The 180732-nt window shown below is 74.8% G+C and carries 172 protein-coding genes (1 of these 172 running past the window's edge); 89 read left to right on the top strand and 83 right to left on the bottom strand.

Going from position 1 to position 180732, the window contains the following annotated elements; all coding sequences use genetic code 11:
- The 4 genes from ACFVXH_RS22250 to galE all read left to right on the top strand — a co-directional run.
- A protein-coding gene (locus ACFVXH_RS22250; protein ID WP_181970906.1) for a sigma 54 modulation/S30EA ribosomal C-terminal domain-containing protein crosses the window boundary here: on the top strand, positions 1–508 show its 3' portion. The gene continues 257 nt to the left of window position 1, outside the view; only the last 508 of its 765 coding nucleotides appear in the window; its start codon lies off the left edge, out of view; the stop codon is at positions 506–508.
- A gap of 52 nt (positions 509–560) precedes the next feature.
- On the top strand, positions 561–1022 hold the full coding sequence (locus ACFVXH_RS22255) for a hypothetical protein (protein WP_387826368.1): 462 nt from the start codon (positions 561–563) through the stop codon (positions 1020–1022).
- Positions 1023–2042: 1020 nt separating this feature from the next.
- The gene (locus tag ACFVXH_RS22260; RefSeq protein ID WP_387826371.1) at positions 2043–2693 is read left to right on the top strand and encodes a hypothetical protein; all 651 of its coding nucleotides are present in this window, start codon (positions 2043–2045) and stop codon (positions 2691–2693) included.
- A gap of 130 nt (positions 2694–2823) precedes the next feature.
- Entirely contained in the window at positions 2824–3840 is a 1017-nt protein-coding gene (gene galE, locus ACFVXH_RS22265) for a UDP-glucose 4-epimerase GalE (protein ID WP_049660328.1), read from the top strand.
- 13 nt (positions 3841–3853) lie between these two features.
- Here galE and ACFVXH_RS22270 read toward each other — a convergent pair whose 3' ends face one another.
- Both ACFVXH_RS22270 and ACFVXH_RS22275 read right to left on the bottom strand, forming a co-directional pair.
- On the bottom strand, positions 3854–4543 hold the full coding sequence (locus ACFVXH_RS22270; protein WP_387826374.1) for a transglycosylase SLT domain-containing protein: 690 nt from the start codon (positions 4541–4543) through the stop codon (positions 3854–3856).
- Between the two features lie 71 nt (positions 4544–4614).
- Positions 4615–4821, bottom strand: a complete 207-nt coding sequence (locus tag ACFVXH_RS22275; RefSeq protein WP_049660325.1) for an antitoxin — start codon at positions 4819–4821, stop codon at positions 4615–4617.
- A gap of 290 nt (positions 4822–5111) precedes the next feature.
- On the opposite strand from ACFVXH_RS22275, the gene ACFVXH_RS22280 reads away from it, so the two are divergent.
- Positions 5112–5735 carry a DUF6542 domain-containing protein gene (locus ACFVXH_RS22280; RefSeq protein ID WP_074004891.1) on the top strand — a complete coding sequence of 208 codons (624 nt, stop codon included), beginning with the start codon at positions 5112–5114 and terminating at the stop codon, positions 5733–5735.
- Complete coding sequence (locus ACFVXH_RS22285; protein ID WP_375873755.1) at positions 5728–7377, top strand: LCP family protein; 1650 nt, start codon at positions 5728–5730, stop codon at positions 7375–7377. The genes ACFVXH_RS22280 and ACFVXH_RS22285 overlap by 8 nt, the downstream gene beginning before the upstream one ends.
- A gap of 203 nt (positions 7378–7580) precedes the next feature.
- On the opposite strand, the gene ACFVXH_RS22290 is transcribed toward ACFVXH_RS22285, so the two are convergent.
- Positions 7581–8390, bottom strand: a complete 810-nt coding sequence (locus tag ACFVXH_RS22290; protein WP_387826379.1) for a nucleotidyltransferase domain-containing protein — start codon at positions 8388–8390, stop codon at positions 7581–7583.
- A gap of 121 nt (positions 8391–8511) precedes the next feature.
- Between ACFVXH_RS22290 and ACFVXH_RS22295 the strand changes: the two genes are divergently transcribed.
- Positions 8512–8946, top strand: a complete 435-nt coding sequence (locus tag ACFVXH_RS22295; protein WP_117492982.1) for a DUF4259 domain-containing protein — start codon at positions 8512–8514, stop codon at positions 8944–8946.
- A gap of 42 nt (positions 8947–8988) precedes the next feature.
- Here ACFVXH_RS22295 and ACFVXH_RS22300 read toward each other — a convergent pair whose 3' ends face one another.
- A complete protein-coding gene (locus tag ACFVXH_RS22300; RefSeq protein WP_387826383.1) occupies positions 8989–10254 on the bottom strand; it encodes an MFS transporter in 1266 nt (421 codons plus the stop codon).
- Between the two features lie 136 nt (positions 10255–10390).
- Between ACFVXH_RS22300 and ACFVXH_RS22305 the strand changes: the two genes are divergently transcribed.
- On the top strand, positions 10391–10834 hold the full coding sequence (locus ACFVXH_RS22305) for a winged helix-turn-helix transcriptional regulator (RefSeq protein ID WP_387826386.1): 444 nt from the start codon (positions 10391–10393) through the stop codon (positions 10832–10834).
- 56 nt (positions 10835–10890) lie between these two features.
- Here ACFVXH_RS22305 and ACFVXH_RS22310 read toward each other — a convergent pair whose 3' ends face one another.
- Complete coding sequence (locus tag ACFVXH_RS22310) at positions 10891–12219, bottom strand: DUF6777 domain-containing protein (protein WP_387826389.1); 1329 nt, start codon at positions 12217–12219, stop codon at positions 10891–10893.
- A gap of 602 nt (positions 12220–12821) precedes the next feature.
- On the opposite strand from ACFVXH_RS22310, the gene ACFVXH_RS22315 reads away from it, so the two are divergent.
- On the top strand, positions 12822–14162 hold the full coding sequence (locus tag ACFVXH_RS22315; RefSeq protein ID WP_387826392.1) for a streptophobe family protein: 1341 nt from the start codon (positions 12822–12824) through the stop codon (positions 14160–14162).
- 24 nt (positions 14163–14186) lie between these two features.
- On the opposite strand, the gene ACFVXH_RS22320 is transcribed toward ACFVXH_RS22315, so the two are convergent.
- The 5 genes from ACFVXH_RS22320 to ACFVXH_RS22340 all read right to left on the bottom strand — a co-directional run bounded on the left by ACFVXH_RS22320 (position 14187) and on the right by ACFVXH_RS22340 (position 19195).
- Positions 14187–14684: a hypothetical protein gene (locus tag ACFVXH_RS22320; RefSeq protein ID WP_049660167.1), complete on the bottom strand. Its 498-nt coding sequence runs from the start codon at positions 14682–14684 to the stop codon at positions 14187–14189.
- 79 nt (positions 14685–14763) lie between these two features.
- Positions 14764–15138: a DUF1304 domain-containing protein gene (locus ACFVXH_RS22325; protein WP_387826395.1), complete on the bottom strand. Its 375-nt coding sequence runs from the start codon at positions 15136–15138 to the stop codon at positions 14764–14766.
- On the bottom strand, positions 15135–16133 hold the full coding sequence (locus ACFVXH_RS22330) for a serine/threonine-protein kinase (protein WP_387826673.1): 999 nt from the start codon (positions 16131–16133) through the stop codon (positions 15135–15137). The genes ACFVXH_RS22325 and ACFVXH_RS22330 overlap by 4 nt, the downstream gene beginning before the upstream one ends.
- A gap of 86 nt (positions 16134–16219) precedes the next feature.
- Positions 16220–16789 carry a hypothetical protein gene (locus ACFVXH_RS22335; protein ID WP_387826397.1) on the bottom strand — a complete coding sequence of 190 codons (570 nt, stop codon included), beginning with the start codon at positions 16787–16789 and terminating at the stop codon, positions 16220–16222.
- 18 nt (positions 16790–16807) lie between these two features.
- Positions 16808–19195: an FHA domain-containing protein gene (locus ACFVXH_RS22340; protein WP_387826400.1), complete on the bottom strand. Its 2388-nt coding sequence runs from the start codon at positions 19193–19195 to the stop codon at positions 16808–16810.
- 179 nt (positions 19196–19374) lie between these two features.
- On the opposite strand from ACFVXH_RS22340, the gene ACFVXH_RS22345 reads away from it, so the two are divergent.
- Positions 19375–20724: an acyltransferase gene (locus ACFVXH_RS22345; protein ID WP_387826403.1), complete on the top strand. Its 1350-nt coding sequence runs from the start codon at positions 19375–19377 to the stop codon at positions 20722–20724.
- A 117-nt stretch (positions 20725–20841) separates the two neighbouring features.
- Here ACFVXH_RS22345 and ACFVXH_RS22350 read toward each other — a convergent pair whose 3' ends face one another.
- The 11 genes from ACFVXH_RS22350 to ACFVXH_RS22400 form a co-directional block, all read right to left on the bottom strand.
- Positions 20842–21627 (bottom strand): DUF3050 domain-containing protein, encoded by a 786-nt coding sequence (locus ACFVXH_RS22350; protein ID WP_074004880.1) that lies wholly within the window; start codon positions 21625–21627, stop codon positions 20842–20844.
- An 88-nt stretch (positions 21628–21715) separates the two neighbouring features.
- Positions 21716–22684: an alpha-ketoacid dehydrogenase subunit beta gene (locus ACFVXH_RS22355; RefSeq protein ID WP_117492990.1), complete on the bottom strand. Its 969-nt coding sequence runs from the start codon at positions 22682–22684 to the stop codon at positions 21716–21718.
- On the bottom strand, positions 22681–23769 hold the full coding sequence (locus ACFVXH_RS22360) for a thiamine pyrophosphate-dependent dehydrogenase E1 component subunit alpha (protein WP_387826407.1): 1089 nt from the start codon (positions 23767–23769) through the stop codon (positions 22681–22683). Before ACFVXH_RS22360 ends, ACFVXH_RS22355 begins: the two co-directional genes overlap by 4 nt.
- Positions 23766–25700 carry a 4-hydroxyphenylpyruvate dioxygenase gene (hppD, locus tag ACFVXH_RS22365; RefSeq protein WP_387826410.1) on the bottom strand — a complete coding sequence of 645 codons (1935 nt, stop codon included), beginning with the start codon at positions 25698–25700 and terminating at the stop codon, positions 23766–23768. Before hppD ends, ACFVXH_RS22360 begins: the two co-directional genes overlap by 4 nt.
- A gap of 109 nt (positions 25701–25809) precedes the next feature.
- Positions 25810–27108, bottom strand: a complete 1299-nt coding sequence (locus ACFVXH_RS22370) for a beta-ketoacyl-[acyl-carrier-protein] synthase family protein (RefSeq protein WP_387826413.1) — start codon at positions 27106–27108, stop codon at positions 25810–25812.
- Positions 27105–28721: a class I adenylate-forming enzyme family protein gene (locus tag ACFVXH_RS22375; RefSeq protein ID WP_387826416.1), complete on the bottom strand. Its 1617-nt coding sequence runs from the start codon at positions 28719–28721 to the stop codon at positions 27105–27107. The genes ACFVXH_RS22370 and ACFVXH_RS22375 overlap by 4 nt, the downstream gene beginning before the upstream one ends.
- A gap of 310 nt (positions 28722–29031) precedes the next feature.
- Entirely contained in the window at positions 29032–29586 is a 555-nt protein-coding gene (locus ACFVXH_RS22380) for a beta-ketoacyl synthase N-terminal-like domain-containing protein (protein ID WP_387826419.1), read from the bottom strand.
- A gap of 11 nt (positions 29587–29597) precedes the next feature.
- Complete coding sequence (locus tag ACFVXH_RS22385; RefSeq protein WP_387826422.1) at positions 29598–30755, bottom strand: beta-ketoacyl synthase N-terminal-like domain-containing protein; 1158 nt, start codon at positions 30753–30755, stop codon at positions 29598–29600.
- On the bottom strand, positions 30752–31018 hold the full coding sequence (locus tag ACFVXH_RS22390) for a hypothetical protein (protein WP_074004875.1): 267 nt from the start codon (positions 31016–31018) through the stop codon (positions 30752–30754). Before ACFVXH_RS22390 ends, ACFVXH_RS22385 begins: the two co-directional genes overlap by 4 nt.
- Complete coding sequence (locus ACFVXH_RS22395) at positions 31015–31290, bottom strand: acyl carrier protein (RefSeq protein ID WP_049653814.1); 276 nt, start codon at positions 31288–31290, stop codon at positions 31015–31017. Before ACFVXH_RS22395 ends, ACFVXH_RS22390 begins: the two co-directional genes overlap by 4 nt.
- Positions 31291–31383: 93 nt before the next feature.
- Complete coding sequence (locus tag ACFVXH_RS22400) at positions 31384–32808, bottom strand: class I adenylate-forming enzyme family protein (RefSeq protein WP_241853087.1); 1425 nt, start codon at positions 32806–32808, stop codon at positions 31384–31386.
- 180 nt (positions 32809–32988) lie between these two features.
- Here ACFVXH_RS22400 and ACFVXH_RS22405 point away from each other — a divergent pair, with 180 nt between their 5' ends.
- The 4 genes from ACFVXH_RS22405 (at position 32989) to ACFVXH_RS22420 (ending at position 37341) form a co-directional block, all read left to right on the top strand.
- Complete coding sequence (locus ACFVXH_RS22405) at positions 32989–34089, top strand: alpha-hydroxy acid oxidase (protein WP_387826426.1); 1101 nt, start codon at positions 32989–32991, stop codon at positions 34087–34089.
- Between the two features lie 185 nt (positions 34090–34274).
- Positions 34275–35051, top strand: coding sequence for a class I SAM-dependent methyltransferase (locus tag ACFVXH_RS22410; protein WP_387826429.1), 777 nt, complete (start codon positions 34275–34277; stop codon positions 35049–35051).
- Positions 34958–36025: an alpha/beta hydrolase gene (locus tag ACFVXH_RS22415; protein WP_387826432.1), complete on the top strand. Its 1068-nt coding sequence runs from the start codon at positions 34958–34960 to the stop codon at positions 36023–36025. The genes ACFVXH_RS22410 and ACFVXH_RS22415 overlap by 94 nt, the downstream gene beginning before the upstream one ends.
- Entirely contained in the window at positions 36022–37341 is a 1320-nt protein-coding gene (locus ACFVXH_RS22420; protein ID WP_387826434.1) for a PLP-dependent aminotransferase family protein, read from the top strand. Before ACFVXH_RS22415 ends, ACFVXH_RS22420 begins: the two co-directional genes overlap by 4 nt.
- A 63-nt stretch (positions 37342–37404) precedes the next feature.
- Here ACFVXH_RS22420 and ACFVXH_RS22425 read toward each other — a convergent pair whose 3' ends face one another.
- The 4 genes from ACFVXH_RS22425 to ACFVXH_RS22440 all read right to left on the bottom strand — a co-directional run bounded on the left by ACFVXH_RS22425 (position 37405) and on the right by ACFVXH_RS22440 (position 40879).
- Positions 37405–38169, bottom strand: a complete 765-nt coding sequence (locus ACFVXH_RS22425) for an ABC transporter permease (RefSeq protein WP_074004870.1) — start codon at positions 38167–38169, stop codon at positions 37405–37407.
- Between the two features lie 119 nt (positions 38170–38288).
- On the bottom strand, positions 38289–39263 hold the full coding sequence (locus ACFVXH_RS22430; protein WP_049653828.1) for an ATP-binding cassette domain-containing protein: 975 nt from the start codon (positions 39261–39263) through the stop codon (positions 38289–38291).
- Between the two features lie 117 nt (positions 39264–39380).
- On the bottom strand, positions 39381–40583 hold the full coding sequence (locus ACFVXH_RS22435) for a glycosyltransferase (protein ID WP_074004869.1): 1203 nt from the start codon (positions 40581–40583) through the stop codon (positions 39381–39383).
- Entirely contained in the window at positions 40580–40879 is a 300-nt protein-coding gene (locus ACFVXH_RS22440) for a hypothetical protein (RefSeq protein ID WP_387826439.1), read from the bottom strand. Before ACFVXH_RS22440 ends, ACFVXH_RS22435 begins: the two co-directional genes overlap by 4 nt.
- 143 nt (positions 40880–41022) lie before the next feature.
- Between ACFVXH_RS22440 and ACFVXH_RS22445 the strand changes: the two genes are divergently transcribed.
- From ACFVXH_RS22445 to ACFVXH_RS22465, 5 genes are all read left to right on the top strand, one after another.
- Positions 41023–41955 carry a 3-oxoacyl-[acyl-carrier-protein] synthase III C-terminal domain-containing protein gene (locus tag ACFVXH_RS22445; RefSeq protein WP_049653834.1) on the top strand — a complete coding sequence of 311 codons (933 nt, stop codon included), beginning with the start codon at positions 41023–41025 and terminating at the stop codon, positions 41953–41955.
- Positions 41956–42096: 141 nt separating this feature from the next.
- Positions 42097–42387, top strand: a complete 291-nt coding sequence (locus ACFVXH_RS22450) for a phosphopantetheine-binding protein (RefSeq protein ID WP_049653836.1) — start codon at positions 42097–42099, stop codon at positions 42385–42387.
- Between the two features lie 4 nt (positions 42388–42391).
- The gene (locus ACFVXH_RS22455; RefSeq protein WP_380775949.1) at positions 42392–43177 is read left to right on the top strand and encodes a hypothetical protein; all 786 of its coding nucleotides are present in this window, start codon (positions 42392–42394) and stop codon (positions 43175–43177) included.
- Entirely contained in the window at positions 43174–43851 is a 678-nt protein-coding gene (locus ACFVXH_RS22460; RefSeq protein ID WP_387826443.1) for a 4'-phosphopantetheinyl transferase family protein, read from the top strand. The genes ACFVXH_RS22455 and ACFVXH_RS22460 overlap by 4 nt, the downstream gene beginning before the upstream one ends.
- A gap of 123 nt (positions 43852–43974) precedes the next feature.
- On the top strand, positions 43975–45729 hold the full coding sequence (locus ACFVXH_RS22465) for a condensation domain-containing protein (RefSeq protein ID WP_387826446.1): 1755 nt from the start codon (positions 43975–43977) through the stop codon (positions 45727–45729).
- Positions 45730–45758: 29 nt separating this feature from the next.
- On the opposite strand, the gene ACFVXH_RS22470 is transcribed toward ACFVXH_RS22465, so the two are convergent.
- Both ACFVXH_RS22470 and ACFVXH_RS22475 read right to left on the bottom strand, forming a co-directional pair.
- The gene (locus tag ACFVXH_RS22470) at positions 45759–46490 is read right to left on the bottom strand and encodes a hypothetical protein (RefSeq protein WP_387826448.1); all 732 of its coding nucleotides are present in this window, start codon (positions 46488–46490) and stop codon (positions 45759–45761) included.
- Positions 46487–47137, bottom strand: coding sequence for an RNA polymerase sigma factor (locus tag ACFVXH_RS22475; RefSeq protein ID WP_387826451.1), 651 nt, complete (start codon positions 47135–47137; stop codon positions 46487–46489). Before ACFVXH_RS22475 ends, ACFVXH_RS22470 begins: the two co-directional genes overlap by 4 nt.
- A 235-nt stretch (positions 47138–47372) precedes the next feature.
- Here ACFVXH_RS22475 and ACFVXH_RS22480 point away from each other — a divergent pair, with 235 nt between their 5' ends.
- Positions 47373–48176: an SAM-dependent methyltransferase gene (locus ACFVXH_RS22480; RefSeq protein ID WP_117493005.1), complete on the top strand. Its 804-nt coding sequence runs from the start codon at positions 47373–47375 to the stop codon at positions 48174–48176.
- Positions 48177–48206: 30 nt separating this feature from the next.
- Here ACFVXH_RS22480 and ACFVXH_RS22485 read toward each other — a convergent pair whose 3' ends face one another.
- Positions 48207–48929 (bottom strand): DUF981 domain-containing protein, encoded by a 723-nt coding sequence (locus ACFVXH_RS22485; RefSeq protein ID WP_049656235.1) that lies wholly within the window; start codon positions 48927–48929, stop codon positions 48207–48209.
- Between the two features lie 185 nt (positions 48930–49114).
- Here ACFVXH_RS22485 and ACFVXH_RS22490 point away from each other — a divergent pair, with 185 nt between their 5' ends.
- The 3 genes from ACFVXH_RS22490 to ACFVXH_RS22500 all read left to right on the top strand — a co-directional run bounded on the left by ACFVXH_RS22490 (position 49115) and on the right by ACFVXH_RS22500 (position 51699).
- Positions 49115–50002 carry a DMT family transporter gene (locus ACFVXH_RS22490; protein ID WP_049656234.1) on the top strand — a complete coding sequence of 296 codons (888 nt, stop codon included), beginning with the start codon at positions 49115–49117 and terminating at the stop codon, positions 50000–50002.
- A gap of 78 nt (positions 50003–50080) precedes the next feature.
- Complete coding sequence (locus tag ACFVXH_RS22495; protein ID WP_074004863.1) at positions 50081–50932, top strand: SDR family oxidoreductase; 852 nt, start codon at positions 50081–50083, stop codon at positions 50930–50932.
- Complete coding sequence (locus tag ACFVXH_RS22500) at positions 50929–51699, top strand: polysaccharide deacetylase family protein (protein WP_387826456.1); 771 nt, start codon at positions 50929–50931, stop codon at positions 51697–51699. The genes ACFVXH_RS22495 and ACFVXH_RS22500 overlap by 4 nt, the downstream gene beginning before the upstream one ends.
- A gap of 27 nt (positions 51700–51726) precedes the next feature.
- Here ACFVXH_RS22500 and ACFVXH_RS22505 read toward each other — a convergent pair whose 3' ends face one another.
- The 3 genes from ACFVXH_RS22505 to ACFVXH_RS22515 are packed head-to-tail and all read right to left on the bottom strand — an operon-like array spanning position 51727 to position 54923.
- Positions 51727–52818, bottom strand: coding sequence for a hypothetical protein (locus tag ACFVXH_RS22505; protein WP_380775971.1), 1092 nt, complete (start codon positions 52816–52818; stop codon positions 51727–51729).
- A gap of 13 nt (positions 52819–52831) precedes the next feature.
- On the bottom strand, positions 52832–53776 hold the full coding sequence (locus tag ACFVXH_RS22510; protein ID WP_387826460.1) for an NAD-dependent epimerase/dehydratase family protein: 945 nt from the start codon (positions 53774–53776) through the stop codon (positions 52832–52834).
- Between the two features lie 22 nt (positions 53777–53798).
- A complete protein-coding gene (locus ACFVXH_RS22515) occupies positions 53799–54923 on the bottom strand; it encodes a DegT/DnrJ/EryC1/StrS family aminotransferase (RefSeq protein ID WP_387826463.1) in 1125 nt (374 codons plus the stop codon).
- A 380-nt stretch (positions 54924–55303) separates the two neighbouring features.
- On the opposite strand from ACFVXH_RS22515, the gene ACFVXH_RS22520 reads away from it, so the two are divergent.
- The 3 genes from ACFVXH_RS22520 to ACFVXH_RS22530 all read left to right on the top strand — a co-directional run bounded on the left by ACFVXH_RS22520 (position 55304) and on the right by ACFVXH_RS22530 (position 59833).
- Complete coding sequence (locus tag ACFVXH_RS22520; protein WP_375873789.1) at positions 55304–57505, top strand: MMPL family transporter; 2202 nt, start codon at positions 55304–55306, stop codon at positions 57503–57505.
- A gap of 256 nt (positions 57506–57761) precedes the next feature.
- Complete coding sequence (locus ACFVXH_RS22525; protein WP_387826467.1) at positions 57762–59159, top strand: sensor histidine kinase; 1398 nt, start codon at positions 57762–57764, stop codon at positions 59157–59159.
- The gene (locus tag ACFVXH_RS22530) at positions 59156–59833 is read left to right on the top strand and encodes a response regulator transcription factor (RefSeq protein WP_049651497.1); all 678 of its coding nucleotides are present in this window, start codon (positions 59156–59158) and stop codon (positions 59831–59833) included. Before ACFVXH_RS22525 ends, ACFVXH_RS22530 begins: the two co-directional genes overlap by 4 nt.
- A 39-nt stretch (positions 59834–59872) precedes the next feature.
- Here ACFVXH_RS22530 and ACFVXH_RS22535 read toward each other — a convergent pair whose 3' ends face one another.
- Entirely contained in the window at positions 59873–60703 is an 831-nt protein-coding gene (locus ACFVXH_RS22535) for an SAM-dependent methyltransferase (RefSeq protein WP_387826470.1), read from the bottom strand.
- A gap of 239 nt (positions 60704–60942) precedes the next feature.
- Here ACFVXH_RS22535 and ACFVXH_RS22540 point away from each other — a divergent pair, with 239 nt between their 5' ends.
- From ACFVXH_RS22540 to ACFVXH_RS22565, 6 genes are all read left to right on the top strand, one after another.
- On the top strand, positions 60943–61290 hold the full coding sequence (locus ACFVXH_RS22540) for a PRC-barrel domain-containing protein (RefSeq protein ID WP_387826676.1): 348 nt from the start codon (positions 60943–60945) through the stop codon (positions 61288–61290).
- Positions 61291–61396: 106 nt separating this feature from the next.
- Positions 61397–61663 (top strand): metal-sensitive transcriptional regulator, encoded by a 267-nt coding sequence (locus ACFVXH_RS22545; RefSeq protein ID WP_049651499.1) that lies wholly within the window; start codon positions 61397–61399, stop codon positions 61661–61663.
- A 351-nt stretch (positions 61664–62014) separates the two neighbouring features.
- Positions 62015–63451, top strand: a complete 1437-nt coding sequence (locus ACFVXH_RS22550) for an endonuclease/exonuclease/phosphatase family protein (protein ID WP_387826473.1) — start codon at positions 62015–62017, stop codon at positions 63449–63451.
- 44 nt (positions 63452–63495) lie between these two features.
- Entirely contained in the window at positions 63496–65499 is a 2004-nt protein-coding gene (locus ACFVXH_RS22555; RefSeq protein ID WP_387826476.1) for a phosphocholine-specific phospholipase C, read from the top strand.
- Between the two features lie 85 nt (positions 65500–65584).
- The gene (locus ACFVXH_RS22560; RefSeq protein ID WP_387826478.1) at positions 65585–66058 is read left to right on the top strand and encodes a VOC family protein; all 474 of its coding nucleotides are present in this window, start codon (positions 65585–65587) and stop codon (positions 66056–66058) included.
- A gap of 4 nt (positions 66059–66062) precedes the next feature.
- Complete coding sequence (locus ACFVXH_RS22565; protein WP_049651504.1) at positions 66063–66512, top strand: SRPBCC domain-containing protein; 450 nt, start codon at positions 66063–66065, stop codon at positions 66510–66512.
- A 37-nt stretch (positions 66513–66549) separates the two neighbouring features.
- Here ACFVXH_RS22565 and ACFVXH_RS22570 read toward each other — a convergent pair whose 3' ends face one another.
- Together ACFVXH_RS22570 and ACFVXH_RS22575 are read right to left on the bottom strand one after the other, a co-directional pair.
- Positions 66550–67803, bottom strand: a complete 1254-nt coding sequence (locus ACFVXH_RS22570; RefSeq protein ID WP_074004852.1) for an aromatic acid exporter family protein — start codon at positions 67801–67803, stop codon at positions 66550–66552.
- Between the two features lie 132 nt (positions 67804–67935).
- The gene (locus tag ACFVXH_RS22575) at positions 67936–68670 is read right to left on the bottom strand and encodes a polyprenol monophosphomannose synthase (RefSeq protein ID WP_049651506.1); all 735 of its coding nucleotides are present in this window, start codon (positions 68668–68670) and stop codon (positions 67936–67938) included.
- Positions 68671–68828: 158 nt separating this feature from the next.
- On the opposite strand from ACFVXH_RS22575, the gene ACFVXH_RS22580 reads away from it, so the two are divergent.
- Complete coding sequence (locus tag ACFVXH_RS22580; RefSeq protein ID WP_387826480.1) at positions 68829–69665, top strand: hypothetical protein; 837 nt, start codon at positions 68829–68831, stop codon at positions 69663–69665.
- A 10-nt stretch (positions 69666–69675) separates the two neighbouring features.
- On the opposite strand, the gene ACFVXH_RS22585 is transcribed toward ACFVXH_RS22580, so the two are convergent.
- Positions 69676–71271 (bottom strand): N,N-dimethylformamidase beta subunit family domain-containing protein, encoded by a 1596-nt coding sequence (locus ACFVXH_RS22585; protein ID WP_387826482.1) that lies wholly within the window; start codon positions 71269–71271, stop codon positions 69676–69678.
- Between the two features lie 406 nt (positions 71272–71677).
- Here ACFVXH_RS22585 and ACFVXH_RS22590 point away from each other — a divergent pair, with 406 nt between their 5' ends.
- Positions 71678–73579 carry an amino acid transporter gene (locus ACFVXH_RS22590; RefSeq protein ID WP_387826484.1) on the top strand — a complete coding sequence of 634 codons (1902 nt, stop codon included), beginning with the start codon at positions 71678–71680 and terminating at the stop codon, positions 73577–73579.
- Positions 73580–73631: 52 nt separating this feature from the next.
- Here the strand turns inward: ACFVXH_RS22590 and ACFVXH_RS22595 are convergent, their stop codons facing one another.
- Positions 73632–73901, bottom strand: coding sequence for a GlsB/YeaQ/YmgE family stress response membrane protein (locus ACFVXH_RS22595; RefSeq protein WP_049651509.1), 270 nt, complete (start codon positions 73899–73901; stop codon positions 73632–73634).
- A 271-nt stretch (positions 73902–74172) separates the two neighbouring features.
- On the opposite strand from ACFVXH_RS22595, the gene ACFVXH_RS22600 reads away from it, so the two are divergent.
- Positions 74173–74538, top strand: coding sequence for a hypothetical protein (locus tag ACFVXH_RS22600; protein WP_049651510.1), 366 nt, complete (start codon positions 74173–74175; stop codon positions 74536–74538).
- A gap of 60 nt (positions 74539–74598) precedes the next feature.
- Here ACFVXH_RS22600 and ACFVXH_RS22605 read toward each other — a convergent pair whose 3' ends face one another.
- Positions 74599–75399, bottom strand: coding sequence for a HEAT repeat domain-containing protein (locus tag ACFVXH_RS22605; RefSeq protein WP_387826486.1), 801 nt, complete (start codon positions 75397–75399; stop codon positions 74599–74601).
- Between the two features lie 96 nt (positions 75400–75495).
- Positions 75496–76206, bottom strand: coding sequence for a TetR/AcrR family transcriptional regulator (locus ACFVXH_RS22610; RefSeq protein ID WP_387826488.1), 711 nt, complete (start codon positions 76204–76206; stop codon positions 75496–75498).
- A gap of 141 nt (positions 76207–76347) precedes the next feature.
- Between ACFVXH_RS22610 and ACFVXH_RS22615 the strand changes: the two genes are divergently transcribed.
- Entirely contained in the window at positions 76348–77547 is a 1200-nt protein-coding gene (locus ACFVXH_RS22615) for an FAD-dependent monooxygenase (protein ID WP_117493018.1), read from the top strand.
- A gap of 40 nt (positions 77548–77587) precedes the next feature.
- On the opposite strand, the gene ACFVXH_RS22620 is transcribed toward ACFVXH_RS22615, so the two are convergent.
- A complete protein-coding gene (locus ACFVXH_RS22620; protein ID WP_387826491.1) occupies positions 77588–79597 on the bottom strand; it encodes a hypothetical protein in 2010 nt (669 codons plus the stop codon).
- Between the two features lie 140 nt (positions 79598–79737).
- On the opposite strand from ACFVXH_RS22620, the gene ACFVXH_RS22625 reads away from it, so the two are divergent.
- The 3 genes from ACFVXH_RS22625 (at position 79738) to ACFVXH_RS22635 (ending at position 82464) form a co-directional block, all read left to right on the top strand.
- Positions 79738–80757 (top strand): substrate-binding domain-containing protein, encoded by a 1020-nt coding sequence (locus ACFVXH_RS22625; protein ID WP_387826494.1) that lies wholly within the window; start codon positions 79738–79740, stop codon positions 80755–80757.
- Positions 80758–81024: 267 nt separating this feature from the next.
- The gene (locus ACFVXH_RS22630) at positions 81025–81651 is read left to right on the top strand and encodes a CBS domain-containing protein (RefSeq protein WP_241853098.1); all 627 of its coding nucleotides are present in this window, start codon (positions 81025–81027) and stop codon (positions 81649–81651) included.
- Positions 81652–81813: 162 nt separating this feature from the next.
- Positions 81814–82464, top strand: coding sequence for a beta-glucanase (locus tag ACFVXH_RS22635; protein WP_074004845.1), 651 nt, complete (start codon positions 81814–81816; stop codon positions 82462–82464).
- A gap of 40 nt (positions 82465–82504) precedes the next feature.
- Here the strand turns inward: ACFVXH_RS22635 and ACFVXH_RS22640 are convergent, their stop codons facing one another.
- On the bottom strand, positions 82505–83044 hold the full coding sequence (locus ACFVXH_RS22640) for a hypothetical protein (protein WP_387826497.1): 540 nt from the start codon (positions 83042–83044) through the stop codon (positions 82505–82507).
- Between the two features lie 152 nt (positions 83045–83196).
- Here ACFVXH_RS22640 and ACFVXH_RS22645 point away from each other — a divergent pair, with 152 nt between their 5' ends.
- Positions 83197–83568, top strand: coding sequence for an SHOCT domain-containing protein (locus ACFVXH_RS22645; RefSeq protein ID WP_387826500.1), 372 nt, complete (start codon positions 83197–83199; stop codon positions 83566–83568).
- 117 nt (positions 83569–83685) lie between these two features.
- Here the strand turns inward: ACFVXH_RS22645 and ACFVXH_RS22650 are convergent, their stop codons facing one another.
- Positions 83686–84096, bottom strand: coding sequence for an organic hydroperoxide resistance protein (locus tag ACFVXH_RS22650; RefSeq protein ID WP_049658109.1), 411 nt, complete (start codon positions 84094–84096; stop codon positions 83686–83688).
- A 194-nt stretch (positions 84097–84290) separates the two neighbouring features.
- Here ACFVXH_RS22650 and ACFVXH_RS22655 point away from each other — a divergent pair, with 194 nt between their 5' ends.
- From ACFVXH_RS22655 to ACFVXH_RS22665, 3 genes are all read left to right on the top strand, one after another.
- Entirely contained in the window at positions 84291–84764 is a 474-nt protein-coding gene (locus ACFVXH_RS22655) for a MarR family winged helix-turn-helix transcriptional regulator (RefSeq protein ID WP_049658111.1), read from the top strand.
- Positions 84765–85089: 325 nt separating this feature from the next.
- Positions 85090–85662 (top strand): RNA polymerase sigma factor, encoded by a 573-nt coding sequence (locus tag ACFVXH_RS22660; RefSeq protein ID WP_049658113.1) that lies wholly within the window; start codon positions 85090–85092, stop codon positions 85660–85662.
- Positions 85659–86498, top strand: coding sequence for a hypothetical protein (locus tag ACFVXH_RS22665; protein WP_387826505.1), 840 nt, complete (start codon positions 85659–85661; stop codon positions 86496–86498). Before ACFVXH_RS22660 ends, ACFVXH_RS22665 begins: the two co-directional genes overlap by 4 nt.
- 70 nt (positions 86499–86568) lie before the next feature.
- On the opposite strand, the gene ACFVXH_RS22670 is transcribed toward ACFVXH_RS22665, so the two are convergent.
- From ACFVXH_RS22670 to ACFVXH_RS22680, 3 genes are all read right to left on the bottom strand, one after another.
- Positions 86569–87237 (bottom strand): GAP family protein, encoded by a 669-nt coding sequence (locus tag ACFVXH_RS22670; RefSeq protein ID WP_387826508.1) that lies wholly within the window; start codon positions 87235–87237, stop codon positions 86569–86571.
- Between the two features lie 226 nt (positions 87238–87463).
- Positions 87464–88876 (bottom strand): argininosuccinate synthase, encoded by a 1413-nt coding sequence (gene argG / locus ACFVXH_RS22675; protein WP_387826511.1) that lies wholly within the window; start codon positions 88874–88876, stop codon positions 87464–87466.
- A 212-nt stretch (positions 88877–89088) separates the two neighbouring features.
- On the bottom strand, positions 89089–89748 hold the full coding sequence (locus ACFVXH_RS22680) for a rhomboid-like protein (RefSeq protein WP_387826514.1): 660 nt from the start codon (positions 89746–89748) through the stop codon (positions 89089–89091).
- 241 nt (positions 89749–89989) lie between these two features.
- On the opposite strand from ACFVXH_RS22680, the gene ACFVXH_RS22685 reads away from it, so the two are divergent.
- Entirely contained in the window at positions 89990–90826 is an 837-nt protein-coding gene (locus tag ACFVXH_RS22685) for a rhomboid-like protein (protein WP_387826516.1), read from the top strand.
- Here ACFVXH_RS22685 and ACFVXH_RS22690 read toward each other — a convergent pair.
- The 9 genes from ACFVXH_RS22690 to ACFVXH_RS22730 all read right to left on the bottom strand — a co-directional run bounded on the left by ACFVXH_RS22690 (position 90780) and on the right by ACFVXH_RS22730 (position 100122).
- Positions 90780–91667 (bottom strand): YhjD/YihY/BrkB family envelope integrity protein, encoded by an 888-nt coding sequence (locus ACFVXH_RS22690; RefSeq protein ID WP_079272594.1) that lies wholly within the window; start codon positions 91665–91667, stop codon positions 90780–90782. The two genes, ACFVXH_RS22685 and ACFVXH_RS22690, sit on opposite strands and share 47 nt — an antisense overlap.
- 271 nt (positions 91668–91938) lie before the next feature.
- The gene (locus tag ACFVXH_RS22695) at positions 91939–92319 is read right to left on the bottom strand and encodes a VOC family protein (protein WP_074004838.1); all 381 of its coding nucleotides are present in this window, start codon (positions 92317–92319) and stop codon (positions 91939–91941) included.
- Between the two features lie 101 nt (positions 92320–92420).
- The gene (locus tag ACFVXH_RS22700) at positions 92421–93578 is read right to left on the bottom strand and encodes a methyltransferase (protein ID WP_387826520.1); all 1158 of its coding nucleotides are present in this window, start codon (positions 93576–93578) and stop codon (positions 92421–92423) included.
- Between the two features lie 284 nt (positions 93579–93862).
- Entirely contained in the window at positions 93863–94765 is a 903-nt protein-coding gene (locus ACFVXH_RS22705; RefSeq protein WP_387826523.1) for an STM4011 family radical SAM protein, read from the bottom strand.
- Positions 94766–94776: 11 nt separating this feature from the next.
- On the bottom strand, positions 94777–96111 hold the full coding sequence (locus tag ACFVXH_RS22710; protein WP_387826526.1) for an STM4012 family radical SAM protein: 1335 nt from the start codon (positions 96109–96111) through the stop codon (positions 94777–94779).
- Complete coding sequence (locus ACFVXH_RS22715) at positions 96108–96950, bottom strand: STM4013/SEN3800 family hydrolase (RefSeq protein WP_387826679.1); 843 nt, start codon at positions 96948–96950, stop codon at positions 96108–96110. Before ACFVXH_RS22715 ends, ACFVXH_RS22710 begins: the two co-directional genes overlap by 4 nt.
- Before the next feature lie 29 nt (positions 96951–96979).
- Positions 96980–98104, bottom strand: a complete 1125-nt coding sequence (locus ACFVXH_RS22720) for an STM4014 family protein (RefSeq protein WP_387826529.1) — start codon at positions 98102–98104, stop codon at positions 96980–96982.
- 16 nt (positions 98105–98120) lie between these two features.
- Positions 98121–99062, bottom strand: coding sequence for an STM4015 family protein (locus ACFVXH_RS22725; protein WP_387826532.1), 942 nt, complete (start codon positions 99060–99062; stop codon positions 98121–98123).
- 82 nt (positions 99063–99144) lie between these two features.
- Positions 99145–100122: an STM4015 family protein gene (locus ACFVXH_RS22730; RefSeq protein ID WP_387826535.1), complete on the bottom strand. Its 978-nt coding sequence runs from the start codon at positions 100120–100122 to the stop codon at positions 99145–99147.
- A 201-nt stretch (positions 100123–100323) separates the two neighbouring features.
- Here ACFVXH_RS22730 and ACFVXH_RS22735 point away from each other — a divergent pair, with 201 nt between their 5' ends.
- From ACFVXH_RS22735 to ACFVXH_RS22750, 4 genes are all read left to right on the top strand, one after another.
- Positions 100324–100650, top strand: coding sequence for a hypothetical protein (locus ACFVXH_RS22735; RefSeq protein ID WP_049652826.1), 327 nt, complete (start codon positions 100324–100326; stop codon positions 100648–100650).
- Positions 100651–100778: 128 nt separating this feature from the next.
- Positions 100779–101897, top strand: coding sequence for a DUF6745 domain-containing protein (locus tag ACFVXH_RS22740; RefSeq protein WP_387826538.1), 1119 nt, complete (start codon positions 100779–100781; stop codon positions 101895–101897).
- 115 nt (positions 101898–102012) lie between these two features.
- Entirely contained in the window at positions 102013–102810 is a 798-nt protein-coding gene (locus ACFVXH_RS22745; RefSeq protein ID WP_387826541.1) for a MerR family transcriptional regulator, read from the top strand.
- Positions 102807–104024: a glycosyltransferase gene (locus tag ACFVXH_RS22750; protein ID WP_387826544.1), complete on the top strand. Its 1218-nt coding sequence runs from the start codon at positions 102807–102809 to the stop codon at positions 104022–104024. Before ACFVXH_RS22745 ends, ACFVXH_RS22750 begins: the two co-directional genes overlap by 4 nt.
- A 99-nt stretch (positions 104025–104123) precedes the next feature.
- Here the strand turns inward: ACFVXH_RS22750 and ACFVXH_RS22755 are convergent, their stop codons facing one another.
- The 5 genes from ACFVXH_RS22755 to ACFVXH_RS22775 all read right to left on the bottom strand — a co-directional run bounded on the left by ACFVXH_RS22755 (position 104124) and on the right by ACFVXH_RS22775 (position 108282).
- Positions 104124–104762 (bottom strand): VC0807 family protein, encoded by a 639-nt coding sequence (locus ACFVXH_RS22755; RefSeq protein WP_387826547.1) that lies wholly within the window; start codon positions 104760–104762, stop codon positions 104124–104126.
- Positions 104759–105421, bottom strand: a complete 663-nt coding sequence (locus ACFVXH_RS22760; protein WP_387826550.1) for a TetR/AcrR family transcriptional regulator — start codon at positions 105419–105421, stop codon at positions 104759–104761. Before ACFVXH_RS22760 ends, ACFVXH_RS22755 begins: the two co-directional genes overlap by 4 nt.
- 78 nt (positions 105422–105499) lie before the next feature.
- Positions 105500–106273, bottom strand: coding sequence for a class I SAM-dependent methyltransferase (locus ACFVXH_RS22765; RefSeq protein WP_074004829.1), 774 nt, complete (start codon positions 106271–106273; stop codon positions 105500–105502).
- A 771-nt stretch (positions 106274–107044) separates the two neighbouring features.
- Positions 107045–107491: a tetratricopeptide repeat protein gene (locus ACFVXH_RS22770; protein WP_387826553.1), complete on the bottom strand. Its 447-nt coding sequence runs from the start codon at positions 107489–107491 to the stop codon at positions 107045–107047.
- Positions 107492–107790: 299 nt separating this feature from the next.
- Positions 107791–108282, bottom strand: a complete 492-nt coding sequence (locus ACFVXH_RS22775; protein WP_074004827.1) for a GNAT family N-acetyltransferase — start codon at positions 108280–108282, stop codon at positions 107791–107793.
- A 98-nt stretch (positions 108283–108380) separates the two neighbouring features.
- Between ACFVXH_RS22775 and ACFVXH_RS22780 the strand changes: the two genes are divergently transcribed.
- Together ACFVXH_RS22780 and ACFVXH_RS22785 are read left to right on the top strand one after the other, a co-directional pair.
- Entirely contained in the window at positions 108381–109310 is a 930-nt protein-coding gene (locus ACFVXH_RS22780) for a LysR family transcriptional regulator (protein ID WP_074004826.1), read from the top strand.
- A 218-nt stretch (positions 109311–109528) separates the two neighbouring features.
- Entirely contained in the window at positions 109529–109918 is a 390-nt protein-coding gene (locus tag ACFVXH_RS22785; protein WP_074004825.1) for a DUF4259 domain-containing protein, read from the top strand.
- Between the two features lie 146 nt (positions 109919–110064).
- Here the strand turns inward: ACFVXH_RS22785 and ACFVXH_RS22790 are convergent, their stop codons facing one another.
- The 3 genes from ACFVXH_RS22790 to ACFVXH_RS22800 form a co-directional block, all read right to left on the bottom strand.
- A complete protein-coding gene (locus ACFVXH_RS22790) occupies positions 110065–111636 on the bottom strand; it encodes a SulP family inorganic anion transporter (RefSeq protein ID WP_387826557.1) in 1572 nt (523 codons plus the stop codon).
- Positions 111633–112235 (bottom strand): carbonic anhydrase, encoded by a 603-nt coding sequence (locus ACFVXH_RS22795; RefSeq protein WP_049653421.1) that lies wholly within the window; start codon positions 112233–112235, stop codon positions 111633–111635. Before ACFVXH_RS22795 ends, ACFVXH_RS22790 begins: the two co-directional genes overlap by 4 nt.
- Positions 112236–112409: 174 nt before the next feature.
- Positions 112410–112772, bottom strand: coding sequence for a hypothetical protein (locus tag ACFVXH_RS22800; protein ID WP_049653423.1), 363 nt, complete (start codon positions 112770–112772; stop codon positions 112410–112412).
- Positions 112773–113038: 266 nt separating this feature from the next.
- On the opposite strand from ACFVXH_RS22800, the gene ACFVXH_RS22805 reads away from it, so the two are divergent.
- Positions 113039–113800 carry a class I SAM-dependent methyltransferase gene (locus ACFVXH_RS22805; RefSeq protein ID WP_387826562.1) on the top strand — a complete coding sequence of 254 codons (762 nt, stop codon included), beginning with the start codon at positions 113039–113041 and terminating at the stop codon, positions 113798–113800.
- Between the two features lie 55 nt (positions 113801–113855).
- Here the strand turns inward: ACFVXH_RS22805 and ACFVXH_RS22810 are convergent, their stop codons facing one another.
- Entirely contained in the window at positions 113856–115457 is a 1602-nt protein-coding gene (locus tag ACFVXH_RS22810; RefSeq protein WP_387826565.1) for an ABC-F family ATP-binding cassette domain-containing protein, read from the bottom strand.
- A 258-nt stretch (positions 115458–115715) separates the two neighbouring features.
- Here ACFVXH_RS22810 and ACFVXH_RS22815 point away from each other — a divergent pair, with 258 nt between their 5' ends.
- Positions 115716–116630, top strand: a complete 915-nt coding sequence (locus tag ACFVXH_RS22815) for a RimK family alpha-L-glutamate ligase (RefSeq protein ID WP_074004822.1) — start codon at positions 115716–115718, stop codon at positions 116628–116630.
- Positions 116631–116737: 107 nt separating this feature from the next.
- On the opposite strand, the gene ACFVXH_RS22820 is transcribed toward ACFVXH_RS22815, so the two are convergent.
- Complete coding sequence (locus ACFVXH_RS22820; RefSeq protein ID WP_387826568.1) at positions 116738–118072, bottom strand: NAD(P)/FAD-dependent oxidoreductase; 1335 nt, start codon at positions 118070–118072, stop codon at positions 116738–116740.
- Positions 118073–118545: 473 nt separating this feature from the next.
- Here ACFVXH_RS22820 and ACFVXH_RS22825 point away from each other — a divergent pair, with 473 nt between their 5' ends.
- The 4 genes from ACFVXH_RS22825 to ACFVXH_RS22840 all read left to right on the top strand — a co-directional run bounded on the left by ACFVXH_RS22825 (position 118546) and on the right by ACFVXH_RS22840 (position 123199).
- Complete coding sequence (locus ACFVXH_RS22825; protein WP_049654602.1) at positions 118546–119709, top strand: magnesium and cobalt transport protein CorA; 1164 nt, start codon at positions 118546–118548, stop codon at positions 119707–119709.
- A gap of 471 nt (positions 119710–120180) precedes the next feature.
- Entirely contained in the window at positions 120181–121002 is an 822-nt protein-coding gene (locus tag ACFVXH_RS22830; RefSeq protein ID WP_387826682.1) for an SDR family NAD(P)-dependent oxidoreductase, read from the top strand.
- Between the two features lie 336 nt (positions 121003–121338).
- Complete coding sequence (locus tag ACFVXH_RS22835) at positions 121339–122904, top strand: hypothetical protein (protein ID WP_387826571.1); 1566 nt, start codon at positions 121339–121341, stop codon at positions 122902–122904.
- A 133-nt stretch (positions 122905–123037) separates the two neighbouring features.
- Entirely contained in the window at positions 123038–123199 is a 162-nt protein-coding gene (locus ACFVXH_RS22840; RefSeq protein ID WP_158077757.1) for a hypothetical protein, read from the top strand.
- A 19-nt stretch (positions 123200–123218) separates the two neighbouring features.
- On the opposite strand, the gene ACFVXH_RS22845 is transcribed toward ACFVXH_RS22840, so the two are convergent.
- A complete protein-coding gene (locus ACFVXH_RS22845) occupies positions 123219–123575 on the bottom strand; it encodes a hypothetical protein (RefSeq protein WP_053112212.1) in 357 nt (118 codons plus the stop codon).
- 124 nt (positions 123576–123699) lie between these two features.
- On the opposite strand from ACFVXH_RS22845, the gene ACFVXH_RS22850 reads away from it, so the two are divergent.
- From ACFVXH_RS22850 to ACFVXH_RS22865, 4 genes are all read left to right on the top strand, one after another.
- Complete coding sequence (locus ACFVXH_RS22850) at positions 123700–124296, top strand: helix-turn-helix domain-containing protein (RefSeq protein WP_049654612.1); 597 nt, start codon at positions 123700–123702, stop codon at positions 124294–124296.
- A 62-nt stretch (positions 124297–124358) separates the two neighbouring features.
- Positions 124359–125294, top strand: a complete 936-nt coding sequence (gene lepB / locus ACFVXH_RS22855; protein ID WP_387826576.1) for a signal peptidase I — start codon at positions 124359–124361, stop codon at positions 125292–125294.
- Positions 125295–125594: 300 nt separating this feature from the next.
- Positions 125595–125816, top strand: a complete 222-nt coding sequence (locus tag ACFVXH_RS22860) for a hypothetical protein (RefSeq protein WP_375873829.1) — start codon at positions 125595–125597, stop codon at positions 125814–125816.
- A 95-nt stretch (positions 125817–125911) separates the two neighbouring features.
- Positions 125912–126571, top strand: coding sequence for a zinc ribbon domain-containing protein (locus ACFVXH_RS22865; RefSeq protein WP_387826579.1), 660 nt, complete (start codon positions 125912–125914; stop codon positions 126569–126571).
- Between the two features lie 96 nt (positions 126572–126667).
- Here ACFVXH_RS22865 and ACFVXH_RS22870 read toward each other — a convergent pair whose 3' ends face one another.
- Complete coding sequence (locus tag ACFVXH_RS22870; RefSeq protein WP_387826685.1) at positions 126668–128257, bottom strand: LCP family protein; 1590 nt, start codon at positions 128255–128257, stop codon at positions 126668–126670.
- A gap of 368 nt (positions 128258–128625) precedes the next feature.
- Here ACFVXH_RS22870 and ACFVXH_RS22875 point away from each other — a divergent pair, with 368 nt between their 5' ends.
- Both ACFVXH_RS22875 and ACFVXH_RS22880 read left to right on the top strand, forming a co-directional pair.
- Positions 128626–129009, top strand: a complete 384-nt coding sequence (locus ACFVXH_RS22875) for a hypothetical protein (RefSeq protein WP_387826582.1) — start codon at positions 128626–128628, stop codon at positions 129007–129009.
- Between the two features lie 224 nt (positions 129010–129233).
- Positions 129234–130442, top strand: coding sequence for a trans-sulfuration enzyme family protein (locus ACFVXH_RS22880; protein WP_387826585.1), 1209 nt, complete (start codon positions 129234–129236; stop codon positions 130440–130442).
- Between the two features lie 111 nt (positions 130443–130553).
- Here the strand turns inward: ACFVXH_RS22880 and ACFVXH_RS22885 are convergent, their stop codons facing one another.
- The gene (locus ACFVXH_RS22885) at positions 130554–132326 is read right to left on the bottom strand and encodes a SpoIIE family protein phosphatase (protein WP_387826587.1); all 1773 of its coding nucleotides are present in this window, start codon (positions 132324–132326) and stop codon (positions 130554–130556) included.
- A 349-nt stretch (positions 132327–132675) separates the two neighbouring features.
- Between ACFVXH_RS22885 and ACFVXH_RS22890 the strand changes: the two genes are divergently transcribed.
- Positions 132676–133899, top strand: coding sequence for an ROK family protein (locus ACFVXH_RS22890; protein WP_375873834.1), 1224 nt, complete (start codon positions 132676–132678; stop codon positions 133897–133899).
- 197 nt (positions 133900–134096) lie between these two features.
- The gene (locus ACFVXH_RS22895) at positions 134097–134636 is read left to right on the top strand and encodes a hypothetical protein (protein WP_387826590.1); all 540 of its coding nucleotides are present in this window, start codon (positions 134097–134099) and stop codon (positions 134634–134636) included.
- Between the two features lie 35 nt (positions 134637–134671).
- On the opposite strand, the gene ACFVXH_RS22900 is transcribed toward ACFVXH_RS22895, so the two are convergent.
- The 4 genes from ACFVXH_RS22900 to ACFVXH_RS22915 form a co-directional block, all read right to left on the bottom strand.
- Positions 134672–135331 carry a transcriptional regulator gene (locus ACFVXH_RS22900; RefSeq protein ID WP_387826593.1) on the bottom strand — a complete coding sequence of 220 codons (660 nt, stop codon included), beginning with the start codon at positions 135329–135331 and terminating at the stop codon, positions 134672–134674.
- Between the two features lie 162 nt (positions 135332–135493).
- Complete coding sequence (locus ACFVXH_RS22905) at positions 135494–135889, bottom strand: hypothetical protein (RefSeq protein WP_049658815.1); 396 nt, start codon at positions 135887–135889, stop codon at positions 135494–135496.
- Between the two features lie 181 nt (positions 135890–136070).
- Positions 136071–136976, bottom strand: a complete 906-nt coding sequence (locus tag ACFVXH_RS22910; RefSeq protein ID WP_074004812.1) for a ketopantoate reductase family protein — start codon at positions 136974–136976, stop codon at positions 136071–136073.
- Between the two features lie 58 nt (positions 136977–137034).
- Positions 137035–137214 carry a hypothetical protein gene (locus ACFVXH_RS22915; protein ID WP_380780756.1) on the bottom strand — a complete coding sequence of 60 codons (180 nt, stop codon included), beginning with the start codon at positions 137212–137214 and terminating at the stop codon, positions 137035–137037.
- 124 nt (positions 137215–137338) lie between these two features.
- Here ACFVXH_RS22915 and ACFVXH_RS22920 point away from each other — a divergent pair, with 124 nt between their 5' ends.
- From ACFVXH_RS22920 to ACFVXH_RS22935, 4 genes are all read left to right on the top strand, one after another.
- The gene (locus ACFVXH_RS22920) at positions 137339–138361 is read left to right on the top strand and encodes an ankyrin repeat domain-containing protein (RefSeq protein ID WP_387826597.1); all 1023 of its coding nucleotides are present in this window, start codon (positions 137339–137341) and stop codon (positions 138359–138361) included.
- 97 nt (positions 138362–138458) lie between these two features.
- The gene (locus ACFVXH_RS22925; RefSeq protein ID WP_387826688.1) at positions 138459–139223 is read left to right on the top strand and encodes an ABC transporter ATP-binding protein; all 765 of its coding nucleotides are present in this window, start codon (positions 138459–138461) and stop codon (positions 139221–139223) included.
- A 5-nt stretch (positions 139224–139228) separates the two neighbouring features.
- The gene (locus tag ACFVXH_RS22930; RefSeq protein WP_387826600.1) at positions 139229–140620 is read left to right on the top strand and encodes an FtsX-like permease family protein; all 1392 of its coding nucleotides are present in this window, start codon (positions 139229–139231) and stop codon (positions 140618–140620) included.
- A 213-nt stretch (positions 140621–140833) separates the two neighbouring features.
- Positions 140834–142108 carry a sensor histidine kinase gene (locus ACFVXH_RS22935; RefSeq protein WP_387826603.1) on the top strand — a complete coding sequence of 425 codons (1275 nt, stop codon included), beginning with the start codon at positions 140834–140836 and terminating at the stop codon, positions 142106–142108.
- Positions 142109–142159: 51 nt separating this feature from the next.
- On the opposite strand, the gene ACFVXH_RS22940 is transcribed toward ACFVXH_RS22935, so the two are convergent.
- Positions 142160–142828, bottom strand: coding sequence for a response regulator (locus tag ACFVXH_RS22940; RefSeq protein ID WP_387826606.1), 669 nt, complete (start codon positions 142826–142828; stop codon positions 142160–142162).
- A gap of 188 nt (positions 142829–143016) precedes the next feature.
- Here ACFVXH_RS22940 and ACFVXH_RS22945 point away from each other — a divergent pair, with 188 nt between their 5' ends.
- Both ACFVXH_RS22945 and ACFVXH_RS22950 read left to right on the top strand, forming a co-directional pair.
- The gene (locus ACFVXH_RS22945; RefSeq protein ID WP_387826691.1) at positions 143017–143445 is read left to right on the top strand and encodes a MarR family winged helix-turn-helix transcriptional regulator; all 429 of its coding nucleotides are present in this window, start codon (positions 143017–143019) and stop codon (positions 143443–143445) included.
- 92 nt (positions 143446–143537) lie between these two features.
- Entirely contained in the window at positions 143538–144890 is a 1353-nt protein-coding gene (locus tag ACFVXH_RS22950) for an MFS transporter (protein ID WP_387826694.1), read from the top strand.
- Between the two features lie 362 nt (positions 144891–145252).
- Here the strand turns inward: ACFVXH_RS22950 and ACFVXH_RS22955 are convergent, their stop codons facing one another.
- Complete coding sequence (locus ACFVXH_RS22955) at positions 145253–145783, bottom strand: DUF5959 family protein (RefSeq protein WP_181970917.1); 531 nt, start codon at positions 145781–145783, stop codon at positions 145253–145255.
- Between the two features lie 256 nt (positions 145784–146039).
- Positions 146040–147035, bottom strand: a complete 996-nt coding sequence (locus ACFVXH_RS22960) for a ScbA/BarX family gamma-butyrolactone biosynthesis protein (RefSeq protein ID WP_387826610.1) — start codon at positions 147033–147035, stop codon at positions 146040–146042.
- 461 nt (positions 147036–147496) lie between these two features.
- Here ACFVXH_RS22960 and ACFVXH_RS22965 point away from each other — a divergent pair, with 461 nt between their 5' ends.
- Together ACFVXH_RS22965 and ACFVXH_RS22970 are read left to right on the top strand one after the other, a co-directional pair.
- Positions 147497–148210: a ScbR family autoregulator-binding transcription factor gene (locus tag ACFVXH_RS22965; RefSeq protein WP_117493055.1), complete on the top strand. Its 714-nt coding sequence runs from the start codon at positions 147497–147499 to the stop codon at positions 148208–148210.
- Between the two features lie 292 nt (positions 148211–148502).
- Positions 148503–149357 carry a BTAD domain-containing putative transcriptional regulator gene (locus ACFVXH_RS22970; protein ID WP_387826614.1) on the top strand — a complete coding sequence of 285 codons (855 nt, stop codon included), beginning with the start codon at positions 148503–148505 and terminating at the stop codon, positions 149355–149357.
- 135 nt (positions 149358–149492) lie between these two features.
- On the opposite strand, the gene ACFVXH_RS22975 is transcribed toward ACFVXH_RS22970, so the two are convergent.
- Positions 149493–149987 (bottom strand): SgcJ/EcaC family oxidoreductase, encoded by a 495-nt coding sequence (locus ACFVXH_RS22975; RefSeq protein WP_387826617.1) that lies wholly within the window; start codon positions 149985–149987, stop codon positions 149493–149495.
- A 34-nt stretch (positions 149988–150021) separates the two neighbouring features.
- The gene (locus ACFVXH_RS22980; protein ID WP_387826620.1) at positions 150022–150741 is read right to left on the bottom strand and encodes a TioE family transcriptional regulator; all 720 of its coding nucleotides are present in this window, start codon (positions 150739–150741) and stop codon (positions 150022–150024) included.
- 146 nt (positions 150742–150887) lie between these two features.
- Here ACFVXH_RS22980 and ACFVXH_RS22985 point away from each other — a divergent pair, with 146 nt between their 5' ends.
- Positions 150888–152042 carry an erythromycin esterase family protein gene (locus ACFVXH_RS22985; RefSeq protein ID WP_387826623.1) on the top strand — a complete coding sequence of 385 codons (1155 nt, stop codon included), beginning with the start codon at positions 150888–150890 and terminating at the stop codon, positions 152040–152042.
- On the opposite strand, the gene ACFVXH_RS22990 is transcribed toward ACFVXH_RS22985, so the two are convergent.
- Positions 151955–153076 (bottom strand): LysR family transcriptional regulator, encoded by a 1122-nt coding sequence (locus ACFVXH_RS22990; RefSeq protein ID WP_387826626.1) that lies wholly within the window; start codon positions 153074–153076, stop codon positions 151955–151957. The two genes, ACFVXH_RS22985 and ACFVXH_RS22990, sit on opposite strands and share 88 nt — an antisense overlap.
- Before the next feature lie 71 nt (positions 153077–153147).
- On the opposite strand from ACFVXH_RS22990, the gene ACFVXH_RS22995 reads away from it, so the two are divergent.
- From ACFVXH_RS22995 to ACFVXH_RS23030, 8 genes are all read left to right on the top strand, one after another.
- Complete coding sequence (locus ACFVXH_RS22995; protein ID WP_387826628.1) at positions 153148–153813, top strand: maleylpyruvate isomerase family mycothiol-dependent enzyme; 666 nt, start codon at positions 153148–153150, stop codon at positions 153811–153813.
- A gap of 163 nt (positions 153814–153976) precedes the next feature.
- Positions 153977–155101 (top strand): PP2C family protein-serine/threonine phosphatase, encoded by a 1125-nt coding sequence (locus ACFVXH_RS23000; protein ID WP_387826630.1) that lies wholly within the window; start codon positions 153977–153979, stop codon positions 155099–155101.
- A 411-nt stretch (positions 155102–155512) separates the two neighbouring features.
- On the top strand, positions 155513–156838 hold the full coding sequence (locus tag ACFVXH_RS23005; protein ID WP_380778027.1) for an MFS transporter: 1326 nt from the start codon (positions 155513–155515) through the stop codon (positions 156836–156838).
- Between the two features lie 128 nt (positions 156839–156966).
- Positions 156967–158304 carry a non-ribosomal peptide synthetase gene (locus tag ACFVXH_RS23010; RefSeq protein ID WP_387826633.1) on the top strand — a complete coding sequence of 446 codons (1338 nt, stop codon included), beginning with the start codon at positions 156967–156969 and terminating at the stop codon, positions 158302–158304.
- 352 nt (positions 158305–158656) lie between these two features.
- Positions 158657–161749, top strand: coding sequence for an amino acid adenylation domain-containing protein (locus tag ACFVXH_RS23015; RefSeq protein ID WP_387826636.1), 3093 nt, complete (start codon positions 158657–158659; stop codon positions 161747–161749).
- Between the two features lie 54 nt (positions 161750–161803).
- Positions 161804–163654 carry an amino acid adenylation domain-containing protein gene (locus ACFVXH_RS23020; protein WP_375873853.1) on the top strand — a complete coding sequence of 617 codons (1851 nt, stop codon included), beginning with the start codon at positions 161804–161806 and terminating at the stop codon, positions 163652–163654.
- Between the two features lie 76 nt (positions 163655–163730).
- The gene (locus ACFVXH_RS23025) at positions 163731–165656 is read left to right on the top strand and encodes a non-ribosomal peptide synthetase (RefSeq protein ID WP_375873871.1); all 1926 of its coding nucleotides are present in this window, start codon (positions 163731–163733) and stop codon (positions 165654–165656) included.
- A complete protein-coding gene (locus ACFVXH_RS23030; protein ID WP_387826639.1) occupies positions 165653–168487 on the top strand; it encodes a condensation domain-containing protein in 2835 nt (944 codons plus the stop codon). Before ACFVXH_RS23025 ends, ACFVXH_RS23030 begins: the two co-directional genes overlap by 4 nt.
- A 56-nt stretch (positions 168488–168543) precedes the next feature.
- Here the strand turns inward: ACFVXH_RS23030 and ACFVXH_RS23035 are convergent, their stop codons facing one another.
- On the bottom strand, positions 168544–169026 hold the full coding sequence (locus ACFVXH_RS23035; RefSeq protein WP_387826640.1) for a hypothetical protein: 483 nt from the start codon (positions 169024–169026) through the stop codon (positions 168544–168546).
- Positions 169027–169247: 221 nt separating this feature from the next.
- Between ACFVXH_RS23035 and ACFVXH_RS23040 the strand changes: the two genes are divergently transcribed.
- From ACFVXH_RS23040 to ACFVXH_RS23055, 4 genes are all read left to right on the top strand, one after another.
- Positions 169248–170081 (top strand): NAD(P)H-binding protein, encoded by an 834-nt coding sequence (locus tag ACFVXH_RS23040; RefSeq protein ID WP_387826643.1) that lies wholly within the window; start codon positions 169248–169250, stop codon positions 170079–170081.
- Between the two features lie 335 nt (positions 170082–170416).
- Positions 170417–171253: an NmrA family transcriptional regulator gene (locus tag ACFVXH_RS23045; protein WP_181970918.1), complete on the top strand. Its 837-nt coding sequence runs from the start codon at positions 170417–170419 to the stop codon at positions 171251–171253.
- Between the two features lie 179 nt (positions 171254–171432).
- Positions 171433–172035, top strand: coding sequence for a DUF1772 domain-containing protein (locus tag ACFVXH_RS23050; protein ID WP_049653286.1), 603 nt, complete (start codon positions 171433–171435; stop codon positions 172033–172035).
- A 215-nt stretch (positions 172036–172250) separates the two neighbouring features.
- Positions 172251–172946 (top strand): polysaccharide deacetylase family protein, encoded by a 696-nt coding sequence (locus ACFVXH_RS23055; RefSeq protein ID WP_049653289.1) that lies wholly within the window; start codon positions 172251–172253, stop codon positions 172944–172946.
- Between the two features lie 149 nt (positions 172947–173095).
- Here the strand turns inward: ACFVXH_RS23055 and ACFVXH_RS23060 are convergent, their stop codons facing one another.
- The gene (locus ACFVXH_RS23060) at positions 173096–173563 is read right to left on the bottom strand and encodes a DUF1772 domain-containing protein (RefSeq protein WP_310593231.1); all 468 of its coding nucleotides are present in this window, start codon (positions 173561–173563) and stop codon (positions 173096–173098) included.
- Between the two features lie 219 nt (positions 173564–173782).
- Between ACFVXH_RS23060 and ACFVXH_RS23065 the strand changes: the two genes are divergently transcribed.
- The 4 genes from ACFVXH_RS23065 (at position 173783) to ACFVXH_RS23080 (ending at position 177466) form a co-directional block, all read left to right on the top strand.
- Positions 173783–174790 (top strand): AraC family transcriptional regulator, encoded by a 1008-nt coding sequence (locus ACFVXH_RS23065; protein WP_049653291.1) that lies wholly within the window; start codon positions 173783–173785, stop codon positions 174788–174790.
- A gap of 129 nt (positions 174791–174919) precedes the next feature.
- Positions 174920–175498 (top strand): TetR/AcrR family transcriptional regulator, encoded by a 579-nt coding sequence (locus ACFVXH_RS23070; protein ID WP_049653293.1) that lies wholly within the window; start codon positions 174920–174922, stop codon positions 175496–175498.
- Between the two features lie 99 nt (positions 175499–175597).
- Entirely contained in the window at positions 175598–176755 is a 1158-nt protein-coding gene (locus ACFVXH_RS23075; RefSeq protein ID WP_387826649.1) for a GDSL-type esterase/lipase family protein, read from the top strand.
- A gap of 147 nt (positions 176756–176902) precedes the next feature.
- A complete protein-coding gene (locus tag ACFVXH_RS23080; protein ID WP_387826651.1) occupies positions 176903–177466 on the top strand; it encodes a hypothetical protein in 564 nt (187 codons plus the stop codon).
- 117 nt (positions 177467–177583) lie between these two features.
- Here the strand turns inward: ACFVXH_RS23080 and ACFVXH_RS23085 are convergent, their stop codons facing one another.
- The 5 genes from ACFVXH_RS23085 to ACFVXH_RS23105 form a co-directional block, all read right to left on the bottom strand.
- Positions 177584–178273 carry a hypothetical protein gene (locus ACFVXH_RS23085; protein WP_387826654.1) on the bottom strand — a complete coding sequence of 230 codons (690 nt, stop codon included), beginning with the start codon at positions 178271–178273 and terminating at the stop codon, positions 177584–177586.
- 187 nt (positions 178274–178460) lie between these two features.
- Positions 178461–179126: a 4'-phosphopantetheinyl transferase gene (locus ACFVXH_RS23090; RefSeq protein WP_387826657.1), complete on the bottom strand. Its 666-nt coding sequence runs from the start codon at positions 179124–179126 to the stop codon at positions 178461–178463.
- Positions 179127–179131: 5 nt separating this feature from the next.
- On the bottom strand, positions 179132–180055 hold the full coding sequence (locus tag ACFVXH_RS23095; RefSeq protein ID WP_387826660.1) for an alpha/beta fold hydrolase: 924 nt from the start codon (positions 180053–180055) through the stop codon (positions 179132–179134).
- 34 nt (positions 180056–180089) lie between these two features.
- Positions 180090–180560, bottom strand: coding sequence for an SRPBCC family protein (locus ACFVXH_RS23100; RefSeq protein WP_074004792.1), 471 nt, complete (start codon positions 180558–180560; stop codon positions 180090–180092).
- Positions 180561–180650: 90 nt separating this feature from the next.
- A partial coding sequence (locus tag ACFVXH_RS23105; protein WP_375873872.1) for a hypothetical protein occupies positions 180651–180732 on the bottom strand: 82 nt, incomplete at its 5' end.

A 180732-nucleotide genomic window follows, 5' to 3' on the forward strand; every position in this document is an offset into this window, starting at 1 on the left:
GGAGTCCGTCGACCTGGTGCTCGGCACACTGGCCGGCCGGGCCGTCCGGCTGCGCGAGCAGGGCGACATCGGCTTCGCCGTCGCGTACGAGAGCGCCTACCGCCCGCAGTTCGCCGACCGTCCGCTCGCCCAGCGGCGGATCGCCCGGCACAAGGCGGTCGTGCTCGCCCGCCGCGGCCCCGAACAGGCCGTGCTCGAACTGCTCGCCCTCGACCGGCGGTTCCACCTCTTCGCGGACGCCGCGACCGGACGGGACGGCCTGGTGCACCGCTGCACGCCGGGCGGCACGGTGGAACTGTGCGCCGCGGGCACCAGCGCGATGCCCCCGCTCGACCTCGCCGAGGCGGCCCGCCGGCTCTGGCTCACCGGCCGCCCGTTCGTCGGCTGGACCGACCCCGGCGACCACCGGGCCCGGGTGCTCTACCGCCGCTTCGACGGCCACTACGGCCTGATAGCGCCGGTATCGGAGGGCCGGATCGGGGCAGGAACCCTGTCGGCACAGGACTGACACCACGACCCGACGACCACACCACCAACTCTCCACGACAGGGGCCGGGACCATGGACTGCGACGAGGTCATGCTGACCGTCCGGATCACCGCCGCCGAGCGCGCGCTGCTGCGCGACCTCGCGCGCGGGCACGGCGGCGACGTCTCCGACGTGGCGGTGGACGGGCTGCTGGAGGTCATCCCCGCGCTGCACGACGACGCCTGCGTCCTGCCGCTGCTACGCGTTCTGGCCAGACCGGCGCCGTTCGCGCTCACGCTCTGGCTGCCCGCGGCGGTCGCGGACCTGCTGCCGCTGCTCGGTGAGCGGCTGGTGCGGACCGGCGGCCCCGCGGCCGGGTCGGCCAGCGCCGCGCTCTCGGCGGCCCTGCGGCTCTGGCTCGGCGGGGACCGGGTCGTCCTGGCGGCCGGGCTGGCCCGGCTGCACGGGGGCTGCGGCACCGGCGCGACGGCGGCGGTACGGCCCTGGGCGGGTGCGGCGGCCTTCGGCGCGGAGCCGGTGAAGGCCGCGGCCTGACCGTCCGGCGATGTGACGGTACGTCGGATCTGACGGTGCGTCGCAGCCTGGCTGGCAATGGCATGTCCGGGGCGGAAAATCCGCTGGTCAGAGCACTGGTCAGCACCTGCCGACGGGTCTAGCATTCCGTCACGGCCGACGGAGTCGCACGCCCCGGGACTCCGGCCGGGTGGCCGCCACCACCTCCTGCCGGGGAGCGCCCGCCCCCCTGCTCGCGCTCCCCGGCTCCGCCCCCTGTTCGCTCCCCGGCTCCGCCCTGCGCGGTTGCGCCTTGCGCCCAGGGCCGGTTCGGCGTCCCCGGCCGCCATTCGATCGAACGGCCCGGGGATTTTCGCAAGAGGTTTCTGTTATTCCCGCTCGCCCCTCCCGCTCTCCGGAGTGTCGGAAGGCCCGAGCCCCTCCGTCGCAGGGGCACGGGCCGTCGCGCGAGGAGAGGAACGCGATGGGACACCGGAGCAGCGGGCCGCGCCGACGCCGCCGGCCCACCCGCAGGGCGCCCTGGCCGCCGCGGCCCCGCCCCCGGCCCCGCCCCCGACCGCGGGGAGGACCGGCTCCCGAGGCGGCCATCAGTCAGATCACGCCGAATTCCGCCGACCCGGGCCGCCGCGCCGTGCTTGGCGGCACGGCGGCCCCGGTTCGGCGCACCACCCGGCTGCCGCACCCCGAAGCGGCCGCGCGGACGTGTCAACTCGCCGCTGACGGAGGCGGGTTCACCCTCGACGCGGGCGGCGGCCGGAGTCTCCGCAGTCGAACGGCGGCCTCTCTTACCAGAACTGTTCGTTGCTGAAGTCCTCGTGCGCCGAACGGGGTAAGGCTGTTCCTGTGAGCCCGTAAAACCGGTCGGCCCGTACGCCGGCCGAACCCTCCGACCCGAGCCGCCGACGCCCGCGGGCCCCAAGACCCGCAGGCCCGAAGGTCCGTCGCGCCGGGACCGGCCGCCGCCCACCCAGTGGCGGGCCGTTCCCGGCGCCGGCCGTTCCCAGCGTCCCTGCCCCCACACCGCCCCGAGGACCCTCCCGTATGCGAACCCGCCCCCACCTCAGCGCCCTCGCCCTCGCCGCGGCGGCCCTGCTCGCCGCCGCCGCACCCGCCGCCGCCCACGGCGAGAGCGTCCACCTGGACGTCACCGGCCAGCAGAACGGTCGCGTCAGCACCGTCGCCACCTGGGAGAACGACCACGACCCGGTGACCGGGGAGTTCGCCGGCACGCTCTCCGCGACGGCCACCGACGGGCGCGCCGTCGGCCCCTGGCGCCTGGTCACCGCCCCCGGCCGTCCCGGGACGTACACCACCCGGGAGATCCTGCCCGTCGGGCACTGGCGGGTGACGGTGGACTGCTCTTCCCCCGCCCCCGGGCACGGCGAGGGCGAGCTCGACATCGACACCGCGGTGGTCACCGACCCGGCGCCCGTGGGGACGGGGGGCCCGCCGCTCGCCGAGGCCCAGCCGGGGGACGGCTCGCCACGGTCCGCCGAGGTGACCCCCGCCCCGCTCCGGGAGACCACCGCCGGGACGGGGACCACCGCGGCCCCCGTCTCCGCCCGGGAGGCCGCGCCCGGCCGCGTCCACGCGACCACCTCCGACGCCACCGCCTGGGCGGCCATCGGCACCGCCTGCGCGGCCGTCGTCCTGGTCGCCACCGGCCTCTGGCTACGCCGCCACCGCGGCTGAGCCGCCCGGCGCGGGCCGGCCGTCTCCGGGGGAGCGGCCCCGCCGTGGAACCGGCCGGGTGCGAACCGACGTCCCTTCCGGTCACCGGGCGCCACCTGGCGCCCGGACGACCGCAAGGGAGCGCTCGCGCATGAAGAAGGTCCTGATCACCGGCGGCGCGGGATTCATCGGCAGCACCGTCGCCTCCGCCCTGCTCGACCGGGGGATCACCCCGGTCGTGCTGGACGACCTCTCCCGGGGGCGGACCGAGTTCGTCGCGGACCGGCTCTTCTACCGGGGCGACATCGCCGACGCGGCCCTGCTCGACCGGATCTTCGCCGAGCACCCCGACATCGACGCCACCGTGCACTGCGCCGCGAAGATCGTCGTACCGGAGTCCGTGGCCAAGCCGCTGTACTACTACCGGGAGAACGTCGCCAAGACGGTCGAACTCCTGGACGCCCTCCAGCGCCACGGCTGTACCCGGGTCGTCTTCAGCAGCTCCGCCTCGATCTACGCCCCCACCCCCGACGCCCGGGTCGACGAGAGCAGCCCGGTCGACGCCGGCAGCCCGTACGCGCGCACCAAGCAGATGATGGAGCAGGTCCTCCAGGACTGGACCAGGGGCGAGGGCGCCGAGCGCCAACGCGTCATCGCCCTGCGCTACTTCAACCCGATCGGCGCCGACCCGCAGTTGCGCACCGGCCTCCAGGACCTCCGGCCCACCCATGCCCTCGGCAAGCTGATCGAGGCGCACACCACCGGCACCCCGTTCACCGTGACCGGCACCGACTGGGCGACCCGCGACGGCTCCGGCATCCGCGACTACGTCCACGTCCAGGACCTCGCCGAGGCGCACGTCGCGGCGCTGCTCCGGTTCGACGAGGTGATCGCCCCGGGCGTGGCGGACCGCTACCGGGTGATCAACGTCGGCACCGGCGACGGGACCACCGTGCGGGAGCTGATCGCCGCCTTCGAGCAGGCCGTCGGCGCCAGCCTCGAGGTGCGGGAGGCCGGGCCGCGGCCCGGGGACGTGATCGGCTGCTACGCCGTCGTGGACACCGCGCGGGACCTGCTCGGCTGGCAGCCGCGGCGCGGCATCGCCGAGGGGGTCGCCGACGCGCTGGCCTGGCGGAGGGTCTGGTCCGCCCGGATCGCCGTCAGCTGACCGCCCGGAGGCGCTACTTCACGGCCTCGCCCGACTTCGACCAGTTGTCCCGCAGGCGGTCGAGGTAGGACTGCGCCTGGGAGCCGATCTTGACGCCCCGGGCGAAGGCCAGCATGTTGCCCGCGCCCGCGTTGTAGCCGAGGGCGACCAGTTCGTCCCGGTTGAGCGACACGCCCGGGCGCGCGGGAAGTTGGGCGGCGAGGTCGTGCAGGTGCCAGGCGGCCGCCTGGACGGCCAGGTCCCGGTCGTCCGGGAGCTCCTCCCACTGCCGGGAGGCGAAGGGGCGGCCGGGCTTGGTGTCGTCGAAGGCGGCCCGGTGCATGTTGGCGATGCCGAAGGAGGCGTCCGGTTTGCCGCGCTGCCAGGCCCGTTCGAGTTCGGGGTCGTGCGGCTTGTACGACTCGTTGTAGAGGATCGCCATCAGCAGCTGCGGGTTGACCCCGGCCTCGGTGGCGTACCGGCGGACCGGCTCCGCGTAGTCGGCCGGGTCGTAGCGGCCCGAGGGCTTCGAGGGCTTCGCGGAGCCGCCGGCCGACGGCGCGCCGCCGGACCCGGGGACGGACGGGGCGGCGGCGGTCGGGGAGGGGTCGGCGGAGGCCGCGCCGTCGTGGTCGTTGCCGCGCAGGAGGCCCAGCCCGACCACGACCGCGACGGTGAGCACCAGCCACTGCCCCCAGCCCGGCCCCTTCTTCTCCTCGCTCACCGCTGCCGCCCCTCCCCGTTCGCCCGTGCGGTCGTTCGACCGTCGTGCGGCCGATCGTGTCCTGCGGCAGGTTACTCGGCGGGCTTCTGGTCGCCGTCGAGGTTGCGCAGGAAGTCCTTCGCCTTCTCGACGCCGGTGTCGATCTGCCCGCTGTACTTGCCGTCCGTGCGGTCGTCGATCGCGTCGCCGACCTTGTCCAGGCCCTGCCCGATCACGTCGCCGTGGTCACGGGCGAGGTCGGTGGCCTTGCCCGCGAGGTTCTTCAGACTCTCAAACATGGTGACGCTCTGCTCCTCTGATGCGTTCCTGATGGTGTGCCGACGTGGCGGGGATCATGACCATCCTAACGACGGTCCACCAGGCGGTCGGTCGCTGCCGGGTGGCAGCGGATGACTTTGCTGAAATGGGTTTTGTATGCTCCAGCCCAACCTCTACAGCAATGTAGAGGCTTGGTCCCCACCAGGACGTCACCAGGGCGCCGCCAGGGCCCCGGCAGGACCGACGGCGTCCCGGCACGCGCGGTGGTGCGATCGCGCCGCCGCAGCCGCAACGATCGAGGGAAGTGCGCATGGCCGGTCAGCGGGCGAGAACGCCGTACCAGGACGCGGGGCCCCGCACCGAGGACCGCGCCCTGCCCGCCCAGCGCTCCTGGCCGGCCGGTGCGGGAGCCGCAGGCGCCCCCGGGAGGCGCGCGGACACCGCGGCGCCCCGGCAGGTCCGGTCGCCGCGCCCCGGGGCGGCCCGCCGCAGGCAGCAGGCGCGCCGGCGCGGCGGGACGGCGGCCGCGTTCTCGGCGGTCGGGCTGCCGCTGCTCGGAGCGGTCGCGGACGAACTCGACGGGCCGGGCGTCGGCCTCCTGTTCGCGGTGGGCTCGGTGCTCGGGACGGCGGCCGCGGCGCTGCTCTGCAGCCGCACCGGCCGGTGGTGGGTGGTGACGGCCGCTCCGGTCGTGGTGCTGCTCACCGCCTCGGGCGTCGAGTACCTGGCGCACCCCGGGAAGTACCAGGGGAGGAACCTCGGCACCGGCGCGCTGCGCTGGGTGGTCGGGGCGTTCCCGGTGATGGCCGCGGCCGTGGCGGTGGCGCTCGTCGTGGTCGCGGTCCGTGTCACGGCGGCCCGCCGTCGGGCGGTGCCGGAGCGCCGGCGGACCGGCAGGACGGCTGTCCCGGCCGGAAGGGGCCGCCGTGGCTGAGCGCGGCAACAGCCGTACCGGCGGCCGCGGCCAACACGGGCAGCGCGGTCTGCGCGGCCGGCGCGGCTACGACCCGCGCCGCGCCGCCGCCCCGCTGACCGTCGCCGGGCGCACCCTGGCCTGCACCGTCTCGGTCGCGGTGCTCGGCGCCAGCGGCTTCACCTGGTACGAGTACCGCAGCCTGGACGACGGCATGATCAAGTCCACCGCGCTGAGCGAGGCCAGGAAGAACGCTCCGCCGCACCTCGACAAGTCCGTCAACCTGCTGCTGATCGGCCTGGACAGCCGCAAGGACATGGACGGCAACGACCTGCCCCGGCAGTTCGTGGAGGACGAACTGCACGCCGGCTCCAGCGAGATCGGCGGGTACAACACCAACGCCCTGATCGTGCTGCACATCCCGGCCAACGGCGGCAAGGTCACCGCGCTCTCCGTCCCGCGCGACGACTACGTGCAGACCGTCGGCGCGGACGGGAAGATGCACAAGATCAAGGAGGCGTACGGCATCGCCAAGGAGGCCGCCGAGCAGAAGCTGGCGGGCAAGGGGCTCTCCAAGGCGGCGCTGGAACGGCAGAGCCGCGAGGCCGGCCGCTCGGCGACCATCCGGACCGTGCAGAGCTTCCTGGACGTCCCGATCGACCACTTCGCGGAGGTGAACCTGATCGGCTTCTACGACATCGCCAAGGCGGTCGAGCCGGTCCAGGTCTGCCTCAACCACCCCGTGGACGACCCGATCATCGCCCGGACCGCCACCCACGAGGGCGGCGGCACCGGCCTCAAGCTCCCGGCCGGGATCAGCTCCCTCGACGCCGCGCAGGCGCTCTCCTTCGTCCGCCAGCGCCACCACCTCACCAACGGCGACCTCGACCGCACCCACCGGCAGCAGGCGTTCCTCTCCTCCGTCGAGTACCGGCTCAAGCAGCAGGGCATCCTGAACGACCTCGGGCAGATGCAGAAGCTGTTCGCGGTGGTGAAGAAGGACGTGGTCATCGACAACGAGTGGAACATCCTCGACTTCGCCCAGCAGGCGCCCAACCTGACCGGCGGCAACGTGGAGTTCAACACCCTGCCGATCAGCGGCTTCAAGACGGTCGGCGGGCAGGAGGTCAACACCGTCAACCCGGACCTGATCAGGAAGATCGTCCGGCAGCTCTTCAAGCACGAGCCGGCGCCGGCCGTCCCCGCCGTCGTGCCCGTCGCGCCGTCCGGGGACGCGCCGGGCGAACCGGCCCCGTCGCCCTCCGCGACCCCGACGCCGAGCGCGACGCCCAAGGCGGTGGTCGACATCAACGCGGTCGCGGGGGCGGGGGCGGCGGCCAACGAGTCCCGGGCGCTGGCCGAACTCGGCTACCAGACGGGCCGGATCGGCGACGCCCCGGCCAGGACCCGGGCCACCGCGGTCGGGTACGGAGCCGGGGCCAAGGCCGAGGCGCAGCGCCTCGCCGCCCGCTACGGGGTGAACGCGGTCTTCTCGTCGGGGATCCCCGCGGGACGCGTCCTGCTCACCCTCGCCGTCTCCCGCACCCCGAGCCCGACGGCCGTACCGTCGGCCGCGCCGGGTGAGACCTCCGCCGACTCGGCGGCGGGGCTGCCGATGCAGGGGCCGGCGGTGAAGGCGGGCGGGATCCCGTGCGTGGACTGAAGCCCCTGCGGCGGCGGGGAGTTCAGCCCCGGCCGGGGCTGGTGTCCCGGAGCGGCCGCCGGGTCGAGGGCCTCGACGTACCCGATCCGCCCGCCGACGACGTCCGGGACGAGCATGCCGTGGGCCGGCGGGAGCGGACGCACCGGTGGTCCGGACCGTAGGGCCGGCCGTCCGGGTGCGGTTCCGTCACGGGCGTGCTGCCGTCACGGGCGCGGTGCCTTCACGCCGTGGACGGCGGCGTACTCGGCGGCGAGCCAGGGGCCCAGGTCGTCGACGAGCACGGTGAGGGCGGCCCGGTCGGGGGTGCGGCCGCGGGCGAGGGCGGCGGCGAGGCGCGCTTGGGCGGCGCGCTCGGGGTAGTAGCCGGCGAATATCTCGGCGGAGGCGGCGAGGTCGCTGGTCCAGCCACCCCAGCGGGGCATGACCAGGGTGAGGCAGGTGCGGACGAGGCGGCGGGAGACGGCGCGGGTGAGGCCGCGCAGTTCGGCCTCCGTGGTGGCGGCGGCCAGGCGCTCGTGCCAGAGCGGGAGGACCAGGGCCAGGTCGCCGTTGGTCTCCCGGGCGAGCAGCGAGGTGGGGCGGTAGCGGGGGAGCCGGGCGGCGAGGTCCTCGCCGAGCAGCGGGGTGCAGAGGCAGGCGACGAACCAGCCGAGGTCGTGGCGTTCGAGCTCGCTCAGCAGGGTGTCCGTGCCGGCCAGCACCACGCCGACCCCGTTCACCTGCGCGAACTCCCCGTCCAGCGCGGCCTCGAGGGCGTCGGCCTCCGCCCGGTCCGCGGCGGTGGGCTCGTGGCGCAGGGCGAGCAGCAGGTCGAGGTCGGAGACGCCGGGGGTCGCGGTGCCGCGCGGGAGGCTGCCGTAGAGGTAGGCGCTGTGCAGCCGGTCGGGGGCGAAGGCCGCGGCGATCCGCTCCCGGGCGGCGGCGACCACCGGCGCGAACGCCGGCGGCACGCGGTCGAGCGAGCCCTCCCGTGCGATGTACCCGTCCCGGTCCAGCCCCTGAATCGTGGTCATGGGGGCACTCTGCCCCACCGCAGTCGGCCCTGACCAGCGAATATCCCTCGGCCCGGCCGATTGTCAGTGCCGTGTGCAAGCATCCGTCGCACACGAACACGAACGGCGTGAGGGGATCGGCATGGGCACCTGGGACATCGGGCACTTCGACAACGACTCGGCGGCGGACTTCTGCGGCGGACTGGACGACGCGGCGCCGGGCGAGCGGGAGGCGCTGCTCCGGTCGGCGCTGCTGTACGCCGTCCGGGCGGAGGAGTTCCTGGACTCGGACGAGGCGGTGGAGGCGGTCGCCGCCGCCGCGCTGGTGGCGGCGCAGTGCCCGGGCGGGGCGGCGGTGACCAGCGCCTACGGGCCCAAGGAGCCGGTCCCGCCGCTCTCCGCCGAGCTGCGCCCGCTCGCGGTGGCGGCGCTCGACCGGGTGGTCGCGGAGGAGTCGGAGCTCGCGGAGCTGTGGGACGAGTCGGGGGAGGCGGCGGCCTGGCGCGAGGGCATACGGACACTGCGGGAGGTCCTCGCCGCGGCGTCGTCGGCGGAGGCGCCGGTGGCGGACGCGTAGGTGACGTACGCGTAGGCGCCGGGGCCGGTGGCCGATCGGCCGTCAGCGGCGGGCCGCCGTCCACCAGTAGCCGAGCGCGGTGAGGCTGGTGGCGGCGCCGAGCAGGCAGACGGCCGTCCAGCCGCCGTGGTCGTAGACGACGGTGGACAGGATCGCGCCCGCGCCGCACCCGGCGGAGTAGAGCAGCATGTAGCCGGCGGTCAGGCGGCTCTGCGCCTCCGGGCGGACCTGGTAGAGGAGGTGCTGGTTGGCGACGTGGACGGACTGCAGGCCGTAGTCGATCACCACCATGGCGAGCACCAGCCACCAGACCGAGTGCGGCAGCAGCGCGGCCGGGAGCCAGCCGACCAGCATGGCCAGCAGGCCGATGCCGGCGGTGCGTTCGGCGCGGCCGCGGTCGGCCTGGCGGCCGGCGTACCCGGCGCCGAGCGCTCCGGCGGCGCCGGCCAGGCCGAAGAGCCCGATCTGGGTGTGGCTGAGGTTGAAGGGAGGCGCGGCGAGCGGGAGCACCATCGGGGTGAGCAGCACGGTGACGGAGGTGAAGCCGAGCAGCGCGAGGACGGCCCGGACCCGGAGCACGCGCTCCTGGGCGAAGAGCGTGAACACCGAGCCGACCAACCGCGGGTAGCCGATCCGCTCGGCCGCCCGGTGCCGCTCGGACGGGACGGCGGCCGCGACGGCGAGGGCCATGGCGGCGGTGGCGACGGCGGAGACCACGTAGACGGCGCGCCAGCCGGCCAGGTCGCCGATGGTCCCGGCGACGGTGCGGGCGAGCAGGATGCCGACCACGATGCCGCTGGTCACGGTGCCGACCACCCGCCCCTGGTCGCCCGGGGCGGCGAGTTGGGCGGAGTAGGCGACGACCACCTGGGCGACGACGGCGAGGACGCCGACGGCGGCCATCGCGAGGAGCAGCAGCGGAGCGGAGGGGGCGAGTGCGACGGCGAGGAGGGCGAGGACGGACAGGCCGAGCTGGGAGGTGATCAGGGTGCGGCGGTTGACGTGGTCGCCGAGCGGCACGAGCAGGAGCAGGCCGAGGGCGTAGCCCGTCTGGGTGAGGGTGCCGACCAGGCCGATGGTCGCCGGGGCGATGCCGTAGTCCCGGGCGATCAGGTCGAGCAGTGGCTGCGAGTAGTAGACGTTGGCCACGGCGAGGCCGCAGGCGACGGAGAGCAGCCAGGCGACGGCCGGTGACAGGCCGCGCGGCGGGGCCCCGGTGGGGGTGTCGGCCGGGGCTTTGGCCAGGGCGTCGGCGGTCGGGTCGGCGGCGGTCGGGTCCTCGGCGGACGCGCGGGCGGGTGAGGTCATGAGCGGGACTCCCTCGAAGGGGCACGGTGGTTTCAAAGTGCTACCGCGACACCATGGCATACCCTGGTTTTAATAAGCAACCACGCTCTGATCGGTACGCTGGGCGCCGACCGGTGAGAGCTGAGAGGTGGGAGAAGTGCCGAAACGCACCACGCACGGGGAATCGGCCTGCCCGGTCGCCCGTCCGCTCGACGTCGTCGGCGACGGCTGGACGCTGCTGATCGTCCGTGACGCCTTCGACGGACTGCGCCGCTTCGGGCAGTTCCAGAAGAACCTCGGCCTGGCCAAGAACATCCTGTCCTCCCGCCTGGCAGGCCTGGTCGCCAACGGCGTGTTCGAGCTCGCGCCGGCCGCCGACGGCAGCCCGTACCAGGAGTACGTGCTCACCGAGAAGGGCCGTGCGCTGTTCCCGGTGATCACGGCGCTGCGGCAGTGGGGCGACCAGTGGTTCTTCGAGGAGGGCGAGCCCCGGGCGCGTCTGGTGGACCGCGAGTCCGGTGCGCCCGTCGCGCCGGTCGAGGTGCGCTCGGCGGACGGCCGGGTGCTCGGGCCCGAGGACGCGAAGGTGCTGCTGCCCTGAGGTGCGCCGCTGCCACCGGCCGGGTGAGGGTCGATGGCAGCGGGGCGTGCGCCGGGTCAGCTCGGCGTGGCGGCACTCGCGGTCGGGCAGGGCGGCAGGGTGGACGGCGCGGTGCTCGCGCAGGTCGCGGTCGGCGCCTGGGCGGTGGTGGTCGTCGCCGTGGTGCCGGTTGCCGTCGTGGCGGCGGTGGTCGCCGTCGCGGCGGAGGGCGTCCTGGTGACCGGTGTCGGCGTCTGTGTCTGAGTCTGAGTCTGAGTCGGTGCGCCGGTGGTCACCGTGGACGGGGGCGGGGTGCTGGTCGTCGTGGCCGTCCCCGGCGGCTGACCCGAGCTGGTCGGGGACGTGGCTCCGGGGGTCGTCGGGCCCGAGGAGGTGACTCCGGCGCCTGTGGAGCCCGAGGGGGTGGCACCGGTGGCACCCGAACTCGTTGGCGTGCCGGGCGATGGCGTGCCGGGTGGGGTCGTGCCCGGCGATGTTGCACCCGGCGACGTTGCACCGGGCGAGGTCGTGCCGGGGGACGTCGTACCGGGGGAGGTCGAGGAGGTGGCCGAGGGTGTGGACGGCGTCCACGGGCCCGGCGGTGGGATGCCGGGCACCAGGGGCCCCTTCGGGGGTTCGGCCGGTCGGTCCACGACCTCGACCCGCCCGGTCATCCGGGAGAACCACCCGCCGGTCTCGACGTTCACCAGGATGATCTCGGTCACCGGTCGGGCTGCCGGCACCACGATGATCAGCGTGGACGGCTGGAAGCCCGCCCAGGCCTTCCCGGTGTACCTCGCGTTGCTCACCAGCGCCGGCGGCTTCAGCGGGTTGCCGCAGGAGCAGCGCACCCGGGGCACGCCCTGGGCGTCCACCAGGACGGCGGTGCCCGCCTGCAGTGCGGACTGGTACTCGACCACCGCGCCGCTCTTGTAGGTGTGGTTGGTCACCCGGGTGTCCACCCGCAGGTAGGCGGAGGTCAGCGAGCGCAGGTAGCCGGGGACGTCGGCCTGCGCGATGCCGGCGGCGGAGGCCCAGGCGCGCCCGGTGTCCCCGGTCGAGAGCATCCCGACCAGGCGCTCGGTGTCGCAGCTCGGCTTGCCCATCGTCCCGGCGTACAGCCCGGCAGAGCTGCCCTCGACGCTGTGGAGCGCGGTCGGCGAACCGCTCCGGGACGAGGCGCCGCCCGGGTGCTGCGCCGTCGGGGTGACGGTCGGGGCGGGGGTCGGAGCGGGGGTCGGGACGGCGGAGCCGGGTGCGGGGGCGCTCACCCCCTGGGTCTCCACCGACGGGGTGAACGGGTCCGGCCCGGGATCGGCCGGGGCCTGCAGGGCGACCTCGTTCGCGGTCGGCACGGCCGGGTGGTTGCCGCCCTGGTTGTTGACGATCAGCACGGTGGCCACCACGGCCACCGCCACCGTGCCCGCCGCCAGCGCCAGCCCCTTCCCGGAGCGCCACCACGGCGTGCGCGCCCCGCGTCCGGGCCCGCCGGACGACGGCCCGCCGGGCCCGCCCGCGCCGCCCGGTCCGGACGGCCCGCCCGGCCCGCTCGCACCGCCGGGACCACTCGCACTCCCGGCGCCACCCGCCCCGGCGGCCCCGGACGGGCCCGAGGGCGGAGGGGGCGTGGACGGCGGACCGGCCGTACCGCCGCCGGACGGTCGACCGGCCAACGGCCCGGACGGGGGACCGGACGGCGGACCGTGCGGAGGTTCACCGGGCGGGCCGGACGGAGGCGGTTGGGAGGTCATCGAGGCTCCGTTTCGCAGGCGGTCGGCCGACCGGGGCCGGCTCGGGAGGCTCCTGCCAGTGGCTTCCCTTTCTCCCCCGTTGCCCCGTTCGCCGCAACAGCAGGTGCCGGGGCGTCGCCGAGCGTGCCCGCCGACCGTCGGCCACCCTGGAAACCCGGCCGGAACCCGGCCGGGAGCCGATCGGGCGTAGATCAGAGATCGATCGCGCCGCGCCCGGGCCGGACCCCTGTGCACCCCGCGAGCGACGAGGAGGCGGCATGCAGCAGCCCACCACCCGGGCCGCGGGCCCGCCCGGCGCCGTACGCGGCTGGCTGGACGCGCTCGCCGTCGTGCTGGCCGGGCTGGTCGCGATGGCGGCGGTGGCCGCGCTCGGTCTCTGGCTGGCCGGCGCCGACGACCTCCCGGACGGCGGCTTCCCCGCCGTGCTGGCCGCGACGCTCGCGCTCGCCGTCGGCGGCACCGTCGAACTCGACGGCGGAGCCGGGGACTTCGCGGCGGTCGGGGCCGGGATCAGCGCGATGCCGCTGAGCGTCTCGGTGGTCGGCGCGGTCGCGATGGCCGAGGTGTTCCTGCGCCAGCTGCGCTTCCGCGCGGTCGCGGGCGGCGGTGAGCTGCTCGGGCGGATCGGCCGGACGCTGCTGCTCTGGGTGCTCGCCCTGGTGCTGCTCACCCTCGGCGCCCGGCACAGCTTCGTCGTCCCGCTCGGCGGCGACCTGGCCCAGTCGATCGGCGGCGCGCTCGGGCTGACCCCGGAGGTCGGCTTCCGGGCGGACGGCCCGACCACCGTGGGCATCGGGCTGGCCTGGCTGCTGGTGGTGTTCGCGGTCACCTTCGCGGTGTCCCGGCGGGCCCCGCTGCCGCCCGCCCTGGTGCGCTACCAACTCGCCGTCCGCCCGCCCGCGTTCGCGCTCTGGCTGGTCCTGCTGGCGTACCTGGCGATCGGTGCGGTGGCCGGGGTGCTGACCGCGGTCGTGCACGGGAACCCCCGGCAGACCCTGGCCGTGGTGCTGCTCGCGCTGCCCGACCTGGTCTGGCTGGCCTTCGGCATCGGGCTCGGCGCCACGTGGCACGGGCGGCTGGTCGGCGGGCTCGGCCTGCCCGTCCCCAAGCCGCTCAGCGCGGTGCTGCGCACCCCCGGGGGCGGGCCGGCGACCATCGACCTCGGCGCCCTCGCGGAGCAGGACGCCCGCAGCTGGTGGCTGCTGCCGTTGGCCGCCGTCCTGTTGCTCGCCGCCGCCTTCCTGGCGGCCCGCCGCGCGCCGCGCACCGTCCGGCTCTGGCGGCACGCCGTCCGGTTCGCGCTCGCCACCGCCGTCACCGTGCTGCTGGTGGGTCTGTGGACCCGGGTGGACGCCGACTACGGGCTCTCCGTGCTCGGTGTCGGCCTCGGCCAGGGCGGCCTGGGCGACCTGCTGGGCGCCGTGCTCGGCGGCGGCAACCCGCTGGCCGGGCTGGGCGGCGGGAGCCTCACCCTGCGCCCGGTGCTCTGGACGGCGGTGCCGCTCGCGGCGGGCTGGGGGCTGCTGACCGGCGCGCTCGGCGCCCTGCTCGCCACCCGGGTGCGGCACCGCGGCGAGGTGCCGGCGGACGCCGAGTGACGGGTGCGGGGGGCGTGGCCCGGCTCAGAACAGCCGGTGGCCCCGCACCCACATGGTCTTGCGGCCGTCGGCCCGGATGAGCCGGAGTTTCCCGATGCCGTCGTGGATGCCCGCACTGAGCAGCAGCGACGGTCCGACGACCACGCCCGCGGCGGCCAGCGTGAAGAGCAGGCCGATGTTGTCGACGGCCTGGTCGTCGCCCTCCTCGACGGTCCGGCCGCCCAGCTGGACCAGCATCGGGACGAGGGCCAGCAGCGAGAGCACCAGCAGCCAGCCCACCGTCCGGTGGACCAGCCGCTTGACCCGCGCCCTGGTGGCGGTCTCCACCCGGACGGAGAAGGAACGCCGGCAGCGCGGGCAGATGACGCCGATCTCCTTGTTGCCGCCGGTGGGCCGGGGCGAGCCGCCCTCCGGCAGGTGTGCGACGCTCCAGCTGACCTTCGTCGAGGTGAGGCCCTGCTGGACGCTCACCCGACAGCCGAGGCCGACGACGTACCGGTCGGTGATCGGGATCTTCGCCACTGCTGCCACCCCCAGCCGCCGCGACCGTCGCGGGGTAGGCGGAGTTTAGCCGCACGCCTGAAGAGATGGTGATGAAACGTCAGAAAGCCTCCGTCAGAAGGATGATCGCCGCCGGGACGGCCTGGCCGAGTGCACCGCGCCACAGCTTCGGCTCCGAGGTGAACAGGGTGATCCCGCCCGCGACCATGAACGCGGCGACGTAGAGCACCACCGCCCGCCCGGCCCCCGGGTGTCCGGTGTGCAGCAGGACCAGGCCGGCGACCAGGCCGAGGGCCAGGAAGAGGTTGTAGAAACCGACGTTGACGCGCCACAGCCGGACCTCCGGGGCGTCCGCCGTGCTGCTGGTCAGCACGCGGCGCACCCGCGGGTGCCCGTACAGGAAGCTCTCCAGCGGCCAGACGATCAGGTGGATCGCCGCGGCGACCACGGCGAAGACCTGGCTCACGGCGTTCATGACGGACGGCTCCCTGCGGGCGGCGACGGCGGCGGGTGGACGACCGGTGCGGCCCAGGCGGGCGGCCCGGGCACCGGGGTCGGGTCGGGGGCGAGCGCGGGGACGACCCGGGTGGGCGGCCCGTCGGCGCGCCACGGTTCCGGCGCGGCGGCGGTGCTCGCCGCGCGCAGCTCGGCGACGAAGTCCAGGCAGTTCGGGTACCGCTTCCCGGGCGTCTTGGCCAGTGCCCGGGCGACCACCGCGCCGACGGCGGTCGGCAGGTCGGGCCGGTGTTCGCGCAGCGCGGGCGGCGGGTCGTTGAGGTGCGCCCAGAGCAGCGCGAGGTCGCTCTCCCGGCGGAACGGCGGGGCGCCCGCGAGCATCTCGAAGACCACGCAGCCGAGGCCGTACTGGTCGCAGCGCCCGTCCAGCGGCCTGCCGGAGATCTGCTCGGGCGCCGCGTAGTCGAGCGTGCCGACGATCTGGCCGACGGTGGTCAGCCCGCTGAGCGAGAGGGACTTCTTGGTCAGGCCGAAGTCCGCCAGGTACAGGTGCTCGGGGTGCTCGCTGTCCGTCCCGGCGGCGACCAGGACGTTGCCCGGCTTGACGTCCCGGTGCACCAGGCCGTGGTCGTGCGCGGCGTCCAGTGCCGAGGCGATCTGGAGGGCGAACCGGACGGCCCGCCCGACCGGGAACGGGCCGGAGCGGTTGATCAGGGCGCGCAGGTCGCCGCCCTCCACGTAGCGCATCGCGAGGTACAGGATGCCGTCCTGCTCGCCCGCCTCGAACACCGGGATGATGTGCGGGTGGTCGATCGCGGCGGCGGCCTCCGACTCGTGCATGAACCGCTGCCGGAACACCTCGTTGCGGGCCAGCTCGGGGGCGAGCAGCTTGACCGCGACGGTCCGGCCGAGCCGCAGGTCCTTGGCCCGGTAGACCACGGCCATGCCGCCGCGCCCGATCTCGTTCTCCAGCCGGTAGCCGGCGACCCGCCGCCCGACCAGCCCGGCGGGCAGACCGGTGGCGTCCCGCTCGGGGACATCCCGCTTGGCGGCGTCGCGTGCGGCGGACGGCCGCTCGACGCCGTCGCGCTCGGCGGAGGTCACGGCTCACCGGTCCGGGTGGGGGCGGACGGGCCCTCCGCGGACGGGCCGTGCGCGGGCGCGGGCGACGGCGCGGGAGAGGGGCTGGGCCGGTCGGTGGCCGCGTACGTCTGGAGCTGGAGCCCGTCGCCGTAGCACCAGCGGTCGTGCACCGGGTCGAACAGCCAGACCGCCTCGCCGTCCACCACCAGGCCGATCCGCAGGCCCCGGGTGCGCTCCCGGAAGGCCCCCAGGTCGAGGGCGCCACCGGCGAGGTCCTCCAGCAGGGCGCGGTAGCGGTCGAGTGCGCCCCCGGCCTCGGCCAGCGCCGGCCGCGGGTCGGCGGTCCGCGCGGGCGGGCCGCCGGCGGCGGGCGGTGGCTGCGGCAGCGCGACCAGCAGGCGGCCGTCCACCCAGGCGGTCCAGCCGTTGGAGCAGAGGATCCGCGCCCAGTCGCCCCGGCGGTCGAGCAGCTGCAGCGGCAGCAGCGCGTCGAGCCGGGCGTCCGGCCGGGCCGGGTCGGGTGCCGCCCAGGAGGCCATCCCGTCCGGCGGGGCGACGTGGGTGGGGCGGAACGCGAGCTCGTCCATGCGGCGGTCGCCCTTCCGCTAGCGCCGCATGATGCTCGGCTCGTGCCGCCGCAGCAGGGCCAGCACCACCAGGCCGTACAGCAGCGAGAGCGCGGGCAGCAGCGCGATGCCCACCAGCCAGCCGGTGCGCTGGTGCCGGAACATCGGGTCGGCGGTGATCGCGTTCGGGAAGATGCCGTGCAGCTCGACGGTGCGCGCCATCGCCGACAGGCCCCAGCGCGACGGGACCAGCCAGGCGAACTGCTCCAGCCCCGGGACGCCGTGCAGCTTGAGCATCAGGCCGCTGAAGACGATCTGCACCACCGAGAGGAGCACCAGCAGCGGCATGGTGGCCTCCTCCTTGCCCACCAGCGCCGAGACCACCAGGCCGAGCATCATCGCCGAGAAGGCGAGCAGCGCGACCGCGAGGATCAGTTCGGGCAGCTGCGGCATCACCACCCCGGTCGGCACCGCGAAGGAGAGGTCCACCCCGGCCAGGCCGACCACGGTCAGCACCGCGGCCTGGGCCACCGTGACCGTGCCGAGCACCACCACCTTGGAGACCAGGTAGGCCGATCTGGACAGCCCGACCACCCGCTCCCGCCGGTAGATCGCGCGCTCCTTGACCAGCTCGCGCACCGAGTTGGCGGCGCCGGTGAGCAGCCCGCCGATGCAGAGCGTGAGCAGGCAGTTGACGGCGTTGTCGGGGGAGAGCCGGGAGCCGGCCATCGCCCGGCACATCAGGCCGATCACGAAGGGCAGCACCACCATGATGGTGAGGAAGAGCCGGTCGGCGGCCAGCACCGCGGTGTACCGGCGTACCAGGGTGCCCAGTTGGGAGAACCAGCCCTGCGGCTTGTCCCAGTCGATCACGGGAGGGGCGGGCGTGGCCGACGCGGCGGGCTCGTGCGGGGGCGGGTGCGAATGCGGGTGCGGACGGGGGGACGGCGTCGGCCCGCCCTCGGCCGCCACGTAGCGCGCGTACTGCGGGGAGCCGCGGAACCGCTGCTGCCAGCTGTCGTGGTCCTCGTCCTCGAAGGCCTCGAAGGCCTCCGGCCACTCCTCGTAGCCGAAGAAGCCCAGCGCCTCGCCGGGCGGCCCGTAGTACGCCGTCCGCCCGCCCGGGGCCAGCACCAGCAGCCGGTCGCAGACGCTCAGGCTCAGCACGCTGTGCGTCACCACGACCACCGTCCGGCCGTCGTCGGCGAGCCCGCGCAGCATCCGCATCACCGAGCGCTCCATGCCCGGGTCCAGCCCGGAGGTCGGCTCGTCGAGGAAGAGCAGGGACGGCTTGGTGAGCAGCTCCAGCGCGACGCTGACCCGTTTGCGCTGGCCGCCGGAGAGGCTGGCGATCACCTGGTCGGCCCGGCCGTCCAGGCCCAGTTCATGGATCACCTCGCGGACCCGGGCCTCCCGCTCGTGCGGCTCGGTGTCGCCGGGGAAGCGCAGCTCGGCGGCGTAGGACAGGGCGCGGTGGACGGTGAGCTGGGTGTGCAGGATGTCGTCCTGCGGCACCAGACCGATCCGGCGGCGCAGCTCGGCGTAGTCGCGGTAGAGGTCGCGCCCGTCGTACAGCACCGTGCCCTGGTCGGCGGGGCGCAGCCCGGTGAGCGCGTTGAGCAGGGTGGACTTGCCCGCGCCGCTCGGCCCGGCCACCGCGAGCAGCGCCTTCTCGGCGAGCGGGAAGCCGACGTCGTCCAGCAGCACCCGGTGGTCGGGGCCGACCCGGACCACCAGGTGCCGGACGTCCAGGGAGACCTCGCCGGTGTCGGTGTACTCGACCAGCCGACCGTCGGCCAGGCAGAGCGCGGAGTGGCCGATGCCGACGATGTCCGCCGGGCCGACCGGGGCGCGCTGGACGGGGCGGCCGTTGAGGTAGGTGCCGTTGTGGCTGTCCAGGTCGACGATCTCGTGGCCGCCGTCGGGCAGCGCGCGCAGTTCGGCGTGGTACCGGGAGACCACCAGGTTGTCCAGGACCAGGTCGTTGTCGCGCGAGCGGCCGATCCGGACGGTGCGGCCGAGCAGCCGGTGGACGGCGCTCGGACGGCGGAAGGTGCCGGAGAGGTGCGGGGCGACCAGCGACGGCCGCTTGTGCGCGGTGGGTGCCGGAAGGCCGGCGAAGGCCGCGGACGGGCCGTCGGCCGGGTCGCCGAAGCGCAGCCGGGTGCCCGGGCCGACCTCCTCGCGGCTGACCCGCCGGCCCTCGTCGTACGTGCCGTTGGTGCTGTCGACGTCCTCCAGCAGCCAGTGCCCTCCGGTGGCGCGCAGGATCGCGTGGTGCCAGGACACCCGGGGGTCGTCCAGGACGATCTCGCTGGTCGGGTCGCGGCCGAGGTGGTAGGCCCGGGTCGGGTCGATCACCCGCGACGCGGTGCCGGTGACCAGGACGAGGGGCGGCGCGGAGGGTGCGCCGGGGCGCTCTCCCATGCTGCGCATTCTATCGCCGTCGCTGTCGCCGCACCGGCCGAAGAGCCCTGCCGGAGTGCGGGATTGGACTGGACCACTGCCTCCGCGCGCCACTATCGTTCGGCGTGCCCGCGGATCGCGCGCCGCCGGAACGCGCCCGCGCGTCACCGGGAGTCGTCGAGTGCTTCGGAACGGAACCCATGAGCATCTGGCCGCAGTTGCGAAGATCCCGGACCGTCCGGGCCGGGCACGCCACCGGCCGGGTGCTGCGCTGCGGGCTGATGGACACCATGCTCGCCGACCTCGCCGTCTCGGTCGTGCTCTGCTTCGAGCACCCGCTGGACGACGACCGGCTCGCCGCCGGCCTGGCCCGGGCGCTGGAGCGGGTGCCGGTCTTCGCCGGAAGGCTGCGCACCGTCGAAGGCGTCCTGGAGGCGGTCTGCGACGACACCGGCGTGCCGTTCGAGGTCTACACCGTGGAGGGCACGCTCGCCGAGGCGATGGGCCGGGCGACGGCGGCCGGCGCCGAACTGGTCGCCCCGCTGGACGCCCCCGCCGCCCGCGACGGCGGCGTCCCGCTGCTCACCGTGCGCCTCACCCGCACGGCCGACGGCGGCACGGTGCTCGGCTGCTCCTGGCACCATGCGATCGGCGACCTGCACAGCTTCATGCTGCTGCTGCGGACCTGGTCCGCGGCGGTCGAGGGCGAACCGCTGCCGAAGGCCGAACTCGTCGATAACCAGGACGAGTTGCTGGCCGAGGTACTCCCGGACGAGGACTGCGGCCGGCCCGGCTTCCGGCTGCCCTCGGCGGCGGAGGCGGAGCTGCTGGCCCGCGAGGTGGCGGTCGGGCCACGCGCCAACCGGATCGTCCAGATCGCCTTCACCGACGCCGAACTGGCCAGGATGCGCGAGGAGTTCGGACTCGCGGCCGGGCGCCGGCTCTCCTCCGGGGACGTGCTCTGCGCCCACCTCCTCAGCACCCTGCGGGAGTTGGACGGGGACGGCGCCGAGCGGATGCTGACCGTGCCGGTCAACGCGCGCCGCTGGCTGGGCCTGTCGCCCGCGCTGCTCGGCAACCTCCTCAGCGAGGTCCATCTGCCGCACCGGCCCGAGGAAGGACCGGCGGTGCTCGCGGGCGCACTGCGTACGGCGGTCGAGGAGTTCCCGACCGCACACCTCAACCTCCGCGCCAACCTGTGGTTCCTGGCCACCCTCGGCCGCTCCCGGCTGCGCGACTGCGTGCCGCTGGGCTTCGACCCGGCGGCGCGCCGGTTCAGCTTCTCCAACTGGAGCGGCTTCGGCGCCTATGCGGTGAGCTTCCAGGGGAAGCGGCCCGTGCTGTTCAGTCCGGCGGCCAACTACCCGATTCCCTGGGTCTGTTGGACGGTCGAGGGGTTCCGGGGCGAGGGCCGGCTGGCCACCGTGGTGCTGCCGGCCCGACTCGCCGCCCGGGTGCGCGGGGCGGAGGGCCGGGCGGCGCTGCACCGGTTCCGCAGGGCCGGGGACCGGCCGCCCGCCTCGGCCGGGGTGCTGCCCAAGGTGCTCTGAGCCGCCCCGCCGGTGCGGGTGCGAAGGCAGGCCCCGGCGGCGGAAGGGCGCCCACGGGGGATGTCGGTTCCCCATGGGCGCCCTTCCACCGTGACGACGGACGTCCTCCGGCAGGCCTCAGAAGGACCGCTCGATCGCGGTCCACAGCTGGAGCCGGGCGCGCAGCGCGGTGCGGACCGTCTCGGCGCAGGAGTCCCACTTGTCCTGGTCGTCGCCGCACAGGTCGATCAGCATCTGCATCGCCATCGGGGTGTGCTGCTCGCCGTCGACCTCGATGTGACGGGCCAGGTAGTCCTTGAAGACGGTGAGCGCGCCCTCGGGGTCGTCGATCCGGATGACCTGGGTGAACATGTCCGGGATCAGGTCCTCGCGGCCGAAGGCGAAGGCGGCGGCCCGGCAGTGCACCGGCGCGTTCTCCACGATCGACCAGGTGGTGGAGGTGAAGTCCAGGGCGGGCTGCGGCACTCCGGCGTTCTTCAGGGCGTCCGGCACGGCGGTGCCGGAGCCCAGCAGGGCCAGGAACTCCTCGATCGGGCGCGGGTCGGCACCGGCCTGCCGCATGCCCTCGACGTACAGCTCGAAGTGGCTGGTGTAGCCCTCGCCGAGCTCGTCGCTCTCCTCGACCAGCACGATCTCGTTGATCAGCCGGCGGCTGGCGGTCGGGCCGTTCGGGACCCACGGCACGTCCACGCAGGTGAGGTCGCGCTGGAGGCTCTTGAGCAGCGACATGAAGTCCCAGACGGCGAAGACGTGGCTGCCGAGGAAGGTGCGGACCCGCTCGATGCCGGTGAGCGAGCGGTACACCGAGTGCTCGACCACCTCGCGGCGCAGCGGGTCGATGGCCTGCTGGAGGCTGGTCAGGCCGGGGTGCGAGCGGTCCCAGTGGTAGCGGTTCGTGGACAACGTGGCTCCTTGGTCGGGCTGTTGGGCGATCGAAGTGTTCGGGGTGCGCGAGGTACGCGGGGGCTGCGCCGCTTCGGGGCGCGGTCGGTCAGCGGTGCTTCAGCACGAGGTCCAGCGCGTGCCGCAGCTGCTCGCGGCCGGGCTGGACGGCGCGGTCGAGGGCGGGGGCGAAGGGCAGCACGGCGCCGTCCGGGCGGGTGATCCGTCGGGGCGGGGCGACCAGGCGCATCTCCTCGGCGGCCGTGGCCAGCACCTCGGCACCGAAGCCGCAGCTGCGGTTGGAGTCGTCCAGGACGACCAGGCGGCCGGTGCGTTCCAGCGAGTCGGCGAGCGCCTGCCAGTCGAAGGGGTACACCGTGCGCGGGTCGAGGACCTCCACCGAGACCTCCGGCGCCAGTTCCTCGGCCACCGCGAGGGCGTCGTGCACCAGGTGCCCGAGGGCGACCACGGTGACGTCGCTGCCCGGCCGGTGGATCCGGGCCCGGCCGAGCGGGACGGGGACGAGGTCCCAGGTGACGGTCTCGCGCACCGGCATCGCGGCGGCGGGCGCGAACACCACGACCGGGTCCGGGTCGCGGATCGCCGAGCGCAGCAGCCCGTAGGCGTCGGTCGGGGTGGCGGGCACCACGGTCTTCACCCCGGCGTGCGCGAACAGGCTGTACGGGTGGTCGGAGTGCTGCCCGGCCCAGCCGTCCCGGGAGCCCGAGCCGGGCACCAGGCAGGTCAGCGGGACGGCGGCCTGGCCGCCGGTCATCAGCGAGAACTTGTGGGCCTGGTTGACGAGTTGCTCGAAGACCAGGAACAGCAGCGACGGGATCTGGAACTCCAGCACCGGGCGCCGGCCGGCCAGCGCGGCGCCGACGGCCATCGAGGTGAAGGCCTGCTCGGACAGCGGGGTGTCGACGATCCGGCCCGGCCCGAAGCGGTCCAGCAGGCCGAGGGTCGGCCCGGCCAGACCGGCGCCGATGTCCTCGCCGAAGACGCAGACCGCCGGATCGGCGGCGAGTTCGTCGGCCAGCGCCCGGTTGAGCGCCTTGGTGTACGAGAGCCTGGTCACGGCGTCGCCCCCGCCCGGGGCCGCAGCCCGTCGGCGTACAGGTGGTCCAGTGCGCCCGCCGGGTCCGGGTGCTCCGAGGCGAGCGCGAACTCCTCGGCGGCGGCGAGCTGTTCGGCCACCGAGCGGTCCAGCTCGGCGACCGTCGCCGGGTCGAGCAGGGCGGCGGCCCTGGGGAGCGGGTCGCGCTCGCGCCAGGCGTCGACCTCCTCGGGGGAGCGGTAGCGCAGCTTCATCCGGCGCTCCATGGTGTGGTGGCCCTCGTAGCGGTAGGTGCGGCAGGCCAGGAAGCCCGGGCCGCGGCCGCGGCGGGCCCGCTCGACGGCGCGCAGCGCGGCGGTGCGGACGGCCTCGGTGTCCATGCCGTCCACCTCCTCGGCGGGGATGCCGAAGGCGGCGGCCCGGCCGATGGCGCTGCCCGCGACGGCGGTGGCGGCGGGCAGGGTGGTGGCGTAGCCGTTGTCCTCGCAGACGAACAGCACCGGCAGGCGCCACATCGCGGCGAGGTTGAGCGACTCCAGCAGGACGCCCTGGTTGAGCGCGCCGTCGCCGAAGAAGGCCACCGCGACCGGGGTCCGGCCGACCTCCGGGCCGTCGGTCCCCGGCCCTTCGGTTCCCGGCCCTTCGGCCGTCGTCCGTCCGGGGTTGACAGCCGCCCAGGCCGCGCCGACCGCGATCGGGGCACCGGCGCCGACCATGCCGTTGGCGCCGAGGATGCCCAGTGAGAAGTCGGCGGCGTGCATGGAGCCGCCCCGGCCGCCGTTCGACCCGCCGACCCGCCCCAGGAGTTCGGCGAGCAGCCGGTGCGGCGCGGTGCCCCGGGCGAGCACGTGGCCGTGGCCGCGGTGGGTGCTGGCGAGCCGGTCGCCCGGGCCGAGCGCCGAGCAGACGCCGACCGCGACGGCCTCCTGCCCGATGTACGGGTGGATGCCACCGGGGATCGCGCCGGACTTCACCAGGCCGAGCGCCAGCTCCTCGAAGCCGCGGATCAGCCGCAGCATCCGGTAGCGCTCGGCGGGGGTGTCCAGCGGGGCGGGGCTGTCGGGCAGTGCGGCGCCCTCGCCGGCCGGGTGCGCGGGAGCGGTCACGGCCGCCCCCGCCAGACCGTCGGGCAGAACCGCGGGTCGGCGTAGTCCGGCCGGCCGTCGTCCGTACGGCCCACCAGCACGTCGTGGTTGTACACCACCGGCTCGCCGTCCGGCCGGTCGTGCCGGCGGTACTCGTTGGCGCCGTCCTGGAGGTGCAGCGAGACCGCCCGGCGCGGGAAGGAGGCGAGGTTGGGGCCGCTGCCGTGGTACGTGCGGCAGTGGTGGAAGGACAGGTGGCCGCGCGGGATCAGCATCGGGACCTTGCGCACCCGCTGCCCGTTGTGGGCGGCGTTGGCGGCCAGGATGGACTCCAGCTCGGAGCCGTCGCGGTCGGCGAAGTGCCGGGTGGAGTCCTCGCCGGACGGCAGCTCCCGCCAGCGGTGGCTGCCGTCGACCATGGTGATGGTGCCGTTCTCCTCGCGGCAGTCGTGGAACGGGATGAAGGCGGTGAGCATCTCCTCGGAGCTACAGGTCTGCCAGTAGTGCTTGTCGAAGTGCCACGGCACCCGGTTGCTGGGCTCCTCGGGCACCGGGGGCTTGTAGATGAGCGTCGACTGGAAGACCCGGATCTCCTCGGTGCCGGCGAGCAGCGCGGCCACCGCGCCGACCAGCGGCTTGCGCAGGATCGCGCCGATCGCGTCGCTCTCGTAGTGCACGTAGTCGTTGTGCCGCTGGACCGGCCCGTCCTCGGGCCGCCAGGAGGCCAACCGGGGTGGCCGGACGGGCAGTTCGCGGTCCCGGTGGCCGGCGTAGTACGCCTCGGTGGCGGCCTGGAGGGTGTCCAGCTCCTCGTCGCTGAAGAGCCTGCGGGAGAGGTACCAGCCGTGCTCGCGGTAGTGCGCCACCTCGTCGGGGGTGGGCAGCAGGGCGCGCTCGGCCTCGGTGAGCCGGAACCCGGGGGCGGCGGCCAGCGCGCGGGCCTGCTTCGGCTGTGCGGGGGCGGGCCGGTCCTCGGCGGCGGGGCCGTGCCGTTCGACGGCCTCGTAGAGGGCCTTGATGTTCGCGGTGCCGAAGGTGCCCGCTCCCTGCCGTTCGATCAGTTCGAGGAAATAGGTGCGCCGGGGGTGGGTCGAGCGGGCGAAGATCTGGAACAGCTGGCCGCCGTGGTCCTGGTCGACCAGGACATGCAGGTCGCGCAGGGTCGCCACCGGGATGGCCGTCTCGCCGAAGCGGTCGGCCAGGGCGTCGAAGTAGGCGTCCGGCGTGGTCAGGAACTCCACGCCGCGCTCCCGGGCGGTCCGGACGGCGCCGGCGATGTCGCGGGTGCTGAAGGCGAGGTGCTGGACGCCGGCCCCGCCGTGGGCGGCGAGGAACTCGTCGATCTGGCCGGGGCGGCGGGTGGTGTCGGGCTCGATCAGGGTGAAGGTGACGCCGCCGGAGGCGCTCTGCACCACCTTGGAGTCCATCGCCTGCTCGCCGACCTCGATGTACTCCTCGAAGATCGTGCGGAAGTCCAGCGCGCTCTCGCAGAACCGTACGGCCTCCGCGAGCGTGCCGGTCGGCAGGCAGATCGCGACGTGGTCGAGGCCGTCCAGCAGGCGGGGCTCCGGGGTGGCCTCGGCGTCCGGCAGCGGGACCAGGCGCAGCGCGGTGTCGCCGAAGCCCTCGATCAGGGCGCCGGCCCGGTCGAGCACCCGGGCGCCGTGCCGCTCGGCCCGCTCCAGTGCGGCCGCCGGGTCGGCGCAGCCGAGGGCGAGGACGGCGACGCCGTCCCCGTGCCGGGTGACGTACTCGGCCACCGGGTGCTCCGGGTCGGCGGCGGAGGTCAGCCGCAGCCGGATGGTGCCCTGGCGCAGCCCGATGGTGCGGGAGCCGTCCGGGGCGGTGGCCGGGGCGTCGGCGGTGAAGCCGAGGTCGGCGCTGAGTCCGGCCGCGGTCTTGTCGGCGTCCGCGCAGTGGAACTCGACGTGGGTGATGGTCTGGATGGACAACGGGATCTCCCCCCGGGAGGGATGGTGGATCGAGGATCGGGGCGCGCCGGCGCCGCGCGGCGGTGCGCGGCGGGCGACCGCGGTCGGGCGGCGGCTGTCGGCGGTACCGCTAGCGGGCGGTCCGGGTGGAGGCCGGGCCGAGGATCAGGCTGAGGTTGTGGCCGCCGAAGGCGAAGGCGTTGCTCAGCGCGGCGCGCACCGGGACGGTCCGGGCGGCGCCCCGGACGTGGTCCAGGTCGCAGGCCGGGTCGGGGTCGGTCAGGTTGAGGGTGGGCGGCAGCGTCCCCCGGGCCACCGTCAGGGCGGTCACCGCCGCCTCCAACGCGCCCGCGGCGCCCAGCAGATGGCCGGTGGCGCCCTTGGTGGAGCTGACCGCGGGCGGCTCGGCGCCGAAGACGGCGCGCAGCGCGGCGGTCTCGGCCACGTCGCCGAGTTTGGTGCCGGTGCCGTGGGCGTTCACGTAGTCGATGTCACCCGGGGCCAGGCCCGCGTTGGCGAGCGCGGCGCGCATCGCGTCGGCGGCGCCGGTGCCGTCCGGGCGGGGCATGGTCGGGTGGTGGGCGTCGGTGGAGGCGCCCCAGCCGAGGACGTCCGCGTAGCCGGCGGCGCCGCGCGCCTCGGCGTGCTCGGCCCGCTCCAGGACCAGGACGGCGCTGCCCTCGCCGAGCACGAAGCCGTTGCGGCGGGCGTCGAAGGGCCGGCTGGCCTGCTCGGGGTCGTCCCAACCCTGCGCCAGAGCCCGGGCGTTGGTGAAGGCGGCGGCGATGGTCGGGTGCAGCGAGGACTCGGTGCCGCCGCACACCACCACATCGGCGTCGCCGGCCCGGATCAGCCGCAGCCCCTCGGCGATCGCCTGGGCGCCGGCCGCGCAGGCCGTCACCACGGCGGAGCTGTAGCCCCGGATGCCGTGCTTGATGGCGATCCGGGCGGCGGCCATGTTGGAGAGCATGCCGGGCAGCAGGTACGGGCTGACGCCGGGGCGGCCGCGCTCCAGCCGGCGGTGCGACTGCTGCTCGAAGGTCTCCAGTCCGCCGCCGCCGGTGGCCAGCACCACGGCGGTGCGGTGCGGGTCGGCGTCCCGGCCGACGGCCAGTCCGGCGTCGGCGAGCGCGTCGTCGGCGGCGGCCAGGGCGAGCAGCACGAAGCGGTCCACGCAGCGGGTCTCGGTCGGCGGCAGCACCTCCCGGCCGTCCACGGCGGGGGCGAGCCCGGCGGCGGGCAGCCAGCCGTGCGCGGCGTGGCCCTCGGGGACGGCGCGCAGGCCGGAGCGGCCGGCGGTGAGCGCCTCGAACACCTCGGCGGGCTTGCGGCCGAGCGGGGAGACCAGGCCGATGCCGGTGACGACGGCGCCGGGGCGCGGGGTCGTGCGCCCGCCCCGCTCGCCTGCTCGCACACTCCGCTCGCTCATGCGCCCACCGCCGCGAGGTGGGTCTCCCGCAGCAGGACCTTGCGGACCTTGCCGGTCGGGCCGAGCGGGATGTCGTCGGGGGAGACCACCAGCACCTTGCGGACGGTCGCGGCGGCGGCCTCGTCCAGGGCGGCGACGACCGCCCCGGTGCGGTCCGCGGCCGGGTCGGCGTCCGGGGCGAGGAGCAGCAGCACGTCGGTGACGACGCGCTCGCCGTCCCGGACCGCGACCACCGTGCAGTCCAGCACGTCCGGGCAGGCGGCCAGCACCCGCTCCTCCGACATCGCGGTGAACAGCCGCTTTCCGCTGCCGAGTTCGACCGAGTCGACGGCCCGGTCCACGTGGTAGTAGTAGCCCTCCTCGTCCCGGTACATCAGGTCCCCGGTGAGGAAGCGGCCGCGCAGCCGGGTGCGGAAGGTGGTGGCCGAGTCGTTCCAGTAGCCGAGCGCCAGGGTCGGTGAGGCGGTGGCGAGTTCACCGACCTCGCCGGGCCCGAGCGGCTCGCCGTCCGGGCCGACCACCTCGCAGTCGACGAAGGCGTGCGGGCGGCCGACGCAGCGGCCGTAGCGCTCGGTGCCGGGGCCGTGGGTGATGAAGAAGTGCGAGTGCCCCATCTCGGTGGAGCCGAGGCCGTCCACGAACAGCGAGCCGGGCAGCCGGGTGCGGCCGGCCCGGGTGACGGTCTCCCGGCTGCCGGTGGCGATCAGGCGGCGGATGTGCACCTCGTGGGCGCAGTCGCCGGTGTTCCACCAGAGCGCTACGGAGGTCAGGTCGCGGGCGGCGAGGTCGTGCCGGGCGAGGTCGGCCCAGGTGGCGGCGAAGCCGATCACCCCGGTGGGCCGCCACCGCTCGACGGCCTCCAGCACGCCGTCGCCGGACTGCCGGGAGAGCACGGCGAGTTCGGTGTGCGAGCTGAGCGCGAGGTTGAGCGCGATCAGGGTGGCGGCGTGCGGGGCGGGCAGCGCGCTGAGCATCCGGTCCTGGCCCTGCGGGCGGGGCAGCCGCAGCCGGTGGCGGATCGCGGCGTACAGGCTCGCGTGGGAGTGGACGACGGCCTTGGGCATGCCGGTGGTGCCGGAGGAGTGGGTGATCGCCACCGGGTCGCCGGACCAGTGCCGGTACGGCTCCGGGGCGGCCTCCGGGTCGCCGGCGCCGAGGGTGGCGATCTCGGGCAGCAGCGGCGCGCCCGGGTCGTGGCCGGCCAGTGCGGCCAGGTGGGCGGGGTCGGCGAGGACGCCGGCCGCGCCGAGGCGGGCGATGTAGCGGGCGGCCCGTTCGCCGTCCAGGTTGGGGTTGAGCAGCGCGGGGACGGCGCCGAGCCGGGCCAGGGCGAGGAAGGCGAGCACGTGGTCGGCGGCGTCGCTCGCGTACACCACCACCGGGTCGCGCCGGGTGATGCCCAGGCCGTGCAGCGCGGCGGCGCGGGCCCGGACGGCGCGGTCCAGCTCGCGCAGGGTGAACGGCTGCCAGGCGGGGTGGTCGTCCACCGGGGTGTCGAAGCTGAGCAGCGGTACGTCCAGGTCGAGCCCGAGCGCGATCCGGGCGGTCAGGACGTTGCCGGCGCCCACGTCGGGGTCGTCCGCGAGCTGGGTGCGGAGGCTGCGGATGGTCACGGGGGTGGATCCCTCCCTCGGGGCCGGTGGACGGCCCGGGCGGCTGATCGGGTGGCAGGGTCGGTCGGCCGCGCGGGGGCGGCGGGTGCGGTCGGCTGCTCGGGCGGCGTGTGGCGTGCGGCGAGTGGCGGGCTGCGTGCGGTCGGTCGCTCGGGCGGCGGGTGCCGGGAGCGAGGCGGGGGCGGGCGGGGGCGCTGGTGTGCCGGGTGCGGCTGCGTCAGGCGCCGGGCCTCGATGGTTCCTACGGCCGGGGGCGGTCGCGGGGTTCAGTCCGGGCGGCGGTTCGGTCCGGTCGGAGGGTTCGGAGGGGTCAGTCCGGCCGGTTCCCCGCAGCCGGACGGGCGAGCAGGACGGCCGCGGCCCGGTCCCCGTCGGGCGTCTGCTCGACGGCCACGGCCAGCACCAGATCGGCGTCGCCGTCCTGGAGCAGCAGTGCGGCGAGTTCGAACGCCTCGGCCGGGACCACGCCGGGTTCGGCCTCGGCCGGGCAGATCGCCACGATCGGGCCGGTCAGGCCCCAGCGCGCGGAGACGTGCCCGAGGACGGCGTTGGGGTTGGACTGGAAGAACAGCAGCGGGCCGGTCCGCTGTCCGGGTTCGGCGCTGCGCTCGATGGCCCGCGCGGTGTCGAGGTCGCCGCTCGCGCTGGCGAGCAGCAGGGCGGTCCGTCCGGGGGCGGGCGGTTCGCCGTGGTAGGCGCGCAGGCAGTGCTCGGCGGTGTCGGCGACCAGCGGGTTGAAGGCGGAGGCGGCGAAGCCGGGCAGCGGTGGCGGCGGCCCGTCCAGGCCGGGTGCGGGGCGGCGGGCCTCGGCGAGGATCCGCAGTCCGTGGGTGTGGTCGGCAGGGGTGTTCTCGGCGGTGGTCATGGCGGTGGCGGTCATCCCGGGGCCAGCAGGAGGGCGGTGTTGGCGCCGCCGAAGGCGGAGTTGAGGCTGAGGGCGTACGGCGGCCTGGCGGCGTGCGGGCCGTCCAGGACGAGGTCCAGCGCGAGGTCCGGGTCGGGGCCGAGCCAGCCGGCGTTGACCGGGAGCAGGCCGGTGCCCAACGCGCCGATGGTGACGGCGAGTTCGAGCAGTGCGGAGGCCTCCAGGGCGTGCCCGTGCACGGACTTGCTGGAGCTGACCGGCAGACGGTCGGTGTGCGGGCCGAACACCCGCCGCAGGGCGCGGGCCTCGGCCCGGTCGGCGAGGGTCGAGCCGGTGCCGTTGGCGTTGACGTAGCCGACCTCGGCCGGATCGACGCCCGCGCGGGTGAGCGCGGCATCGATCGCCCGGGCCGTCCCGTCGCCCTCCGGTTCCGGGCGGCAGACGTGGTGGGCGTCCCCGGCCCGGCCCCAGCCGGCCAGCCGGGCGAGCGCGGGAGCGCCGCGCCGTTCGGCCGCCGGGGCGGACTCGACCAGGACGGCGGCGGCCGCGTCGGCGAGCAGGGTGCCGGTGCGGCCGGCGCTGAACGGACGGGCCTCGCCGTCCCGGGCCAGCGCCCGTCCGGCGTCGAAGACCGCGAAGACGCCCGGTCCGACCAGGTGCCCGGCCGCGACCAGGACCCGCTCGTGCCGCCCGGCGGCGACCAGGGCCGCCGCGTCGGCGACGGCGGTCGAGGCGGCCACGCAGGCGCCGTTGTACACCCGGGTGACACCCGGCGCGCCCCACCCGGAACGGACCCCGGCGGCCACCGCGTCGGCGGTCGCCCGGGTGCGCTCGTCGCTGTGCAGGGCGAGCAGGACGGGCAGTCCGGCGCCCTCGGCGGCGGTCAGCCCGGCCTGCCCGCAGGCCTGGCCGATCGCGTCGAGCACGGCCCTGGCCAGGGGGAAGGTGCAGGCCAGGGGCACGGTGTCGGGGAACAGCGCGGCCCGGGTGGTGCGGCGGGCGCTCACGTCGAAGCGGGTGACCGGGCCGGACAGGGCCTTGCCGTGGGTGGCGGCCTCGGTGAGTGCGGCGAGCCCGCGCCCGGCGGCGCTGAGCACCCCGACACCGGTGACCACCGGGCGGTCGGCCGCCCGGCCTGGTGGGCCGGAGCCCGTGCCCCCGGGGATCACGGCCGGGCGCCCGCGCGGTCGGCGAGGACGGCCTCGCGCAGCAGCCCGGTGGCGTCGTCGACGGTGCGCACCGCGCCGAAGCGGTCGTCGTCCAGGTCCAGCTGGAGTCCGTACCGTTGCTCGAACTCGGCGACGAGCCACGTGAGTTCGAGCGACCCGAGGTCTTCGGGCACGGTGTCGACGGCGCGCTGCCCGAACGCCGCCAGCATGGTCAGGACCTCGGCCCGGTCCGGCAGGGCGTCGGGGAGCGGGGAGCCGGTCACGCGGCGCTGCCGGAGGTGGCGGCGAGGGCGTCGACCCGGCGGGCGACGTCGCCGGTGAACTCGTCCAGCGTCATCAGCGCGGTGGTCTCCATCTCGTCCAGGTCGAACTTGATCCCGAACTCGTCCTCGACCTGCACCGACAGGTCGGCCAGGGCGAGCGATTCGAGGTCCAGCCCGGCCGGGCCGAGGTCGGTGTCCCCGGTGACCTCGGAGACGTCGTACTGCATCTCGGCGAGTGCCGCCAGGACGAAGGCGCGGATGCGGTCCTGCATGGTGGGCTCCTTGTCGGGGTGGTGGTGCGAAGGGGTCGGGGCGCGAAGGGGTCGGGGCGCGGCCGGGTGCGGCCCGCGCGCCGGTGGGCGCGGTCAGCCGGCGGTCGCGGTCGCGCGCAGGGCGGCCGGGTCGCGCAGCAGCTTTCCGGTGGCGGTGCGGGGGAGGCGGTCCAGTCGGGCGAGCCGGCGCGGCCGCTTGTAGGCGGCCAGGCGGCGGGCCAGCCCGTCCTGGACGGAGGAGAGGTCGGTCCCGGGTTCGGTGGCCAGGTAGGCCTCGATCGCGCCGCCGTCGAAGACCACCACGGCCTCGCGGACGTCGGGCAGCGCGGTCAGCGTCTGCTCGACCTCGGTGAGGTCGACCTTCAGGCCGCCGATCGAGACCTGGGAGTCCAGCCGGCCGAGCACGGTGACCGGGCCGTCGGCGGCCAGCTCGGCCGCGTCCCGGGTGTGCAGCCAGCCGTCGGACCAGCGGGTCGGATCGTCCAGTCCGGGGTACGGGGAGGAATCCGTGCCGATCTGCAACTCGCCTTTCACCAGGCGCAGTCGCATGCCGTGCACGGGCCGCTTGGCAGGGTGGAGCGTACCGGAGAGGTCGGTGGCGATCACCCCGGTCTCGGTCATGCCGTACATGGTGCCGAGCGGGACGCCGTACCGTTCGGTGAACAGCGCGGGCAGTCCCGGGCGGACGAGTTCGCCCGCCACGACCATCCGCCGCAGCCGGGGCAGTGGCGGGGGAGCGACCGCCCCCGCCAGCAGTTCGGCGTGGAAGGGCACCCCGATCACGGTGGTCGGCCGGTCGCTCGCGGCGACCTCGGCGAGGATGCCCGCCGCCGTCATCCGCTCCGGCACGGTGAGCGCGACCCGGGCGTGCAGGCTGTTGAGCAGCCCGCCGACCAGGCCGAGCACATGCACCACCGAGGAGAGCAGGACGACCCGCTCGCCCTCGCCGGGGAACTCCACCAGCCTTCGGTAGCAATCGAGTTCGCGCAGCAGATCGGTCGCGGTGCGGGCGATGACCTTGGCCGGACCGGTGGATCCGGAGCTGAGCTGGATCAACGCGTGTCCGGTGCGGGCCGGGCGCCCGTCCGCCAGCGGGACGGCCACCGGCTCGACTTCGGAGAAGCCGCGCAGGGCCGCCGCCGACCGATGGGCGGAGCCTACCAGCACCTGCGGGGCCAGCCGCGCCACCGCCGCGTCGATCTCGTGGTCGGTCAACCGGTGGTCGAGCAGGGCGACTTGGGCGCCGAGGCGCCAGCACGCCAGCAGCACCGCGACGAACGCCACCGAGGGCGGCAGCCGCAGCGCCGCCGTCCCGCCGGGTCCGAGCCCGGCGGCCGACAGCCGTTCGGACTGCTCCTCGACCAGGGCGCGCAGGGCGTCCCGGTCGAGCGGTGCGCCGAGGCGCAGGCACTCCTCGCCGCCGGGTCCGGCCAGCAGCAGCCGGTCGACCCAGGAGTCCGGGGCGTCGGAGTGCGGCAGGAGGGCAGGCGGAAGTACGGAGGGGAGAAAGCCGGTCAACGCGGCTCCACACAAGTGAGGGGATTTTGACATGAACGCCGTTAACAAATCCGAACGGCCAATTCCGTGGCCAGACCTTGGCACAGACGTTTGGTCAAATCAAGGTCTATACCAATGTGGTCGTTGCTCCTACGCTGCCGAAGCAGGACCGGCCCGTGTGTGGCCGTCCTGGAACGAGGAATGCCCGTGGGACTTCTCACGCTGGCCGGGATCGAGCGTGCGGCGCACGCCCAACTCCCACCGGAAATCTGGGATTTCATCGAAGGCGGCAGCGGCGCCGAACGCACCCTGACGGCCAATCGGGAGATGTTCGGACGCCATGCGCTGCGCCCGCGCACCCTGGTCGACGTCTCCGCCTGCGACCCCGCGCTGACCCTGCTCGGCGCACCGCTGAGCCTCCCGCTCGGCATCGCCCCGATGGCCTACCACCGGCTGGTCGACCCGGAGGGGGAGACCGCCACCGCGCGCGCCGCCGGCCGGGCCGGCGCCCTGCTGGTCGCCGGCATGTTCGCCAGCCGGACGCTGGAGGAGATCGCCGCGGCCGCCACCGGCCCGCTCTGGCTCCAGCTGTACTGGCTGCGCGAACGTGCCGTCCTCGCCGCCCTGGTGGAACGCGCCGAGGCGGCCGGCTACGGCGCGCTCGTGCTGACCGTGGACGCCCCCAGGATCGGCCGCCGGCTGCGCGACCTGCGTAACGGCTTCGCCGTCCCGTCGGCCGTCCGCGCGGTCAACCTGGACCAGGCCCTGACGGCCGCCAGCCACCGCGCCACCGCCGGACGTTCGGGCATCGCCGAGCACGCCCGCGAACAGTTCGACCCCGCACTGAGCTGGACCGACCTGGCCTGGCTGCGCGAACGCACCCGGCTGCCGCTGGTCCTCAAGGGAATCCTCACCGCCGAGGACGCCCGGCTGGCCGTCGAGCACGGCGTCGACGCCGTCCTGGTCTCCAACCACGGCGGCCGCCAACTCGACGGTGCGATGCCGGCCCTGGCCGCCCTCCCCGAGGTGGTCGACGCCGTTCCCGCCGAACTGCCGGTGCTCTTCGACGGCGGCGTGCGCAGCGGCACCGACCTCGCGATCGCCCTCGCCCTCGGCGCCCGCGCCGTGCTGGTCGGCCGCCCCGCGCTCTGGGGCCTGGCCACCGACGGTGAGGCCGGGGTGCACCGGGTGCTCGACCTGCTGCGCGAGGAACTGGAGCACACCATGGCCCTGTTGGGCCGCCCCCGGCTCGCCGACCTGGACCGTACGGTCCTCGCGCCCTGGCCCTGCCCGGCCGGCTGAACCCTGGCCCCCGCGCGGCCGTTGAACCCGTACCCCCGCGCGGCCGGCCGGGCCCGAGCCCCGCACGGCTGTTGAACCGCGCGGCTGTTGAACCGTGCAGCCGTTGAACCAAGCGGCCGTTGAACCGCACCGCCGTTGAACCGCGCCGTACCCGAACCGCGTTCTCCCCCATGGAGGTCCGACACATGACCGAGCAGAACGAACGATTCCCGGGCTGGGACTGGGACGACCCGGACGGGCTGGCTCCCCGGCTGGACGCCTTCAGCGAGCAGGTCGCCACCTGCGACACGCTCGAAGCGCACCCCGGCGGGCTGCCGCGCGACCACCAGGGCCTGCGCGAACTCGGCATCACCGGAATCGAGTTCGCCGCCTTCCGGACCGCCCACCCGGAGGGCCTCGGCACCGACCTCGCCACCCTGCGCGGCCCCGACGCCGCCACCGCGCCCGGCACCCTCTACCGGGTCGACGCCGACCGCTGGTTCACGCAGCTCGACATCGCCGAACCGCTGCCCTTCGCCGACGCCAGCGTCGACTGGGTGTACGCCGAGCACCTGATCGAGCACGTCACCATGCCGGTCGCCGTCGGCTGGCTGCGCGAGGCCCGCCGGGTGCTGCGCCCCGGCGGCGTCCTGCGCCTGACCACCCCCGACCTCGCCCGCTACCTGGTCGGCTACGCCACCGGCGACGGCTTCCTCGGCAAGCACCGGCGCCGGCTGACCACCCTCGGCTTCGGCCCGCCGATGCCCGAGCGCCCCGCCTTCCTGGTGAACCAGATCTTCCGGTACTTCGGGCACCAGTGGATCTACGACCTGGACGAGCTGCGGCACGTCCTCACCCGGGCCGGCTTCGACCCCGACGGCATCCGTCCATGCGCCTACCGGCAGGGCGCCCGTCCGGACGTCGCCGACCTCGACACGGCCTTCCGCACCGACGAGACCGTGTACGTCGAGGCAGACTGCTGAACCCGCCGCCGAGCCCCGCGCACCGAACGGATCCGCCCATGCCCCTGCACCCCCAGGCCGAGGCGCTGCGCGCCCGGCGCGCGAGCAGCGGGACCCCGCCGCTCTACACCCTCACCCTCGCCGAGGCCCGTGCCGCCGACCTCGCGGACATCCGCGCGGCGGCCGGCACGCCCGAGCCGGTCGCCGCCGTCGAGGAGCACTGCATCCCCGGCCCCGGCGGCGAACTCGCCCTGAGGCTCTACCGCCCCGAGCCGCCCGGCCGCCGACTGCCCGCCCTGCTCTACCTGTTCGGCGGCGGCTGGACGCTCGGCTCGCCCGACACCAGCGACGCGATCTGCCGCCGGCTCACCAACGCCGTCGGCTGCGTCACCGCCTCCGTCGGCTACCGGCTCGCTCCCGAGCACCCCTTCCCCGCGGCGCTCCACGACAGCCGCGCCGCACTGCTGCAACTCGTCGAACGGGCCGAGGAGTTCGGCGTCGACCCGGACCGGATCGCGGTCGCCGGCGACAGCGCCGGCGGCAACCTCGCCGCCGCGCTCACCCTCCTGCTGCGTGCCGAGGGCGGCCCCGCCCTGCGCCACCAGCTGCTGGTCTACCCCAACACCGACCACGGCGCCGACACCCCGTCGCTGCGCGACCACGACGACCCGGCACTGTTCAACCGCCGCTCGGTGGACTGGTACTGGGGGCACTACCTGGCCGACCGGGGCGACGGCGCCAGCCCGTACGCCTCCCCGCTGCGCGCCGCCACCCTGGCCGGCCTGCCGCCCGCCACCGTGCTGACCGCCGAGTACGACCCGCTGCGGGACGAGGGCGAGCAGTACGCCGAGGCGCTGCGCGCGGCAGGGGTCCCGGTCGAGCTGCGCCGCTACCCGGGCATGCCGCACGGCTTCTTCGCCATGACCGGCACCCTGGACGACGCCGCCGAGGCCCAGGCCTTCGCGGCCGGCTGTCTCCGGGAGGCGCTGCGGTGACGGCTCCGCTCGCTCCGGGAGGCGCCGCGGCGGACCTCCGACTGGACGACCTGCACGCCTCCCTGGCCGATCCGCTGCTGGACGCGATGACCTTCCTCAACGAGGTCACCACCCGCTACCCGGACGCCGTCTCCTTCGCCCCCGGCCGCCCCTACGAGGGCTTCTTCGAGCCCGAGGACGTCCCGGCCTACCTGGAGACCTACCTCGCCCACCTGGCCGACCGCGGCCTCGGCCGGGACGCGGTGCGCACCGCGCTGTTCCAGTACGGCCCGACCAAGGGCCTCATCAACGAGCTGGTCGCCCGCGCGCTGGCCAACGACGAGGGCCTGACCGTCGACCCGGGGGCCGTGGTGGTCACCGTCGGCGCCCAGGAGGGCATGCTGCTGACGCTGCGCGCCCTGTGCGCCGGCCCGGACGACGTCCTGCTGGTGAGCTCGCCCTGCTACGTCGGCGTCACCGGCGCCGCCCGGCTGCTCGACCTGACCGTCCGCCCCGTCCCCGAGGGCCCGGACGGCGGCCCCGACCCGGTGGCGGTCCGCGCCGCCGCCCGCGCGGTGCGGGCCGAGGGGCGCCGTCCGCGCGCCCTCTACGTCGTCCCGGACTTCGCCAACCCCTCCGGCACCAGCATGCCGGTCGCGGCCCGCACCGGGCTGCTGGAGGCCGCGGCCGAGGAGGGCGTGCTCGTCGTCGAGGACAACCCGTACGGCTTCTTCTCCCGCACCCCGGGGCAGCGGCCCACCCTCAAGGCGCTGGACCGCCGCCGCCAGGTCGTCTACCTGGGCTCGTTCGCCAAGACCTGCTTCCCCGGGGCCCGCCTCGGCTACGTGGTCGCCGACCAGGAGGTGGCCGGCCCCGACGGGCGGCGCAGCCTGCTCGCGGACGAGCTGGCCAAGCTGAAGAGCATGACGACGGTCAACACGCCCGCGCTCAGCCAGGCCGTCATCGGCGGCATGCTGCTGACCCACGACTGCCGCCTGCGGGCCGCCAACGCCCCTGCCACGGCCCACTACGCGGCGGGCATGGACACCCTGCTGCGGGAGCTGGACCGGCACTTCCCGGCCTCCGTGCGGCGCCGGCTGGGCATCTCCTGGACCCGGCCGGACGGCGGCTTCTTCGCCGTGCTGACGGTGCCGTTCGTCGCCGACGAGGCGGCCATGGAGCGCTGCGCGCGCGACCACGGGGTGCTCTGGACGCCGATGGCGCCGTTCTATCCGGCGGGCGGCGGCGAGCACCGGCTGCGGCTGTCCGTCAGCTCGCTGACGCAGGCGCAGATCATCGACGGCGTGGCGAAGCTGGCGGCCTTCCTGACCGCCTGAGGTCGCGACGGGGACGACGGAGGGGCCCGGCTCATCGCGAGCCGGGCCCCTCCGTGCCGTCCGTCAGCGCACCCGGGTGGAGAACAGCCGGGCCGACCAGTACACCGCCAGGACGGTCATCACCGTGACCACCAGCAGCCCCTGCCAGACCACGTCGTCCCCGGCGTGCCCGGAGAACAGCGCGCGCATGCCCTCCACCGCCCAGTAGAAGGGGTTCCACCTGGCCGCCTGCTGCTGCCACTCCGGCGCCAGGGTGAGCGGCAGCAGCACCCCGGACAGCAGCGCGATCGGCTGCGCGATGGTGTTGACCACCGGGGACATCGCCGCGTCGGTCGGCACCATCAGCGCGATGCCGAAGGAGATCGCCGAGGTCATCAGCGCCAGCAGGCCCAGCAGCAGGTAGGCGAGCAGCAGGTTCAGCGGGCTCACCCGCAGCCCGAACGGCAGCGCGATCAGGGTGATCAGGACGGCCTGCACCAGCAGCGCCACCATCTCCCGCATCGCCCGCCCGAGCAGCAGCGCCAGCCGGCTCACCGGGGTCACCCGCGAGCGCTCGATGATGCCGGACCTGAGCTCGCCGAGCAGGCTGAAGCCGGTGTACAGCCCGCCGAAGATGCACAGCACCGCCAACAGGCCCGGTACGTACACCTGGTAGACGTCGGCGTAGCTGCGCGCGCCTTCCGAGGCGAGCACCTTCTTCAGCAGCGGGGCGAACAGCAGGAGGTAGAACACGGGCTGGATGATGCCGACGGCGATCCAGATCGGGGTGCGGATCATGAGCAGCAGCTGGCGCTGGAAGACCAGCCAGGTGTCGCGGGCGAGCTTCACGGTCTCCCCAGGGAGGTGTGCGGGTCCGGGTGGTGCGGGTCCGGGTGGTGCGGGGGCGGGACTGCCGCGGCGGGCGGCCGCTGCGGGTCAGGACTGCTGCGGCGGGCGCCCGGTGCGGGTCAGGACTGCTGCAGCGAGCGCCCGGTGCGGGCCAGGAACACGTCGTCCAGGCTGGGCCGTTGGAGCTGCACGGTGCCGGGCGTCAGGCCCGCCGCGTCCAGCGCGCGCAGCAGCTGGGGGATGGCGGCGGCGCCGTCCTCCAGGTACAGCCGCAGCCCCTCGTCGCCGTTCTGCTCCAGCCGGTGCAGGTACGGCTGCGGGCGCAGCACCGCGGCCGCGCGCTCGAAGGCGGCCTCCGCGGCGTCCAGCCCGACCAGCACGACGTCGCCGGAGATCTCGCGCTTGAGCGCCTCGGGGGTGCCCTCGGCCACCACCTGGCCGTGGTCGACGATGGCGACCCGGTCGCAGAGCGCGTCGGCCTCGTCCAGGTAGTGGGTGGTGACGACCACCGTCATGCCCTCGGTGCGCAGCCGGCGGATCTCCTCCCAGACGTACGCCCGGCTGGCCGGGTCCAGCCCGACCGTGGGCTCGTCCAGGAACAGCACCCGCGGCTGGTGGATCACCCCGAGCGCGATGTCCACCCGGCGGCGCTGGCCGCCGGAGTAGGTGGCGCACGGGCGGTCTCCGAACCCGGTCAGGTCGAAGGCCTTGAGCGCGTCCGCGGCGGCCTGGCCGGCCTGTGCCTTGGCCGCGCCGTACATCCGGGCCTGGAGCACCAGTTCCTCGCGGGCGCTGACGTTGTCGGTGGTGCCGCCGCCCTGGGCGACGTAGCCGATCCGGCGGCGGACCCCGGCGGGGTCGGTGAACAGGTCGGCCCCGGCGATGACGGCCTGTCCGCCGTCGGGGCGGATCAGGGTGGCCAGCATGCGCAGGGTGGTGGTCTTCCCGGCGCCGTTGGGGCCGAGGAAGCCGTAGATCTCGCCGGCGGCGACCGACAGGTCGATGCCGCGGACGGCGTCGACGGTGGTGTCGTCGCCGCCGCGGCGGGAGGTCTTCTTGCGGTAGGACTTGCGCAGTCCCGTGGTCTCGATCAACGGGAACTCCCGTGCGGGGATGGGCTGCCACGGCACCTGGGAAGGCGGGGCCCGGCACCTGCGGAGGGCGGTGCCGCTGCGACACCCTAGGGCGAACCCCGCCCCGGAAACAATGGCCTAGACCAATGGACGTGCGGTCTCCCGGTCTGCTACAGGGCGCCGGCCCGGGCCCGTTCGGCCGAGCGCCTCCAGCCGGTCCGCCGCGACCACCGCACCGCCCCCGGCCAGCAGTTCCGCGCCGACCTGAACCGCCCGCCGCCGGTACTCCGTGGAGTCGAGTACGGCCCGCAGCGCGCCCGCCAGCCGTTCCGGCGCGACGCGCGCGAACGGCACCCGCAGCCCCGCGCCGGCCGCCGCCACCTGGCCGGCCACGACCGGCTGGTCGTGCCGGATCGGCGCGGTGACCAGCGGCAGGCCGTGCGCCAGCGCCTCGCCCACGGTGTTCATCCCGCCGTGGCAGAGCACCGCGTCCAGCTCGCCGCGCGCCATCAGCTCCAGCACCGGCGCCCGGTCCACCGCCACGGCCCGGGGCGGGAGTTCGGGCAGCAGCCCGCGCGGCGCGGCGAACACCGGCTGCACGTCGCCGCCGCACAGCTCCAGCGCCCGGACGGACCGGGCCAGGAAGTCCGCGCCCAGCTCGCCGGCCAGCGTGCCCATGGTGACCAGCACCCGCCGCCGGCCGGGCAGCAGCCGCTCCCACGGGAAGTCCGGGTCGTGCGGCCGTACCGACAGCACCGGCCCGACCAGCGCGTGCTCCGGCGGCGGGGCCGAACCGGTCAGCGCCGGACCGGTGGTCGCCAGCACCAGGGCGGGGGAGAAGCGCGGGTCCAGGTACTCCTCCGGAGGCAGCGCGGCGCGCTCCCACAGCCCGCGCAGCAGCCCGGCCATCCAGGCCTCGACCTGCGGCAACGCCCGGTAGGGGCGCCCCAGTTCCATCGCCCCCGGCGCGAAGGACGCCCACGGCAGCCCGTGCCGGTGCGCGACCAGCGCGCCCGCCGGGGTGTGCTGGTCGACCAGCAGGACGTCCGGCCGCCACTCCCGCACGATCGCGTCCAGCGGCTTCGCGGTGAACCGCGCGTACGGGACGATGAAGCCCTCCCAGAGCGTGCGCAGCGCGGCCAGCCCGTGCCCGCCCTGGGCCCGGAACGCCCGGGTGCCGGTGCCGAGCACCTCGGCGTGCGGGCCGAGCAGTGGGCGCAGCACGGACTCGGTGCCGGTCCAGGCGACCTGGTGGCCGCGTGCGGTCAGCTCGGCGGCGATGCCCGCGGCCGGGTTGACGTGGCCGGTCAACGGCGGCATCACCAGCAGGAACCGGGTCATCGCGCGTCCTCCTCGGGGAGCAGTCGCCGCAGGTCGGCGACGGTCAGGGCCTCCAGGGCGGCCAGGTCCAGCCCGGCGCGCAGCGCGGCCAGGTCGGCCCGCGGACCGAAGTGCTCGCGCAGCCGTAGCGACAGATCGGCGAGTTCGTCCTCGTCCAGCAGCAGGTCGCCGTCCAGTCGGGCGTCCGGGGTGACGTGGCGCGCCCAGTCGGGCGGCGCGCCGGCCGCCTCGACCAGCAGGGCCACCAGCTCCGGGTCCAACGGGGCGTCGGGGTGGAGGGGTTCAGGGTTCGGCATGAGAGATCTCCCACCTGCTCGACGGCACGGGGGTGAACGCGGCCGCGCCGGAGCGCAGTTGGCGGCTTCCGGGGAGCGGCGGCGACGGTGGAGGGGCCCGGGATCACTTGTGCGACCCGGCGGGCGTCGGAATACTAGCCCGGGTGACCGCACTGGAGGCAGTGGCCGTCCACCTCCCCCCACACGCCGTTCCCATCGAGGCGGTGGGCGAGCGCATCGGCCTGACCCCACGTCAACTCCGTCTCTTCCGCCGCTTCCACGGCCTGGACCAGCTACGTCTGGATCCGACCGGGACGCTGCCCGACCTGCTCGAAGCCGCCCTGGACAACCTGCCGGAGCTGCGCGGACGCGAACGCGACGTCCGCTTCGTGATCCATGCCCGCAGCATGCCGGTGGCGGTGCCCCATCCGCTCAACCCGCTGCACGACCTGCTCGAAACCCGTGGCCTGGCGCACGCCGACGCCTTCACGGTGACCCACCACGCCTGCGCGGTGGGCCTGCTGGCCATCGACCTGGCCGGCCGGCTGCTCGCGGCCGAACCCGACCCGGCGGCGCTCGCCCTGGTGCTGACCGGCGAGAAGACCTTCACCAGGGACGCCCAGGTGGTGCCCGAGACCGGCATCTTCGCCGAGGGCGCGGCCGCCTGCCTGGTCAGCGCCGACGGCGAGCGCCACCGGATGCTCTCCTTCGCGGTGCGCCAGCGCCCGGAGTTCGACGGCCGGCTGGCCGAGGACCCGGACCTGCTCGCCCGCTACCAGCGCGAGTACCCGAACGTGATGGTGGAGGCGATCGAGGCCGCCCTGGACCAGGCCGGTCTGGACCTCTCCGACCTGGCCGCGATCCTGCCGCACAACGTCAACCAGGCGTCCTGGCGGATGATCGCGCGCCGGATCGGCTATCCGGTCGAGAAAGTCGTGCTGGACAACGTGCGGTCGGTCGGGCACAGTTTCGCCTCAGACAGCCTCATCAATCTCCACACCGCCACCACGCGGGGGCTGCTCCGCCGCGGCGACCACTACCTGATCGCCGCCGCCGGTGTCGGAGCCACGTTCTCCGCGATGGCCATGCGGTACTGACGGCCCGCCGACTCCTCCGGCGGCCGTCGTCCGCACAGCGACGCCGCATTTCCCACACCACATTTCCCACACCACCCCAGAGCCCCGGGGCGCCTGCAAGCCCCGGAGCACACATCCCACGTACGACGGGACGGGACACCCATGTCAGAAGCCGCGGTCCAGACCACCGACCCCGAACTGCGCGAGCGCATCCTGCACGGCATCGGCGAGCTCCTGCCGCGCGTCCTCAAGCGCGAACTGCCCGAGATCCCGCAGGACGCCTGCCTCTTCGACGACCTCGGCCTCACCTCGGCCGGCACCATCGAGCTGATCCTGGAGCTGGAGGAGTCGCTCGACATCCAGGTGGACGTCGAGCAGATCACCGAGGACGACCTGCGGTCGGTCACCAGGCTGGCCGACTACGTCGCCGGGCACGTCATCCCCGAGGACTGACCGGGTGGCCCCCGGTCCCACCGGCCTGCGGATCACCCGGGTGCTCGCCCGCCGCTCCGACGGCCGCTCGGAGACCTCGCTCCACCCGGACCTGCGGGTCTTCGTCTCCGACCTCGTCCGCCCCTACGGCCTGCCGTTGCGCGAGGACCTGCTGGGCGAGGGCGTCGGCCACTCCTACGAGGAGCTGGCCGCCGGACCGCTGCGCGAGGCGCTGGCCGAGGACGAGCCGGCGGACCTGCTGATCCTGGCCTTCGACACCCCGGACGTCCGGCCCGGCGCGCCGTCCTCGTTGGCGCTCAGCCGGTCCGTCCCGGGGAGCCCGCTCTCCTTCGCGGTCTGCGACCAGGGCGGCGCGGCGGCCTTCACCGCGCTGCGGCTGGCCGCCGCCCACCAGCGCACCGGCACCTGCCGCCGGGCCGTGGTGGTGCTCGCCGAACAGAGCGCGCTGCACTACGAACCGTCCGGGCCGGTGCCGTTGCCGGAGCGGCACGCGGTGGTGGTGCTGGTCTGCGAGGAGGCCCCCGGCGAGGGCCTGGCCGTCCGGCAGACCCGGGGCGAGGCCTCCCCGGCGGAGGCGGTCCGGGCCGAGGCCGAGAAGCTCGGGCCGGAGGCGGCGCTCCTGCTCGGCCCCGGCTTCGGCGCCGGGGAGCCCCCGCCGGCCCAGCCGTTCACCGGACTCTGGGCGGAGCTGGCCGACCACCTCCCGCGCTGGCGGGCGGACGGCCGGCCCGCGCTGCTGGCCGGGTACGACCGCCGGCTCGGCGTGCTCAGCACGCTGGCCCTGCCGTGACGGCGATCGACCTCTGGCTGATCGATACGCGTCAACCGGCTCTGCCGGCCGCTGAGTTGTGGCCGCTGCTCGACCCGGACGAACGTGCCCGGGCGGCGCGGATGGACCCAGGGGCGGGCGAGCGCTTCACCGTGGTGCGCGGCGCCGTCCGGCGGCTGGTCGCCGCCCGGCTCGGCGTGCCCCCGGCCGCACTGGTCTGGCGGTACGGTCCGCACGGCAAGCCCGAGCCCGCGGCGGCCGGTCGGCTGCGGGTCAGCTGGTCGGCCTCGGGGGCGTTCGCGGCGCTGGCCCTCGCCGAGGGGCGGGCGGTCGGCGTCGACGTCGAGCGGCTCCACGACCCCCGGACGGCCGAGCGGATGGCCGCCCGCTGGTTCCCGTCCGAGGAGGCGCGGTTCGTCGCCGAGCCCGTCGAACCGGCCGAGCGGGCGGCGCGGTTCACCACCCTGTGGTGCCGCCGCGAGGCCTGCGTCAAGGCGTACGGCGGGCGGCTCGCGCAGTCCTTCGGCGTGCCCGTGGGCGGCCCCTCGCCGGTGCTGGTGGCCGACCCGGGCGGGCTCGGCACCGGCCCGTCCCGGCTCCGCGACGTTCCCGTGGTGGAGCCGTTCCGGGCTACCGTGGCGGCCCTCGGGGAATCGCCGATACATGTCAACTGCCGCCTGTGGAAAGAAAATTGACGATGGATCGGGCCCGTCGAGGTTTGGTCTGGACCAGCTCGCGAGGGCGCTGGTAGCGTCCCGGTCACACCCCCTGCCGAACCCTCCCCGGTCCTCCCCGGCGAGCCGAAAGGCGCGTACGACGTGACACCGCAGGACGCCCCACCGAACGATCCGACGTCACTCGGCGCGACACCGCGCGGCACGACAGCGACCCCCAGGCGGATCACCGTCCGGTACGCCGTCGAGGGCGGCGGCTCCGGCCCGCTCACCCGGGGCCAGGGCAACATGGTCCTCTGCATCCGGCGCGACCCGCCCGAGGGGATCAACAAGGACTCCGTCTGGCCGGTGCCCGACGGCGTCTCGGTCCCCGCCGGGCTGGTCGCCCTGCGCCTGCTGGTCGAACGCCACGAGTCGCTGCGGACCTCCTTTCCCGCGGGCCCCGGCCCGGACGGCTTCCCGGACCGCCAGGTGGTGCACCGGAACGGCTGGTTCGCCGTCACGGTGGTCGAGGCCGGCAATCGGAGCGATGCTGAACTGGACGCGCTGGCCGCCGAGTTGGGCCGGGCGGATGTCGCCCTCCCGGTGCCCCTCGAGGCTCCGCCGCGGGTCCGGTTCACCATGCTCGCCGCGGGCGAGCGGCTGCTGCGGCTGGTCGCCGTGGTCTGCCACGCGGGTGCCGACGGCGCCGCCACCGCGGTGCTGATCCAGGACTGGCATGCCCTCGCCGCCGGGAAGGAGCTGCCGCCGGTCACCGCTCCGACCCCGCTGGAGGTCGCCGTCGCGGAGCAGAGCGCCCAGGGCCGCCGCAGGGCCGCGGCCGCGCTGCGGCACTGGGCCCGGGTCCTGACCGCCGGCCCGCAGGTCGTCTTCGCCGACGCGCGGATCACCGGCCCGCCCGGCGACCACAGCGCCCTGCTGGTCCGCTCGCGCACCGCCGCGGACCACCTCGCCGCCGTCTGCCGGCGCACCGGCGCCAGTCCGTCGGTCGTCCTGCTCGCCGCCTTCGCCGCGCTGGTCGCCCACCGGTCCGGCAGCCGCGAGCTGGTGCTCTCGGCGCTCTCCGCCAACCGCCAGCGCGCCGCCCTGATCGACCACGTGGGCACCCTCGCGCAGGACGCGCTGGTCCTGCTCGACACCGGCGCGGCCGACCTCGACCAGCTGATCGGCCGCGCCAAGTCCGCCTCGCTGAGCGCCTACTGGCACAGCACCCTGGACGCCCAGCAGGTCTGGCAGCTGGTGGACGACGCCGCCCACCTGCGCGGGGCCCGGTTCTCCCGCCAGGTGGTCGTCAACGACCTGAGCCTCACCATCCCGGCCGCCGTCGCCGACGCCCAGCCGCCCCCGGCCGTCGACCCCGAACTCACCGTCCTGCCCGCCCCGCCGCTGCCGGTCCGGCTGATGTTCACCATCCTGCGGATCACCGGCAGCCTCGATTTCGCCCTGATCGCCTGCCCCCAGGTGCTCGACCCCGAGGAGACCGAGGGCTTCGCCCGGGCCCTGCCGGCCCTGCTCGCGGCCGCCGCCGAGGGCCCGGTGCTGCTGTCCGACCTGCCGGCCGTGCTCGGCCCGCCGGGGGGTGAAAGGGGCGGCGAATGGCGGCTGGTCGACGGCGCCTGGATCGACCTCGCGGCCGTCCGCGAACTGCTGCGGACCGCCCTCGGGGAGCACCGACTCTCCGAGGAGGAGGGGAAGTTGGTGGTGGAACTGGCGACCGGTGACCCCTCGTTCGGCCCGGTCGAGGCCCACCGTGCGGTGGTCGCCGCCCTACCCGGACGCGACACCGCGATGGCGCCGCACCACTACGTCGTCCGGCACGCCGCCCCGGCGGGGGAGCGGACCGAGGCGGGCAGCGGGCGCGACCCGGCCGTCGCCGCCCGGCTGTCCGTGCTCACCTGAAGGGATGATCACGGCGGCCCCAACGGCGCTCACCCCCACGGGTCGTCGTGATCATCCACCGGGTCCCACGGAAGGTCCTCCCAGGAACAGGCGGAGGTCGCCCCCGAGGTGAGCCCCCAGGGGCTCGGCACCTCCTCCTCGCCGCCGTCCTGCACCGGCAGCCGGTCGATCACCGCGACCAGGGCGGGCGGCAGCTGCGGGGCCAGCCCGTGGTGCACCCGGGCGAGGATGTCGCGCCGCACGTCGTCCGGCAGCAGCGGCCGGTTCATCCGCAATGCCCGTGGCCCGGGCGGCCGTTCGGCCGTGGCCAGCTGGTCCGACCAGGCCCGCCAGTAGTCGGCGTCGTCGGTCTCGCCGAGCATCAGGTGGTGCAGGTGCAGGCAGTACGCGGCCGTCCCGCTGCCGGAGCCGGCCGCGAAGCGCCACCAGAACTCGGCGCCCTCCTCCTTGCCGGTCGCGTACAGCAGCGCGCCGAACACCTCGGCCCCCTCCGGCTGGATCCGGCGCGCGTTCACCAGCAGGTCGAGTCCGCGCGAGGCGTCCGGCGCGCCCAGCACCAGGGCTACCACCAGGCCGAGTTCGAACGCCGCCTGCTCGTGCTCCGACGGCAGGTGCGCGGGCGCGGCCGTGAGCCGCGCCCGGCGCACGGCGGCGATCCGCTCCGCATGGGCGCGTTCGGGCCGCGGGACGCGGAACACCGTGCGCCCGCCGTCGGCCCGGCCCGGTCCGTCCGGGGCCCGGTCCTCCGGTGTCGCCGTCACAGCTCGCCGCCGCCGTCCGGGAGTTCGCCCACCCCGAGCCGGCGGGCCAGCCTCTCCCGGGCGTGCCGGAGGTTGGAGTGCACCGTCGCCACCGGCCGCCCCAGATACGCCGCGATCACCTTGACGTGCAGGCCGAGCAGGTACCGCAGGATCACCACGTCCCGCTGCCGGTCCGGCAGTTCGAGGATCGCCGCGTACAGCCGCACCTCGTCCGCCTCGCTGTGCAGCAGCCCCTTCGCCACCTGCTTGAAGGCGCCGATCACCGCCGCGAAGGTGACCGCCTCCACCTCGACCGGCTCCTCGGAGGCCACCCAGTCCGCGACGTGCCGATTGGCCAACCGCCAGGCGTACGCGGCCGGTTCCTCGAACCGGAGCACCTGCGACCAGCAGCGGGCCAGGTCGGCCTTCACCGCCGTGACCACCAGCTCCGCGTCGGACTGGCTGCCTATCCGGGTCAGGGCCAGGGCGCGCCAGGCGGGTTCGTGGGTCTCGCAGAAGGCCGCGTAGGGGAGGCCCAGGCGAAGTTCGGGGTCGGAGCGGAGTCCGGGGTCGGTGTCGGCCGTCGGCTCCGCCGCCGTCCCGTGGAGGTACGCCACGGCCGTTCCGCCCCGGTGCCTGCGCGTCGGGGCGCCCCTGTCGATCGTCATCGGGCCTGCTTTCCGTGGCCGCCGGCTGCGCACCGGGCCACCCGAGGGTCGGGCTGTCTGCGCCCATCCTCATTCCATCAGGCCTGTCACTCCAGGCTGCAATCCGAATACAGATTGTCATCTCATGGGAACCAGCGGTTGGTTGGAATGCCCGGAAGCTGTTCGGAACACGAGGGGCCGCGCCTATCGTGGGCGGGGAGGATCGATCGGGCACGGCACCGGGGGGAGAACACGGATGGGTCTCTACGACGGGGTGGACCTGCGGCTCAACGTTCCGCACTCGGCGCGGATGTACGACTACTTCCTCGGCGGGTTCACCAACTTCGCCGCCGACCGCGAGGCCGCCGGACACGCCCTCGCCGTCGCGCCCTGGCTGCGCGCCGCCGCCCGCGTCAACCGCTCCTTCATGCAGCGCTCGACCCGTGCCCTCGCCGAGCTCGGCTTCGACCAGTTCCTCGACATCGGCACCGGCATCCCCACCTCGCCCAACCTGCACGAGGTCGCCCAGGGCGTCCGGCCGGACGCCCGGGTGGTCTACGCCGACAACGACCCGATCGTGCTCTCGCACGCCCAGGCCCTGCTCACCGGCACCCCCGAGGGCCGCACCGCCTACGTCGAGGCCGACGCCACCGACCCGGCCCGGCTGCTCGCCGCCCCCGGACTGCGGGAGACCCTCGACCTGTCCCGCCCGGTCGCGCTCTCCCTCAACGCCCTGCTCCACTTCGTCCCCGACACCCACGGCGCGTACGAGCTGGTCGAGCACCTCAAGTCCGCCCTCGTCCCGGGCAGCGCCCTGGTGGTCACCCACGTCAGCCCCGAGTTCGCACCCGAGGACATCGCCACACTGACCCGGATCTACGAGGCGGCCGGCACCGCGGCCCAGGCCCGCACCCGGCTGCGGATCGCCCGCTTCTTCGACGGCTGGACCCTCCTGGAGCCGGGGCTCGTGCCCATCGCGCAGTGGCGGCCGTCCCCCGACGAGGCGCCCGTCGCCGCCGAGGAGGTCTCGCTGTACGCGGGGGTGGCCGTCCGGCCGTGACGGGGGCGCCCCGGCCACACCCGCGGCCGGTCACATGGTGTTGACGATGAGCCCGATGTGGGTGAAGTAGTTCAGCCCGCCGAACGCCAGGAAGGCGAGGCCGGCCAGCCCCCACACGACGCCGATCACCGGGCTCATCCACCGCCGGGGGTCCCGCAGCGCGAAGGGGAAGAGCAGTGCCCCGATGCCGACCAGCACGTACAGCCCGGACATGAAGCTCGCCTCCAGCCACGGCCAGTCCGAGAACTCCCCGGAGATCGGCTCCTCTGGCGGGGCGGCGAAGAGCGTGTACTTCCAGCCCGCGGCGGCGATGCCGAAGCAGGCCAGCCCCATGCCGAAGACGAACACCGAGATCGGCGCGGCCACCCGGACCGTCCGGTCGACGCCGTCCGCGGCGAGCAGTTCGCTACCGCGCTTCCAGAGGTAGAAGGAGGCGGTCAGCAGGAAGACGCCGAACGCCAGGGCGGGTTCGCCGAAGATGACGTTGTCGAACGGGAACCCCTGCCCGGCCAGCGGCCAGGTCAGGGTCATGTGCAGGCCGGTGGTGACGAGCGTGAACCCGAGGGCCCCGAACGCCAGCGCCCAGCCCTCGAGCGTGGTGCTGCGCCCCTGGACGAGGAGTCGGCGCCCCAGGGCGACCACCAGCAGGAGTCCGGCGCCGGCGGCCACCGACATGATCGTGTTGTAGGTCGGCATCCTGGCCCAGTCGATCTTCAGACCGGATGCGGCGAGCGGCATGGCGTGCTGAATCATGGATCAGGGATGACGCGACACCGTCCGTCGGCAAACCGCGCGCCGCCCGGGTCCACCCGGCGGGCCCAGCCGATCCCGTCCGGCGCCGCTCCCGTTCCCGTCCCACCCGCTCCACCCGTGCGGCCCCGTCCCCCCGGGCCCAGACTGGTGGTGGATCGACGCTGCCCCGGGAGGCTGGGAGAGGCATGCTGCTGGGACTCACCACCGCCTTGGTCGCGACCGTCTGCTTCGGCTTCGGGGCGGTCTTCCAGGCGCGCGGGGCGCGGTCGGCCCCGCGCGCCGACCGGGTCCGGGCGGGCCTGCTCGCCGCGCTGGCGCGGTCCTGGCAGTTCCTCCTCGGCACCCTGCTGGACATCGTCGGCTTCGCGCTGAGCATCGTCGCCCTGCGCACCCTCCCGCTCTTCCTCGTCCAGGCCGTCACCAACGCCAGCCTGGCCGTCACCGCCCTGGCCGCCGTCTGGCTGCTGGGCGCACGGCTGCGCCGCGGCGACCTCGCGGGCATCCTCGCCGTGGTCGTCGGCCTGACCCTACTGGCGCTCGGCTCCGGCCGGGAGGGCCGTGACCACGCCGCGCCCGCCTTCCACTGGGCGCTGCTCGCCACCACCGCCGTCCTGCTGCTCGCCACCCTGGTCCTGGTGCGGCGGGAGGGCAACGCGGCCGCGGCCGGCCTGGGACTGCTGGCCGGGGCCGGCTTCGGCGTGACCAGCCTGGCCGTGCGGGTGCTGGACGCCTCCGGCCCGGTCGCCGTGCTCACCGACCCGGCCGCCTACGCCCTCGCCGTCGGCGGCCTCGGCGGCTACCTCGCCTACGCCCTGGCCCTGCAACGCGGCACGGTGACGGCCGCGACCGCCGCCGGGACGGTGACCGAGACCTTCGGCCCGGCGCTGGTCGGCGTGACGGTGCTCGGGGACGCCGCGCGCCCCGGGTTCGAGTGGTGCGCGCTGACGGGCTTCGCGGTGGCGGTGGGCGGCACGTTCGTGCTCTCCCGCTTCGGCGAGCCGGAGGGCGGGCCCGCGGAGCCGACCGCCCCGCACCGGGACGCCGAGGCGGAGCCCGCCGTACCGCCCCGGTAGCCCGGACGGCTCCGCCGTGCGAAGGTGACTTGCCGGACAAAACGGACGGCTAGGCGGTCACAGAGCGGCAGGTGCCCGATGGCGGAGGAGCCCCACTCCCGACCCCGGCGGTCGGACCCGAAGGAGGTCACCGACCTCGCGGCTCCCGCGGACCGGAAGGCCCTGAAGCCCCCGCCGGACCCGGCCGACCGCCCCGTCGCGTTGATCACCGGCGCCTCCTCCGGGATCGGCCGCGCCACCGCCACCCGCCTGGCCGACGCCGGCTGGCTCACCCTGCTCTCCGGCACCGACCGCGCCCGCCTCGACGAACTCGCCGACCGCACCGGCGGCCGCGCCCTGCCCGAGGACCTGAGCAAGCCGGACGGCCCGGCCCGCCTCGCCGAGGCCGCCCTGGCCGACACCGGCCGGGTGGACGCCCTGGTCGCGAGCGCCGGCCTGGGCTGGCGCGGCCCGTACGCGCAGACGCCCTCCGACACCCTGGACCGCATGATCGAGGTCAACCTCGCCGCCCCGCTGCGCCTGGTCCGGCTGCTGCTGCCCGGCATGCTGGAGCGCCGCCGCGGCCGGATCGTGCTGCTCGGCTCGATCGTCGGCCAGGTCGGCTCGCGGGAGGAGTCCGGCTACGCGGCCACCAAGGGCGCGCTGACGATGTTCGCCGAGAGCCTCTGGTACGAGCTGCGCGGCACGGGCGTCGGGGTGCGCCTGGTGCTCCCCGGCGCGGTGGACACCCCGTTCTTCGAGCGGCGCGGCACCCCGTACGAGCGCGACTGGCCGAGGCTGGTCCCGGCGGACCGGGTCGCGGACGCGGTGGTGGCGACCATCACCACCGAACGCGACCGCCTCTACGTCCCGCACTGGCTCGGCTTCCCGTCCCGCCTCCACGGGGTGGCACCGGGCGTGTTCCGCCGGATGGCCGCCCGCTTCGAGTGAGCGCCGCCGCCGTGCACCGGACGGGCACCGCCGCCGTCGCCGCCACTGCCCTCGCCGTCGGCGCGGAGTTCCTGCACCTCGCCCCGGCCGCCGTCCGCCTGCCGCCACTGCGCCGCACCCTGGCCCGCCGCACCGCCGGACACGGCGCCGCGCCCGGCCACGTCGCCCTGACCTTCGACGACGGCCCCGATCCGGCCAGCACCCCGTACGTCCTCGACGCGCTGGACGAACTCGGCGCCCGCGCCACCTTCTTCCTGCTCGGCGCGATGCTGGAGCGCGCCCCCGGGCTCGGCCGCGAGCTGGTGCTGCGCGGCCACGAGGTGGCCGTCCACGGCTGGCACCACCGGCAGCAGTGGTACCCGGCCCCCGCCCGCGACCTGCGCGAACTGCGCCGCGCCAGCGAGGCCGTGACCGAACTCTGCGGCGCCCGCCCGCGCTGGTACCGCCCGCCGTACGGCGTCCTGACCGCCGGCCCGGCCCTGGCCGCCCGCCGACTCGGCCTGCGCAGCGTGCTGTGGACGGCCTGGGGCCGCGACTGGACGGCGGAGGCCACCGGCGAGTCCGTCTACGCGACCGCCCGCCCCGGCCTCACCGGCGGCGCCACCCTCCTGCTGCACGACTCCGACTGCACCTCCGCCTCCGGCTCCTGGCGCGCCACCCTCGCCGCCCTCCCACTGATCGCCGCCTACTGCCGCACCCACCGCCTCACCCTCGGCCCCCTCCGCGACCACCGGGTGCCGTCGGGCGTGGGGAACCGTCCGGGGTGACGGACGCACCGGCCACCACCCGCGCGGCTAGCCCAGCCCCATCCGTCGCAGCGCCGCCCCGAACCCGGCCTGCCAGGCCTCCGGTGTGGCGCCGGCGGACGGTGCGGGCTCGGGGCGGCCGAGGGCGGCCAGGGCGTTGCGGACCACCTCGGCGGGGCGGGCGGTGGCGACGTCGGCGTGGCCGAGCTCCAGCTCGTGCTGGAGGTTGTCGCGCCCGTGCCCCTGCACCACGTCGAGGAGCAGCAGCCGCCGGCCCAGCGCCCGGGCCTCGCTGCAGGTGTCGCCCGAGCTGGTGACCACCAGGTCGGCGGCGGCCATCAGCGCGGGGACGCGGTCGGTGTAGCCGAAGGGGTGCAGCCGGGGCTCCCGGCGCGCGGCGGTCCGCAGCCGGCGCTCCAGCTCCCGGTTGCGCCCGGCCACCGCGAGCACGTGCGGCCCGGCGGCGGCCAGCGAGGCGGCGGTGCGGGCGAGCGGGCCGAGCCCCCAGGAGCCCGACATCAGCAGCACGCAGGCGGCGCCCGCCGGCACGCCCAACTCGGCGCGCGCCACGGCCCGTTCCGGCGGCCGGTAGAACGGCTGCCGCAGCGGCGCCGGCACGACGGCGACGTCGGCGTCCGGCCGGTACCGCCGCACCGCGCACGCCGCGACCTCCGAGGTGACCAGGAACAGGTCCGTCCCCTCCTGCACCCAGAGCCGGTGCGGCGTCACGTCGGTGCAGAACACGAAGTGCCGGAACTCCCGCTCCGGTGCCTGCCGCAGCAGCCGGTTGACCGCCGAGGTCGCGGTGGCGAACACCGAGACCACCAGCTGCGGCCGCTGCGCCGCGATCAGCTCCCGCAGCGCCGGGACCAGCCGGGCGCGGGCCGCCGCGTCGGCGAGCAGGGCGAGCCGGGCGCCCGGCCGCAGCGCCGAGAAGTGGAAGGCGTCGTACACCCCGGGCAGGTCGAGCAGCCGGCGGAACACCGCCTCCCCGGCCGCGCCGGAGCGCTGCCCGAGCAGGGCCATGGCGTCGACCGTGCCGGTGGTCCAGCCGCGTTCCCGCAGGGTGTCCGCGCAGGCCTGCGCCATCACGTCGTGGCCCTGCCCGAGCGAGCCGGAGACCAGCAGGGCGTGCGGCACCGGGCGGCCCCCGTCAGGCGCCGGCGGCCGAGCCGACGGCGGCCCGGTACCAGTCCGCGTACTGCCGCACGCCGGCGGTGAAGTTGGTGCTCGGCGACCAGCCCAGCAGCCGCTTGGCCTGTGCCGAGGAGATCCGCCGCCCCGCGTAGTCGGCCTTCCGCCCGTCGATGTGCTCGATGGTGACGGGCCCCAGCAGGGCGTCCACGGTGTCGGCGATGTCCCGCACCGAGACGGCCGCCGAGCCCTCCAGCGCGAAGGTCTGGTCCTCGGCGGCGGGGGAGAGGGCCCGGACGTGGGCGTCGGCGAGGTCCTCGACGTAGACGAAGTTGCGGCTCTGCCGGCCGTCCCCGGCGATGGTGATCGGCTGGCCGGTCAGCGCGGCCTGGACGAACCGGGCGACGACCAGCTCGTCCCGCATCCGGGGGCCGTACGGGATGCCGTAGCGCAGGATGGTGAAGTGCTGCCCGTAGAGCTCGCGGTAGCTGTGCACCAGCATCTCGGCGGCGAGCTTGGTCGCGACGTACAGATGGCCGCTGTGCTCCAGCTCGATCGGCACGTGCTCGTCCAGCTCCTGTTCGCCGCCGTCGATCTGCCCGTCGGTGAGGGCGGCTCCGTAGACCCAGACGGTGCTCGCCAGCACGGTCCGGCTCAGGCCGCTGCGCCGGGCGGCCTCCAGGACGGCCTCGGTGCCGTCGATGTTGGTCCGCACCGCGCGGACGGGGTCGGCGGAGACCTGCTCGACGTCGGCCATGGCGGCCAGGTGGTAGACCACCTCGCTGCCGGCCAGCGCCGCGGTGAGGGCCCCGAGGTCGAGGATGTCGAGCCGCGCGTGCTCGGCGTCCGGGTTGAGGTACTTGTCGGTGGTGTCCACCGCGAGGACGTCGTGGCCGGCCGCGATCAGGTGGTCCACGACGTGTGAACCGATGAACCCGCAGCCTCCGGTGACGGCTATCCGCACGATCCTGCTCCCTTCGCTCCGGCTACCCGGCCAGGCGCCGGTACACCGCGGAGACGGCGTCGACCACCTGCTCCGTCTCGTCCTCGGTCATGTCGGAGTGCACCGGCAGGCAGACCTGCCGGGCGCAGACGTCCTCGGCCACCGGCAGCGGCCCGCGCCGGTACGGGGCGAGCACCGGCTGGAGGTGCAGCGGCAGGTCGTAGACCTCGCCGGACAGCCGCACCCCGTGCTCCTCGGCCACCGCCCGTTTGAACTCCGCGCGGTCCACCCCGGGCGGCAGCAGCGCCACGTACTTGTAGTAGTTGCCCCGGCAGCCGGGCGGTTCGAGCACGGGGTCGAGGCCGTCCAGCCCGGCCAGCGCCGCGTCGTAGCGGCGGGCGACGGCCCGGCGGGTCTCGATGAACTCCTTCAGCCGGCGCAGGTGCACCGCCCCGATCGCGGCGTGCGGCTCGCTCATCCGCCAGGAGTAGCCGAGCTTCACGTGGTGGTTGGTGGTGAAGGAGCCCTTGCCCTGGTCGCGGTAGACCCGGGCCTCGTCGCGCAGCTCCGGCGACTCGGTGAGGATCATCCCGCCCTCGCCGCTGGTGGTGACCTTGGTCGGGTAGAAGGAGAAGGCCCCGGCCAGGCCGAAGGTCCCGGCGGCGCGCCCGTCGAAGCTGCTGCCGTGGGCGTGCGCGGCGTCCTCGACCAGCGGGATACCGCGCCGGTCGCACAGCGCCCGCACCGCGGTGACCTGCGGGCCGACCAGCCCGCCGATGTGCACCAGGACGACGGCGGCGGTGTCCGGGGTGAGCGCCGCCTCCAGGGTCTCGGGGGAGAGCGCGAGGGTGGCCGGGTCGACGTCGGCGAAGACCGGACGCCCGCCCGCGTGCACCACCGCGCCGGCGGTCGCGTAGAAGGTGACGGCGGGGACGACCACGTCGCGGCCCCGGACGTCGATGCCGCGCAGGATCACCTCCAGCGCCGCGGTGCCGCTGCTCACCGCGACGGCGTGCGAGGCGCCGTGCTCGGTGGCGAAGGCCTGCTCGAAGCGCTCGGTCCACGGACCGAGGGTCAGCGCGCCGGTGGTGAGCATCTCGGTCACCGCTTCGGCGACGGCCGCACGGTCGCTCTCGTCGAACACGATGCGGGCGGCTGGAACGCCCATGGGGCACCTCCGGCGGCGGGCTGCGAAAGCAGCACCGATCGGGTCGGATCCTCCCGAACCGCACGTCAGCGGACGGGTCAGGCACATCACGCTACTTCGCCCACCGGCCCGCGGCCCGCCGCCGCGGACCGCACGGGTGACCGGATCTGCTTCCGCCGCAGGTCCGGGGGCTGCTTCCGGGGTAGGACGCGCGCTCCTCCGTACGGGGGAGGGCACTACTGCGTCCGCAGTACGCAAACGGCCTGCGCAGGGACGACGACGGAGTAGGGGTCGGCGATCAAGGATTGGTCATGCTGCGGCGGACCGCGTCCACCAGGACGTCCGGCCGGCCGCGGCACCTCCCGATCCCGAGAACCGCATCCGAAGGAGTCCGCTCTCCCGTGGCCACGTTCCTCTACCGTCTGGGCCGATGGACCTTCGTCCGGCGCCGGCTGGTGACCTTCCTCTGGGTCGCCGTGCTGGCGGCCGTCGGAGTCCTCGCGGCCAAGGCGCCCGCCGCACCCGACGACGGCTTCGCGATGCCCGGCACGGAGGCGCAGAAGGCCTTCGACCTGATGAACGAGCGCTTCCCCGGCGGCCACGCCGACGGGGCCTCGGCACGCCTGGTGTTCGTCGCCCCCTCCGGCCAGAAGATCACCGCCGCGCCGAACCAGCAGGCCGTCGAGCGCACGGTCGGCGAGCTCGCCGGCTCCGAGCAGGTCACCAGCGCGGTGGACCCGTTCAAGATGAAGGGCGCCGTCTCCGCGGACGGCACCACCGCCTACGCCACGGTGAGCTACTCCGCCAAGGCCGGCGAGGTCTCCAAGACCGCCACCGACACCCTGGAGCAGGCCGCCCAGCACGGGCGGGACGCCGGCCTCAAGGTCGAGATCGGCGGCACCGCGCTGATGGCCAAGCCCGACGCGGGCGGCAGCAGCGAGGCGATCGGCATGGCGCTGTCCGCCGTCGTCCTGGTGATCACCTTCGGCTCGCTGCTCGCGGCCGGCCTGCCGCTGCTCACCGCCGTCATCGGCGTCGGCCTCGGCATGGCGCTGATCACCGCGCTCGGCAGCACGCTCGGGCTCTCCACCACCACCGGCACGCTCGCGATGATGCTCGGCCTCGCGGTCGGCATCGACTACGCGGTGTTCATCGTCTCCCGCTACCGCGCCGAGCTCGCCGAGGGCCGGACGCCCCAGGAGGCGGCGGGCCGGGCGGTCGGCACGGCCGGGTCCGCGGTGGTCTTCGCGGGCCTCACCGTGGTGATCGCGCTCGCCGGCCTCTCCGTGGTCGGCATCCCGATCCTGGCCAAGATGGGCATGGCCGCCGCCGGGACGGTCGTCATAGCCGTGCTGGTCGCGCTCACCCTGGTGCCCGCGCTGCTCGGCTTCCTCGGCCGCAAGGTGCTGCCGCGCAAGGCCCGCAAGGCCCGCGGTGCGGCGGCCCCGGGCGCGAAGGAGAACGGCGGTGCCCGCTGGGCCCGCTTCATCCTGCGCCGCCCGCTCGCGGTGCTGCTCGGCGGCGTGATCGGCCTCGGGGTGCTCGCCGCCCCGGCGCTCGACCTGCGGCTCGGCCTGCCGGGGGACGAGTCCAAGCCCACCTCCACCACCCAGCGCCGCGCGTACGACCTGCTCTCCGAGGGCTTCGGCCCCGGCTTCAACGGCCCGCTGACGGTCATGGTGGACGCCAAGGGCGTCGCCGACCCGAAGGCCGCCGCCGACGAGGTCGCCAAGAAGGTCTCGGGTCTGCCCGGGGTCATCGCGGTGACCCCGCCGATGTTCAACCAGGCGGGCGACACGGCCCTGCTCAACGCCGTCCCGGCGACCGGCCCGAGCGAGGCCGAGACCAAGGACATCGTGCACGCCATCCGCCACGACGCGGCCGGCCTGAAGACGGCCACCGGGGCGACGGTCCTGGTCAGCGGCACCACGGCGATGAACATCGACGTGTCGCAGAAGATGTCCGACGCGCTGGTGCCCTACCTCGCCGTGGTCGTCGGCCTCGCCGTCATCCTGCTGATGATCGTCTTCCGCTCGCTCCTCGTCCCGCTGAAGGCGGCGCTCGGCTTCCTGCTGTCGGTGGTCGCCGCGCTCGGCGCCGTGGTCGCGGTCTTCCAGTGGGGCTGGCTGGCCAACCTGATCGGCGTGGAGCAGACCGGCCCGGTGATGAGCATGATGCCGATCTTCATGATCGGCGTGGTCTTCGGCCTCGCCATGGACTACGAGGTGTTCCTGGTCACCCGCATCCGCGAGGGCTTCGTCCACGGCGAGGAGCCCGGTGAGGCGATCGTCACCGGATTCCGGCACAACGCCCGGGTGGTCACCGCCGCCGCGTTCATCATGATCGCCGTCTTCGCGGGCTTCATCGGGATGAGCGAGCCGATGATCAAGATGATGGGCCTGGGCCTCGCCGCGGCCGTCGCCTTCGACGCCTTCATCGTCCGGATGACCATCGTCCCGGCTGTCCTCGCCCTGCTCGGCCGCCGCGCCTGGTGGCTGCCGCGCTGGCTCGACCGCCTGATACCGGACGTGGACGTCGAGGGCAGCAAGCTCGCGACCGCCGCCCCGGAGCCGGCCCCGGCCCGGGAGTCCGTCACCGTCTAGGGCGCTGCCACCCGGCCCGGCCCCGCCACCGCGCGGGCCCGGGCCGGGCACCGCCCCTCGGCCCGACCCCCCTCGGACCGACCCCGTACGGCTCGGACAGCGGTTCGAACCCCAACCGTTACCGTTGCTGTCGGGGACCGCCGTACGTCCGGAGACCCCCGACCCCGCCCGCCGCTCCCACCGGGAGCGGCGCGGCACGAACTGGCGATGCCCGGGCGCGGGCGCGGCCAGCGTCCCCCGACCGGAGAGCACGAGCATGAGCGACATCTGGCAGCGCCTGCGCCGCGACCATCCCCGGTTGCTCGACGCGGCAGGCGGCGCGGGCGTGATCACGGTCACCGGCCTCGGTGCCACCATCGACCAGAACGGCGGCCACTTCACCCCGTTCGCCGCGCCCACCTTCGCCATCGCGCTGTTCTCCGCCGTCACTGTGCTCGCCCACCGCCGCCACCCGCGCGCGGTGGTCGCCGTCACGCTGCTCTGCACGATGGCGCTCGCCATGGTCAGCCCCCGGCTCACCCCGACCGTGGCCACGCCGCTGCTGCTCGCCCTCTACTTCCTCGCCATCCGCACCGACCGTGCCACCGCGCTGCGCGCCTCGGTCGTCACCGCCGTCCTGCTCACCGGGATCACCTTGCTGCTCGGCCCCGGCGGGCCGATCAGCGAACGGCTCGGCGTGCTCGCCTGGGCCCTGCTGCCCGGCGCCCTCGGCGACTCCATCCGCAACCGCCGCGCCCACCTCGCGGCCATCGAGGAGCGCGCCGAACGCGCCGAGCGCACCCGCGAGGAGGAGGCCCGTCGGCGGGTCGCCGACGAGCGGATCAGGATCGCCCGCGACCTCCACGACGTCGTCGCCCACCACATAGCCCTCGCCAACGCCCAGGCCGCCATCGCCGTCCACCTCATGGACAACCACCCCGTCCAGGCCCGGGAGGTGCTCAGCCACATCACCGACGCCACCGGCTCGGCCCTCCAGGAACTGCGCGCCACCGTCGGCCTGCTGCGCCGCGCCGAGGACCGCGCCCCGCTCGAACCCGCCCCGGGCCTCGACCGGCTGCCCGAACTGATCAACACCTTCGAGCGGGCCGGTCTGCCGATCCGGCTCTCCGTCGAGGGCGAGGCCCGCCCGCTGTCGCCCGGCGTGGACCTCACCGCCTTCCGGATCGTCCAGGAGTCGCTCACCAACGTGGCCAAGCACGCCCACGGCGCCGACGCCGAGATCACCCTCGCCTACAGCGGCAGCCGGGTCGCGGTCAGCGTCGCCAACGGCCGCCCGACCGCGACCGGCCGCCGCCGCGCGGTGCCGCTGCCCCAGCACCCGCCGAGCGAGGGCGGCTTCGGCCTGATCGGCATGCGTGAGCGGGCCGGGGCGGTGGGCGGCCGGCTCAGCGCCGACCGGCGGTCCGACGGGGGCTTCCTGGTCACCGCCGAACTGCCGCTGCGCACCGGTGCCCGCGACGACGGCCCCGAGTCCGTGGGCGCCCTCACCGCCGCCGACGTCGCCCGGGCCGCCAGGGCCGCGCGCGCCGCCCGCACCGATCGCCCGGCACCAGCCGCTCGCCCGACACAAGCCGATCGCCCGACACCAGCCGAAGGACAGGACGGCGCCGCCCGAGCGGACGGCGCGGTCCGAGAGGAGAGGGACCACGCATGACCATCCGGGTACTGCTCGCCGACGACCAGGCCCTGCTGCGCGGCGCCTTCCGGCTGCTGATCGACGCGGAGGAGGACATGGAGGTGGTCGGCGAGGCCGCCGACGGCCGGGAGGCCGTCGAACTCGCCCGGGCCACCAGGCCCGACGTCGTACTGATGGACATCCGGATGCCCGGCACCGACGGCCTCGGCGCCACCGCCGAGATCTGCGGTGACGAGGCGCTGTCCGGCACCCGGGTGCTCATCCTCACCACCTTCGAGATCGACGAGTACGTTGCCCAGGCGCTGCGCGCGGGCGCCGGCGGGTTCCTCGGCAAGGGCGCCGACCCGAAGGAGCTGCTCGCCGCCGTCCGCACCGTGGCGGCGGGCGAGGCACTGCTCTCGCCCGCCGCCACCCGGGCCGTGATCGACCAGTTCCTGGCCCAGCCCGAGCCGGCCTCCGCCGCCTCCACGAGCGAGCGGCTGTCCGTCCTCACCGCCCGCGAGCGCGAGGTGATGTCGATGGCCGCCACCGGCCTCACCAACGAGGAGATCGCCGAGCGGATGTTCGTCAGCCCCTTCACCGTCCGCACCCACGTCCACCGGGCGATGTCCAAGCTCGACGCCCGCGACCGCGCCCAGCTCGTCGCCATCGCCTACCAGACCGGCCTGGTCCCGCCCGGCCGCCCGAACTGAGGCCCGCCCGGCCGGCGGTGGCCGGTCCGGCCCCGGGGCTCAGGGCTTGCGGGCCACGGCGCCGTACATGCTGACGCGGTCGGCGCCGGGGGCGGGGGTGGTGTCGGGTCGCCAGAGGGGGACGGTGGTCACGCCGGGGTCGAGGAGGTCGAGGCCGTCGAAGAAGGCCCGGACCTCCTCGCGGGAGCGGCCGACGAGGGGCGCGGTGGCCTTGTCGTAGACACCGGTGACCCGGTCGCGGATCTCGGCCGGGATGAAGTCGGCGGTGCCGTGCGAGAGGACCAGGTGGCTGCCGGAGGGCAGGGCGTCCAGCAGGGCGGCGAGGGCCTGGTGGGGCTGGTCCTCGTCCCGCAGGAAGTGCAGGACGGCGGCGAGGACGAGTCCGACCGGGCGGGAGAAGTCGAGCAGGTCCGCCGCCCGGACGGCGTCCAGTAGCGCGGCGGGCTCGCGCAGGTCGGCCCGGATGACGGTGGTGTGGCCGGGGCCCGAGCCGGCCATCAGGGCGCGGGCGTGGCTGAGCACGATCGGGTCGTTGTCCACGTAGACGGTCCGCGCGCCCGGTCGGGCCGCCTGGGCGATCTCGTGGGTGTTGCCGGCGGTGGGGATGCCGGTGCCGATGTCGAGGAACTGGTCGATGCCGAGTTCGGCGACGCACCGCACCGCGCGGGTGAGGAAGCCGCGGTTGGCGCGGGCGGTGGAGCGGAACTCCGGGTTGGCGGCGAGCGCCTTCTCGGCGGCGGCGCGGTCGGAGGGGAAGTTGTCCTTCCCACCGAGGTAGTAGTCGTACATCCGGGCCGGGTGCGGCACGTCGGGCCGCAGGTCGGCCGGGATCCCGGCCCCGCCGGACTCCCACATGTTCTCGTATCCCACGGTTGCCGTCTCCTCTGCCCCGGGCGCCACGGACGATCCACTCGCGGCCCTGTTGGCGGACAGCCTAAAGCCCAGGTCACGGCCCGGGTGCCGGTTGGTCGGGTCACCCCCGTATGTCCCTTTTCGTCGGGCAGGGCGGGCTCCCGGGCTCGCCGCGCGCCCCTGCCGCTCCCGGCGGAGGATGGAGGTCCGGGCGGGGGAACAGCCGGGGACGGGAGGTCAGGCCCGTGGGCATCGCGATGGCGGACATCCGCGAGTGGCGCGGCCACGCCGTGGTCGACGAGAAGGGCCACCGCATCGGGTCGCTGGAGTCGGTCTACGTCGAGACGGCCAGCGACGAGCCGTTCTTCGGCACGGTCACGGTCGGTTTCGCCGGCCGGCGCCGCCTGGTGTTCGTCCCGCTGGACGGGGCGGTGGCCGGGCCGGACTACCTCCGGGTGGCCTACCCGCGCAACCAGGTCAGGCAGGCCCCGGCGATCGGCACCGACGACGTGCTCCCCGCCGAGGACGAGCCCGCCGTGTTCGCGCACTACGAGCTGCCGTACGCGACCGGTGCGGGCGGGGAGCGCCGCCTGGCCCGCCGCTGAGCCGAGCCGTACCCGGGGGCGCCGAGCACGGCTTTCGCCATCCGGGAATGAATACCCCGCCGGGTACACTTGTCCATCGACAGTCGATGTGAAAGGCGGCCCCGACATGCAGGTGGACGAGGAAGCGGTCGGCGCGGTCCTGAACCGGCTGCGCCGCGCGCAGGGCCAGTTGGCCGGAGTGATCGCGATGATCGAGGCGGGCCGGGACTGCAAGGACGTGGTGACCCAGCTCGCCGCCGTCTCGCGCGCGCTCGACCGGGCGGGGTTCAAGATCGTCGCGAGCGGCATGCGCCAGTGCATGGCCGCCGCCGACCAGGACGCCGCGCCGATGAGCGAGGCCGAGCTGGAGAAGCTCTTCCTCGCCCTGGCCTGACCGGGCGGCACCCGGTTCGGCGGTACGGTCCGACGAGGGCCGCGGTGGATCCTCCCGCCGCGGCCCTCGCGGCATGTCTGCGGAAACACCGGAGGAAGCATCCGCGAACCTGCCCGCGACCACACGCGCGCCGCGGGCCGACGGCCCCGCCCAGCGAAGTTCCCGTACCGCCCGACGCTCCGTCATGCGTCGTTCACGCGCCGGTCGCCGGCCTTCGGGTGAATGAGGGCCGCCTGCAGTTGTACAGCCAACTGCGTGCGCTCCCCTCCTCCCAGCCTCCGTGACCAGCCGAACCCGGCCCCGGCGAACCGTCCCCCGGCGGTCCGGCCCCGGGCGGCGGACAGGACAACCGTGGCCGCAGGCAGCGCCCTGACGTTCAGTTCCTCCACCAACCCCACCGAAGGCGACCGGCTCACCTTCCACTGGAGCACCGACGCCCCCGACGCCAAGAACTGGGTCGGCATCTACGACGGCGACCGCCAGCCCGGCAACGGCGGCTCGCTGCTGTGGAAGTACACCGCTGGCACCTCGGGCGACGTCCAGCTCGACACCTCCGCGCTGACCGGCGGCCCGTACACCGCCTACCTGCTCGCCAAGGACGGCTACGGCATCCTGGCCCGCACCGGGCCGTTCACCTTCCGCCCCAAGCCCGCCGTCGTCCGCCCGCACGCCGCCGTCGACGCGTTCACCGCCACGCCCGTCGCCCCGGGTGCCGCGGTGACGGTCCGGCTCGGCGGCCTCTGGTCCCGCCCGGCCGGCAACCCGGCCGGCTCCGCCACCTACCGCAAGGTGAGCGGCCCCGCCTGGGCCGCGGTCGGCGCCGACGGGACGCTCACCGGCACCGCCCCCGCCACCCCCGGCCGGAACCCCGAGCCGGTGGTCGTCGGCGTCAAGGACAGCGCGGGTGCCACCGACACCGTCACCGTCCTCGTCCCGGTGGCGGACCCGGCCGCCCCGCCGCGCCTCAAGGCCGCCAGCTGGAACCTGCACGACGCGGGCTCGGCCCACACCGACGCACTGGAGAAGCAGCTGCGCGTGGTCCTCGCCCAGGGCCTGGACGTGCTCGCCCTCCAGGAGACCGCGGGGGAGCGGGCCAGGACCCTGGCCGACGCCCTCGGCTGGTACGCCTACCAGAGCCCGGGCAGCGTCGGCATCCTCAGCCGCCACCCGCTCACCGACGTCACCCCGCCGACCGCCGAACTGCCCGCCGCCGCGGCCACCCTGCGGCTGCCCGGCGGCCGCATGGTCCGGTTCTGGGCCGCCCACCTGGACGAGGCGGGCTACGGCCCGTACGCCGTCCAGGACGGCCGGACCGCCGCCGAGGTGGAGGCCGCCGAGAACGGCTCGCTGCGGCTGAGGCAGGCCAAGGCGCTGGCCGCCGCCGTCCGCGCGGACATCGCCCGGCGCACCCCGGTGGTGCTGGCCGGTGCGCTCTCCTCGCCCTCGCACCGGGACTGGACGGCCGCCACCGCCGCCGCCCACCAGGGGGTCGGCGCGCTCGCCTGGCCGGTCACCGTGGCCCTCCAGGGCGCCGGACTGACCGACACCTTCCGCGAGGAGAACCGCGACCCGGTCAAGGCCCCCGGTGCGACCTGGTCGCCCACCCGCAAGCGGCGCGGCGACCGCCCCGAGCCGCAGGACCGCACCGACTACGTCCAGTACGCGGGCCCGCTGAAGCTGGTCGAGGCGCACACCCTGGCCGTCGGCTGGCCGCAGCCCGAGCCCGGCTCCGCCGCCAACGAGTGGCCCTCCGACACCGCCGCCGCGGTCGCCACCTTCCAGCTCTGAGCTCCCAGGCTCCCCGACTCCCAGCTCCGAGAGGCCAGTTCGTCATGCCCGAGCTCTCCCGCCGCACCTTCGTCGGCGCCACCGCGGCCGCCGGCGCCACCGCCCTGAGCGGTCTGACGGCCGCCCCGGCCGCCGCCGCCCCGGCCCCCGCTCCTGCCGCCGGTGCCAAGCCCGGCACCCCGCTGACCGGCACCGTCAAGGACGTCAGGCACGTCGTCGTCCTGATGCAGGAGAACCGTTCCTTCGACCACTACTTCGGCACCCTGGCCGGCGTCCGAGGCTTCGGCGACAAGCAGGCGCTCCAGTTCCCGGACGGCACCGACGTCTTCCGCCAGCCCGACGGCCGGCGCAGCGACGGCGGCGTGATGCTGCCGTACCGGATGGACACCGCCAAGTACAACGCGCAGAACGCCGGCGGCCTGCCGCACGACTGGGCCACCGGCCACCAGGCCATCAACAACGGCGCGATGAACAAGTGGATCGCCGCCAAGGGCGAGCGCACCATGGGCTACTTCACCCGGGACGACATCCCCTACCAGTACGCCCTGGCCGACGCGTTCACCGTCTGCGACGCCTACTTCACCTCGCTGGCCGGCCCGACCGACCCCAACCGGCTCTACCTGTGGACCGGCACGTCCGGCCCCGGCCGCGACGGCACCACCGGCCCGTGGATCGACAACACCCCGGTCACCGACAACCCTGTCGCCGACTGGACCACCTACGCCGAGCGCCTGGAGGCGGCCGGCGTCAGCTGGCGCGTCTACCACAACCCCAGCAAGGACGAGCGCACCGGCGACTACGACGACAACGCGCTCTCCTACTTCAAGCAGTTCCACAACTTCCCGCACGACGACCCGCGTTACGTCAACGCGATGACGAAGTTCGACCCCGCCGACTTCGACCGCCACTGCAAGGACGGCACCCTGCCGACCGTCTCCTGGCTGGTCGCGCCGTACCTGTTCTCCGAGCACCCGGAGGCCGGCCCGGCCTACGGCGCGCACTGGGTCGACCAGGCCCTGCGGTCGCTGACGTCCAACCCGGAGGTCTGGCGGCACACCGTCTTCCTGGTGATGTACGACGAGAACGACGGCTACTTCGACCACATGGTCCCGCCCACCCCCGAGCCCGGCACCCCCGAGGAGTTCACCCAGGGACGGGCCATCGGCCTCGGCAACCGGGTGCCGCTCTGGGTCGTGTCGCCCTGGTCGCGCGGTGGCTGGGTCAACTCCCAGGTCTTCGACCACACCTCGGTGCTGCGCTTCATGGAACTGGTCACCGGGGTGGCCGAGCCCAACATCTCGGCCTGGCGCCGGGCCGTCTGCGGCGACCTCACCAGCTGCTTCGACTTCGCCGCCCCCGAGCTCTCGATCCCGGTGCTGCCCGACACCAAGGCCCTGATGGCCAGGGCCGACGCGGGCACCAGGCTGCCCGGCGTCGCGCTGCCGGCGGTCGGCGCCCAGGCGATGCCCGTCCAGGAGCGCGGCGAGCGCCCGCACCGCCCGCTGCCGTACCAGCCGTGGGCCGACGTCGAGGTGGACCGGAAGACCGGCAAGGTCACCTGCACGATGAGCAACGACGGCTCGGTGGGCTTCCCGTACACCGTCTACCCGAACATCCTGCTCCCCTTCGCCGGCACCCCGTACACCGTCGCCCCCGGCGCCACCGCCCGGTACGTCTGGGACGCCGCCACCACCGACGGCCGCTACGACTTCACCGTGCACGGCCCGGACGGCTTCGTCCGGCGCTTCGCCGGCACCGTGGTCCGCGACGGGCAGGACGGCCAGAACGACATCGGCGTGCCGATCGTCACCGTCGACCTGCGCGGCAGCCGCAAGCTCACCCTGCAGCTCGTCAACGACGGGATGACCGACGTGGCCTTCACCGCCGCGCCCAACGACTTCGCGGGCACCGCGCAGACCGTCTGGGTCAAGCCCGGCAAGCAGGCCGACCTGGCCTGGCCGCTGGACGAGCAGGGCCGCTACGACGTCGTGGTGACCGCCCACACCGGTCAGCGCTTCGTCCGGCGCTTCGCGGGCTGGGTGCACTGACCCGGCGACGGCCGGGGGCGCCGATCCGGTGACCCCCGGCCGTGGCTCGGCCGCCCCGACGGACCCCGCCGTTACCGTCGGGCGCATGCAGAAAATCACCACCTCCCTCTGGTTCGACGACCGGGCCGAAGAGGCCGCCGCCTTCTACACCACGCTGTTCCCGAACTCCCGGGTCCTCAGGACCACCCGCTACGGCGAGACCGGCCCCGGCCCGGCGGGCTCGGTGATGACCGTCGAGTTCGAGCTCGCCGGCCGCGCGTACGTGGGCCTCAACGGCGGCCCGGCGTTCCACTTCACCGAGGCGATCTCGCTCCAGGTGGCGTGCGACGACCAGCAGGAGGTCGACCGGCTCTGGGCGGAGCTCACCGCCGACGGCGGCCAGCCCGGCCCGTGCGGCTGGCTCAAGGACCGCTACGGCCTCTCCTGGCAGATCACCCCCCGGGTGCTGCTCGACCTGGTCTCGGGCGAGGACCGGGCCACGGCGGACCGCGTCTTCGCGGCCATGCTGCGGATGCAGAAGATCGAGATCCAGCCGCTGCTCGACGCGGCCAAGGGGTGAGCCCGTGACCGCCTTCAGCCACCGCGGCATCACCTACCTGCGGGCCACCCCCGAGCGGGTCTGGCACGCGCTCACCAACGCCGACGAGTCCGGCCTCTACTGGGGCCACCGCAACGTCTCCACCTGGCTGCTCGGCGCGCCCTGGGAGCACCAGCGGACCGACGGCTCCGGGACCGCCGACGTCATCGGCACCGTCGAGGCGGTCGACCGCCCGCACCTGTTGGTCACCACCTGGGCCGGGCCGCAGGAGGGGCGCGCCGCCTTCCCCTCCCGGGTCACCTTCGAACTCCAGGGCTGGCACGACCTCACCCGGCTCACCGTCACCCACGTTGACCTCGCCGACGAGGCCGCCCGGGCGGACGCCGAACAGGGCTGGTCGGCGGTGCTCGCCAACCTCAAGACCTACCTGGAGACCGGCCACCCGCTGCCGCAGGAGCCCTGGCTGATGCCCTGAGACCCCGGCGCCCGCCAAACCGCCGGGTGTTCCACCGCTACGCCGCCGGGCGGTCCGCCGCAGCGGACGTCCGGCCGCCGCGGGCCCGTTCGCCCCGCAGCAGGCGGCGCAGCCAGGCGTAGCGGGAGAACCGCTCCCGGTTCGCCACCGAGGCCCGGTCCAGTTCCTCCATCAGCCGCCGGCCGCGGTGCTCCAGGTCCATCTCGTCCAGGATGCGGTCCACCTCGGCCAGTATCGAACCGTGCAGCTGCCAGGCCTCCGGGTGCTCCTGGACCTTGCGCAGCAGCACCTGGGCGACGTTCTCCCGGCAGGCCCAGGCCGCCGCCAGCTCGGCGGTCAGCCGCTCCTCCGCCTCCTCGGCGCTGCGGCTCACCTGGGTGGTCACCAGCACCGCGTAGCTCACCATCGCGCCGCCGACGTGCGCCAGCAGCTCCTCCAGCCCCGTCGCGACGTCCGGCGGGAAGAGCCGTTCGCCGGGCGCGCGCCGCTTGGCCAGGTCGGTCAGCGAACGGGCCAGCACCCGGATCACGACGACGCAGATCTCCAGGGTGTCCAGCCCGGTGCGCAGCACCAGCCGGGACAGCAGCCCCTCGCTGATCCGCGGGTTGAACCGCAGGCTGTCCTCGGCCTGGCGCAGTGCCGCGTCCACGTCGGCGATCGCCTGGTCCAGCCTGCGGGCCTCGTGCAGCCGTTCGGCGGCCCGGGCCACCGGGGTGGGGCGGCCCAGCTCCTCGGAGATGTCGAGCAGCAGCTGGCGGGCCCGCCGGGCCAGGTCCTCGATCGACTCCCCGGCGGTGTCCACCCAGACCGGCGGCGCGAACACCAGGTTGAACAGCAGGCCGACGGCCGCGCCGATGAGGGTCTCCAGCACCCGGTCCCAGGCCTGCGAGGCCAGCTTGGTCACGCCCAGGATCAGCATCGCGCTGATCGCGACCTCCTGGACGAACTCCTCGACCCGGACGAACCGGCCGACGACCAGCGAGGCCAGGATGATCAGCCCGAGGCTCCACCAGGAGAGCCCGACCACCGCGCTGAACCCGATCGCGATCAGCACCCCGACCACCACCGAGTTGACCCGGCGGATGCTGGTCTTGAGCGTCGAGTAGACGGTGACCTGGACGACCAGCAGCGCGGTCAGCGGCGCCGTCAGCGGAGCGGGCTCGCTGCTCAGCCGCGTCGCCACCGCGAAGGCGATGGTGGCCGCGACGGTGGCCCGGACGCTCTGGACCACGAACGGTTCTCGGGCGCCGCGGCGGACCAGGTCCGTGAGTGTCTCCGGGAGAAGGGCCATGTCGCCCTTCTTTCCCCGCGGCGGCCGTTCACACCGCTCCGGCGGCGGTCCGGCACCCGTACGACCGAACCGGGCCGGCGTCCTGCCGTGCCCGGTCCCGTCCGGTCCCGTCGGCGCCCCGTCGGTGCCTCGTCAGCCCTCGCGGTTGAAGCGCAGCTTCCAGGGCGCCAGCGCGGACTCGACCTGCACGCCCATGCTCATCTTCGAGGCGCCCTCGATCCGCTCCTCGAAGCGGATCGGCACCTCGCGGATCGTCATGCCCTGCTTGACGACGCGGTAGTTCATCTCGACCTGGAACGAGTAGCCGTTGCTCCGCACGGTCGGCAGGTCGATGGCGCGGAGGGTGTCCGCCCGCCAGGCCTTGAACCCGGCGGTGGCGTCCCTGACCCCGAGGCTGAGGATCGTGTTGACGTAGAAGTTCGCCCAGGCCGAGAGCGCCTTGCGGTGCCAGGGCCACTCCTCGGCGGTGGAGCCGCCGGGGACGTAGCGGGAGCCCAGCACCACGGCGGTGTCGCCGCCGAGCAGCAGCTCGACCATCGCGGGTATCGCCGAGGCCGGGTGGGAGAGGTCGGCGTCCATCTGCACCACGACGTCGGCGCCCTCGTCCAGGGCCCTGGCCATGCCGGCCAGGTAGGCCCGGCCGAGGCCGTCCTTCTCGGTGCGGTGCAGCACGCCCACGGTGCCGCCGGAGTCCGCGGCGAGCTTGTCGGCGATCTCGCCGGTGCCGTCGGGGGAGTTGTCGTCGACCACCAGCAGGTGCAGGTCGGGCACCGGGAGCTCCGCGAGCAGGCCCGCGAGGACCGGGAGGTTCTCCCGCTCGTTGTACGTGGGGACGACCACAACGACCTTGGGGGAGGCCTCGACCATGTTCTGTTTCCCTCGTGCCTGCTCCGGATGAGACCGTGCGAGTGTATCGGGCGTTCCGAGCGCCTCCTGCCCCGGCCGGAGGTCGGAAGCCCGTTCGATCACGATGCGGTACCGTGACGGGCCGCGAACGCCCGGAACAGTAGCCCCGGAGACCTCCCATGACGATCCGTCGCACCACTGTCCTGCCCGCCACCGCCCTCGTCGTCGCGCTGGCCGCGCTCACCGGCTGCGGCTCCGACGGCGCCGCGCCGCCGCCCGCCGCCGGGACGTCCGCGGGCGGGGTGCCCGCTGGCGCCACCACCGGAGCACCACCGGAAGCCACCGGGGCACCGGCGGAGGCCACCGGGGCGCCCGCCGACCCGACCGGGGCCTTCGACCCCGCGGTCGCGGTCGCCCACCGCTCCCGGGAGTCGTACGCGGCGACCTCCGAGATGACCGTCGAGACGGGCGAGGGCGCCGAGAAGGACGTGCTCACCGTCACCGGCCGGGCGAACCACAACACCCCGGCCGAGGGATCCCGCCTGGAGACCAAGATGGTCCGCGGGTCCTCCGTCCTGGCCTGGGAGGAGAAGGTGGTCGTCGACCAGGCCGTCTACCGGCGGGACAAGGAGAACGGCGGGACCGGCTGGACGACGGACCAGAAGCCCCCGGCGAGCGCCGGGACCGGCGCGCAGGACACGGACGGCTACGCCAAGGTCCTGCTGGACGCCGGGCCCGCCGCCCGCAAGGGCATGGAGACCGAGGCGGGCGTGCCGGTGTTCCACCTGGCCGCCCGGCTCTCCCCGGCCGAGCTGCGCCGCGCGGACCCGACGTACGGGGACGGACGGCAGAACCAGGGCTCGGACGCGGCCGACGTCCAGCTGTGGATCGACCGGCTCGGCCGGACGGTCCGGGTCGAACACTCGACGGTGGTGGCCGGCCGGCCGGTCGTGACGAGGGAACGCCTCTCGGACTTCGGCCCCGCGGAGACCTTCACCGCGCCGTCCGCGGGCTGAGCCGGGGCGGCTACGCCGGGCCGTAGACGGCGTCGAGGTTGTCCTGGGCCGGGCGGGTCCGGCCGGCCGGGCCGGCGGCGAAGGCGCGCAGGACGTTCTCGGTGACTTGGCGGACCAGGTCCCCGGCGTGCGAGTCGATGCCGTGGTCGGCCCGGCCGCCGCCGGGGCCGCGGGCCTCCAGCGCCTCGACCCAGCGCATCGTCCCGGTGGCGAACACCCCGGCCCCGCTCGGCACGGTGTAGTAGGCGGTGTCGGAGTGGGAGCGCCGGCCGTCGCACACCACGGGGGAGTGGGCGATCACCTCGATCGGGCGCGGGGTGGGGAAGCCGGTGTGCACTCGGTCGTACTCCACCCCGACCAGGTGCGGGAACGAGGCCCCCGCCGCGACGCCCGTCCCCTCGTACGCCCAGTGCCCGGGCGAGGTGACCACGTACGGGGCGTCCACCGGGTAGCCGTCGTAGATGACGCCGAGCATCGAGCTCTCCGGGTCGGCGCCCGGGCCGGTCCGGAAGTCGGTGGTCGCCGGGGCGCCCGCCTGGTGGCCCGGGTCCTGCGCCCAGGCGTCCTTGTAGCAGACCACCGTGCGGTCCGGCCCGAGGTCGGACGGCTCGAACCGGATCCGGCGGTAGCAGCAGTTGGCGCCCAGGACCGCCAGGTTGGTCCCGGCGTCGCGGGCGGCGACCACGTTGGCCCGCTGCTCGGGCGACCAGTACTCGTCGTGGCCGAGCGACAGGACGGCGCTCGCCCCGGTCAGCAGGCCGGGCTCGCGGGCCACGTCGACGCCGGTGGTGTAGGCGAGCGGCAGGCCGAGCCGTTCGGCGAGGGCGACCAGCGGCGCCTCGTAGACCAGGAACAGCCCGGCGCCGTGGTCGTAGTCGTACGGCCGGTCGAAGACGACCTTCAGCGAGCGGGTGGCCAGGCCGCCGGTCGGGCCGTTGTAGAGGCTGTAGCCGCCCCACTCGTTGTAGGCCTGCCAGGTCGCTGGGGCGCTCATCACCACGGTCCGGCCCGCGGTGCTCGCCGAGCGGACGGTGAGCGGGACGTAGCGCCGCCCGGAGCCGTCCTCGGCGTCCAGGCGCAGCAGATAGGCGCCCTCGGGCCAGCCCGCGGTGTCCACCGCGAGGGTGCGCTGCCAGCCGGTCAGGACGGTGCGGGTCGCCAGGTCCACGTGCGGCGCGGCCTGCTTGCCGCCGGGGACGTGCTCGCGGCGCCAGACCAGCCGGGCGCGGGCGCCGTCGTACCAGCCCATCCGGTAGGCGGAGACGGTGAACGCGGCGGCGGGGGTGGAGACGTGCAGGCCGAAGGGCTCGCCGGGCAGGACGCTGACCCGGTCGGCGAAGCCCTCGATGGCGCCGTCCGGGCCGGGGTCGGTGATCTCCCAGTCGGCGTTGCCGGGGCGGGAACGCTCGCTCGTCGGGCCGGTGTGGCCGTCGGCGGCCGGGCCGGCGGTGCCGGGTGGCGTGGACGCCGGGGCGGTCGGCGCGCCCGCGGCCCCGGCGGACGGGTGCGCGGCGGGGGCCGCATCCGGGCGACGGGGGCCGCAGGAAGTGACGGCGGCCGCCATCAGGCCCAGGCCCAGGATCCTCCGCCGACTCGGCTCCGCCACCGCTTCCTCCGTTTTTCCTGTCCCTGCCCGGTCCGTGGGCGCGCCGGCCCGGCCGGTGGCGCGCTGTGGAGCGCCGGCCCGGTGCGTCGGTGCGCGCGGACATCCTCGCGTGTTCCGCGAGGTCCGTGCAGCCTGGCACACCGGACCGGGCGCGGCCGCACCCGCCTCGGGACGGCCCGCCACCGGGGAGGGCCGTACGGGCGCACCCGGGCGTGTCGGCCCGCGCGGTTGACCGGCCCCGGCGGGCCGGTCCCCTAGCCTGACCAGGCCCGCCGTCCGGCGGCCACAGGGGGGCCGGAGCCGTACGAGGCCGGCCGAGTCGTGGACAGGGGTGCCCGTGGTGTCGTCGGGGTCGGCCGAAGCAGGGGCGGGGCCGGTCACCCGGCGCGGGCGGTTCCGGGAGTGGATGCTGGAAGGCCTGGCCGACCTGGCCAAACAGCACCCAGGCCCGCACGCCGAGGCGCCGCACGAGAAGGGCCAGCGCTGGTGGCGGGTCATGTGCCTGACCGGCCTGGACTACTTCTCCACGCTCGGCTACCAGCCGGGCATCGCCGCGCTCGCGGCCGGACTGGTCTCGCCGCTGGCGACCATCGTGCTGGTGGTCGTCACCCTGCTCGGCGCGCTGCCCGTCTACCGCAGGGTCGCCCAGGAGAGCCCGCACGGCCAGGGCTCGATCGCGATGCTGGAACGGCTGCTCTCCTTCTGGCAGGGCAAGCTCTTCGTGCTCACCCTGCTGGGCTTCGCGGCCACCGACTTCATGATCACCATCACCCTGTCCGCCGCCGACGCCAGCGCCCACCTGGTGGAGAACCCGCACCTGCACAGCGCCCTGACCGGCAAGCAGGTGATGCTGACCCTGATCATGATCGCGCTGCTCGGTGCCGTCTTCCTCAAGGGCTTCAGCGAGGCGATCGGCCTGGCGGTGGTGCTGGTCGCGGTGTACCTCTCGCTGAACGTCGTGGTGGTCGCCAACGGGCTGTGGCACGTGCTCAAGGCCCCGCACGTGTTCAGCGACTGGACGCACGCGCTGACCGTGGAGCACGGCAACGCGATCGCGATGATCGGCGTCGCGCTGATCGTCTTCCCGAAGCTGGCGCTCGGCCTGTCCGGCTTCGAGACCGGCGTCGCCGTGATGCCGCACATCGAGGGCGACCCGGACGACACCGAGGAGAAGCCCACCGGCCGGATCCGCGGCGCCCGCAAGCTGCTGACCACCGCCGCCGCGATCATGAGCGTGTTCCTGATCGCCACCAGCTTCATCACCACGCTGCTCATCCCGGCCGACCAGTTCAAGGCCGGCGGCCAGGCCAACGGGCGGGCGCTCGCCTACCTCGCCCACGAGTACCTGGGCAGCACCTTCGGCAGCGTCTACGACCTGTCCACGATCGCCATCCTCTGGTTCGCCGGGGCCTCCGCGATGGCCGGGCTGCTCAACCTGATGCCGCGCTACCTGCCCCGCTACGGCATGGCCCCGCACTGGGCCCGCGCGGTGCGGCCGACCGTCATCGTGCTCACCCTGATCGCCTTCCTGGTCACCTGGATCTTCGACGCCAACGTGGACGCCCAGGGCGGCGCCTACGCCACCGGCGTGCTGGTGCTGATCAGCTCCGCCGCCATCGCGGTGACCATCGCCGCCCACAAGGCCGGGCAGCGCCGTTGGCGTACCGGCTTCGCGGTGATCGCGGGGGTCTTCCTCTACACCACGGCGGTGAACATCGCCGAGCGGCCGGACGGGGTCAAGATCGGCGCCTGCTTCATCGCGGGCATCATGCTGCTCTCGTTCCTGTCCCGGCTCAAGCGGGCCTTCGAACTGCGCGTCACCGACGTGGTGCTGGACGACGTCGCGGACCGGTTCGTCCGGGACTACACCCACCGCCCGCTGCGGCTGATCGCCAACGAGCCGAACAGCCGGGACCTCGCCGAGTACCGCGACAAGATCCACCAGATCCGGCGGGACAACGACATCCCGGCCGAGGACGACCTGGTGTTCGTCGAGGTCACCGTGCTCGACCCGTCCGACTTCGAGGCCGTGCTGACGGTCCGCGGCGAGGTGCTGCACGACCGCTACCGGGTGCTGGCGCTGGAGAGCTCCAGCGTGCCCAACGCGCTGGCCGCGCTGCTGCTCGAGGTGCGCGACCGCACCGGGCAGCAGCCGCACATCTACTTCGAGTGGACCGAGGGCAACCCTTTCGCCCAGTTCCTGCGGTTCTTCCTGTTCGGACAGGGCGAGATCGCCCCCGTCACCCGCGAGGTGCTGCGCGAGGCCGAACCGGACCGGTCCCGCCGGCCGGCCGTCCACGTGGGCTGAGCGGGCGGCCCGGCCGGCGGGTCGGCCGGTCCGGGTGCCGGGGGTCGGCCGGTCAGCGGTTCTGGTGGGACTTCGTCCACGCGGGCGCGACGAAGGCCACCAGGGCGACGGCGAAGGCCAGTTGCAGGATGTGCCGGATCCAGTCGATGCCCGAGGTGTGGCGGACGCCGATCCAGCCGGAGACGGCGTTGCCGAGCCAGGCTCCGGCCGCGCCGAGCAGCATGGTCAGCCACCAGGGGATCGACTGCGGTCCACGCAGGATCAGTTTGGCGAGCACGCCCAGCACGAAGCCGATGAGCAGAATCCACAGGAGCTGGAACATCGCAGTCCACCTTCCGGGCGCTCCCGGGGCCGACGGCCCGGTGCGCCGAATCGCCGATGACGCGGTTCGTCCCATGATCACCCGGATCCGGCGAACGGGCATGTCGACGGGAGAGTGCGCAGGTCAGCCGCGTACCGGTGGAGCGCTCCCGGCGGGGAATGGGCGAGAACGCGCCGCAGGTCGGGCCGGAAAGTCGCTGTCCGTCATCGGCTCCGCACGGATAGGAATGGGCGGGACGCGGACGCGCCGCGTCACCGAGAGGAGCCGCCCCGTGATACGCCTTCGTTCCGCCGTCCTGACTCTGGGCTGTACCGCCGCCGCGCTGACCCTGACCATGGGGACGGCCCAGGCCGCGCCCGGTGACACCAGCACCAGCTGCTCCTCCTCGCTGACGCCGGGCGGCTTCGTGGACGTCCAGTGGTGGAACAGCGCGGGCTGCGGCTCCGGTTTCACCCCGAACACCAAGAAGATCATGCAGCTCACCGGCTACCCGGTCGGCACCGTGGTCAACGCCTGCGCCTCCACCTGGCCGCCGGCCGGCTGGACGATCGTCAGCACCTACTACGGCTCCGGCTGCAACTACTCGGCGGTGCCGAGCCTGGAGAAGAACTCCTGGCAGCTCAAGCGCGTCTCCTGACGGCGGCGCACCGGCCGGCGGAGCGGTGCTGCCCGTCCGGGGCGGGCCGCCGGCCGGGGCTCAGCTCTCCCTGACCGCCTCGACGGCCCTGCGGACCAGCGGGTCCGGATCGTCCGCCAGGCCGTCCAGCAGCTCGGCGACGCCCGGGGTCGACCAGCCGCCGACGGCCCAGACCAGGTCCGCCCGCACGCCCGGGTGCGGGTGGTCGGCCAGTCGGGCGAGCAGGTCCACCGGGCCGCGGCGGCGCAGCCCGAACCAGTGCAGGGCGGTGCGCAGTTCGTACGGGTCACCGGGGTCGCCGGCCGCCGCGATCCGGGCCAGCAGCACCGGGACGGGCGGCGGCGGGCCGTCCAGCGGGTGCGGGTGGCGCTCGCGCAGCCGTCTGCTGCCGTACTCGCCGCGGATACGGCAGCCGAAACAGGTGCAGGGCCGGGTGCCGTGGGCGCCCGGGACGTAGCGCCAGCCGGTGGCCTGCGGCACGGCGCGGACCCGGTGCACCTCGCGGGCGCCCACCGCGCGCGGCAGGAACACCTCCCAGCCGCGCGGGTCGGGCAGGGCGCCGATCCGCCGGACCGCCTCGGCGGCCCGCACCGGCCGCTGGGCGTCCTGGGCGCGGTCGCGGTAGTGCCCGGTCAGGACCTCCTGCCCGTCGTCCAGTCGGAGGTGCACCGCGACCAGTGCGCCCTTGGGGCCGAACCGGGCCAGCTCGCGCAGCCACTGGTGGGTCAGCGTGTACGAGGGCAGCACGGGGAAGCAGTACACCCCGCGTGCGCCGCCCTGGCCCCGGCTGTCGGCGCGGATCCCGGCGCGGCGGATCCGCGGCGCGTTCGCCGCGGCGGTCAGGTGCACGAACATCGCCATGGGGCGCGATCCTAGCGAGCGGCCGGGTGGCCGGCCGAGCGGTTTTCCCGGGCCTCCGGTTCCTCGCCACCGGGCGTTCCGGGGCGCTGCCGCGGGTCAGGCGCCGGTCGTGCGGCGGTCGATCAGGGCGGCCAGCCCGTCCAGGATGCGCTCCAGGCCGAACTCCAGCGCCTGGTCGCGGCCGTCGGGGTCGGCCATGGCGGCGGCGACCGCCGGGAAGCGGTCGGCGTTCTCCTGGACCACGGTGCCGAGGGCGGCGAGGAGTTCGGCCTCGGGGGTGTCGGCGGGGCCGGCGGCGCGGGACTGCGCGGCGATTCCGCGCACGTGCCCGGTGAGCAGGACGGCGGCGTCCATCCGTTCGGGGCCGGTCAGCCCGTGGCCGTCGAGCGCCGCCACCACCCGCTCCAGCCAGGCGAGTTCCCTCGGACCGAGCGCCCGCGCGCCGACGGTGGCGTCCAGCAGCCACGGGTGCCTGGCGAAGGACTCGGCCAAGTGGTGGGCCCAGGCGGTGAGTTGCTCCCGCCAGTCGGCATCCTCCGGTGCGTCCGGGGGTGCGTCGACGGCCGACTCGACCATCAGGGCGACGAGTTCGGCCTTGCCGGGGACGTAGCGGTAGAGCGACATCTTGGTGAAGTCGAGCAGCCCGGCCACCTTCTGCATGGAGACCGCGCCGAGCCCCTCCGCGTCGGCGACCTCGACCCCGGCCGCGGCGATCCGCTCCAGGCTGAGGGCCGGCTTCGGCCCGCGGGTGGGTTTGGGGGCCGGGCCCCAGAGCAGCCGCACCGTGTCGTTCGCCGCCTCGGCCATCATCCGCTCCCGTTCTGGGGGTTCCGTTCGGGGCTTGCCACCTGGGGGGTTGCCCTTCCCGCTCAACTGTGTCTACCGTACACAGCAACAAACAGTGTCCGCCAGACACAGTTTCACGATCCTCGGACGGAGTGGATTCCCATGAGCACCAAGGTCCTGATCTCGGGCGCGAGCATCGCCGGCCCCGCGCTCGCCCACTGGCTGGGCCGGTACGGCTTCGAGGTGACCGTGGTCGAGCTGGCCCCCGCGCTGCGCGACGGCGGCCAGGACGTCGACTTCCGCGGCCGCACCCACCTGACCGTGCTGGAGCGGATGGGCGTCCTGGAGGAGCTGCGCACGCTCGGCACCGGCGGCAGTCCGATGACCTTCGTCGGCCCCGACGGGCGCCAACTGCTGCACCTGCCCGCCGAGTTCGCCGGCGGTGACCTGGAGGTCCCGCGCGGGGAGCTGGCCCAGCTGCTCCACCGGCACAGCAGCGCCCGCGCCGAGTACGTCTTCGGCGACTCGATCACGGCGCTGGAGGAGACCCCGGACGGGGTCCGGGTCGCCTTCCGGCACGGGGCGCCGCGCGAGTTCGACCTGGTGATCGGCGCCGACGGGCTGCACTCCACCGTCCGCCGGCTCGCCTTCGGCCCCGAGCAGCGCTACGTCCGCCACCTCGGCTACTACGCGGCCACCTGGCAGCTGCCCAACGACCTCGGACTGCCCGTCGGCGGGGTCGGCCTCAACGTCCCCGGCCGGCTGATGTCCGTCGGCGCCGACCACCGCGACCCGAGCCGGGCCGGTGCGTTCTGCCTCTTCGCCTCGCCCGAACTGCGCTACGACCGCCACGACCCGGCGCGGCAGAAGGAACTGGTCCGGGCCGCCTTCGCGGGCCTCGGCTGGCGGGTGCCGCAGCTGCTGGAGAGCCTGGACGCCGCCCCCGAACCGTACTTCGACTCGATCAGTCGCGCCGACGTGCCCGCCTGGTCGACCGGTCGGATCGCCCTGATCGGCGACGCCGCCTGCGGCGCGACCATCGGCGGCATGGGCACCGGGACGGCGGTGGTGGCCGCGTACGTCCTGGCCGGCGAGCTGGCCCGCGCCCGCGGCGACCACCGGGCCGCCTTCGCGCGGTACGAGCACCTCCTGCGCGGCTACGCGCAGGGCTGCCAGAAGGGCGGCGACCGCACCGGTCCGTTCCTCGCGCCGCGCACGGCCACCGGGCTGCGGTTCCGCAACGCGCTGCTCAACCGGCGCTGGGCGCTGGAGAAGATGCTGGAGCTGGGCAAGCAGGTCAGCAGCGTCGAACTGCCCGACTACGAGCGGGAGCTGTCCCGTCGGCCGCGGGCCGCGGCCTGAACGGGAGCGCTCGGGGTGGAAGGGAGACGGGGCGCGGGGCTCAGTGCGGTGGGTCGATCCGGGCGCCGTTGTCGAGCAGCGCCTCCACCTGGACGGCCGCGCGGGCGGGGCGTTCGACGGCCAGGGTGCGGTCCGGCGCGGGCCGGTCGGCGGACCAGCCCGAACCCTTGACGGTGAGCCGGGTGACCCGGCGGCTGCCCGCCGCGAGCACGAACTCCGTCCCGTGCGGGGAGCGCCACCAGGTCCAGGCCACGGCGTCCCGCTCGAAGCGGCCGCAGGCCCGGCCCGGTCCGCCGCCGGTGCGCTGCGCGCCGCGGGCGCCCGGCAGGACGACGGCGGTGGCCGCACTGCCCGCGCCGTCCCAGCGGTCGGCGCGCAGGCAGACCCAGGAGGCCGAGCCCGCGTTCTGCGGCAGCGGCTGGAGGGCGAAGGCCCAGAGGTTCAGCTGTTTGACGCCCGGTGTGCCGTCCGGAACGGCGCAGCCGGCCCGGGACCAGGCCAGCAGCGCGTCCTGGGCGGTCGCCTCGCGTGGCTCGCGGTCGGCCTGGGCGCGGTCGGCTTGCGTGCGGTCGGCCTGGGCTCGGTCGGGTGGTGAGCCGTCCGGTAGGGGGCGCTCCGGTGGCGGGGCGTAGGTGAGGTGTGCGGGGATCAGGCCGCCCAGGTCGGCCAGCAGGAAGGCGGACCTCTCGGCCTTCTCGGCGACCACGGGGGACGAGTGCAGCTGGAGCAGGGTGGCGCCCTGGCAGTCGGCGGGCCCGCCGGCCGGGGCCGGGGAGGTGAGGCCGTCGGGGTGCTCCAACGGGCGGGCGGGGGTGTCGGGCCGGTCGATCCGGCGGGTCTCGGCGGAGTCCACCCAGGGCGCCAGCAGGTACCGGACGGTGGCGCCCTGACGGCGCAGGACCACCGCGCCGGCCGTGGTCGGGTCCGCGTCGTCGGCCCGGGCGAGGTCCAGGTCTCCGCTGTCCCGACCGCCCTGACCGTTCTGGCCGTCGGTGTAGCGGGCGATCCGCTCGCCGTCGGAGAACACCACGACACCGGTGCCGTCCACCGTCCCGGCGAACAGCAGGTGCGGCGCGGGCGCGGCGGGCGGGCCGGCGTCCGTACCCGGCTCGGCGTGGGTCCGGCTGCCGGGTCGGGCCCAGGCGGCCAGGGCGCGGCCGAGCAGCGCGCCGTCCTCGCGCCGCTCGCCACGGGCGGGCCAGGCGGTGAAGTCGACCCGGCTGGTGTGCTGCCAGGCGTCGGGGGCGACCCGGACCAGGTGGGACGGGTCGGGGTCGGCGCCCGCGAGCGGCACCGTCGTCGGACGGCCGGGCGCCGCCGGGTGCGAACCGCCCAGCACGCCCGCCGTGGTGGTGAGGCCGAGCACGCCGACCGCGAGCGCGGCCGTCAGCGTACGGCGCCGGCGCAGCAGGTCGGTGGGCTGCACCCGGACGGCGCAGGGGTCGAAGGCGGGCGGCAGCGGATCCGGACCGGACGGCACCTGCCCGGCCACGGCCACCGCCACCGCCGGGTGCGCCACTCCGGCCTGCCGTAGTACCTCGGCGGCCCGTTCGACGCCCAGCCCCTCGACCGTCCGCAGGGCGAAGGCCGCCCTGGCCGGGGCGGAGAGCGCGGCGAGCGCGTGGTCGAGTTCCGCGTCCCCCTCGCCGCCGTGCGGGGTGAACAGCCGCAGGCCCCAGACCCGGGGCGTGAGGAGACGGGCGGCCGGGCGCGGCCGGAGCGCGGCGCGCAGCACCCGCAGGCGCAGCGCGGCGTAGGCCGGGTCGTCCGGGGCGTCCGTGCCTTCCGGAGCGTCGGAGGGCCCGGGCCCGGGCGCGGACGGTCGGACGGCGGTTCGGTCCGTGCGGGCCCAGCGGGTGGGCAGGGCGCGCTGGACGGCGCAGTGGGCGGCGAGCACCCGGGTGTGCCGGTCGCGGTCGGCCGGCAGCGCCAGGTAGGCGAGCCGGACCAGCCGTCGGTAGTGGCGCACCAGCGAGGCCTCCGCCAGGGCCACCGGGCGCGCCGCGACATCCCGGCGCAGCGCGGCCGTGCTCACCGTCCGTACTGCCAAGGGGCCCTCCCGGGAGCCGTACCGCTGTCGTGGTGGACGGTCCAACGAGTCGATCATGTGATGGTTGCGCCGTCCGGGGTGATCGGCGGGCATATGACGGACGTGCGGCGCGCCACCGCTGGAAGAACGTCCGGCGAGCGATGGCGGCCCGCCCGGTGCCGACCCGCGGCGACGGCGCCGCCGACCTGGTCGGCGTGGGCGCCCCGGCCGCCGACGCGCTCCTCAACCAGCTCGCGGCGGACTACAACGCCTCGCTCGCGGCGGCCGGGGACACCACCTCGCCCCGGCTCTACAGCCGGGACGCCCGGGGAACCAGCAGGATCACGCCCAAGACCGGGGCCTACGAGATCTTCCGGCCGACCAACACCCGGAGCGCCCTCAACGCCCTGGTGCTCAACAGCAGTGGAACGGTCGACTTCGCCAGGCTGAGCAGGCCGCCACAGCAGGGCGACCCGACCTCGATCGACTTCGTCCCGCTCGTGAGGGACGCGGTGACCTGGGCGGCCCCGGCGGGCGGCAACGCACCGAAGAACCTGACGACCGCCGATCTGCGGTGGATCTACTCCTGCGACATCACCAACTGGCGGCAGATCGACCCGAGCCTTCCGGACGCGACGATCAGGCCCGTGGTACCCGGTGTCCACGTCTCGGACCCCGCCACGCTTCGATCGTCCTACCTCTCCGACGAGATGACCGCCTTCGCGGCCGCCGCCTCCCCGAACGGCGATCCGGGCACCTTCTACGCGGGCCCGTGCGTGACCTCCGGCGTCGCCGAGGACCACGGGGAGGACGCGGTCCTGCACGACCCGAACGCGATCGTCCCGTACTCGGTCGGCCGCTGGGTCGGACAGGTCACCGGCGGTCACCGGAAGCCGGGCGACGACCCGGGAGTGCTCGTGCCGCAGTCCCTGGACGGAACGGCGCCCACGGTCGACGGCGGGACCAACCCGGCCTTCCTGACGACCTGGCACGGCCGGACCCTCTACCTCGGGGTGCGGGACGGCGACTGGACGAGTGCCGACGCGCAGGGACGGGCGCTGCGGGCCGTGTTCGGTCGGAACGGCTGGTTCTGCACCTCCCCGGCGGCCGCGGCGGCCGTCCGGAGCCACGGGTTCCTGCGGGTGCCCGTCTTCGTCTGCGGGGCGACCACGCACGCCTGACGGCGTCGTTCCTGCGGCTGCCCCGGTCGGGGACGTGGTGCCGGTGCCCAGTGGGGGCGTGGTGCCGGTGTCCGGTCGGGGGCGTGGTGTCGGGGCCGTGTCAGCAGGTCGGGGCCCAAGGTCCCGCCCGTTCGGCCCCTTGGCCCCTGGCGGTCGCGGCCGTTACGGGCGATGCTGCCGGTACCGGCCGGGACGATCCGCGTCCGGTCGGACCAGCATCGTTGGACGAGGTGAACCGGCGTGCGGCATGCCACCGTCGAATCCGTGATGACCAGCCCCGTGGTCCTGGTCTCGCCCGAGACCGGATTCCGGGAGATCGTGACGCTGCTGAGCGAGTACGACATCACCGGCGTACCGGTGGTGGACCCGGAAGGGCGACCGCTCGGCGTGGTCTCGGAGGCCGACCTGCTGCGCACCCTGGCCGCGCAGGAGGACCCGGCCAGCCTGCTGCCCGCGCCCGAGTCGGCGCAGGCGGGCCCGGACGGCGAGGTGACCGCGGCCGACCTGATGACGGCGCAGCCGGTCTGCACCACGCCCGGCACCAGCGTGGTCGCGGCGGCCCGGCTGATGAGCCGGCACGGCCTGAAGCGGCTGCCGGTGCTGGACGAGGAGGGGCGGGTCGTCGGCATGGTCAGCCGCGGTGACCTGCTGCGGGTCTTCCTGCGCGAGGACATGGTGATCCGGCGGGAGATCGTCGAGGAGGTGCTCGGCCGGATCGACGGGGTCAGCCCGGCGGAGATCGGGGTGGAGGTCACCCAGGGGCGGGTGGTGCTCAGCGGCACCGTGCCCGAGCAGCACCTGGTGCCGATCGTGCTCAACCTGTGCCGCTCGGTGGACGGGGTGGTCTCGGTGACCGACCGGCTCGGGGCCGGAGGCGCGGCTCCGGTCGGCTGACCTGCTCGGCGCCGACCCCTGACCGGCCGTACCGGTCCCGAATCGCACGTTCGTCCCGGACCCGAACGATCCACTTCGCATACTGCGGAGGGTATCGGGTAACTCACCCTGTGTGCCTGGCGGTGCGGACTGCCGGGACGCCAGCGCTCCGGGGAGGCGGCCGTGGCAGTCGTGTTCGACGCGGACTTCACTTCGACCAGGCAGTGGATCGCCGGGCGCAGCAGCGCCTATCCCCGGATGGGGCCGACCAACCGGAGCGACCACAAACTCGACTACCTCAGCCGCGACTACTGCCCCGACGGGCAGTTCACGGCGGTCAGGAGGCACAGTGGCGGGCTGTGGAGCTGCAGTCTGCTGACCACCGAGGGCAGTCCCGACGGATTCCAGCTCCGCGCCGGGGACGTGCTGTCGGCGAGCGTGACACTGCCGGTCGAGCTGGGTGCCTGGCCGGCGATCTGGACCTGGCGGGACGGCGGCAACGAGGTGGACGTCTTCGAGTACCACCCCGACAACCCGGACCTGCTGGAGATCTCCAACCACGTCCGCGGCGGCTTCCGGTACTGGCACGGTGCGAGCGCCGGGATCGGGCCGGGGGCCACCTTCGGCCTGCGGGTGGTGCTCGGCGCGAACTCGGTGGACTGGTACGTGGAGGACGAGCTGGTCTACGCGGACCTGCACGGGGTCGGGGCCGCGTGGCACGCGTACCTGATCGTCAACATGTCGGTGGCGGACGGGACGTATCACGACCGGCCGCCGTACGGCGGGCCGGACCGGCTGAGCTGGGTGTGCCACAGCCTCCAGGTCGAGCGCTGAGGGAGGCGGGGCGGGCGAGGGCGGGCAGGGGCGCCCGGGGCTACGGTTCGTGGGGCGCGAAGGAGGCGGTGATCGGGCCGCGGGGGGCGTACCCGCCGCGTGCGTCGACGGGGGTGAGCAGGCCGCGGGGGCCCTGCGAGCCGTACGGGTTGTGCGGGTCGGCTGGGGCGTGTGGGCCGTGCGGGTTGGAACGCTGGAACCAGATCGCCCGGCGGTACGGGCCGATGTGGGCCGGGTCGGCCACGTACAGGTCGTCGCGCGGGGCGCGCTCGTTGCCCGGGGCGAGCGCCGCGTCCACGGCGCGGTCGGCGATCGCGCGCAGCAGTGCGGTGGCGGTGGCCTCGGCGGCCGCCGGCGCGATGGCGAGGGCCGTGAGCTCGGCCCAGAGCGCGGTGGCGACGTAGCCGATCGGGGAGTGGCCGAGCGCCGGGTGGGGGCGCGGGTCCGGGTGGCGCCGCAGCACCCCGGCGGCGACGAGCTGCTCGGGGGAGCGGTCGTCCTCCGGCGGGTGGAAGGCCATGGACGGCTGGTGAGCCGTGGGCCGCTGGGGGTGGAACGCGGGCGGCGGGTGGTGGGTCACCAGCGGCACGCTACCCCGGTGGGGCCCGGGAACGGTTGCCGGAACGTTTTCTCAGCCCACCCTCACACCGCTTTCACCACCGGCGGGAGCACGATGGTGGTAGGCGCTGCTCACCTCGGCGGGCCCCGACGGGGCCGGAGGAGGAGGTCCTGATGAGGTACTGGCACGGGCACGGCCACTACGTGGGTGGCTGGGGCGTGGGGCTGATGGCGTTCGGGACGCTGATGTTCCTGGTGATCGTCGTCCTGCTCGCCGTGGCCCTGTTCCGCTACGTAGCGCGCTCGCGGCAGCCGACCCCGCCCGGTCGGGCGGCCCCCGGCGCCGGAGGAGCCGGGGTGGGCGGTCCGCACGGCTGGGGCCCGCTGGGCCAAGGGGGCCAAGGGGGGCAGGGAGGGCAGGGAGGTCCGGGGGTGTCCCCGGAGCAGTTGCTCGCGGAGCGGTTCGCTCGGGGTGAGATCGACGCGGAGGAGTACCGGCACCGACTGGACACGCTGCGTTCGGCGAACGGGCCAGGAGGCGACTGAGCCCAGGGAGGACGGACCGGGCCCGCCGCATCGCGTGCGGCGGGCCCGGTCCGTCGGTGGGGCGGTCGGAGGGCGCTCGGGGTGCTCTTCCCCCGGGGCGCTCCTTCTCGGGGGTGCTTACTCGACGACCAGCTCGACCGGGATGTTGCCCCGGGTGGCACGGGAGTACGGGCACACCTGGTGCGCCTGCTTGACCAGCAGCTCGCCGGTCTCGCCCGCGAGGGACTCGGGCAGCTCGACGCGCAGCACGACGGCGAGGGCGAAGCCGGCCTCGTCCTTGCCGATGGACACCTCGGCGGTCACCGAGACCTCGCTGGTGTCCACCCGGGCCTGGCGGCCGACCAGGCCGAGGGCGCTGGCGAAGCAGGCGGCGTAGCCGGCGGCGAAGAGCTGCTCCGGGTTGGTGCCCTGGCCGCTGCCACCGAGCGCGGGCGGCATGGCCAGCGCGAGGTCCAGCTGTCCGTCGGAGCTGACGGCGCGGCCCTCCCGGCCGTTGGCGGTGGCGGCTGCGGTGTAGAGCGCGTCCATGGTGGCTTCCCCTTCGGGTCCTGGGTGTTCCTGCGGTCGGTTGTCCGGGCGGTCGCCGGCCCGGCGTGCTGGGCGGCGGCCGCTCGGTCGTTGCTGCGTCGCTGCGTCGCTGCGTCGCTGCGTCGAGACAAGTAGAGCACGCAATTCAATTGCGCACAACTAAATGGCGCGATGATGATCGGTACCATGGGTTCATGACGACTCACCCCGGCATGGCGGACGAGGAGCTGCTCCGCCTCGACCAGCAGATCTGCTTCTCGCTCAACGCGGCCTCCCGCGCCTTCGGCGGCGTGTACCGGGTGCTGCTGCGGGACCTCGGGCTGACCTATCCGCAGTATCTGGTCATGCTGGTGCTGTGGGAGGAGGGCGAGCTGCCCGTCAAGCGGATCGGCGAGCGGCTGCGGCTGGACTCCGGGACGCTCTCCCCACTGCTCAAGCGCCTGGAGGCGGCCGGGCTGGTGCGCCGCGAGCGGAGCCCGGAGGACGAGCGGTCGGTCACCGTCCGCCTGACCCCCGAGGGGTCGGCGCTGCGCGAGCGGGCCGGGCAGGTTCCGCGTCGGCTGCTCGCGGCGACCGGGTTGCCGGTCGAGGATCTGGTCGCACTGCGCGGGCTGCTGGAACGGGTGACCGCCACGCTGGATGCGGCGGAGGTGGAGCCGGCGCCGTAGGGGGTTTGGCTCCTGAGGGAGTGGGGGCCGCTTTGCGGGGTGGGGTCCGCAGTGGTGCGGGGATGGCGCGGGTGGCGCCGTGGGGCTTGTCAAGCGACGCCCTCGCACACTGTGATCTGGGTCACGTTGCGAGTCTTCCGGCTGGGTGCGCGAGGGTGAAGCGGCAGGTCAGCCACACTGTTCAAAAGTGAACGGAAACGTTCGGCAATTGTCTGCCCGATCCGGTCAACATCCCGGACCTCCCGGACGGTTACACCACGAGCCCCAAGGGGCCGTCGGCGTGCCACCAGGCGGGCCGGCCAGCCGACCACGAAAGGGGGGTCGCGTGAGCACTCCCGGGCCGGGCGAGGAGCGGGGTCTGCGAGCCGACCCGCTCGGCGACCTGCCGAACGACTTCGAGGCCTTCTTCACCCGCGAGAACTCCGGCTACCTCCGCTACGCCCAGCAGCGCCTGCGGCATCGCGAGGACGCCCAGGACGCCGTGCAGAACGCGGGCACGACGCTCTACAAGAACTGGCGCCGGGCCCTGGCCAGCCCCGATCCGCAGGCCTTCGCCTTCAAGATCGTCAAGGACGCGGTGGTGGACGTCATGCGCGAGCGCCGTCGCACCGAACGCAAGCGGCTGCGGGTGATCGCCCAGCGCCGCCCCGACACCAGCCAGGACGAGCTGAACGAACTCGCCGAGCTGGACGCCCTGGACTGGGCGATGGAGGAACTCGCGCGGGCCGCACCCGTCCAGGCCGACGTGGTCCGGCTGCGCCAGGCGGGGCTGTCGTACCACGACATCGGACGGTCCCTCGGCATCGCGCACACCACCGCCCGCACCTACTACAGCCTCGGGCGGCGTCACCTGGAGTACCTCCTGGAGCACCAGGACGACGGCGGGGCGCAGACATGAGGGTCGTGGACCTGCTGCGCGCGCACGCCGTCGAGCTGGAGCGGGAGTTCGACGACCACGATCCGGTGGACTTCACCCGCCGACTGGCCGAGCGGCTCGCCGCCGCCCGGCGGACCGCCCCGGCGGTGCGCGAGCGCCCCGCCCGGCCGCCCGCCGGGGCCCGGCCACCGCACGCTCCGCTCTCGGGGTCGAGCCCGGGAGCGGCAGCGGGGGCGGGTTCAGGGCTCGGCGCGGGAGCGGGGGCCGGAGCCGGTCCCGGCCTGCGGTCGGGCTCCGGTTCGGGGGCGGGGTCCGGCCCAGGCTCGGGGTCCGGTCCGGGCCCGGGCCCGGGGCAGCCCCGGTGGGCCGGGGGACGGGCGGAGCTGCGGCGCGACCTGCGGCACCTGTGCGCGGGGGTGGCGGGCGCGGTCGAGCCGGGGGAGCTGGCCCTGGACCTCGAACTCGCCGAGAAGACCGCCTTCCGGACCCTCGGCTGCCTGCTGTACGGCATGGGACGTGCGGCGGACGGCGTCTTCTGGTGGCGGATAGCCGCCCAGTACGGGGACCAGCTGGCCGTGCACTGCCTGGCCGTGCACTACACCGCCGAGGGCGAACGGTGCGACGCGGCCCGCTGGGCCGCCCAGGCCCAGGACCTCAGCGCCCCGGGCCGGCTGCCGGAGCTGGCGCCCGACGTCCGGCCGGGCGGGGCGGCGGAGCTGGCGCGGGTGCTGGCGGAGCGCTATGACGGCGAGATCCTGCTGACGGTACGGGAGGCGGTGGCGGCGCGGCCGACGGCCGACCCCGGGCGGTTGGGGGTCCGGGCCGTGCGGGGGCGGGGGGTGGTGCGGATCCGGTGACGGGGACGGGGTGGGTAGGGATGCGGGCCGGCCCGAGGGGTGGGCCGGTCGGGGTCGGGTAGGCGGGGGCTCACGTGAGCCCGGAGACGGCGTCGCCCAGGTACTCGGCGCCGAGCAGCAGCGGGACGGTGATCATGATCGCCGCGCTGTGCGTGGCCGTCCAGGCGCGCCACTCGCCGAGGGTGTGTCGTGCCTGGACGCTGCCCCGGAGGTGTGCCGCGAGCGGCAGCAGGGTGCCCAGCGCACCGAGCAGCACCATCAGGGCGGCGGCCACCGCCTTCTCCCCGCCGCCGGTCGGCGCGGCGGCGATGGAGGCGGCGCCGCCGACGGCCGGGACCAGGGTCTTCGGGTGGGCGATGACCAGGACCATGGCGAGACCGGCGGACCGGGCGGCGGTCAGCCGGTCGATCGAGAGCAGCCAGGCCGGTGGCGCGGTCACCCGGCCGGGTCGCGGTCGTTCGCGCCACTGCCGGGCGGCCAGCAGGACGAGTACGGTGCCGAGGGCGAGCTTCAGCCAGGACGACCAGGTCGGTGTGGTGCGGGCGGGGTTCAACGCGGTGCCCGCGGTTACGACGGCGGCCGACACCGCGGCGAGGCCGAGCAGCCAGCCGGCCGTGAAGGCGACCCCGTTGGCCCGGCCGCGCGGTGAGGCGAGGACCAGCAGGACGGCGATCAGCGGCAGCGGGCTGAGCGCGACCGCCACTGCGGAGGCCAGCATCGGGCCGATCGCTTCACCCATCCCCGGACCTGCCTTCCCGTCGCCGGGCGCCGTCCGCCATTCAGCTCCCGTCGGGCGGGCGGCGCACGGCCGGTGCCGCCGTTCGGGTGAGGGCGGAGCGCGGACGGGGAGCGGTGGCGGGTGCCGGGGCCGGGAGGCGGGGGCGGGCGGAGCGGAGGCGCCGGGGGAGCGGCCGAGGGCCGCCGCACCGCTGGGGTGCGACGGCCCTCCGCGGGCGTGAGGTGCGTCAGTCGGTGCCGGACTCGAGCGCCGCGTGGTCGAGCGCGTTCGGGTCCTCCTCGTCACCGTTGCCGGCGGCGATGGGAGCCGCGCCGCCCGGGGCGAGCTCGCCGATCAGGCCGCTCCACGGTGCCAGCTGGCCGTGCACCGCGTACTGCTCCAGCTTGCTGCGCGAGTCGGCGATGTCGAGGTTGCGCATGGTCAGCTGGCCGATGCGGTCGTCGGGGACGAACGCGGCGTCGACGCTGCGCTCCATCGACAGCTTCTCGGGGTGGTAGCTGAAGTTGGGGCCCTGGGTGTCGATGACCGAGTAGTCCTGGCCGCGCCGCAGCCGCAGGGTGACGCTGCCGGTGACCGGGTGGCCGATCCACCGCTGAATGCTGTCCCGGAGCATCAGCGACTGCGGGTCGAACCAGCGGCCCTCGTACAGCAGCCGGCCGAGCCGCCGTCCCTGGGTGTGGTACGTGGCGATGGTGTCCTCGTTGTGGATGGCGTTGAGCAGCCGCTCGTAGGCGATGTGCAGCAGCGCCATGCCGGGGGCCTCGTAGATGCCGCGGCTCTTGGCCTCGATGATGCGGTTCTCGATCTGGTCCGACATGCCCAGACCGTGCCGACCACCGATGGTGTTGGCCTCGTGGACCAGGTCGACGGCGCTGGCGAACTCCTGGCCGTTGATCCGGACCGGGCGGCCGAACTCGAACTCGACGGTGACGTCCTCGGTCTGGATCTCGACCTCCGGGTCCCAGAAGGCCACGCCCATGATCGGGCTGACGATCTCCAGGGAGGCGTCCAGGTACTCCAGCCGCTTGGCCTCGTGGGTGGCGCCCCAGATGTTGGCGTCGGTGGAGTAGGCCTTCTCGGCGGAGTCCCGGTACGGCAGGTCCCGCTCGGCGAGCCACTCGGACATCTCCTTGCGGCCGCCGAGCTGGTCGACGAACGCCTGGTCCAGCCACGGCTTGTAGATCCGCAGGTTGGGGTTGGCGAGCAGGCCGTAGCGGTAGAACCGCTCGATGTCGTTGCCCTTGTAGGTGGAGCCGTCGCCCCAGATGGAGACGCCGTCCTCCTGCATGGCGCGCACCAGCAGCGTGCCGGTCACGGCGCGGCCGAGCGGGGTGGTGTTGAAGTACGTCTGCCCGGCGGAGCGGATGTGGAAGGCACCGCAGGCGAGGGCGGCCAGGCCCTCCTCGACCAGCGCGGCCCGGCAGTCCACCAGCCGGGCCTGCTCGGCGCCGTACGCGCGGCCCCGGGCCGGGACGTCGGCGAGGTTCGGCTCGTCGTACTGGCCGATGTCGGCCGTGTAGGCGTAGGGGAAGGCACCGTGTTCGCGCATCCACGCTACGGCGACGGAGGTGTCCAACCCACCGGAGAATGCGATGCCGATCCGTTCACCGACCGGCAGCTTGCTCAAGACCTTCGACATGGATGCACCCTTGACCCGCGTGAGCGGGCCCCTGATCTAGCGATGTGTGACGGGATTCGGCGTAATCGATCCGATGCCCGAACTCTGGCATAGATTTGCAGAGTAATGCAAGAGCATACGGAGCCCCGGGTGGAGACGAGGGTTCTCCCGGCTGCTGCGCGTCGACCGGCCCGTTAGTCAACTTGCTTGACTGGACGGGTGGTTGGGGTGGATCAGGAGGCCGAGGCGGGCGCCCGGGTGCGCATCCAGACGGTGCGGGAGGCGAGGGCGCCCAGCCCGAGGGCGACGAGGTGGCCGGCGTCGGCCAGCTGCTGGTCCAGCGCCCAGGCGCCGGCCAGGGCCAGGGCGAGCGCCGGCAGGCCGTAACGGCGCAGCGGGCGCGGGCCGAGCGCGAGGAGGCAGGCACCGGTGGCGACCAGGCCGTAGCTGATGCCCACGTCCCGGGCGCGGGAGAGTGCGCCCGGGATGCGGGCGGTCAGCATCACCCACATGGCGCCCTCGGTGAGCAGCGTGGCGCCCAGGTGCCCGAAGACGAAGACCGCACCGGCCCGGGCCGGACCCCAGCGCCACTCGGCCAGGCCCAGGACGGCGGCGACCGCCGCGATCCCCGCCCAGGCCGGAACCCCGTCGACCACCAGGCCGCTGGTGAACAGGGTCCACCACTTGCCCACTTCCATGTGATGGACGTTGCTGCTGTTGTGCCGGACGAACCGGGCCCGCTCGGCATGGCCCTGGCTCGCCAGCCAGGAGGCCGTCACCGTCAGCAGCAGGACGTACGCCGTGGTGAGGCGCAGGCGGACGGCGGCTCTCAGCGCCGGGTGCCGGGGAGCAGCGGTGCTGGTCGGTGTCCTCGTCGCGAGGCGATCGCTCATCGTGCCTGGTGCCCTTGCTCGGCGGTTCCCGGTACCGGCCCCGCCCGGTGCGTGGAGGGGAGGTCGCGACCGGGACGGTCCGAGCGCCAGCGTACGCGAGCGCCGTGGAGGCCGTCGGGGCCGGCGGCGGGGCGTGTGAGGTGGGCGGATTCCCGCGGGCTGCACAGGGACGGCGGGTGGCGGGTGGCGGCCGGGTCGGGCGGGGGCGAGGGTGAGGGGGAGGAGTGTCGAGGAGGTGCCGATGGCCGGCAGTACAGCCAGGGGCGCCAAGGCGCACCGGCGGCCCTGGTGGGCGCGTGCCGTCCACGCGGTGTGGGCCTATGTCCGGCGCGCGCCGGGTACCTACACCTGGCTGGCGGTCCTGCTCGTCACCACGCAGGTGATCCGGCACGTCGATCCGGCGACCGCGGACCGCATCCTGGAGCGGCGTTCGACCAACCTCCACCATCTCCAGGTGTCGCCGGTGCGTGTCCTGGTCACCAGCGCCCTGTGGATCGCGGGCGGCGGCTGGCCGTTCTACTTCCTGCTGTACAACCTCTTCCACGTGCCCGCCGAACGATGGCTCGGCACGTTGCGCTGGATCTCGGTGGCGGCGCTCGCGCACGTCGGCGCCACCTACCTCAGCGAGGGCGTGCTCGGCTGGGCGATCCACCGGGGGCTGGCCTCGCCGAGGGCCCTCTACACCCTGGACTACGGCGTCAGTTACGCGCTGGCCGGCGTGGTCGCGGTCCTCACCTACCTGATCGTGCGGCCCTGGCGGTACCTGTACGCGGTGGGAGTGCTGGTGGTCTACGGGCTGGGCGTGCAGCAGAGCCGGGACTACACGAGCATCGGCCACTTCAGCGCGGCGCTGATCGGGTTCGCCTGCTACCCGCTGACCCGGGACCGCCCGGGCTCCTTCGACCCGGTCGCCTCGGTCCGTGCGGTCTGTCGGCGGGTGCGCGGGCGGTCGGGTCGTCCGACGCCCGCGGCGCGTTCGTCGGGGTGGCGGGTGTGGCGGCCGACGCCGTTCCCGGTGCCGGGGCGGCTGGTCAGGTTCCGCGCCGTTCGGGGCCGGTCGGCCCCAGGTAGGCGCTGAGCGGCCTCTCCTGGGCCAGTACCGCGCCGGCCGTGATGGCGAAGGTGACGGCGATGCAGAAGGCGATCAGCCAGGACAGCACCATCAGCACCAGGCCCAGCGAGCCGTACTGGGCCAGTGAGCGGTTCAGTGCGATCGGCATGTAGATCCGGGCGGTCAGCGACATCGCGGTGGACGCGATGGCGGTGAGCAGCGCTCCCGGCACCAGGGACAACCAACGGATCCGTGCGCTCAACAGCAGACGGGCAGTCCACCACCAGACCAGGAAAGAGGCCGTGAAGGTCAGTGGCAGGCCCAGCCAGAGCCCGGCGCCGAAGCCGTTCCGCAGCACGCCCTGGAACAGCAGCACGACCACCCAGCAGGCGATCCACAGCAGCCACCGCCAGGCCGCGACCCTGGTGCCGGACTTCGGCAGCTGCCAGGCGTGTTCGCAGACCCGGGCGACCGCCCGACTGCAGCTCGTGCCGGACAGCAGTGCCATCAGCAGGCCGATGATCCCCGTGGTCTGCCGCAGGTCGCCGGGGCTGTACAGCGCCTGGCGCAGTTGCTCGGCGGAGGCGCCGGAGATGCCGAACAGCGAGCGCAGTGAGGAGTTCATCTGGTTCCGCACGCCCTCGGGGGCGAAGGCGGCCACGGCGAACAGGAGGGGGATGGAGGTCAGGAACAGCTGGGAGGCCATCCGGGTGGCGGAGTCCAGTAGGCCGGGGGAGAACAGGCGGGCGGTCAGCTCGGTGATCACCGGGAAGCGCCGCTCGGCCTCACTCCGTGCCCGCACGACCCGCATGCGGGCCAGGAGCAGCTGTTCCTTCCGGCGGCCGCGGGTGCCCCTCGGCAATCTCATCCCTCGGTCCTCCCGCATCCGGGCGGCGGTCCGCACCAGTCAAGGCGAGGCGGTGGCGGGCCGCCACCGGAGCGAGGCGTCCGGAGCGCCCGCGACCCGGGGGCCGCTCCATCGGCGTGGCCGTTCTTCGTGTTCGGGCGGGTCCAGCCTGGGATGGCCACCTGGCACCTGCTGCCGCTGCCCGGTCCGCTCCGTACGAGCGGGCCGGGCAGCGGCGCCGTGTCCGACGGGTGCGGTGCAGCGCTTGACGGGTGGGCCGGGTGCGGGACGGCTACTGGCCGACCCGCTGGGACACGCAGACGATGTTGCCTTCGCTGTCCTTGAACCAGGCCGCGCGCATGCCCTCGCCCTCGGCGACCCCGTTGACGGTCTGCAGACCGGGGAAGTCGTACTCCTCGAAGGTGATGCCGCGGGCGCGGAGGCCGGCCATCTCGCCGTCGAGGTCGGCGACCTTGAAACTGGCGAGGGTGTGGGCGGCCTGTCCACCGCTGGGAGTGCGGTAGACGGTGAACTGGGTGCCGCCACAGTCGCAGACGAACTCCTCCTCACCTTCCTCGGCGAGCTTGAGGCCGAGGGTGTCGGTGTAGAAGGCCTTGGCGCGGGCGAGATCGGTGGCGGGGATGACTGCTTGCAGCGGAGCGTCTCCAAGCATGGTGTTTCGCCTCCTCTCTGTCACCAGGCTAGGGACGTGCGGGCCGGGTCGCCCGGTGGGTGCAGGGCTGCTTCGGGCTGTGTGCGGCAGGTCGCCGGGAGTCATGCGGGGGTCAGCCTCCAGAGCGAGGTGACCTCCGCGGCGCGGGCGGTGTGGAGGAGGGGGTCGGCCCGGTCGGGGGTGGTGGCCCTCGGGTGGCGGGGGACGGTGTCGAGGCGCCCGGTGACGCGCAGCCCGGCTCCGGAGACGGCACCGAGCAGATCGGCGCGGGAGCGCAGGCCGAGGTGTTCGGCGAGATCGGAGAGGACGAGCCAGCCCTCGCCGCCGGGCAGCAGACGGTCGGCCAGGCCGTCGAGGAAACCGCGGAGCATGCGGCTGCCCGGGTCGTAGACGCCCTCGTCGAGCGCGGAGCTCGGCCGGCCGGGCAGCCACGGGGGATTGCAGACGACCAGGGCGGCCCGGCCGCGGCCGGGAGGGTAGAGGACGGTGCCGGCGGTCTCGATGCGGTCGGCTAGACCGAGCCGGTGGGCGTTGTCGCGGGCGCAGGCGAGGGCGCGCGGGTTGGCGTCGGTGACCAGGACCTCGTGCAGGCCGCGCCGGGCGAGGATCGCGGCGAGCACACCCGTGCCAGTGCCGAGGTCGTAGGCGGTGGGGTGGCCATGGGCGGCCGGCGGCAGCGGCGCCCGGGCGACGAGGTCGACGTACTCGCCGCGGACGGGTGAGAAGACCCCGTAGTGCGGGTGGATGCGGGCGCCGAGGGCCGGGACCTCGACGCCTCTGGTGCGCCACTGGTGGGCGCCGATCACACCCAGGAGCTCGCGCAGGGACACGATTCTGTTGTCAAGGAGCGGTCCGTAGGCCGCCCGGCAGGCCTCGCGGACGTCGAGCGCCCGGTGGAGCCGGACGCGATGATCCGCGCCGAGCGGTACCAGCAGCATGCCCAGGACGCGCGCGAGGCGGGCGCGCTCCCGACGGTGCTGCCGGAAGGCCTCGGCCGAGGAGCCGGGGGCGGATCGGGGCCGGCGCCGCTCGGCGCGGCGGCGCATGGCGTGCAGGAGGCGGAGCGCGCCGGGGTAGTCGCCCTGCCAGAGCAGGGCGGTCCCCTCGCAGGCCGACCGGTAGGCGGCCTCGGCGCGCAGGGTGTCGTCGGCGGCGATCAGGCGGCGCGGCGGGGGCGTGCCGTTCTCGCTGTGCCAGGGTGCGGGCAGGACGGAGGTGGTGGGCAGGGTGACGATGCTTGGCCGGTGGGTGTCGGACACCAGGGGTTCCTCGTGGTCGAACGTGCAAGGGGACACGAAGAGCACTTCGACGAGGAGGCGAGCAGCAGGCGCGTCGGGCCGTGGCGCCGCCGGGAGGGCGGGCGCGGGCGTCAGGCCGGGTGCGGCTCGCGCGTCGAAGCGCGAGCCGGGGTGTCACCGAGCACGAGGCCCGGCACGACGGCGAGCCGTATGCCACTGATCATCTGCGGGCCTCCCTTCCGAACCAGCTGGTCCTGCGCGGTTGTTCGTACGCTTTCACACAGAGTGGTCGACTGGCAACCGATTTATGACCGGCCCCCGGACCAGCCGTGCGGCACGCGCTCCAGCACGCCCGCGCCGAACAGCTCGTACAGCGGCAGCGTCTCCAGGTGGACGTAGCCGATGTGGCAGTCGCAGACCGGCAACGGGCAGGCTCGCGGCAGCAGGTGCGCGCGGTAGCTGCCGTCGTAGAGGTTGCCGAGGACGTCCCGGACGAAGTGGCAGCGGCGCACGGTGCCGTCGCCGTCCACCGACAGTACGGACTCCCCGGTGCGGCACGGCAGCCCGGCGCTGGGGTGGGCGTGCCGGCTGTAGCCGAAGTGCGGGTCGACGGCGGCCCATTGAGCGGCCTCGGCGTCGGTGTAGCCGAGGCCCTCGGCGGCATTGACCCACAGGTAGACGCCCTCGGGGAGCTCGGCGCGCAGCCGGCGGGCCTCGGCGAGGTGCTCGGGTTGGCCGACGACGCCGACGCTGTAGCGCACGCCGAGTGCGTCCAACTCCTGGCACTTGGCGAGGAAGCGCTCGCGGGTGACCTGGCCGGGGTGGAAGGTGACCCAGAGGGCGAGGGTGTCGAGGTCCGCCTCGGCGAGCCAGCCCGTGCGGCAGCTGAGGTTGGTCTGGATCGCGACCCGGCGGACGTGCGGCAGGCGGCTCAGCTCGACCAGCGCGCGGCGGTACCAGGACCGCACCAGCCCCTCGCCCCAGGGGGTGAACAGCAGCGACAGGGTGTCGCCGGTGCCCGCGCGCCCGGCGGCCCAGCCGGTGAAGCGCTCCAACGCGGCCCGGTCGGACCGCAGTTGCTCCGGGCTGTCGCGCCGCTTGGCGAACGGGCAGTACGGGCAGTCGTAGTCGCAGGAGGCGAGCGGGCCGCGGTAGAGCAGGGTGAGGCTCCGCGCCCCGTCCTCCGGCAGCGGTGAGGCGGAAGGCATGCCGAGGAAGGTCATTTCGCCTCGTACGCCGCCATCAGGGCCCGGACCTCGGGCGAGAACAGCATCGGCCCGGCGGCGTCCGAGTGCGCCAGCCCCTCCGGGCTGAGCCGCAGGAACTCCGCGTCGCCGTCGTCGAGCCATCCGCGCTCCGCGAACTCGGCCAGCTCCGCCGGGAAGTCCTCGGCCGGTGAACTGCCGAACCGGGCACGGTAGTCCGCCAAGGGCAGGCCCTCGGCCTGGAGCAGCGACTGCACCAGGTGCCGCCGGCGTGGCTCCGCGCCGCCCATCCGGTGGCCCACCTCGGCACGGTGGAAGTCCTCGGTGGCGACGTAGTCGTCGATGATGCCGCGCACCTCGGTGGCGTTCACCGCGTAGTCGAAGGAGTAGTGCAGCTGGGAGGTGTAGGAGCGGGCGCCGCAGCCCAGGCCGACCATGCCGTCGGTCTGGCAGGCGTACTCGCCCGCGCCGGCCTGCGGGGAGGCGGCGCGGCGGAACATCCGCATCGACACCTGCTGGTAGCCGTGGGCGAGCAGGTGGTCGCGGCCGGATCGGTAGAGCGCGAGCCGGCGCGCGTCCCAGGCGGCCCGGCTCTCCTGCTCGCCGCGCCGGGCCAGGCCGGTCAGCGGGCGGACGTACAGCGGGTAGAGGTACAGCTCCTCGGGCTGCCAGGCGAGCGCGGTGTCCAACGAGCGGAGCCAGCTCGCCTCGGTCTGGCCGTCGATGCCGTAGATGAGGTCGATGTTGAGCACCGGGAACCCGGCCGCGCGGATCCGGCCGAGGGCGGCCTCCACCTCGGACCGCTTCTGCGGGCGGACGGCGGAGCGCGCCTCGGCGTCGTCGAAGGACTGCACGCCCAGGCTCAGCCGGGTGGCGCCCCGGGCGGCGAGCACCTCCAGCCGGTCGGCGGTCGCGGTGGCGGGTGAGGCCTCCACCGAGAGGGGTATCGCCCGCAGGTCGGCGCCCATCCGCCGCTCGGCGATGTCGCACAGCCGCTCCAGCTCACCGGCCGTCAGATAGGTGGGCGTGCCGCCACCGAACGCGGCCAGGGCGAACCGGGCCCCGTCGTCCAGCGCCGCGCGCACCGCCGTGGCCTGGCGCTCCAGGGCGTCCAGGTAGGCCGTGGTCAGGCCCTCGGGGCTGCCGATCCGGGTGAACAGGTTGCAGAAGCCGCAGCGGACCTCGCAGAACGGGATGTGGAGGTAGAGCGAGAGCGCGTGCTGCGCCTCGCCGGCCCACAGCTCGTGCAGCGGCGGGCGCTCGGGCAGCGGGCGGTAGGCCGTCTTGTGCGGGTACGCGTAGACGTACGACTGGTACGGCGAGTCCGGGCGCGGGGGTGCGGTGGTCATGCGCGCTCCTCGGAGGTCGTGGCGGTGCCCGCCGCTCGGGCGGGGAGGGTGAAGTGCGCGTACGGGACCGACCAGACCACCTCGTGGCCAATCCGGTGGCCGGTGTAGCCGTCCTCGCCGTAGGCGGTGCCGTGGTCGGAGCAGACGATCGCGAAGCAGGGGCGGCGGGCGCTCATCGCGGCGAACAGCCGGCCGATGTGCGCGTCCACGTACTCCAGAGCCGCGGCGTGGGTGGCCCGGGAGTCCCCGTGCTCGCGGGTGGCTCCGGGCAGGTGGAACCAGTTCGGCTGGTGCAGCGCCGAGACGTTCAGGAAGAGGAACAGCGGCTGGTCGGCGGACTGTTCGGCGGCGACCCGCTCGGCCCGGGCGACCTGCTCCTCGAAGGACGTCGGCGAGGCCACGCCCAACCCGGGCGCCCAGTGGCTCTCCTGGAAGAGGCCCGGCAGCACCGAGCCCAGCGGGCCCTGCTTGTTGAAGAATCCGACACCGCCGATGCACACCGTGCGGTACCCGGCCGCGGCCAGGGCCGTCGGCAGGTCGGGGGCGTCGAAGACCCAGGTGCGCGGGGCGGTGCTCTCGGAACCGGCGAAGCGGGCCGCGAACAGGCGCGGGTGCGGGCCGTCCGGGGAGGCGGGCGTCGGCAGGAAGCCGGCCAGGATCGCCTGGTGGGAGGCGTAGGTGAAGCTGCCGGGCGAGTGCCGGTGCTCCCAGCGGCCGCCGGGGAGGACGGCGGCGAGGTTCGGGATGCGGCCGGCGGCGGCCAGCTCCTCGGCGACGTCGAGGCGGAGCGTGTCGAGGGTGACGAGCAGCAGGTCGTGGCTGCCCACGACGGCGTTCATGTCGGGGGACGGGAGGGTGGTCGGGTGGTTCATCGAGCGGGTTCCGTGATCTGGTGGTCCGTCGCCGCGGGCGACGACGGGGAGGGGGCGGTCAGCGCGGCCAGTTGGGCGCCGTAGGTGTCGAGGCCCTCGGCGGGGCCGCCGGGCAGGCCGGTGAGGTTGGGGAGCAGGTCGCCGAAGGCGTTCACCTCGCCGACCAGGGCGCGCCGCCAGCCGGTCGTGGGCAGCACGTCGACGCCGACCATCGGTGAGCCGGGGAAGCAGGCCGCCGCGCGCTCGGCCGTCTCCAGCAGGGCCGGCCAGGCCGGCCCGGCGGCCTCCCGGGCCTGGTCGAGGCTGCCGCGGGCACCGCCGAGGTGCAGGTTGGTCATCGGCTGGCCGCTGGTGCGCACCACGGCGTGGGTGGCGCGGCCGGAGACCACCACGACCCGCAGGTCCGCCGAGCGCCCGGACTGCGAGGCCTTCGGGATCCACTGCTCGACGTGCAGCCCGTCCGGTGCCAGGCCGTCGACGATCGCGGCGACCTCCCGCTCGCCACGGTAGCGGCGCACCCGCAGCGAGTTGTGGAGCCGGCCGTCGGCCAGCTCCACCGAGGTGGTGGCCTGCAGCTGCCCGCGCGGTCCGAACTCCAGGGCCATCACCCCGGAGGCGGAGGAGCCGTGCGCCGGCTTGACGAAGACCCGGTGCAGGCCGGCCTCGGCGAGGCGCCCGCGCAGGTGCTCCCAGCCGGCGACCTCGCCGCCGAGCGCCCTGGGCACCGGCACCCCGGCCCCGGCGAGCAGCGCGTGGGTACGGCGCTTGTCGAACATCACGGCGACCTCCTCCGGATCGCCGAGCAGCCGTACGCCGGGCCGGGCGGCCAGCCCGCGCAGCGCGGCCATGACCCCCGCGTACCAGACGGCCGTGCCCTCGACCCTGGTCGGGGCGTAGCCGGGGCCGAGCGCCGGGCCGCGCAGCAGCCGGTCGACCTCCGGCTCCTCGCCGGGCGACTCGATGCGCAGCAGACCGCCCTCGGGCAGCCGGTACCGGCCGCGCAGCACGTCCAGCCAGGGCAGGACGGCGGGCTCGGGCAGCCCGGCGGCCCGGGCGGCGGCCGCGAACAGCGTCACCCGTCGGTGCCCCGGGTTGCCCAGGACGGTCAGTCGCACGGTCATCGCCTCCGCCGCCCGCCTACTCGGAGACCGAGACGTAGCGGTCGTCCTCGTCGTCCGGGTCGTCACCCTCGGCCTCGTCGAGGTCGACCCCGACCCCGGGCAGGGCCTCGGACAGACGCTCCTGCATCGCGTCGCTCAGGTAGTGGTGGTGCAGGTCGAGGGAGTTCAGGTGGGTGAGGGGCTGGCCCTCCAGCAGGGCGGTGGCGCCCTCGTCCGTCAGCACGCCCATGGAGAGGTCGAGCGACTCCAACCGGGCGACTATCGGGGCGTGGGCGAGGGCGGCGGCGATCTCGTCCTGGAACTCGCTGTTGGACAGCCCGAGGTGGCGCAGCTTCGGCAGCCGGGAGCCGTCCAGGAACGGCGCCAGGTCGTCCATCGTGGCGTCACCGCCGTACTCGTCCACGCCGAGCCAGAGGTCCAGACGCTCCAGTGCGGGCAGCTCGGAGGCGGCCACCGCGCGCACCACGGTGGCCGGCAGGCCGCCGGACTCGAAGCGCAGGCTGGTCAGGGCGTCGTGACGGACCGGATCCAGGCCGAGGTCCGTACCGCCGCGCACGGCCAGCGACTTCAGCGCGGGGAAGGCGGCCAGCAGCGGGGTGACATCGTCCATCACCAGCCAGGAGACCTCGCACTCGTCGTAGGTCACCTCGGCGAGGAACAGCGCCTCCAGGGCGGGCAGGCGCCCGGCCTCGGCCGTGAGGGCCTCGATCACCGGGCCGACGGAGCCGTAGCCCTCGGCCCCGTTCCACCAGGGACCGATCACCAGGGCACGGACGCTCGCCGGATCGACGTCCTGGAGGAAGGACTGCCAGAGCTGGGCGAAGTCCTGCTCGGAGCGGTACGCGAGGGCGAGCCGCCAGGCGACGCTGTCGGCGGCGGGCCGCGGCCGGGTGTCGTCGGGGGCGAACTCGTGGATCGGCAGCTCGTGGAAGCGTTCGATGTGGCGGGAGATGGACATGTCGGATCCTGGTCGGTCGGGGTGGGCGAGTACGCGGGCTGTCGGGCTGTCGGGCTGTCGGGCGGGCGCGGGGCGTTGACGACTACTCGGCCACGGCCACGTAGCGCCACTGGTCGTCGGGCTTGCCGGGCTCGGAGAGGTCGACCTCGACACCGGCCAGGGCCTGGCGCAGGCGCTGCTGCATCTCCTCGGTGAGGTAGTGGTGGTGCAGGTCGAGGGAGTTCAGGTGGGTGAGGGGCTGGCCCTCCAGCAGGGCGGTGGCGCCCTGGTCGGTCAGCACGCCCATGGAGAGGCTGAGCGACTTCAGCCGGGCGACCACGGGCGCGTGTGCCACGGCGGCCGCGATGTCGTCCTGGAACTCGCTGTTCTGGAGGCCGAGGTGGCGCAGCTTGGGAAAGCGGGTGCCGTCCAGGAACAGCGCGACGTCGGCCATCGTCGCGTCGCCGCCGTAGTTGTCCACGCCCAGCCAGAGCTCCAGCCGCTCCAGGGCGGGGAAGTCACAGCCGGCCACCGAGCGCACGACCGAACCCGGCAGGCCGCCGGCCTCGAAGCGCAGCGCCTCGAGGGCCTCGTGCCGCAGCGGCTTCAGGGCCAGACCGCCCTTGCCGTCCCAGTCCTGCGAGGCGCCGCGGACCACCAGCTCGGCCAGCCGCGGGAAGGCCGTCAGCAGCGGCGTGATGTCGCACTGCTGGATCCAGGAGATCTCGCACTCCTCGAAGGTGATGTCGCCGACGAACAGGGCGCGCAGGGCGGGCAGCCGGCCGGCGGCGGCGACGATCGCCTCCATCGGCTCCTGGAAGCCCTCCGGCTCCTCCGGGGACCACTGGCCGATCACCAGGGCGGTGACCCGCTCGGTGTCGACGGCGCCGAGGAACTGCTCCCAGCGTTCGGCGAACGTCGCCTCGGACTCGTAGTCGAGCTTGACCCGCCAGGCGGCCGAGGCCGCGTCCGGCAGTTCGAGGGCGCCCGATCCGCCCTTCTCCTCGGCCTCCTCCAAGGCCTCCACGAAGTCGAAGACGGGAAGGCCGTGGAACCGCTCGATGTGGTCGTTGACAGTCATGCGCTGCTCCTCTGGGGTCTGGGCCGAACAACTGTCTACCAGCCGGGACTGACAATCCGGCGGCCGGGTCGCCGTCCGGGCGCGTTGTCAGACCCTTGCTCTATGTTCGGGTCCTGGCTCCGGAGAGTGACCGCGGCGGACGCGGCGGAGCCATGGGTTCCGGCGTCCGCCGGAGCCCCTCCGTACGGCGAGGGAGGACTGATGTACCGCCAGGGCGATGTGCTGATCGTGCCGGTAGAGGAGGGCGCGGTGCCGCCGAGGGTGGTGGAGCTGGCCGTGCAGCCCCGGGACGCGCGGGGCCGGATGGTGCTCGCGCTCGGCGAGGTCACCGGGCACGCGCACGCCGTGGTCGGCCCCGGCGAGCTGCGCCGGGAGACCGGGCCGTTCGGCGCGGGCTGGCTGCACCTGCCCGAGGGCGGCCGGGTGGTGCACGAGGAGCACGCGGCGATACCGCTGCCCAAGGGCTGGTACCGGGTGGTCCGCCAGCGCGAGTACGTGCCGGGTGCGGTGCGGATGGTCGCGGACTGACGACCGCTCCGCCCGCCGTACGGGGGTCGGCGGGCGGGTGCGGACATGAGGGTGGAGCGCGGCCGTGACCGCGGCACGGAACGGGAACGGACGGCCGGGCGGGGAGCCCGGCCGGGAACGGAGCAGGGATGGAGACGGTGATCCACGACGAGGTCCACGGCGACCGGGCGCAGGCGCGGGAGCTGCCCGGGCCGGTCGAGGTGACGGCCCGCTGGCGGGCGGCCGCGGCGGCCACCGGAGCGGGCGACCGGGCGGCGGCCGAGCGCGCCGTCCGGGCCGCCTACCGGGCGGCCGGGCTGCCCGAGCCCGCGGCGATCCGGTGGTTCGGCTCGCCGCTCGCCGCGACCGGGGCGGCGCTGGAGCTGCGGGCCGCCGGGGCGGAGAGCGTGCGCGAGGCCGTGCGCACCAAGCCCTGGGAGGAGGCCAGGCGGCGGGCCGTCGAGCAGGTCGGCGCCGCCGGGTGGGCGGGCCACTGGGCGCTCACCGGGGGCGAGCTCGGCCCGGTCACCACCCCGCTCGCCGACCGGCTGCGCAACGCGGTGCTCGACCGGCTCGCCCCCGAGGCCGACCGGGAGGCCGACGCCGCGGTGGCCGAGGAGGCCCGGGCCCGTCGCACCACCGTCCGGCTCGCGCTGCTGGACGCCGTGCGCGGTCAGCACGACGCGCCGTGGTTCGCCGCCTTCGAGGCCGCCGGGGCGAGCGCCGACGCCGTCGCACCACTGGCCGAACTGGCCCGGGAGGTCGGCTGGTGGTGGCCGTACCGGGACGTGGCCCTGCTCAGCGACCGGCCGACCGGCCTGCACCGCGACGAGGCCGGGCGGCTCGACCGGGCGGACGGGCCCGCCCTGGAGTACGCCGACGGCTTCGCCCTGCACGCCTGGCGCGGCATGCCCGTCCCGCCGGAGTTCCTGGCCGGCCTGGCCGAGGTGACGGCCGAGCGGATCCGCACCGAGGAGAACGCCGAGCTGCGCCGCGTCCTGCTGGAGCACTACGGCTACGAGCGCTACCTGGCCGACTCCGGCGCCGAGCCCGTCCACCGGGACGAGACCGGCGTGCTCTGGCGGATCGTCCTGCCCGACGACGAGCCGGTGGTGATGGTCGAGGTGGTCAACTCCACGCCCGAGCCGGACGGCACCCACCGCACCTACTGGCTGCGCGTCCCCCCGAGCACCCGCACCGCGCGAGCCGGGGTCGCCTGGACCTTCGGCATACCCGAGACCGCCTACCACCCGCAGCGCGAGACCTGACCGAGGACGCCGTCCGGCATCCGGAGCAGGCCCCTGAGCTGCGCGTGTTGACCCTTACCCCACGTCAGGCCGCACGGTGGGGGCGCAGCGAACGCACGGATGATCGGAGGGACGCATGAGCTGGTCGGTGGGCCAGGTCTCCGGCTTCGCCGGGGTCACGATCCGGACCCTGCACTACTACGACCGGTCCGGGCTGCTCACGCCCAGTGAGCGAAGCCCGGCCGGCTACCGGCTCTACAACGGCGCGGACCTCGCCAGGCTCCAGCAGATCCTGTTCTACCGGGAACTCGGCTTCCCGCTCGACGAGATCGCCGACATCCTGGCGGACCCGCAGGCCAACGCCCTCGACCACCTGCTGGCGAGACGACACGCCCTCACCGAGCAGATCGCCCGGCTGCAGAAGCTGGTCGACGTCGCCGAGCGGGCCATCGAGGTCCAGCGCACCGGGGTCGAGCTGAGCCCGGAGGAGCGCTTCGAGGTCTTCGGGGACGTCGTCTTCGACCTCAGCTACGCGGCCGACGCCCACCTCAAGTGGGGCGAGCGGGACAGCCACCAGGAGGCCCTGGCCCGCGCCGCCACCCACTCCAAGGAGGACTGGCGGCAGCTGATGGCGGAGGCCGCGGAGTGGCGCGGCCGACTACTGGAGGCCTTCGACCGGGCACTGCCGGTCGACCACCGGACGGTGCTGGACCTCGCCGAGCAGCACCGGCAGCACATCACCCGGTGGTTCACGCCCTGCCCGCCGGAGATGCACTGCCGGATCGCCGACGACTACGAGGCGGACGCCCGCGCCTTCGCCCTCGTCGTCCCGCCGGCCGAGCAGCGCCCGGGGTTGGCCGGCTACCTCCGTGCGGCGATCGGCGCCAACGCCGAGCGGCGCAGCGGGAGCGACCCCGAGGAGGAGGCTCGATGAGAATCCTCGTCACGGCCGCCGGATCGCACGGCGACGTCGCCCCCTACACCGGTCTCGGGGCGTACCTGCGCGGTGCGGGGCACGAGGTCGCGCTCGCGGCGCCCGAGACCTTCCGCGAGCTGGTGGCCGCCAGCGGCCTCGACTTCCGCCCGCTCCCGGTCGATCCGCGCGGGGCGGGCACCGGTCCGACGGGCGGGCGCTCCGAACTGCTCGCGCGGGCCGCGGCGTTCATCGGGAAACTGGGTGACGGGCTCGCGGACGCCGCCGCACCCGGAGCCGATCTACTCCTGCTGAGCACCACCACCGCGCCGCTGGGCTGGCACCTCGCGGAGGCGATGGGCGTCCCCAGCATCGGGGTCTACCTGCAACCCACGCTGCCGACGCGGGAGTTCCCGCCGGTCGTCGGGGGCGGCCGCTCGCTGGGGAGCTGGGGCAACCGGGTGGCGGGCGCGCTCGGCCAACGGGTCGTCGACCGCCTGCACGCCGGGGCCGCACACCGCCTGCGGTCGCGGCTGGGCCTCCCGGCGCTCTCCCAGACCGCGCGCCGGCGGGCCGTGGAGCGGGCGTACTGGCCGGTGCTGCACGGCTTCAGCCCGACCCTCGTTCCGCGCCCGGCCGACTGGCGGCAGGGGCTGCGGGTGGTCGGCAACTGGTGGCCGTACGTGGCGGAGGACTACGGCCTCCCGGCCGAGGTCGAGGACTTCCTGCGGGCCGGGCCGCCGCCGGTGTTCATCGGCTTCGGCAGCATGGCGGCGGGGCGGGGCGAGCGGCTGAGCGCCCTGGCGCTGGAGGCCCTGCGGCGGGCGGGAGTCCGGGGCGTGGTGCAGGTCGGCTGGGCCGGGATCGCCGGGGAGGGCGACGACGTGCTGACGGTCGGCGAACTGCCGCACGCCCGGCTCTTCCCGCGCATGGCGGCGGTCGTGCACCACGCGGGTGCGGGCACGGCGGCTGCGACGCTGCGCGCGGGCGTGCCGAGCGTCCCGGTCCCGGTGACGGCGGACCAGCCGTTCTGGGCCGACCGGCTCCGCCGGCTCGGTGCCGCCACCGCTCCCGTCCGGTTCGCCGACCTGACCGCCGACCGGCTGGCGCAGGCCATCCGTCAGGCCGTCGAGGAGCGGCGACTGCGGGAACGGGCGCAGGAGGCGGCCCGCGCCCTGGCGAAGGAGGACGGCGCGGGCCGGGTCGCGGAGGCGGTGGTGGTGTTGGGCGGGTAGCGGAGGAAGCGCGGACGGCCCGGCCCCGTTCCGGTCAGGCCCGCAGGCCGTGGCGCCTGGTGTACCGGAGGAAGCGCGGACGGCCTGGCCCCGTTCCGGTCAGGCCCGCAGGCCGTGGCGCCTGGTGTACCGGAGGTGGAAGACGAGCAGCGGCGCGGCGATCACCGGCCAGCACAGGTTCATGGCCGCCGGGGCGGTGTCGATGGGAAGGAGGTACGCGAAGGCCAGTTGGGCAAGGGCGTTGAGCAGGCTGGCCGCGCCCCAGACCGCGGTGAGCACCCGGACGCCGTGACGGAACGCGGAGTCCTGCTCCCAGCGTGCCTCCCAGGCACGCAGCCCGTCCTCGCCCGCCTTGGCCTGCACGAAGGAGCGGAAGACCACCATCAGCGCCGGACGCCCGTAGCCGACGGAGGCCAGCAACCAGACCCCGAGGAGCCCGCCGAGCATGCCCGTCCAGGCCTCGCGGATCAGCAGGGTGCGGGCGTCTCCGGTGAGAATCGAGAGCACCAGACCGAGGGCGATCATGCTGAGGATCAGCAGGGCCAGGAAGTCGACGCGGCGGGTTCGGACCAGCCGTACCACCACGGTGACCGCAGGTACGGCGGCGGACCACAGCAGGGCCCACCACTGGTCCGCGCCTGCCGAGCGCAGCCCGTAGTAGACGGCGAGAGGGAGGACGAGATCGATCAGCAGGGGTAAGAGGAGGGCGGTTCGGCGCGGGGCGGCGTGGAGGGTCACTTCGTCTCCTCGGTCCCGGCCCCGGCCTCGGTCCCCGTCGCGAGGGCGAAGAGGGTGACCAGCTCGCGCCCGTAGGCGCGGACGTCGAAGTCGTCCCCGGCGGACAGCCGGTTGGCGGCCGCATCGATCGAGGCGCGGATCGCCAGGGCCATCACCTCGGGGTCGAACGGCCGGAAGTCACCGCTGAGCTGTCCGTCCCGCAGGTGTCGGACCAGCAGCGAGACGGGGGTGTCGAAGCCGGCGGAGCTGACCAGCGGGCTGCCGTCCTCCCGGCGGGCGTTGGCGAGGACGTCCACCAGCGCCCGTACCTCGACCGGGTGTTCCGCCAGGAACTCCAGGTTCGCCTCGATGTAGGCGGCCAGCCGCGCGGCGGGCGCGGGCCGGGCATGGATGCGCGGCTGCATGAAGGCCTGCGCCGACTCCTGGACGGAGTCGACGAGGGCCTGGAAGAGGTCCTCCTTGTCCTGGAAGTGGTACGAGATCAGCCGCACGCTGGAGAGCTTCGCCCGCTTGGCGATCTGCGCGAACGAGGCCCGGGCGTAGCCGAGTTCGGCGACGGTCCCGATCGCGGCGGCGACGATCTGGGCGCGTCGGGCATCAGTGGTGACGCTCCGGCCGGAGGCGGGGGCGTCAGGAGAGGAGTCAGGATTTACTCGCATGAGTAAAAATTAACATGGATCGGCAAAAGTGGAGGCGCAAAAGGGCCCTGCCACGGCAGGCCGTTGCGTCCGCGCAGGTCAGGGCGTCCGGGCGATCAGGACGGGCTGGAAGAAGCCGGTGTCGGCGGGCTGCTCCCAGCGGATGCCGGCCAGGCCGGCCTCGGCGGCGAAGGCGCTCAGCTCGTCCTGGGTGAGCGCCCAGTACGTGGAGCGGCGGACTGCGACCCGCCACTCGTCGGCCTCGTCCGGCAGCAGCCGGAAGAGCTCCAGGTCGTACCGCTCGCCGTCCTCGTGCCACTGCCAGAGCTGGAAGAGGACCGACCGTCGGCCGCCGTGCTCGGCGGTCTGCGGCGGAGTGGAGGCGGGCCGGGTGCGGCGCAGCTCGTCGTACGGGCGGGTGGTGACCAGGAGCAGTCCGCCCGGGCGCAGGACCCGTCGCATCTCACCGAGCGCGGCGCGGACGTCCTCGGCCGTGAGCAGGTGGGGCAGCGCGTTGTCGGCGCAGACGACGACGTCGAACCGGCCGTCCGGGAAGGGGAGTTCCCGCATGTCGGCGGCGGCGGTGGGCAGCCGGAGGCCGCGCTCGGCGGCCTCTGCGGTGGCGCGGGCGGCGGCGACCGGGCTCAGGTCGGTGCCGGTGACGCGGTGGCCGAGGGCGGCCAGGCCGATCGCCTGGGTGCCGATACCGCAGGCGCAGTCCAGCACCTCGGCGGGGCCGTCGCCGAGAGCCGCGCGGACCACGGCGTCCAGCGCGGAGCCCTGACGGGCGAGCGAGGCGTTCCAGTCGGCGTAGAGGAGGTGGTAGTCGTCGGCGAAATCGTCGTAGAAGCGGCCGAGGGCGGACTGGCTCATGGTGTCAGGACCTCCAGGGGGCGTCGGCGGGAGCGGAAACGGTTCGCGCGGCGCCATCATGGCGCGGCCGTACCGGCGGTGAGTACCCGTTTTTCGGGGCCGTCACGGAACCGCCGAGAGGTGGGGGCGGGGAACGGTGGCCGCTGGACGGCCGGCCGATCCACCGGCAGGACGGCGCCTACGCCGCCGCCATGATGCGGACGAGTGCACCTTCGACCAGCTGGTCATCGACGCCCAGGTCGAGGCCGTGTCCGTGGACGGTTGGGACTTCTCCTGGCTGGGGGCCCCGGGCGGGCTATCGGTGGTGCCAGTCGGGCGGCTGGGCACGGGGGCAGGGACCCTGGGCGTCCAGACCGGTGACGGCGAGGTGCCTGCGGGCACCGGGCGGCTGGACGGGCGCCCGTCCGTGCTCGTCGCCACCGAGCCCTGGTCGCCCAACCCGGACCGCGCCACGTGGTTGCTGAACCCGCTGGGCGCCGGGGCTGCCGAGCATGCGTAGCGGGAGGGCGTTCAGCGTGCTGATGAGCTGACCGCGCAGCAGGAAGCGTCGGACCGTGAGCCGGTGGGGCCGGCCGACGCCGGGCCCACCGGGCCCGGGTGCCAGGCGAGATCGGGCGGCGGCCGGCCCAAGTCCGAGGAGCTGCCGACGGCGTCGGCCGGGCGCGTAGCGGCCGCTGCGGGGCTCGGACCGGGCTCGACGTCGTCGTGGTTCCTGCCCGGCCCCGGGCGGTCAGGGGTGGGGTTCCGGGTGGCTCGCCCGGTGGCAGGCTGTCAGGAGGTGACGGCGCCCGGGCGGTTCAGGTCGGCCCGAGTCCTCAGGAACCCGAGGTACTTGGGGTCGTCCTCCTCGAAGATCTCGGGCCCGCCTCCCATGAAGGCCCTGATCAGCTCGTCCGCGGCGCGGTCGTGGTCGCCCAGCTCGAAGGCGGTCTGACCCAACCGTAGGTGGACGTACGGATTGCCGAGTCCGTCGGGGCACTGGACCGCGTTGTGGAAGCACTTGTAGGCCCTGTCGTGGACGCCCAGTCGGAAGTGCACGTCTCCGATCGCGACGTAGATCCAGGTCGCGGCCGCCCATGCGCGGTGGTCGCCCGGCAGCAGCCGAAGGGCTTCGAGGTAGCGCTGCTTGGCCTCGGCGAACTCTCCCAGTCCGACCAGCGCATCACCCTCCTGGCACAGGGCCCTGATCTCTGTAGGAATCCCGTCGGGCAACTCCACGGTCGTCCCCCCGTCCTGAGGTGCTTCGCGCGCACCGGGCGCGTCACGTTCCTCGATGCTCCCGAACCCCGGGCCGTGATCGTACCGGTGGGCTGCCGGGCCGCTGCCACGGCCGCCGCTGCTACCGACGGGCCCGTCGCTGCCGAAGGGCCCGTTGCCGCCGACGACGGCACCGCTGGGTCACGAGTCACCGCCGTCACGACCGTGGTGACCACCGTCCATGCCGACCTCCTCCGTTCACGCGTCCGTCCGCACCGCAGGTGCAGGCGCGGGCGCGGTACGGACGGGCGGCACGGGCCTCAGCCCAGTTCCATCAGTATGTCGGCGCGGGCGTAGTAGTCGGCCACCGGGAGCCGGTCGCGGGTGATTCTGACGAACCCGGCGTCCTCGTAGAGGTGGACGGCGGGGGCCAGCCTGCTGTTGGTGCCGAGGAACAGCCTGGTCCCGCCGAGTTCGCGGGCCCGGTCGATCGCGGCGGCCACGAGCAGGCGGCCGATGCCACGCCCCTGCGCGTCGGGGTCCACGGCCATCTTCGCCAGCTCGAACACGGCGTCGGGGTGGGCCAGGAGCGCCACGCAGCCCACGACGGTTCCGCTGTCCGGCTCGCGGGCCAGGAGCACGTCGCCGCCCGGGTCGACGATGCGGCCGAACGGATCCCCGAGCACGGCCCGGTCCGCCTCCTCCAGGGTGAACAGTCGCGCGATCCACTCCTCGTTCAGCGTGCGGAACGCCTCGGCGTCGCTCGGCGAGGCGATCGAGGAGACCACGGGCGGGGTTGAGGCGTACGGCACGGGGCGGGTTCCTTCCCTGGATGGCACCACGTCAGCCTGCGGCCGCGCCCACCCAGGTGTCCAATACGTACGCCGGCCGCCATCCATAGGCTGAAGATATGGATCAGCGAATCGAGCTCCGGCACCTGCGGTACTTCCTGGCGCTGGCCGAGGAGTTGCACTTCGGTCGTGCCGCCCGGCTGCTGCACATCGCCCAGCCGGCCCTGTCCCAGCAGATCAGGCAGTTGGAGAGGATCGTCGGTGTCGAGCTGTTCCGGCGGACCTCCCGGAGCGTCCGCCTCACGGACGCCGGAGTGACGTTCCGGCCGCGGGCGAGGGACATCCTGGGCCGGCTGGCCGCCGATCTGGACGAGGCCGGCCGGGTCGGCCGCGGTGAGGCGGGCCGTCTGGACGTCGCCTTCATCACCTCCGCCACCGCGATCGTCAGTGAACGGCTCCGCGCCTTCTCGCTCCGCCGCCCGGACGTCCAGGTCAGGCTCCACGACGGCTTCACCGTCGACGTCCTGACAGCCCTGGAACGCGGCACGGCCGACATCGGGATCGTCCGGGACGCCGAGGAGCGCGACGACATCGACCTCGCGCTCCTGGCGACGGAACGGTTCGTCGCGGTCGTCCCCGCCGACCACCCCGCCGCGCGGGGGGAGCGGGTGCAACCGGCGGCGCTGGCCGCCGACCCCCTGATCCTCTTCCCGCGCTCGGCGGGGGCCCGCGCCTTCGACGTGAACACCCGGCCGATCCGGGACACCGGCAACGAGGTCAGGGTCGCGCAGGAGTGCTCGAACTGGCACACCATCACCATGCTGGTCGCCGCCGGCCTGGGTGTCACCATCGCCCCCCACAGCGTCACCACGCTGCTTCCCGAGGGCGCCCGGAGCCTCGAACTCGACGGGCCCTCCGCCGTGAGCCGGGTCTTCCTGGCCACCCGCCGGGGAGACGACCGCCCCCTCGTGCGGGCCTTCGTCGCGGTGTCCGAATCCGTGGCGGGCCGGGGTGAGCGGTCGAACGACGGGGGAGCGTGGGCCCGTTGAGCGGTCCGGCCCCTCGGCCGCCGGAAGGCCCTGTCGGTGTCTCCGGAGCCGGAGCCGGAGCCCGAGCAGTCGCCCGAGCCCGAGCCCGAGCCGTCGCCCGAGCCGGAGCCAGAACCGTCGCCTGAGCCGTCGCCGCGACCGGACGGGCCGCCCGGCGGTGTCAGTGCCGCCTGCTTCGATGGCGGGGACAGACGGCGGCACCCTTCAGAGGAGACCTCGTGGGCACGTGGGGCAGTGGGAACTTCGAGAGCGACACGGCGCTGGACCACCTGTCGGTCCTCATCGACCGGCTCGTCACCGAGGTCGCCGAGGCGATGGCCGGCGATCCCGTCGAGCTCGAACCGGACGAGTACTGGGGCGTCGCCGTGCCGTGCAATCTGGAGCTGCTGTACGTCATGGCGCGGGCCGGCCACGGTGTCCACCAGCTGCCGGAAACCGACGTGATCACGGGCTGGAAGGCGGCGTTCATGGCCGTCTGGGAGCGGACCGTCGACGACCTGGAACCCTCCCCGGGCTACAAGGACGATCGCCGGTCGGTACTGAACCGCACGTTCGACCAGCTGGCCGAGGTCACCGCCGGGGTCGGGGCGGAGGAGTCCGGACGGTAGCGGAACGCCCGGCCGGCGCCGGCCGGGACACCGCGACGGTCGACGGTCGGCTCGGTGAACCGCCGCGGGCTGCTCCGCGAGGGCGCGTCGGCGGGTGGGCGGGGCGCTCCGTGAACCGCCCCGCCCACCCGCCGTCCGTCCGACCGTCAGGCGCTCATGACCAGTGGCGGCTTCAGCCGCACGTCGGTGCTGCCGCGTGCGGTGTGCTGGTCGGCCCAGGTGAGCAGGGCGCTGCGGCAGGCGTGGTCGAGGTGGCGCAGTTCGCTCCAGTCGAGGTCGACCGCGCGGTCCGTCGGCAGCGACTCCAGCGTGTCCAGCAGGCGGGGCAGCCGCAGGAAGGTGGCGTTGCCGCTCAGCCGGACCTGCAGCGGTCGACCGTCACCGTCGTCGGTGAGATCGATGTGCAACCGGGAGGTCTGCCAGGCGCTCTTGGCGACGGCGAGGGCCACCCCGAGCAGCACGCCCTCGAAGAGGTTGGTGACGACGATCGCGCCGGCGGTGGCGGTCAGCACCACGACCTCGCCGCGGTGTGCCCGCCACAGGTCCGCGCCCTGCCGCAGCGGGATCAGCTTGCCGCCGGCGTGGATGAGGACGCCGCCGAGGACGGCGAGCGGGATCAGTCCCAGTGCGGCGGGCAGCAGCGCGGCGAACAGCAGCAGCCAGACACCGTGCAGGACGCGGGAGGTCCTGGTCCGGGCGCCGGCCTGGACGTTGGCGGCGCTGCGGACGATCACGGCGGTCATCGGCAGCGCGCCGAGCAGCCCGCACAGGGCGTTGCCGACGCCCTGGGAGGTGAGCTCCCGGTCGTAGTCGGTGCGGCGTCCGTCGTGCATCTGGTCGACCGCGGCGGCGCTGAACAGGCTCTCGGCGGAGGCGATGACGGCGAACGCGAGCACGGTGCCGAGGCCCGCCGCGCTCGCGACGGCCCCGAAGCCGTCCGCGGTCGGGACGGCGACGGCGCCGAGCAGGCCGTCCACGTCCACCCTGGGGACGTCCAGGTCGAACAGCGCGGTCGCACCGGCGGCGAGGGCGACCGCCGCCAGCGGGGCGGGCACCGCGCGGACGGGGCCGGGCAGCTTCTTCCAGCACGTCAGCAGGGCCACCGTGGCGGCGGTCATGAGGACGGCGGTCATCGCGGCCCGGCCGGTCAGCCAGTCGCCGAGCAGCGCGGGGAGCCCGGCCACCTTGGCGGGGCCGGTGCCCGGCGCGGAGCGGCCCGAGACGGCGTACAGCTGGCCGAGGATCAGGATGAGGCCGATCCCGGCGAGCATGCCGTGGACGACCGACAGGGAGATCGCGCGGAACCAGCGGCCCATCCGCAGCAGGCCCATCGTGACCTGGAGGACCCCGGCGGCGAGGACGAGGGGCCCCAGGGAGGCGAGCCCGAACTGCTGGACGGCGTCGTAGACGAGAACGGTCAGTCCGGCGGCCGGCCCGCTGACCTGGAGGCTGCTGCCGGGGAGCAGGCCGACGACCAGGCCGCCGACGATGCCGGTGATCAGGCCGCGTTCGGCCGGCACGCCGGAGGCGACGGCGACGCCCACGCAGAGCGGGACGGCCACCAGGAAGACGACCAGCGAGGCGGGCAGGTCCTGGCGCCAGTGCGCGAAGGGGCCGCGCGGCGCGGACGCGGCGGAACGGTCGGAGCCGTCGGGAAACCGGTTGCGGCCACGGAGCCCGGAGCGGTCGGGGATGCGGTTGCGGTCGGGCGTGTTCACAGCGGCAGGAACCCCCGGTCCGAGCCGGCCAGGACGGTGCCGGTGTGCACCTCGTAGTACCAGCCGTGCAGGCGCAGGGTGCCCTCCGCCAGGCGGCGGGTCACGCCCGGGTAGGTGTGCAGCCGGTCGAGCTGGGCGAGCACGTTGCGCTGTACCGGCCCCGCGACGTCCGCCTCCTGGTCGTGGGCCGGAACGGGGGCGAGGTGGCGGGTCGGCGGAGCGGCGTGCTCGAGCCAGGTCCGCACGGCGGGGACGGGGGCCAGGTCCTCGGCCCGGACGAGGGCACCGATGGCCCCGCAGTGGGAGTGCCCGCAGACGATGATGTCGGGGACCCTGAGGATGTCGACGGCGTACTCGATGGTGGCCGCCTCACCGCTGGGGGCGGTGGTGTCGTAGGCGGGGACGATGTTCCCGGCGGTGCGCAGCTCGAACAGCTGCCCGGGGCGGGATCCGGTGATCAGGGCCGGAACCACGCGGGAGTCGGAGCAGGTGATGAACAGGGCTTCGGGGGCCTGCCCGGCCGAGAGCCGGCCGAGGTCGTGGCCGCTGGTGGCGAGCCGGTGCGGGAAGACGCGGGCGTGCGTCACGAGGGACTGCATGAGAGGTCTCCTTCTGCCCGCCCGGGTGGTGCCGGGCGGGGAGCTGCTGTCATGGGGCAGCGGCGGGCTGACGCGGGTGCGGCGGATCGTCGGCCGAGGGCATGGCGGGGCCGCGCGTGCCCGTACCGGGCGCGCGCCGGATCGCGTGCGGGGAGCGTCAGCTCGCGGGAGCTGTCAGCAGCGGAACACCTGGAGGCGCGCGAGCGCGGCCGGTCTCGACCCGTTCGCTTCCGGTACCGGCCCGGTGGGCACCGTGGCGGGTGTGGCCGCGACGCCGGTGCCGACGGGGGCGAGGAGGGCCGTGCGGACGGCCGTGCCGCCGCACGCGCGGTGGCGGACCGCGGCCCGGCCGGTCAGGGCCTCCGCGGCATGGTGGGCCTTGCAGGTCGGGTCCCCCTCGGCAGCTGCCGCGGGTTTCGGCAGCGGCTCGGCGGCGTACGCCTGGGCGCCGGTCCCGAGGACGGCGAACAGGGCCGAGACGAGCGCGGCGAAGAGAAGGGCGAGCCGCTTGCCGCGCGAGATGCGCCGTGCCGTCACCGCCGCCTCCCCTCGGGTCCGTTGCCGATCACCGTCGTCCCCCAGCGTACCGACGGTGTGTAACCACGACGTTAGCTCCGGGCTCCGCCGAGGTGAGATTTCCCCAACATCGCGTGAAGGTTCTGTCGGGGCCAATCGAGCTTCTTCCACAGGAATATGAGGATCCGTCATCAATTTTCGGAAGCCGCGGTCGATGCAGTGGCCGGCGGCGTCTCGGTCGAGGGAATCCGCTGGCCGGGCGGTGGACCCGCCGCCATGATGCGGACATGCGTACCTTCGAAGAGCTGATCGCCGAGGCGGAGTCCGTGTCCGTGGACGGCTGGGACTTCTCCTGGCTGGAGGGCCGGGCGACCGAGGAGCGGCCCTCCTGGGGTTACCAGCGGCTGCTGGCGGGACGGCTGGGCGCGGCGACGGCGGCGCTGGACGTCCAGACCGGCGGGGGCGAGGTGCTCGCGGGCGCCGTACGGCTGGGCGGGCGGCCGCCCGTTCTCGCGGCCACCGAGTCCTGGCCGCCCAACCTGGCCCGCGCCACGCGGCTGCTGCACCCGCTGGGCGCGGTGGTGGTCGCGGACCCGGACGAGCCGCCGCTGCCGTTCGCCGACGGGGCCTTCGACCTGGTCAGCAGCCGGCACCCGGTGCGGGCCTGGTGGACGGAGATCGCCCGGGTGCTGCGCCCCGGTGGCACGTACTTCGCCCAGCACGTCGGCCCGGCGTCGGTCTTCGAGCTGGTCGAGTACTTCCTCGGGCCGCAGCCGGAGGCACGGGAGGGCCGCCGCCCCGAAGTGGAGAGTGCCGAGGCGCGGGCGGCCGGGCTGGAGGTGGTGGACCTGCGGTCCGAGCGGCTGCGGACGGAGTTCCGGGACATCGGCGCGGTGGTGTACTTCCTGCGCAAGGTGGTCTGGATGGTCCCGGGCTTCACCGTCGAGACCCACCGGGACCGGCTGCGCGAGCTGGACGGGCGGATCCGCGCCGACGGGCCGTTCGTCGCCCACTCGGCGCGCTTCCTGATCGAGGCGCGCAAGCCGTAGCCGGGCCGGGCCGGCCCGCCCGCCGGGAGGAAGCCCGGCGGGCGGGCACCAACCCTCAGGACTGCGTGACCAGGTCCAGGTAGGTGTCGTGCCAGAGGTCCTCGTCGCCGTCCGGGAGGAGGAGCACGCGGACCGGCCGGAGTGCCTCGATGGCGTCCGGGTCGTGGGTGACCATCACGATCGCGCCGGGGTAGCCGCCGACCGCGGCCAGGACCTCCGTGCGGGAGGCCGGGTCGAGGTTGTTGGTCGGCTCGTCGAGCAGCAGCACGTTGGCGCCGGAGTGCACCAGGGCGGCCAGGGCGAGCCGGGTCTTCTCGCCGCCGGACAGTACCCCGGCCGGCTTGTCGGCGTCGTCGCCGCGGAAGAGGAACGCGCCCAGCACGTGCCGCAGTTCGCCGTCGGTCAGGCCGGGCGCGGCCGCGGCGAGGTTGTCGCGCACGCTGAGCGCCGGGTCGAGGGTGTCGTGCTCCTGGGCGAAGTAGCCGAGCCGCAGGCCGGTGCCGGGGACGACGCGGCCGGTGTCCGGGGCCTCCCGGCCGGCCAGGACGCGCAGCAGGGTGGTCTTGCCGGCTCCGTTCGGGCCGAGCACGACCAGCCGGCTGCCGCGGTCCACGGCGAGGTCCAGGCCGGTCAGCACCGGCCGGCCGCCGTAGGACTTGGCGAGGCTGATCGCGCCCAGCGGCATCCGGCCGCACGGGGCGGGCTCGGGCAGCCGGATCCGGGCGGTGCGTTCGGCCTGCCGGACGGGTTCGAGCTCGGCGAGCATCCGGTCGGCCCGGCGGGCCATGCTGCGGGCGGTGGTCGCGGTGGCGACGTTGGCCCGCATCCGGTCGGCCTGGGTGTGCAGGGCGGCGGCCTTGCGCTCGGCGTTGGCGCGCTCCCGGGTGCGGCGGCGCTCGTCGGCGGCGCGCTGGGCCAGGTAGGTCTGCCAGCCGGTGTTGTGGACGTCGATCGTGGCGCGCTGCGGGTCCAGGTGGAAGACCCGGTTGACGGTCTCCTCGAGCAGTCCGAGGTCGTGGCTGATCAGGACCAGTCCGCCGCGGTGGGTGGCGAGGAAGCCGCGCAGCCAGGCGACGGAGTCGGCGTCCAGGTGGTTGGTCGGCTCGTCCAGCAGCAGGGTGCCGTGGTCGGCGAACAGGATGCGGGCCAGTTCGACCCGGCGGCGCTGACCGCCGGAGAGCGTGCCGACGGGGGAGTCCATCACCCGGGTGGGCAGGCCGATCCCGGCCGCGATCCGGGCCGCCTCGGCCTCGGCGGCGTAGCCGCCCCGGGACTGGAACCCGGCCTCGGCCCGGACGTACGCGTCCATCGCCCGGCGCTCCTCGGCGGGCGACCCGGCCCGGGCCATCGCGGCCTCGGCGGCGCGCACGGCGCGGACGGCGGCGTCCAGGCCGCGGGCGGACAGGACGCGGTCGGTGACGGTGGCCGACGGGTCGGCGGCGCGGGAGTCCTGCGGGAGGTAGCCGACGGCCCCGGTCCGGGTGACCGTGCCGGCGGCGGGCGCGAGCTGCCCGGCCAGGGTGGCGAGCAGGGTGGTCTTGCCGGCGCCGTTGCGGCCGACCAGGCCGATCCGGTCGCCGGGGGCGATGTGCAGGGTGACGTCGGACAGCAGCAGGCGGGCGCCGACGCGCACGTCGACACCACGGGTGGTGATCATGGGATAACGCTCCGAAAAAGCTTGCGGACACACGGGTGGCGTGGAAGTGGGTCCGCGAGCTAGGAAATTCGGGGCGTAGACATGTCGGGCAGGCTATCGGGCGGGCGGAGCGGGCGCATCCGAATTATCCGGGCGACGAAGCGGACGGCTCGGAGCGGGGCGGCACGGTTGCGGATACCCGGTTTCGGCCACCCCGCCGGGCCGATGGCGCACGAGGCCGCCTTGTCGTGGCCACGCCGCACTCGCTTGCATGTCCGCATGCCCCGACGCGATCTCGTACTCCTGACCGATCACAGCTCGACCGAAGGCAGTCGGCAGGTGCTCGCCGCCGCCGCCCGGACGCTGACCGGCCGGGAACCCGTACAGCTGGACGCCCGGCACTTCCTGACCGGCGGCAGCGGCCAGATCAAGGCCGACGACGCGGGCGGGTTCCGACTGGAGGCGGGCGGCCGGACGGTGACCGCCGAGACGGTGATCGTCTACGAGATCCCGCCGCACCGGCGCCGCGCGTTCGAGGGCTTCCAGCGGCGGCTGCGCGGATTCGGCGCCCGCTCGCTCGGCACCGACGCCCAGGCATGGCGGGCGGCCACCGAGAAGGACCTCACCGTCGCCCGCTTCGTCCGGGACGGCGTGCCGCACATGCCCAGCATCGCGCTCCGCGAGCCGAGCCCGGAGGCCGCCGCCGAGGCCTTCGCGGAACTCGGCGGCGACGTCTGGGCCCGGCCCTGCGTCGGGATGGGCGGCGACGACGTCTTCCACGTCACGACCCGCGCCCAGCTGGACGCCGCCGCGCGGCACTACGCGCGGGCGCCCTGGCTGCTCGCCCGTGACGCCCGCAACATCCTCCCGGACGGGCGCCGCCACCAGTACCGGGTGGTGGTGCTGCACGGGCGTGTGGTCCGGGTCGTCGAGCACGTCCAGGCGGACCCGGACGCGCCCTGCAACGAGAGCCGGGGGGCCGTCTCCACCGTGCTCGACTACGCCGAACTGCCGGACGGGCTCGCGGAGTCGGCCGTTGCGGCGGCCGCCTCCCTGGGGCTCGACCTGGCCGGGGTGGACCTCGCGGCCGAGAGCGGCGGCGTGGTCTTCGAGGTCAACGTCCACCCCGCCTTCGGCCTGCGCGGCCTGGAGCAGGTGGCGCTGCCGTACGTCGCCGCGCACCTCGGGGCGTAGCGCTCCGGAGCGCTACGCACCTCGGGATGCAGCGCTCCGGAGCGCCGCGCCGGCGCCGCGCCCCCCAAGCCCGGAGCGCCGCGCCGGCCCCTCGTTCCCGTGCCCCCTCAGGCCCGCAGGACCGCCGCGAGCACCGACGGCCGGAACAGCAGCGACGGCGGCGCCACCAGCGACATCACCTCGTGGAACGCCGCGGTGACCGCCGGGTCCCGGGTGCTGGCGGCCAGCACCTTGTCGAAGAACCGGTGCTGGAGCCCGACCAGGGCCCCGGAGGGCGCGCCGGCGGTGGCGCGGAAGCGGGCGTCCTCGGCGCAGGAGATCATCCACGGCACCGCGGAGGCCGCGGCGACGGCGCGCCGCGCGGCCCGGGCCGCGGCGTGCCCGATGCCGCCGTGCCGCTTCGCGGAGCGGCGCAGCTCCCGGGCGCAGAACAGGGCGACGGTGACGCCCTGGCCGTACACCGGGTTGAAGGTGCTCGCGGCGTCGCCGACCACCACCAGCCCGTCCGGGCCGCCGCGCTCGTAGTGCCGGCGCACGCCCGGGCCGGGGAGGAACCCCCGGACCTCGCCCGCCGGTTCGGCGCCCTGCAGCACCTCGTGCAGGAGGGGGTCGCGCAGCTGTCCCAGGTGCTCGGTGAACCCCTCCGGGCCGGCCGCCGGTTCGGCGCCGCGCATCCCGGCGAGGCTGACGATCCAGCGGTCGCCCTCGACCGGCAGCAGGACGCCCATCCGCTGCGCGTCCGGGGCCTTGGTCTGGAGGTAGACCGCCTGGTCGCCGAGGTCGGACCCGGCCGGGCGGTGGAAGATCCGGGAGGCGTACGCGACGCCCGCGTCCACCCGCTCCTCGGGCACCGGCGGGCAGCCCAGTTCGGCCAGCCACTTCGGCACCGAGGTCGAGCGCCCGGCCGCGTCCACCACCAACTCGGCCGGTATCTCCCGGACCTCGCCGCGCTCCGGGCCGCGCTCGCGGACCTTCACCCCGGTCACCGCCGTCGCCGAGCCGAGCAGCCCGACCACGTCCGTCCCCTCCAGGAACTCGATCGCGGGGTGGGCGCGGACCCGGTCCAGCACGAACGCGTCGAGCAGCGGCCGGGTGCAGGAGAGGAAGGCCATCTGCGCCGGGTACTCGGCCAGCCACCCCGCGGAGCACAGCCACCTGACGTCCGAGGCGGCCACCCGCTGCGCGCCCGCGTCCATCAGCTGCTGCTTGATGCCGGGCATCATCTCGTCCAGCAGCCGGTGCCCGGCCTCCAGCACCAGGTGGGCGTGCCGGCCCTGCGGCACCCCGGCCCGGAACTCCGTCCCCGCCGGGTACCGGTCGCGCTCCACCACGACGATCCGCTCGGCGATCCCGCGCAGCGCCCAGGCGGCCGCCAGCCCCGCGAGTCCGCCGCCGACCACCACCGCAGTACCCCGCCCCGGGGCCTTCTTCGAAGAAGTCATGACACGTAGCGTAGTGGCGTGGTCGCCGATTCGTGACGGCTTCGCTGTGGACGAACAACCCTGCCCGGCGGGGCCGTTGAGAGGGAGCGGGGCCGGCGCCGGGCGCTCCGTGGAACACCGGTGCGGGCGGTGGACGCGTGCCCGGCCCGGGGCCCTGGTCGGAGGCCGGGGCGTACGGGTACTAGACTCGGCGGGGTTGTGCTGGCGCCCCTCCCGGTGCGTGAGCGCGCGGAGCCGAGGAGGTGAGAGCCGTGGAGTGCAGTAGTACGGGTCGAAGTCGGCCCCGCCCCCGGTTGTCCCGCACCACTCGCAGCCCCCGGCACACCTCCTCCCGTACGGCTCCCGCGCGGCACTGACCTCGTCCTCCCGGCGAGGCGCCGCCGGTCGCGCAGTGCGCGTGGCGGCCGGCCGGGCGCCTCCGGTCCGCCGTGTTCCCGTACGGCGGCCGGGCATCCCCCGTGGAGGTCTCCGCCATGTCCGACTGGCGTGTGCGCGCCGTGCGCGCGAGCAAGCGTCCGTTCTCCCGTTCCGTCGTCCGGCCCTCGGACACCCAGCCGGCGCCCGAGCACTCGATGGACCCGCGCCCCGACCAGCCCGTCGAACCGGTGACGCTGGAGCGTTCCGTCGTGGACGCGGCGGTCTACCGCGACGGCCGCCGGATAGACGCGCCCACCGACCTCGCCGACATCTACCGCACGCTGCCCGACCGGCCCGGCACGATGGCCTGGATCGGCCTGTTCCGCCCCGCCGAGGCGCAGCTGCTGGAGGCCGCCGACCGGTTCGACCTGCACGAGCTGGCCGTCGAGGACGCCATCGTCGCCCACCAGCGGCCGAAGCTGGAGCGCTACGGCGACACCCTGTTCGTCGTGCTGCGCGCCGCCCGCTACCTGGACGAGGCGGAGGAGGTCGACTTCGGCGAGATCCACCTCTTCGTCGGCCCCGACTTCGTGCTCACCGTCCGGCACTCCCAGGCCCCGGACCTGTCGGCGGTGCGCCGCCGCCTGGAGGACGACCCGGAGCTGCTGGCGCTCGGCCCCGAGGCGGTGCTGTACGCGGTGCTGGACGCCGTGGTGGACGGCTACGCGCCGGTGATCGCCGGCCTCCAGCACGACATCGACGAGATCGAGACCGAGGTGTTCGGGGGCGACCCGCAGGTCTCCCGCCGCATCTACGAGCTGTCCCGCGAGGTGATCGAGTTCCAGCGGGCCACCCGCCCGCTGCTGGAGATCATGAAGAGCCTGGAGGCGGGCTTCGGCAAGTACGGCACCGACGAGGAGCTCCAGCGCTACCTGCGCGACGTCGCCGACCACGCCACCTACGCCGCCGAGCGGGTGGACGGCTTCCGGCAGATGCTCCAGAACATCCTGACCGTCAACGCGACGCTGGTCTCGCAGCGGCAGAACGAGGAGATGAAGCAGCTCGCCGAGGCGGGGCACGTGCAGAACGACGAGATCAAGAAGATCTCCTCCTGGGCGGCCATCCTCTTCGCGCCGACCCTGATCGGCACGGTGTACGGGATGAACTTCGAGACGATGCCGGAGCTCCAGTGGGCCTTCGGCTACCCGTTCGCGATCGGGTTGATGGCACTGGTGTGCACCGGGCTGTACCTGGTGTTCAAGAAGCGGAACTGGCTGTAGGCCGGAGCTCCGGGCGCCCCGGGCCCCAGGGGCGGTGACCGCGCGGCGGGGCCGCGTCAGGGATTCGTCAGGGCGTCGGCGCGGCGCTTGCCCGGGTGGGGGAGCGTCGGTTGGATGAGGAGCATGAACCGCCCGGTACGCCATCACGACCGTCCGCCGCATAGGCGGCCGACGGTCCGCGCTGCCGTGGCCGTCATCGCCGTGCGCTGATCCGCGCCTCCCCGCCGGAGGGCACGGTGCGCGCCGTACCCCGTCCCGGCGCCGTCGCGGCGCGGGCGGGGGCGGGGGCGGGCGCGCGCGGGCCTCGTCCGGGGGCCGTCGCGATCCGTAGAAGGCGCTCGGCGTTCCTCTTCTCCTCATTCCATCGGGCCAGTTGAGCCCGCACCCCCGGTCCGGTCAGGGCCGGCGGTGCCACGCACCCTGGGAACGGTCATGTCCGACTCCGTCCTGTCCATCTCCGCCGTGTCCGCAATGTCCGGCACCGTGCTGTCCGGCCACACCGCCCTGGTCACCGGGGCCTCCTCCGGGATCGGCTGGGAGACCGCCCGGCTGCTCGCCGGGCTGGGCGCCACCGTGCTGGTGCACGCCAGGACCGCCGCCGAGGCCGAGGCGGCCGTCGGGCGCCTGGTCGCCGCGGGCGCCCGGCGGGACCAACTCGTCGAACTGGCAGCCGACTTCACCCACCTCGCGGAGATCGCCGCGCTGGCCGGCACGGTCGTCAAGCACTACCCGGCGCTGGACCTGCTGGTGAACAACGCCGCGGCGATGGCACCCGAGCGCTGCACCCTCACCGAGGACGGCAACGAGGTCTCGCTCCAGGTCAACTTCCTGGCCGCGCACCTGCTGGCGCGGCTGCTGCGGGCGCCGCTCTCGGCGGCCGGCGACGCCCGGATCGTCAACGTCTCCTCCTCGCTGCACCGCACCGCCTCGATGAACTGGGCGGACCCGCACCGGACGAAGAGGTACTCGCGGGTCGCCGTGTACGCCCAGTCGCAGCTCGCGCTCACCATGGCGACCGCCGAGATGGCACCGGCCGGCTCCGGCATCACGGCCGTCAGCCTCAACCCGGGCCAGTGCGCCACCGCGCTGCTGCCGCTGTACGGGCGCACGGGCGCGCCGGCCGCGGAGGGGGCGGCGGCCGTGGTCCGGCTCTGCCTGCCGGGCGTGGCGGTCGCCAACGGCGCCTACTACGACGGCGGTTCGGTCGCGCAGACGGCGCTGGTCGCCCAGGAGGAGCGTTCGTTGAAGCGGCTGGCGAGGCTTGCCGACCAGCTGGTCGGCCGGGCGGCCTGAACCGGGCCGACCCGACGTCCACGAGGAGGACCGCCGTGTCCGAGCGCGCCCGTAAGAAGAGGGCCCGTCGGAAGGAGGGCGCGAATCGCGGCGGCAGGGCCGGCCAGGGCTGAGCCGCCCGGCCCTCGCCGGAGGGTGACGGCTGCCGGGCACCGGGAGGGCGCGCCAAGAGCGCGTCAAGAACGGTGCCCGGCGGCGTCAAGGAGGTGTCAGGGAGCACCTCGTCGCCGGTGACGCGGCACTAGCGTCGCGCGGCGGAAGTGGAGAAACGGTTCTGTGCTTTGGTTCCGGCCGGGGCGTCGGCAGACCGTGCGACGGGGGAAGGGACGGGTGGTCATGACGACCTCCATGGAGCACCGGGCGAGCGCCCCGCGGGAGGACGACCCTGCCGGGGAGGGCCGCGCCGGGGAAGGCCGGGGCCGGGAGGAACGGGCCGAGGAGGGCCGAGCCGGGAAGGCGCCGGGTGCCCCGACCCGCCTGGGCCGGGCCGTCCGCAGGACGGGCAGCCGGTCCTACTGGACCACCCCGCGCCTGGTCCGCGGCCTCACCGCATTGAGCCTGGCCGCCCTGCTCGCCCTCGGCGCCACCGCCACCGCCGTGCTCGGCGGAGCCCGCGACGGCACCGACACCATCGGCCACCGGGCCGCCCCGCAGGCCACCCGCGCCGCCGACCTCTACTTCGCGCTCAGCGACATGGACGCCCAGGCCGCCAACCTGCTGCTGGTCGGCGCCGACCCCGATTACACCGCGCTGCGCCGGCAGACCCTGGACGCCTACGAGCAGCGCCGCGCCCAGGCCGACGACGACCTCCAGCAGGCTGCCCAGGCCGCCGCCGACGATCCGGCCGGGCAGCGCGCCGTCCAGCTGGTGCTCGGCCGACTGGGCGGCTACGAGGCCCTGGTGGCCCAGGCCCGGCTGCTGGAGGAGCAGGCCAAGGCACCGGCCGGACAACCCTCCCCGGCCGCCCTGGACACCTACCGGCAGGCCACCGACCTGCTGCGCCAACAGCTGCTGCCCGCCGCCGACCAGGTCACCGCCGCCAACGAGGCCACCGTCGAGCAGGTGTACTCCGGGCAGCGCCGGGCGCTCGGCGGCGGCTGGTGGTGGCTGCTCGCCGTCGGCCTGCTCGCGCTGGCCGCGCTGCTGGGCCTCCAGCGCGCCCTCGCCGTGCGCTACCGGCGGGTCCTCAGCCCGGCGTTGGCCGCCGTCACCGTGCTGACCGGCGTGGCGCTGGTGACCGCGCTCGCCCTGGCGGGCCGTGCGGACGACCGCCTGGTGACGGCCAAGAGCAACGCCTACGACTCGGTGATCGCGCTCAGCCGGGCCCGCGCCGTGGCGTACGACATGAACGCCGACGAGAGCCGCTACCTCACCGACCCGAGCCGCGCCGCCGCCTACGAGCAGGGCTTCCTCGACAAGGCGCAGGCGATCGTCCGCCTCGACGGGGCGGCACTGTCGGACTACGGCGCCCGGCTGGCCGACGCCGCCGCCCGGCACCGCGCGGACCGTACGGCGGTCCCCTTCGGCGGCTACCTGGGGAGCGAGCTGCACAACATCACCTTCGCGGGCGAGCAGGACGCCGCTGAGCGGGTGCTGGACGCCTTCCAGCAGTACCAGCGGACCGACCGCGGGATCCGCGAGCTGCGCGACGCCGGGAGGCTGAAGGAGGCGGTCACGCTCAACACCGGGCTGTCGAAGGGCCAGTCCGACTACGACTTCGGGCAGTTGGGCACCGCGATCGGGGACACCATCGCGATCAACGCGGGTGCGATGGACCGGGCGGTCGCCGCGACCGACGACGACCTCGACGGCACCACGGCGGCGCTGGCCGGCGGGGCGCTGCTGCTGGCGCTCGGCCTCACCGCGTTCGGGGTGCGGGCCAGGCTGCGCGAGTACCGGTAGCGGGCCGCGCTTCCCACCCCCGTTGCTCACCGTTGCTCACTGCTCGGTGACAACTCGGCCTCGGTCCAAGGACGTTCGGTGCCGGTGCGGGGCCGGCGGGGGAGTCTCCCCGGCGACGGGGGAGGAGGCCCGGATGCGGGCGATCGCGGGGATGATGACGGCGGCCGTGGCGGCCGGGCTGCTGTTGGGCGGGGCGGTGGGCCTGGTGCTGTTCGTCGTCACGGACTGGTCCGAGCCGATCGTGCGGTCGCTGTACGAGCAGGGGCCGTTCTTCTGGTTCCTCGGCACGCCGTAGCTGTTCGGACCCGTAGGCCTCAGCCGGGCAGCAGCCGCTGGTACTCGGCCTCCGGGTCCAGTTGGCGCCGGTACTCGACGTGCAGCCGGACGGTGCCGTCCGCTCCGGCCAGGCGGTCGAGCGGGCCCTGCCAGGCCGGCAGCGGGCGGGGCAGCGGCCACTGCTGGGCGAGGACGGCCAGCGGGGTGCCGTCGGCGGCGCGCACCACCCAGGTGGCGAGGCCGCCCCCGATCAGCGGGAGCCGGGGCCGGGGGAGCCCGAGGGCGGTGAGCGCCGCCGGGGCGTCCAGGCCGTCGGGGAGCGTGACGGTCCCGGCGTGCGGGGCGTCGGCGTCGTCGCCGGCCGCGACGCTGTCCCGGGTGAGGTGAATGCGCATGACGCGAGGATAGGCGTCGGGGCCGTGGACGCGCCCCGGGGGCGTGACCCGCAGGGGTGGCGGAGGGGTCCTCACCCGTGTGCCGGATTGACAAGGGTCCTTGCCGTACCGGCAAATGGCAGGCATGGCCGACGAAGAGTTCGAGAACGTCCTCACCACGGTGGGCCCGCGGCTGCGGGCGCTGCGCAGGGAGCGCGGCACCACGCTCGCCAAACTGGCGGCCGCCACCGGCATTTCGCTCAGCACGCTGTCCCGGCTGGAGTCCGGGCAGCGCAAGCCGACGCTGGAGCTGCTGCTGCCGCTGGCCCGGGAGTACCGGGTGCCGCTGGACGAACTGGTCGGCGCCCCGGCCACCGGAGACCCGCGGATCCACCCGCGCCCGGTGACCAGGAACGGCCAGACCATCGTCCCGCTCACCCGCCACCTGGGAGGCCTGCACGCCTACAAGCACATCGTGCCGCCGGGCCGGAACGCCGGGCCGGACCTGGAGCTGAAGGTCCACGAGGGGTACGAGTGGCTGTACGTGCTGTCCGGGCGGCTGCGGCTGGTGCTCGGCACCCACGACCTGGTGCTGGCGGCCGGTGAGGCCGCCGAGTTCGACACCCGCACCCCGCACGCCTTCGGCAACGCGGGCCCGCAGCCGGTGGAGTTCCTCAGCCTGTTCGGTCCGCAGGGCGAGCGCATCCACGTCAGGGCGCGCCCGGGAACCTCTGTTCGGTAGGTTCGTTCCTGACAGGGGGTCTTCCTACCGGCTCCCGCCAGGCCGTCGGAGGGGCCGAGGAAATGACTGTGCAGCAGAGCGCGGAGTCCGGCGAGAGCGGCGGAGCCGCGGAGCGCGAGGGGGCCGGGGACGGCCGGGCGGGGGCGGAGGCGGGTACGGGCACCGCGGTGGCGGAGGGGGCGGACGCGGTGAACGCGGGCGCCGACGCTCCCGGGAAGGCCGACGAGGAGGCCGAGCGCCCCCGGAAGAAGCGCCCGTTCTGGCAGGAGCTGCCGATCCTGCTGGTGATCGCGCTGCTGCTCTCGCTCGGCATCAAGACCTTCTTCGTGCAGGCCTTCTCCATCCCCTCCGGCTCGATGGAGCAGACCCTCGCGATCGGCGACCGGGTGCTGGTCGACAAGTTCACCCCGTGGTTCGGCGCCAAGCCCGAGCGCGGCGAGGTGGTGGTGTTCCGCGATCCGGGCGGCTGGCTGGAGGGCACGCCGGCGAGCTCCGGCGACTCCGTCATGGGCAGTGTCCAGAAGGTGCTCAGCACCGTCGGCCTGATGCCCTCGGCGGACGAGAAGGACCTGATCAAGCGGGTGATCGCGGTCGGCGGGGACACCGTCGACTGCGAGGCGGGCGCGCCGCTGAGGGTGAACGGCGTCGCGCTGGACGAGCCGTACCTGTTCCCCGGTGCGACGCCCTGCGACAACGACCCGGTGGGCACCGTCACCGTGCCCAAGGGCAAGCTCTGGGTGATGGGCGACCACCGCAACAACTCGCGGGACTCCCGCTGGCACCACAACGAGACCGGCGACGGCTTCGTGCCGGTGGACAACGTGGTCGGCCGGGCCTTCGTGGTCGCCTGGCCGCTGTCCGACTGGTCCACCCTGCCCGTCCCGGACACCTTCGACAAGGTGCCGGCCGGGGCGGCGGGCGCGGCCGGCGCGCCGTTCGAGGCGCCGCCGGCGCCGGAGGCCGCCGCGCTGGCCGGGATCGTGCCGCTGGCCCTGTGACAGCGGCGGCGGTCGGCGCGCAGGTCGTCGGCGCGCACGCCGTCGGTGCAGGAGCCCTCGATGCGGAAGGACCGCTGAGGCCGGCTCGCCCCGGCGCCCCGACCCGGCCGGTCCTCCGGCCGGGTCGATCGTCTTCGACGGAACTCCTCCCGCTGACCTCTACACGCCTGTAGAGTTCAGGAGGTGAGCTGCACCCCGGCCGTCGGCCGCCCCCGAGCGGGGCGTCCGGCGGCCGGGTCCGGGTCGGGAGACGGAGCCGTGATGGAGAGTCAGTGCAGTCCCGTGGGCGCCGGTGGTCCGGTGGGAACGGAACCGGCGGACCGGGACGTCCAGTGGGTCTACCAGCCGGTCGAGGTGGACCTCGGGGGCGGTGCCTGGGCGCTCGGCCGGATCAGCGGGTGGTGGCAGGACGCGGCCGGGCAGCGCTGGTGCCGGCTGCGGATCGGCCGCAGCGGGCAGCCCGCGCGCTGGCAGCCGTTCGATCCGGCACGGGTGCTGCTGCTGCCGGCCACCGGGCTCTGATCGGGGACGGTCGAACGTTGTTGGCGGAACCGTTCGATGGGCCCTATCGTCCCTGGGAGCGACCGCTGACAGGCCATTGAGCGACCGGGGACGACGTGAGTTCGGAGATCTACTTCAGCAGCAACTACCGCGACATGTGCGAGCAGCACGGCACCGGCGCGGGCTTCCAGTTCGAGTTCTACTGCTATCGCTGCTCGGACACCTGGCGTTCGACGTTCGAACCGTTCCGGACCGGCCAGATGGCCGGCTGGATAGGCAAGGGCGTCAGTGCGGCCTGGAACCTGATCGGCGGCAACGCCAACACCATCAGCAACGCCGCCGACGGGCTGGCCGGGCAGACCTGGGGCACCTCGCGGGACGCCGCGTTCCAGCGGGCCATCACCAACGCCCAGTCCCACTTCAACCGTTGCGCCCGGTGCACCCAATACACCTGCGGCCGCTGCTTCGACCCGGCCCAGGGCCTGTGCCACAACTGCGCCCCGGACACCGCGGCCGAGGCGGTGGCGGCGCAGCACCGCGGTCTCAACGACGCGGTCACCGAGCGCGCGTTCAAGGCCGGGCAGCAGTCCGGGACCGGGTACGACGTCAGCACGCCGCGGCAGCTGGTCTGCCCGCAGTGCCACACCGAGACCCACGGCACGCCGTTCTGCCCGGGCTGCGGCTTCCGGCTGGCGCAGCCCGTCCAGTGCACGGGCTGCCGCCAGGACGTCCCGGACGGCGCCGCGTTCTGTCCGTCCTGCGGGACGAGGCGCTGACACCCCCTCGGACGTACCTCGGCGGGGCGTCTCCGGAGCGATGTTCCGGAGGCGCCCCGCCGTCGTGCGGGGGACCGCTGTGCGAGGGGGCCGGGCTCAGCCGTACGAGAGGTTGCTGCAGGGGTCGTCGTCGGCCGAGCGGGCGGCGCCGCTGATGCTGGTGGGCAGCGGGGCCGGCGCGGTGGCGGCGCCACCGGGGGCCGGCGTGGCCGGGCCCGCCGGGTTGGCGGCGGCGAAGTCGTGCCCGAGGACGACGCTGACGCCCCGGCCGCCGGGCTGCACGGTCGCACCGGGGAAGAGCTTGGCGACCGACTCGGCGGCGGTGCGCTCGCCGGTGCCGTACTCGACGACGGTGGTGCTGCGCGGCTTGCCGACCGCGTTGCCGACGCCGGTGACGGTGTAGCCGGCGCCCTTGACGGTCTCCGCGGCCCGGCCGCCGAGCCCGGTCTCGCCGGTGCTGTTGAGCACGGAGACCTTCACCTCGGCGGCCTTGGCGTCCGGGGCGGCCGTCGGGGCCGGAGCGGCCGCGGGGGTGGTGGCGGGATCCGCGGCGGGGGAGGCGGAGCCGGCTTCGGCCGGGGCGCTCGCGTCCTGGCCGTCGATGGTGCGGTCGGCCTTGAGCGCGGCCCACAGCTGGTCCACGTCCGGGTGGACCAGGGCGACCCGCGGGCCCTCGTAACGCCACGGCACGGTCAGGAACTTGATGTCGTGCAGGTCCACGTCCTTGAGTTCCATGGCGAAGGAGAGCAGCTTGGCGGCGGAGCCGAGGCCGGGGTCGACGGTCAGCGACTTCGTGGCCGCGTCGGCGAGCGGCAGCAGCGTGGTCGGGTCCATGCCGTGGGACTTCACCTCCTTGATGAGGGAGGAGAGGAAGGCCTGCTGGCGCTTGGTGCGGCCGATGTCGGAGCCGTCGCCGATGCCGTGCCGCACCCGGACGTAGTCCAGCGCGCTCTGGCCCTCGACCTTCTGCTTGCCCTTGGCGAAGAGAAGCTTCCCCTTGCGGCCGAGGTTGGGGTTGAGGTCCCCCTCGTGGATGTCGTTCGGCAGGCAGACCTCGACGCCGCCGACCGCCTTGGTCATCGACGCGAAGCCGTTGAAGTCCACCACGATGGTGTGGTCGACGCGCAGGTTGGTGAGCTTCTCGACGGCGTTCTGGGTGCAGGCCGGGTTGCCCTGGTCGCTGTCGCCGACCGAGAAGGCGCTGTTGAACATCACATTGGTCTGTTCCTTGGTCCACTTGCCGTTGGGGAGCTTGCACGGCGGGATGGTGACCAGGGAGTCGCGGGGGATGGAGATGCCGACGGCGTGCTTGTGGTCGGCGTAGACGTGCAGCAGGATCGCGGTGTCCGAGCGGGCGCCGCCGTCCCCGCCGCCGCCCAGGTCGCTGTTGCCGTTGCCGCGGCTGTCCGAGCCGATCATCAGCACGTTGACCGGGGTGCGGCCCTGGGAGTCCGGGGCAGCGGCCTCCGGGCGGTCCTTGCTGAGGGCGTCGCCGTCGAAGGTGCTGATGTTGCTGTTGAGCCGGTAGTAGAGGGCGGCGCCACCGAGGACGGCGAGGGCGGTGCAGCCGGCGGTCGCCCAGAGCACCTTCTCCTTGGTGCTGCGCTTGGGCTTCTTCTTCGCCCGGCCCGCCGCACGGCCCTCCGCCAGGCCCGCCGCGCGGCCCTCCGCCGGGCCCTCCGCTATGTCCGAGCTGTCCGGGTTCTGACCGGTTCCGGTCCGGTCGGCCCTCCGGCCGGTGCTCCGGCGCCCGCCCGCCCGGTGCGGCGAATTCTCGGCTCCGGGGGAACCCTTGCGGCCAGACACGTCGTCATCCTCCACAGTTGCCACGCGCCCCCCGTCGAAGCGGCGGGTTCGCGTGGCCGGGGGCCGGAGCCGATCCGGGCAGGGCCCGTCGCTAAACTTTTACACCGCTGTAGAACTTCAGTGGAGCATACTAGGCGCGGATGGGAAAACCAGCTGGTCAGACCATGAGAAATTGGTCAGATCGGCGGGGTCCGCGCTGCTCCGGAACCGCTTTGAGGAGCACGATGACTAATCGGATCATACGTTCGATGGCTGGCGCCCTGGTGGCCCTGCTGGCCGCCACCGGCCTCACCGCCGTGGCATCGGGTGCGGCGGCGGTGGCCGCACCCCGAACCGTCGCGGCCGCCGCCGCGAACCCGGGGGCGGCCGTGGGGGCCTCCACCGCGGACGCCGGTACGGAGGTCCGTACCGGGGCGAGCGCCGCCTCCGGTGCCTCCGTCACCACGGTCTCCTCCGGTGCCTCCACCGCCGAGGCCGCGAACCTCGCCAAGGAGGAGAAGAAGAAGTCGGGCTTCTTCGCCAAGCTGGGCAAGTTCCTGCTGGTCGTGGTGATCCTGATCATCCTGTTCGTGGTGCTGCTGATCGTCGGGATCGTCTACGCGGCCAAGCGGATCTTCAGCCGCCGCAAGTAGCCGCAAGTAGCCGCGAGTAGCCGTGAGGCGTCGGGAGCCTCTCGCCGCCGCCGGGAGCCACCCGCCGTGGTCGGGAGCCACCCGTCGTAGAGGGGAACCACCCGCCGCCGCGACCCGGGCGTCGCCACCGCCTCCGGGCGGTGGGCCGGAACGACCGCCCGGGCAGGCCACTCGACGGCGATTGGCCATGGCCCGGGCGCCGGGACCGCCCGAGGATGAACGCCATGAGCGACCACCACTCCCACGAGGCCCCCGACGAGCTGCGCCCCGAGAGCCGGGTCGTCCACCCGCCGCTCACCGAGGTCACCGGCAGCCGTCCGCTGGGCGTCCCGCTGCACCAGGGCCACCTGTTCGCCTTCGACACCGGCGACGCGCTCGCCGGAGCCCACGGGGGACCGGACGGCGCCTTCTTCTACAACCGCTTCGGCAACCCCACCGTCCGCTCGCTGGAGCAGGCCGTCGCCGGACTCGAGGGCGGCACCGGAGCCCTCGCCACCGCCTCCGGCATGGGGGCGATCAACACCGCGCTGCTCGCCCTGCTGCGCGCCGGCGACCACGTGATCGCCCAGCGCAGCCTGTACGGCGGCACCGTCGGCGCGCTGACCGACCTCACCGAGCGCTGGGGCGTCGAGGTCGGCTACGTGAGCGGCGACGACCCGGCCGGAGTGGCGGCCGCACTGCGCCCCACCACCCGGGTGCTGTTCCTGGAGACCGTCTCCAATCCCACCACCCGGGTCACCGACCTGCCCGGGCTGATCGCCGTCGCCAAGCGGGCCGGGGTGGTGAGCGTGGTGGACAACACCTTCGCGACCCCGCTGCTGTGCCGCCCGATCGAGCACGGCGCGGACATCGTGATCCACTCCGTGACCAAGTACCTCGGCGGACACTCGGACGTCCTCGGCGGGATCGCCGTCTTCGCCGACCCGGCGCTGCACCACCGGGTCTGGCGGCGCTCGCTCGAACTCGGCGCCGCCGCCGACCCGTTCGCCGCCTGGCTGACCCTGCGCGGGATGCAGACCCTCGCCCTGCGGGTCCGCCGCCAGTGCGAGACCGCGCTCGACCTGGCCGGCCGGCTCGCCGCCCACCCCGCGGTCACCGCCGTCCACTACCCGGGCCTGCCCACGCACCCCGACCACGACCTCGCCCGCCGCCTGCTGCCCGACGGCCACGGCGGAGTCCTGGCCTTCGACCTGGCCGGCGGCCGGGAAGCGGCCGCGACCTTCACCGAGTCCGTCCGGCTCGCCTCGCTGGCCCCGTCCCTGGGCGACGTGCACACCCTGGTGCTGCACCCCGCCAGCACCTCCCACCGGCAGCTGTCGGACGAGGAGTTGGCGGCGGCGGGCATCGGGCCGGGGACGGTGCGGCTGTCGGTGGGCATCGAGCACCCCGAGGACATCTGGGCGGACGTCCGGCGGGCGCTGGCGAAGGTGTGAGCGGAGGTGCGGGGGCGGGGGGAGGCGCGGGCGGAGTGTAGGGGAGGTGCGGGCCGAGGGGCTGTCAGGGCCGGGCGGCTGTCGCGGTGAGGACCGGCGCGCGGCGGTCCGTCAGCGCTGCCGGGGGCGCGCCACCAGCAGGGCGATGTCGTCCTCGGCGGCGGCCGGGGGCGGGGCGAGGGAGTGGAGGACGGCGTCGAGCAACTCGTCGAGGTTCCCGGTGGCGGGCAGGCGCAGGGCCGCGAGCCGCTCCAGCGAGGCGTCGATGTCCTCGTCCCGCCGCTCGACCAGGCCGTCGGTGTAGAGCAGCAGGGTCTGGCCCGGCAGGAGCGGGTGGGCGGTCTGCTCGTAGCCGCCGAGGCCGGTGCCGAGCGGCGGCCCGGTGGGGACGCGCAGCAGCTCGGTCGGACGGCCGGGGGCGATCAGGGCGGGCGGCAGGTGGCCCGCGCTGGAGAGCGTCCAGCGGCCCCGGCCCGGGTCGGCGAGGGCCAGCAGGCAGGTCGCCGGGCGGGCGGAGTCGTCGGCGGAGATGACGTTGTCGAGCTGGCGCAGGATCCGGTGCGGGGGCAGGTCCATCCCGGCGAGGTCGCGCAGCGCGGAGCGGTAGTGGCTCATGTCGACGGCGGCCTCGACGCCGTGCCCCATGACGTCGCCCATCGCCAGCAGGGTGCGCCCGAACGGCAGGCGGACCGTCTCGAACCAGTCGCCGCCGACCACCGAGGAGCTCCCGGACGGAAGGTACCGGGAGGCGAGGGAGAGGTTCTGGTGGGGGTTGCCGGGCTCGCTCAGCAGCGCCCGCTGGAGCTCCAGGGCGATGCCCTGGGACCGGGCGAAGCTGCGGGCGTTGTCGAGGGCGGTGGCGGCGCGGGCGGCGAGATCGCCGAGCAGGGCGGCCTCGTCGGGGGTGAAGGCCGGGCCGGCGGCGGTGCGGCCGAGGGTGAGCAGCCCGATCAGGCGGCCCCGGGCGGCCAGCGGGAGGACCAGCAGTGAGGTGGTCCCGGCCGGGCAGGAGTCCTCGGGCCCGGGCTCGGTGAGCACGGCGACGCCGCCCGCCAGGCTGCGCGCGGCGGCCGAGCCCTCCCGGTGGCGGATCGATTCGCCGGGCCGGGGCAGCTCGGCGAGGGCGTCGGCCAGCGCGGGTACGGCCCGGGCACCGACGCGGTGCAGCCGCTGGGACGCGCCGTGGCCGACCCGGGCCGGCTCGACCGCGGGCGGCAGCACGTCCACGGTGGCGAGATCGGCGAGCCGGGGGACGGCGAAGGCGGCGAGCTCGGTGCCGGTGGTGCCGACGTCGAGGGTGGTGCCGATCCGTTCGGTGGCGGCGTCCAGCAGGGCGAGCCGGGCCCGGGCCCGCTCCAGCTCGCGCAGCTGCTCGCGGGCCGGGTCGGGGTCGTCCAGCACGACGACGATCACGCCGGTGGTCCGCCCGGAGTGCCGCAGGGCCCGGTAGCGCACCCGCAGGCCGGGCGGTACGGGGGCGCCCGCGCCGTCCGGCCCGCCGGTGGCGTGCTCGCGGGCGAGCCCGTCGGCGAGGACCCGGCGCAGGATGCCGAGGGCCCCGGCGAAGGCGGTGGCCCCGACGGCGCGGCCGAGCAGGTCGGCGCGGCGCAGCCCGGTGGCGGTGGTGAAGGCCGCGTTCAGGTACTGCCAGCGCAGCCGCTCGTCGAGCAGCGCGACGCCGACCGGGGCGGCGGCGAGGACCTCGCGGAGCCGCTCCGGATCGTCGCCCGGGCCCTCGCCGCCGGCGCTGCCACCGCCGGCGCTGTCACCACTGGTGAAGGCGCCGAGCCGTGCGGCGAGGGCCGCCGCGGTCGCCGCCAGGGACCGGGAGTCCGGTGACGCGGGCCGCGGCCCCTCTGCTCGGTTGCCGTGCCGGAAGTGCATACGCCCATGATCACGCGCCCGGGCGCGGCACGCCCACAAGTGGGTGAAACGTTGACCGGTCGGAGACGGTGCTGTAACGGGGTGCGGCCGGCTCCGCGCGGAGCCGGCGGCGAGGCCGTGGGGGAGTGGGGAGGTGGTGGGGAGGCGTGGGTGGGACCGGGGGATACGGCAGGCGAACACCGGATGATCACCGGTCATACTTGGGCGGCGGCGCCCGCCCCGGACGCCGCGGCCCGGGCCGGGCCCACCCGGCCGTACTGGCCCGGACGTACGGACTCGGCCGCACCGGCCCGGACGTACGACCCGGCCGTACCGACCCGCGCCCGAAGACCCAGACCGGAGGAACCCGATGAGCCCCCACCAGCCGACCAGTCGCCCGGCGGCCGGGGCCCCCGGGGTGCCGTGGAACCGGCAGCGGCTGCGCAGCAACAACGAGTGGCTGCTGCTGGAGCTGCTGCGCACCGGCGGCGGCTCCACGCGCGCCCAGCTGGCCCGGGACACCGGTCTGTCCAAGCCGACCGTCTCGGCCGCGCTGGCCGAGCTGGAGCGGGCCGGACTGGTCCGGGAGGCCGGGCGGCTGGCCCCCGAGCGCGGCCGCACCGCCGTGCTGTACGAGGTCGACCCGACGGCCGGGCACGTGCTCGGCGTGGACATCGGCCGGGCCCGGCTGCGGGTGGCGGTGGCGGACCTGGCCGGGACGGTGGTCGCCCGCCGGGACGTGGCCAACCGGGGCCGCTCGGCGAACGCCGTCGCCGACGCCGTGGTCGCCGCCGCGCACGAGGCGATCGCCGAGGCGGGCCTGGCGGCCGGGGACATCGTGCACGCCGTGATCGGCACCCCGGGGGTGTGGGACGAGCAGCGGCGCGGGGTGCGCTACGCCAACAGCCTGCCGGGCTGGGACAGGCCGGGACTGTTCGACCGGATAGGCGAGGGCCTGGGGACGGCCGTCTCGGTGGCCAACGACGCCAACCTGGCGGCGCTCGGCGAGTACACCCTGGGCGCCGGGCGGGGCAGCCGGATGTTCGCCTACCTGCTGGTCGGCACCGGGCTCGGGCTGGGCGTGGTGAAGGACGGCGAGCTGCTGCTCGGCGCACACGGCGGGCTGGGCGAGATCGGCCTGGTGCCGCTGTCCGGGCGGCCCGGCGAGCCGCCCGCGACCATCGAACAGGACGCCGCCGCGGACGCCGTGGTGCGCGCCGCCCGGGACTTCGGGCTGGACGGGGAATCCGCGGCGCGGCAGCTGACGGCGAAGCAGGTGTTCGAGCGGGCCCGGGCCGGGGAGCCCGCGGCGGTCCGGGCGGTGGAGCGGGAGGCCGAGCGGCTCGCCTACGCGGTGGCCGTGCTCTCGGCCGTCCTGGACCCGGACCTGGTGGTGCTGGGCGGCGGGATCGGCAGTAGCGCGGACCTGCTCCTGGAGCCGCTGGAGCGGGCCCTGCACGGGCTCGCCCCGATGCGGCCGACGCTCGCGCCGAGCCTCCTGGGGGAGGAGGCGGTGCTCCTCGGCGCGGTCGCCACGGCGTTGGAGACCGCCCGCCCCGCGGTGTTCGAGCGCCGGACGGCGGGGCTGCGCTGACGGCCGGTCTGGTCGGACGGTCGAACAGGGCGGGACGGGTCGGCGGGCGGTGGGCGGCCGGGGTTCGGGCGGGGTGGCGACGGTCGGTGACCGGAAGGTCTCGATCTGCCAACGAGTGGGGATTCGGTGGACGGTCCGTGTGCGATTCCTGCTCCAATCGCACGACTCATCCAAACGGAACGGAGCGTTCTCCTCCCATGCCTTCACGGATACCCGGTCGCCGTCGGGCCGGCCTGGCCGGATTCGCCGGACTCGTGCTCACCGTCGGCCTGGCGCTGACGGGTTGCGACCCGTCGGCGGCCGACGGCGGTGCCACGGCCTCGGCCACGCCGACCGCCGCCACCACCCCCGCGGCGACCACCCCGCCGGCGACGCCCGCCGCGGCGGTCCCGCCGGCGGCCCCGGCCAGCACCCCGCCGGCCCAGCCGGCACCCGCGGCACCGGTGGCCACGCCCCCGCCCGCGGCCCCTCCGGGCCAGCCCAGCGCCCCCGCGCAGCCGCCCGCCACCAAGGCGCCGCAGCCGAAGGTGACCACGGCCCAGCCGCCGAACGACCCGGAGCCCCCCGCGGCGGCGGCCGGTGCCGGCGCCGGATGCGAGATCCGCTCGAACGCGGGCAACTGCTACGAGGCGGGCCAGTTCTGCCGCAACGCGGACCTGGGCAAGAGCACCCACGAGGCCGGCGGCCGGGTGATCTACTGCCGGATGGTCAGCGGGAAGCCGCACTGGCAGGCCTGAGGCCTCCCGATGCTTGAGGGCGGGACGGTTCGCCCTCAGGCGTCGATGACGCCCAGGGTGTCCCAGAACAGGTGCTCGTAGGCCTGGAGCAGCAGCCCGTACTCGTGTGCGGTGGCCAGGGTCGGCTCGTCCAGCCGGTCCGGGCCCAGGGCGTCGGCGGCCTGCTGCTCCAGCTCGGGCGCGGGCTGGGCGAAGAAGTCGAAGAACGCGCAGGACTCGTCGGAGAAGCCGTACTGGCGGCGCAGCGCCTGCGCGATCGTGGCGCAGTAGCCGCCCCAGGCGGCGAAGTTGGCGACGAGCGCGGCGGCCGCGGCGGCGGGCTCGCCGTTCAGGGCGAGCCAGGCGAGGTAGTGCGGGTAGGCCTGGCACCCGGGCAGCGGCGGGCGGGCCTCCAGCGCGCCGTGGTCGAGTCCGACGGCGGCGCCGAGCGCGGGCAGGGTGCGCAGCGCGGCGCTCTCGCCCTCGGCCAGGGTGGCGAACCAGGCGCTGACCGGCCGGTCCGCGGTGCGGCCGGCGAGCAGCAGCAGGCTGCGGCGGTCGGAGCGGATGATCCGGTGCTGCTGGGCGGCGAGTTCGGCCAGTGCCGAGCGCGGCGCGGTGCCGTCGGCGAGCGCGGTGACCAGCGCGGGGGCGGTGTCGCCGGGTGCCAATTCGGCCCGCAGGTGCTGGATCTGGTCGAGGATCGGGTGGTTCACCGGTGCCTCCGAGGTGCGGTTCGGTCCGGTGCCATTCCTACCGCCTGGCGGTGCCGGTGCGGCGGCGACAGGCCGGGGCCCGAGGCGGGGACCAGCTCCCGGCCGGGGCGGCGCCGGGCCGGGAGCTGATGGCGTGGGGAGACGGGGGGTGCCCCCCGTGCGTCAGGAGTCGGCGCAGGCCTTCCCGATCTCGCCGGCAGCGTCGGTGATCGGCTTGAAGTCGGGCTGCTTGCCCTTGGAGACCCGGTCGATGGCGTCGTTGACGGCCTTGGAGAGCCGGTCGGCGGCCGCGTCGATCTTGTCCCCGTTGCCCTCGCGGATCTTCTTGGTGTCGTCGGCGACCTTCCGCAAGGCCTCGACGGTGTGGTTGCGGCGGCTCTCGTCGGTGATCTGCCCGACGTTGATCGCCGAATCCGCGAGGTCCTGGACGTCGCCGGTGAGGCTGATCGCCCGCTTTCCACAGTCCAGGGCCTGGTCGGCGTCGCACGCGGTGAACAACGGGGCCGCGAGCAGCAGTGCGAGCGTGGTGGCGGCCAGACGGTACGGCTTCCTTGTCATGTCTCTATCCCTCCCGCCCCTATCAACGCCGGTCCGCCGTGCGGAGGTTCCGGAAGACTGCGTGAACCGTTGGGAAAGTCTTTGCTTCCAGTGGAATGTGACGTTCCATCAGTTCTTTTCCGGGATGGATCCGGGCGTTCATCCCTCGGTGCCGTCCGCGGGGTGAACGCCCGGGCAGGCGCTACCGGTTGGCGGATTCGGTCAGGTCGTGCACCAGGCGGGCGATGGTCGGCACCGCCACCGCGTGCGCGTCGGCCGCCCGCAGCACGGCGCCGCCGATGGCGTCCAACTCGGTCGGCCGTCCGGCCTCCACGTCGCGCTGCATCGAGGACCTCATCGTCCCGGGGATGCGGTCGAAGGAGGCGAGCAGCGTCTGCGCGTCCGCCGGCGCGCCGACCGCCCGGGTGACGGCGGTGATCTCGTCCAGCACGGCGAGGAGTTCGGCCCGGTGCTCGGTGCGTACGGTGCCGATCCCGCTCGCGTGGCGGGTGGTCAGCAGGGCGAACGGGGCGAGGAAGGAGAGCTTGCTCCACAGCATCGCCGTCTCGTCCTCGCGCAGTGCGACGTCCAGACCGGTGTGCCGCAGCTGCTCGGCGAACTCGGCCACGGGGGAGTCGGGTTCGGCGTCCGCGCCCAGCTCGATGGCGGCGAACGGGCTGGTGTGCTCGATCCGCCCGGGCGCCGTCCGGGCGGCCTCGACCCGGATCGTGCCGGCCACCACCCGTGCGGCCGGGTAGCGCTCGCGCAGCACGGCCATGTGGTCCAGACCGTTGAGCAGCGGCACCACGATCCCGGTGCCGAGCACCTCCGCGGGCAACCGGTCCAGCGCGGCGGCCAGCGCCGTCTCCTTGACCGTCACGAAGACGGCGTCGACCGGCTCGCGCAGCTCGGTCGCGGCCTCCACCCGGGCGGTGAACTCGCCGAACTCGGCGCTGCGGACCCGCAGTCCGTCCCGCGCGATCGCGGCCGCGGTCGCCTCGCCGGCCAGGCAGACGACCCGGTGGCCGTCGCGGGCGAGCAGCCCGCCGATCAGTCCGCCGACGCCTCCGGGGCCGAGGACGGCGACGGTCAGGGGGGTGGTGGTCATGGTGACTCCTGTGGGTGGGTGGCGTGGTGAGGGATGGGGAAGCGGGGGCCGGGTGCGGTTACGGCGAGCGGCGGGATGCGCCCGCCCGGCTGGAGGAGCAGGCCGTCGCCCGGGAGCAGCCGCGGACGAAGGTGCCGCGCACCCCGCCGGGCAGCAGCCCGCCGTACGGGACCGGCAGCCCGCACGCCTCCGCCTCGGTGGGGCCGAAGCGCGGCTCGGGCAGCAGGTCGATGGTCACCGGATCATGATTCCCGGTCGGGCGGGCCCGGCGGGAGGCGGGGGCGTAAAAGGGGAGGGCGTGCCCGGCTCCGGCGGGCTTAGGGTGCGCCGGTGGAGGCTGTGCGGCGAGGGGGAGTCGGCGGATGACGACGGACGGGCGGCTGGTGGCGGCGGTACGGGCGCGGGATGTCGACGGCGTGTGGGAGGCACTCGCCGCGGGCGCGGATCCGAACGCCCGCGATGCGGACGGGCCGCCCCTGCTGTGGGTGGCCGTGAACGGGTTCGACCACGAGGTCGCCGGTGTCCTGGTCGACCACGGTGCCGATCCGGACCGTCCGCTGCCCGACGGGACGACCCCGCTGCTGCGCGCGGTGGACCTCGGTTCGTCGGCGCTGGTCGGGGCGGTGCTGGGGAAGGACCCGGCGCTGCGGTTGCCCGCCGACGCCCGTGAGCACCTGCTCGCCCTGGCCAGGGCCTGGTACGAGACGGGTACGGAGGAGGAACTGCGGCGACGGACCGGGGCCGTGGGGCCGGCGGAGCGGGTGTGGGTGACCGAGCAGTACGCGGACGTCGAGCAGGTCTCCCTCGGCGGGCTGACCGTGCGCGCCGGGCACGGGGCCGTGCTGACCGGGCTGGAGTGGAGGTTCCGCGTCCTCACCCCGGTCGACGAGTTGGTGGCCAGGGCCGTCCGGCACCGGGAGCCGGGGCACGTCGGGCAGCAGGCCGTCCGGTTCGTGCTCGGGGAACGCCGAAGTCGGGAGACCTGGTCGGCCCTGACGGCCCACCACCGGCACCCCGACCCCGCGCACCGCCGCTTCCTCGCGGCCTTCCTGTGCGACGCCCCGCTCCTGCGGATGGGGCACGCGGTCGAGTACGAGGCGGAGGAGACGGAGCTGCTCGTCGCCTGGGCGTCGGCCGAGCCGGACGGCGGGGTGCTCGCCGAGGTCCTCCGAGCCCTGGGCGGTCGTGAGTGCCCGGAGGAGGAGGCCGTCGGGTTGCGGCGCGCTGCTGCGTCCGTCCTGGCCCCGTCCGCCGACCGGACGCCCGAGGTCGCCGACGCCCTGGCGGCACTGCTGGACGTGGACGACCGGCCGGTGCGCCTGGAGGCGACCTACGGCCTCGCCCTCCGGGCCTGGGAGGCCCGCAATCCGCCCGAGGGGACGTAGCACCACCTGCGAGGTTCGGTTTTCCGAACCCCGGATTCGGGTGCCAGCACAATCGATCTCCCGGCCCCGGACGCCCACGATGGAGGGCATGAACGGGATGACGACAGCCGCCGCCACGGCGGCGCACAACGGGGTGACGGACGCGGCCCTGAGCGCGGTGGGGCTGCACCGGCGGTACGGGCGGGGCACGGCGGCCGTACAGGCGCTGCGCGGGGTCTCGGTGGCCTTCGCGCCGGGGACGTTCACGGCGGTGATGGGGCCGTCGGGCTCCGGCAAGACCACCCTGCTGCACTGCCTGGCCGGGATGGACCGTCCGACCACGGGCACCGTGCGGTGGGGCCGCACGGAGGTGTCCGGGCTGCCCGAGCGGCGGCTGGCGGAGCTGCGCCGCACCCGGGTGGGGTTCGTGTTCCAGGCCTTCAACCTGATGCCGGCGATGACGGTCGGGCAGAACGTCGAGCTGCCCGGCCGGCTCGCCGGGCGGCCGCCGGAGCGGGCCGCGGTGCGGGAGGCGCTGGCCCTGGTCGGGCTGGCCGGGCGGGAGCGGCACCGGCCCGGGCAGCTGTCGGGCGGTCAGCAGCAGCGGGTGGCGATAGCCAGGGCGCTGGTCTCCCGGCCGGAGGTGCTGTTCGCCGACGAGCCGACCGGCGCGCTGGACCGGGCCACCGGGCAGGAGGTCCTCGGCCTGCTGCGCTCGGGCGTCGACACCGACGGACGGACCTGCGTGATGGTCACCCACGACCCGGTCGCCGCCGGGTACGCGGACCGGGTGCTGCTGCTGGCCGACGGCCTGCTGGTGGACGAGCTGACCGCGCCGACGGCCGCGCAGGTCGCCGAGCGGCTGAGCCGGTTGGGCGGGTGAGCACGATGAGCAGTCCCGTACTGAGCCTCTCGGCGGGGCAGATCCGCCGCCGCCCGGTCTCCTTCGCCGGGCTGGGGACGGCGCTGTTCCTGGCGGTGGCGGCGGTGACGCTGTTCGGGTCGCTGGTCGCCGCACAGGTCACGGCGCCGGCCGCGGTGGCGCGCACGGCGGTGTCCGGGCCCGGCCTGGTGCTGATCGCCGGGGCCTTCGGCGAGATCGCCGTCCTGGTCGCGCTGTTCGTCGTGGTCAACGCCCTCGGCTTCACCCTGCGCCAGCAGCACCGCGACCTGGCGCTGCTGCGCACCGTCGCGGCGACACCCCGTCAGGTCCGGCGGGTGGTGCGCGCGCAGGTGGTGGCGACCACCCTGCTGGTGTCCGGGCCGGGCGGCCTGGTGGGCTTCCTCGCCGCCCGGGCCTTCCTCGCCGCACTCCAGCGGCGCGGCATGGCCGCACCCGGGCTGCGCATACCCGGGGCGCCGGTGCCGGCGCTGATCGGGCTCGCGGTGGCGCTGCTGGTGGGCCTGGCGGCCAGTGCCGTGGCGGCCCGCCGGATCACCCGGCCCGCCCCGGCCGCCGCACTGACCGAGGGCGCGGGCGGGCCACGGCGGACGCCCGTGCCGCGGGTGCTCGCCGGGCTGGCGGTGCTCGCGGGCGGTGGGCTGCTGCTGCGACTGGCGGCGAGCCGGCCGGCCGGAGAGCTGGACAAGGCGGGGCAGGCCGCGCTGCTCGGCTCGTTGGTGCTGCTGGTCGCGGTCGGACTGCTGGGGCCGGTGGCGGCGCGGGTCCTGGCAGCGGTGCTCGGCGCCCCGGCGCGGGTGCTCGCGCCCCGGGCGGGCTGGCTGGCGGACGCCAACCTGCGCGGCTACGCGGTCCGGCTCTCCTCGGCGGTGGTGCCGGTCGCGCTGCTCGTCGGGCTCTCCGGCACCCTGCTGGTCCTGACCGGCACCGCCGAGCACGTCGTCCGGGCGACGGGCGCCGCGACCAGCGTCACCAAGCAGAGCGACATCTGGCTGCGCGAGGCGGAGCTCGGGATGCTGGTCTGCTTCGCGGCGGTCTCCACGGTCAACACCCTGGTGGCGCTGACCGCCGACCGGCGCCGCGAGTTCGCGCTGCTGCGCCTGGTCGGGGCGACGCGGCGGCAGCTGCTGTGGATGCTCGGCGTGGAGGCGGTCCTGACCACGGCGATCGGTGTGCTGCTGGGTGCGGCGGTGGCGGCCGCGGCCTCGGGGGCGTTCAGCCTGGCGGTGACGGGCTCGGTGGTGCCGGTGGTGCCGGGCGCGGCGTGCGCCTGGGTGGTGCTGGGGTCGGTGGTGCTCACGGTGCCGGGGATCGTGGGCACGGGGCTGTGGGCGGTCGGCGGTTCGGCGGTGGAGACGACGGGCGGGGAACGGGGGTGAGGCGGAGGAGGCGGAGGCCGGCGTCCACGGCGGGTGGGCGCGGGGTCGGTGCCATGGCTGTCCGAGGGGCCGTGCGGACGGAAGGGCAGGTGGATGCGGTGGTCCGGGCGGGTCCTGGTGGATGCTGGGGGCCGGTCGGCGGCTGAATGCCGGTCGGTGAGTGCTGGTCAGTGATTGTCGGTGGGTGTCGGTGGGCGAGTGGTGAGGTGGACGGTGGCTGAGCGGCGGCGGTACCGGTCGGTGCGCGGTGGTGAACTGGCCTTCGCGGTGCTCGGGTTGCCGCTCGGGGTGCTCGGCGGCGTGTACGCCGTCGCCGTCTTCTACGCGGGGGCCTTGCTCTCGCTCACCGTGCTGGGCCTGCCGTTCGTGGCGGCCGCGCTGCTCGGGGCGAGGAGGCTCGGCGGGTTGCACCGGTGGCTGGTCGGGCGGCTGCTCGGGGAGGAGGTGCCGGCACCGCGGCCGCTGCCGCGTCCGGCCGGAGTGTTCGCGCGGGGCCGGGTGGTGCTGACCGATCCGGTGGCCTGGCGGGCGCTGCTCTACCTCTTCCTCCGGCTGCCGCTGGGCGTGCTCGGCTTCCTGGCCGTGGTCGGGCTCCCGCTCGGAAGCGTCTGGCTGGTGGGCTTCCCGCTCTGGGTGCGGATGATGGAGCCGGGCCCGAGGTCGATCGGCCTGCTGGACCTGGGCGCGATCCCGATCGGCCTCGCGGTGCTGGTCGCCGTACCAGCGGCGGTGCAGGCGCTCGGAGGGGCGAACCGCACGCTGGCCCGTACCCTGCTCGGGCCGGTGCGCTCGGACCAGCGGGTGCGTCAGCTGGAGAAGGCCCGGTCCATCCTGCTGGCCGAGGGCACCGACCGACTGCGGCACCTGGAACGCGACCTGCACGACGGCACCCAGGCGCAGCTGGTCGCGCTCGCCATCACGCTGTCGCTGGCCGACGACGTGCTGGGGGCGGGCGCGCCGCCGGGGGGCCTTCCGCCGGTGGGCGTTCCGGCCGAGGGTGGCTCGGACGGGCTCGACCTCGGGCGGCTGCGGACCCTGGTGGACCGGGCCCGTGGGCAGGCCGAGGACACCATCACCGGTCTGCGCCGGCTGACCAGGGGCATCCACCCGGTGGCGCTGGAGGGCGGGTTGGCCGAGGCGCTGCCGGGGCTGACCGCCACCTCGCCGGTGCCGGTCGACGTCCGGCTGGACCTTCGGGAGCGTCCGGAGGAGGCGATCGAGCGGGCCGTCTACTTCTGTGCGGCCGAACTGCTGACCAACGTGGCCAAGCACAGTGGCGCGCGGTCGGCGGAGCTGAGCGTGAGCGCCGCCGAGGGGAGGGTCCGGCTGACCGTGCGCGACGACGGGCACGGCGGCGCCGTGATCGGTGCGGGTAGCGGGCTCACCGGCCTGGCCGAGCGGCTCGCGGTGCTGGACGGGACGCTGCGGGTGGACAGCCCGCCCGGCGGGCCGACGGCGGTCAGCGCCGAACTGCCCGGCCGGCTCTGACGGGCGGCCACGGCCCGGGCGGTCGGGGTCGCCGTCCCGGGAGGTGCTACCTCAGGAGGCGCCGCTCTCCGCGAGGTAGGCGAGCACGGCCTTGACCCGCCGGTTGTCGGCGTCGGTCGCGGGCAGGTCGAACTTGCCGAACACGGCGGCCACGTGCTTCTCCACCGCCCGCTCCGAGACCACCAGCAGCATGGCGATCGAACGGTTGGAGTGCCCCTGTGCCATCAGCTCCAGCACCTCCCGCTCGCGCGGGGTGAGCGCGTCCACCCGGCTGCGCCGCCCGCCGTGCAGCAGACCGTTGACGATCTCCGGGTCGAGGGCCGTGCCGCCTGCGGCGACCCGGTGCAGGGCGTCGACGAACTCGGAGGTGCGGGCCACCCGCTCCTTGAGGAGGTAGCCGATGCCGGAGGCGCCGTCGGCCAGCAGCCGGGCCGCCCAGGCGGTCTCGACGTGCTGGGAGAAGACCAGGATGCCGACCTCCGGCAGGGTGGCCCGGATCTCCACGGCTGCTCGGATGCCCTCGTCGGTGTGGGTGGGTGGCATCCGGATGTCCACCACGGCCACGTCGGGCCGGTGCCCGGTGACGGCGGCGATCAGCTCGGGTGCCGTCCCGGCGGTGGCGACCACCGCGCACCCCCGGGTGGTGAGGAGTTCGACCATGCCGTCCCGGAGGATCACCGAGTCCTCGGCGAGGACGACGCGGAGCTGCTTGTCGATCATGCCGTCATTATCCGGGCCCGCCGCCGGGCCGGGGCACGGGTGGTGGAGGGCCCGGTCCGCCCTCAGGAAATCTTCAGTCCAGACTGGACAGTCCAGACTGATGAAATTACCGTGGAACCGTGACCGAGAAGCGAACCGCCCGTACCGCCCCGGCCGACCCCGCCGACCCCGCCGGGTCCGCCGAAACCGTGGTTCCCGACAGCGCGGCGCTGGCCGCCCGTGAACTGCGCGCCGTCTTCAGCCGGCTGCGCCGCACCCTCCGGGAGGCGAGCGGCACCAGCGACCTGACGCCCTCCCAGACCGCCGTGCTCAGCCGGCTGATCAACGACGGTCCGGCCTCCGCCAGCGCGCTGGCCGCCGCCGAGCGGGTCCGTCCGCAGTCGATGGCCGCCACCCTCGCCGCGCTGGAACAGCACGGACTGGTCGGGCGCCGCCCCGACCCCGGGGACGGCCGCCGTCAGGTGGTCAGCCTCACCGAGGTCGGCCTGGCCCGGGTCGCGGACAGCCGCCAGGCCCGTGAGGAGTGGCTGACCCGGGCCATGGCGGAGCACTACACCGAGGCCGAGCGCGCCACCGTGCTGGAGGCGCTGGCCCTGATAGACCGGCTGAACCGGTGACGACCGGCCCGGCCGCCCTGCTCGCCCGACTCCGGCCGCGCCGCCGGCAGCCCGCTCCGGACGACGGGTTCAACCGCCGGCTGATCGCGCCGATGGTGCTCGGCTCGGTGCTCAACCCGATCAACTCGTCGATGATCGCGGTGGCCCTGGTGCCTGTCGGCGCCGCCTTCGGCGCGCCGCCCGCCGAGACCGCCTGGCTGGTCACCGGGCTCTACCTGGCCACCGCCATCGGCCAGCCGGTGATCGGGCGGCTGGTGGACACCCACGGCCCGCGCCGGCTCTACCTCGCCGGGACGGCCCTGGTCGGCCTCGCCGGACTGCTCGGTGCGCTCGCCCCGTCGCTCGGACTGCTGATCACCGCCCGGGTGCTGCTCGGACTGGGCACCTCCGCGGCCTACCCCGCCGCGATGCACCTGACCCGCAGCGAGGCCGAGCGGACCGGGCGGTCCAGCCCCACCGGGGTGCTGACGGTACTGGCCGTCGCCAACCAGACCGTCGCGGTGGTCGGCCCCACCCTCGGTGGTCTGCTGATCGGCGCGGGCGGCTGGCGGACGGTCTTCGCCGTCAACGTCCCGCTGTCACTGGCCTGCCTGGCACTCGGTGCGGCCCGGCTGCCCGTCACCGCCCGCCGCCCGGACCCTGCCGACGGCGGGGAGCGCCCCGGGCGTGCGGAACGCCTCGACCACCTCGGGATCGCGCTGTTCGCGGTCCTCCTGCTCGCCCTGATGCTGTTCCTGATGAAGCCGGGCCCTGCTCGCTGGTACCTGCCGGTGCTCGCCCTCCTGGCAGCCGTCGCCTTCGCCCTCCGCGAGCGGCGGGCCCGTGCCCCCTTCATCGACCTGCGGGCGCTCGCCGGCAACCGCCCGCTGATCGCCACCTACCTGCGCCAGGTGCTCGGCTACACCGCCATCTACGCCTTCCTCTACGGCTACACCCAGTGGCTGGAGGAGGGGCGCGGCCTGTCCGCCGCCACCGCCGGACTGGTGCTGCTGCCGCTCTCGCTGACCGCGCTCGCGGCCGCCGGAGCCAGCGGCCGCAGCCCGGGCGTCCGCGGCAAACTGCTGGTCGGCTCCGCCTGCCAGATCGCGGCCTGCGCCGCCCTGCTGCTGGTCCACGCGAACAGCCCGGGCGCCCTGCTGATCGGAGTCGGCGTGCTGGCGGGCGTCTCGCAGGGGCTGATCGGGCTCGGCACCCAGACCGCCCTCTACCACCAGGCGGACCCCGCCGCCATCGCCTCGGCGGCCGGGCTGCTGCGCACCTTCATGTATCTCGGCGCCATGGCGGCCTCCGCCGCGAACGCCGCCTTCTTCCCGCACGGCGCCACCACGGCCGGGCTGCACCAGCTCGCACTGTTCATGCTCGGCGGCGCGGCCCTGCTCTTCCTCCTCACCGTGCCCGACCGTTCGCTGGGGCGGCTGGGAACACCTCCGCGGCAGCGGAAGTGACGGCCGATCCGTTCGCCTGGACGTACTGACCGCGACGGCGGGTGACGGGGTTCAGTGAGGGCCTTTCCGGCTCGGTGCGGACTGCGACACCCGCACCGGCACCCGGAAGGCCCTCGCGCCACACCGTGACCACCGCTGACCTTCACCGGACGCTGCCGCCTTGCCGACCTCCCACACCCGGACCGCGCCACCGGCCACCCGGTGCGGCGCTACGAACGCGCCGCACCGGGTGAGACGGTCGGGTTGCACCAGCTCGCGCTGTTCATGGTCGGCGGCGCGGCTCTGGTCTTCCTTCTCGCTGTTGCCGACTGATCGCCCGTGCGGCATGGAACGCTGGTGCAGTAGTAAGAGGTGACGATCGATCAACTCTCGTCGGGCAGGTTCCCGCGCCAGGCGTGGATGCCCGGGGAGAGTTCGACCACCTCGGCCGGGTAGGCGCTGCGGACGAGGTGGAGCAGGGTGCGTTGCTCGGCCAGCCAGTTCGGTGCGGGGGAGAGTACGACCCGGAGGGTGACGCCGGATTCCTCCGCGTCGGAGACGGTCACCCAGAGGCCGCCGGGGCGGCCGGGTTCGATGCGTAGCTCCGGTCCGTGTTCCTCGTCCAGCCAGCGGACCGCGGAGCCGCGGCCGAGTCGGTCCAGAGCGGTTTCCCACTGCCTGAGGTGGCGGTCGGTCACCAGGGTGACGAACTGCCCGCGTACCGAGTCCGCGGTGACGGTGATCTCGCAGTCCAGCCAGTCGTGTCCGAGCAGCGAGCCCGGCGCGTGCCGTCCGAGGACGCGTACGCGGACGTTCCGGCCGCCGGTCCGTCCGTCGCAGCCGGGGGCGTCGTCGGTGCCGGGGCGGTCGGCGAGTCTTATCAACTCATTCTGCTGCGAAGGGACTTCACTCACGGCGGACTCCTGTTGGCAGCGGGATCCAGGGGGTGACATCCTCGCGCAGGTGTTCGCCCCGGTGCCAGTCCGGGAGCGGGGCGTTCTGGCCGGGGCCGGCCCGTGGTGGGCCCCCGGGAATCGGCTGGTGCCCGTGGCCGCAGCCCCCGCGGGCGTCGTCGGCACGCGGACGGCCCGCCGGACCGGGAGGGTCGGGCGGGCCGTTCGAGCGTTGCGAAGGGGTACTCCGGAGGTCGGTGCGGCGGCGGTCGTCGGGTCAGCGGTGGTCCGGGTGGCCGGTGAGCACGGTGGTGAAGATCGGTTCGCCGTGCTGGTGGCCGGTCACGCTGGTGGTGAGGGCGTCCGGGTCCCCGCCGGGGGTGTGCTGGGCGGTGATCGTGGTGGGCGCGTCGTGCTCGGCGTACCGGTGGAAGGTGGTGGCCGCGGCGGTCGGTGTGACGGTGGCCGGGCTACTCAGCGCGTTGGCCGCCTGCCGGGCCGCCTCCAGCAGCACCATGCCCGGGATGTGGTCGTTGGCGTGGTCGAAGAGGATCGGGTGCCAGAAGTCGGGGGTGAGGTGCCAGGTGCCGGGGGCGTCCGCCGGGGCCAGCAGGACGTCGCACGGGCGGAGCCGGCCGACCCGGGCCGGCGGGAGCGGCTCGGCGGTCACGATCGGTGCCGCCGGGAGCTCGGCGGAGTGGCGGCCCCGGCGCAGCCGCTGGTAGGTGGAGTCCGGAACGGTGGTGAAGCGGGCGTAGCCGGTGGCGGCCAGCTGGGCGCCCCGTCGGACGACGGTCTCCAGCGTGAAGTCGACGGTGGCGCCGGAGCGGCGCGGCTGGGCGAGGAGCTGGACCTCCAGGGTGAGGTCGGTCGGCGCCGCACCGATCAGCAACTGCCGTGACCGGGTGGTGTAGTCGAGGTTCCACATCATGAACTTGTGGTCGAGCGGTACGCCGAACCGGGTGTGGGCGAGGTAGAGCCCGGCTTGGCGGATCGTTTCAGCAGCTTGGATCGGGTCGTGCCGGGTGCCGTCCAGGGTGCTGAAGAAGGTGTGCGCCCGCGGCCACTGCGCGGTGACGGCGAAGGTGGTGTCCGTGAGCTGTTCGCTGCCGGTGAGGAAGACCTCGGCGTGGCAGGCCCGGTGGACGTACTCCTTGGCGACGGTGCTGGTCAGGCGAGGCGCCGGGGCTGCTGCGGCCGGGCCGGGGATCGTTCCGGAGTCCGTGCCGGTGGTGAGGACGGATGCGGGCGTACGGAAGGCAAGCAGAGTCATGGGGAGCGCTCCGAAAGGCCGTGACGGGCGGGGTGGGCTGCTCAGGGCTCGTAAGATACGTACCTACCGGTTTGGTTTTCAAGGAGCCAGAACAAAGGTTCGTCGGCGGCCGAGCGTGGTCGGACGGGCACGGTGGGTGGGTGTCGATCACTGCCCGGAGATCGGCTCCGACGGGTGAACCTCCTTGACCTGTGGGGATGTCGGCGCATGGGCTTGACAGGTTCATGGCCATTATGTGGTCGTTCGTTGCCATCCCGGCCACAAGTGAGAGCTGGTATTCCGCTTAAGGGGGCTGGCGGCGAGATGTCGGCCATCTGTTCGTCTCATACCGTCTACGCGGTTTTAGTCCGCTCGAGGACGGCCCTATGTGACCTGGGACGCGGGGATCCCCGCCGACCTCGGCGGGTAAGATACGGGGTGTTTGGTTTTGTTTGCCGAGCGTTTCGGGTGGGGTGGTTGCGGTGGTGCGACAGGAACGGGCGGTCCGGACGCGTCGGCTGATCCTGGAGGCGGCGGCGTCGGTCTTCGACGAGTACGGGTACGAGGGGGCGACGATCGGTGCGGTCGTGGCTCGCGCCGGAGTGACCCGGGGCGCGGTGTACTTCCACTTCGCCTCCAAGCGGGAGCTCGCCCAGGGGGTCGTCGAGGAGCAGTTCGGCCGGGACGAGATTCCCGAACGGCACTGCAAGCTCCAGGAGTTCGTGGACCTCGGGATGGTGGTCGCCCATCTCATGCCGCGCGACCCGGTGTTGAGCGCCGGCGCGCGGCTCTCCCTCGGCCAGGACGTGTTCGGCGACTTCAGTGGCGGCGCGGCGCCCGGCTGGATCCAGCGGGCCGAGACCGTGCTGGAGACGGCCGGCCGGCGCGGCGAACTGCTGCCCCAGGTGGTGCCCGCCGAGACGGCGTGGCTGGTCACCGGGGCCTGGACGGGCGTGCAGATACAGTCCCAGAAGATGTCCGGCCGGTCGGACCTGGAGCGCCGGGTCGCCTCGCTGTACCAGCATGTGATGCCCAGCATCGCGGTGCCCGGGGTGCTGGCCACGCTCGACCTCGCGGCGGACCGGGGCGGCCGGGTGGTCGCGGAGCTGGCGGCGGCCCGGGCGGCCGAGGCGGAGGCCGGGGCGGCCGCGGGCGAGGCGGCCGGGACGGGTGCGGGCGGGGCCGGTCCGGCCTGATTCGGGGTGATCCGGGCGGGCTCCGGGCGGGTCCGAGTGGTCCGCGGGGGTCTCGGGCGAAGCCGTTCGAGGCCGGACCGGCGGTCCGGTGTCCTACTCCCACGGGCTTGCTCCGCCCAGAAACAAACAGCGCGTTCGGTTTTGTATTGACAAACCGTCTGTCCTGTTTTTGGATAGGTGTCGGGTGCTCGACCGACCTTCCAGCGGACCTGCGCGGACGGTGAGCAGCGGAGCGCCCGCCCGACCGGCGGCCGTCGGGGCCGCCGATCCGTCTGGATGTGGGGTGGTCGTCGTGGAGATCCGCGTGCTGGGGGTCTTGGGGGTCCGACTGTGCGGGGTTTCGGTGGTGCCCTCGGCGCCGAAGCCTCGACAGGTGCTCGCCCTGCTGGCGTTACGGGCCGACCAGGTCGTCCCGGCGAGCGTCCTCGCCGAGGAACTGTGGTCCGGCCGTCCGCCGCGCAGCGCCCGCACCACCGTGCAGACCTATGTGCTCCAACTGCGCGACCTCATCGACCGGGCGCTCGCCCAGGGTGACGGCGGCCCGGGAGCCTCCTGCGCGAAGGACGTCCTGGTCACCTCGGCCGGCGGCTACATGCTGAACAGCGGTGGCGGGCTGGTCGACCTCCAGGAGTTCGACCGCCTCGCCGGGCACGGCTACCGCGCCATGGACGGCGGCGACTTCCCGCTCGCCGCCCGCCAGTTGGGCGAGGCGCTCGCGCTGTGGCGCGGCCCGGCCTTCGCGGACGTCCCGGTCGGCGGCCAACTCGCCGTCGAGGTCAGGCGGTTGGAGGAGACCCGGCTCTGCGCGCTGGACCAGCGGATCGAGGCCGACCTGCGCCTCGGCCGACACCGCGTACTGCTCGCCGAACTCACCGTCCTGGTCGACCGCTACCGCACCCACGAGAGCCTGCATGGCCAGTACATGATCGCGCTGCACCGCTCCGGCCGCCGGGGCGAGGCGCTGGAGGCCTACCAGCGCCTGCGGAACACCCTGGTACGGGAGTTGGGCATGGAACCGTCCGCGGCACTGCGGCGACTCCAACGCTCCATCCTGCTCGCCAGCCCGGAACGCCCGGACCAGGAGCAGGTGGGCGCGCTCGCCGAGGGAGCCGTCGCCCGAACCGCCCGCCTCACCCGGGTCGGCTGAGCCCGGCCCGCGACGTCGCCGCCCGACCGCTCCCGACCACACCGGGCGGCGACGGGCAGCGACGGGCGGCGACGGGCAGCGACGGGCGGCGCGGGGTGGCGGTGGAACCGGTGGCCGGCCGGCGGGCGGCGTCGGTCAGTCGGTGAGCACGCCGGTGTTCTGGCAGGCGTGCAGCAGCCACCGCCCGTCGTCCTGCCTGGTCATGACGTACAGCGGTGCACCCTCCGAGCCGCCGTCCGCGTCGCCGTTCGCCGAGTGGTAGACCTGGCGGACCTTGACGGCGGCCACGTCGGGGCGGAGGAACTGGATGTGCACCGGCTCGTACGTGACCCGGCCGTCCCAGGTCGCGGCGGGCAGGACGGCTCGGGTGAACTCGGCGATCGCGTCCAGGCCGAGGAGGACCTTGCCGTGCGCGGTGGTCCAGAGCGCCTCGGGGTGGAAGAGGGCGAGGAAGGCGTCCGGGTCCTTGGCACGTTGGGCGCGCTCGACGGCGGCCACGACCTGCTCGATGGCCGCGATGTCCGCGAGCTCGGTGTCGGAGAGAGCGGCGTCGGACAGGGCGGCGTCGGAGGGGGCGCTGCCGGAAAGGGCGGTGTCGGCGGGCGCGGGCGTTGCGGATTCGGTGTTCATGAGGATCACCCTGGGACCTCAAGTTCCCTTGAGGTCAAGCCCGTCGGGGCACCTCGGGGCGCAGCGCCAGGTAGGTGTCGAGGCGGGCCGAAGCGGTGAGCATCGCGAGCCCCCGGGTGGTGAGGCGCTGTTGCCAGCCGTCGAGGGCGGCGGCCAGTTCACCGGTGCCGCCCGCCGTGCGGATCTGCCGCAGCACGGTGGCGATGCGGTCCAGCAGGTAGCCGCCCCGGCGGAGCAGGTGGGCGAGTTCGGCGTCGCGGACGTCGGCCGGGAGGTAGCGGCGGTGGCCGGTGGCGCGGTCCCGGGCGGGGGTCAGGATGCCGGCGGCCTCCCAGGCCCGCAGGGTCGCGGGGGTGACACCGAGCCGGTGCGCGACCTCGCCGACGGAGCGGGGGCCGGGCAGCGCGGGAAGGGCGGGGCCGGGCGTGGCGCCGTCGGTCAGGTGGCCGACGGCCGCGCGGACGGCGGCGAGGGTCTCCCGGTCGCGCAGCAACTGGGCGTGGCCCCGGTCGAGTTCGGTGAGGGCGTCGCCGAGCCGGTCGGCGTGGACGGCGGTCATGACCGAGCCGGCGGTCGCGTGCCCGTACGCCGGGACGAGGGCGAGGTAGGCGCGCAGGGCGGCCGCGTGCGGCTCGGTGTAGATCCGGTACCCGGTGGGTGTGCGGTCGGCGGGCGGGAGGTAGCCGTCGCGCTCGTAGTTGCGGATGGCCTGGGTCGAGATGCCGTGCTCGCGAGCGAGGTCGGCGGGTCGCATGGTCGTCTCCGTTCGGGGTCGGGCGGGCGTTCGGAGTCGGCCGATGGTTCAGGGCCGTTTGAGGCTTTCGGCCACAGTTGGGCAATGCCTGGGCGGCGCTGGAGGGAAAAGTTTCAACCGTTCTTTCAAGGATACGCTTGAGGTTCATGAACCAGGACATCAACGATTTCGTCCCCCCGGCGTGCGAGCTTCTGGGCCTCGGTGAGCCGACGCACCAGGAGCCGGCGTTCGGGCGGGTCCGCAACGAACTGTTCGCCCGGTTGGTCGACCGGGGTTTCCGGTCGATCGCCCTGGAGACCGACCGGGTGGCCGCGTTCGCCGTGGACGCTTACGTCCGGGAGGGTGTCGGCACCCTCGACTCGGTGCTGGAGGAGGGCTTCACCCACGGCTTCGGGGAGCTCGATCCCAATCGCCGACTCGTCGCCTGGATACGGGAGTTCAACCGGGACCGGGCGTCCGGTGCGCAGCTGTCCTTCCATGGCTTCGACATCCCGACCGAGAACACCAGCGCCCCCAGCCCGCGCCGCTACCTCGAACACGCCCGCGACTACCTGGGGCTCGACCTCGACCTCGCCGGGGTGGCGGGCGAGGACGAGCGCTGGAGCCGCACGGAGGCGGTGACGGATCCGGCCCGGTCGCCGGGTGACAGTGCCGAGGCCGTGCGGCTGCGCTGCCTCGCCGACGACCTGCTCCTCCAACTCCACATGCGGGCACCTGAATTGATCGCCAAGACCTCGTCCGCCGAGTGGTACGCGGCCCGCACCCGGCTGACCGCCGGGATCGGACTGCTGCGCTACCACGCGCAGTCGGCGGTCCGGGGCCTCGACCGGAGCGCCCGGATCAGCGCCCTGTCCGGCGTGCGGGACGCGCTGATGGCGCAGAACCTCCTCGACATCCGCGTGATCGAAGCCGAGCGCGGACCGACCCTGGTCTTCTCCCACAACCTGCACCTGCGGCGGAACCCGAGCGCCTGGTCGTCGGGCGAGCTGGACTGCCGCTGGATCGGCGCGGGCCACATCGTGGGCACGCTGCTGGGCGAGCGGTACGCCTTCGTCGCCGGGAGCCTGGGGCGCAGCGAGGCGATCGGGCTGGCCGAGCCGGCGCCGGGGACGTACGAGGCCCACCTGCAGGGGCGGGGCGCGGCCTGGGAGTTGACGGACACGGCGCTGCCGGCCGGGGTCCGGACGCGCACCGACACCGTCCCGCGGCAGGGCTACTTCCCGCTCGACCGGGAGGTGCTCGACGGCGCGGCCGCGCTGCTGCACATCGCCGACGGCGCGGCGGTACCGGTCGGAGCCTGAACGGGGGCCGGAGCCTGAGCGGCGGCCGGCCCCGGGTAGGCCCGCCGCAGGTGGGCCACCAGGGCGGCGGTCGGCGGTGAGGCGGGCTGCCCGGTCGGCCAGGTGAGCGCGATCCGGACCCGGGGGACGGGTCCGGTGAGCGGGCGCACCCGCAGACCGGGCAGCGGGCCCGGGTCCGGCAGGACGGCGACGCCCAGCCCGTGTGCGGCGAGTTCGGCCAGCTGCGGTGGCGCGGCCGCCTCGACGCCGACCGCCGGATCGACACCGGCCTCGGCCAGGGCGCACTCCAGCGCGGTGCGCAGACCGGTGCCGCGCGGGGTGCTGACCAGGGCGTGCCCGGCCAGCTCGGCGACCGGGAGCGCGCTCCGGTCCGCACCGGGGACACCGGGGCCGGCGCCCGAGCCGGAGCCCGGACTATCGGCGGAACCCGGGCCCGTACCCGCCGCGAGCGGGTGCTCCGACGCGCAGGCCGCGACCAGCGGGACCTCCAGCACGGTGTGCAGCGCGAGCCCGGTCAGCGCCGACCAGCCGTCGTCGCCCTCCCGCCCGCTCGCCGGGGCGGGCAGGCCGACGACGGCGAGGTCCAGCCGGCCGTCGCGCAGGGCGTCGAGCATCCGCGCGGTGGTGTCCTCGGTGAGCGAGAAGTCGATGCCGGGGTGCTCCTGGCGGAACGCCGCGAGCGTGGTGGCGAGTCCGGGGAAGGTCCCCAGCTCGGCCGGCGGGGTCAGGGCCGCCCCGGCGACCATGCCCAGGCGCACGTGCCCGCGCCGCAGCCCGCCGAACTCCTGGGCCGTGCGGCGGGCCGCGGCCGCGGCGGCCAGCGCCGCCCGGGCGTGCGGCAGGACCGCCTCGCCGACCGGGGTGAGCCGCACGGTGCGCCCCGAGCGGTCGAACAGCGGGTGGCCCAGCTCCCGTTCCAGCTGCCGGATCTGGGAGCTCACCCCGGGCTGGCTCAGGTGCAGCAGCTGCGCGGCCCGGGTGAAGCTGCCGTGCTGGGCGACGGTGACGAAGTACTGGAGCTGCCGCAGTTCCATAACTCCTGATCATAGGTGCCAGAACTTCCCGGTCTTGGACGGGCGTACGGTTCCGGCCGCAGGCTGGACGCATGGAAACCGTGCCGCAGGACCAGGACGCCGGGCAGATCCGGTGGATCCGCGCGCAGATCGCGGCCGAGCGCCGCGAACTCGCTGCCGTGTTCGCCGCCTTCACCCGGGAGCAGTGGAACTCGCCCTCGCTGTGCGGGGGTTGGCGGGTCCGCGAGGTGGCCGCGCACCTGAGCACCGGCTTCCGGCACTCGACGGCGCGCACGCTCCTCGAACTCGCCCGCTCCGGCGGCAACGTCCACCGGATGGCCGACCGGATCGCCCGCCGTGACGCCGCCGCCCTGAGCGAGCGCGAACTCGTCGCCGCCATGGCCGACCACGCCGACCACCCCTGGCGCCCGCCGGTCGGCGGCCGGATCGCGGCGCTCGCCCACGACGCCGTCCACGGTCTCGACATCACCGTGGCGCTCGGGCTGCCGGCCCGGCTGCCGGTGGCGCGTACGACGGCCCTGCTGGCCGGTGTCTCACCCCGCACCCTGCGGTTCTTCGGGGCGAGGGTGGACGGGGTCCGGCTGGAGGCGACGGACACGGAGTGGTCCTACGGGCACGGTCGGCTCGCCGTGGAGGGGCGGGCGGAGCACCTGCTGCTGGTGGCGTACGGGCGCCGGGTGCCGGAGGGGCTGCTGGCCGGGTCCGGCGCGGGACGGTTCACGGCGGGCGGTGCGTAGCGGGCACCTGAGCGGTGCGTAGCGGGCACGTGAGCGGTGCCCCATCGGCGGGAGGTGTTTCTCGGCCACCGGCGAGGGCGGCCGTCATGCGGGCCTCCGGGGCCCGTGGCTACGATCGGAAGGAGCACTTCCGGATGGTGGCGAGACGGAAGCCAGGTCGCCGATGGCCCCGAGGTCCGTGCAGTGGCCGCCGTACGTGCGGGTCGCGCCGTGGTTGCTGACCGTCGGCGGGCTGGTGTGGAACGCGCTGGACCCGACCGACTACTGGGGCGATCCGATGCTGGCGGCGGCCGCCGTGCTGGCGGGGGCGCTGCTGATGCTGGGGGACACCGTCGCGGTGGGGGCGGCCAACGCGCTGGGCATCCTGGTGCTGTCCGCCCGGGACGGGTCGCTCGGGACCCGGTCCGGCTTCCTGGAACTGGGGAACACGGTGTTCGCGGCGCTGCTCGGGATCGCGGTGAACCGGGTGGTGGCCCGGCACGGGCGGCGGTTGGAGCGGGTGCGTTCGGTGGCCGAGGCGGCGCAGCGGGCGGTGCTGCCGGAGCCGCCCGCGCGGGTGGGGCGGCTGTCGGTCGCGGCCTGCTACCGGGCCGCCCAGGACGAGGCGCTGATCGGCGGGGACGCGTACGCGCTGCAGGTCACCCCGTACGGCGTGCGCGGGCTGATCGCCGATGTGCGGGGCAAGGGGCTGCACGCGGTCGGGGCCGTGTCGGTGCTGCTGGGCGCCTTCCGGGAGGGCTCGCACCGGCTGCCGGACCTGGTCGCGCTCGCGGACGCGCTGGAGGACTCGCTGCTGCGGGAGAGCGAGCGGATGAGCGAGGAGCTGCGCTTGGAGGGGTTCATCACCGCGCTGCTGGTGGAGTTCCCGCCGGGGGAGGAGAGCGTGCGCACGCTCGACTGCGGGCACCCCGGCCCGTACCTGCTGGGCCCCTACCCGCCGGGCGGGGCCGCGCCCCGGGTGCGCCGGCTGGACGCGGCGGACCCGGGGCTGCCGCTGGGGATGGGCGGGCTGGGCGTGGCGCGTCCGCTGCCGGAGGGGCGGCCGTTCCCGGCCGGGTGCACGCTGCTGCTGGTGACCGACGGGGTCACCGAGGCCCGGGACGCGGCGGGGGAGTTCTACGACCCGGTGCTCGGCCTGGCCCCGCTGGGGCCGTTCACCGGGCCGGGGGAGGTGCTGGACGCGCTGGTGGCGGACGTCGAGCGGTGGACGGGCGGGCCCCGGGACGACGACATGGCGGTGCTGGCGATCACCCGCCGTGCGGAGCCTGGGGCGGACAGTCGGCGCTGAGGGTCGAGGGCGGCGGCCGGTGGACCGGTTCGCGCCGGGGGCGGCTCGTATCCGCCCTGTGATCCCCTTCTACGGCTCGCTTCGGTCACGCCGGTATCACGATGAGGTGACGGTAGGGCTGCACTCCATGGAATCCGGCCAAGTTGAGCGCCTCCGTCCGGTGGCCGGAAAGGTCCCGTCCGAATAGCGGACGTCGAAATGGACCGGCGGGCCCCGGGGTGATCAAGGTGCCCGTCGGGCCGCGCCGCCTTGGCCGAGGGGCGCCGTCGGCGGCGCGGCCGCGCGGGACGCGTCCATAAGGAGCGCGCAAGGGTCCGACGGGCGAGTGGCGGGATTCGGCCGACCTGCGGTCCGTCCGGAAACGGACCCGGTGCTTGCCCGGTGTCGAAGGGGTGACCGAGAGTCGCACCAATGAACGAGAAGCCCAGCTCCCGCCAGGCCCGTCTGCTCGGCCACCGCGATTTCCGGCTCCTGCTGACCGGAGCCGCGGCGGCCCAGACGGGCACTCAGGTCACCCTGGTGGCCCTTCCCTTGGTGGCGGTGATGGTGCTCGACGCCACGCCGTTCGAAGTCGGCCTGCTGACCGCCGCCGAGACCGCCGCCTTCCTGCTCATCGGCCTCCCTGCGGGCGCCTGGCTGGACCGGATGCGCAAGCTGCCGGTGCTGATCAGGGCCGACGTGGTGCGCTGCCTGGCCGTGGGGTCGATCCCGCCGGCCGCCGCGCTCGGCGTGCTGACCATGCCGCAGCTCTACCTCGTGGCACTGGTCACCGGGGTGGCGACGGTGTTCTTCGACGTCGCCCACCAGTCCTTCCTGCCCGCCGTCCTGCCGCGCGAGCAACTGGTCGGCGGCAACGGAGCGTTGGAGACGGTCCGCTCCTCGGCGCAGATCGCCGGGCCGGGCCTCGGCGGCGGGCTGGTCCAGCTGCTCGGGGCGCCGCTCGCCATCGTGGCCGACGCCTGCGGCTACCTCGTCTCCGCGCTGCTGCTCGGCCGGATCAAGGTCGAGGAGCAGCGTCCGGAACCCGAGCCGGGGCGCTCGCTGCGGGCCGAGGTCGGGGAGGGCGTCCGGTTCGTGCTCGGCCACCCGCTGCTGCGGGCGATCGCGACCGCCACCGCCACGTCCAACCTGTTCTCCGCCGTGCTGACCGCCGTGCAGACGGTGTTCTGGGTACGGGTGCTCGACCTGTCGCCGGGCGCCATCGGCGTGCTGCTGTCGGTCTCCGCCCTCGGCGGACTGGCCGGCGCGCTGTGCGCCGGGCAGCTCGCCCGGTGGATCGGGCAGGCCCGGCTGATCTGGCTCTCCACGCTGGTGACGGCACCGTTCGCGATGCTGTGGCCGCTGTCCGGCGGCGGCGCGGGCGTGGTGCTGTTCGGCCTGGCCTCTGGGGTGGTGCTGTTCGGCGCGGTCGCCTACAACGTCGCCCAGGTCAGCTTCCGGCAGAGCCTCTGCCCGCCGGAGCTGCTCGGCCGGATGAACGCCACCATGCGCTTCCTGGTGTGGGGCACCCTGCCGATCGGCGCCCTGGTCGGCGGCGTGGTCGCCGACGCGGCCGGGCCGCGCGCCGCGCTCTGGGTCTGCGCCGTCGGCTTCCTACTGGTGCCGCTGCCGCTGCTGCTCTCCCCGCTGCGGCGGATGCGCGAGCTGCCGGACCCGGACCGTACGGCGGGGCCGGGCGCGGGCGAGGGCGCGGACGTCAGCGAGGAGGAGAGCGCCGTGAGCCCGGGGGTGTCCTGACCCGCCTGCCCGTCTGCCTGCCCGCCTGCCCGTAGCAACCGGACCTGAGCAACGCCCCGATCGATCACCTCGACCGATCCCGACCGATCCCCGACCCGAGCCGCGACCGGAAACCGGAGACCGTTCCCGTGCACGCCAGCATCACCGCCGCCTACCTCGCCCGGTACCGCTCCGCCGCCGCCGAATCCCCGGTGGAGCTGCTCCCGCTGACCGGCGCCCAGCGACGGTTCCTGATCACCCGCCGGCTCACGCCGCAGAGCCGCAGCGACATCGTCCCGCTGATGTTCGCCTACCCGCGCGGCACCCTCGACCTGGAGCGGCTGGCCCGCGCCGCCACCGCGGTGGCCGCCCACCACCCGGCGCTGTGCGGAGGCTTCGCCACCGTGCGCGGCACACCCGTGCTGCGCGCCGGCGGCCCCTCCGCCGAGGCCGCCCGGATCCCCGTCGCCCCCGGCGGCACCGCCCGCGCCGCGCTGCGCGAGGCCCTGCTGGACTGGCCCGCCGACGGGCCCGCGCTGCGCCTGCTGGTGGCCGCGGACCCGGACGGGGAGCCGTCCGCGGACCCGTCCGGGGCCGAGGAACTGCTCGTCGTCGCACTGGACCACGCCGCCTGCGACGAGCAGTCGCTCGGGGTGCTCACCGCCGAGCTCAGCGCCGCGTACGAGCAGGACGAGACTCCCGCGGCCGGGCCCACCCCCCAGGCGCTGGCCGACTACCGGCAGGCCGTCGAGCTGCAGTTGGACGCCGAGGACGCCGCCGGCGGCCCCGCCGCCCAGGCCTACTGGGGCCGCCGGCTGGGCGGCCTGACCGGGGCGGGCGGCAGCGCGGCCACGTCCACCGGCATGCTCACCGAGCGGCTGCCCGCCGCCGAGGGCGCCGCCCGCGGCGCCGTCTTCCCGGCCCTGCTGGACGCGGTCGGCTCGGCCCTGCACCGGCTGCACCGGACGGAGGGGCTCTCCCGGCCGGAGACCGGGGGAGGGGCGCTCGCGCTCGGCTACCCGTGGGGCGGACGGCCGGCGGGCGCGTCCGCCGCACTCGGCTGCTTCCTCAACACCCTGGTGCACCCGGCGACTCCGGGGCCGGTCGCGGACCCGGACGCGCTCGCGGACGCCTGGTGGGACGACCTGGACCAGGCCGGCACCCCCTTCGACGAGGTGGTCCGCGCCGCCCGCACCGCCGGGGCCCCGTGGTCGGGCGCCCTGGACGGCCTGCTCACCCTGGACGACCTGCACCGCCGCCCGCCGCTGGTGCTCGGCGGCACCCCCGGCCGGGAGACCCCCCTGGACGGGCGCCCGCTCGCCGCGCCGATGGCCGTCTCCGCCTCGCACGGCGACGACCTGCTGGTCCGGCTGGCCTGGGACCGCGACCGCTTCCCCGAGGCCGACGCCCACGCGGCCTTCGACGACCTGCTCGCCGTGCTGCGGCACCACCTGCCCGCCCGGCCGAGCCCGGCGCCGCAGGCCTGAACCCGCCTGCCCCGCAGGCCCGACACCGCACGTCCGAGACCGTACTTCCGAGACCGTACTTCCGACGCCGCCCGCCCGAGACCGTACGCCCGGAACCACCCGCCCGGGACCGTACGCCCGAGACCGGGACCGTACGCCCGAGACCGCGGGCGCCGAACTCCCACCCAGGATCCCGAACGGCGGATCCGCCATGCCCGTCCGCGCGCGTCCGACACGCCCCCGGACGGGACCCCCGGGCCCCGGGCCGCACCTCACCCCGGTGCGGCCCGGCCACCGGCCGGTACGGGAACACCCCACGCCCGCTTCCGGCCACCGCAGTGCCGACACAGCCCACCACACAAGGGAATCGACGATGTTCGCACTCTCTCCGTCACAGGAGATCGTCTGGCTGCACGAGCAGATGCTGCCGGGCAGCCGCGCCTACAACTTCACCGCCGTCCTCGACCTGTGGGGCGCTCTCGACCGGGACGCGCTGCACACCGGCCTGGCGGCCGTGCTGGCCCACCACCCGGGTCTGCGACTGGAGTTGGTGCCCAGCCCGGAGGGCCTGCCCGGCCAGCGGGTCGCCGAGGACTGCGAACCGGAGCTGCGCCACAGCGACTTCGCCGCCGAGCAGGACCCGGAGGCCGCCTTCCAGCGCCTGCTCGCCGCCGAGGCCGAGGAGCCGCTGGACACCGGCCGGGCGCCGGTGCTGCGCTGGCACCTGGTCCGGCTCGGCGAGGACCACCACCGGCTGATCCACGTCGAGCACCACCTCGTCCACGACGGCCACTCCTTCGCGATCCTGCTGCGCGACCTGTTCACCGTCTACCGCGCCACCGTCCTCGGCGAGCCGTACCAACTGCCCGTCGCCCCCTCGTACGAGGACCACGCCCGCGCCGCCGCCGACCTCCCCAGGGACCGCGGCCTCGACTTCTGGACCAGGGAGCTGGCCGACGCGCCGCGCGAGGTCACCCTGCCCGGGCTGGCCCGGCCGCGCGCCGAACGGCGCCACCACGGCGGCCAGTTGCGCCAGTCGATCGGCGCCGACCTGGCCGGGCGGCTGCGCGAGCGCAGCAAGGCGGACGGCCACACCCCGTTCAGCACCCTGCTCGCCCTGCTCGCCGAACTGCTGCGCCGGCACAGCGGCCACCGCGAGCTGGTGATCGGCACCGCCGTCGGCAACCGCCCGGAGGGCTTCGAGGGCACCGTCGGCATGTTCGTCAACACCGTCCCGCTGCGCCTGCGGCTCGACCCGACGGTCCCCGGCACCGAGGCCGTCGACGAGGTGACCGACGTCCTGCTGCGCGCGCTGCCGTACCAGGACCTGCCGGTCCAGGAGCTGACCCGCCGGCTCGGACTGCACACCAGCGGCGCCGACAACCCGCTGTTCAACGTGATGTTCAGCGCGCACGACGCGGCGCTGCCCGACGTCCAGGCTCCCGGTCTCGAGGTCTCGCTGTACGAGGGCTTCAACACCGGCACCACCCGCTTCGACCTCGACCTGGTGCTGCTGCCCGACGACCGCCGGGTGGTCGGCGAGAAGCACGGCGCCGCCGGGATGACCCTGGTCTGGGACTACGACGCCGACCTGTTCCGCGAGTCCGACGCGGTGCTGCTGTCCGAGCGGCTGCTGGAGCTGCTGCGCTGCTACCTGGACCGCCCGCAGACGCCGATCGCCGACCTGGCCCCCGCACCCGAGGCCGCGCAGGCCGCCCCGGTCGCCGCGGTCACCCCCGCCGTGCTCGACCCGGCCGCCGCCCACGACCCGGCCTCGCTCGCCCTGCTGGCCGGCACCGATCGGATCAGCTACGGCGAACTCGACCGCCGGGTCACCGAGTTGGTCGAGCGAATGAGCGCCGCCGGCGTCACCCCCGGCCAGCCGGTCGCCGCCGTGCTGCCGCGCGGCGCGGACAGCGTGGTCGCGCTGCTCGCCTGCCTGCGCCACGGCGCCGTGTACGCGCCGCTGTCCACCGAGGACCCGGCCGCCCGGCTCGGGCTGCTGCTGGAGCGGCTGAGCCCGGCGCTCGTCCTCACCACCCGGCAGAGCGCGTCGGCACTGCCGGAGGAGGGCGTCACCCCGGCGCTGCTGGACGGCCCCGAATTCCCGAAGGCCGAGCCCGCCGCCGTGCTGGACGGTGCCGCGTACGTGATCCACACCTCCGGCTCCACCGGCGTCCCCAAGCCCGTCCTGGTCGGCCGCGAGGCCCTCGCCGGGTACGTCGCCGCGATCGTCGACCGCTACCACCTCACCTCCGCCGACCGGGCGCTGCTGTTCGCCCGGCCGTCCTTCGACGTGGCCCTGGAGGAGGTGCTGCCCGCCCTCGCGGCCGGCGCCGCCCTCGTCGTGCCGCAGCGCGAAGTGCCCACCGGGCCCGAGCTGGTCGCCGTGCTGGCCGCCCGCGGCGTGACCGTCGCCAACCTGCCGACCAGCTACCTGCTCGCCGTCCGCGAGGACCTGCGCGCGGCGCTGGACGACGGCCGCTGGGCGCCCCGGCTGCTGGTGCTCGGCGGCGAGCGGCTGCCCGCCCGGGCGCTGACCGGCCTGACCGGGGCCACCACCGTGCTGAACGCCTACGGCGTCACCGAGGCCACCGTCACCTCCACCGTGTACGAGATCACCGCCGCCGACGTCGCCGAGGACGGCGAGATCCCGCTCGGCGCCGAACTCGACGGCGTGAGCGTCCACGTCCTGGACGACACCCTGCGCCCGCTCGCCCCCGGCTGTGTCGGCGAACTCGTCGTCAGCGGCGGCCTGTTGGCCGAGGGCTACCTCGGCCTGCCGGAGCCCACCGCGGCCCGCTTCACGACCGTCCCCGCGCTCGGCGGCGCCCGGGTGTACCGCACCGGCGACCGCGGCTACCGCGACCTGGACGGGCGGCTGTGCTTCCTCGGCCGCGCCGACAACCAGGTCAAGCTGCGCGGCCACCGGATCGAGCTGGAGGAGATCGAGGCCGCCGCCTCCGCCGAACTCGGCGGCCGCTCCTGCGCGGTGCTGCTGCACACCGACCCGCGGACCGGCCCCCGCCTGGTCGGCTTCCTGGAGGGCGCCGACCGCCCCGACCAGGCCGCCCTGCACGAGGCGCTCGCCCGCCGGCTGCCCGGCGGACTCGTCCCGGCGAGCTGGACGGCCGTCGCCGCGATGCCGACCCTGCCCGGCGGCAAGCCCGACCGCGCCGCCCTCGCCCGCCTGGTGGAGCAGGCCCCGGAGCCGCAGGAGGGCGCGCCGGGCGAGTTCGCCGACCCCGGACAGCAACTGATCGCCGCCGCCTGGCGCGAGGTGCTCGGCCACGACCGCTTCACCGCGGACTCGCACTTCTTCGAGGTCGGCGGCCACTCGCTGCTCGCCGCCCAGCTCGCCGCGTACCTGGAGCCCCACCTCGGCAGCCGCCCGCCGCTGCGCACCCTGTTCCGCCACGCCGTGCTGGCCGACCAGGCCCGCGCCCTCGCCGCGGACGCCAAGTGAACGCGCCTTCCAAGGCATCGAACTGACGGCTCGTCACTTTCTGTGGAGATGATGATGGAACACCTTGGCACGGAACTCCGGAGCACGGACAGCCTGAGTGCGGGCAACCCGGGTACGGGCAGTCTGAGCATCGGCTACGGCCGCCCGCACCAGGACGGCGCGGTGCTCGACCTGTTCACCGCCTGGGCGCACCGCACCCCCGACGCCCCCGCCCTGATCGACGGCGAGCAGGTCTACAGCTACGCCGAACTCGACCGCCTCGCCGACACCGTGGCCGAGGCGCTGCGCGGCAGGGTCGGCCCCGGCGACCTGCTCGGCGTCTGCCTCGCCCACTCGGTCTCGCTGGTCGCCGTCACCCTGGCCGCCGCCAAGCTGGGCGCCGTCCACCTGCCGCTCGGCCCGCGCCCCGGCGAGCGCCGGCTGCGCGCCGTCGCCGAGCAGCTGCGCCCGGCCTGCCTGGTCGGCGAGCCGGACCTGCTGCCGCCCGGCGGCGAGCGGCTGCCGCTGGACCTGCCCACCGCCGGCGTGGTGGCCGCCCTGACCTCCGGCGGGCAGGTGCGCGTCCCGGTCGGCACCCACTACGCGGTGCTCACCTCCGGTTCCACCGGCACCCCGAAGGCCGTCGCCGTCACCGAGCCCGCGCTCGGCGCGCTGCTGCAGTGGTACCGCGGGGCGACCGGCCTCGGCCCCGGGGAGCGGCACAGCCTGCTGATCGGCGTCGCCTTCGACCCGCACGTGCAGGAGCTGTGGGCCGGCCTCACCTCCGGCGCGGCCCTGGTCGTCGCCCCCGAGGCGGTCCGCTGGGACACCGGCGCGCTCACCGACTGGTGGCGCGAGGCCGGCATCACCGTGTCCATCCTGCCCACCCCGCTGGCCGAGCCCGTCCTCGGCCGGCCCTGGCCCGCCGGGCTGGCGCTGCGCCACCTGGTGATCGGCGGCGACCGGCTGCGCCGCGCCCCCGGGCCCGACGTCACCGCGACCGTCCACAACGCCTACGGCCCCGCCGAGGCCACCGTCACCACCACCATGCACACCATGGCCCCCGGCGGGGACCACGGCGCCGGCGCCCCGCCGATCGGCCTGCCGATCGACGGCGTCGTCGTCCTGGTCACCGACGAGGACGGCCGCCCGGTACCGCGCGGCACGGCCGGCGAGCTGCGGATCGGCGGCCGCGGCCTGGCCGCCGGGTACCTCGACCCCGAGCTGACCGCCCGCCGCTTCGTCGACGCGCCCGCCGGCGTGGTCGGCACCGACCGGGTCTACCGCACCGGCGACCGGGTGGTGATGCGGCCGGACGGCGTACTGGAGTTCCACGGCCGCCTCGACGACCAGGTCAAGGTCAGCGGCGTGCGGATCGAACCCGCCGAGGTCGAGGCCGCCTTCGAGCGCGACCCGCAGGTGCGCCGGGCGGTGGTCGCCGCCGAACAGGCGCCGACCGGCGGGGTCCGACTGCTGGCCTTCGTCCACGCCGAGGACGGCGCCGACCCGGCGGCGCTGCTCGACTCCGTCCGGCCCTGGCTGCCCGAGCAGGCCGTGCCCTCCGCCGTCCACCTGGTGGAGCGCTTCCCGCTGGACGCCAACGGCAAGGTGGACCGCCAGGCCCTGCTGGCCGACGTGGCGGTGCCGGACGCGGTCGTGGCGGACGCGGTGGAGGAAGGGCACGGCCCGGTCGAGCGGACCGTGCTGAAGCTCTGCCGCGAGCTGATCGGCCGTGCCGACCTCGGTCCCGAGGACAACTTCCTGGCCGCGGGCGGCAATTCGCTCGCCGCCGCGAGACTGCTGGAGGCCCTGGAGAACGAGTACGGCGTCCGGCTGCGCGCCCCCCTGGTGCTGCGCCAGCCCGACCTGCGGGCCGTCGCCCGGCTGGTCGAGGAACGGGTGGCCGATCTGGCCGCGACCGCCTGACCCCGCCCGAACCTCCTCAGCGGGGCGCCCCGGCCCACCCGGCCGGGGCGCCCGGAAGGGAACCACCGTGACCACCATGTCCTCGCCCGCCGCGACCCCGTCTGCTGTGACCGACCCGCCGGCCCTGCCCACCCTGACCGATCTGCCCGCCCTGGTCGCCCGGCAGGCCGAGAGCCGCCCCGACGCGCTCGCCGTGACCGACGGCTCCACCGTCCTCACCTACCGCGAACTCGTCGACGCCGCAGGCCGGTTGGCCGCCGTCCTGGCCGCCCGGGGGATCGGCCCCGGCAGCGCCGTCGGCCTGCTGTGCGCCCGCTCGACCCGGTACGTCGTCGCCCAGCTCGCCGTCTGGCGGGCCGGCGCCCTGGCCGTCCCGATCGACCCGGCCTACCCGCGCCCGCGGATCGCCGAACTCACCGCCGACGCGGACCTCCGGCTCGTCCTCGGCGACAAGGGGCTGCTCGCCGAGGCCGGGCTCCCCGAGGAGCTCACCCTGGTGCTGACCGAGCGCGGCACCGAGGCCACCGACGGCACGGTGCCCGACGCCGCCGACCCGGCCGCGCCCGCCCTGCTCTACTACACCTCCGGCTCCACCGGCCGCCCAAAGGGCGTCCTCGTCCCGCACCGCGCCGTCGCCGACCTGGTCACCGCCGAGGACGCCGTCGTCCTCGGCCCGCGCGACCGGGTGCTCTTCCACTCCACCGTCTCCTTCGACGGCGCCACCTTCGAACTGTGGGCCCCGCTCGCCCGCGGCGCCGCCGTGGCCGTCTCCCCGAGCGAGCGGCCCAGCGCCGAGGACCTGGTCCGCGACGTCGAGAGCTTCGGCGTCACCACCGTCTTCCTCACCACCGCGCTCTTCCACCACCTGGCCGCCCGGCGCTCCCGGATCTTCGGCGTGCTGCGCACCCTGGTCGTCGGCGGCGAGGCGATCTCCGCCGAGCACGCGGGCGCCGTGCTGCGGGCCTTCCCCTGGCTCGAACTGGTCAACGGGTACGGGCCGACCGAGGCCACCACCTTCACCACCGTCCACCGGGTCACCCCGGCCGACTGCGCCGGCTCCGTCCCGATCGGCCGGACCTTCGGCGGCGCCCGCGCCTACGTCCTGGACGAGGGCCTCGCGCCGGTGGCGCCGGGCGCCGTCGGCGAACTGTGGATCGCCGGCGACCGGCTGGCCCTCGGCTACCTCGACCGGCCGGAGCTGACCGCCGAGCGCTTCCGCGAACTGCCGGGCATCGGACGCGCCTACCGCAGTGGCGACCGGGTCGCCCAACTGCCGGACGGCTCCCTGGAGTACCACGGGCGCACCGACGACCAGGTCAAGGTGCGGGGCTACCGGATCGAACCCGGCGAGGTCGAGCACGCGCTGCTCCAGCTGTCCGAGGTCGCCGAGGCGGCGGTCGTGGTCCGCCGGGCCGGGCAGCCCGACGCCGCGCTCACCGCCTGCCTGGTGCTCGCCGAGGGCGCCCGCCCGGCCGTCGAGGCGCTGCGCGCCCGGCTGGCCGAGCAGCTGCCCGCCCACCTGGTGCCCACCGCCTGGACCGTGCTCGCCGCGCTGCCGCTGACCGGCAGCGGGAAGGTGGACCGGCGGGCGCTGGCCGCCGACGAGCGGGCCGGGGCGCACCCGGCCACGGACGAGACGGCCGTCGGCGGGGCGGCCGACGCGCACCCGCCCGTGAACGAGACGGCCGACGCGCACCCGGCCGGCGGCGGGCCGACCGGGGCACACCCGGCCACCGGCGCCGGCCTCGGCCCGATCCAGCAGGTCGTCGCCGAGGCGTGGAGCCGGGCCCTGGAACGCCCGATCACCGACCCGGCCGCCGACTTCCTCGCCGAGGGCGGCCACTCGCTGCTCGCCATGTGGGTGGTGGACGACCTGCGCGAGGACCTCGGGGTCGAGCTGTCGCTCGCCGACTTCCTCGCCCACCCGACCGTCGCCGCCCAGGCCGACCTGCTGGAACGCGCCCTGCGGGCCGCCGACGACACCCCCGGAGCCGACCGATGAGCACCGTCGACCAGACCGACCTGCTGCGCCGCGCCCGCGACCGCCGCACCGCCACCGCCCCCTCCCGACCCGTCGCGCCCGGCGGCCCGGCCGTACCCGCCGAGCCGGCCCCGCTCTCGCACGCCCAGCAGCGGATGTGGCTGATGGACCACCTCGGCCAGGGCGGCGCCCTCTACAACGTGCCGATCGCCACCCGGCTGCGCGGTCCGCTCGACCAGGCCGCCCTCGCCGCCGCGATCACCGGCCTGACCGAGCGGCACGCCGTCCTGCGCACCCGCTACCCGCGCCGGGGCGACCAGCCCTACCAGCAGACCGACCCGGTCGCCCCGGTGCCGCTGCCGGTGCTGGACGCCACCGGCCCCGAGCAGCTCCTCGCCGAGGCCGCCCGCCCGTTCGACCTCGCCGCCGGCCCGGTGCTGCGCGCCCTGCTGCTGCGGCACGGTCCCGAGGACCACACGCTGCTGCTGACGATCCATCACATCGCGGTGGACGGCGGCTCGCTGCCCTTCATCGCGTCGGACATCGCCGCGCTGTACCGCGCCGGATGCGAGGGGGTTCCGGCCCAACTCCCGTCGGTGGCCCCCTCGTACGCCGACTACGCCCGCCAGGAGCGAGCCCGGGAGGCCGAGTTGACGGCCGCCGCCGACACCCTCGCGGCCGGTCTGTCCGGAGCCCGGCCGCTGTCGCTGCTGCGGCCCGTCCCGCCCGGCGCCCGCGAGCGCCGCGCCGCCCTGCACGCCGCCCCGGTGGACCCCGCCGTCGTGGAGGAGCTGCGCGTTCTCGGCGCGCGGCACGGCGCCACGCTGTACACCGTCGTCCTGGCCGCCGCGTTCGCCGTGCTGCGCACCGCCTCCGGGCAGGACGACCTCGTCCTCGGCTGCGCCAGCGGCCACCGCGCGCGGCCCGAGTTCCGCCGGACCGTCGGCCTCGCCGTCAACACGCTCGCCGTGCGGACGAATCCGTCCGGAGACCCGTCGTTCGCCGACCTGCTCGGTCTGGTCCGCACCGCCCTGCTCGACGCCCAGCAGCACCACGAGGTGCCGTTCGACCTCGTGGTCGAGCGGCTCGGCGCGGCCTCGCGCGGGGCGGACGGCACCCCGCTGCTCTCGGTCAGCTGCGACCTGCTCCGGATCGCCGACCCGCTGGTGCTGCCCGGCCTCGACGCCGAGAACGTCGAAATCGACCTGGGACTGGCCAAGTTCGGCCTCACCCTGCTGCTGGAGGACGGCCCGCGCCCGCGCGTCCTGGTCCAGCACGACCGGGACGTGCTGGACGCGACCACCGCCGCCCGGCTCGCCGACGCCTTCGCCGCGCTGCTCACCGCCGTGGCCGGCGACCCGGACCTGGCGCTGTCGGCACTGCCCGGCGAGCGGCTGGCCGCCGCCGAACACCCGGTGGTGGCCGCCCTTTCGGCCGATCCCGCGGTGGTCGAGGCGGCCGTCGTCGAGCACCCCGACGGCCCGCCGCTCGCCTACGCGGTGGTGCGCGGGCCGGTCGCGCCCACCGGCAGCGCCCTGCGGGCCGCCCTGCGCGGGCGCCTGCCGGCCGCCGAACTGCCGCGCGCGGTCACCCTGGTGGACCGGCTGCCCCGCCTCCCCGACGGCACCCCGGACCGCGACCGGCTGCCCGGCGCGGGCCCACTGCCCGGCACTGCCGCGCTGAATGGCGGCCCGCTGAAGGACGGCCCGCTGGACGTCGTCCGGCAGGCGTTCGGCGAACTGCTCAGCGCGACCCCGCCCGCCGACGGCGACTTCTTCGCCCTCGGAGGCCACTCCCTCGTCGCCGTCCAGCTCGCCGAACGCCTGCGCACCCGCACCGGGCTGCCGCTCACCGGCCTCGACATCCTGGAGCAGCGCACCCCGCGCGCCCTCGCCGCCCTGCTCGCCACCCGCGCGGACGAACGCAGCGCCGCCCTCGCCCAGGCCGGCGCCCGCCCGCGGACCACCGGCGCCCGCACCGGCACCGTCCTGCTCACCGGAGCCACCGGAGGTGTCGGCGCGGCCGTGCTCCAGGAGCTGATGGCCCAGGGCCGGCCGGTCCGGGTGCTGGTCCGGCCCGAGTCCGCGCACCTGCCCGCGCTGAACGGCGCCGAGGTGGCGGAGGGCGACCTCGGCGACCTCGACAGCCTGCGCCGGGCCGTCGCAGGCGTCGACGCCGTCATCCACTCCGCCTGCACCTTCACCGACCACGCCACCGACCTCGCCGCGATGCGCGCGCTGGTCGACGGCTGGCGGGGCGGCCCGTTCGTCTTCGTCAGCAGCATCGACGCGTACGGCCGCCCGTCGGGCACCGAGGTCCCCGAAGGCGGCCCCGGCGGCGCACCGGTCACCCCGTACGGGCAGGCCAAGCTGGACAGCGAGCGCATCCTCTTCGAGGCCGCCGCCACCGGCCGCGGCCAGGCCGTCGCCGTCCGCGCCCCGATCGTCTGGGGCCCGCACCACCGCCTGCGCGACCAGCTCCGCTGGGGCTCCACCGGCGCCCTCTACCAGGCCGCCCTGGCCGGACGCCCGATCGGCCTGCCCGCCGCCGAGTGGTACGGCGCGTCCTGGGTGCACGCCGCCGCCCTGGCCCGCGCCCTCACCGCCTGCCTCACCCCCGACCACCCCGCCGCCGGCCGGGTCGTCAACGCGGTGAGCGGACACGTCTCCTGGCCCGATTTCACCGCCGAACTGGTCCGCCTGCTCGGCTCCGACAGCCCCGTCACCGCCGCCCCCGACGCCGACGAGGACCTCCGCCGCCCCTGGCACTACCGCGCGGACACCCTGGCCGGCCCCCTCGCCCCCGAACCCGGCGAGGACTGGCGCAGCGTCCTGGCGGCCATGGTCCGCTGAGCCCCCGCCGCGGGCGGAGGAGTCCGGTTCGCCGGCCCCCTCCGCCCGCGGCGCTGCTACTCCAGCAGCCACTCGACCCCCTCCTCCGGCACCCACGGGAAGGGCACCTCGGGCCACTGCGCTGCCGTCCACACATCGAGGTCGACCGCCATGACGGCGTCGATGAACTCGGTCGGCGGCCGGTAGTCGTGCGCGGTGACGTAGTGGGTGATCAGGAACGGTGCCGCATAGGCGATCGGTGGCGCGCCCGGGATCCGGATCTCGCCGTTGCCCTCCGGGCACTCGTCGCCCGGCGGGCACAGGTCGCACTCGTGCAGCCCGAGGCAGACGTTCATCCACTGCACCTGCTGGACGGCCCTCAGCTTCGCCGTGAACTCGGCGGGCACCTTCCCGGTCGGATAGGGCCGGCCGGCCTCCAGCCAGCCGACGTTCAACCGGGTGTAGGCGGGGCGGTACCAGAGGGCGCGAAACCCGGGCTCCGGCTCGTCGAAGTAGTCCTTGGCGTTGTAGGTGTACTCGGTCAGATCTTCGTAGAACACCGAGGCATCATGCCCGACCGGCCTCCACCACCCCCTACCGGACCTGCCGCGGCCGGGCCGTGACGACACGGCGGGTGCGCCGTGCGCGGTCACGTTCGGCGAGCAGGCCCAGGACCTCGCACGGCTGGCGTCGGGTGCCTCCTCGGCGATCTGCTTGACCTCAAGTCGGCTTGAATTCCTAGCCTTCCTCCGATCAGTCGTCAGATGACAGGAGAAGGCAGATGATTCTTGTGACCGGAGCCACCGGGAACATCGGACGCGCCCTGCTGGAGGACCTGCGGGCGCACGGAGCGGGCCCCCTCCGAGGCCTCACCCGTGACGCCGCCCGGGCCCGGTTCCCCGAGGGAGTGGAGGTGCGCGAAGGCGACTTCGCCGACCCGGCCGCCCTGGCGTCCGCCCTGGACGGGGTGCGCTCGCTGTTCCTGGTGTCGCGGATCGGCTCCGACGCCGAGATCCTCGCCGCCGCCCGCCGGGCGGGTGTCGAGCACGTGGTGCTGGTGTCGTCCATCACCGTTCAGACGCATCCGCACCTGGGCCCCGCCCGCGAGAACGCCGCCGTCGAGCGGCTGCTCACGGACAGCGGCATGGCGTGGACGGTGCTCCGGCCGACGCAGTTCGCCTCGAACGCCCTGTGGTGGGCGCCGGCGATCCGCGAGCGCCGGACGGTCCGCGTGCCGTACGCGGACACCGGACTGCCCACCGTCCACCCCGCGGACATCGCGGCGGTGGCGCGCGTGGCGCTGACCGAGCCCGGCCACCGGGGACGGACCTACGCGCTGACCGGCCCGCGGCGGGTGACGGCCCGGCAGCAGTTGGAGGCCGTCGCGGCGGCCCTGGGGCGGGAGGTGCCCGTCGCGGAGACCGGCCGCGCGGAGGCCCACCGGGAGCTGTCCGCGCTCCTGGGGGCCGAGGCCGCGGACGCGGTGCTGGACGTGACGGGCGGCGACGTCAACGACGAGCTGCTGGAGGTGCGCGACACCGTCGAAGCGGTCACCGGATCCCCCGCCAGGCCCTTCCGCCGCTGGGTCTCCGAGAACATCGCCGCCTTCCGCTGAGCCGCCCCCGGGCAGCACCCCCGCCCGGCACCGGCCGCCCGACCGACGGCCACCACCCGGGCCCACTCCGGCGGAGCGTCCGGCCGGGTGCTCAAGGGCCGCTGGAGGCCAGGTCGAGACGGGTGGTTCGTGACGGCTTGGGTGTGTTCTGGTGGAGGGCGGAGGGGGCGCGGCGGGGGTGTAGACGCTCGCGCATGGAACTGAGTGCGGAGGCTATGGTTCGCCGGCCCGGAGTGGCCTTGACTGGTGAGCACAAGGACGGACGCGCAGGGTTCACGAACACCGGCGGGTCCGCCGATCCGAACAGGCTCCTACTCCGAGTGAGGGTGATTGTGATGGCTGGTGTGGTGGATCTCGCGGTCGAGTCCGGTGTCGTGCTGGTGGTCGGTGGGACGGGGAAGACGGGTCGCCGGGTGGCGGACCGGCTGACGGCCCTGGGGTACGGGGTGCGGGTGGGGTCGCGTTCGGGTGCGGTGCCGTTCGACTGGCACGACGAGGGGACGTGGGAGGGGGCGTTGGAGGGTGTGAGTGCGGCGTATCTGACGTACTACCCGGATCTGGCGTTCCCGGGTGCGGTGGAGGCGGTGGGGGCGTTCTCGCGGTTGGCGGCGGAGCGCGGGGTGGGGCGGCTGGTGCTGCTGTCGGGGCGTGGTGAGGAGGCCGCGGAGGCGGGGGAGAAGGCGGTGATGGAGTCGGGGGCCGCGTGGACGGTGGTGCGGTGCGCGTGGTTCAACCAGAACTTCTCCGAGTCGTTCTTCCTGGAGCCGGTGCTGGCGGGGGAGTTGGCGCTGCCGGTGGGTGGTGCGGTGGAGCCGTTCGTGGACGCGGAGGACATCGCGGACGTGGCGGTGGCGGCGTTGACGGAGGCGGGGCACGCGGGGGAGGTGTACGAGCTGACGGGGCCGCGGCTGTTGTCGTTCTCGGACGTGGCGGTGGAGCTGTCGGCGGCGACGGGGCGTGAGGTGCGGTTCGAGGCGGTGTCGGAGGAGTCGTACCGGGGGGTGCTGGAGGCGGCGGGGCTGCCGGCGGACTTCGCGGAGCTGTTCTCGGTGATCCTGGACGGCCGCAACGCGTCGCTGGGCGACGGGGTGCGGCGGGCGTTGGGCCGTGAGCCGCGGGACTTCGCCGACTACGCCCGCGAGGCCGCCGCCTCGGGCGTGTGGAACGCGTGACCAGCCAGAAGGGCAACACCTGCCGTCCGTACGGCAGTCCACTTGATCGTCGGTGCCGGGCGGCGCCGACCGCCTGACCGAACACCCGGCCCCGGCCGGGAGCGGTGAGGAGGCCGGCGGCCCGGACACCGGGAGGGTCCCCGCGTCGGGCGGGGACCGGGGAGACCGAAGGAAAACCGATGCGCTCGAATCAGACCGCGACCCCTGCTTCCTACACCGCCGCACAGTCCTTCACCGGCCTCGCGCCGGGCGGTACGGCCCCGGCCGTACCCGCCACCCGGAGCAAGGCCGCCGGGCCGCTCCTGGTGGGCGCCACCGTCGCGATGGGCCTGATGGCGGGCCTGTTCTTCGCCTTCGACGTCTCGGTGATGCCGGGCCTCGCGGCGGGCGACGACCACACCTACGTGGCGGCGATGCAGCAGATCAACAAGGCGATCGACGGGAACGGGCTGTTCGGCCTGGTCTTCGTCGGCGCGTTCCTCGCCACCGGCATCGCCGCCTGGCTCCAGCACAAGGCCGGTCGGCGCCAGGCCGCGCTCTGGGCGGCGGCCGCGACGGCGCTGTACGTGGTGGCGCTGATCGTCACCATGGGCGTCAACATCCCGCTCAACAACGAGCTGGCGGCGGCCGGCGACCCGGCGCAGATCCACGACCTGGCCGCCGTACGGGCCAAGTTCGCGGACACCTGGGTGCCGGTCAACATGCTCCGCACCGCGCTCTGCGCCGGCGGACTGTTCGCGCTGACCCGCTCCCTGGTGCTGCACGGCCGCGCGGGGCGCTGAACGCCGAACCCCCGCACCGCGCCCCCGGCGGAACCCCGCCGGGGGCCTCGGCATGTCCGATACCCGCCGTGCCCGGCGGTGTCTGGTGCTTACGGCGCCCGGTGCTCCCACTGGCCGGTTCCGTTCGCTCGCGATCGACGGAGGGTCGCGGCGGACGGCCCCTCGGGAGCAGACTGGCGGCCGGTGCACGGGAGTTCCGACCGCAGGGGGCAGACATGACCGTACGACCCGGCAGGCGAACGGCAGTCGGCAGGATCCGGACCGCGATCGGCGCGCTCGTCGTCGCCCTGGCGGCGGGAGCGGCGGTCGCCCTGCCCGCCACCGGGGCGGAGGCGGCCGGCGCCAACGGCGGCAAGGTGGTCTACCTGACCTTCGACGACGGCCCCAGCCCCGCCTACACGCCCAAGGTCCTGGCGACGCTCGCCCGGTACGGGGTGCGCGCGACCTTCTTCGAGATCGGGCAGAACGTCGCCGCCCACCCCTCGGTGACCGCGCAGGTCGCCAAGCAGGGCCACAGCGTGCAGAACCACTCCTGGTCGCACCCGGACCTGCGCAAGCTCTCCGCCGCCGCGCTCGACGCGCAGGTGGCCGACACCGACCGGGCGATCCGCGCGCGGACCGGCCGCACCCCGAGCTGCCTGCGCCCGCCGTACGGCGCGGTGAACAGCACGGTGCGCTCGAAGGCCGCGGCGCTCGGCAAGCAGGTCGTGCTCTGGTCGGTGGACCCGGCGGACTGGTCCCGCCCCGGCACGGCCGCGATCCGGTCACGGGTGCTGGACAACGTCCGTCCCGGCTCGGTGGTCCTGATGCACGACGGCGGCGGCGACCGCAGTCAGACGGTGGCCGCGCTGCCGACGATCATCTCCACGCTCAAGGCGCGCGGGTACGGCTTCGCCACCCTCTGCGGCTGAGTCGGGCCGGCGGCAGAGGGTGGCGGGGGACGGGCGGCGCGCTGGGGCCGCCCGTCGAACGGGCTCGGCCCGGCTGCTGAGCGGGTCCGGGCCGGCCGTCGAAGGGGCTCGGCCCGGTCGGCTCCGCCCGTCGAGCGGGTCGGGGCCGGTCAGCTCTGCCCGTTGAGGATCAGCGCCCACGCGAGGCAGGCCAGCGCGCCGGTCGACAGCAGGGTGCGCAGCACGTTGAAGCGCACCCAGCGCGCCTCGAAGCGGCTGCGCACCGCGGCCGGGTCGGCGATCCGCTGGGGCGACCCGGCGGCCTCGAGCTCGTCGTTCAGCGGGATGTTGACCGAGCGGGTCACCCCGATCATCGCGATGTACAGCACGAGGGCGGCGATGGTCGCGGGCAGGACGTCGTGCCCGTCCGAGGGCAGGTGCAGGGCGACCGCGGCCGCGGTGGCGAGCAGGGCGCCGACGAAGCCGAGGACGAACCAGCCGTTCAGGATCGCCTTGTTGATGCGCTGCATGACCTCGATGAAGGTCCGGTCCTCGGCCCGCGCGAGCGCGGGCATGACCGAGCAGGAGAATCCGTAGAACAGTCCCGCGGTCAGTCCACAGGTGACAGTGGCCGCCACCAGGACGAGTGTGCGTGCCGTTTCCATCGTCGTGAGCCCCTCACTTCTCGCTGTCGGTACCGCTGTACTGCCGTACCGCCGTATCGCGTTCGCCGTGTCTCGGTCCATACCCCGTGGGCAGATCATCCGGCATCGGGGCGGTGCGGGCCACCTCGATCACTCAAGAGTCTCTCAAATGACGAAGCGTCAAATGATGTGCCGACGTCTACACTTGGCGGCATGGACACTCTGACGGGACTCCTCGACGGCCCCAAGGCCCGTGGCGCGTTCCTGCTGCGCTCCATCCTCACCCCGCCGTGGTCGCTGCGGATCGAGGACCGGGCCCCGCTCTCGGTCGTGACGATGGTCCGCGGCGACGCCTGGATCCTGCCCGAGCGCGGCACCCCGCTGCTGCTGCACCCCGGGGACGTGGCGATCGTGCGCGGCCCGGAGCCGTACACCGTGGCGGACGATCCGGACACCCCGGTGGACGTGATCGTCGGCCCGGGGCAGGTGTGCACCAAGGGCGGGGTGGACGTCTCCGAGGTGATGTCGCTCGGCGTCCGGACCTGGGGCCAGGGGCGGGAGGGCGACCGGGCCTCCTCGGTGGTGCTGTCCGGTACCTACCAGGCCGAGCACGAGATCGGCCAGCGACTGCTGGGCTGCCTGCCCGCGCTGCTGGTCCGCCCGGCCGGCACCGGCGCGGACGACACCCTGGTGCACCTGCTGGCCGCCGAGATAGGGCGCAACGAGCCCGGCCAGGAGCTCGTCCTGGACCGCATCCTGGACCTGCTGGTGGTCTCCGTGCTGCGCTCCTGGCTGGCTGCCCCCGACTCCGGTGCCCCCGCCTGGTACCGCGCCCAGCACGACCAGGTGGTCGGCCCGGTGCTGCGGCTGATGCACGACGATCCGGCCACCGCGTGGACGGTCGCCGAGCTGGCCCAGCGGGTCGGGGTCTCCCGGGCCGGCCTGGCCCGCCGCTTCACCGCCCTGGTCGGCGAGCCCCCGATGGCGTACCTGGCGGGCTGGCGCCTGGCGGTCGCCGCCGACCTGCTGCGCGAGCCCGAGTGCACCGTCGCCTTCGCCGCCCGCAAGGTCGGCTACAGCAACGCCTTTGCGCTCTCGGCGGCCTTCAAGCGGGTGCGCGGCGTCAGCCCGCAGGAGCACCGCCGGCTGGCCGCCACGGGCAGCCAGCCGCAGGCGGCGGGCTTCTCGGGGCCGGCGGAGACGGTGATCCTGGCGGGCTGAGCGGGCTGAGCGGGCTGAGCGGGCTGAGCGGGCTGAGCGGGCTGAGCAGGTCGTTTCCATTTGCCTAAACCATTTAGGCAATCCCATACTGTCCGTAGGCCACCGACGCGACCGTACGGGAGAACGCACATGGCACGGGCAGGGCTGACCGTCGAACGCCTGGTCGTCGCGGGCGCCGAACTCGCCGACGAGGTCGGCTTCGACCAGGTGACCGTCGCCGCGGTAGCCCGCCGCTTCGGCGTCCGGACGGCCAGCCTCTACTCCCACCTCAAGAGCTCCCAGGACCTCAAGACCCGGATCGCCCTGTACGCCCTGGAGGAACTCGCCGACCTCGTCGCCGACGCCCTCGCCGGCCGGGCGGGCCGCGACGCGCTCGCCGCCTTCGCGGACGCCTACCGCGACTACGCGGCCCGCCACCCCGGCCGCTACGACGCCACCCGCCTGCGCCTGGACGCCGAGACGGCCGCCGCCAGCGCGGGCGTCCGGCACGCCCAGATGTCCAGGGCGCTCCTGCGCGGCTACGACCTGGGCGAGCCGGAGCAGACCCACGCGGTGCGGATGCTCGGCAGCGTCTTCCACGGCTACATCAGCCTGGAGGCGGCCGGCGGCTTCAGCCACACCGCCGTCGACGCGCGGCAGTCCTGGGACTGGATCATCGACTCCCTCGACGCGCTGCTGCGCTCGGGCGGAGTCCGTACGACCGGCTGACCGACTGACCGGCCTCCCGTACGACCAGTCCGGCCATCCGCCCATGAGCCCGGTCTGACGACCAGGCGACCCGACGAACCGACGAACCGAAGAAGCATCATGACCACGATCACCACCCCCGTCACCGAGGACCTCCTCCACGGCCACCTCGACGTCGAACACACCCGCCGCGGCCTGCTGCCGCACCGCCTGCCCGCCGCCGCCCGCCGACGGATCCCGGACGAGCAGCTCGCGATGGCCGAGTCCCAGCCCTCCGGCGTCCGGCTGGCCTTCCGCACCCGCGCCACCACGATCACGCTGCACGCCGTCCCCACCAAGCGCGCCTACCCGGGCGTCCCGAACGTCCCGGACGGCGTCTACGACCTCCTGGTGGACGGCCGGCTCACCGCGCAAGTCGGCGTCCCCGGCGGCAACCTGCGCACCGTCGACCTCGCCACCGGCCGCTTCGAACTGACCGAAGGACCGTCCGGCAGCGCCCGGTTCACCGGCCTGCCGGAGCGGGACAAGACCGTCGAGATCTGGCTCCCGCACACCGAGACCACCGAACTGATCGCCCTCGACACCGACGCCCCGGTCGAGCCGGTCCCGACCGGCACCCGCAAGCGCTGGCTGCACCACGGCAGTTCGATCAGCCACGGCTCCAACGCCGCCCACCCCACCGGCACTTGGCCCGCCCTGGTCGCCAACCGCGCGGGCCTGGACCTGACCAACCTCGGCTTCGGCGGCGGCGCCCTGCTCGACCCCTTCACCGCGCGCACCATCCGCGACACCCCCGCGGACCTGATCAGCCTCAAGCTCGGCATCAACCTGGTGAACACCGACCTGATGCGGCTGCGCGCCTTCACCCCGGCCGTCCACGGCTTCCTGGACACCGTCCGGGACGGCCACCCGAGCACGCCACTGCTGCTCGTCTCCCCGCTGCTCTGCCCGCTCCACGAAACCGTGCCGGGCCCGCTCGCCCCCGACTTCAGCAGCGGCACCCTCCGCTTCCGAGCCACCGGCGACCCCGCCGACGTCGCCGCCGGCCGGCTCACCCTCACCGTCATCCGCGCCGAACTGGCCCGCATCGTCGCCGACCGCCGGGCCGACGGCGACCTCCACCTCCACCACCTGGACGGCCTGGCCCTCTACGGCGAGCCCGACCACGACGCCCACCCGCTCCCCGACGGCCTCCACCCCTCCCCGGAGGCCCACCGGCTCATCGCGGAGCGCTTCGCCGACCTCGCCCTCGCCCCCGGAGGCGCCCTGGCGCCGTGACCCGTCGTGACCCGCCGCGGCCGCCTCCCGCCGGGAGCGGCCTCCCGGCTCCGGGGCCGGTCGCACGAGCAGTCAGTTCCCTGTGCTGTACGACGTGCTCCTCCGTACACCACGTACACCATGCACCACTTCCGGAGCCACCTCTCGATGAGCACCACCTGCCCGACCTGCGCCGCGGCGGACGAAACCGTCACCGTGCGCCTCGCCCTCCTGGACTCCGACCGGCCGCTCGACCCGCCGACGCGGGAGCTGCTGACGATGCCGTCCGAGCCCCGGGGCACGAGCGGGGCCGCGGTCGCCCTCTTCGTCCTGGCCGGCCTCATGGGCCTGCTGGGACTGACCACGCTGGGCTCCGGCGACAAGGCCGCCGACGTCGACGACGCCGCGTACCAGTTCGGCTACCACTACGGGGCGTTCCTCTTCGCCGCGGTCCTGCTGGGCATCGGACTCGCCGTCCACTTCGCCCACCGGAGCCGGCGGAGCGACGCGGCGGACCAGTGGCCGCGGACCTACGAGCAGTGGCAGCAGCTCCACCAGGTGTGGCGGGCGACCTGGCTGTGCCGGCGCTGCCGCGTCGTGTTCCTCCCCGCCGCGTCGCCGCGCCCCGACTCCGCCGCCTCCTCCGCGACACCCGCGGAGCAGTTCCCGCAGTGGTCGGTGGCTGTCGCGCGACAGGACGACCGCCCCGGCGCCCCGACCACGGCGGCCTGACCGGCTGCCCGACCACGCCGGTCCGGCCGTCCACCCGGCAGCCGGCCCCCCGGAGGCCGCATCACGTGCCGCCGCCGGGGGGGGCCGGGTCGGGTCCGTCGCCTCAGACCTGGCGCCTCAGGCCCGGCGCCTCAGGAACGCGCTGATCTCGTACGGCCCCTGCCGCGCGAGTCCGACCAGCGGCTCCAGGTAGCCCAGCCATGGCGCGTCGAAGCCCTCCGGAGCCGCCACCGACAGACGGCTCCGAGCCGCGGCGACCCGTCCTGCGGCGGCCGGCAGCGCCTCGTCCTCCAGGCACCCGTACGCCTGCTCCACGAGTGCGGCCATCCTCCGCCGCCCCTTGCGGGCATGCGCCTGCTCGGCGCCGTCGCGGGCCACGAGCAACTGCTCGACCGGGATGGTGACCGCGGCTTCGAACGCGCCGAGCAGCGGCTCCTCGCACAGCTGCCCCACCACGCCCTCGGACAGCGGCGGGTTGCCGGCGACCAGCCGGTCCAGCATGGTGATGCCGAGCACCGCGTACGCGCTGGCCGTACGCCACAGCAGCACCTCCACCGCCTGCGAGAACTCGAAGGCCGCGCCGTTCAGTTCCCGCGCGACCTCGTAGTCGAGCCGCGGCGCCACCCCGTCGTCCCCGTCGTCGCGGCGGCCCTCGGCGGCGTCGGCCGCGTACCTCAACCGCATCTCCACGGCGAGCGCCGAGCGCCACTCCGCGTGCAGGCCGCTGACCGTGCCGTGCATCGCCGCCAGCGCGCCGTGCTCGGCCTCCGTCAACCCGTCCAGGGCCTTCCTGCTCGGGAAATCCACTTCAGCGCCTTCCGTCCGCCGACAACGTCGACGCCACGCTAGAGCCCCGCCGCGCCCGCCGCAGGCGAACCGGCCGCGCGCCACACCGATCAGGGCGAAACCCCGTAGCCCCGCCCCTCGTTCGGCACCAGCCGTACCGGCGTCGAACGAGGAGCGGGGCGGGCGTGCTCCACAGGCGGCGGGCGTCTCACGCGGCGGCCGCCCGGGACGCCGGGAGGGCGAGCGTGGTGACGACCGTGCCGCGGTGCACGCCCCAGGAACCGGTGCGGACGGCCGGGAGGTGCGGGTGCCGGGCCGTGAAGGTGCCGTCGGCGTGCACGGTGACGGCGATGGCCGCGAGCGGAGCCCAGGTGCCGGTCAGCGGATGGACGGCCTTGTAGGCGGCCTCCTTGGCGCTGAACAGGACGGTGTCCCACGGGGCTTGGCCCTCGGGCAGCTCCGCCAGGCCGCCGCGTTCGGACGCGCTGCTGACCAGCTGCAGCACGCCCCGGGGAAGCGGCCGGGCGGGCTCGGCATCGATCCCGAGCGAGGTGAGCCGCCCGGTACCGGCGACCGCGCAGGCCGTGTACCCGTCCGTGTGGGTGATGCTGCCCGTGACACCCACCGGCCACCGGGGCGCCCCGCCGGGCCCCGGCAGCAGCGGCACCGGCGGGTGCCCGAGAGCGCCCAGCGCCTGGCGGGCGAGTGCCCGGGCGGTGGCGAACTGCCGTCGGCGGCGCGGCGAACGGTCCTGGATGTACGCCGCCTCCAACGGCAGCAGTCGCTCCTCGGACGGGTCACCGAAGGACTCGGCACAGTGGACGTGGGGCGGGAGCAGCGCGGCCAGGACGCCGGCGGGGGCGGTGGTGGTCACGGTCGTCAGCGGCCGGCCGTGACCAGCAGGTGGACGTGGTGCGCGACGTGCTGCGGGGCCTCCAGCGGCACCATGTGGCCGGTGCCGGGAATCCGGTGCAACTCGGCCTGCGGCAGCGCCGAGGCGAGCTCCTGGCTGAAGCTGGGCTTCACGATCGTGTCCTCGGTCCCGGTGATGACCGCCGTCGGCGCGGTGATCCCGGCCAGGCCCGCGCGCTGGTCCATCTCCTGGGTCGACGCGAAACAGGCGGCCCGGACCGCCGGCACCGTGGCGGCGAACAACCGGCGGTTGGCCTCCCGCGCCGCCAGGGTGGCACTCGGCCCGTGCGTCCCACCGAGCAGCCGACGGCCCAGCCACGGCGTCCCCAGGGCCCGGCTGAACAGCTTCGACCCCATCATCTTGACCTCGTTCGCCGGCGTGTTCTGCCCGTGCGAAGCCGTCGACACCAGCACAAGTCCCGCCAGCCGCTTGACACTTGCCCCGCCCTTCGCGGCGGACGGCCCGGTCGCGGACAGCCCCTTCGCGGACAGCCCCGCCGCCCAGGCCAGCGCCGCGTACCCGCCACCGGAGTGCCCCACCACCACGACCGGCCGCTCCGGCGTGGTGAGCGTCCCGACCACGGTGTCCAGGTCCCGCGCCAGCCGCTCGATGCCGATCGGCTCCCGCCCGACCGTCGACGAGGCGTGACCGCGCTGGTCGTACGTGGCCACCGTGTGCCCGGCCGCCGCCAACTGGCTCGCGGTGGCGTGCCACACGGTCCGGGACGCGGCCCAGCCGTGGACGAGCACCACCAACGGCCGGCTCGGGTCGGGCTCGCCCGGCTGGTGGACGGTGATGGCGAGCCGCGCGTGGTCGTCGGTGGTCGCGGTGTGGTCGGTGGTGGTGACGGCGTGCCGGGTGGGCAGCGTGCGGATCTCGGTGATGGTCACGGCGGGCCTCCTCTTCCTCTTCCGGTGACGGTTCTTACTTCTGGTTGTCGAGGTGGTGGCGGAGGTTGCTCAGGGCCCGCTGGGTGGCGGTGGTGTGCTTGGCGGTGAGGTTGGTCAGCTTGTGGAGGAACTTGGCGAGGCCGTGCGGGGTGGTGGCGAAGGTGACGGTGAGCAGGGTCTGGGCGCCGTCGTTGTGGGGCGTGAGCTGGTACGTCGTCGTGCCGTGGAAGTGACCGGTGTGGCTCTGGGTCAGGCGGGCGTCGGGCGTCGCGTGGGTGGTCGTGGAGGTGAACCGGAGCTTGGGACCGGGCTTCCCGACGCCACCCGTGTGGACGGTGGTCGTGGTGGTGCCGCCCTCCTGCTGGGGGCCGGTGGGACCGGGCTGGTGGGTGTTGTGGGGGTGCCACCAGGTGGTCCTGCCGTTGAGTTCGTCGACGATGGCCTCCCAGACGGCGTGGGTGGGGTGGTCCAGGATGGCCCGGTCGGTGTGGTGGATGGCGTGCATGGGGAATTCGGCCTTTCGGTCGGCGAACGGGGGCGTGCGACGGGGGATTTCCTATTTCTCCGGACGCGGATTCCGGGTGTTTTTTGTGTGTTAGGGGAAGATGTTTTGGCCGGGGGTGAGGGTGTGGGTGGGGTCGTAGGTGTTTTTGGCGTTGGTGAGGGTGGTCCAGTGG

It is taken from the genome of Kitasatospora sp. NPDC058184, from assembly GCF_042883725.1.
Classification (GTDB): domain Bacteria; phylum Actinomycetota; class Actinomycetes; order Streptomycetales; family Streptomycetaceae; genus Kitasatospora.

Bases quoted from the DNA above. Each gene is read 5' to 3' on its own strand.
- ACFVXH_RS22625 (WP_387826494.1), top strand. From the start codon at position 79,738: ATGGCGGCCCGCCCGGTGCCGACCCGCGGCGACGGCGCCGCCGACCTG.
- ACFVXH_RS22630 (WP_241853098.1), top strand. From the start codon at position 81,025: ATGACCAGCCCCGTGGTCCTGGTCTCGCCCGAGACCGGATTCCGGGAG.
- ACFVXH_RS22335 (WP_387826397.1), bottom strand. From the start codon at position 16,789: ATGGACGAGCTCGCGTTCCGCCCCACCCACGTCGCCCCGCCGGACGGG.
- ACFVXH_RS22975 (WP_387826617.1), bottom strand. From the start codon at position 149,987: ATGAACACCGAATCCGCAACGCCCGCGCCCGCCGACACCGCCCTTTCC.
- ACFVXH_RS22850 (WP_049654612.1), top strand. From the start codon at position 123,700: ATGGCCGACGAAGAGTTCGAGAACGTCCTCACCACGGTGGGCCCGCGG.
- ACFVXH_RS22845 (WP_053112212.1), bottom strand. From the start codon at position 123,575: ATGCGCATTCACCTCACCCGGGACAGCGTCGCGGCCGGCGACGACGCC.
- ACFVXH_RS22680 (WP_387826514.1), bottom strand. From the start codon at position 89,748: ATGAGCGATCGCCTCGCGACGAGGACACCGACCAGCACCGCTGCTCCC.
- ACFVXH_RS23075 (WP_387826649.1), top strand. From the start codon at position 175,598: ATGACCACGATCACCACCCCCGTCACCGAGGACCTCCTCCACGGCCAC.
- ACFVXH_RS22805 (WP_387826562.1), top strand. From the start codon at position 113,039: ATGCGTACCTTCGAAGAGCTGATCGCCGAGGCGGAGTCCGTGTCCGTG.
- ACFVXH_RS22685 (WP_387826516.1), top strand. From the start codon at position 89,990: ATGGCCGGCAGTACAGCCAGGGGCGCCAAGGCGCACCGGCGGCCCTGG.
- ACFVXH_RS22835 (WP_387826571.1), top strand. From the start codon at position 121,339: ATGACGACCTCCATGGAGCACCGGGCGAGCGCCCCGCGGGAGGACGAC.
- ACFVXH_RS22720 (WP_387826529.1), bottom strand. From the start codon at position 98,104: ATGACCGTGCGACTGACCGTCCTGGGCAACCCGGGGCACCGACGGGTG.
- ACFVXH_RS22645 (WP_387826500.1), top strand. From the start codon at position 83,197: ATGAGGTACTGGCACGGGCACGGCCACTACGTGGGTGGCTGGGGCGTG.
- ACFVXH_RS22580 (WP_387826480.1), top strand. From the start codon at position 68,829: ATGACGATCCGTCGCACCACTGTCCTGCCCGCCACCGCCCTCGTCGTC.
- ACFVXH_RS22890 (WP_375873834.1), top strand. From the start codon at position 132,676: ATGAGCCCCCACCAGCCGACCAGTCGCCCGGCGGCCGGGGCCCCCGGG.
- ACFVXH_RS22740 (WP_387826538.1), top strand. From the start codon at position 100,779: ATGGAGACGGTGATCCACGACGAGGTCCACGGCGACCGGGCGCAGGCG.
- ACFVXH_RS22705 (WP_387826523.1), bottom strand. From the start codon at position 94,765: ATGCCTTCCGCCTCACCGCTGCCGGAGGACGGGGCGCGGAGCCTCACC.
- ACFVXH_RS22750 (WP_387826544.1), top strand. From the start codon at position 102,807: ATGAGAATCCTCGTCACGGCCGCCGGATCGCACGGCGACGTCGCCCCC.
- ACFVXH_RS22760 (WP_387826550.1), bottom strand. From the start codon at position 105,421: ATGCGAGTAAATCCTGACTCCTCTCCTGACGCCCCCGCCTCCGGCCGG.
- ACFVXH_RS22725 (WP_387826532.1), bottom strand. From the start codon at position 99,062: ATGTCCATCTCCCGCCACATCGAACGCTTCCACGAGCTGCCGATCCAC.
- ACFVXH_RS22340 (WP_387826400.1), bottom strand. From the start codon at position 19,195: ATGGGAGAGCGCCCCGGCGCACCCTCCGCGCCGCCCCTCGTCCTGGTC.
- ACFVXH_RS23070 (WP_049653293.1), top strand. From the start codon at position 174,920: ATGGCACGGGCAGGGCTGACCGTCGAACGCCTGGTCGTCGCGGGCGCC.
- ACFVXH_RS22910 (WP_074004812.1), bottom strand. From the start codon at position 136,976: ATGACCACCACCCCCCTGACCGTCGCCGTCCTCGGCCCCGGAGGCGTC.
- ACFVXH_RS22545 (WP_049651499.1), top strand. From the start codon at position 61,397: ATGCAGGTGGACGAGGAAGCGGTCGGCGCGGTCCTGAACCGGCTGCGC.
- ACFVXH_RS22925 (WP_387826688.1), top strand. From the start codon at position 138,459: ATGACGACAGCCGCCGCCACGGCGGCGCACAACGGGGTGACGGACGCG.
- ACFVXH_RS22315 (WP_387826392.1), top strand. From the start codon at position 12,822: ATGCAGCAGCCCACCACCCGGGCCGCGGGCCCGCCCGGCGCCGTACGC.
- ACFVXH_RS22255 (WP_387826368.1), top strand. From the start codon at position 561: ATGGACTGCGACGAGGTCATGCTGACCGTCCGGATCACCGCCGCCGAG.
- ACFVXH_RS22405 (WP_387826426.1), top strand. From the start codon at position 32,989: ATGCCCGTGGGACTTCTCACGCTGGCCGGGATCGAGCGTGCGGCGCAC.
- ACFVXH_RS22275 (WP_049660325.1), bottom strand. From the start codon at position 4,821: ATGTTTGAGAGTCTGAAGAACCTCGCGGGCAAGGCCACCGACCTCGCC.
- ACFVXH_RS23015 (WP_387826636.1), top strand. From the start codon at position 158,657: ATGTTCGCACTCTCTCCGTCACAGGAGATCGTCTGGCTGCACGAGCAG.
- ACFVXH_RS22825 (WP_049654602.1), top strand. From the start codon at position 118,546: ATGTCCGACTGGCGTGTGCGCGCCGTGCGCGCGAGCAAGCGTCCGTTC.
- ACFVXH_RS22610 (WP_387826488.1), bottom strand. From the start codon at position 76,206: ATGGCCGAGGCGGCGAACGACACGGTGCGGCTGCTCTGGGGCCCGGCC.
- ACFVXH_RS22715 (WP_387826679.1), bottom strand. From the start codon at position 96,950: ATGAACGCCGTCGTGGGCAGCCACGACCTGCTGCTCGTCACCCTCGAC.
- ACFVXH_RS23020 (WP_375873853.1), top strand. From the start codon at position 161,804: ATGGAACACCTTGGCACGGAACTCCGGAGCACGGACAGCCTGAGTGCG.
- ACFVXH_RS22380 (WP_387826419.1), bottom strand. From the start codon at position 29,586: ATGACCACCGCCGAGAACACCCCTGCCGACCACACCCACGGACTGCGG.
- ACFVXH_RS22555 (WP_387826476.1), top strand. From the start codon at position 63,496: ATGCCCGAGCTCTCCCGCCGCACCTTCGTCGGCGCCACCGCGGCCGCC.
- ACFVXH_RS23080 (WP_387826651.1), top strand. From the start codon at position 176,903: ATGAGCACCACCTGCCCGACCTGCGCCGCGGCGGACGAAACCGTCACC.
- ACFVXH_RS23000 (WP_387826630.1), top strand. From the start codon at position 153,977: ATGGCCCCGAGGTCCGTGCAGTGGCCGCCGTACGTGCGGGTCGCGCCG.
- ACFVXH_RS22295 (WP_117492982.1), top strand. From the start codon at position 8,512: ATGGGCACCTGGGACATCGGGCACTTCGACAACGACTCGGCGGCGGAC.
- lepB (WP_387826576.1), top strand. From the start codon at position 124,359: ATGACTGTGCAGCAGAGCGCGGAGTCCGGCGAGAGCGGCGGAGCCGCG.
- ACFVXH_RS23055 (WP_049653289.1), top strand. From the start codon at position 172,251: ATGACCGTACGACCCGGCAGGCGAACGGCAGTCGGCAGGATCCGGACC.
- ACFVXH_RS23005 (WP_380778027.1), top strand. From the start codon at position 155,513: ATGAACGAGAAGCCCAGCTCCCGCCAGGCCCGTCTGCTCGGCCACCGC.
- ACFVXH_RS22670 (WP_387826508.1), bottom strand. From the start codon at position 87,237: ATGGGTGAAGCGATCGGCCCGATGCTGGCCTCCGCAGTGGCGGTCGCG.
- ACFVXH_RS22995 (WP_387826628.1), top strand. From the start codon at position 153,148: ATGGAAACCGTGCCGCAGGACCAGGACGCCGGGCAGATCCGGTGGATC.
- ACFVXH_RS22490 (WP_049656234.1), top strand. From the start codon at position 49,115: ATGCTGCTGGGACTCACCACCGCCTTGGTCGCGACCGTCTGCTTCGGC.
- ACFVXH_RS23025 (WP_375873871.1), top strand. From the start codon at position 163,731: ATGTCCTCGCCCGCCGCGACCCCGTCTGCTGTGACCGACCCGCCGGCC.
- ACFVXH_RS22810 (WP_387826565.1), bottom strand. From the start codon at position 115,457: ATGATCACCACCCGTGGTGTCGACGTGCGCGTCGGCGCCCGCCTGCTG.
- galE (WP_049660328.1), top strand. From the start codon at position 2,824: ATGAAGAAGGTCCTGATCACCGGCGGCGCGGGATTCATCGGCAGCACC.
- ACFVXH_RS22570 (WP_074004852.1), bottom strand. From the start codon at position 67,803: ATGGCCCTTCTCCCGGAGACACTCACGGACCTGGTCCGCCGCGGCGCC.
- ACFVXH_RS22260 (WP_387826371.1), top strand. From the start codon at position 2,043: ATGCGAACCCGCCCCCACCTCAGCGCCCTCGCCCTCGCCGCGGCGGCC.
- ACFVXH_RS22560 (WP_387826478.1), top strand. From the start codon at position 65,585: ATGCAGAAAATCACCACCTCCCTCTGGTTCGACGACCGGGCCGAAGAG.
- ACFVXH_RS23065 (WP_049653291.1), top strand. From the start codon at position 173,783: ATGGACACTCTGACGGGACTCCTCGACGGCCCCAAGGCCCGTGGCGCG.
- ACFVXH_RS22735 (WP_049652826.1), top strand. From the start codon at position 100,324: ATGTACCGCCAGGGCGATGTGCTGATCGTGCCGGTAGAGGAGGGCGCG.
- ACFVXH_RS22475 (WP_387826451.1), bottom strand. From the start codon at position 47,137: ATGACGATCGACAGGGGCGCCCCGACGCGCAGGCACCGGGGCGGAACG.
- ACFVXH_RS22960 (WP_387826610.1), bottom strand. From the start codon at position 147,035: ATGACTCTGCTTGCCTTCCGTACGCCCGCATCCGTCCTCACCACCGGC.
- ACFVXH_RS22815 (WP_074004822.1), top strand. From the start codon at position 115,716: ATGCCCCGACGCGATCTCGTACTCCTGACCGATCACAGCTCGACCGAA.
- ACFVXH_RS23100 (WP_074004792.1), bottom strand. From the start codon at position 180,560: ATGCACGCCATCCACCACACCGACCGGGCCATCCTGGACCACCCCACC.
- ACFVXH_RS22655 (WP_049658111.1), top strand. From the start codon at position 84,291: ATGACGACTCACCCCGGCATGGCGGACGAGGAGCTGCTCCGCCTCGAC.
- ACFVXH_RS22990 (WP_387826626.1), bottom strand. From the start codon at position 153,076: ATGGAACTGCGGCAGCTCCAGTACTTCGTCACCGTCGCCCAGCACGGC.
- ACFVXH_RS22905 (WP_049658815.1), bottom strand. From the start codon at position 135,889: ATGACAAGGAAGCCGTACCGTCTGGCCGCCACCACGCTCGCACTGCTG.
- ACFVXH_RS22485 (WP_049656235.1), bottom strand. From the start codon at position 48,929: ATGATTCAGCACGCCATGCCGCTCGCCGCATCCGGTCTGAAGATCGAC.
- ACFVXH_RS22605 (WP_387826486.1), bottom strand. From the start codon at position 75,399: ATGGCGATGTTCGTGCACCTGACCGCCGCGGCGAACGCGCCGCGGATC.
- ACFVXH_RS22940 (WP_387826606.1), bottom strand. From the start codon at position 142,828: ATGATCGACAAGCAGCTCCGCGTCGTCCTCGCCGAGGACTCGGTGATC.
- ACFVXH_RS22530 (WP_049651497.1), top strand. From the start codon at position 59,156: ATGACCATCCGGGTACTGCTCGCCGACGACCAGGCCCTGCTGCGCGGC.
- ACFVXH_RS22665 (WP_387826505.1), top strand. From the start codon at position 85,659: ATGAGGGTCGTGGACCTGCTGCGCGCGCACGCCGTCGAGCTGGAGCGG.
- ACFVXH_RS23045 (WP_181970918.1), top strand. From the start codon at position 170,417: ATGGCTGGTGTGGTGGATCTCGCGGTCGAGTCCGGTGTCGTGCTGGTG.
- ACFVXH_RS22595 (WP_049651509.1), bottom strand. From the start codon at position 73,901: ATGTTCCAGCTCCTGTGGATTCTGCTCATCGGCTTCGTGCTGGGCGTG.
- ACFVXH_RS22410 (WP_387826429.1), top strand. From the start codon at position 34,275: ATGACCGAGCAGAACGAACGATTCCCGGGCTGGGACTGGGACGACCCG.
- ACFVXH_RS22795 (WP_049653421.1), bottom strand. From the start codon at position 112,235: ATGCAGTCCCTCGTGACGCACGCCCGCGTCTTCCCGCACCGGCTCGCC.
- ACFVXH_RS22950 (WP_387826694.1), top strand. From the start codon at position 143,538: ATGGTGCTCGGCTCGGTGCTCAACCCGATCAACTCGTCGATGATCGCG.
- ACFVXH_RS22920 (WP_387826597.1), top strand. From the start codon at position 137,339: ATGACGACGGACGGGCGGCTGGTGGCGGCGGTACGGGCGCGGGATGTC.
- ACFVXH_RS22710 (WP_387826526.1), bottom strand. From the start codon at position 96,111: ATGACCACCGCACCCCCGCGCCCGGACTCGCCGTACCAGTCGTACGTC.
- ACFVXH_RS22930 (WP_387826600.1), top strand. From the start codon at position 139,229: ATGAGCAGTCCCGTACTGAGCCTCTCGGCGGGGCAGATCCGCCGCCGC.
- ACFVXH_RS22440 (WP_387826439.1), bottom strand. From the start codon at position 40,879: ATGCCGAACCCTGAACCCCTCCACCCCGACGCCCCGTTGGACCCGGAG.
- ACFVXH_RS22780 (WP_074004826.1), top strand. From the start codon at position 108,381: ATGGATCAGCGAATCGAGCTCCGGCACCTGCGGTACTTCCTGGCGCTG.
- ACFVXH_RS22300 (WP_387826383.1), bottom strand. From the start codon at position 10,254: ATGACCTCACCCGCCCGCGCGTCCGCCGAGGACCCGACCGCCGCCGAC.
- ACFVXH_RS22650 (WP_049658109.1), bottom strand. From the start codon at position 84,096: ATGGACGCGCTCTACACCGCAGCCGCCACCGCCAACGGCCGGGAGGGC.
- ACFVXH_RS22985 (WP_387826623.1), top strand. From the start codon at position 150,888: ATGAACCAGGACATCAACGATTTCGTCCCCCCGGCGTGCGAGCTTCTG.
- ACFVXH_RS22830 (WP_387826682.1), top strand. From the start codon at position 120,181: ATGTCCGGCACCGTGCTGTCCGGCCACACCGCCCTGGTCACCGGGGCC.
- ACFVXH_RS22695 (WP_074004838.1), bottom strand. From the start codon at position 92,319: ATGCTTGGAGACGCTCCGCTGCAAGCAGTCATCCCCGCCACCGATCTC.
- ACFVXH_RS22435 (WP_074004869.1), bottom strand. From the start codon at position 40,583: ATGACCCGGTTCCTGCTGGTGATGCCGCCGTTGACCGGCCACGTCAAC.
- ACFVXH_RS22290 (WP_387826379.1), bottom strand. From the start codon at position 8,390: ATGACCACGATTCAGGGGCTGGACCGGGACGGGTACATCGCACGGGAG.
- ACFVXH_RS22730 (WP_387826535.1), bottom strand. From the start codon at position 100,122: ATGACTGTCAACGACCACATCGAGCGGTTCCACGGCCTTCCCGTCTTC.
- ACFVXH_RS22525 (WP_387826467.1), top strand. From the start codon at position 57,762: ATGAGCGACATCTGGCAGCGCCTGCGCCGCGACCATCCCCGGTTGCTC.
- ACFVXH_RS22280 (WP_074004891.1), top strand. From the start codon at position 5,112: ATGGCCGGTCAGCGGGCGAGAACGCCGTACCAGGACGCGGGGCCCCGC.
- ACFVXH_RS22885 (WP_387826587.1), bottom strand. From the start codon at position 132,326: ATGCACTTCCGGCACGGCAACCGAGCAGAGGGGCCGCGGCCCGCGTCA.
- ACFVXH_RS23050 (WP_049653286.1), top strand. From the start codon at position 171,433: ATGCGCTCGAATCAGACCGCGACCCCTGCTTCCTACACCGCCGCACAG.
- ACFVXH_RS22515 (WP_387826463.1), bottom strand. From the start codon at position 54,923: ATGGGCGTTCCAGCCGCCCGCATCGTGTTCGACGAGAGCGACCGTGCG.
- ACFVXH_RS22325 (WP_387826395.1), bottom strand. From the start codon at position 15,138: ATGAACGCCGTGAGCCAGGTCTTCGCCGTGGTCGCCGCGGCGATCCAC.
- ACFVXH_RS22575 (WP_049651506.1), bottom strand. From the start codon at position 68,670: ATGGTCGAGGCCTCCCCCAAGGTCGTTGTGGTCGTCCCCACGTACAAC.
- ACFVXH_RS22880 (WP_387826585.1), top strand. From the start codon at position 129,234: ATGAGCGACCACCACTCCCACGAGGCCCCCGACGAGCTGCGCCCCGAG.
- ACFVXH_RS22370 (WP_387826413.1), bottom strand. From the start codon at position 27,108: ATGAGCGAGCGGAGTGTGCGAGCAGGCGAGCGGGGCGGGCGCACGACC.
- ACFVXH_RS22820 (WP_387826568.1), bottom strand. From the start codon at position 118,072: ATGACTTCTTCGAAGAAGGCCCCGGGGCGGGGTACTGCGGTGGTGGTC.
- ACFVXH_RS22540 (WP_387826676.1), top strand. From the start codon at position 60,943: ATGGCGGACATCCGCGAGTGGCGCGGCCACGCCGTGGTCGACGAGAAG.
- ACFVXH_RS22415 (WP_387826432.1), top strand. From the start codon at position 34,958: ATGCGCCTACCGGCAGGGCGCCCGTCCGGACGTCGCCGACCTCGACAC.
- ACFVXH_RS22745 (WP_387826541.1), top strand. From the start codon at position 102,013: ATGAGCTGGTCGGTGGGCCAGGTCTCCGGCTTCGCCGGGGTCACGATC.
- ACFVXH_RS22395 (WP_049653814.1), bottom strand. From the start codon at position 31,290: ATGCAGGACCGCATCCGCGCCTTCGTCCTGGCGGCACTCGCCGAGATG.
- ACFVXH_RS22875 (WP_387826582.1), top strand. From the start codon at position 128,626: ATGGCTGGCGCCCTGGTGGCCCTGCTGGCCGCCACCGGCCTCACCGCC.
- ACFVXH_RS22615 (WP_117493018.1), top strand. From the start codon at position 76,348: ATGAGCACCAAGGTCCTGATCTCGGGCGCGAGCATCGCCGGCCCCGCG.
- ACFVXH_RS22765 (WP_074004829.1), bottom strand. From the start codon at position 106,273: ATGAGCCAGTCCGCCCTCGGCCGCTTCTACGACGATTTCGCCGACGAC.
- ACFVXH_RS22345 (WP_387826403.1), top strand. From the start codon at position 19,375: ATGAGCATCTGGCCGCAGTTGCGAAGATCCCGGACCGTCCGGGCCGGG.
- argG (WP_387826511.1), bottom strand. From the start codon at position 88,876: ATGTCGAAGGTCTTGAGCAAGCTGCCGGTCGGTGAACGGATCGGCATC.
- ACFVXH_RS22495 (WP_074004863.1), top strand. From the start codon at position 50,081: ATGGCGGAGGAGCCCCACTCCCGACCCCGGCGGTCGGACCCGAAGGAG.
- ACFVXH_RS23040 (WP_387826643.1), top strand. From the start codon at position 169,248: ATGATTCTTGTGACCGGAGCCACCGGGAACATCGGACGCGCCCTGCTG.
- ACFVXH_RS22980 (WP_387826620.1), bottom strand. From the start codon at position 150,741: ATGCGACCCGCCGACCTCGCTCGCGAGCACGGCATCTCGACCCAGGCC.
- ACFVXH_RS22840 (WP_158077757.1), top strand. From the start codon at position 123,038: ATGCGGGCGATCGCGGGGATGATGACGGCGGCCGTGGCGGCCGGGCTG.
- ACFVXH_RS22895 (WP_387826590.1), top strand. From the start codon at position 134,097: ATGCCTTCACGGATACCCGGTCGCCGTCGGGCCGGCCTGGCCGGATTC.
- ACFVXH_RS22690 (WP_079272594.1), bottom strand. From the start codon at position 91,667: ATGAGATTGCCGAGGGGCACCCGCGGCCGCCGGAAGGAACAGCTGCTC.
- ACFVXH_RS22450 (WP_049653836.1), top strand. From the start codon at position 42,097: ATGTCAGAAGCCGCGGTCCAGACCACCGACCCCGAACTGCGCGAGCGC.
- ACFVXH_RS22480 (WP_117493005.1), top strand. From the start codon at position 47,373: ATGGGTCTCTACGACGGGGTGGACCTGCGGCTCAACGTTCCGCACTCG.
- ACFVXH_RS23030 (WP_387826639.1), top strand. From the start codon at position 165,653: ATGAGCACCGTCGACCAGACCGACCTGCTGCGCCGCGCCCGCGACCGC.
- ACFVXH_RS22590 (WP_387826484.1), top strand. From the start codon at position 71,678: ATGCTGGAAGGCCTGGCCGACCTGGCCAAACAGCACCCAGGCCCGCAC.